Source organism: Mesorhizobium sp. M0491 (genome assembly GCF_040321265.1).
Lineage (GTDB): Bacteria > Pseudomonadota > Alphaproteobacteria > Rhizobiales > Rhizobiaceae > Mesorhizobium.
The window spans coordinates 1-221,888 of sequence record NZ_JAMYRE010000008.1 but is presented as its reverse complement, the minus strand read 5'-3'; the positions used below and the strand labels follow the sequence as shown (position 1 = coordinate 221,888).

The 221,888-nt window shown below is 61.3% G+C and carries 234 protein-coding genes, 2 tRNA genes and 6 pseudogenes (1 of these 242 running past the window's edge); 110 read left to right on the top strand and 132 right to left on the bottom strand.

Annotated elements, in window-relative coordinates; genetic code table 11:
* The 4 genes in view from moaC to NKI69_RS12965 are tightly spaced (at most 10 nt apart) and all read right to left on the bottom strand, a layout consistent with a single transcriptional unit that may run on beyond the window.
* Positions 1-241: the 5' portion of a cyclic pyranopterin monophosphate synthase MoaC gene (gene moaC / locus NKI69_RS12980; protein ID WP_023812913.1), read on the bottom strand. 242 nt of this gene lie to the left of the window's left edge; only the first 241 of its 483 coding nucleotides appear in the window; its start codon is at positions 239-241; the stop codon falls past the left edge of the window.
* Between the two features lie 2 nt (positions 242-243).
* Positions 244-1,056: an indole-3-glycerol phosphate synthase TrpC gene (trpC, locus tag NKI69_RS12975; RefSeq protein WP_128303633.1), complete on the bottom strand. Its 813-nt coding sequence runs from the start codon at positions 1,054-1,056 to the stop codon at positions 244-246.
* Positions 1,057-1,066: 10 nt separating this feature from the next.
* The gene (trpD, locus tag NKI69_RS12970) at positions 1,067-2,077 is read right to left on the bottom strand and encodes an anthranilate phosphoribosyltransferase (protein ID WP_023812911.1); all 1,011 of its coding nucleotides are present in this window, start codon (positions 2,075-2,077) and stop codon (positions 1,067-1,069) included.
* On the bottom strand, positions 2,074-3,966 hold the full coding sequence (locus tag NKI69_RS12965; protein ID WP_352721543.1) for a SurA N-terminal domain-containing protein: 1,893 nt from the start codon (positions 3,964-3,966) through the stop codon (positions 2,074-2,076). The genes trpD and NKI69_RS12965 overlap by 4 nt, the downstream gene beginning before the upstream one ends.
* Positions 3,967-4,111: 145 nt before the next feature.
* Here NKI69_RS12965 and tpiA point away from each other — a divergent pair, with 145 nt between their 5' ends.
* The 5 genes from tpiA (at position 4,112) to NKI69_RS12940 (ending at position 9,177) form a co-directional block, all read left to right on the top strand.
* Positions 4,112-4,879 (top strand): triose-phosphate isomerase, encoded by a 768-nt coding sequence (gene tpiA / locus NKI69_RS12960; RefSeq protein WP_023812909.1) that lies wholly within the window; start codon positions 4,112-4,114, stop codon positions 4,877-4,879.
* Positions 4,880-5,049: 170 nt separating this feature from the next.
* Positions 5,050-5,508, top strand: a complete 459-nt coding sequence (secG, locus tag NKI69_RS12955) for a preprotein translocase subunit SecG (protein ID WP_352721540.1) — start codon at positions 5,050-5,052, stop codon at positions 5,506-5,508.
* 211 nt (positions 5,509-5,719) lie between these two features.
* The gene (locus NKI69_RS12950; RefSeq protein WP_023813920.1) at positions 5,720-6,847 is read left to right on the top strand and encodes a L,D-transpeptidase; all 1,128 of its coding nucleotides are present in this window, start codon (positions 5,720-5,722) and stop codon (positions 6,845-6,847) included.
* 137 nt (positions 6,848-6,984) lie between these two features.
* Positions 6,985-8,622: a CTP synthase gene (pyrG, locus tag NKI69_RS12945; protein WP_352442407.1), complete on the top strand. Its 1,638-nt coding sequence runs from the start codon at positions 6,985-6,987 to the stop codon at positions 8,620-8,622.
* An 18-nt stretch (positions 8,623-8,640) separates the two neighbouring features.
* On the top strand, positions 8,641-9,177 hold the full coding sequence (locus tag NKI69_RS12940) for a DUF1697 domain-containing protein (RefSeq protein ID WP_023813922.1): 537 nt from the start codon (positions 8,641-8,643) through the stop codon (positions 9,175-9,177).
* 38 nt (positions 9,178-9,215) lie between these two features.
* On the opposite strand, the gene NKI69_RS12935 is transcribed toward NKI69_RS12940, so the two are convergent.
* The 3 genes from NKI69_RS12935 to NKI69_RS12925 all read right to left on the bottom strand — a co-directional run bounded on the left by NKI69_RS12935 (position 9,216) and on the right by NKI69_RS12925 (position 11,798).
* Positions 9,216-10,673 (bottom strand): NCS1 family nucleobase:cation symporter-1, encoded by a 1,458-nt coding sequence (locus tag NKI69_RS12935; protein WP_027161571.1) that lies wholly within the window; start codon positions 10,671-10,673, stop codon positions 9,216-9,218.
* A 223-nt stretch (positions 10,674-10,896) separates the two neighbouring features.
* A complete protein-coding gene (locus NKI69_RS12930) occupies positions 10,897-11,214 on the bottom strand; it encodes a LysR substrate-binding domain-containing protein (RefSeq protein ID WP_352721537.1) in 318 nt (105 codons plus the stop codon).
* Between the two features lie 17 nt (positions 11,215-11,231).
* Positions 11,232-11,798 (bottom strand): LysR family transcriptional regulator, encoded by a 567-nt coding sequence (locus tag NKI69_RS12925; RefSeq protein WP_352721535.1) that lies wholly within the window; start codon positions 11,796-11,798, stop codon positions 11,232-11,234.
* 246 nt (positions 11,799-12,044) lie between these two features.
* Between NKI69_RS12925 and NKI69_RS12920 the strand changes: the two genes are divergently transcribed.
* From NKI69_RS12920 to NKI69_RS12885, 8 genes are all read left to right on the top strand, one after another.
* A complete protein-coding gene (locus NKI69_RS12920; protein WP_352721533.1) occupies positions 12,045-13,559 on the top strand; it encodes a leucyl aminopeptidase in 1,515 nt (504 codons plus the stop codon).
* A gap of 54 nt (positions 13,560-13,613) precedes the next feature.
* Positions 13,614-14,519: a proline iminopeptidase-family hydrolase gene (locus tag NKI69_RS12915; protein ID WP_352721531.1), complete on the top strand. Its 906-nt coding sequence runs from the start codon at positions 13,614-13,616 to the stop codon at positions 14,517-14,519.
* A gap of 18 nt (positions 14,520-14,537) precedes the next feature.
* Positions 14,538-16,199 carry an ABC transporter substrate-binding protein gene (locus NKI69_RS12910; protein ID WP_352721530.1) on the top strand — a complete coding sequence of 554 codons (1,662 nt, stop codon included), beginning with the start codon at positions 14,538-14,540 and terminating at the stop codon, positions 16,197-16,199.
* Positions 16,200-16,221: 22 nt separating this feature from the next.
* Positions 16,222-17,238, top strand: a complete 1,017-nt coding sequence (locus tag NKI69_RS12905; RefSeq protein ID WP_352721528.1) for an ABC transporter permease — start codon at positions 16,222-16,224, stop codon at positions 17,236-17,238.
* Positions 17,238-18,209, top strand: a complete 972-nt coding sequence (locus NKI69_RS12900) for an ABC transporter permease (protein ID WP_352721526.1) — start codon at positions 17,238-17,240, stop codon at positions 18,207-18,209. Before NKI69_RS12905 ends, NKI69_RS12900 begins: the two co-directional genes overlap by 1 nt.
* Entirely contained in the window at positions 18,206-19,165 is a 960-nt protein-coding gene (locus tag NKI69_RS12895; RefSeq protein ID WP_013531724.1) for an ABC transporter ATP-binding protein, read from the top strand. The genes NKI69_RS12900 and NKI69_RS12895 overlap by 4 nt, the downstream gene beginning before the upstream one ends.
* 8 nt (positions 19,166-19,173) lie before the next feature.
* The gene (locus tag NKI69_RS12890) at positions 19,174-20,160 is read left to right on the top strand and encodes an ABC transporter ATP-binding protein (protein WP_127397497.1); all 987 of its coding nucleotides are present in this window, start codon (positions 19,174-19,176) and stop codon (positions 20,158-20,160) included.
* Positions 20,161-20,298: 138 nt separating this feature from the next.
* Positions 20,299-20,601 (top strand): DUF982 domain-containing protein, encoded by a 303-nt coding sequence (locus tag NKI69_RS12885; protein WP_023813931.1) that lies wholly within the window; start codon positions 20,299-20,301, stop codon positions 20,599-20,601.
* Positions 20,602-20,708: 107 nt separating this feature from the next.
* Here NKI69_RS12885 and NKI69_RS12880 read toward each other — a convergent pair whose 3' ends face one another.
* From NKI69_RS12880 to NKI69_RS12870, 3 genes are read right to left on the bottom strand one after another with little or no spacing between them, the layout of a single operon-like run.
* Entirely contained in the window at positions 20,709-21,524 is an 816-nt protein-coding gene (locus NKI69_RS12880; protein WP_502900177.1) for a DUF1194 domain-containing protein, read from the bottom strand.
* Positions 21,525-21,554: 30 nt separating this feature from the next.
* Complete coding sequence (locus NKI69_RS12875) at positions 21,555-22,385, bottom strand: hypothetical protein (RefSeq protein WP_245273307.1); 831 nt, start codon at positions 22,383-22,385, stop codon at positions 21,555-21,557.
* The gene (locus NKI69_RS12870) at positions 22,369-23,367 is read right to left on the bottom strand and encodes a DMT family transporter (protein ID WP_352721523.1); all 999 of its coding nucleotides are present in this window, start codon (positions 23,365-23,367) and stop codon (positions 22,369-22,371) included. The genes NKI69_RS12875 and NKI69_RS12870 overlap by 17 nt, the downstream gene beginning before the upstream one ends.
* A 151-nt stretch (positions 23,368-23,518) precedes the next feature.
* Between NKI69_RS12870 and NKI69_RS12865 the strand changes: the two genes are divergently transcribed.
* Complete coding sequence (locus NKI69_RS12865; protein WP_352721521.1) at positions 23,519-25,501, top strand: BTAD domain-containing putative transcriptional regulator; 1,983 nt, start codon at positions 23,519-23,521, stop codon at positions 25,499-25,501.
* A gap of 242 nt (positions 25,502-25,743) precedes the next feature.
* Positions 25,744-26,742 (top strand): tRNA dihydrouridine(20/20a) synthase DusA, encoded by a 999-nt coding sequence (gene dusA / locus NKI69_RS12860; protein WP_023813937.1) that lies wholly within the window; start codon positions 25,744-25,746, stop codon positions 26,740-26,742.
* A 10-nt stretch (positions 26,743-26,752) separates the two neighbouring features.
* Here the strand turns inward: dusA and NKI69_RS12855 are convergent, their stop codons facing one another.
* Positions 26,753-27,457 (bottom strand): TIGR02281 family clan AA aspartic protease, encoded by a 705-nt coding sequence (locus tag NKI69_RS12855; protein ID WP_023813938.1) that lies wholly within the window; start codon positions 27,455-27,457, stop codon positions 26,753-26,755.
* Positions 27,458-27,464: 7 nt separating this feature from the next.
* A complete protein-coding gene (locus NKI69_RS12850; RefSeq protein ID WP_352442418.1) occupies positions 27,465-27,698 on the bottom strand; it encodes a DUF1289 domain-containing protein in 234 nt (77 codons plus the stop codon).
* 197 nt (positions 27,699-27,895) lie between these two features.
* Here NKI69_RS12850 and NKI69_RS12845 point away from each other — a divergent pair, with 197 nt between their 5' ends.
* Complete coding sequence (locus NKI69_RS12845; RefSeq protein ID WP_023813940.1) at positions 27,896-28,894, top strand: nicotinate-nucleotide--dimethylbenzimidazole phosphoribosyltransferase; 999 nt, start codon at positions 27,896-27,898, stop codon at positions 28,892-28,894.
* Positions 28,895-28,906: 12 nt separating this feature from the next.
* Here NKI69_RS12845 and NKI69_RS12840 read toward each other — a convergent pair whose 3' ends face one another.
* Genes NKI69_RS12840 through NKI69_RS12830 form a run of 3 tightly spaced genes read right to left on the bottom strand, consistent with a single transcriptional unit; the run spans position 28,907 to position 31,007 of the window.
* Complete coding sequence (locus NKI69_RS12840; RefSeq protein WP_352721573.1) at positions 28,907-29,215, bottom strand: GNAT family N-acetyltransferase; 309 nt, start codon at positions 29,213-29,215, stop codon at positions 28,907-28,909.
* A gap of 35 nt (positions 29,216-29,250) precedes the next feature.
* Positions 29,251-29,436, bottom strand: a complete 186-nt coding sequence (locus NKI69_RS12835) for a GNAT family N-acetyltransferase (protein WP_352721517.1) — start codon at positions 29,434-29,436, stop codon at positions 29,251-29,253.
* A gap of 50 nt (positions 29,437-29,486) precedes the next feature.
* Positions 29,487-31,007, bottom strand: a complete 1,521-nt coding sequence (locus tag NKI69_RS12830; protein WP_352721515.1) for a sensor histidine kinase — start codon at positions 31,005-31,007, stop codon at positions 29,487-29,489.
* 75 nt (positions 31,008-31,082) lie between these two features.
* On the opposite strand from NKI69_RS12830, the gene NKI69_RS12825 reads away from it, so the two are divergent.
* The 4 genes from NKI69_RS12825 (at position 31,083) to NKI69_RS12810 (ending at position 33,579) form a co-directional block, all read left to right on the top strand.
* Positions 31,083-31,703, top strand: a complete 621-nt coding sequence (locus NKI69_RS12825) for a thermonuclease family protein (RefSeq protein ID WP_023813943.1) — start codon at positions 31,083-31,085, stop codon at positions 31,701-31,703.
* Positions 31,704-31,746: 43 nt separating this feature from the next.
* On the top strand, positions 31,747-32,358 hold the full coding sequence (locus NKI69_RS12820; RefSeq protein ID WP_352721513.1) for a glutathione S-transferase: 612 nt from the start codon (positions 31,747-31,749) through the stop codon (positions 32,356-32,358).
* Positions 32,298-32,978, top strand: a complete 681-nt coding sequence (locus NKI69_RS12815; protein WP_352721571.1) for a uracil-DNA glycosylase family protein — start codon at positions 32,298-32,300, stop codon at positions 32,976-32,978. Before NKI69_RS12820 ends, NKI69_RS12815 begins: the two co-directional genes overlap by 61 nt.
* Positions 32,979-33,087: 109 nt before the next feature.
* Positions 33,088-33,579 carry an Lrp/AsnC family transcriptional regulator gene (locus tag NKI69_RS12810; protein ID WP_006205209.1) on the top strand — a complete coding sequence of 164 codons (492 nt, stop codon included), beginning with the start codon at positions 33,088-33,090 and terminating at the stop codon, positions 33,577-33,579.
* A gap of 20 nt (positions 33,580-33,599) precedes the next feature.
* Here NKI69_RS12810 and NKI69_RS12805 read toward each other — a convergent pair whose 3' ends face one another.
* The 12 genes from NKI69_RS12805 to moaA all read right to left on the bottom strand — a co-directional run bounded on the left by NKI69_RS12805 (position 33,600) and on the right by moaA (position 42,930).
* A complete protein-coding gene (locus tag NKI69_RS12805) occupies positions 33,600-34,169 on the bottom strand; it encodes a DUF3299 domain-containing protein (RefSeq protein WP_352721511.1) in 570 nt (189 codons plus the stop codon).
* A 170-nt stretch (positions 34,170-34,339) separates the two neighbouring features.
* Positions 34,340-35,044 carry a DNA alkylation repair protein gene (locus NKI69_RS12800; protein ID WP_352721509.1) on the bottom strand — a complete coding sequence of 235 codons (705 nt, stop codon included), beginning with the start codon at positions 35,042-35,044 and terminating at the stop codon, positions 34,340-34,342.
* Positions 35,045-35,053: 9 nt separating this feature from the next.
* Complete coding sequence (locus tag NKI69_RS12795) at positions 35,054-35,923, bottom strand: NAD(P)-dependent oxidoreductase (protein WP_352552222.1); 870 nt, start codon at positions 35,921-35,923, stop codon at positions 35,054-35,056.
* Positions 35,924-36,029: 106 nt separating this feature from the next.
* Positions 36,030-36,851, bottom strand: a complete 822-nt coding sequence (locus tag NKI69_RS12790) for an ABC transporter permease (RefSeq protein WP_352721507.1) — start codon at positions 36,849-36,851, stop codon at positions 36,030-36,032.
* Positions 36,848-37,567: an ABC transporter permease gene (locus NKI69_RS12785; RefSeq protein WP_352552218.1), complete on the bottom strand. Its 720-nt coding sequence runs from the start codon at positions 37,565-37,567 to the stop codon at positions 36,848-36,850. The genes NKI69_RS12790 and NKI69_RS12785 overlap by 4 nt, the downstream gene beginning before the upstream one ends.
* An 80-nt stretch (positions 37,568-37,647) precedes the next feature.
* Positions 37,648-38,433, bottom strand: a complete 786-nt coding sequence (locus NKI69_RS12780; protein WP_023813951.1) for an ABC transporter substrate-binding protein — start codon at positions 38,431-38,433, stop codon at positions 37,648-37,650.
* Positions 38,434-38,590: 157 nt separating this feature from the next.
* Positions 38,591-39,100, bottom strand: coding sequence for a molybdopterin-guanine dinucleotide biosynthesis protein B (gene mobB, locus NKI69_RS12775; RefSeq protein ID WP_023813952.1), 510 nt, complete (start codon positions 39,098-39,100; stop codon positions 38,591-38,593).
* Entirely contained in the window at positions 39,097-39,723 is a 627-nt protein-coding gene (mobA, locus tag NKI69_RS12770) for a molybdenum cofactor guanylyltransferase MobA (protein ID WP_023813953.1), read from the bottom strand. The genes mobB and mobA overlap by 4 nt, the downstream gene beginning before the upstream one ends.
* A 55-nt stretch (positions 39,724-39,778) precedes the next feature.
* Entirely contained in the window at positions 39,779-40,699 is a 921-nt protein-coding gene (locus tag NKI69_RS12765) for a DMT family transporter (RefSeq protein WP_023813954.1), read from the bottom strand.
* A gap of 225 nt (positions 40,700-40,924) precedes the next feature.
* A complete protein-coding gene (locus NKI69_RS12760; RefSeq protein ID WP_023813955.1) occupies positions 40,925-41,284 on the bottom strand; it encodes a hypothetical protein in 360 nt (119 codons plus the stop codon).
* A 120-nt stretch (positions 41,285-41,404) separates the two neighbouring features.
* On the bottom strand, positions 41,405-41,878 hold the full coding sequence (locus NKI69_RS12755) for a hypothetical protein (protein WP_023813956.1): 474 nt from the start codon (positions 41,876-41,878) through the stop codon (positions 41,405-41,407).
* A gap of 56 nt (positions 41,879-41,934) precedes the next feature.
* Complete coding sequence (gene moaA / locus NKI69_RS12750; protein ID WP_031213805.1) at positions 41,935-42,930, bottom strand: GTP 3',8-cyclase MoaA; 996 nt, start codon at positions 42,928-42,930, stop codon at positions 41,935-41,937.
* A gap of 196 nt (positions 42,931-43,126) precedes the next feature.
* On the opposite strand from moaA, the gene NKI69_RS12745 reads away from it, so the two are divergent.
* Both NKI69_RS12745 and NKI69_RS12740 read left to right on the top strand, forming a co-directional pair.
* On the top strand, positions 43,127-43,480 hold the full coding sequence (locus NKI69_RS12745) for a gamma-butyrobetaine hydroxylase family protein (protein ID WP_023813958.1): 354 nt from the start codon (positions 43,127-43,129) through the stop codon (positions 43,478-43,480).
* A gap of 73 nt (positions 43,481-43,553) precedes the next feature.
* Positions 43,554-44,165, top strand: a complete 612-nt coding sequence (locus NKI69_RS12740) for a pyridoxamine 5'-phosphate oxidase family protein (RefSeq protein WP_352721504.1) — start codon at positions 43,554-43,556, stop codon at positions 44,163-44,165.
* 17 nt (positions 44,166-44,182) lie between these two features.
* Here the strand turns inward: NKI69_RS12740 and NKI69_RS12735 are convergent, their stop codons facing one another.
* Positions 44,183-44,635 (bottom strand): MarR family winged helix-turn-helix transcriptional regulator, encoded by a 453-nt coding sequence (locus NKI69_RS12735; RefSeq protein WP_023813960.1) that lies wholly within the window; start codon positions 44,633-44,635, stop codon positions 44,183-44,185.
* Positions 44,636-44,682: 47 nt separating this feature from the next.
* On the opposite strand from NKI69_RS12735, the gene NKI69_RS12730 reads away from it, so the two are divergent.
* On the top strand, positions 44,683-45,591 hold the full coding sequence (locus tag NKI69_RS12730; RefSeq protein ID WP_023813961.1) for an alpha/beta hydrolase: 909 nt from the start codon (positions 44,683-44,685) through the stop codon (positions 45,589-45,591).
* 13 nt (positions 45,592-45,604) lie between these two features.
* Here the strand turns inward: NKI69_RS12730 and NKI69_RS12725 are convergent, their stop codons facing one another.
* Together NKI69_RS12725 and NKI69_RS12720 are read right to left on the bottom strand one after the other, a co-directional pair.
* A complete protein-coding gene (locus tag NKI69_RS12725) occupies positions 45,605-46,000 on the bottom strand; it encodes a rhodanese-like domain-containing protein (protein ID WP_023813962.1) in 396 nt (131 codons plus the stop codon).
* A 108-nt stretch (positions 46,001-46,108) separates the two neighbouring features.
* Positions 46,109-46,723: a TetR/AcrR family transcriptional regulator gene (locus tag NKI69_RS12720; RefSeq protein ID WP_023813963.1), complete on the bottom strand. Its 615-nt coding sequence runs from the start codon at positions 46,721-46,723 to the stop codon at positions 46,109-46,111.
* Positions 46,724-46,821: 98 nt separating this feature from the next.
* On the opposite strand from NKI69_RS12720, the gene NKI69_RS12715 reads away from it, so the two are divergent.
* The 3 genes and pseudogenes from NKI69_RS12715 to NKI69_RS12705 all read left to right on the top strand — a co-directional run bounded on the left by NKI69_RS12715 (position 46,822) and on the right by NKI69_RS12705 (position 50,953).
* Entirely contained in the window at positions 46,822-47,568 is a 747-nt protein-coding gene (locus NKI69_RS12715) for a 3-oxoacyl-ACP reductase family protein (RefSeq protein WP_023813964.1), read from the top strand.
* A gap of 209 nt (positions 47,569-47,777) precedes the next feature.
* A complete protein-coding gene (locus tag NKI69_RS12710) occupies positions 47,778-49,676 on the top strand; it encodes a L,D-transpeptidase family protein (protein ID WP_023813965.1) in 1,899 nt (632 codons plus the stop codon).
* 367 nt (positions 49,677-50,043) lie between these two features.
* Positions 50,044-50,953, top strand: a pseudogene (locus tag NKI69_RS12705) (arginase family protein).
* Between the two features lie 153 nt (positions 50,954-51,106).
* On the opposite strand, the gene NKI69_RS12700 reads toward NKI69_RS12705, so the two are convergent.
* On the bottom strand, positions 51,107-51,592 hold the full coding sequence (locus NKI69_RS12700; RefSeq protein WP_032909546.1) for a hypothetical protein: 486 nt from the start codon (positions 51,590-51,592) through the stop codon (positions 51,107-51,109).
* Between the two features lie 219 nt (positions 51,593-51,811).
* Positions 51,812-52,069, bottom strand: coding sequence for a PepSY domain-containing protein (locus NKI69_RS12695; RefSeq protein ID WP_023813967.1), 258 nt, complete (start codon positions 52,067-52,069; stop codon positions 51,812-51,814).
* A gap of 673 nt (positions 52,070-52,742) precedes the next feature.
* On the opposite strand from NKI69_RS12695, the gene NKI69_RS12685 reads away from it, so the two are divergent.
* Positions 52,743-53,096, top strand: a complete 354-nt coding sequence (locus NKI69_RS12685) for a hypothetical protein (protein WP_031213807.1) — start codon at positions 52,743-52,745, stop codon at positions 53,094-53,096.
* A gap of 49 nt (positions 53,097-53,145) precedes the next feature.
* Here the strand turns inward: NKI69_RS12685 and NKI69_RS12680 are convergent.
* Positions 53,146-53,220: transfer RNA gene (locus NKI69_RS12680), tRNA-Val, on the bottom strand.
* A 361-nt stretch (positions 53,221-53,581) separates the two neighbouring features.
* A complete protein-coding gene (locus NKI69_RS12675) occupies positions 53,582-54,262 on the bottom strand; it encodes a phosphoglycolate phosphatase (RefSeq protein ID WP_023813969.1) in 681 nt (226 codons plus the stop codon).
* Between the two features lie 321 nt (positions 54,263-54,583).
* Between NKI69_RS12675 and rpiA the strand changes: the two genes are divergently transcribed.
* From rpiA to gor, 3 genes are all read left to right on the top strand, one after another.
* Positions 54,584-55,315, top strand: coding sequence for a ribose-5-phosphate isomerase RpiA (rpiA, locus tag NKI69_RS12670; RefSeq protein ID WP_023813970.1), 732 nt, complete (start codon positions 54,584-54,586; stop codon positions 55,313-55,315).
* The gene (locus NKI69_RS12665; RefSeq protein WP_352442439.1) at positions 55,302-55,904 is read left to right on the top strand and encodes a DUF2059 domain-containing protein; all 603 of its coding nucleotides are present in this window, start codon (positions 55,302-55,304) and stop codon (positions 55,902-55,904) included. The genes rpiA and NKI69_RS12665 overlap by 14 nt, the downstream gene beginning before the upstream one ends.
* 116 nt (positions 55,905-56,020) lie before the next feature.
* On the top strand, positions 56,021-57,412 hold the full coding sequence (gor, locus tag NKI69_RS12660) for a glutathione-disulfide reductase (RefSeq protein ID WP_352721498.1): 1,392 nt from the start codon (positions 56,021-56,023) through the stop codon (positions 57,410-57,412).
* 66 nt (positions 57,413-57,478) lie between these two features.
* Here the strand turns inward: gor and mgtE are convergent, their stop codons facing one another.
* Positions 57,479-58,843, bottom strand: coding sequence for a magnesium transporter (mgtE, locus tag NKI69_RS12655; RefSeq protein WP_352721496.1), 1,365 nt, complete (start codon positions 58,841-58,843; stop codon positions 57,479-57,481).
* A gap of 273 nt (positions 58,844-59,116) precedes the next feature.
* The gene (locus tag NKI69_RS12650) at positions 59,117-61,015 is read right to left on the bottom strand and encodes an ABC transporter ATP-binding protein/permease (protein ID WP_352677249.1); all 1,899 of its coding nucleotides are present in this window, start codon (positions 61,013-61,015) and stop codon (positions 59,117-59,119) included.
* A 600-nt stretch (positions 61,016-61,615) separates the two neighbouring features.
* On the opposite strand from NKI69_RS12650, the gene NKI69_RS12645 reads away from it, so the two are divergent.
* Together NKI69_RS12645 and NKI69_RS12640 are read left to right on the top strand one after the other, a co-directional pair.
* Positions 61,616-62,053: a hypothetical protein gene (locus NKI69_RS12645; RefSeq protein WP_352721494.1), complete on the top strand. Its 438-nt coding sequence runs from the start codon at positions 61,616-61,618 to the stop codon at positions 62,051-62,053.
* Positions 62,005-62,112, top strand: a pseudogene (locus tag NKI69_RS12640) (hypothetical protein); the annotation flags it as partial. The gene NKI69_RS12645 and the pseudogene NKI69_RS12640, both read left to right, overlap by 49 nt.
* On the opposite strand, the gene NKI69_RS12635 reads toward NKI69_RS12640, so the two are convergent.
* Positions 62,091-62,771, bottom strand: a complete 681-nt coding sequence (locus NKI69_RS12635; protein ID WP_352721493.1) for a DsbA family oxidoreductase — start codon at positions 62,769-62,771, stop codon at positions 62,091-62,093. The pseudogene NKI69_RS12640 and the gene NKI69_RS12635 sit on opposite strands and share 22 nt — an antisense overlap.
* A 17-nt stretch (positions 62,772-62,788) precedes the next feature.
* The gene (locus NKI69_RS12630) at positions 62,789-64,609 is read right to left on the bottom strand and encodes an extracellular solute-binding protein (protein WP_352721491.1); all 1,821 of its coding nucleotides are present in this window, start codon (positions 64,607-64,609) and stop codon (positions 62,789-62,791) included.
* A gap of 232 nt (positions 64,610-64,841) precedes the next feature.
* Here NKI69_RS12630 and NKI69_RS12625 point away from each other — a divergent pair, with 232 nt between their 5' ends.
* Complete coding sequence (locus NKI69_RS12625; RefSeq protein ID WP_013531658.1) at positions 64,842-65,471, top strand: invasion associated locus B family protein; 630 nt, start codon at positions 64,842-64,844, stop codon at positions 65,469-65,471.
* Positions 65,472-65,543: 72 nt separating this feature from the next.
* Here the strand turns inward: NKI69_RS12625 and hspQ are convergent, their stop codons facing one another.
* Positions 65,544-65,867, bottom strand: a complete 324-nt coding sequence (gene hspQ / locus NKI69_RS12620) for a heat shock protein HspQ (protein ID WP_023811879.1) — start codon at positions 65,865-65,867, stop codon at positions 65,544-65,546.
* Between the two features lie 125 nt (positions 65,868-65,992).
* Between hspQ and NKI69_RS12615 the strand changes: the two are divergent.
* Positions 65,993-66,955 (top strand): annotated as a pseudogene (locus NKI69_RS12615) (AEC family transporter).
* On the opposite strand, the gene NKI69_RS12610 reads toward NKI69_RS12615, so the two are convergent.
* Entirely contained in the window at positions 66,932-68,143 is a 1,212-nt protein-coding gene (locus NKI69_RS12610; RefSeq protein WP_352721489.1) for a UbiH/UbiF family hydroxylase, read from the bottom strand. The pseudogene NKI69_RS12615 and the gene NKI69_RS12610 overlap by 24 nt on opposite strands.
* A 71-nt stretch (positions 68,144-68,214) precedes the next feature.
* Between NKI69_RS12610 and NKI69_RS12605 the strand changes: the two genes are divergently transcribed.
* From NKI69_RS12605 to NKI69_RS12570, 8 genes are all read left to right on the top strand, one after another.
* Entirely contained in the window at positions 68,215-69,153 is a 939-nt protein-coding gene (locus NKI69_RS12605; RefSeq protein ID WP_352721487.1) for a DUF2182 domain-containing protein, read from the top strand.
* Between the two features lie 14 nt (positions 69,154-69,167).
* A complete protein-coding gene (locus tag NKI69_RS12600; RefSeq protein WP_352721485.1) occupies positions 69,168-69,782 on the top strand; it encodes a DUF1326 domain-containing protein in 615 nt (204 codons plus the stop codon).
* The gene (pcsA, locus tag NKI69_RS12595; RefSeq protein WP_023811884.1) at positions 69,779-70,597 is read left to right on the top strand and encodes a phosphatidylcholine synthase; all 819 of its coding nucleotides are present in this window, start codon (positions 69,779-69,781) and stop codon (positions 70,595-70,597) included. Before NKI69_RS12600 ends, pcsA begins: the two co-directional genes overlap by 4 nt.
* 44 nt (positions 70,598-70,641) lie before the next feature.
* A complete protein-coding gene (locus tag NKI69_RS12590; protein ID WP_352721483.1) occupies positions 70,642-71,619 on the top strand; it encodes a quinone oxidoreductase family protein in 978 nt (325 codons plus the stop codon).
* Positions 71,620-71,752: 133 nt separating this feature from the next.
* Entirely contained in the window at positions 71,753-73,330 is a 1,578-nt protein-coding gene (locus NKI69_RS12585) for an ABC transporter ATP-binding protein (RefSeq protein ID WP_023811886.1), read from the top strand.
* A complete protein-coding gene (locus NKI69_RS12580) occupies positions 73,327-74,457 on the top strand; it encodes an ABC transporter permease (RefSeq protein WP_352721481.1) in 1,131 nt (376 codons plus the stop codon). Before NKI69_RS12585 ends, NKI69_RS12580 begins: the two co-directional genes overlap by 4 nt.
* Complete coding sequence (locus tag NKI69_RS12575) at positions 74,457-75,377, top strand: ABC transporter permease (RefSeq protein WP_031213469.1); 921 nt, start codon at positions 74,457-74,459, stop codon at positions 75,375-75,377. The genes NKI69_RS12580 and NKI69_RS12575 overlap by 1 nt, the downstream gene beginning before the upstream one ends.
* A 50-nt stretch (positions 75,378-75,427) precedes the next feature.
* Positions 75,428-76,495: a BMP family ABC transporter substrate-binding protein gene (locus NKI69_RS12570; protein WP_023811889.1), complete on the top strand. Its 1,068-nt coding sequence runs from the start codon at positions 75,428-75,430 to the stop codon at positions 76,493-76,495.
* A gap of 45 nt (positions 76,496-76,540) precedes the next feature.
* Here NKI69_RS12570 and NKI69_RS12565 read toward each other — a convergent pair whose 3' ends face one another.
* The 7 genes from NKI69_RS12565 to NKI69_RS12535 all read right to left on the bottom strand — a co-directional run bounded on the left by NKI69_RS12565 (position 76,541) and on the right by NKI69_RS12535 (position 83,190).
* Positions 76,541-77,647 (bottom strand): acyltransferase family protein, encoded by a 1,107-nt coding sequence (locus tag NKI69_RS12565; protein ID WP_352721479.1) that lies wholly within the window; start codon positions 77,645-77,647, stop codon positions 76,541-76,543.
* Positions 77,648-77,746: 99 nt separating this feature from the next.
* Positions 77,747-79,060, bottom strand: a complete 1,314-nt coding sequence (gene rimO, locus NKI69_RS12560; protein ID WP_128305838.1) for a 30S ribosomal protein S12 methylthiotransferase RimO — start codon at positions 79,058-79,060, stop codon at positions 77,747-77,749.
* A gap of 136 nt (positions 79,061-79,196) precedes the next feature.
* Positions 79,197-79,859, bottom strand: a complete 663-nt coding sequence (locus NKI69_RS12555; protein WP_023811892.1) for a TerC family protein — start codon at positions 79,857-79,859, stop codon at positions 79,197-79,199.
* A gap of 181 nt (positions 79,860-80,040) precedes the next feature.
* Complete coding sequence (locus tag NKI69_RS12550) at positions 80,041-80,448, bottom strand: DUF930 domain-containing protein (protein ID WP_032909322.1); 408 nt, start codon at positions 80,446-80,448, stop codon at positions 80,041-80,043.
* 56 nt (positions 80,449-80,504) lie between these two features.
* Positions 80,505-81,203, bottom strand: a complete 699-nt coding sequence (locus NKI69_RS12545) for a DUF2161 domain-containing phosphodiesterase (RefSeq protein WP_023811894.1) — start codon at positions 81,201-81,203, stop codon at positions 80,505-80,507.
* 102 nt (positions 81,204-81,305) lie between these two features.
* A complete protein-coding gene (locus NKI69_RS12540) occupies positions 81,306-82,100 on the bottom strand; it encodes a sterol desaturase family protein (protein WP_023811895.1) in 795 nt (264 codons plus the stop codon).
* A gap of 196 nt (positions 82,101-82,296) precedes the next feature.
* Positions 82,297-83,190: a LysR family transcriptional regulator gene (locus NKI69_RS12535; RefSeq protein ID WP_023811896.1), complete on the bottom strand. Its 894-nt coding sequence runs from the start codon at positions 83,188-83,190 to the stop codon at positions 82,297-82,299.
* A gap of 153 nt (positions 83,191-83,343) precedes the next feature.
* On the opposite strand from NKI69_RS12535, the pseudogene NKI69_RS12530 reads away from it, so the two are divergent.
* Positions 83,344-83,996: pseudogene (locus NKI69_RS12530) on the top strand (hydrolase).
* A gap of 718 nt (positions 83,997-84,714) precedes the next feature.
* Here the strand turns inward: NKI69_RS12530 and ku are convergent.
* Positions 84,715-85,539, bottom strand: a complete 825-nt coding sequence (gene ku, locus NKI69_RS12525; protein ID WP_023811897.1) for a non-homologous end joining protein Ku — start codon at positions 85,537-85,539, stop codon at positions 84,715-84,717.
* 665 nt (positions 85,540-86,204) lie between these two features.
* On the opposite strand from ku, the gene NKI69_RS12520 reads away from it, so the two are divergent.
* Positions 86,205-86,636 (top strand): hypothetical protein, encoded by a 432-nt coding sequence (locus tag NKI69_RS12520; RefSeq protein WP_352721475.1) that lies wholly within the window; start codon positions 86,205-86,207, stop codon positions 86,634-86,636.
* A gap of 272 nt (positions 86,637-86,908) precedes the next feature.
* On the opposite strand, the gene NKI69_RS12515 is transcribed toward NKI69_RS12520, so the two are convergent.
* Positions 86,909-87,406 carry a metallophosphoesterase family protein gene (locus NKI69_RS12515; RefSeq protein WP_352721473.1) on the bottom strand — a complete coding sequence of 166 codons (498 nt, stop codon included), beginning with the start codon at positions 87,404-87,406 and terminating at the stop codon, positions 86,909-86,911.
* A gap of 39 nt (positions 87,407-87,445) precedes the next feature.
* Complete coding sequence (locus NKI69_RS12510; RefSeq protein ID WP_352442909.1) at positions 87,446-87,622, bottom strand: hypothetical protein; 177 nt, start codon at positions 87,620-87,622, stop codon at positions 87,446-87,448.
* Positions 87,623-88,186: 564 nt separating this feature from the next.
* On the opposite strand from NKI69_RS12510, the gene NKI69_RS12505 reads away from it, so the two are divergent.
* Both NKI69_RS12505 and NKI69_RS12500 read left to right on the top strand, forming a co-directional pair.
* Positions 88,187-88,495, top strand: a complete 309-nt coding sequence (locus NKI69_RS12505) for a hypothetical protein (RefSeq protein WP_023811900.1) — start codon at positions 88,187-88,189, stop codon at positions 88,493-88,495.
* A 41-nt stretch (positions 88,496-88,536) separates the two neighbouring features.
* Entirely contained in the window at positions 88,537-89,382 is an 846-nt protein-coding gene (locus NKI69_RS12500) for an SIR2 family NAD-dependent protein deacylase (RefSeq protein WP_352721471.1), read from the top strand.
* A 249-nt stretch (positions 89,383-89,631) separates the two neighbouring features.
* On the opposite strand, the gene NKI69_RS12495 is transcribed toward NKI69_RS12500, so the two are convergent.
* The gene (locus tag NKI69_RS12495; RefSeq protein ID WP_128305833.1) at positions 89,632-90,141 is read right to left on the bottom strand and encodes a ferritin-like domain-containing protein; all 510 of its coding nucleotides are present in this window, start codon (positions 90,139-90,141) and stop codon (positions 89,632-89,634) included.
* 172 nt (positions 90,142-90,313) lie between these two features.
* On the opposite strand from NKI69_RS12495, the gene NKI69_RS12490 reads away from it, so the two are divergent.
* The 7 genes from NKI69_RS12490 to NKI69_RS12460 all read left to right on the top strand — a co-directional run bounded on the left by NKI69_RS12490 (position 90,314) and on the right by NKI69_RS12460 (position 95,079).
* The gene (locus tag NKI69_RS12490; RefSeq protein ID WP_352442907.1) at positions 90,314-90,592 is read left to right on the top strand and encodes a hypothetical protein; all 279 of its coding nucleotides are present in this window, start codon (positions 90,314-90,316) and stop codon (positions 90,590-90,592) included.
* A 251-nt stretch (positions 90,593-90,843) separates the two neighbouring features.
* Positions 90,844-91,089 (top strand): hypothetical protein, encoded by a 246-nt coding sequence (locus NKI69_RS12485; protein ID WP_128305831.1) that lies wholly within the window; start codon positions 90,844-90,846, stop codon positions 91,087-91,089.
* A gap of 294 nt (positions 91,090-91,383) precedes the next feature.
* Positions 91,384-92,781 (top strand): cytochrome B6, encoded by a 1,398-nt coding sequence (locus NKI69_RS12480; RefSeq protein ID WP_352721469.1) that lies wholly within the window; start codon positions 91,384-91,386, stop codon positions 92,779-92,781.
* Between the two features lie 54 nt (positions 92,782-92,835).
* On the top strand, positions 92,836-93,438 hold the full coding sequence (locus tag NKI69_RS12475) for a DUF4142 domain-containing protein (RefSeq protein ID WP_127296091.1): 603 nt from the start codon (positions 92,836-92,838) through the stop codon (positions 93,436-93,438).
* 185 nt (positions 93,439-93,623) lie between these two features.
* A complete protein-coding gene (locus NKI69_RS12470) occupies positions 93,624-93,917 on the top strand; it encodes a hypothetical protein (protein ID WP_352721467.1) in 294 nt (97 codons plus the stop codon).
* A 745-nt stretch (positions 93,918-94,662) separates the two neighbouring features.
* Positions 94,663-94,863, top strand: a complete 201-nt coding sequence (locus tag NKI69_RS12465) for a hypothetical protein (RefSeq protein ID WP_352721465.1) — start codon at positions 94,663-94,665, stop codon at positions 94,861-94,863.
* 9 nt (positions 94,864-94,872) lie between these two features.
* Complete coding sequence (locus NKI69_RS12460; RefSeq protein ID WP_352721463.1) at positions 94,873-95,079, top strand: hypothetical protein; 207 nt, start codon at positions 94,873-94,875, stop codon at positions 95,077-95,079.
* Positions 95,080-95,207: 128 nt separating this feature from the next.
* Here the strand turns inward: NKI69_RS12460 and NKI69_RS12455 are convergent, their stop codons facing one another.
* Together NKI69_RS12455 and NKI69_RS12450 are read right to left on the bottom strand one after the other, a co-directional pair.
* A complete protein-coding gene (locus NKI69_RS12455) occupies positions 95,208-96,596 on the bottom strand; it encodes a phospholipase D-like domain-containing protein (protein ID WP_352721461.1) in 1,389 nt (462 codons plus the stop codon).
* A complete protein-coding gene (locus NKI69_RS12450) occupies positions 96,541-96,867 on the bottom strand; it encodes a low affinity iron permease family protein (RefSeq protein WP_352721459.1) in 327 nt (108 codons plus the stop codon). Before NKI69_RS12450 ends, NKI69_RS12455 begins: the two co-directional genes overlap by 56 nt.
* A 513-nt stretch (positions 96,868-97,380) precedes the next feature.
* Between NKI69_RS12450 and NKI69_RS12445 the strand changes: the two genes are divergently transcribed.
* From NKI69_RS12445 to NKI69_RS12435, 3 genes are all read left to right on the top strand, one after another.
* Entirely contained in the window at positions 97,381-97,629 is a 249-nt protein-coding gene (locus tag NKI69_RS12445) for a hypothetical protein (protein ID WP_352630703.1), read from the top strand.
* 111 nt (positions 97,630-97,740) lie between these two features.
* Positions 97,741-98,025: a DUF6894 family protein gene (locus NKI69_RS12440; protein WP_352613335.1), complete on the top strand. Its 285-nt coding sequence runs from the start codon at positions 97,741-97,743 to the stop codon at positions 98,023-98,025.
* A complete protein-coding gene (locus tag NKI69_RS12435) occupies positions 98,022-99,074 on the top strand; it encodes an NAD(P)/FAD-dependent oxidoreductase (protein WP_352630701.1) in 1,053 nt (350 codons plus the stop codon). The genes NKI69_RS12440 and NKI69_RS12435 overlap by 4 nt, the downstream gene beginning before the upstream one ends.
* Positions 99,075-99,767: 693 nt before the next feature.
* Here the strand turns inward: NKI69_RS12435 and NKI69_RS12430 are convergent.
* The 4 genes from NKI69_RS12430 to NKI69_RS12415 all read right to left on the bottom strand — a co-directional run bounded on the left by NKI69_RS12430 (position 99,768) and on the right by NKI69_RS12415 (position 102,411).
* Positions 99,768-100,010: a hypothetical protein gene (locus NKI69_RS12430; protein WP_352721456.1), complete on the bottom strand. Its 243-nt coding sequence runs from the start codon at positions 100,008-100,010 to the stop codon at positions 99,768-99,770.
* Between the two features lie 195 nt (positions 100,011-100,205).
* Entirely contained in the window at positions 100,206-100,442 is a 237-nt protein-coding gene (locus NKI69_RS12425) for a DUF6894 family protein (RefSeq protein WP_127296098.1), read from the bottom strand.
* Between the two features lie 19 nt (positions 100,443-100,461).
* Positions 100,462-101,196: a Crp/Fnr family transcriptional regulator gene (locus NKI69_RS12420; RefSeq protein ID WP_352677659.1), complete on the bottom strand. Its 735-nt coding sequence runs from the start codon at positions 101,194-101,196 to the stop codon at positions 100,462-100,464.
* A gap of 339 nt (positions 101,197-101,535) precedes the next feature.
* Positions 101,536-102,411, bottom strand: coding sequence for an MBL fold metallo-hydrolase (locus NKI69_RS12415; protein ID WP_128305823.1), 876 nt, complete (start codon positions 102,409-102,411; stop codon positions 101,536-101,538).
* A gap of 205 nt (positions 102,412-102,616) precedes the next feature.
* On the opposite strand from NKI69_RS12415, the gene NKI69_RS12410 reads away from it, so the two are divergent.
* Positions 102,617-103,783, top strand: a complete 1,167-nt coding sequence (locus NKI69_RS12410; RefSeq protein ID WP_352552157.1) for a glycoside hydrolase family 26 protein — start codon at positions 102,617-102,619, stop codon at positions 103,781-103,783.
* A gap of 87 nt (positions 103,784-103,870) precedes the next feature.
* Here NKI69_RS12410 and glf read toward each other — a convergent pair whose 3' ends face one another.
* Together glf and NKI69_RS12400 are read right to left on the bottom strand one after the other, a co-directional pair.
* Positions 103,871-105,013, bottom strand: a complete 1,143-nt coding sequence (gene glf / locus NKI69_RS12405; protein ID WP_352552155.1) for a UDP-galactopyranose mutase — start codon at positions 105,011-105,013, stop codon at positions 103,871-103,873.
* 2 nt (positions 105,014-105,015) lie between these two features.
* Complete coding sequence (locus tag NKI69_RS12400; RefSeq protein WP_352721454.1) at positions 105,016-106,188, bottom strand: glycosyltransferase family protein; 1,173 nt, start codon at positions 106,186-106,188, stop codon at positions 105,016-105,018.
* Between the two features lie 360 nt (positions 106,189-106,548).
* Here NKI69_RS12400 and NKI69_RS12395 point away from each other — a divergent pair, with 360 nt between their 5' ends.
* From NKI69_RS12395 to NKI69_RS12375, 5 genes and pseudogenes are all read left to right on the top strand, one after another.
* Positions 106,549-107,466, top strand: a complete 918-nt coding sequence (locus tag NKI69_RS12395) for a glycoside hydrolase family protein (protein ID WP_352721452.1) — start codon at positions 106,549-106,551, stop codon at positions 107,464-107,466.
* 173 nt (positions 107,467-107,639) lie between these two features.
* Positions 107,640-108,486 (top strand): annotated as a pseudogene (locus NKI69_RS12390) (manganese catalase family protein).
* 317 nt (positions 108,487-108,803) lie between these two features.
* Positions 108,804-109,409 carry a hypothetical protein gene (locus NKI69_RS12385; RefSeq protein ID WP_352442895.1) on the top strand — a complete coding sequence of 202 codons (606 nt, stop codon included), beginning with the start codon at positions 108,804-108,806 and terminating at the stop codon, positions 109,407-109,409.
* Complete coding sequence (locus NKI69_RS12380) at positions 109,406-109,798, top strand: phage holin family protein (protein WP_023811923.1); 393 nt, start codon at positions 109,406-109,408, stop codon at positions 109,796-109,798. Before NKI69_RS12385 ends, NKI69_RS12380 begins: the two co-directional genes overlap by 4 nt.
* A complete protein-coding gene (locus tag NKI69_RS12375) occupies positions 109,795-110,634 on the top strand; it encodes a DUF3618 domain-containing protein (protein WP_023811924.1) in 840 nt (279 codons plus the stop codon). Before NKI69_RS12380 ends, NKI69_RS12375 begins: the two co-directional genes overlap by 4 nt.
* 80 nt (positions 110,635-110,714) lie before the next feature.
* On the opposite strand, the gene NKI69_RS12370 is transcribed toward NKI69_RS12375, so the two are convergent.
* The 11 genes from NKI69_RS12370 to NKI69_RS12320 form a co-directional block, all read right to left on the bottom strand.
* Positions 110,715-111,131: a c-type cytochrome gene (locus NKI69_RS12370; protein ID WP_352721449.1), complete on the bottom strand. Its 417-nt coding sequence runs from the start codon at positions 111,129-111,131 to the stop codon at positions 110,715-110,717.
* Complete coding sequence (locus tag NKI69_RS12365; RefSeq protein ID WP_352721447.1) at positions 111,112-111,990, bottom strand: cytochrome c oxidase assembly protein; 879 nt, start codon at positions 111,988-111,990, stop codon at positions 111,112-111,114. Before NKI69_RS12365 ends, NKI69_RS12370 begins: the two co-directional genes overlap by 20 nt.
* Positions 111,987-112,313, bottom strand: coding sequence for a hypothetical protein (locus NKI69_RS12360; RefSeq protein ID WP_352721445.1), 327 nt, complete (start codon positions 112,311-112,313; stop codon positions 111,987-111,989). The genes NKI69_RS12365 and NKI69_RS12360 overlap by 4 nt, the downstream gene beginning before the upstream one ends.
* A gap of 16 nt (positions 112,314-112,329) precedes the next feature.
* Positions 112,330-112,935, bottom strand: a complete 606-nt coding sequence (locus NKI69_RS12355) for a cytochrome c oxidase subunit 3 (RefSeq protein ID WP_128305816.1) — start codon at positions 112,933-112,935, stop codon at positions 112,330-112,332.
* A complete protein-coding gene (gene ctaD, locus NKI69_RS12350) occupies positions 112,932-114,905 on the bottom strand; it encodes a cytochrome c oxidase subunit I (protein WP_352721443.1) in 1,974 nt (657 codons plus the stop codon). Before ctaD ends, NKI69_RS12355 begins: the two co-directional genes overlap by 4 nt.
* Positions 114,902-115,897 carry a cytochrome c oxidase subunit II gene (gene coxB, locus NKI69_RS12345; RefSeq protein ID WP_352721569.1) on the bottom strand — a complete coding sequence of 332 codons (996 nt, stop codon included), beginning with the start codon at positions 115,895-115,897 and terminating at the stop codon, positions 114,902-114,904. Before coxB ends, ctaD begins: the two co-directional genes overlap by 4 nt.
* 14 nt (positions 115,898-115,911) lie before the next feature.
* Positions 115,912-116,445: a c-type cytochrome gene (locus tag NKI69_RS12340; protein WP_128304512.1), complete on the bottom strand. Its 534-nt coding sequence runs from the start codon at positions 116,443-116,445 to the stop codon at positions 115,912-115,914.
* Positions 116,442-117,311 (bottom strand): substrate-binding domain-containing protein, encoded by an 870-nt coding sequence (locus tag NKI69_RS12335; RefSeq protein WP_128304511.1) that lies wholly within the window; start codon positions 117,309-117,311, stop codon positions 116,442-116,444. The genes NKI69_RS12340 and NKI69_RS12335 overlap by 4 nt, the downstream gene beginning before the upstream one ends.
* Positions 117,292-119,172 carry a methanol/ethanol family PQQ-dependent dehydrogenase gene (locus NKI69_RS12330; RefSeq protein ID WP_128304510.1) on the bottom strand — a complete coding sequence of 627 codons (1,881 nt, stop codon included), beginning with the start codon at positions 119,170-119,172 and terminating at the stop codon, positions 117,292-117,294. The genes NKI69_RS12335 and NKI69_RS12330 overlap by 20 nt, the downstream gene beginning before the upstream one ends.
* A complete protein-coding gene (locus NKI69_RS33570) occupies positions 119,169-120,284 on the bottom strand; it encodes a heme-binding protein (protein WP_502900176.1) in 1,116 nt (371 codons plus the stop codon). The genes NKI69_RS12330 and NKI69_RS33570 overlap by 4 nt, the downstream gene beginning before the upstream one ends.
* Positions 120,285-120,770: 486 nt before the next feature.
* A complete protein-coding gene (locus tag NKI69_RS12320; protein ID WP_352721440.1) occupies positions 120,771-121,031 on the bottom strand; it encodes a hypothetical protein in 261 nt (86 codons plus the stop codon).
* Between the two features lie 81 nt (positions 121,032-121,112).
* On the opposite strand from NKI69_RS12320, the gene nanR reads away from it, so the two are divergent.
* The 9 genes from nanR (at position 121,113) to NKI69_RS12275 (ending at position 130,744) form a co-directional block, all read left to right on the top strand.
* Entirely contained in the window at positions 121,113-121,820 is a 708-nt protein-coding gene (nanR, locus tag NKI69_RS12315) for a transcriptional regulator NanR (RefSeq protein WP_023811936.1), read from the top strand.
* Entirely contained in the window at positions 121,820-122,125 is a 306-nt protein-coding gene (locus NKI69_RS12310) for a putative quinol monooxygenase (protein ID WP_023811937.1), read from the top strand. The genes nanR and NKI69_RS12310 overlap by 1 nt, the downstream gene beginning before the upstream one ends.
* A 46-nt stretch (positions 122,126-122,171) precedes the next feature.
* A complete protein-coding gene (locus tag NKI69_RS12305; RefSeq protein WP_081734881.1) occupies positions 122,172-122,948 on the top strand; it encodes an HpcH/HpaI aldolase family protein in 777 nt (258 codons plus the stop codon).
* 13 nt (positions 122,949-122,961) lie between these two features.
* Complete coding sequence (locus NKI69_RS12300; protein WP_023811939.1) at positions 122,962-124,014, top strand: NAD(P)-dependent oxidoreductase; 1,053 nt, start codon at positions 122,962-122,964, stop codon at positions 124,012-124,014.
* A 118-nt stretch (positions 124,015-124,132) separates the two neighbouring features.
* On the top strand, positions 124,133-125,788 hold the full coding sequence (locus NKI69_RS12295) for an extracellular solute-binding protein (protein ID WP_023811940.1): 1,656 nt from the start codon (positions 124,133-124,135) through the stop codon (positions 125,786-125,788).
* Positions 125,789-125,875: 87 nt separating this feature from the next.
* Entirely contained in the window at positions 125,876-126,817 is a 942-nt protein-coding gene (locus NKI69_RS12290; RefSeq protein WP_023811941.1) for a carbohydrate ABC transporter permease, read from the top strand.
* Positions 126,817-127,665 (top strand): carbohydrate ABC transporter permease, encoded by an 849-nt coding sequence (locus NKI69_RS12285; RefSeq protein ID WP_031213481.1) that lies wholly within the window; start codon positions 126,817-126,819, stop codon positions 127,663-127,665. Before NKI69_RS12290 ends, NKI69_RS12285 begins: the two co-directional genes overlap by 1 nt.
* Positions 127,666-127,676: 11 nt before the next feature.
* Complete coding sequence (locus NKI69_RS12280) at positions 127,677-128,771, top strand: ABC transporter ATP-binding protein (RefSeq protein ID WP_352721437.1); 1,095 nt, start codon at positions 127,677-127,679, stop codon at positions 128,769-128,771.
* A complete protein-coding gene (locus tag NKI69_RS12275; RefSeq protein ID WP_352721435.1) occupies positions 128,768-130,744 on the top strand; it encodes a D-apionate lactonase family protein in 1,977 nt (658 codons plus the stop codon). The genes NKI69_RS12280 and NKI69_RS12275 overlap by 4 nt, the downstream gene beginning before the upstream one ends.
* Positions 130,745-131,197: 453 nt before the next feature.
* Here NKI69_RS12275 and NKI69_RS12270 read toward each other — a convergent pair whose 3' ends face one another.
* The 4 genes from NKI69_RS12270 to NKI69_RS12255 form a co-directional block, all read right to left on the bottom strand.
* Positions 131,198-131,398: an HGGxSTG domain-containing protein gene (locus tag NKI69_RS12270; RefSeq protein ID WP_352461333.1), complete on the bottom strand. Its 201-nt coding sequence runs from the start codon at positions 131,396-131,398 to the stop codon at positions 131,198-131,200.
* Between the two features lie 1,278 nt (positions 131,399-132,676).
* Complete coding sequence (locus NKI69_RS12265; protein WP_352611758.1) at positions 132,677-134,044, bottom strand: integrase; 1,368 nt, start codon at positions 134,042-134,044, stop codon at positions 132,677-132,679.
* Positions 134,004-134,093, bottom strand: a tRNA-Ser gene (locus NKI69_RS12260). Before NKI69_RS12260 ends, NKI69_RS12265 begins: the two co-directional genes overlap by 41 nt.
* Positions 134,094-134,561: 468 nt before the next feature.
* Positions 134,562-134,897: a hypothetical protein gene (locus NKI69_RS12255; protein ID WP_128304492.1), complete on the bottom strand. Its 336-nt coding sequence runs from the start codon at positions 134,895-134,897 to the stop codon at positions 134,562-134,564.
* A 376-nt stretch (positions 134,898-135,273) separates the two neighbouring features.
* On the opposite strand from NKI69_RS12255, the gene NKI69_RS12250 reads away from it, so the two are divergent.
* The 7 genes from NKI69_RS12250 to NKI69_RS12220 all read left to right on the top strand — a co-directional run bounded on the left by NKI69_RS12250 (position 135,274) and on the right by NKI69_RS12220 (position 142,893).
* Complete coding sequence (locus tag NKI69_RS12250) at positions 135,274-136,506, top strand: septal ring lytic transglycosylase RlpA family protein (protein WP_023811949.1); 1,233 nt, start codon at positions 135,274-135,276, stop codon at positions 136,504-136,506.
* 103 nt (positions 136,507-136,609) lie between these two features.
* On the top strand, positions 136,610-137,773 hold the full coding sequence (locus NKI69_RS12245) for a D-alanyl-D-alanine carboxypeptidase family protein (protein WP_023811950.1): 1,164 nt from the start codon (positions 136,610-136,612) through the stop codon (positions 137,771-137,773).
* A gap of 137 nt (positions 137,774-137,910) precedes the next feature.
* Positions 137,911-138,585: a dTMP kinase gene (gene tmk / locus NKI69_RS12240; protein WP_023811951.1), complete on the top strand. Its 675-nt coding sequence runs from the start codon at positions 137,911-137,913 to the stop codon at positions 138,583-138,585.
* Complete coding sequence (locus NKI69_RS12235) at positions 138,582-139,637, top strand: DNA polymerase III subunit delta' (RefSeq protein ID WP_352441502.1); 1,056 nt, start codon at positions 138,582-138,584, stop codon at positions 139,635-139,637. The genes tmk and NKI69_RS12235 overlap by 4 nt, the downstream gene beginning before the upstream one ends.
* An 89-nt stretch (positions 139,638-139,726) precedes the next feature.
* Positions 139,727-141,277, top strand: coding sequence for a methionine--tRNA ligase (metG, locus tag NKI69_RS12230; RefSeq protein WP_352721568.1), 1,551 nt, complete (start codon positions 139,727-139,729; stop codon positions 141,275-141,277).
* On the top strand, positions 141,277-142,071 hold the full coding sequence (locus NKI69_RS12225) for a TatD family hydrolase (RefSeq protein WP_352630687.1): 795 nt from the start codon (positions 141,277-141,279) through the stop codon (positions 142,069-142,071). The genes metG and NKI69_RS12225 overlap by 1 nt, the downstream gene beginning before the upstream one ends.
* Before the next feature lie 3 nt (positions 142,072-142,074).
* Positions 142,075-142,893 (top strand): MBL fold metallo-hydrolase, encoded by an 819-nt coding sequence (locus tag NKI69_RS12220; RefSeq protein WP_023811955.1) that lies wholly within the window; start codon positions 142,075-142,077, stop codon positions 142,891-142,893.
* A gap of 13 nt (positions 142,894-142,906) precedes the next feature.
* Here NKI69_RS12220 and NKI69_RS12215 read toward each other — a convergent pair whose 3' ends face one another.
* Positions 142,907-143,677, bottom strand: a complete 771-nt coding sequence (locus tag NKI69_RS12215) for a GNAT family N-acetyltransferase (protein ID WP_352441503.1) — start codon at positions 143,675-143,677, stop codon at positions 142,907-142,909.
* A 265-nt stretch (positions 143,678-143,942) separates the two neighbouring features.
* Entirely contained in the window at positions 143,943-144,425 is a 483-nt protein-coding gene (locus NKI69_RS12210) for a RidA family protein (protein WP_023811957.1), read from the bottom strand.
* 189 nt (positions 144,426-144,614) lie between these two features.
* On the opposite strand from NKI69_RS12210, the gene NKI69_RS12205 reads away from it, so the two are divergent.
* The 3 genes from NKI69_RS12205 (at position 144,615) to NKI69_RS12195 (ending at position 146,770) form a co-directional block, all read left to right on the top strand.
* Positions 144,615-145,301 carry a TetR/AcrR family transcriptional regulator C-terminal domain-containing protein gene (locus tag NKI69_RS12205; protein ID WP_023811958.1) on the top strand — a complete coding sequence of 229 codons (687 nt, stop codon included), beginning with the start codon at positions 144,615-144,617 and terminating at the stop codon, positions 145,299-145,301.
* Positions 145,302-145,608: 307 nt separating this feature from the next.
* On the top strand, positions 145,609-146,580 hold the full coding sequence (locus NKI69_RS12200; protein WP_023811959.1) for an SDR family oxidoreductase: 972 nt from the start codon (positions 145,609-145,611) through the stop codon (positions 146,578-146,580).
* Between the two features lie 40 nt (positions 146,581-146,620).
* Entirely contained in the window at positions 146,621-146,770 is a 150-nt protein-coding gene (locus tag NKI69_RS12195; protein ID WP_023811960.1) for a hypothetical protein, read from the top strand.
* Positions 146,771-146,830: 60 nt separating this feature from the next.
* Here NKI69_RS12195 and NKI69_RS12190 read toward each other — a convergent pair whose 3' ends face one another.
* Complete coding sequence (locus NKI69_RS12190; RefSeq protein WP_023811961.1) at positions 146,831-147,337, bottom strand: YciE/YciF ferroxidase family protein; 507 nt, start codon at positions 147,335-147,337, stop codon at positions 146,831-146,833.
* Between the two features lie 230 nt (positions 147,338-147,567).
* Here NKI69_RS12190 and NKI69_RS12185 point away from each other — a divergent pair, with 230 nt between their 5' ends.
* On the top strand, positions 147,568-149,277 hold the full coding sequence (locus NKI69_RS12185) for an HAD family hydrolase (RefSeq protein WP_023811962.1): 1,710 nt from the start codon (positions 147,568-147,570) through the stop codon (positions 149,275-149,277).
* A gap of 52 nt (positions 149,278-149,329) precedes the next feature.
* Here the strand turns inward: NKI69_RS12185 and NKI69_RS12180 are convergent, their stop codons facing one another.
* The 4 genes from NKI69_RS12180 to NKI69_RS12165 form a co-directional block, all read right to left on the bottom strand.
* The gene (locus NKI69_RS12180) at positions 149,330-149,590 is read right to left on the bottom strand and encodes a hypothetical protein (protein ID WP_352721431.1); all 261 of its coding nucleotides are present in this window, start codon (positions 149,588-149,590) and stop codon (positions 149,330-149,332) included.
* 210 nt (positions 149,591-149,800) lie between these two features.
* The gene (locus tag NKI69_RS12175) at positions 149,801-152,080 is read right to left on the bottom strand and encodes a xanthine dehydrogenase family protein molybdopterin-binding subunit (protein ID WP_023811963.1); all 2,280 of its coding nucleotides are present in this window, start codon (positions 152,078-152,080) and stop codon (positions 149,801-149,803) included.
* A 3-nt stretch (positions 152,081-152,083) separates the two neighbouring features.
* Positions 152,084-153,106 carry an FAD binding domain-containing protein gene (locus NKI69_RS12170; RefSeq protein WP_352721429.1) on the bottom strand — a complete coding sequence of 341 codons (1,023 nt, stop codon included), beginning with the start codon at positions 153,104-153,106 and terminating at the stop codon, positions 152,084-152,086.
* A 1-nt stretch (position 153,107) separates the two neighbouring features.
* Positions 153,108-153,725 (bottom strand): (2Fe-2S)-binding protein, encoded by a 618-nt coding sequence (locus NKI69_RS12165; RefSeq protein WP_352552104.1) that lies wholly within the window; start codon positions 153,723-153,725, stop codon positions 153,108-153,110.
* A gap of 164 nt (positions 153,726-153,889) precedes the next feature.
* Here NKI69_RS12165 and NKI69_RS12160 point away from each other — a divergent pair, with 164 nt between their 5' ends.
* The 3 genes from NKI69_RS12160 to NKI69_RS12150 all read left to right on the top strand — a co-directional run bounded on the left by NKI69_RS12160 (position 153,890) and on the right by NKI69_RS12150 (position 155,031).
* Positions 153,890-154,066, top strand: a complete 177-nt coding sequence (locus NKI69_RS12160; protein ID WP_352630673.1) for a hypothetical protein — start codon at positions 153,890-153,892, stop codon at positions 154,064-154,066.
* A gap of 163 nt (positions 154,067-154,229) precedes the next feature.
* Positions 154,230-154,547 carry a hypothetical protein gene (locus NKI69_RS12155; protein WP_013531559.1) on the top strand — a complete coding sequence of 106 codons (318 nt, stop codon included), beginning with the start codon at positions 154,230-154,232 and terminating at the stop codon, positions 154,545-154,547.
* A gap of 40 nt (positions 154,548-154,587) precedes the next feature.
* Entirely contained in the window at positions 154,588-155,031 is a 444-nt protein-coding gene (locus NKI69_RS12150; protein ID WP_023811968.1) for a PPC domain-containing DNA-binding protein, read from the top strand.
* Between the two features lie 22 nt (positions 155,032-155,053).
* Here the strand turns inward: NKI69_RS12150 and NKI69_RS12145 are convergent, their stop codons facing one another.
* Positions 155,054-156,328, bottom strand: a complete 1,275-nt coding sequence (locus NKI69_RS12145) for a DUF763 domain-containing protein (protein ID WP_352721427.1) — start codon at positions 156,326-156,328, stop codon at positions 155,054-155,056.
* 101 nt (positions 156,329-156,429) lie between these two features.
* On the bottom strand, positions 156,430-157,038 hold the full coding sequence (locus NKI69_RS12140; protein ID WP_127294539.1) for a cysteine hydrolase family protein: 609 nt from the start codon (positions 157,036-157,038) through the stop codon (positions 156,430-156,432).
* A 219-nt stretch (positions 157,039-157,257) separates the two neighbouring features.
* Here NKI69_RS12140 and NKI69_RS12135 point away from each other — a divergent pair, with 219 nt between their 5' ends.
* A complete protein-coding gene (locus NKI69_RS12135; protein WP_348629845.1) occupies positions 157,258-157,632 on the top strand; it encodes a GFA family protein in 375 nt (124 codons plus the stop codon).
* 24 nt (positions 157,633-157,656) lie between these two features.
* Positions 157,657-158,087, top strand: a pseudogene (locus NKI69_RS12130) (HD domain-containing protein).
* A 30-nt stretch (positions 158,088-158,117) separates the two neighbouring features.
* Here the strand turns inward: NKI69_RS12130 and NKI69_RS12125 are convergent.
* The 4 genes from NKI69_RS12125 to NKI69_RS12110 all read right to left on the bottom strand — a co-directional run bounded on the left by NKI69_RS12125 (position 158,118) and on the right by NKI69_RS12110 (position 160,015).
* The gene (locus NKI69_RS12125; protein ID WP_023811973.1) at positions 158,118-158,528 is read right to left on the bottom strand and encodes a DUF427 domain-containing protein; all 411 of its coding nucleotides are present in this window, start codon (positions 158,526-158,528) and stop codon (positions 158,118-158,120) included.
* A 124-nt stretch (positions 158,529-158,652) separates the two neighbouring features.
* The gene (locus NKI69_RS12120; protein ID WP_128304478.1) at positions 158,653-159,549 is read right to left on the bottom strand and encodes an alpha/beta fold hydrolase; all 897 of its coding nucleotides are present in this window, start codon (positions 159,547-159,549) and stop codon (positions 158,653-158,655) included.
* Complete coding sequence (locus NKI69_RS12115) at positions 159,546-159,731, bottom strand: hypothetical protein (protein ID WP_128304477.1); 186 nt, start codon at positions 159,729-159,731, stop codon at positions 159,546-159,548. The genes NKI69_RS12120 and NKI69_RS12115 overlap by 4 nt, the downstream gene beginning before the upstream one ends.
* An 89-nt stretch (positions 159,732-159,820) precedes the next feature.
* Complete coding sequence (locus NKI69_RS12110; protein ID WP_352441512.1) at positions 159,821-160,015, bottom strand: DUF2934 domain-containing protein; 195 nt, start codon at positions 160,013-160,015, stop codon at positions 159,821-159,823.
* 198 nt (positions 160,016-160,213) lie between these two features.
* Here NKI69_RS12110 and NKI69_RS12105 point away from each other — a divergent pair, with 198 nt between their 5' ends.
* Positions 160,214-160,594 (top strand): hypothetical protein, encoded by a 381-nt coding sequence (locus NKI69_RS12105; RefSeq protein WP_245486215.1) that lies wholly within the window; start codon positions 160,214-160,216, stop codon positions 160,592-160,594.
* Positions 160,595-160,604: 10 nt separating this feature from the next.
* On the opposite strand, the gene NKI69_RS12100 is transcribed toward NKI69_RS12105, so the two are convergent.
* Positions 160,605-160,841, bottom strand: a complete 237-nt coding sequence (locus tag NKI69_RS12100; protein ID WP_023811979.1) for a DUF6894 family protein — start codon at positions 160,839-160,841, stop codon at positions 160,605-160,607.
* A 95-nt stretch (positions 160,842-160,936) separates the two neighbouring features.
* Positions 160,937-161,389: a hypothetical protein gene (locus NKI69_RS12095; RefSeq protein WP_128304475.1), complete on the bottom strand. Its 453-nt coding sequence runs from the start codon at positions 161,387-161,389 to the stop codon at positions 160,937-160,939.
* A gap of 196 nt (positions 161,390-161,585) precedes the next feature.
* On the opposite strand from NKI69_RS12095, the gene NKI69_RS12090 reads away from it, so the two are divergent.
* Complete coding sequence (locus NKI69_RS12090) at positions 161,586-162,323, top strand: DUF1236 domain-containing protein (RefSeq protein ID WP_352721423.1); 738 nt, start codon at positions 161,586-161,588, stop codon at positions 162,321-162,323.
* Positions 162,324-162,450: 127 nt separating this feature from the next.
* Here NKI69_RS12090 and NKI69_RS12085 read toward each other — a convergent pair whose 3' ends face one another.
* The 4 genes from NKI69_RS12085 to NKI69_RS12070 form a co-directional block, all read right to left on the bottom strand.
* Positions 162,451-162,615 (bottom strand): DUF3309 family protein, encoded by a 165-nt coding sequence (locus NKI69_RS12085; RefSeq protein WP_023811982.1) that lies wholly within the window; start codon positions 162,613-162,615, stop codon positions 162,451-162,453.
* A gap of 144 nt (positions 162,616-162,759) precedes the next feature.
* On the bottom strand, positions 162,760-163,377 hold the full coding sequence (locus tag NKI69_RS12080; protein ID WP_128304473.1) for a flavodoxin family protein: 618 nt from the start codon (positions 163,375-163,377) through the stop codon (positions 162,760-162,762).
* A 552-nt stretch (positions 163,378-163,929) separates the two neighbouring features.
* Positions 163,930-164,541, bottom strand: a complete 612-nt coding sequence (locus NKI69_RS12075) for an alpha-ketoglutarate-dependent dioxygenase AlkB (protein WP_128304472.1) — start codon at positions 164,539-164,541, stop codon at positions 163,930-163,932.
* A gap of 389 nt (positions 164,542-164,930) precedes the next feature.
* Entirely contained in the window at positions 164,931-165,680 is a 750-nt protein-coding gene (locus NKI69_RS12070) for a Crp/Fnr family transcriptional regulator (protein WP_128304471.1), read from the bottom strand.
* Between the two features lie 570 nt (positions 165,681-166,250).
* Here NKI69_RS12070 and NKI69_RS12065 point away from each other — a divergent pair.
* The 4 genes from NKI69_RS12065 to NKI69_RS12050 all read left to right on the top strand — a co-directional run bounded on the left by NKI69_RS12065 (position 166,251) and on the right by NKI69_RS12050 (position 167,671).
* A complete protein-coding gene (locus NKI69_RS12065) occupies positions 166,251-166,550 on the top strand; it encodes a PRC-barrel domain-containing protein (RefSeq protein WP_128304469.1) in 300 nt (99 codons plus the stop codon).
* Positions 166,551-166,631: 81 nt separating this feature from the next.
* Positions 166,632-167,066: a GFA family protein gene (locus NKI69_RS12060; RefSeq protein ID WP_352721421.1), complete on the top strand. Its 435-nt coding sequence runs from the start codon at positions 166,632-166,634 to the stop codon at positions 167,064-167,066.
* A gap of 80 nt (positions 167,067-167,146) precedes the next feature.
* Positions 167,147-167,347, top strand: a complete 201-nt coding sequence (locus NKI69_RS12055; RefSeq protein ID WP_023811991.1) for a KTSC domain-containing protein — start codon at positions 167,147-167,149, stop codon at positions 167,345-167,347.
* Positions 167,348-167,506: 159 nt separating this feature from the next.
* Entirely contained in the window at positions 167,507-167,671 is a 165-nt protein-coding gene (locus NKI69_RS12050) for a hypothetical protein (protein ID WP_023811992.1), read from the top strand.
* Positions 167,672-167,732: 61 nt separating this feature from the next.
* Here NKI69_RS12050 and NKI69_RS12045 read toward each other — a convergent pair whose 3' ends face one another.
* From NKI69_RS12045 to NKI69_RS12030, 4 genes are all read right to left on the bottom strand, one after another.
* On the bottom strand, positions 167,733-167,987 hold the full coding sequence (locus NKI69_RS12045) for a DUF6894 family protein (protein ID WP_023811993.1): 255 nt from the start codon (positions 167,985-167,987) through the stop codon (positions 167,733-167,735).
* A gap of 49 nt (positions 167,988-168,036) precedes the next feature.
* On the bottom strand, positions 168,037-168,276 hold the full coding sequence (locus NKI69_RS12040; RefSeq protein WP_352721419.1) for a hypothetical protein: 240 nt from the start codon (positions 168,274-168,276) through the stop codon (positions 168,037-168,039).
* A 205-nt stretch (positions 168,277-168,481) separates the two neighbouring features.
* Complete coding sequence (locus NKI69_RS12035; RefSeq protein ID WP_352721417.1) at positions 168,482-169,660, bottom strand: acetate/propionate family kinase; 1,179 nt, start codon at positions 169,658-169,660, stop codon at positions 168,482-168,484.
* Positions 169,657-172,068: a phosphoketolase family protein gene (locus NKI69_RS12030; protein WP_352721415.1), complete on the bottom strand. Its 2,412-nt coding sequence runs from the start codon at positions 172,066-172,068 to the stop codon at positions 169,657-169,659. Before NKI69_RS12030 ends, NKI69_RS12035 begins: the two co-directional genes overlap by 4 nt.
* Before the next feature lie 262 nt (positions 172,069-172,330).
* Here NKI69_RS12030 and NKI69_RS12025 point away from each other — a divergent pair, with 262 nt between their 5' ends.
* The 4 genes from NKI69_RS12025 to NKI69_RS12010 all read left to right on the top strand — a co-directional run bounded on the left by NKI69_RS12025 (position 172,331) and on the right by NKI69_RS12010 (position 175,389).
* Positions 172,331-174,322, top strand: a complete 1,992-nt coding sequence (locus tag NKI69_RS12025; protein ID WP_352721413.1) for a protein-L-isoaspartate(D-aspartate) O-methyltransferase — start codon at positions 172,331-172,333, stop codon at positions 174,320-174,322.
* Between the two features lie 101 nt (positions 174,323-174,423).
* Positions 174,424-174,630, top strand: a complete 207-nt coding sequence (locus tag NKI69_RS12020; RefSeq protein ID WP_013531530.1) for a hypothetical protein — start codon at positions 174,424-174,426, stop codon at positions 174,628-174,630.
* A gap of 45 nt (positions 174,631-174,675) precedes the next feature.
* On the top strand, positions 174,676-175,146 hold the full coding sequence (locus tag NKI69_RS12015; RefSeq protein ID WP_128304464.1) for a YbhB/YbcL family Raf kinase inhibitor-like protein: 471 nt from the start codon (positions 174,676-174,678) through the stop codon (positions 175,144-175,146).
* Between the two features lie 84 nt (positions 175,147-175,230).
* Positions 175,231-175,389, top strand: coding sequence for a hypothetical protein (locus tag NKI69_RS12010; RefSeq protein WP_352721411.1), 159 nt, complete (start codon positions 175,231-175,233; stop codon positions 175,387-175,389).
* 110 nt (positions 175,390-175,499) lie between these two features.
* Here the strand turns inward: NKI69_RS12010 and NKI69_RS12005 are convergent, their stop codons facing one another.
* Both NKI69_RS12005 and NKI69_RS12000 read right to left on the bottom strand, forming a co-directional pair.
* Positions 175,500-175,928: a hypothetical protein gene (locus tag NKI69_RS12005; RefSeq protein ID WP_023812000.1), complete on the bottom strand. Its 429-nt coding sequence runs from the start codon at positions 175,926-175,928 to the stop codon at positions 175,500-175,502.
* Positions 175,929-175,984: 56 nt separating this feature from the next.
* A complete protein-coding gene (locus NKI69_RS12000) occupies positions 175,985-176,203 on the bottom strand; it encodes a hypothetical protein (RefSeq protein ID WP_352721575.1) in 219 nt (72 codons plus the stop codon).
* A 32-nt stretch (positions 176,204-176,235) separates the two neighbouring features.
* Here NKI69_RS12000 and NKI69_RS11995 point away from each other — a divergent pair, with 32 nt between their 5' ends.
* Positions 176,236-178,017 (top strand): multicopper oxidase domain-containing protein, encoded by a 1,782-nt coding sequence (locus tag NKI69_RS11995; RefSeq protein ID WP_502900174.1) that lies wholly within the window; start codon positions 176,236-176,238, stop codon positions 178,015-178,017.
* Between the two features lie 55 nt (positions 178,018-178,072).
* Here the strand turns inward: NKI69_RS11995 and NKI69_RS11990 are convergent, their stop codons facing one another.
* Positions 178,073-178,231, bottom strand: coding sequence for a hypothetical protein (locus tag NKI69_RS11990; protein ID WP_023812002.1), 159 nt, complete (start codon positions 178,229-178,231; stop codon positions 178,073-178,075).
* 150 nt (positions 178,232-178,381) lie between these two features.
* Positions 178,382-178,609 carry a hypothetical protein gene (locus tag NKI69_RS11985; RefSeq protein WP_023812003.1) on the bottom strand — a complete coding sequence of 76 codons (228 nt, stop codon included), beginning with the start codon at positions 178,607-178,609 and terminating at the stop codon, positions 178,382-178,384.
* Positions 178,610-178,860: 251 nt separating this feature from the next.
* Here NKI69_RS11985 and NKI69_RS11980 point away from each other — a divergent pair, with 251 nt between their 5' ends.
* Together NKI69_RS11980 and NKI69_RS11975 are read left to right on the top strand one after the other, a co-directional pair.
* Positions 178,861-179,256, top strand: a complete 396-nt coding sequence (locus tag NKI69_RS11980; protein WP_023812004.1) for a hypothetical protein — start codon at positions 178,861-178,863, stop codon at positions 179,254-179,256.
* 453 nt (positions 179,257-179,709) lie between these two features.
* On the top strand, positions 179,710-179,895 hold the full coding sequence (locus NKI69_RS11975; protein ID WP_023812005.1) for a hypothetical protein: 186 nt from the start codon (positions 179,710-179,712) through the stop codon (positions 179,893-179,895).
* 38 nt (positions 179,896-179,933) lie between these two features.
* On the opposite strand, the gene NKI69_RS11970 is transcribed toward NKI69_RS11975, so the two are convergent.
* Complete coding sequence (locus NKI69_RS11970; protein WP_023812006.1) at positions 179,934-180,683, bottom strand: metallophosphoesterase family protein; 750 nt, start codon at positions 180,681-180,683, stop codon at positions 179,934-179,936.
* Entirely contained in the window at positions 180,676-181,485 is an 810-nt protein-coding gene (locus NKI69_RS11965; RefSeq protein WP_023812007.1) for a nucleotidyltransferase family protein, read from the bottom strand. The genes NKI69_RS11970 and NKI69_RS11965 overlap by 8 nt, the downstream gene beginning before the upstream one ends.
* A 366-nt stretch (positions 181,486-181,851) precedes the next feature.
* On the opposite strand from NKI69_RS11965, the gene NKI69_RS11960 reads away from it, so the two are divergent.
* Positions 181,852-182,763 carry an agmatinase gene (locus NKI69_RS11960; RefSeq protein WP_352721409.1) on the top strand — a complete coding sequence of 304 codons (912 nt, stop codon included), beginning with the start codon at positions 181,852-181,854 and terminating at the stop codon, positions 182,761-182,763.
* 2 nt (positions 182,764-182,765) lie between these two features.
* Here NKI69_RS11960 and NKI69_RS11955 read toward each other — a convergent pair whose 3' ends face one another.
* The 9 genes from NKI69_RS11955 to NKI69_RS11915 all read right to left on the bottom strand — a co-directional run bounded on the left by NKI69_RS11955 (position 182,766) and on the right by NKI69_RS11915 (position 190,669).
* On the bottom strand, positions 182,766-183,299 hold the full coding sequence (locus tag NKI69_RS11955; protein WP_352721407.1) for an imm11 family protein: 534 nt from the start codon (positions 183,297-183,299) through the stop codon (positions 182,766-182,768).
* A gap of 186 nt (positions 183,300-183,485) precedes the next feature.
* Complete coding sequence (locus NKI69_RS11950) at positions 183,486-184,148, bottom strand: glutathione S-transferase family protein (protein WP_352721405.1); 663 nt, start codon at positions 184,146-184,148, stop codon at positions 183,486-183,488.
* Between the two features lie 40 nt (positions 184,149-184,188).
* On the bottom strand, positions 184,189-185,061 hold the full coding sequence (locus tag NKI69_RS11945; RefSeq protein ID WP_352721403.1) for an aldose 1-epimerase family protein: 873 nt from the start codon (positions 185,059-185,061) through the stop codon (positions 184,189-184,191).
* 175 nt (positions 185,062-185,236) lie between these two features.
* Entirely contained in the window at positions 185,237-185,953 is a 717-nt protein-coding gene (locus NKI69_RS11940) for a Bax inhibitor-1/YccA family protein (RefSeq protein WP_023812012.1), read from the bottom strand.
* 23 nt (positions 185,954-185,976) lie between these two features.
* On the bottom strand, positions 185,977-186,768 hold the full coding sequence (locus NKI69_RS11935) for an anti-sigma factor family protein (RefSeq protein WP_128304461.1): 792 nt from the start codon (positions 186,766-186,768) through the stop codon (positions 185,977-185,979).
* The gene (locus NKI69_RS11930; protein ID WP_245273246.1) at positions 186,765-187,280 is read right to left on the bottom strand and encodes a sigma-70 family RNA polymerase sigma factor; all 516 of its coding nucleotides are present in this window, start codon (positions 187,278-187,280) and stop codon (positions 186,765-186,767) included. Before NKI69_RS11930 ends, NKI69_RS11935 begins: the two co-directional genes overlap by 4 nt.
* Positions 187,281-187,531: 251 nt before the next feature.
* On the bottom strand, positions 187,532-188,065 hold the full coding sequence (locus tag NKI69_RS11925) for a response regulator transcription factor (RefSeq protein WP_352721401.1): 534 nt from the start codon (positions 188,063-188,065) through the stop codon (positions 187,532-187,534).
* Entirely contained in the window at positions 188,055-189,335 is a 1,281-nt protein-coding gene (locus tag NKI69_RS11920) for an ATP-binding protein (protein ID WP_031213491.1), read from the bottom strand. Before NKI69_RS11920 ends, NKI69_RS11925 begins: the two co-directional genes overlap by 11 nt.
* Positions 189,336-189,373: 38 nt before the next feature.
* Positions 189,374-190,669, bottom strand: coding sequence for an MFS transporter (locus tag NKI69_RS11915; RefSeq protein WP_164780145.1), 1,296 nt, complete (start codon positions 190,667-190,669; stop codon positions 189,374-189,376).
* 184 nt (positions 190,670-190,853) lie between these two features.
* On the opposite strand from NKI69_RS11915, the gene cyoA reads away from it, so the two are divergent.
* The 7 genes from cyoA (at position 190,854) to mazG (ending at position 198,247) form a co-directional block, all read left to right on the top strand.
* Entirely contained in the window at positions 190,854-192,023 is a 1,170-nt protein-coding gene (cyoA, locus tag NKI69_RS11910; protein ID WP_352721399.1) for a ubiquinol oxidase subunit II, read from the top strand.
* Positions 192,024-192,038: 15 nt separating this feature from the next.
* Positions 192,039-194,051 carry a cytochrome o ubiquinol oxidase subunit I gene (cyoB, locus tag NKI69_RS11905; RefSeq protein WP_352721397.1) on the top strand — a complete coding sequence of 671 codons (2,013 nt, stop codon included), beginning with the start codon at positions 192,039-192,041 and terminating at the stop codon, positions 194,049-194,051.
* 5 nt (positions 194,052-194,056) lie between these two features.
* Positions 194,057-194,683 carry a cytochrome o ubiquinol oxidase subunit III gene (gene cyoC / locus NKI69_RS11900; protein WP_127270912.1) on the top strand — a complete coding sequence of 209 codons (627 nt, stop codon included), beginning with the start codon at positions 194,057-194,059 and terminating at the stop codon, positions 194,681-194,683.
* Positions 194,680-195,060 carry a cytochrome o ubiquinol oxidase subunit IV gene (gene cyoD / locus NKI69_RS11895; RefSeq protein WP_352611739.1) on the top strand — a complete coding sequence of 127 codons (381 nt, stop codon included), beginning with the start codon at positions 194,680-194,682 and terminating at the stop codon, positions 195,058-195,060. The genes cyoC and cyoD overlap by 4 nt, the downstream gene beginning before the upstream one ends.
* A 96-nt stretch (positions 195,061-195,156) precedes the next feature.
* The gene (locus NKI69_RS11890; protein WP_352611760.1) at positions 195,157-195,864 is read left to right on the top strand and encodes an SURF1 family protein; all 708 of its coding nucleotides are present in this window, start codon (positions 195,157-195,159) and stop codon (positions 195,862-195,864) included.
* A 258-nt stretch (positions 195,865-196,122) separates the two neighbouring features.
* On the top strand, positions 196,123-197,307 hold the full coding sequence (locus NKI69_RS11885) for an amino acid aminotransferase (protein WP_352611738.1): 1,185 nt from the start codon (positions 196,123-196,125) through the stop codon (positions 197,305-197,307).
* Positions 197,308-197,422: 115 nt separating this feature from the next.
* A complete protein-coding gene (mazG, locus tag NKI69_RS11880; protein WP_023812023.1) occupies positions 197,423-198,247 on the top strand; it encodes a nucleoside triphosphate pyrophosphohydrolase in 825 nt (274 codons plus the stop codon).
* 6 nt (positions 198,248-198,253) lie between these two features.
* On the opposite strand, the gene hflX is transcribed toward mazG, so the two are convergent.
* From hflX to dusB, 8 genes are all read right to left on the bottom strand, one after another.
* Positions 198,254-199,645 (bottom strand): GTPase HflX, encoded by a 1,392-nt coding sequence (gene hflX, locus NKI69_RS11875; RefSeq protein WP_352552042.1) that lies wholly within the window; start codon positions 199,643-199,645, stop codon positions 198,254-198,256.
* On the bottom strand, positions 199,646-199,891 hold the full coding sequence (gene hfq / locus NKI69_RS11870; protein WP_006202172.1) for an RNA chaperone Hfq: 246 nt from the start codon (positions 199,889-199,891) through the stop codon (positions 199,646-199,648).
* A 145-nt stretch (positions 199,892-200,036) separates the two neighbouring features.
* On the bottom strand, positions 200,037-200,900 hold the full coding sequence (locus NKI69_RS11865) for a D-amino-acid transaminase (protein WP_128304455.1): 864 nt from the start codon (positions 200,898-200,900) through the stop codon (positions 200,037-200,039).
* Positions 200,901-200,999: 99 nt separating this feature from the next.
* Positions 201,000-202,361, bottom strand: a complete 1,362-nt coding sequence (gene ntrX, locus NKI69_RS11860) for a nitrogen assimilation response regulator NtrX (protein ID WP_023812026.1) — start codon at positions 202,359-202,361, stop codon at positions 201,000-201,002.
* Entirely contained in the window at positions 202,351-204,636 is a 2,286-nt protein-coding gene (locus tag NKI69_RS11855) for a sensor histidine kinase NtrY-like (RefSeq protein WP_352721393.1), read from the bottom strand. The genes ntrX and NKI69_RS11855 overlap by 11 nt, the downstream gene beginning before the upstream one ends.
* Positions 204,637-204,765: 129 nt before the next feature.
* A complete protein-coding gene (gene ntrC, locus NKI69_RS11850) occupies positions 204,766-206,226 on the bottom strand; it encodes a nitrogen regulation protein NR(I) (RefSeq protein WP_023812028.1) in 1,461 nt (486 codons plus the stop codon).
* Positions 206,223-207,365 carry a two-component system sensor histidine kinase NtrB gene (locus NKI69_RS11845; RefSeq protein WP_352552035.1) on the bottom strand — a complete coding sequence of 381 codons (1,143 nt, stop codon included), beginning with the start codon at positions 207,363-207,365 and terminating at the stop codon, positions 206,223-206,225. The genes ntrC and NKI69_RS11845 overlap by 4 nt, the downstream gene beginning before the upstream one ends.
* On the bottom strand, positions 207,362-208,390 hold the full coding sequence (gene dusB / locus NKI69_RS11840; protein WP_352721565.1) for a tRNA dihydrouridine synthase DusB: 1,029 nt from the start codon (positions 208,388-208,390) through the stop codon (positions 207,362-207,364). Before dusB ends, NKI69_RS11845 begins: the two co-directional genes overlap by 4 nt.
* Before the next feature lie 261 nt (positions 208,391-208,651).
* Between dusB and NKI69_RS11835 the strand changes: the two genes are divergently transcribed.
* Positions 208,652-209,881, top strand: coding sequence for a bifunctional 2-C-methyl-D-erythritol 4-phosphate cytidylyltransferase/2-C-methyl-D-erythritol 2,4-cyclodiphosphate synthase (locus tag NKI69_RS11835; RefSeq protein ID WP_352441531.1), 1,230 nt, complete (start codon positions 208,652-208,654; stop codon positions 209,879-209,881).
* Positions 209,878-210,360 carry a CinA family protein gene (locus tag NKI69_RS11830; protein WP_352441532.1) on the top strand — a complete coding sequence of 161 codons (483 nt, stop codon included), beginning with the start codon at positions 209,878-209,880 and terminating at the stop codon, positions 210,358-210,360. Before NKI69_RS11835 ends, NKI69_RS11830 begins: the two co-directional genes overlap by 4 nt.
* Positions 210,361-210,405: 45 nt before the next feature.
* Here NKI69_RS11830 and plsY read toward each other — a convergent pair whose 3' ends face one another.
* The 12 genes from plsY to eno form a co-directional block, all read right to left on the bottom strand.
* Positions 210,406-211,080 (bottom strand): glycerol-3-phosphate 1-O-acyltransferase PlsY, encoded by a 675-nt coding sequence (gene plsY, locus NKI69_RS11825; protein WP_352721390.1) that lies wholly within the window; start codon positions 211,078-211,080, stop codon positions 210,406-210,408.
* Positions 211,081-211,090: 10 nt separating this feature from the next.
* A complete protein-coding gene (locus NKI69_RS11820; RefSeq protein ID WP_352721388.1) occupies positions 211,091-211,546 on the bottom strand; it encodes a type II toxin-antitoxin system RatA family toxin in 456 nt (151 codons plus the stop codon).
* 12 nt (positions 211,547-211,558) lie between these two features.
* Positions 211,559-212,524 (bottom strand): lipoyl synthase, encoded by a 966-nt coding sequence (lipA, locus tag NKI69_RS11815; protein WP_023812035.1) that lies wholly within the window; start codon positions 212,522-212,524, stop codon positions 211,559-211,561.
* Positions 212,525-212,661: 137 nt separating this feature from the next.
* On the bottom strand, positions 212,662-212,919 hold the full coding sequence (locus tag NKI69_RS11810) for a GlsB/YeaQ/YmgE family stress response membrane protein (protein ID WP_023812036.1): 258 nt from the start codon (positions 212,917-212,919) through the stop codon (positions 212,662-212,664).
* An 89-nt stretch (positions 212,920-213,008) separates the two neighbouring features.
* Positions 213,009-214,454, bottom strand: coding sequence for a dihydrolipoyl dehydrogenase (gene lpdA, locus NKI69_RS11805; RefSeq protein ID WP_352721386.1), 1,446 nt, complete (start codon positions 214,452-214,454; stop codon positions 213,009-213,011).
* A gap of 12 nt (positions 214,455-214,466) precedes the next feature.
* Entirely contained in the window at positions 214,467-215,102 is a 636-nt protein-coding gene (locus NKI69_RS11800; RefSeq protein WP_352721384.1) for an SGNH/GDSL hydrolase family protein, read from the bottom strand.
* The gene (locus NKI69_RS11795) at positions 215,099-215,515 is read right to left on the bottom strand and encodes a hypothetical protein (RefSeq protein ID WP_352721382.1); all 417 of its coding nucleotides are present in this window, start codon (positions 215,513-215,515) and stop codon (positions 215,099-215,101) included. Before NKI69_RS11795 ends, NKI69_RS11800 begins: the two co-directional genes overlap by 4 nt.
* Positions 215,516-215,528: 13 nt before the next feature.
* On the bottom strand, positions 215,529-216,896 hold the full coding sequence (locus NKI69_RS11790; protein WP_352677855.1) for a pyruvate dehydrogenase complex dihydrolipoamide acetyltransferase: 1,368 nt from the start codon (positions 216,894-216,896) through the stop codon (positions 215,529-215,531).
* Positions 216,897-216,914: 18 nt separating this feature from the next.
* Positions 216,915-218,318 (bottom strand): pyruvate dehydrogenase complex E1 component subunit beta, encoded by a 1,404-nt coding sequence (locus tag NKI69_RS11785; protein ID WP_023812041.1) that lies wholly within the window; start codon positions 218,316-218,318, stop codon positions 216,915-216,917.
* Between the two features lie 15 nt (positions 218,319-218,333).
* On the bottom strand, positions 218,334-219,371 hold the full coding sequence (pdhA, locus tag NKI69_RS11780; protein ID WP_023812042.1) for a pyruvate dehydrogenase (acetyl-transferring) E1 component subunit alpha: 1,038 nt from the start codon (positions 219,369-219,371) through the stop codon (positions 218,334-218,336).
* A 194-nt stretch (positions 219,372-219,565) separates the two neighbouring features.
* Positions 219,566-219,889: an FtsB family cell division protein gene (locus NKI69_RS11775; protein WP_023812043.1), complete on the bottom strand. Its 324-nt coding sequence runs from the start codon at positions 219,887-219,889 to the stop codon at positions 219,566-219,568.
* A gap of 270 nt (positions 219,890-220,159) precedes the next feature.
* Positions 220,160-221,434 carry a phosphopyruvate hydratase gene (eno, locus tag NKI69_RS11770; protein WP_023812044.1) on the bottom strand — a complete coding sequence of 425 codons (1,275 nt, stop codon included), beginning with the start codon at positions 221,432-221,434 and terminating at the stop codon, positions 220,160-220,162.
* Positions 221,435-221,888: the final 454 nt, after the last annotated feature.

Here is a 221,888-nt window from a genome sequence, read left to right as displayed (position 1 = left end):
GCAGCGGGTGGCAGAGCGGGATTAGTTCATGCGTCTTCTTCGCCGCCATGATACCGGCGATGCGCGCGGTGCCGAGCACATCGCCCTTCTTGGCGTTGCCGGCGAGGATCATCTTCAGCGTCTCGGGCTGCATCGCGACAAAGCCTTCGGCGATCGCCGTGCGCGTTGTTTCTTCCTTGTCGCCGACATCGACCATGTTGGCCTCGCCCTGCGCGCCGAGATGGGTAAGGCCTGATACCATCGTCAGATAGCCTCGGCCAAAGCCTTGCCTGTCAGAAGCAGGCGCGTCGCCGCGGTGACGTCCTGTTGCCGCATCAGGCTCTCGCCGACAAGAAAAGTGCCGATGTCGCTCTTTTGCAGCCTGAGGCAGTCGTCATGCGAGAAAATACCGCTCTCGCTGACCAGCAAGCGGTCGGCCGGCACCATTGTCGCCAGCCGCATGGAAGTGTCGAGGCTGGTCTCGAATGTACGCAGATTGCGGTTGTTGATGCCGATCAGTCGCGACGACAATTTTAGCGCGCGCTGCGTCTCGGTCTCGTCATGCACTTCGACCAGTGCATCCATGCCGAGTTCGAACGCCGTCGCCTCGAGTTCGCTCGCCAGGGCGTCGTCGACGCTGGCCATGATGATCAGGATGGCATCCGCGCCCCAGGCGCGGGCTTCGTAGACCTGATACGGATCGAACAGGAAATCCTTGCGCAGCGCCGGCAGCGCGACGGCGGCTCGCGCCCGGGTGAGAAATTCAGGCGCACCTTGGAAGGACGGTGCATCGGTCAGCACCGAAAGACAGGCAGCACCACCCTTGGCATAGGCCTGCGCCAGAGCCGGTGGATCGAAATCGGCACGGATCAGACCCTTGGAGGGGCTCGCTTTCTTGATCTCGGCGATCAGCGCGAAGGCGCCGGATTTGCGCTTCGCTTCCAGTGCGGCAAGAAAACCGCGCGGTGCGTCGGCATCTTTTGCCCGGACCTTGATTTCGGCCAACGGCACGCGTGCCTTTGCCGCCGCGATCTCGTCGCGCTTGTAGGCCTCGATCTTGCGAAGAATGTCAGACACGCTCTATCCGTTATCCGTTCGAAATCTCGACCAGCCTGTCGAGCACTTGCAGGGCACGGCCGCTATCGATGGCTTGCGCCGCCGCCGCGATGCCGTCGCCAAGCGTCGTCGCCTTGCCGGCCACAACCAGTCCGGCACCGGCGTTCATCAGCACGGTGTCGCGATAGGCGCCGGCGCCGCCGCCCAGCATATCGCGCAAGGCCTTGGCGTTGTAGTCCGCATCGCCGCCGCGCAACTCATCCTTGCTATGGCGCGCCAGCCCAACCGCTTCAGGGGTCAGCGTGAAGCTGCGGATTTCGCCGCCGATCAGTTCGGCGACCTGCGTCTCGCCGGTGGTGGTGATCTCGTCATAGCCGTCGCCATGGGCGACCCAGACATGCTCGGCACCCAGCGCCTTCAGTGTCTCGGCAACCGGCAGGATCCATTCCGGCAGGAACACACCGACCAGCTGCCGCTTGACGCCGGCCGGATTGGAGAGCGGCCCGAGCAGGTTGAATATGGTGCGGGTGCCGAGTTCGACGCGGGTCGGGCCGACATGCTTCATCGCAGGATGATGCGCGGGCGCGAACATGAAGCCAACGCCTGCCTCGTGGATGCAACGGCTAATGAAATCGGGCGAGATGTCGATCTTGACCCCGAGCGCCACCAGCACATCGGCTGCCCCTGTCAGCGACGACAGGCCGCGATTGCCGTGTTTGGCAACCGGCACGCCGCTGCCGGCAACGACGAAGGCCGATGCCGTCGAAATGTTGACGCTGTGAGAATTGTCGCCGCCGGTACCGACGATGTCGACGGCATCGGTGGGCGCGTCGACGTGCAGCATCTTGGCCCGCATGGTTGCGACGGCGCCTGAAATCTCGCTCACCGTCTCGCCGCGCACGCGCAGCGCCATCAGGAAGCCGCCGATCTGGCCGGGGGTCGCATCACCCGACATGATGATGTCGAAAGCCTCGCGCGCTTCCTCGAAGGAAAGCGCGCTACCGGTCGCGATCTTGGCGATATGGGTTTTCAGCGCGCTCATCTTGTCGAGGCTTGGGCGACGGCGGCCTGGTCGATGCGAACGTCGTACTGCGTCTGCAACTGCGCCACCAATTGGTCGAGCAGGTCGTCCGACATGCCGGAGGTGAAGGATTTCTGTGCGTCATCCGGCACCGAGCTGGCATCGGCTCCGGCGGGCTCGAACACTTCGGCGACCTTGTACAGGATCTGCCCGTCGCCGGTGGGCGAGGGGATCAGGCCGGTACCGCCTTCGCCGACACCGAACATCGCTGCCGCACCCTCCTTACCGAAATCGACGTCGTCAGCCTCACGCTTGACACCGCGCTTGGTCTGCTTTTCGAGCTTCAGTTCGCTGGCGATGACATCGAGCGTTGCGCCGGCCTTGAGCCGCTTTTCCAGCTCGTCAGCCTTGGCGGCCAGCCGGTTGCTTATTTCCGCCGCCGTCCAGTCGGCGACGACTTTCTGACGAACCTCATCCAGCGTGCGGTCGCGAGCCGGCGTGATGGACGCCACCTCATAGAAGACGAAGCCGTTGTCGGCTGTGGTCAAGGCATCGTTTTCCGTGTTGGGTTCGGCGTCGAAGACCGCCTTGATCAGCTCCGGCGATTGCGGCAGGTCCTTGACGATGCTTGCATCTGGCCGCAGCCCACTGCGATCGATGGCGTCGATGGTGACGACCTTCAGCTTCAGCTTGGCCGCGGCCTCTGCCAGCGAACTGCCGGCGGCGCGGGTGTCATCGTAATTGTCACGCACGTCCAGAAGGATGCGGCTTGCCTCGCCCAGCGCCAGATCCTTGCGGATCTGATCGGACACCTCGGCCAGTGGCTTCACCACCTCGGGCTTGATCTCGGTGACGCGCAGCAGCACCGGACCGAAGGCGCCTTGCACGACCTGGCTGACTTCATTGGCATTGAGCGAAAAGGCCGCGCCGGCGACCGCCTTGTCGGCAATCTTGTCCTTGGCAAGCGTGCCGAGCAGCGTGTCGGCCGGGGTCTTGCCTTCCGCCGTGACCAGCTTGTCGAAGGTGGCGCCGGCCTTGAGCGAATCGAGTGCGGCCTTGGCCGCATCCGGCGTCTTGAATACAAGCTGCTCGACGGTGCGCAGTTCCGGCGTGGTGTAACGCGCCTTGTTCTTGTTGTAGTCGTCGCTGACCTGGCTGTCGGTGACGGCGGTCGTGTCCATGATGTCGACGGGTTCGAGGCGGACATAGGAGAATTTGCGGTATTCGGGTGCCGCATATGTCTTCGTGTTGGCTTCGAAATAGGCCAAGAGCACGCTATCGGACGGTGCCGCGATCGGCTCGACCAGTGCCTTGGGCAGCGTCAAATAGTCGATGGTGCGGTCTTCGCCGCGATAGAGTGCAACAGCCTTGAAGAAAGTGTCCGGAGCCTTGAGGCCATCCGAGACAGCCTCGACGATCTGCTGGCGCACCGCCACCTGGGCACGGTTCTTCAGATAGTCCTCGGGCCGCATGCCAATCTGCTGCAGCATGTATTCGAATGTTCTGCGGTCGAACTGGCCGCCCGGGCCCTTGAATGCCGGGTCTTCGCGCGTCAACTCGGCCAGCCGGTCCTTGGAAAGTCCGAGGCCCAGCTTGCGGGCCTGTTCGTCGAGAACGGCGCCTGAGACGAGCTGCGCCAGCACCTGGTTGTCGACACCGAGTGCCTTTGCCTGTTCGTGGCTGAGACGCTGGCCGAACTGCTGCGACATGACAGCGAGCTGGCGATCATAGGCGAGACGGTATTCGTTGATCGACACTTTGGTGCCGCCGGCGGTAATGACCGAATCATGGCCGGCCAAACCACCCATCAGCCGTCCGGAAACGCCCCAGACCAAAAAGCTGAGCACCAGCAGCACCAACAGCCCCTTCGCGACCCAGGTGCCTGCCGCGCTTCTCAATATACCAAGCATTTTTACTTCCGATTTATGCGCATTTTCGCATGCGCCGAGTCTGAAACAAGCGCAATAGCGCCCTTCCGGCCCACTGTCGATTGCTTTGTGGCCTGATTTTGGTAGTGAGGGCCAGAGCCCCGATATCATCCGGAGAAGCAAACCCATGACGCCAGGAATTCGCCCGCTCGTCGCCGGCAACTGGAAAATGAACGGCACCAGTGCCTCGCTCAACGAGCTCCGGATGATCGGCAACGGCTTCATGAGCGGACTTGACGCGGAGACCGAAGCGTTGGTTTGCGTTCCCGCGACCCTGCTTGCCCACGCCGCGGAGATCCTGTCACGCACGCCGGTGCATGCCGGCGGTGAGGATTGCCATACCAAGGAGAGCGGCGCCTACACCGGCTGCATCTCGGCGGAAATGCTCAGGGATGCCGGTGCGAGCCATGTCATCGTCGGCCATTCCGAATGCCGCGAGCAACGCGGCGAGGATGACGCCACTGTCCAGGCAAAGGCATCCGCCGCATGGCGTGCCGGGCTTGTTGCCATCATTTGCGTCGGCGAAACGCATGAACAGCGTGAAGCGGGCGCGACGCTGGATGTGCTGTCGCGGCAGGTCGATGGTTCGGTCCCGCCAAGCGCCACCCCGTCCAACACCATCATTGCCTATGAGCCGGTATGGGCGATCGGCACCGGCCTGACGCCGACAGCCGGCGATGTGGCGGCAGCACATGCACATATCCGCGAAAAGCTGTCGGAAAAGCTCGGCGGCGTCGCGGCGAAGATGCGCATTCTCTACGGCGGCTCGGTCAAGCCCTCCAACGCGGTCGAATTGCTCGGCGTCAGGAATGTCGACGGCGCGCTGGTCGGCGGCGCCAGCCTGAAAGCGGCGGATTTTCTCGGCATCGCCGAGGCCTATCGCAATATTGCCTGAAGACATTCGCTGCGCCGGACAGGGCTTCCGGTACACGAAATCGTTGCAAAGGACGGGTTGCTTCCCATATTCCGGCCACGGGCTTGGAAATGCCGTCAAAGCATTGTATTGAGCCGCCTCCAATTCACCGGTCGTGTCCGCGGCCGGGCAAGGCCTTGCCAGGATAAACTATGGAAACCGTACTGATCGTCATCCATCTCATGGTCGTGCTCGCCCTTGTCGGCGTGGTGCTGCTGCAGCGTTCCGAAGGCGGTGGCCTCGGCATCGGTGGCGGATCCGGCTTCATGACCGCGCGTGGTGCTGCCAATGCGCTGACGCGTGCGACGGCGATCCTGGCGGCCGCTTTCTTCGCCACGTCACTGACACTGTCGATCGTCGCCCGCTACGGCGAGAAGCCGATCGATATCCTCGACCGCGTGCCGGCGACGTCGGACGGCGCAGGCAAAGGCGTGCTCAACCAATTGCCCGGCACGACCACCCCGGCGCCCGCCGGCAGCACCACGCCGACGGCGCCTTCCGGCAACGACGCCGCGGCTCCGGCGACTGCGCCTGCCGCCGGCTCGACGCCGCCGGCGACCAACGGCACGGCTCCCGCCGCGCCGGCGGCCCCGCAGGTGCCGAACCAATAGTCTTCGGGCCCCTGAAACCGCGATCTGTGGTCGTTTGAACACAGTCGCGGCAAATGCGGCGAGATCACGAAGATTCGACGAGGTGAGGCATGGCCTCGCGCTTGAGGCGCCCGCGCTTATTCGACTATAGATTGCGTGCGGCATTTCCGGCGCCCTTGGGGGGCGCTGGGCGACGCCGTGGCAACAAGCATAGAACGATCGGATCTTCGCCATGCAGCTTCGCAGCTTCATTTTCCTGGGACTTTGCGCCGCACTCGGCGTGAGTTCCCCCGCTTTCGCAGGCGTTCCGGCCAATATGGCCGCACAGCCTTCGGTTGAAACAACCTCCGCCATCAACGTCGCCGTCAAAAGTGACGCGTCGCAATTGAAGCTTCTCAAGAAGAAGAAAAACCCGACGCCCGACGACCTCGCCCAGATCAAGAAGATCGAGGCCAAGATCGTTGCCGACAAGGAGGCCGCCAAAGCCAAGGCGCTCGAAGCCAGGAAACTGGCGATGCGCGAGGCGGCCAAGGCCAAGGCCGACGCTGAACGGCAGGCGTTCCTTGCCAAGAAGGGCAAGAGCGCGCCGGCAACCGAGGTGGCCGATGCCAAGCCGGCCAAGAAGCAGGTTGCCAAGATCATCGAGCCTATCGAACCGATCGCGCCGATCCAATCGGCAGAGCCGCTTCCGGCAGAGGCGATGAACGTCGCCTTGACCGGCAACAATGGCGAGCTGCGCAGCGAGGTCATCGGCCAGAAGCAGCCGAGCAACGGTGGTCTGTTCGCCGGTCTCTTCGGCGGGACCTCGTCCGGGTCTTCGATAAGCTATCTCCCTGAGACACGGGCTCTCGACCAGGTGCTCGCCAAGAGGGAAGCCAAGAAGCAGTTCAAGGTGAAGCCGGAATTCGTGCCGCAGGACGTGGAATTCAGCGGTTACGATGCGGGCACCATCGTCATCGACACCAGTGCGCGGCGCCTCTACCTCGTCGAATCGTCCTCCACCGCCCGCCGCTACGCCATTGCGGTCGGCCGCGAGGGTCTGCAGTACAAGGGTACGGTTGCGGTCGGCGACAAGCAGGAATGGCCGCGCTGGATCCCGACGCTGGACATGCAGAAGCGTGAGCCGAAGCATTATGGCCAGTACAAGGACGGCATGCCCGGCGGTGGCCAGAACCCGCTCGGCGCCCGCGCCATCTACCTCTATGACGGCAAGAAGGACACGCATCTGCGTATCCACGGCACAATCGCGCCGCAGTCGATCGGAACCAGCGCCTCGAATGGCTGCTTCCGCATGATCAACGAGCACGTCATGGACCTCTACAGCCGCGTCAGGGTTGGCACCAAGGTCGTCATCATCTGACGTTTTCGTCATCCTGCCGAAAGGGCCGGCTCAGCCGGCCCTTTTGTTTTGCCCTGTTCACGATCCGAGCGCCTTCTTGGGAAAAAACCTTCGCGGTGGTTTTTTCTCTGGCGGAATCAATCCGGCCGCGTTAAGCGATGACTCCCATGGCGCGATATGTATTCATCACAGGCGGCGTGGTTTCCTCACTTGGAAAAGGCATAGCCGCAGCGGCCCTTGGGGCTCTCCTGCAGGCGCGAGGCTATCGCGCACGCATCAAAAAACTCGACCCCTACCTCAATGTCGATCCGGGCACGATGTCGCCGTACCAGCATGGCGAGGTTTTCGTCACTGATGATGGCGCGGAAACCGATCTCGATCTTGGCCATTACGAGCGCTTCACCGGCCGCTCCGCCAATCAGCAGGACAACATCACCACCGGCCGCATCTACAAGAACATCATCGAGCGTGAGCGGCGCGGCGATTATCTCGGCGCAACCGTGCAGGTCATTCCGCACGTCACCGACGAGATCAAGAATTTCGTCCTCAACGGCAATGACGACTATGATTTCGTGCTTTGCGAGATCGGCGGCACGGTCGGCGACATCGAGGCGATGCCGTTCCTGGAAGCGATACGCCAGCTCGGCAACGACCTGCCGCGCAACAACGCCGTTTACGTGCATCTGACGCTGATGCCCTACATCCCGACAGCGGGCGAGCTGAAGACCAAGCCGACTCAGCATTCGGTCAAGGAGCTGCGCGGCATCGGCATCGCGCCCGACATCCTGCTGGTCCGCGCCGACCGCGCCATCCCCAAGGAAGAACGCAGAAAATTGTCGCTGTTCTGCAACGTCCGCGAGAGCGCTGTGATCCAGGCGCTCGACGTGCCGCACATCTACGACGTGCCGATGGCCTATCACAAGGAAGGGCTCGATTCGGAAGTGCTGGCCGCCTTCGGCATCGATCCGGCCCCGAAGCCGCGCATGGAGCCGTGGCAGGCGGTGTCCAACCGCATCCACAATCCGGAAGGCGAGGTCACCATCGCCGTGGTCGGCAAATATACCGGCCTCAAGGATGCCTACAAATCGCTGATCGAGGCGCTGTCGCATGGCGGCCTGGCCAACCACGTCAAGGTCAAGCTCGACTGGATCGAATCGGAGATCTTCGAAAAGGAGGATCCGACGCCATGGCTGGAAAAGGTGCATGGCATCCTGGTTCCCGGCGGCTTTGGCGAGCGCGGTGCCGAAGGCAAGATACTGGCGGCGAAGTTCGCGCGCGAGCGCAAGGTGCCGTATTTCGGCATCTGCTTCGGCATGCAGATGGCCTGCATCGAGGCGGCGCGGTCGCTGGCCGGCGTCGAACATGCGTCTTCGACCGAGTTTGGTCCGACCGAGGAACCGGTCGTCGGCCTGATGACCGAATGGCTGAAAGGCAACATGCTGGAGAAGCGCCGGGAAACCGGCGATCTCGGCGGCACGATGCGGCTCGGCGCCTATCAGGCCGAACTCGCCAAGGGCTCCAAGATCGCCGAGATTTACGGCGACACACAGATTTTCGAGCGCCATCGCCACCGCTACGAGGTCAATGTCGACTACAAGGAGCGGCTCGAAGATTGCGGCCTGGTGTTTGCCGGCATGTCGCCCGACGGCGTGCTGCCGGAGACGGTCGAGTATCCGGACCACCCCTGGTTCATCGGCGTGCAATATCATCCGGAACTGAAAAGCCGGCCGCTCGACCCGCATCCGCTGTTCGCCAGTTTCATCGAGGCGGCGGTGGAGCAGAGCCGGTTGGTGTAGCGATCAGGTCGGGCGGCAATGCAGACCTATGTCGCGCTGCTTTACAGCATCATCCTGGGCGAGGGCCGCCGGGTCGTCATGGCCGACCTCAAGGCCATGGCGGAAGATTTCGGGTTGAAGAATTCGCGCACGCTGGTGGCGACCGGCAATCTGGTCTTCGAGGCGCCGGCAACTGATATCGCCGACCTCGAACGGCGGCTGGAAACAGTCTTCGAAAAGACCTTCGGCCGCCATGTCGATATCATCGTGCGTGGTGCCGAGGACTGGCTGAAGCTTGCCGCCGGCAATCCGTTCCCGGCCGATTCGGCTAAAACAGGCGATCAGGTGGCCGTACGGGTGATGCGCAAGCCTGCGCCCGTGGAGGCCGTGAAGGGGCTCCAAGCCTATGCCGGCGAGGATGAAAAAGTGACTTCGGTCGGCGGCGACATCTGGGTCGTATTTTCACGCGAGAGGACAAGCTCGCGGCTGCTCGCGGCCATGAATCACAAGCGCTTGGGCACGGGCACGTCGCGCAACTGGAACACAGTGCGCAGATTGGCCGAGATGCTCGGGTAGGTTTTGGGGCGGCTCTCGCCGCCCCAAAATTCACCTTGTCAGGCTTTCGCGGTCCTGGCGCCGGCGCCCAAAGCGGCGGTGCGCAGCACGTAGTAGATGATGCCGGCGATCGCCACGCCGAAGAACCAGCCATAGACGCCCCACCAGGACGGCAGCCAGTTGGTGAAGTTGGGCAGGATCGACGAGAAGATGGCGCCGATGCCGGCGGCGATAAAGGCATTGACGTGCCAGCCGCCCTGGAAACGGAACTCGCCGTCTTCGCGGTAAAGCGCTTCGACGTCGACCTCACCCTTCCGGATCAGGTAGTAGTCGACCATCATCACCCCGAAGATCGGCCCCATCGTCGCGCCGATGATGTTGACGAAGGAAGCGGCACTGCCTTCCCATGGCGCGAAGGGATAGAGCAGCAGGGCAATGACGGCCGCGATATAGCCGCCCTTCTTGAAGTCGATCTGCCTGGGGAAGACGTTGGAGAAGTCGAAGGCCGGCGAGACGAAATTAGCGACCACGTTGATGCCCAGGGTCGCAACCGCAAAGGTCAGGGCTGCGAGCGCCGCCAGGAACCAACTGTCGAATTTCGCCGAGATCTGGTCGGGATGCAGCAGCACTTCGCCATAGACGTCAAAGGCGGCAATGGTGGTGACGCCGGCGACCAGCGAGAACAGGATGAGGTTGATCGGCAGACCCCAGATGTTGCCCTTGCGCAGCGATGCCTTGTCCGGCGCGTAACGGGCGAAATCGCAGAAGTTGAGATAGAGCGCCGAGAAATAGGTGACCCAGATTGCTGCCACCGCAAACAGCGAAGTCCACGAGCCGGGCGTGCCGGGCACGCCCGCGTCCTTCGTCTTGTCCAGCAACACGTCCATCGGGATGTCGCTGGTGAAGGCAAATCTCCCGGATTTGACGCAGAGATAGATCGCCAGGATCAGCATCATCACCCACACTGCGGGGCCGGCCCAGTCCTGGAAGCGGCGCACCGTTTCCATGCCGTTCTGGATGATCAGCAGTTGCAGCCCCCAGATGACCACGAAGCAGATCACCTCCAGGCCGGTATGGCCGAGGAAATGCGTGCTGGCGTTGAAATCGGCGAACCACTGGGTGCGGATCAGCAGCGCCACGATCGCGCCCGAGGCGGCGGCCGTCTGCGCGCCGTACCAGAAGCAGGCGACGATGGCGCGCACCAGTGCCGGTATGTTGGCGCCCCAGATGCCGAAAGAGGCGCGGGCAAGCACGGGGTAGGGCACGCCCGTCTTCACGCCGGCATAGCCGACCATGTTCATCAGCGCGTAGATGATCAGCGATCCGATGCCTATGGCGATGATGAAATTGACAAAGCCGCCGCAGAACAGGAACAGACTGGCGGCGAGATAGTAGCCCCAGAGGCTGTGAACGTCCGATGTCCAGACGTTGAAGATCGAGAATGGTCCCCAGTTTCGAACTTTGGCTGGAGCCAGATCCTCGTTATAGAGATCAGGTGAAGCACCCTGTATTGTCATTGCAATGGTCCCCTTTTGCAGCACGCGCCCTCACGCGTTGGCCGCGTGCAGGTTAAGCCTGCCGCAGGGGAACCGACAAGCAACCTATTTGCCGGCTTTGGCCTTAAAGATATTCAATGAGAACTGCGATTATCGATGCACGGCGATGGTGGGTCATCGCTGAGCCCGGCACGGATGATTCGAAGTTCGACGCCGGGATTCCAATCTGAAGCGGTAGGGCCATCTAAGCGATGGCCATAAGCTGCTTGTGATCCGCGACTTCGGCGAGCAGCCAATCCTGAAACAGGCCGGTGCCTGGTTTGTTGCCGATGCTGCGACGCTGATGCAGGTAAATGCCGGCCGGATAGGTGTGGCGGGCACGGAACGGGGCGACCAGTTTGCCTTGCTGCAGAAAATCTTGCGCCATCATCGTGTCCGCGAGCGCTATTCCCGCGCCATTGATCGCTTCGCGCATGATCAAGGTGCAATCATCCAGTGTTGTGCTGGATTTTGGCGTCGTTTCCAGAACGCCTTCCTGCTCCAGCCAACGCTTCCATCTCATGGTTTCGCATTCATGGATCAGATGATGATTGACCCATCGGCCGGCGATCGCAGCGGCACAGGCCCCTCCAGAAGCGAAGGCGCACAGACCGGCGTCAAAAGCAGCGGGATCAGCAGCGTCAAAGCCGGGCCGGCCTTGTAGACGAACTCGTCGACAATGGCCAAATCGAAGTTGGCGCGCTTGCCTGAAGTGGAGATCTCCAGATCCACCGACGAATGCAACCGGCGAAAGTTCGGCAACCGGTCCGCCAGCCAAAGGTTCAGAACAGTGGGCACGCACAAGACCCGGACACGTTGGATCTTGCCGTGGCGCGACCCCTCGGAGAGGCTGACGTCATCGGTGGCGCGCCAGATGGCTTCGAACGCCTCCGAGAGGCTGCGTGCATAGTAGGAGCCCCTGATAGTTGGCGTTATCTGGCGAAAACCGCGTTCGAACAGGTCCTGGCCAAGATTTCGTTCAAGCGCGCGGATGTGGCGGCTGACAGCCGAGGGTGTCAGATGCAGTTCTTCCGCCGCGTCCTTGACGCTGCCGAGGCGAGCGGCGGCCTCGAAAGCGCGCATGCCATTGAGTGAGGGAAGGGCCATTGGCCGATCATGAATTGTCAGTTGAGTTTTTGTCAATCGACATGGGCAGAATTCGCGTTTGATCGCCTGCCCCGTTAGGGGATACCCAGAAGGCAAGAGCAATTAAGTCGTCTCAAGAAAGCGACTGTTTGGGGACCGGCATTATACCACGAACGGCGGAGACCGGCTTGACCAGTCTCCACCGGGGCGAGCGAAGCGTTGCTCGCTACCGGCTGGTATTGCCGCAATTGGAGAGAGCGCCAGCCTATGCCTCAATCGCCAGCGCCGGTTTTCGAGACCGCGGATGAGATTTCCGCCGAAGCCTCTGTCGTCGTGATTTTGCAAACTGCCCACACGGGCTTTGGCCCGCGGGCAGTCGCCCTGGATGCCGAGATGAGCGGGATCCTCTCTCGCGCCTGCTCCGACCCGGCCGCCTTGGCCGAATCCGGCACCTGCATCGATCTTATTGCTCCTCAGGCCGTATCGATTAAGCGCGTGGTCGTCCTGGCCTTGGGCAAAGCTGAAACCGTAACCGCCCTGTCGTTGGCACGCGCTGGCGGTCTGCTTGCCGCGCATCTGGAGGCCAAGGGAGAATGCGCGGCCACGCTGGTCCTGGACCCCATCGCCGGCGTTGACCTGCCCGGAGCCGAAATCCTGGCGCGTGTCGCGCTCGGCATGCGGCTGCGCCGCTATCGTTTCGACATGCGCAACCGGCGGCAAGGGGCGGGAGCGGATCGAACCTTGCGGGTGAAACTGGTCGGGGCCCGCGGCCCAAATCTGACCGCGGCGCTGGCGCGGATCAATGCCATCGCCGACGGTGTCGAATATGCGCGGACCTTGGTCAACCTGCCGCCGAACCATCTCCATCCCGACAATTTCCATGATCATCTGGAGCCGCTGCGTGAAGCCGGAATCGACATCGAAATGCTCGATGCCGCGCAACTGAAGGAGCTCGGCATGAACGCGCTTCTTGCTGTTGGATCGGGCTCGGCGCGCCCGCCTAGGGTCGCTGTCCTGCGTTACCGGGGCAAGGGTGCGCCCGCTCAACCACTCGCTTTCGTCGGCAAGGGCGTCTGCTTCGATTCGGGAGGCCTCTGCATCAAGGGCGGAGCGCAAATGTTCGACATGAAAGCCGACATGGGCGGAGCGGCCGCTGTGGTCGGCCTGCTGATCGCGCTCGCCCGGCAAGGCAGCCCGGTACATGTTGTCGGTGTTCTCGGCATCGCCGAGAACATGCCATCCGGCACCGCGCTCAAACCGCGCGACATCATCACCACGGCCTCGGGACAGACCGTGGAAGTGTTCGACACGGACGCGGAAGGACGCCTGCTTCTGGCCGACTGCCTCCACTATGCAGCCACGCGCTTCAACCCTTCGGTGATCGTCGATCTGGCAACGCTGACCTATTCGGTGACGCGTGGCCTGGGCTCGATATTCGCCGGCCTGTTCAGCACCGACGATGCCATCGCGTCACAGATGATCGCGGCCGGAGAAACGGTCGGCGAACGGTTCTGGCGGCTGCCGCTCGACCGGGCCTATGATGAGGGCCTGCAATCGCCGTTCGCGGACCTCAGGCATCATGCCAAGGACATGGAGGACGGCGACGCTCCCTATGCCGCGGCCTTTCTGCGCCATTTCACGGAAGATCGCCCCTGGGTGCATCTCGACATCGCCAGCAAGGAACTGACCGACACCGATCGGCCTCTCGGCAGGCAAGGTGCCACGGCATTTGGCGTGCAGATGCTGGAAGAGTGGGTGCAGGTCACCCGCAACATGAGTTAGGCCCCCGTCGTCACGGACAAATACAAGATGCCTTCAACCGCACTGGGAACTGGTATGTCATCTGAGATCATCGGCATGGAAGGACGGGGCGCTTTCGGTGCCTACGAGACCTGGTATCGGGTCAGTGGCGAACTCGGTGGCGAAAAGGCGCCGGTGGTGATCCTGCATGGCGGCCCGGGCGTCGCCCACAATTATGTCGATGCCTACAAGCTTCTTGCGCGAAGGGATCGCGCCGTCATTCATTATGACCAGTTGGGCTGCGGCAATTCCACCTTGCTGCCTGAGAAAGGCGCCGATTTCTGGACACCTGGGCTGTTCATCGACGAGCTTGAAAACCTGATCGACCACCTCGGCATTCGGGCGGGCTTCCACGTGCTCGGCCAGAGCTGGGGCGGCATGCTGGGCGCCGAATATGCCGTGACGCGGCCGAAGGGTCTGAAATCGCTGACCATTGCCAACTCACCGGCGTCCATGAAACTGTGGGTCGAAGAGGCCAACCGGTTGCGTGCGGATCTGCCCGCCGATGTGCAGGAGACTCTGACCCGGCACGAGCAGGCCGGCACGACGGACGATGCGGCGTACCAGGCGGCGACGATGGTGTTCTACGAGCGGCATGTCTGCCGGGTCGTGCCTTTCCCGCCCGAAGTCACGGAAAGTTTCGCCCAGGTCGTGCGCAATCCGACCGTCTATAATCTGATGAATGGGCCGAACGAGTTCCATGTCATCGGAACGCTGAAGAACTGGAGCATCGTTGAGCGCCTGCCGGCCATCGATGTTCCCACATTGATCATCTCCGGACGTCACGACGAGGCCACGCCCGCGACCGTGCAGCCCTACAAGGACGGCATCAAGGGGTCTCGCTGGGAGATATTCGAGCATTCCAGCCACATGCCGCATGTCGAAGAGCAAGATGCGTGCATGCGGGTGGTGGGAGACTTCCTGGACCACAACGATAACTGAAAAAAGGGGAATCAAGACATGAAGAAACTGCTTCTGGCGGCAACAGCCGCGGCATTGCTGGCCGGTACATGGCTGGCCCCGGCACAGGCCGAATATCTCAAGGAGCACCGGGGCGGCACCATCCGCCTGCTGGCCCGCTCCGCGGCCGGAACGCTCGATCCGCACATCAATTACACGGACCAGGGCTGGCAGATGTACCAGCCGATCTATGACGGCCTGGTGGCCTTCCGCAAGGCCGAGGGCATGGACGGCTTCACCATCGTTCCCGATCTGGCCGAGGCCCTGCCGCAGGTCAGCAATGACGGTAAGACCTTCACCTTCAAGCTGCGCAAGGGCATCAAGTTCTCCAGCGGCCAGGATCTTGGCGTGAAGGACGTCGTCGCTTCCTTCCAGCGCATCTTCAAGGTTTCCGGACCCACCTCCGGCACGTTCTATGCCGGCATCGTCGGCGCCGACAAATGCCTGGCCGACACCAAGAGCTGCACGCTGGAGGGCGGCGTTGTCGGCGACGAGGCGGCCGGCACCATCACCATCAACATCACCAAGCCGGATGCAGAGCTGCTCTACAAGCTTGCCTTGCCCCATGCCGTGGTTCTGCCGGCGGATACGCCCGCGGAAGACATGGGTTCCAAGCCTATTCCCAGCACCGGCGCGTACACAATCTCCGCCTTCGATCCCAACAAGGGCATGACGGTTTCCCGCAACCCCAATTTCAAGCAGTGGAGCGAGGACGCGCAGCCGGACGGCTATCCGGATGTCGTCCAGTATGATTTCGGCCTGTCCGAGGAAGCAGCCGTCACGGCGATCCAGAACGGCGAAGCGGACTGGATGTTCGACGCGCTGCCGAGCGACCGCCTCGGCGAACTCGGCAGCAAATCCATGGACCAGTTGCACATCTCGCCGCTTTCGGCGTGGTGGTACGCGCCGCTGAACAACCGTCTCGCGCCCTTCGACAATGAAAAAGCGCGCCAGGCCGTTGCCTATGCGATCGACCGCAACACGCTGGTCAAGCTGTTCGGTGGCAAGGTGTTGGCCTCGCCGGTCTGCCAGGTCCTGCCTCCGGACTTCCCCGGCCATGAAGACTATTGCCCCTTCACCAAGAATCCGGGCGCCAAATGGTCGGCTCCCGACCTCGACAAGGCAAAGCAGCTCGTCGAGGACTCCGGCACCAAGGGCCAGAAGGTGACCATTATCGTCGAGGATACCGCCATTTCACGCTCCATCGGCGTCTATCTGCAGAGCGTGCTGACCAGCATCGGCTATGTCGCCGACGTCAAGCCGATCTCGTCGAACATCCAGTTCACCTACATCCAGAACACCAACAACAAGGTGCAGATGTCCGTCACCCAGTGGTACAAGGACTATCCTGCGGCCTCGGACTTCCTGAACATCCTGTTCAGCTGCGCCTCCTTCCGTGAAGGTTCGGACGCCTCGATCAACATCGCCGGCTTCTGCGACAAGGAAATCGACGCCAAGATGCAAAAAGCATTGGACCTCGGCGTCACCGACCAGAAAGCCGCCGACAAAATGTGGGCTGAAATCGACAGGCAAGTCACCGACAAGGCACCCGCCGTTGGCCTCTTCACGCCGAAGCGGCTTGACTTTGTCAGCAAACGTCTCGGCAATTTCAAGTTCAACCGGCAGTTCAACTGGATGATCACCCAATCCTGGGTACAGTAACGAACCGCGGAGGGGCACGCCGGTGTCGAACGTAGCTGTCGCCGCGCCGCGCAAGACGCGAGGGCCCTGGGCCCTCGCGTTTGCGAAGCTGGCAAGGGACAGGGCTGCCATGGCGTCGCTGGCCGTGTTCCTCCTCATCGTCCTTGCCTGCCTCAGTGCGCCTCTTTATGCGAAATGGGCAGGCGTGGATCCCTTCGCCTCGACGCTCGACGCCGTCATCCAGATCGACGGTGCCGACGTTCCGGTGATGGAACAATCGACGGAAGGGCTGGGGCTTGGCTACACACCGCTCGGCCCGACCTGGCGGCTGGGCAATTATTTCCTCGGCGCCGACAGCCAGGGCCGCGATGTCATGGCCAGGATGCTCTATGGCGGGCTGAGCTCGTTGTTGATCTCCGGAGCAGCCACCATCTTCACCCTGATCCTGGGCACGGCGGCGGGATTGATCGCCGGCTATTTCGGCGGCGTCACCGACACGGTGCTGTCGCGCTTCCTCGACATACTGTGGGCGTTCCCGATCTATCTGCTGGCGATTTCGCTCTCCATCGTCACCATCGCGCATGGCATCACGATCGGTCCGATCCAGATCGAGTCCGGCAGTCTGTGGCTGCCTGTCATCATCATCGGCATCGTCTACGTGCCCTATGTGGCCCGCCCAATCCGCGGGCAGGTTCTGGCACTGCGCAAAAGCGAGTTCGTGCTGGCCGCGATCAATCTGGGCGTGCCGGGATGGCGCATCCTGTGGCGCGACATCCTGCCCAACGTCACCACCACGCTCATCGTCTTCGTGCCGCTGATGATGGCGCTGAACATGCTTACGGAATCGGCGCTTTCCTTCCTTTCGATCGGCGTGCAGCCGCCGGCCGCGAGCTGGGGCACCATCATCCAGGACGGACAGGCGCTGCTTTACACCAGGCCATTGGTGGCGCTGGTGCCGGGGCTGGCGATCGCGGTTTCCGTCATGGCGCTCAATGTCTTCGGCGACGGCCTGCGCGACGCGCTCGATCCGCGCTCCAAGGTTCGGCTGGGGCGCGACTGATGATCTACGCCATCCTGCGCCGTTTCGGCCAGATGCTGTTCGTGATGTTCGGCATCTCGGTCATCGTCTTCCTGATTTTCTTCGCAACGCCGGGCGCCGACCCGGCGGCGCGCATCGCCGGCCGCAATGCATCGCCCGAAGTGCTGGAGGCGGTACGCCACAGCTTCGGCTTCGACCGGCCGCTCTACGTGCAATATGTGACGATGATGGAGAAGATCTTCGTCACCGGCGACCTGACCTCCTTCGTCAATCGTGGCTGGAAGGTGGTGCCGGCGGTCATGGATTCGATCCCGGTCACACTCTCGCTGGTGTTCGGAGCGGCGATCCTGTGGGTGGTCGTCTCCATCATCATCGGCATCGCCGCCGCCGCCACGCGCGGCAGCTGGCTGGACAAGCTGCTGATGGCGCTGGGGCTGCTCGGTATTTCGATGCCGGTGTACTGGCTGGGCGAAGTGATGAACCTGATCACCCAGAGCCGCTACCACGACAGCTGGGCGTTCTCCTGGGTGCCACCGCTCGGCTACAAGAATTTCTCCGACGATCCGAAGGGCTGGTTTCTGACCCTGGTCATTCCCTGGATCACACTGTCCATTCTCTATATCGGCATTTACGGGCGCGTGCTGCGCGCGGCAATCATCGAATCGCTGCAGGAAGACTATATCCGCACGGCCCGGGCCAAGGGGCTGTCGGAAACCCGCATCCTGCTGCGCCATGCCTTGCGCACGTCGCTCATCGCCTTCGTCACTCTGTTCGGCCTGGATTTCGGCGCGCTGGTGGGAGGCTCGGCCTTGCTGACAGAGGTGGTGTTCGGGCTGCACGGCATCGGCAAGCTCACTTATGACGCTCTGCAGAATCTCGATCTGCCGATGATCATGGCGACGGTGATGTATGCGTCCATGTTCGTGGTTATCGCCAATGCGGTCGTAGATTTCATCTACATCCTTCTCGATCCGCGCCTGAGGACATCATGATACTGTCGGTGCGCGACCTCAGAGTTTCCTTCCGCACAAATGATGGCCTGGTGCGGGCCATCGATGGCGTTTCCTTCGACCTCGAGGAGAGCGAGATCCTCGGTGTCGTCGGTGAGTCCGGTTCCGGCAAGACCGTGTCGCTGCTGGCCGTCATGGGTCTCATCACCGATCCCAACGCCACCATCGAAGGGTCGATCCGCTACAAGGGCCGCGAACTCGTGGGACTGCCCGCACGCGAACTCAGGCGGCTACGCGGCAACGAGATCGCGATGATCTTCCAGGATCCGATGACCGCATTGACGCCTGTCTACACGATCGGCTGGCAGATCGCCGAACAGATCCGCGCGCATCGCAACATCAGCAAGTCCAAGGCGATGGAGCGCGTCGAGGAACTGCTGGCCGAGGTGAATTTTCCGAATCCGCACGAGGCGATGTCGCGCTACCCGCACCAACTGTCCGGAGGCATGCGTCAACGGGCGGTGATCGCAATGGCTTTGTCCTGCAATCCGGCGCTGCTGGTGGCTGACGAACCGACCACGGCGCTCGACGTCACCGTACAGGCCGGTATTCTCGATCTGGTGCGCAAGCTGCGCGCGACGCACAAGTCGGCGGTCGTCTTCATCACGCATGACATGGGCGTGGTCTCCGAACTCGCCGACCGGGTCATGGTCATGTATGCCGGCCGCGTGGTGGAGCGCGGCAGTCGCGCGGAGCTGTTTTCCGATCCGCGACACCCCTATACGCGCGCGCTGCTGGGTTCGATCCCGCCGCTGACCGGCGAAAAACCACGGCGCCTGCCGGCCATTCCCGGTTCGCCGCCATCATTGCTGCGACTGCCGCAGGGCTGTGCGTTCGGTCCGCGGTGTCCAGTTCACTACGAACCCTGCGAGGCCGGCAAGCCCGATCTCGGGAGCGGCACCCATGCCGCGGCATGCTTCAGGGTGGCACAGGCATGAGCGGACCGATGATCGACAAGAACCGCCCAATCCTCGAGACGCGTTCGCTGGGCAAGCGCTTTTCCATCGGCAGCCGCTTTTCTGCCGAGGGTAAGCGAACCGTCCATGCGGTCGACAATGTTTCCCTGACCGTGTGGCGCGGCGAGACGGTTGGGCTGGTCGGCGAATCCGGATGCGGCAAGTCCACGCTGGCGCGCTGTCTGGTGAGGCTCTACGACATATCGGACGGCGAGCTTCTGTTCGAAGGCAACGACATCACCTCGAAGTCGCTGTCTGAACTCAGGCCGCTGCGGCGGCGCCTGCAAATGGTTTTCCAGGATCCGTCGGCATCGCTCAATCCGCGCCGGCGCGTCGGCGACCTGGTGGCCGAGCCGCTGCGCATCCATGGCAGGCTCTCGTCGAGCGAGATCACCAAACGCGTGGCGGAACTGTTCGACCTTGTCGGCTTGCTGCCGGATCACGTCATGCGGTTTCCGCACGAATTTTCCGGCGGACAACGCCAGCGCGTCGGCATCGCGCGGGCTATTGCGTTGAATCCGGACCTTGTGGTCCTGGACGAACCCGTCTCTGCGCTCGACGTGTCGGTGCAGGCGCAAATCGTCAACCTGCTCGCCGATCTGCAGGAGAAGCTCAACCTCACTTACATCTTCATCGCCCACGACCTGTCTGTGGTACGTCAGGTTTCAACCCGCATCGCGGTCATGTATCTCGGCTCGATCGTCGAAGAAGGGCCGGCGGAAGAAGTGTTTGCAGCACCAGCCCATCCCTATAGCCAGGCGCTGATCTCGGCGGTTCCCGTCGTGGAGACGACGCCCGGTGGGACGCGCAAGCGCATCATCCTCACCGGCGACGTACCGAGCCCGCTGAATCCTCCAACCGGCTGCCGTTTCCATCCCCGATGCCCGATCGCGGCGGAGCGCTGCCGTTCGGAGCGGCCGCAGTTGCGGGAATACCGGCCCGGTCGCAAAGTCGCCTGCCACTTCCCCACGATGTAGGCGACACTCACCACCGCACGGGTGATCGCCTTCGCCTGACAGATTTCTAAAAAATTCTATTTTTGCCTGGAACCAACCGGCTATTGGCGCGTTTGGTGGGGTTCGATCGAGCGCATTGCGGTCGACCGGGAGGAAACGATGGATCAATTGCATTTCTTTTCGCCCGTGCGGATTTCGCGCGGGCAGGGACACCCTTTGGAAGAAATCGATAGTGTTGCCGAAGCCATGATGTTCTTGCGGAAATGGCCGACGGGACGGCGCGGTCCGGTTTATCAGTGCGCGCTGAATTGTTGCTCGGCCGCCTTGTCGGGCCAGATGTCGGCCGAGGAAGCAAGGAAAGCGTTCACCGGCTTTGCCCGCATCACGCGTCTTCTCGATGACGACATGGCGTTGCCGGTGCCCGGCGAAAGCAAGGCAAGCATACACGCGTTGCGGCGATAGGCTGTTGTCCTGACGGTCCCCACAAGGTCCCGCGCTGCAGCGGGCCGGGCTCTCGTTGTGCAATGCGCTCGGATGGCGCGTCGAAAGTTCGTCCTGTATGGCACACTTCACAGCGGACGGTCGTCGATCATGCTTACTTCAGTCACGAGCTTGCGGCGAAGCGCCATCGTGTAGTCGTCTGGCCCCTTCGGCGTCATGACGAAGGCCTGGGAACCGCCAATGACCGATTCTGCAAAATAGGATGCCAGAGGTTCGTCGGGACTCTCATCCTCCGTCGGGATGGCGATGGCATTGATCGTATATCCCTTGGCTATGGCGTTCGACCTGCTCGGTTGGACGGGAAGCCCGTCGTTGTTCTCGCCGTTGGAGGAGATATCGATGACTTTCTTGGCTGCCTTTCCCGGAAACTGGTCGAGCAGGAGACTGCCGATGTCGATAGCCGAGGAAACGGATGTTCCGCCTCGCCCTCTGCGGATGAAGCCGGTATCGCCTTTCCTGCTGATCACCGCAGCCGCCGCTTTGGCATCTTCCAGTCCGCAGATGCTTGTCCACGGCAGCACGATGCGCGCGTGTCCGGGGCTCGACCATTCAAAGTAGGCAATGCCGATGCAGCCAACGTAATTCCGGCTGATGGCGGCGATGATCTCTGGCGAGGTGAGTGCCGCGGCATGTCCCTCGCGTTGCATATCGGCGATCTTTGGATCGATTGACGACGAGAAATCGACCGCGAACACGATAGCGACGTCAACGTTCGCGGCATGGGCAGAGATCGCCCAAAACATCGAAGCTGCGACTATTCCTGTCACTCTCGAGATTGAACTGACCGGCGTCAGAATGCCCCAACCTTTCGTCCGTACCCGTTCACGAAAGGATAGGGGGCCGGCGTCCTGATGATATACACTGCCAAACATGTCATTCTCCATCTCGACATCCGGTCGTTTCAAAAAGCGAGCTCAACATGTGGAAATTTGGCGGGGCGCCTTGGCACCCACCCCGAACAGCAGCAGATCGGCCTTGGTCCACAAAAGATAACAGCCGAGCAAGGTCAGTGGCATGGCGAGTGCCGCGAAGGACCCGCCCGACCAGACCTCCGGCAGAGCTCGGCCGAGGGCGACGGTCGTCGCCAGCATTGCCGGCAACCGGCTGGCGAGCACCGCACTGCGGAACGGATCGGGCCAAGCGGCCGGCCACATCGGAATTGGCGTGCCGGGCCTGTGGAAGGTGCTGCCGAATTTGCCCAGGGCATGGAGCAGGCCAGAGGTCGCCGCAAGCAATGGATCGCCGAGCAGCAACAGGGCAATACCGAGTCCGATCGCACCCAGACCCGACAGGAAGTCGCCCAGACGGTTGAGGGTGGGATCGGGAGCATCCGGCCTTGCCCAGGCCCGGTGATAGGCCTCGCCGCCCCAGAAGAAGACCAGGGTGGTCAAGGTCAGCGCAACAGTGCCATGGCTGCCGGCGAAATATTCGATCACCGCCATGGTGACGCTGCTTCCCTCATGCAAGCCGACCGGCGCGGTAGCAATCTGGATCGCGAGACCGACAATGAGGCCGAGCGCGTTACCGCTGTTGTAATAGCCGCCCGGTCCCTTCATGCGGGCGCGAAGCGCCGAAACCAAATGTGCGATAGGAAGAAGGATCGTCCGCGCGTCCATCACTGCGCCCCCACGACAAGTCCTGCCGCCATCGGCAAGGCCACCGCCGCCTGGCTGATCGACGCCACTGGCCCCGTGTCGGGCGGCAGCCGGGGCCGGAATAGGTTTCGCATCACCGGCGAGGGTCATCACATTCCTCCACTGGACCTGAATTGTTGGGGTGACGATCGCCTGCCCAATTTGCGGCGGCAGCTGCAAAGGCAGGGGCCCCGTCGGAGGGTTGAACCGAAGCGGTTCGCAAGGACGTGCGTGCCTGCGGCGCTCGGTTCGACAGTGCCACGGACAGGATCGCACCCAGAATGATGGCGGCACCCAATGCGCTCGCGGACGAGCTCCGCTCGCCGAGAAAGATCGCCGCGCCCAGCGCCCCGAAAACGCTTTCTGCGCTGACGATCACGGCGGCGTGGCTGGCCGGCGTAAAGCGGAGGGCAACCGTCTGTATGCCGAAGGCAATCGCAGTGGAGAACACGCCGAGGATCGCCAGTTCCGGGCCGGCTGCGAATGCGGCGGCCAACGACAGATTGCCTTGCATTGCGCCGAGCGGCAGGGCGAAGGCTGCGGCGCCGAAGAACTGTGTCGCGGCTGCGGTGAACGGCCGCGCATGCACCTGCATGTGCCGGCCCAGCTCGACTGCCCAGAGCGCATAGCAGGCAGCCGAGAGGACAGCGGTGAGATCGCCACTGCTGAACCCGGCAATCCCATCCGACAACAGCAGTGCGCCAACAACGGTCAGCCCGGCGGCGACCGTGAGACTCGCTGTCGGACGCTCGCCTGCGAGAAACCAGGCGGCTAGCGGTGTCATTACCGTTGCCGTGCTGACCAGGAAGCTGGCATTGGTGACGGAGGCACTGATATAGCAAAGCTGCTGGAGCGTGATGGAGATGGCAAACAGCGCGCCCACCTTGGCCAAGCTGGAAAAATAGTCCGGCCCGAGCGAAAGCCGCCTCTCCATCAAGACAAAGGGCAGCACAAGCAGCCCGCCGATCAGGCAGCGCAGACCCACCGCACTCAGCGCGTCGAGATGCACAAGCACCATCTTTTGCGAGACATTGCCGAAGCCCCACAAAGCGGCTGCGAATAGCAGCAGCAAATTGGCTCTTGTCCTGGACACGCGTCCCCCTCGAACCAAGCCTTTCGTTGACTTGGTCACTTTAATTTAGCAAAGCCTAAACAGCCTGCCGTTACGGCAGCGCTTGAGCGCGAAGGCCGACTGTTGCGAAGCGTTAGTTTTGAGTTAGGATTTCGTCAGGCTGGGATAGCAAATGCAAAGTGAGGACAAGGGCGCTGCAAATAGAATCTCACTCTTCGGCGGTTTCCGGATTGAAAATGAAACGGCCGGTCCGCTTCGGCTGACCGGGAAACGAGGGCCGGCAATCATCGCCTATCTGGCCCGGTGTCCGGGCATGGCGGCGACGCGGGAGAGGCTGGCTGACCTCCTATGGGGCGACAGTGACGGCGAACATTCGCGCAACAGCCTTCGGCAAGCCCTCAGTGTCCTGCGCCAGGATCTGGCGCGAGAAGGGGTGGATCTCATCCATTCCAGCGGTGAGCTGATCGCCCTGAGGCCAGAGGCCTTTCAAATCGACGTGGAGAAGGTCGAAACGGGTCTCTCGGCCCGTTCCGCTCAGGACCTCGCGAAGGCCTTGGCGAACTACACCGGGCCCTTCCTCGACGGGCTTTATCTGGGAAGCAATGCGTTCGATGACTGGATCACATCGGAACGCGACAGGCTGCTTAGCCGTGCGCTTGAGTCCTTCGAAAAGCTGGCCCGTCTCGTCGACCCCGATGCAGGGCTGATCCTAGCCGATCGTATTTTGGCCATGGAACCGACACGGGAAGAATCCTATCGGCTCAAGATGGAATTGCTCCTTGCATGTGGCCAACGCGACAGGGCAATCAGGACATACGAAGCTTGCAGAAGCATGCTGAAGAAGGAGTTCGGCGTCGAAGCAGGCCCTGAAACGCGGGCGCTTTGGCAATCTCTGTTGCTTGCCGCCGACGACGCCTCAAATGTGCAGTCGACAAGTGGTGTTCCGGCCAGCCAGCGCCTTGGGCGCCCGTCCATCAGCGTTGCCGACTTCGTCAATCTGACCGGAAAGCAAGGCGACGACTTTTTCGCCAAGGGACTTGTCCAGGACATCACGACGGCCCTCTCCGAAGTGGCCGACTATGTCGTGCTCGCCGCGCTTCCGCCCGAGAAGAGCGGCCCGGGCGAAGAAGCCAAGACGCCAGGGATACTCCGGGCGCGATATATGCTCAGCGGCAGCGTCCAGAGATCCGGCAATGGGTTGAGGGTGAATATCCAGCTCGTCGACGCCGCCGGCGGCCACCACGTCTGGGCCCAGAAATTCGACGGCCACTCCGAAAACGCGCTCGAATTCCAGGACAGGATCGCACAGTCTGTTGTTCTTGCCGTGATCCTCGAACTTCAACTGACCAACTGGAAGGTTCGAGACAAAAGCCCGCCGGGTACCCCTGAAGTGCGCAGGCTGGTCAACGAAGCCCTCATGAAATATTTTGAGATGACTCGGGACTCGCTTTTGGTGGGGGTAGAGCTTGCCGAGAAGGCTTTCTCGATAGGTCCCGACAACGCCCGTGCAAAGCGGACGCTCTCGATCGTAATATCCATGGGCGTGGCGTTTGGCGCGCTGCCTCGGGAGCGTGGGGTGATCGAGCGTGCGGTCGAACTCGCGGAAGCCGCGGTGCGGGCGGTACCGGACGATGAAATTGCCCGATGTATCTTGTCGTTCGCTCTCGAAAGTTGCGGTCGTATCGACGAGGCGATCGCCGAATGCCGCCACGCGATCAGCCTCAACCCAAGCTACCCGACTGGCCACGGCGATATTTCGATGCTCTTTGCGTTGCGCGGGCAGGTCGACGAAGCGGTGCGCGAGGCCAACGAAGCAATCCGGCTCGGAACGCACGATGTGATCGACTTCTGGCGCCACCACGGCCTGGTTGTGGCGCTCTTCGCTGGCGGAGACAACCAGCGGGCGCTCGAAGCCGCCCGCAAAGTGGTCAGGACAAAGCCGGGCTTCGTTCGCGGTGCCCTTTATTGGGCCGCGACCGCGTCGGCCACCGGGAACAACGAAGAAGCGTCCCGAGCCATCCACCATTGCCTGTCACAACTTCCGCATCTCAATCTGAGCAATGTCTGCCCTGGCTTTGTGCCGCGCTATGTGAAGGATCATCACCATTCCCGGTTCCTTGAGATGCTGTCGAGGGCTGGCCTTCCCAGTTCCTAGCCACATCTTTGGCGCAGACACCATCATACGAAACTGGAGGGTTCCATCCTCCGCCCAGGCATCGAAAGCAGATGACGCGTTGGCAATTCCGGCCAGGTCGACCTATAAGCTACCCCTGCGATTGAGCTAGTCGCGCCGCACGCCGTCGCGCCAGCCAGTCATCCGCCGAATTTGCGGCTTGGCCTATCATGGCACGTGATAGAGTTCATACGATACGATTTAACCTATTGAAGTTACTAAATATGCAAGAGTATCAAAGGTTTAGGATAGCCATAGCCCCGATGATGGACTGGACGGACCGGCATTGCCGGTTCTTCCACCGCCAGTTGACGAGCCATGCACTGCTTTACACCGAGATGGTGGTGGCCGACGCGGTCATTCACGGCGCGCGCGAGCGGCTGCTCGGCTTCGATGCGACGGAACATCCGGTCGCGCTGCAGCTCGGCGGCTCTGATCGTGAAAAGCTCGCCGAGGCTGCCCGCATCGGCGAGGCTTTTGGCTATGACGAGATCAACCTCAATGTCGGCTGTCCGTCGGACCGCGTTCAGTCGGGCACGTTCGGCGCCTGCCTGATGAAGGTGCCGGACCTCGTCGCCGGCTGCGTCGCAGCGATGAAGGCGGCGGTGACAATTCCCGTCACCGTCAAATGCCGCATCGGCGTCGACGAGCAGGACCCGGAACCAGCCCTCGATGCGCTGGCGGATGGGGTTTTCGATGCCGGCGCCGACGCGTTGTGGGTGCATGCACGCAAGGCGTGGCTGGAAGGGCTGAGTCCCAAGGAAAACCGAGACATCCCGCCGCTCGATTACAGCAGAGTCTATCGACTGAAGGCAAAAAAGAACAACAAATTCATAGGCATAAATGGTGGAATTCAGTCGATTGAAGAGGCCCAGGCGCATCTCGGTCACGTCGACGGCGCCATGCTTGGCCGCGCCGCCTACCACACGCCCGGCATTCTGGCCGGCGTCGATGCCGCTTTCTACGGCGTCCAGTCCGAGCCGTTCGATTTTGCCGCGCTGATCGATACCATGGCGGACTATGCGGCACGCCATATCGAGCAGGGTGGCCGGCTTGGCCATGTCACCCGCCATATGGTCGGACTGTTCCATGGCCTGCCCGGTGCGCGCCGCTACCGGCAGATCCTGTCCACCGACGCGACAAAACCCGGCGCCGGCCCGGACGTGCTGAAGACGGCTTTCGCGGCCGTCGAGTTCGGTGGAGCAGCAGCCGAAGCGGCTTGAGTTTTGGGGATCAATCCCTGAGGATCATGCGGTCGCCGCGCACGTCAAAACCCGACAATGAACCGATGAAGTTCATGCCGAGCAGGCTCTGGCTGAGCATGCCGGGTGCGGCGATCATCACCGACATATCCCTGCGCATGATGCCGCCGATCGCAATCTGATCGGTTTTCACGGCCGCGGCGCGTGCCATGCCGTTAGCGGTCGAAACCGGTATGGTGTAGTTGAGCGCGGCCGGATTGAATCCGGCGGCCTGCGCATCCTGTGACGTCAGCACGGTGCTGGTTGCACCCGTATCCACCACGGCCCGGACCGGGTTGCCGTTGACCAGGATGCGCGCTTCGAAATGGCCGTTGTCGGCCTTGTCGAGCGTCACCGTGGCGTGACCGTCTTCGACGCCGAGCGCAAGCGGGCTGCCGGGAACAAGGCCCGCGGTCACCCGGCTGGCGACATCCTGCAACTCATAGCGATATTGGTAGCCAGCGATCAGCGCGAGTGCGATCGCCGCCCAGGCGCCGAGGTTGCGGGCCATGGCGCCCAGGGGCCGGCCCGAGCGAAGCAGGCCGGCGCCGACAAGGGCGCCAAAGGCGCCGAGCCAGATCAGTCGGCTGAAATCGTTGTTCTCGACGCCGAGCGTGCTGCCGGCGGAATCGTTGAGCATGAGCAGGACTGCTCCCACCCCGATCGCGGCCATCAAGATCCAGAACAACCGGCTCATCCGCACCTCACGATAGCGCGTCGCGTTCGCGCGTCATGCGGGTGCGGCGCGTTTCCCGGCGCGGCCGGCGCTCGACCGTTTCCAGCCGGGCCGGCAATTGCGCCATGACGCTGCGGCGCGTTTCCGTCGTCATCCCGATCCAGGCGCCGATTTCCTCGCGCGTGCGGCCGCAACCGAAACAGAAGCCGGTTTTCATGTCGATCGAACAGACCAGGATGCACGGGGATTCGATGACCGTCATGACTTTCTCTTGGGCTTCCATCCGGAATCCCTTGTTCCACCTCCACATGGTGCAACGGCAAAGCCAATGCAAGCCCTCGCGATTGCGCCCTTCGGGGCCGGCTTTGCGTCAAATGCAGGCCCATCATCCCGGAGGTTGTGCCAACCTCGCAAGGCGGCTATGCCGCTCACCAACTCCAGGGAATGATCGACAACAAGATGACCAGCGCACTGCCTTTCGACGATTTTCGCAACCTGTTGGCCAATCTGCCGACGGCCGACACGGCAGCCGAGACCCGCGTGCGCATGCTGTTTGCCAAGGCCGACAAACCAGGCAATTCGCTTGGCCGTATCGAGGACATCGCCGCGTGGCTGGCAGCCTGGAGCGGGCGGGCCCCGCCCGCGGTGACAAGACCGCTGATGGCGGTCTTTGCCGGCAATCACGGCGTCACGCGCCACGGCATTTCGCCACGGCCGGTGGCGGCGACCGCCAATGCGGTCGAGCTTTGCGCCGCCGGAGGTGCCGCGATCAACCAGATCTGCATCGCCAACGATCTCGGACTGAAGGTCTTCGATCTCGCCCTGCACGTCCCGACCGCCGACATCACCGAGGATGCTGCGCTCGACGAGCGTGGCTGTGCCGCCACCATGGCCTTCGGCATGGAAGCGATCGCCGGCGGCACCGACCTTTTGTGTCTCGGCGATCTCGGCGTCGGCAACTCCACCGTCGCCGCCACCCTGTTTGCGGCGCTGTTCGGGGGCAGGGGCGCCGACTGGGTCGGCGCGGGGTCGGGGGCCGATGCGGCCATGCAGGCACGCAAGGCCGACGTGGTCGATGCTGCGCTGGCTTTTCATGACGGCCATCTCGGCGACCCGCTCGAGGCGCTGCGCCGGGTCGGCGGCCGTGAATTCGCAGCAATCGCCGGCGCCATCCTTGCCGCGCGCATGCAGAAAATCCCGCTGCTGCTCGACGGATTGGCCGCCACGGCAGCCGCAGCGGTACTGCATGGCGTCAATCCCACCGCGCTCGATCATTGCCTGCTGGCCAGCCTGTCGCCAGAGCCTGCGCATGCACGCGCCGCCCAACGGCTCGGCCTGCGCCCGTTGCTCGATTTGGGCATCAGCCATGGCGAAGGGGCAGGGGCCGCCCTTGCCGCGGGGCTGGTCAAGGCCGCCGCGCTGACCAGTTCGGGCATGGCTGCGGCAGTACGCGGCTAGAGTCTTGAGGTATTAGCGCCGGAGATTGGGAATGCGATAGACGACAGCGTTGTATTTTGGGTTGGAGCGGCCGCCGACTATTACGCCTCCAAGGCGTTCCGCTATTCTTCTGCTGGCCACGTTCCTTTCGGCAACCGGATATTCGAAGCAGTCCGGTTCAAGTGCCTCGGAGGCCCACTCCGCGACAGCAGCAATTGCCTCTTGGCCAATGCCGTTTCCTTGAGCGTCTTCCCTGATCCAGATCCCGAGTTCGGGACACACGGTCTTCGCTGCATGAAGGCCGACAAGTCCCAGACAGCGATCGTCCGCCAATGCACGCACAACAAAGTGCAAATCCGATCCGTCCTGGATTGGCGTCAGCCAGGATCGCCATACTTTGGCAAGGCCGCCAGTGATCGAGGTGGTTCCCACTGCATGAAACGGGTGATGGCGGGAGTGATGGCGAAAAAGAGGTCTTCAGCGTCGTCGGCTGTAAACAGCCTCAAGCGAAGGCGGTCCGAGTGGATCTCTATGCCAACGACGTGCCAATCACCTTCTGCCATCGTGGGGCGCCGTCCTTCTTGCTGGCCATCGACACAGTTCGCCGCGACGCTTACCGTCGTCGAGCCGCCACCGCCGCGGTCGGCAGTGCTGGCAGTTCCTCCATCACCCGGCTCAGTGGGAAGATGGCGATCGCCTCGGTGCCTTCGCGCAGCTTGGAATGAAGCTCGAACTCGCCGCCATGCATGGCGAGCAGCCCTTGCACGATCGGCAGGCCAAGCCCGGTGCCTTGCTCGGCGCTCTTGATCGCGATCGAGCCCTGGCCGAAGGCGGAAAGCACGATCGGGATCTCGTCTTCCGGTATGCCCGGACCGTCGTCCTTGATCGAAATGTATTGTCCGCCGCCCGCCGTCCAACCAACGCGGACACGGATTTCACCGCCGGTGGCGGTGAACTTGATGGCATTCGACAGAAGGTTGAGCGTGATCTGTCGCACCGCACGCTCATCAGCGAAAAGGCGCGGCAGTTCGTGCTCGAAATCCTGGACGACCCGGATATCCTTGTTGCGCGCCCTCAACTCCATCATGTGACAGCAGTCCTCGACGATACCAAGCAGCATTACCGGTTCTTCGTTGAGCTGGTAGCGGCCGGCCTCGATGCGCGACAGGTCGAGGATCTCGTTGATCAGATCGAGCAGATGCTGGCCGGATTCGTGCACGTCATGCGCGTAGTCGCGATAGGTGGGATTGCTCATCGGCCCCAGCACCTCGTTCGACATCACCTCGGAAAAACCGAGAATGGCGTTGAGCGGCGTGCGCAATTCGTGGCTCATCGAAGCGAGGAACCGCGATTTCGCCAGATTGGCGTCCTCGGCCCGCCGCCGCGCCTCGTCCGACATCGATTTCGCCGTCTCCAGTTCGGCGATCAGCGCATCCTTTTCGGAGCGGAACGACAACATCATCAGGGACGAGTGGTTGAGATGCCGGGCCACATAGGCGAAGAACGGCAGCGACATGACCAGCAGCGCGGCCATGATCGCCTCGACCGGCATCCATAGCTTGGCGCCGGCATAAGCGTAGAGCGCCACGGGAACGGCAAAGGTGGCCAACAGTGCCCCGCGCAGAGACGAGGTCATCACCGCGGTCGCCGCCATGGCGAACAACAGCACCACGGCCTTGACGATGTGGAACGGATCGACCTCGCAGACGCTGCAGCCAAGCCACACAAACCATGCCCAGCCGAGACCGCACAGGAAATGGCCGATCAGGAATTCTCGTCGTGCTTGCGAAGGGTTGAGCTCGGAAGCTTCCGTGCGCTCGATGCGCCGCGCCATGAAGGCAACGATGGTGTAGCAGGTCAGGGTGAACAGCGCCCAGAGCCCGATCTCGTTGCCGATTCCGGCCAGCCGGCCGGCCGCCGCGATCGCCAGAACAAGAAGCGGGATGGCGATGGCGCCGCTGGTCATCGCGCGGGCATGCAGCTTCAACAGTTCGCGATCGAAATCGGGATTGCCGGCCTGCTGCGAAAGACGGTCACGCGTCTTGCGCACCGCGCGCGCCACATCGCTGTTGCGATGAGGTTTCCTGCGGTCCACAATGAACTTGTCCGCTGTGTTCGAGCGTTGCAAGGGCATCAAAACTTCAATTTATGCGAGCAGCGGTTTCCAAGTGTTAAGCTACGTTCGAATGATTAACCAACCGTTTGCCATATGAGCCGCTCGTGGTCGCCAAGACCGCGCCGGCGATACGTTGCGCGCCCCAGAAGCCTGTGGCGCCGGCTGGTGGATTACGGGCTTGCCGTCATCATCCTCGGACTGCTGATCCTGCTGGCGGCCCGCCTCGACCGGGTGGAGACACGCAAAACGCAAGGCGTGGCAATCATCAACGACGGCGATTCGATCACGCTTGGCACCGAGCGTATCCGCATGCGCGGCATCGATGCTCCGGAATATACGCAGACCTGCCGCAAGAACGGCGCGGACTATTCCTGCGGCACGCTTGCGCGTCAGTCGCTCGTTCGCCTGATCGCCGGCAAGCCCGTCTCTTGTACCGGCTGGCAGCGTGATCGTTATGGCCGGCTGCTCGGCGACTGCACCGCCGGCGGCAAGAATCTCAACCGCGCGCAGGTCGAGGCGGGCTGGGCGGTTGCCTATGGTGACTTCGAGAGCGAGGAAGCCATCGCCCGCGCGGGAAAGGCCGGCATCTGGGCGGGAACGTTCGATCAGCCGCAAGACTGGCGAGACAGCCATCACGGCGAAGTCGTCGAGAAGAAGCACGGCACGCTGGCGTCGATCGGCGATGCCGTGCGCGAGATTTTTCGCTTCTGGTGATGCACATCCTGGAACTGGAACCGAGAACGAACAGGAGGATGGAATGAAACTCTTCGACGGTGGCCGGGCGCCCAACCCGAGGCGGGTCCGCGTTTTCCTGGCCGAGAAAGGCATCGAAGTTCCACAGGTGCCCATCGACATGGGGGCGCTGGAACACAGGCAACAGGTGGTCGGCTCGCGCAATCCCTTGCTGCGCCTGCCGGTGCTGGAACTCGACGACGGCACCATCATCACGGAATCCGTCGCCATCTGCCGTTATTTCGAGGAACTGCATCTCGAACCGGCCCTGTTCGGGCGTGGCGCACTCGGCAAGGCGCAGGTCGAGATGTGGCAGCGACGGATGGAATTCAATTTGCTCAGCTGCGTCACGCAGGCTTTCCGGCACACCCATCCGGCGATGAAGGAATGGGAAATCCCACAGGTCCCCGAATGGGGTGAGGCCAATAAGCCGAAGGCCGTGGCGTTCCTCAGGCTTCTGGACGGCGAACTGGGCAGCCGGGAGTTCATCGCCGGTGACAGCTATTCGATCGCCGACATCACCGGCCTGATCGCCGTCGACTTCATGAAGCCGGCACGCATCAAGGTGCCGGATGACTGCGCGAATGTGTTGCGCTGGCATCAGGCCGTCTCCAGCCGGCCGAGCGCATCAGCCTGAGAATGACTGTTGAACTCGAAAACCTCGTCGCCAGGGTCCGCGCCTGCCGTATCTGCGTGGAAAATCCGGCCGGCAAGCCGTTGCCGCATGAGCCACGACCAGTGCTGCGCCCTTCGTCCAGCGCTCGTATCCTGATCGCCAGCCAGGCGCCCGGCACCAAGGTGCATCTGTCGGGCATGCCGTTCACCGACGCCTCCGGCGACCGCCTGCGCAGTTGGCTTGGCGTGACGAGCGACGAATTCTACGACATCGAAAAATTCGCCATCGTCCCGATGGGCTTCTGCTTTCCCGGCCAGGATGCCAAGGGGGGAGATCTGCCGCCGAGGCGCGAATGCGCGGCGGCCTGGCGCGCGCCTTTGATGGCCTCGATGCCACAGATCGATCTGGTGCTGACGATCGGCATCTATGCGCAGTCCTGGCACATGGGTGCGGCGCGCCGGCCCTCCCTGACCGAAACGGTCATGGACTGGCGCTCCATCTGGGAGAATTCCGTCGGTCCGAAAGTGCTGCCGCTGCCGCATCCCTCGTGGCGCAACACCGGCTGGCTGAAGAAGAATTCATGGTTTGAAATGGATTTGCTGCCTTTTCTGCGTTCGGAAATCCGATATCGCCTCGGCTGACCTTACAGCAAGAAATCACTCGCTTTTCCGTCAATTGGCAGAATTTCTTTCTTGTGAAAGGTCGGAATAAGGGGGAGTATAGCCAATCTATTCCCCTGGGGAGCAAAATATGGACCGCCTCGATAGAAAAATTCTCCGTCTTTTGCAGGAGGACGCGACACTCGCGGTCGCCGACGTCGCCAAGAAAGTCGGGCTGTCGACAACACCTTGCTGGCGGCGCATCCAGAAGCTCGAGGAGGAAGGCGTCATCAAGCGGCGCGTTGCCATTCTCGACCATGAAAAGGTCAATGTGCGCGTCACCGTCTTCGTGTCGATCCGCACCAATTCGCACAGCCATGAATGGCTGCGGCGTTTCTCGGAAGTCATCCAGGAGTTTCCCGAGGTGGTCGAGTTCTACCGCATGAGCGGTGACGTCGACTATCTCCTGCGCGTCGTGGTTCCAGACATCGCCGCCTATGACGCCTTCTACAAGCGGCTGATCGCCAAGATCGAAATCCGTGACGTGTCGTCGTCCTTCGCCATGGAGCAGATCAAGTACACGACCGAAATCCCGCTCGACTACATGGTGCTGGACAAGGAATCGGGTGCCAACGCTGCCTGAGCTGCAGCAGGTTGTCCTGCTTAGTTCTTCTTTTTGTTGAGGAAACTCCAGGGCGAGTTGACCGGCAGGGTGACGGTGTCCGGTACGCTGCCGACGGCGACCACGTCTGCCTTGCGGACGCTGTAGCCAGACTGGATGACGCTGACGCCGTCGAGGATGAACAGCTGGCTCTTCTCCATGTCCGGCTTCAGCGCGCCGGTGACCGCGACCGGCTGATAGGCCTCGGACATTTTGTAGGGACGTGCCGGCGTGACCAGCACGATCTGGTTGGGGGGCGGCGTTGGCATGTGGCTGCACGCACCCGTCCACGGCACCAGCAAGAACTGATAGACAAGATCGCCGTCGCGATCGACCGGCAATGCGTAGCCGGCCAACTGAATGCTTTTGTCCTGCAGGTTGACGGACAGCGTCTCGCCATGGTCGGGCAATTTTGCCGCGATCATCGGCAGCCCGACGTTTTCGGCGGCGGATTGCGTAGCCGGACGCAGATCCTTCCAGAATATGTGCGCGGTCTCGGCCGAGGCATCGGTGGCCGCGGACACAAACAATGCCGCTGCGAAGGCCAGGATTGATTTGGGAGGATTGCTCATGGCCGCGTCCCTTTGAAGCTCAAGTAAAGACGCCGCTGTCAACGACGTCAACGCTCCCACCGCATCACATGTCGGCAGCCGCATCACATGTCGGCAGCCGCATCACATGCCGGCAGCCACTTCACATGTCGGCGAGATCCAGACATGCCGGAAAGCGGATTTCCGCGCCGTCAGCCTTTCCTGGCGACGATCCGCGCGAGCGTCTTGGCATTGGACAGCTCCCTTACGGCGTCCTTGCCGATCCAGCGCGCCGTCTTGTCTGCCGACTGCGCCAATCGTTCGGCGACAGCCAGGGCAGCGCCGTGCATGTCCATTGATCGTTTGCCGATCGACCGAAGCGCCCAGTTCACGGCTTTCTTCACGAAATTGCGGCTGTCGTTGGCATGCGTTTCGATGATCGGCAGGAAGGCGAGGAAGGTCGCCCCCGGCTCCTTCTTCCGGTGGACGACAGACCAGGCCATCATCGCGAAGGCCGTGCGCCGAACGAACTCCCGCTCATCGGCCGCGAACTCGGGGATCAGTTCTTTCCAGGCGTCCGTGTCGACAAAGAGGTCGGAGACGCCGTCGACGATGTCCCAGGAGTCGAAGCTGGCCGCCCATCGTCTTGCATCTCCAGCAGAAAACCGTTTCGGGTCAGCCGTGACGGAGGCGATGAACTGCGCCTCCATGATGCCGGTGTCCCATAGCTCGAAGGCGCGCTCGTGGTTGCGTTTGATCTTCCTGGCGATCTGCCGCTGCATGCCGTGCGAGATACCAAGCGCACGGTCGATCTTGATGCCGTAGCGCAACATGCCGAGGCGGTTCTCCTCCGACCCGATAGCGCGAAGATGGGCGACGATTTCCGCGGCTGTGGATTGAGGTGAGAGCTCTGCCACGGCGGAAACCTACTTCTCCAGGCGCGCCAGCAGCGAGGACGTGTCCCAGCGCTTGCCGCCCATCGCCTGCACATCCTTGTAGAACTGGTCGACAAGTGCTGTCACCGGCAGTCTGGCGCCATTGCGATCGGCCTCGGCCAGACAGATGCCGAGATCCTTGCGCATCCAGTCGACGGCGAAGCCGAAATCATATTTGCCGGCATTCATTGTCTTGTGGCGGTTCTCCATCTGCCAGGAGCCGGCGGCACCCTTGGAAATCACCTCGATCACCTTCTCGATGTCGAGTCCGGCCTTCTTGCCGAAATGGATGCCTTCGGCCAGGCCTTGGACGAGGCCGGCTATGGTGATCTGGTTGATCATCTTGGTGAGCTGGCCGGCACCGGCCGACCCCATCAAGCCGACCATGCGGGCAAAAGCGTCGATAACAGGCTTCGCTCTGTCGAAAGCGTCCTGCTCGCCGCCGACCATGACGGTCAGCACGCCGTTCTCGGCGCCGGCCTGGCCGCCCGAGACAGGCGCATCGAGAAACGAAAACCCGCCGGCTTCCGCCGCCGCCGCCAGCTCGCGAGCGACCTCGGCCGAGGCCGTGGTGTTGTCGATGAAGACCGAACCCTTCTTCATCGATTTGAAGGCGCCTTCCGGACCGGTCGTCACCGAACGCAGATCGTCGTCATTGCCGACACAGGAGAAGACAAAATCCTTGCCCTCGGCGGCCTGTGCTGGCGTCGCCGCAAGGCTACCGCCATGCTGGCCAACCCATTGCTCGGCCTTGGCCTTGGTGCGGTTGTAGACGGTGACATCATGGCCACCCTTGTTCTTCAAGTGCCCGGCCATCGGATAGCCCATCACGCCAAGACCGAGAAATGCAACAGATGCCATGAGCTTGCCCTTCAGAAACGGAATTTGCTGCGAAAGCTCTAGGCTCTGCGCTCAATTCGTCAAGACGCGTAGGGCAGGATCGGCTGGTGCAGCTGAATTGAAATAGTCAGCGTTTCAGGTGAACGGTGATCCGGCGCTCGATCCATTCGACGCCATGGCGCAATATCTCGACCATCACCAGATAGACGAGCGCGACCCAGATATAGGCCTGGATGTCGAACGAGTTGGCGAAGGCGAGCTTTGCATTGCCCATCAGATCATAGACCGTGATGATGGCGACGATGGCGGACGCCTTGACCATCAGGATCAGTTCGTTGCCATAGGGCCGCAAGGCGACGATCAAGGCTTGCGGCAGGATGATCTTGCGCAAGGTCTGCAACTTGTGCAGACCAAGCGATGCCGCCCCTTCCCATTGCCCTCTTGGCACGCTCTCGATGGCGCCGCGCAGAATCTCGGCCTGATAGGCGGCGGTGTTGAGCGCAAAGGCAAAGACGCCGCAATTGAACGCGTCCTTGAAAAAGTCCCAGAGGCCGATCGACTGGAGCTCGACCCTGAACGAGCCCAATCCGTAATAGACGAGATAAGTCTGGACCAGCAGCGGCGTGCCGCGGAAGAAATAGACGTAGCAATAGGCGAGGCCGGACAGGATCCGGTTCTTGGACATGCGCCCGTAAGCGACGGGCACCGACAGGATCGCGCCGAGCACCATCGATATGGAAACCAGCGAGAGCGTTACCCCAAGCCCTCGCAAATAGGCTGGCGCATATTTGGCGAAGAACTCAGGGTTCCAGGCAAGGAAGAGATAGCTGACGATGCCAATGCCGAACAAAATCCACAGGCAGACCAGCGCATAACCGGCAATACGCCTGCGCGGCCAGCCGCGCGCCCGGGGCGGGGGCCGTTCGACGATGGTGGCCGTGGCGCTCATCGTTGCGCCTCCCGCCGGCCAAGCGAGCGCAGAATCGCGCTGGTGGCGAAGGACGACAGGACGGCCAGGGCAAGAAAGACCAGGGAGGCGACGCCGAAGAACAGGAAAGCGTGCTTGGTGACGCGGGCGGCAATGCTGGCATTGCGCAGCGTCTCGGCCAGGCCGACGACCGATACCAGGGACGTGTCCTTGAGCAGGCTGAGCCAGCAGTTTTCCAGTCCGGGGAACGCGATGCGCAGCAGTTGCGGCACGATCACCTTGCGCATGGTCAGCCAGTTCGAAAGACCGATGGCATAGCCACCCTCATACTGGCCTTTCGGAATGGCCCGGAAGGCCGACAGGAAAACCTCGCTGGCATAGGACGAGAAGATCAGCGCAAGCACGATCATACCGGCGACAAAGCTGTTGACGTCGATGGTGGTGTCCGGCCGGAAGTACCTGACGAGATGCTGCAGCAGGATCGGCATGCCGAAGAAGAACAGGAAAAGCGTCACCAGCTCCGGCAGGCCGCGAAAGACGGTGGTGTAAATGTTGGCGGCAAGGCGCAACGAGGGTTCTTCGGACTGCTTGGCGAGTGCAATGAAAAAGCCGATCGCCAGGCCGATGGGCAGCGTGGCAAGCGCAAGCGCAATGGTGATCAGTGCGCCATAGGCAATATCGTCAAGCCAGCCTTCGGGTCCCCAACTGAGAAGTGTCCATATGCTCTGGGCTGGCATCGACCGGTCTTATCTCCACGGCATTCCCAAGACGAATAGAAAGACGGCGGGGAAATTCCCCGCCGTCTTGACCGTATTTATCAGGACTCGGCGCCGTAGACGTCGAACTTGAAGTACTTGTCGTTGATTTCCTTGTATTTTCCATTGGCGCGGATGGCGTCGATGGCCGAATTGAGCTTGTTGACCAGGTCGGTCTCGCCCTTGCGCACGGCAATGCCGGCGCCCGGCCCGAAGATCTCGACCGGCTGCGGCGAAGGCTGGCCGAGAATCTTGCAGCAGGCGCCATCAGGCGAATCCAGAAACTGCTGCAGCACGACGATATCATCCTGGATGGCGTCGAGACGACCATTGGCAAGATCGGCCTGCTCCTCGGGGCTGCTCGGATAACCCTTGACGGTGCTGTCGGTGTAGGTCTTCGAGGCATAGTTGAAATGCGTGGTGGTGGTGGCGACGCCGATGGTTTTGCCGGCGAGATCTTCCTTGGTCACGCCTTTCAACGTCGAGTCTTTCGGCACGGCGAGCGCCGACGGCGTGTTGTAGTATTTGTTCGAGAAGTCGACCTTTTCCTTGCGCTCGGGCGTGATCGACATCGAGGCGACGATGGCGTCAAACTTGCCGGCCTGGAGGGCTGGAATGATGCCGTCCCAATCCTGGGCGACGAAGGTGCACTTGACCTTCATCTCATCGCAAAGCGCCTTGGCGATGTCGATGTCGAAGCCGACGAGCTGGCCATCGGCGGTGAGGTTGTTGAATGGCGGGTAGGCGCCTTCGGTGCCGATCTTCAGGGTCTTTTCCTGGGCCTGAGCTACGCCGAGCGTCAGCAGCGCGGCCGAAGCGGCGAGCGCGATACGCAGTGCAATACGCATGATAGTCCTCTCTTTATGGTCCCGGCCGTCGTTCCGAACGGCTCTGTGGGGCGGTGCTTTTGACCGCCCGCTGGCGCGATACTCCCATTCTTTCCAAGAAAAAAGCAACTGCAAAACCACAAAAATGGGCAAGGCTATTCTGCCGTTGCGTCAGCGCTCAAGCAACGAGCCCAGTGGTGCGCTCGATGAAGTCGGCTATCGATTTTGCATCGTCGAGATCGAATACCGGCAGCAGCTCGCCTTCAATCGCAAAATCGGCGGCGACAGCGACGATGTTGGGATCCTCCGCCGAAAGCGGCGTACGGTCCTTCGCATCCAGCCGGCGGGTTTCGATCTTGTCATGGGCTTCGCGCTTGTAGCCCTCGACCAGCACAAGGTCGCAAGGGGCAAGCCGCGACAGGACAGTCTCCAATGTCGGCTCGTCCTCGCCGCGCAGCTCGTGCATCAGTGCCCAGCGAACGCCGGAGACGATCGCGACTTCGGTGGCGCCAGCCTGCCGGTGGCGAAAACTGTCGGCGCCCGGTTTGTCGATGTCGAAATCATGATGGGCGTGTTTCACCGTCGAGACTTTCCAGCCGCGCCGGACAAGTTCGGTGACCAGCCTTTCGGTCAAAGTCGTCTTGCCGGAATTCTTCCAGCCGGTGATGCCGAAGACGCGTCTGTTCATGGCTTGATGCTCTGCAACAGACGCTCGGCAGACACAAGATCGTCCGGATCGTTGATGTTGAAGAAAGGGTCGACCCCCGCCGATTGCAGAACAGGGAATTCCACCTCGACAAAACCGTGCCGGTCGATGAAAGCCGAAACCCGCCTGATATCCTCGTCGACCAGAAAGTGCCGCAAGGCATCGCGGCAGCCGAGCGGCCAGAGCGCGAAGGTCGGGTGCCGCTTGCCGGCCGAGCAGGCAACGGCAATCGAACCGGGACTTTGATCGGCGGCCGCTGCCAGACGCTCGACAAGGTTCAACGGCAGGAAAGGCGTGTCGCCGGCAGCACTGACGATCGCTTTGCAAGACGTATTGGCCGCGGCCCATTCGAGGCCGGTCAGGATTCCGGCGAGCGGCCCGGCAAAGCCGGGCACGCTGTCGGCAAGCACCGGCAGTCCAAAGCGCAGGAATCGTGCAGGATCGCCATTGGCGCTGAGCGCCAGCGATTCTATTTGCGGGGTGAAGCGCGACACGACCTGGTCAAGCAGGCAGCCATCGCCAAGCGGCAACAGGCTCTTGTCGCCGCCGCCCATCCGTCTCGACTGGCCACCGGCCAGGATGATCCCCGCAATGTCTCGCTTCATGCCACGAAGCCTGTACGCCAGCCGTCGGAAATCACAAGAACCTTCATTGATCTGGCTAGATTCCGTCCGGAACCATGCTCGGCCCCGTGCTTTCGGCGACGATCTTGCGCCGGCCGGCGACCCGCTCGCGGTAGAGCGCATAGAGGCCCGAGCCGATGATGATGGTGGCGCCGACGATCATCGGCGGATCGGGGATATCGGCGAAGATGAACAGGCCAAGCAGGATCGACCAGATCAGGGCCGTATAGCGGAACGGCGCGATGAAGGAGATGTCGCCCGCCCGCATCGCCATGATGATGAACTGGTAGCCGATCAGCACCAGCACCGCCGCCAGGGCCAGCAGGGCTGTGCTGTCCCCCGTCATCGGCGTCCAGCCGCCCATTGCCGGCAACAGCGCCGCACCGACGATGGTCATGGCAAGCGCGGTTGCCGTCGACACCAGCAATGTCGGAATGGCCTTGGGAATTTGCTTGGTGGCGAGATCGCGCACCGCACAACAGGCAACGCTGGCCAGCGCCGCCAGCGAGTAGATGCTGAACCCTTCGAAGCCAGGCCGCACGATGATCAGCACGCCGGCAAATCCGATGGCGATGGCCAGCCAGCGCCGCCAGCCGACAGCCTCGCCAAAGACGAGCGCGGCCCCCATCGTCACCGCCAGTGGCAGCGCCTGCAGCACCGCCGAAACATTGGCGATCGGCAAATGGGCGAGGGCGACGAGAAAACTCACCGTGGCACCGGCCTCGCTGATCACGCGCAGGGCCACCAGAGGCTGCAGCATCGAGCCCGGGCGGGCGAGCGCGCCGCGCTGCCAGGCGAGCAAGCCAACGAAAAGCGAAGCGAAAGCCCCACGGATCAACATGACCTGCGCCATGTTCATCGATTGTGACGAGTATTTGGTGATGGCGTCGTTGAGGCAGAAGCCGGCCATCGCCACCATCATGAACAACGCGCCGCGAATATTTGGTGACAGGGGCAAGACGGCTACCGGTTCTGCTAATGCATGTCGCCCAAAAGTGACCTCGATTTTTGGGAAACGGCATGCATAAGAAACAAAGACCTAAAGCGCGTCACCTGAATCCGTTCAAACGCGACGCGCTTCAGGCAGCAAGCCTGTAACAGCCGGGCATGAAACAGCAATAGCAAAGGGCTGGGCCACAGCCTTGTTTGTGGCCCAGAAGATCACCTGCAATGGCGGCAGAACTTACTTCTTCGGCGTCAGCACCTCGGTGCCATTGCCTTCCTTGCCGGCGATGGTCCACAGACCATGCAGCGAGCCGTCGTCCGTCATCTTGTAGACGACGAGGCCGATATCCTTGCCCATGACATAGCCGGCGGAGAAGGCGTCATCGTTGCGCATGCAGATGCCGTCGGAAGATGAGCCACCGGTTTCCCAATGGATCGCGCAGGTCGTCCCGCTGGTCAGCGTGATGGTGGCTTCGCCGCCATAGGCCGAACCGTCGAAGTTGGTGCCGGCGACCGTATAGGTGCCGCCGATCGACTGCGCCGCGGCGGGCGCGGCCGCGAGACCGAGCAAGGCGAGAGAAAGAATGAGTTTGCGCATGATGTATTCCCCCTGTGAGCGAAGAGCCGCTTCCAGAGAAAGGCTAGGCTGGAACAGACTGGCCGTAAATCCGGCTGCGGTTCGCGAACAAGACTTTTTCTGGGGTGTGGTCCGAAACGTTCATGGTCCCTTGAGACTGCCGGCAATGGCGCCGACCAGCGGGTCGTATTTCGACTTCAGGGCCGGAGGGTAGTCGACCCAGACCGTGCGGATGACGCCATCTCCACCAAACAGGCGCCGCTCGTAAAAGATCTTTCCTTCCTTCAAGCCCGACAGCACTGCCCAGTCCTTTCCGGCCCTGCTGTAGGTCACCTTGTAGCCCGGCTCGTTGCTCGCCTTCTGCGCCGCGACAAAGCCTTTCGGCGTATCGTCGTCGATGTTGAGGATGCCCGAGCAGATCAGGCTGGCACCATCGGCACTCAGCCATTGCTGCCCGTCGCCATTGTCGGGCTCGGGCTGGTGCTCGGTGAAGATTTCCTCGGGAAAGGTGCAGACGGTGCCGAAGCGCTCGTTCACATAGGTGAACGGCGCGGCAATTGCCGTGCTCGCCGCGATCGCAGCGAAAAACGTCCCGAATGAAAAGAACCGCCGCATGTCTTGCCCCGAAGTCGATGACCGCACGGCAATTCTTGCACAGATCGGCGGGAAGATCAGCCGCCGGTGACGCTCATATGGCGCGATACCGATGGGCGGCTGGTGCGGCGGTCGATGATGAAGTCATGGCCTTTCGGCTTGCGGCCGATCGCTTCGTCTATCGCTTCGGCGACCAGCTCGTTGCCTTCGGAGGCGCGCAAGGGCGCGCGCAGGTCAGCGGCATCTTCCTGGCCCAGGCACATATAGAGGGTGCCGGTGCAGGTCAGCCGGACGCGGTTGCAGCTTTCGCAGAAATTATGCGTCATCGGCGTGATGAAGCCGAGCCGTCCGCCGGTCTCGGCGACCTGGACGTAGCGGGCCGGGCCGCCGGTCTTGAAGGGAATGTCGGTCAGCGTGAACTGGCGTTCCAGCGACGCGCGCAGCAGCGACAGCGGCAAATACTGGTCGGTGCGGTCGGCATCGATCTCGCCCATCGGCATGGTTTCGATGACCGTCAGGTCCATGCCGCGGCCATGCGCCCAGCGCATCATCTCGGGCAGCTCGGCGTCGTTGAAATCCTTCAGCGCCACCGCGTTGAGCTTGACCTTCAGCCCCGCCGCCTGCGCGGCATCGATGCCTTGCATGACCTTGTCGAGATGGCCCCAGCGGGTGATCTTGTGGAACTTGTCGGCATCGAGCGTATCGAGCGACACGTTGATGCGCTTCACGCCGCAATCGGCGAGTTCGGCGGCAAAGCGCGACAGCTGCGAGCCGTTGGTGGTCAGCGTCAGTTCTTCCAGCGCGCCGCTGGCGAGATGCCGCGACAGCTGGCGCACCAGATGCATGATGTTCTTGCGCACCAGCGGCTCGCCGCCAGTCAGGCGCAATCGCCTGACGCCCTTTTCGATGAAAACCGTGCACAGCCGATCGAGCTCTTCCAGCGACAGCAGGTCCTTCTTCGGCAGGAAGGCCATGTCCTCGGCCATGCAATAGGTGCAGCGGAAATCGCAGCGGTCGGTGACCGACACGCGGAGATAGCTGATCGTGCGGCCGAAAGGATCAATCATGTCCATGCAAGCGCTTCCCGTGGCCGTGAACGGCTTCGTTATATACCGCTATGTGATACGATCCGGCCATTCATTCAAGATACCGCCTCTCGATCTTTGGTAACACCCCTCAGCCGACATCGCATGTCGGTCGGTCTCATCAGGTCTTTTCCCGTTTGGCGAAGCGGCGTAGGGAAAGGCGGATGAGACGGGATCGAACAGCATGACCGCACCGAAAGAGCTCAGGGTCTCCAAGGACCGCAAACTTTTGTCCGTCACCTTTCCCGACCATCGGCCGTTCGAACTGCCGGCGGAACTGCTGCGCGTCGCCTCGCCATCGGCCGAAGTGCAGGGCCATTCGCCGGATCAGCGGGTGACGGTCCCCGGCAAGCGCAATGTCGCAATCCTCAAGATCGAGCCAGTCGGCAACTACGCCGTGCGCATCACCTTCGACGATTTCCACGACACCGGCATCTTCACCTGGAATTACCTGCATACGCTCGGCCACGAGAAGGATGCGCGCTGGGAAGCCTATCTCGCGGAGCTTGCGGAAAAGGGCCTGAGCCGGGACCGCTAAAATTGATTCCCCTCGCTGTCGTCAAAACGTCATCGATATGGCGTAGCGCCGGCAAAAGTTTGGAGGCGAAAACATGTCCGTCATCACCACGGTCGAGCAGCTCGAGGCGCTCTATGGCGTTCCAGGCGAGGCCTCGCTGGTCAAGGAACTCGACCAAATCATTCCCGAATATGCCGCCTTCATCGAAGCCTCGCCGTTCGTCGCGCTGGCGACCAGTGGCCCGGAGGGGCTGGACTGTTCGCCGCGCGGCGATCTCGCCGGCTTTGTGCGCATCCATGATCCGAAAACCCTGATGATGCCGGATCGTCGCGGCAACAACCGCGCCGATTCGCTGAAAAACATCATCCGCGACCCACGCGTCGGCCTGCTGTTCCTGGTACCGGGCTCCGGCACGACGCTGCGTGTCAACGGCCGCGCTCATATCACCACGGATACGGCGCTGTGCGCATCATTCACGGTGGACGGCAAGGCGGCGCGATCGGTAACCGTCGTCGACATCGATTCGGTCTATTTCCAATGCGCCCGGGCCATCGTCCGTTCCGAGCTCTGGAACGCGGCAAGGCACGTCGACCCGAAGTCGCTGCCGACGCCCGGACAAATCCTGGAAATCACCAGCCGCAGCAACATCGACGGCGAAACCTACGACAAGGAATGGCCGGAGCGGGCGAAGAAGACGATGTGGTAGGTCTGGCTGAAAGGTCGTCACGCCTCTTTTAGCACATCATAGATCTTGCGCATCTGCTCGCCGATCATGTCGCATTGTTCCGGCGTCGACTGGCTCATCGCCTTCTCGATCAGCGCCATATGCACTTTCAGCGCCTGCATCAGCAGCGCCTCGCCGGCCTCGGTGAGCGCGAGCCGCAGGATGCGCTTGTCCTTCTCATCACCTTCGCGGCGCAGCAGGCCGCGCGCCTCCAGCTGCGGCAAAAGCATGGTGATGTTGGAGCGGCCGACGAGCAGCTTGCGGGCAAGATCGTGCTGCGACATGCCGGGGTGGCGATAGAGGTTCATCAGCACGTCGAGCTGCGCCGGTTTCAAATCGAGCGGTGCAAGCTTCACCGCGAGCGTGCGCTCCAGCACATGGCATGCGCGCGCCACCGCGACCCAGTTGCGGAAACGGGGGTTGTCCCAAGGCAGCTCTTGTTTATTGTTCATCTTTGAACTATTATGTTCATGCTTGAACGTATGGATGGATTTTCACTATGGCATCATTCGGGCTGAAGGTCATCCGGGGCGTGTTCGGTGCGGCAGAGCGTGTCGCGCCGCGGCTTAGCGGACGCGCGGCGTTCGAATTGTTCTGCCGCACCCCGAATGTCAAGGTGCTCAGCGATGGCGAGCGCCGCGCTGTCGAGCGTGCGGCCGGGTTCATGACCGAGGCGCGACATCACCGACTGAAGACCGCGACCGGCTGCGTCATGGTGCACGAGTTCCGGCCCGAGCCGGGCAGGGCGGCCGCCGGCACGGTGCTCGTCGTCCATGGCTGGCGCTCGCGCACCGAATATATGCGCGCCTTGATCGAAGGCTATCGCGCCGCCGGCTACCGGGTCGTTTCGCTTGACCTGCCCGGCCACGGCCAGTCGCAGGGCCGGCGCCTGAACATGGTCAATGCCGTGGATGCGGTGCGAATTGCCGGCGAATGGTTCGGCCCCTTCGTGGCGGCGGTCGGCCATTCCTTCGGCGGCGCCGTCGCCGCCAATGCCATCGCCGGTTCGGTCAAGAACATTCCGCCGCTGGCGGCCGGACGCCTGGTGCTGATCGCGGCGCCAAGTTCCCTGCCGGCGATCTTTGCCGACTTCAGTCATATGTTGAATGTCGGCCCGCGCTCGCAAGCCGCCATGGCGGACCGGGTCGAGCATCTTTCCGGCCGGCCGCTGCACGAATTCACCGGCGACCGTCAGCTCGCCCAGGCGCCGGTGCCGACCCTGGTCATCCATGCGCAGGACGATCGCGAAGTGTCGGCCGATCATGCAAGGCGCTATGCCGGCGCCGGCGGCCATGTGCGGCTCTACTGGGCCGACGGGCTCGGCCACCGCCGTATTCTCGCCGACAAGGGCGTGGTCGAACGCGCGGTCGGCTTCGTGACGCATCGCGAGCCATTGCTGCTGCACTGAGCGGCGGTCGAGATTATTTCTTCTTCTCGCCGGGTTCGACCGGCAGTCCGGCGGCCTTCCAGGCGGTGTAGCCGCCAAGGATGTGCTTGACCGGCGAAAGCCCCATGTCCTGCGCCGTCTTTGTGGCCAGCGCCGAGCGCCAGCCGCCGGCGCAGAAGAACACGAAGCTCTTTCCCGAGGCGAAGAACGGCTTGTGGTAAGGGCTTTCGGGGTCGATCCAGAACTCCAGCATGCCGCGCGTGACATGCTTGGCGCCGGGAATCTTGCCGTCGCGTTCCACTTCGCGTGGATCGCGCAGATCGACGAAGATCGTGTCTTCATCGTCGAGCAGCCCGGCCGCTTCCTCCGGCGAAACCACCTCGATCACGGCGTTCGCCTCGTCCAGCAGCTCGCGATAACCCTTTTTCACACTCTCATCCCTCCCGGCCTTGCCGGCCCTAGCATTGCTGGCCTCCCGGCCTTGCCGGCCCTAGCATTGCTGGCAAGTCAGAATTTCGAGCACACCAGCCGGCGTTTGTCACGCCGCGTTGCCGCCGGCCAGCGTCCTCCAGGCCGCCATGGCCCCGGCAACCGTCGCCAGCAGGGCATCGTGCGAGGCGCCGTCGCGTGCCTGGATCGACATGCCGTGCTGGACCGTGGCGAAGAAAGTCGCGGCGGCGCTCGCATCGAAATTCGCCGGCAATTCGCCTTCGGCAACGCCGCGCTCGAGACGCTTCTGCAGGGCGGTGTGGTTTTCGGCACGGCGACGGCGCAGATCGGCGCAGATGGCGCCTCGGCTCGAATCCTGATGCAGCGCGCCGAGCGTGATCAGGCAGCCCTGCGGACGATCGCTCTGCGCATAGGCCTTCGCCGTCAGGCACAGGAATTGTTCGATCGCCTGCCGCGCGGTCGGAGCTTCCTCCAGCGCCAGCCAGATGTCGGCACCCTCGGTGTGCGAGTAAAAATCCGTCGCCTCGAGGAACAGCGCCTCCTTGCTGCCGAAGGCGGCATAGAGGCTGGGCGAGTTGATGCCCATGGCGGCGGTCAGATCGCTCATCGATGCGCCTTCGTAGCCACGCGCCCAGAACACCTGCATAGCGCGGCGCAGGGCTGCGGTTCGATCGAAGGTGCGGGGGCGGCCTCGTTCCGACATGATGATCTTTTCTGTGTTGATCGATACATAATTAAGTTGACGCCGGTGGGCAAGGCTGACAGATATTTATGTATCGATCGTTACAAAAGGAGAAATCGATGTCTTCCAGCAAATTGAACGGCAAGGCCGCGCTCGTCACCGGCGGCAGTCGCGGCATCGGTGCGGCGATTGCGCGACGGCTCGCGGCCAACGGCGCCAGTGTCGCTCTGACTTATGTGCATGGCGAGGAGCAGGCTCGCTCGGTTGTGGCCGAAATCGAGGCCAAGGGCGGCCGCGCCATCGCGATCAGGGCCGACAACCGCGATGCGGTGGCCATAGACAAGGCCGTCGACGACGCAGTGACCGCTTTTGGCCGGCTTGACATCCTGGTCAACAGCGCCGGCATCTGGCGGGCCGCCCCCATCGACACGCTGTCGCTCGCAGATTTCGACGAGACCATGGAGGTCAATCTCCGGGGCCCGTTCATCGCTTCCAAGGCCGCGGCCGTGCATATGGGTGAGGGCGGCAGGATCATCTCGATTGGCAGCAACCTTGCCGAGAGGGCGACCGACGGCAGCCTCACGGCCTATTCAGCCAGCAAGGCGGCGCTGGTCGGCCTGACCAAGGCGCTGGCGCGCGACCTCGGCCCGCGCGGCATCACCGCCAACGTCGTCCACCCCGGTTCGACCGACACCGACATGAACCCGGCCGACGGCCCGCATGCCGAGCATCAGCGCCGGAAGATGGCAACACAGCGTTTCGGCAAGGCCGATGACATTGCCGGCATGGTCGCCTGGCTTGCAGGCCCTGAAGGCCGCTTCGTCACCGGCGCTGCCCTGACCATCGATGGCGGCGCCAACGCCTGATCCCGAGAGATTTCCGGCTGGGGCGGAACAACCCTCCGCTCCAGCCGTCACGATCTTGTGAAACCGTTCTGCAACAGGCTTTCCAAAATTTATGAAAGCTTAACGAAATCGGTATGAATCAGTATAGTCGCGCCTTACATCCGCCATGCGGTGAGCGGGACGATCTAGCGTGCGGAACGGGAACCGGTTGCGGCCGGAGCGGGTGATTCATGAAATTCCTCGGAAACAAAGCAACCGTGATGCCGCTGATGGCGATCACGGCAACGCTGGCTTTCGGTGTACCCCAGGCAGGCGCGCAGGGGCTGTTCGACATGCTGTTCGGCGGCGGCGTCAAGCATGCGCCGAAAGGCGAGTTTCCGCCTCCGCCACCGAAGCACAAGCCAAAGCCGAAGGCTCCGGCCAGCGGTGGCGGTGGCGGTGGCGGTGCGAGAATCAGCAGCCCATCCTACTACACCTACAAGGCCGACCGGCTGGTTCGCGTCGACTTCTCGGCGCTGGCCCCGACGCCAGAGCCGGCGACGCCACAGGATGCGGCTTTCGTGCCGTCGGCAACGGGCGCCGCGTTTCGTGATGCGGTTGCCAGCTTGGGTGACTACGAACTCTTAGCCGAGCCCGACATCGCCAAGGCGCTGATCGCGTATTACTCGGCCAATCCGGATTTCATCTGGATAAGCGGAACCAGCCTCAACAGCCGCGCGCAGGATGCGGTGCGGGTGCTTGGCGAGGCTTCAAGCTATGGTCTCACGCCCGCCGACTATACGGTCGAAGTGCCCGCTGCCGGCGCATCGTCGTCCGATGCCAATACGCAACTGAAAGAGCTCGTCCGTTTCGAGATGGCGCTTTCCGCGCGTGTGCTGCGCTATGCCCACGACGCCCAGAACGGCCGCGTCGATCCCAACCGCATGACCGGCTACTATGATTTCCCGGCCAAGCCGCTCGACTTGCAAGGCGTGCTGAGGACGCTGGCGCATACCCAGCAAGTGCGCACCTATCTCGAGTCGCGGCATCCGCAGAATGCGGAATACCAGGCGCTGCGTGTCGAACTCGAATCGCTGCAGGCCAGTGCGGAAAACGAAATCGTCGTCGACCCCAAGCTGTTGCTGAAGCCGGACGAAACCAGTCCCGAACTGCCGAAGCTCTTGACCTTGATCGCGCGCAATATCGATGACGATATGGGCGGCGCCTATGGCGAAATCCTGTCCAGGCTGGCCACCAGCGAGGTTTATGTTCCGGAACTGGTTCCGGTCATCAAGGCGGTGCAGCAGAAGGCAGGCATGAAGGGCGACGGCGTCATCGGCCCGCGCACCGTCGCGACGTTGGCCGGAACATCCAAGGCCGACAAGCTGCTGAAGGTGGAAGTGGCGCTGGAGGAACTGCGCTGGCTGCCCTCCGATCTTGGCAGTCCGCGCGTCTTCATCAACCAGCCAGCCTTCACCGCAAGCTACATCGACAATGGCGAGGAAAAGCTCAAGACGCGTGTCGTCGTTGGCCGGACCACCAACCAGACCTCTTTCTTCTACGACCAGATCAAGCAGGTCGATTTCCATCCCTATTGGGGCGTGCCGCAGTCGATCATCGTCAACGAGATGCTGCCGAGATTGCGCAACGATCCGGGCTATCTCGACCGGGCCGGCTACGAGGTGACGGATTCGCGCGGCAAGCGCATTCCTTCGTCGGCGGTCAATTGGGGCGCCTATGGCTCCAACATCCCCTACAGCGTTCGCCAGCAGCCGAGCGAGGCCAACGCGCTGGGCGAGTTGAAGATCCTGTTCCCCAACAAGCACGCGATCTACATGCACGACACCCCGCAGAAATCATTCTTCCAGCGGGATATGCGCGCGCTCAGCCATGGCTGCGTGCGGCTGCAGGACCCGCGCGGCATGGCGGCGGCGGTGCTTGGCACCTCCGTGGACTATATCGCCGAGAAGCTGAAGCACGGCCACTCGACCGAGAACGTGACACGCACGATCCCGGTCTATGTCGCCTATTTCACCGCCTGGCCCGATCTGTCCGGCAAGGTCGAATATTTCGGCGACGTCTACGACCGCGATTCGCGCCTGAAGCAGGCTCTGGACGCTACGGAGGCGGTTCGCTCGCCTTTGAGTTGATCCAGGACTTCGGTAGACCGTTAACTCATAAATACGGAATGACCGAAAGCGGAAAGGCGGCTGAGAGGGAACGAGGAGCGGCGGCTACCGTTATCGAACAAGCTCAAAACGCAACTGTGATCCTGTTTCGGTAGGGACGAACGATGTTGAGCGATCGAAGCGATTCTGCGACGGTGTTTTGCCATCGTCGGCATTCTGCCGATGGCTGACGAAGGTCGACCAAGCTACGGAAGTGGGCACGTTTCGCTTCAGCGTTCAGATGGAAGACGCGCAACCGTTGGCACGACACCATAGCGACGATGCCAACGACTTCGGGCCTTCATTCGCGATCACACGGCCACAAAAGGGGCCCTGACCTACTCGCGAAATGGTCACTAACGGAGGCGCCTATGTCGAGCCATTATGCGATTCTCGAAGCCCCTCCACGCTGGGCCTGGCGACCGACGGTGTGGAGCGCTTGCCTGACCGGCTCCTGGACCTTGCCTTGCGGAGCGCATCCAGGCGCGCCGCGCCGGGCGGCTGGCTGTGCCTGCGAAGGACCCGACGCCCGATCCCGAGACCGGCACCCTGACGCCAGGGCAATTGCGCAGTGGTCGCCCCAGCTCGCCGACGCCGTGGAAGCGGTGCTTGACGCAGGCGGGTTTCCAGTGGTGCTGGGCGGCGATTGCACGATCGTGCTGGGCTCGGCGCTCGCGTTTCGACGACGCGGCCGCTACGGCTTGCTCTTCATTGACGGCAACGCCGATTTCTTCCAGCCAGAGGCGGAACCCAATGGTGAGGGCGCCTCGATGGACCTCGCCTTCGTCACCGGCTACGGTCCATCGCTCCTGACCGACATCGAAGGTCGCGGTCCTCTGGTCCGCCCTGAAGACGCTGTCGCCTTCGCGTATCGCGATCACAAGGATCAGGAGGAGTACGGAAGCCAGCCGCTCCCCGAAGAGCTCAAGGTGCTTGACCTTCCCGCTGTGCGCGCCACGGGCATCGAGGCCGCCGCACGCGAAGCGATCGATCACCTGACGAGAGCTGAATTGGACGGCTTCTTCATCCATCTCGACGCCGACTGTCTCGACGACGTCATCATGCCAGCTGTCGATTTTCGCGTGCTAGGCGGGTTGTCGTGGGACGAGCTGACGGCTGCGCTCCGGCTTGCCTTGGCGAGCGGCAAGGCAGTCGGCCTCGAGATCACCATCTACAATCCGCGCCTTGATGAGGACGGCAGCGCCGGACGCGGCCTCGCCGACGTACTGGCCGCTGCGCTCGGAACAGCAGCGCCATGACGACGAGCTATGGCTGCTCTCAGGCAGCAAGGCGCACTGAGCGACCGATTTGAGATCGTTTTCCGACTGGCGGCTTTCATAATGCGGCGGAATCTGTTTCTTTCAGGCTCGGCATGAGCCGATATGCCGGGCTCGCGATTGTGAGCCTGCAAGCTAGTAGCGCTGGAACAATGGCCGCCGGAAGCCGGCGTCGCGCCCGGCGATCAGCCAATAGAGCAACCCGGCGACAAGTCCGGCAGCGGCAATGATGCCGATGTCGACCCAACGCTCCGGGTCCATATCCTCCGGTGCACTCGGCCAGATCAGGGCGAAACCGCCGACCGCGGCGCCGGCGCCGAAAACCATGTGCAGCAGGACATTGCGCAACGAGAAGAACTCGGCGATCAGCGCGAAGATCAGCGTCTGCAGCGCGGTCACCACGATGGTCAGGAAATAGACGAACATGCCGAGCGGCGGCACCAGCAGCACCGCGATCGGCGAAACGCCCATGACGTCGAAATAGCTGGGCGCGTTGGGCAAGGAGCTGAGCACGCCATAGATCACCGCGATGGCGATCAGGCCGACCAGCACCGACACGAAGTAGCCGGCCAACATCATCAATATGCGCTTCATCACGTGCTTTGCCGTCGCCATCCCCATCCCCCAATGCGGCGCCCAGAGCAATTCCAGGAAAAGTGTGAAACGGTTTCCGTCCGGAATTGCGCCAAAACAAAGAGTTAGAGCGGTTCACCGTTTCCATGAAGCGGTGAACTGCTCTGGCGCACAGTCAGCCATCAAAGCGACGCTGACGCAAGGGGAGGCGCCCGCGCCGGGAATGGCCGCTGACACGGCCGGGAACGAAATGTCTGCCGGCGAACCCTATTTCGGCTCCGCCGTCACAGGATCGTAGGTGATTTCGACCTTCGCCTTGTCCGCCGTGTAATAGGTGACGGTGTAGGCGCCGCTGTCCCAGTCGACCTCGTCCACATAGCGAAAGCCGTCGCGCTGCTCGACCTTGGCGATGATCTCGGACAGCTTCTTGGCATTGGGCGGCGGCAGCGGCTTGTCGTCCGCGGCCAAGGCCGGCGCGCCGGCGAGAAGAACGGCGACGCTGGTCGCCGGCAGAAATCTGGACATGGCTTTCCCTCAAGTTTTCGTCGGAGAGAAACTCGCTGGCGTGCCGGTTTGTTCCGCAGCCGGAATGCGTGCCGATTCAGTCCACAGGTTTGCAGCTGCCCGAATAATGGGCCGCCGCCCGCTTGACTTACGCAGCGCGTCGTTGAGCGGGGTGGAGACCTGAACGGGTTCGACGAGGGTCGACGGCGGTCACGATGCTGTGGTGGTGATCGCAATAGACGCGATCCGCCGAAGTTGGCCCAGCACAGAAACGATAACCGCCGGGCACTGACCGGTCTTCGCTCACCGGGAAGCGGCACTGATAGACGCCTAGCTGAATGAGGGGGACGTCTTTCGAAATCGGTCTGATATTTTCAGGCATGGTTTTTCAGGTTCCTGGTTCATAGCCATTGCCGGCCGATGGCCGCAAAGCGACCGTGTCAAGGCGAGCTTCTCTCGTTTTGGAGGGCTGTGGATCACCATATGGTGTTGGTCGCAGCGTCAATGAAGCCCGAAACCCTGCATTTCGGAAGTCAATCATTGCGACTTAAGGCCACACCAGCTGCTGGGCGGGCGGGCTACGGAAGCGAATACATCTGTCAGCAGAAGTGTGGTCGCGTCCCCGAGCATCTCTGCGAACCGCTTCGCCGGTGCTATGGTGTGCCTGCATGATCAGGCAGCAGGGATATGAGCCATGCCCGAAGTCACCCGCCGTACACTTCTTGCGTTCACCGCCGTGGCCTCAGTCATTGAACCGACATTTGCTGAAGGGGAAGGGGCCTCACCCGGATTGCGGGCGCTGATCGGAGCCCATGAAGCCACCTATGTCGGGCTTCACAGGGTTGTTCATCAAGCGGGCAGTAGCAGCCACGAACGCAAGAGGGCAGACCGGATTGAACAGGAAGCACTGCTGGCCATCTGCTCCTATCCTGCGATCAGCCGAGGCGATCGCCGGGCCAAGGCCGATTACCTGTTGACCGCCGAGGCTCGGGGTGAACTCGACCTGGAAGAGCACATGCAGGCCATCCTGCACTCGATGAAGCGCTGATCGCGGCTGGTGCATCTCCACCAGACATCGCCAACTGCCGTAAGGATTTTGGTGGGCGATGCAGGGATTGAACCTGCGACCCCACCCGTGTGAAGGGTGTGCTCTCCCGCTGAGCTAATCGCCCGCTCGTTGCCCAAAGGCCAAGCGAGCCGCGATATAAGGGAGGCGGGTGCGGGAAGTCAAGGCGGTGTTCGGCGTTCCGACAGGATCGGATTGTCGGCCTATCCGGCCTTGTCTCGACGAGACGTGGCCGCTTCCAAAGGCAATCGAATATAGGTTCTTGCGAAGAGGACCCCCACCCTAGCCCTCCCCACAAGGGGAGGGAAGCTGCCGCGCTCTCGCCTTTTGCGTCGAGAACGTTGGAAATCTGCTGATATCAGCGCCGACGGAATCTCCTCCCCCTTTGTGGGGAGGGGTTAGGAGTGGGGGTATTCGTAGGGCGCAAGCCTTTGCCCATATGCGATTGCCTGCGCCACTCCCCGTCACTACCCGGCGGCGGCAATCAGCTTCTGCGCCAGACCGAGCGTCAGGGCGTCGAAATGCGAGATCACCGCCGAGGGCTCGAATTCGCTGACATGCCGGTCGGTGTAGCCGAAATCGACCGCCACCACCGGGATGCCGGCGGCTTTCGCCGTGTCGATGTCGGTTTGCGAATCGCCGACCATCAGCGCGCAGTGCGGGTCGCCACCGGCCAGCTTGATGGTCTCGATCAGATGGCGCGGGTCGGGCTTGCGGAAGGCGAACGTGTCCTGTCCGGCGATGGCCGCGAAATGCCTGGACAGGCCGAGCGCCTCGATCAGCGCCAGCGAGTTGGCTTCGTATTTGTTGGTGCAGATGGCCAGGAGATAGCCGGCCTTTTCGAAGCGCGCGATCGCCTCGACGACACCGGGGTAGGGGCGCGATTTGCCGGGGATGTTGATTGTGTAGTGGTCGAGGAACAGTTTCAGCAGCCGGTCGTGCTCCGCGACATCGAGCGATCGCTGATGGGCGGCGTGCGCCCGCTCGATCATCACCCGGCCGCCGTGACCGACAAAACGCCTGAAGCCGGCTTCGTCGACCGCCGCGATCTCGCTGGCGGCCAGGCTGTGGTTCAGGCTGTCGAGCAGGTCCGGCGCTGTGTCGATCAGCGTACCGTCGAGGTCGAACACGATGATCGGTCGGGTCATGGTCTGTCCTGGGCAGGTGTGCAATGGGCAGGCGATAGCGGCTGCGGCGCGTCAAGGCAAGCGCGGGGCCAGTTCGTTCAGGCGGGGCCTGCCCATCAGGCCGGGCATTCGCGGCGGGCCGTCCTATATGAAAAAACCCGCCTCGACGGCGAGTTGTTGGCACAAATCAGCACCATGGACAAAAATGTAGCATAGCTGCCCTCACCGGTCAAGGAAATAATTCCTACACAGGCATCACCTGGAGAAGCGCCGTCCAGGGCTTTGACCGGACCGGCAAAAATGCTACGAGCCCGGCAGCGAATTTCCGGGGCAATTACCGACATGGATGCAAGGCAATTGAAGGTCGAAGCCGCGCGCGCCGCACTTGCCCATGTGGGCGACGGCATGCGGCTCGGCATCGGCACCGGCACCACGGCCGAAGAGTTCGTGCGGCTGCTTGCCGAAAAGGTCGCCACCGGCATGACCATCATCGGCGTGCCGACTTCGGAGCGCACCGCGTTGCTCTGCCGCGAGCTTGGCGTGCCGCTGTCGACGCTGGAGGAAACGCCAGAGCTCGATCTCACCGTCGACGGCGCCGACGAAGTCGACCCGGAACTGACCTTGATCAAGGGCGGCGGCGGCGCGCTGCTGCGCGAGAAGATCGTCGCCGCGGCGTCCCAGAGCATGATCGTCATCGCCGACCGCTCCAAGATGGTCGAGACGCTCGGTCGTTTTCCGCTGCCGATCGAGGTCAATCCGTTCGGCCTGCGCGCCACTGAAATCGCGGTTGCCACAGCGGCTGAAAAGCTCGGTCTTTCCGGGCCGGTCACATTGAGGATGACGGGGGGGCAGGCTTTTGTTACAGACGGCGGCCATTTTATCCTCGATGCATCTTTTGGCCGCATTCCGGATACAAGAGCGCTTTCGAATGCTCTCCACGCCATTCCGGGCGTGGTCGAGCATGGTCTTTTCATCGGGCTGGCTTCAGCGGCCATCATCGCCGGCGGCGACGGTATCCAAACCGTCCATGCCGCCCGAAAACCAGGGAGTTCTACCGATCATGACGTTGCATAACCGGGTTCGCAGCCTTTCCGTCCTTCTGGCGGCCTCGGCCGTTTTCGCCTTCTCTTCGCCGGCGTTTTCGCAGGATGTCACGGATTCGCACCTGAAGGCCGCCCGCGCGGCGGTCGCTGCGATCCACGCGACCGACCCGTTCGACAACATCCTGCCGCAGGCAGCCGCGGCGCTCGAATCGCAGCTGATCCAGAAGAACCCGGACATGCAGGAACTGATCGGCAAGACGATCAGCGAGAAGGCGCTGGCGCTGGCCTCGCGCCGCGCCGACCTCGAGAAGGAAGCAGCACTCGCCTACGCGAAAGTGTTCTCCGAAAAGGAACTGGCCGACATCGCCGCCTTCTACAATTCCGATTCGGGCAAGAAGCTGCTCGATAGCGGCCCGACGGTGACCCGCGAACTGGTCAAGGCAGCCGACATCTGGCAGAACGGCCTCGGCCGCGATCTCGCCCAGCAGGTTGGCGAAACGCTGGCCGCCGCCGCCAAGGCAAAGGCGCAGGCAGCACCTGCCGCGCCCGCCGACGGAGCCGCCGCTCCGGCCGATGGCGCAGCGCCCGCCGATGGCGCGGCCCCCGCGGACAACAACTGATCCCGCATTTCAAATGGCCTTGCGGCCTCCCGCGAAAGCCCGGCCTGTCCGGGCTTTTCTTTTGACGGTTTGCGGCCTACCTGTCTGACACATTTCTGAAGCTTGGGAGCCGCGTCATGGCCGGTTACGACTACGATCTTTTCGTCATCGGCGGCGGTTCGGGCGGGGTCAGGGCGGCGCGTGTCGCCGCGGCTCTCGGCAAGCGTGTCGGCATCGCCGAGGAATACCGCTATGGGGGCACCTGCGTCATCCGCGGCTGCGTGCCGAAAAAGCTCTATGTCTATGCCTCGCAATTTCCCGAGCACTTTGCCGACGCCGCCGGCTATGGCTGGACGGTGCCGGAAGCCAGTTTCGACTGGCAGACGCTGGTCGCCAACAAGGATCGCGAGATCAGCCGGCTGGAGGCGATCTACGTCAGGAACGTCGAGGGCGCCGGCGGCGAGACCTTCCACTCGCGCGCCATGATCGTCGATCCGCATGTCGTGCATCTCCTGGGTGAGGATCGCACCGTCACAGCAGACCAGATCCTGATTGCCACGGGCGGCCGCCCGGCGCCGCATCCGGCGCTGCCCGGCCATGAACATTGCATCTTTTCCAACGAGGCTTTCGACCTCAAGGAATTGCCCAAGGCGATCATGATCGAGGGCGGCGGTTACATCGCTGTCGAGTTCGCCAACATTTTTCACGGTCTCGGCGTCGACACCACGCTGGTCTATCGCGGCAAGGAGATCCTCAGCCGGTTCGACATGGACCTGCGGCGCATGCTGCACGAAACGATGGAAAAGAAGGGGATAAGAATCCTCTGCCATTCCGTGTCCGAATGGATCCGCAAGCGGCCGGACGGCCGGCTCGACGCGCTCGTCAGCGGCGGCGAGGTGCTGACCGTCGACCAGGTGATGCTGGCCATCGGCCGCATTCCCAATACCGAGAATATGGGCCTGGAAGGCATCGGACTGGAGATGACCAAGACCGGCGCGATCGCCGTCGACCAATATTCCCGTACCAACATCGACAGCATCTGGGCGATCGGCGACGTCACCAACCGCGTGCAGCTGACGCCGGTGGCGATCCACGAGGCGATGTGTTTTATCGAAACCGCCTTCAAGGGAAATCCAACCGCGCCCGATCACGAGACGATCGCGACCGCCGTCTTTTCACAGCCGGAGATCGGCACTGTCGGCGTGTCGGAGGACGACGCCGTCAAACGCTTCCCCGACATCGAGATCTACCGCGCGACATTCCGGCCGATGCGGCACACCCTGTCCGGGCGGGATGAGAAGATGCTGATAAAGCTGGTGGTCGACGGCGCGTCGAAGAAAGTGCTTGGCGCCCACATATTGGGGCCGGACGCCGGCGAGATGGCGCAGCTTCTCGGCATCCCGCTGAAGGCAGGCCTGACCAAGGACGATTTCGACCGCACGATGGCCGTGCATCCGACAGCGGCGGAAGAACTGGTCACCATGTACAAGCCGACCTATCGCGTGAAGGACGGCGCGCGGGTGGATTGACGGCAAAGCCGGACTGCGGGACTCCGCCGCAGCAAGGTATTTGCCACGGCGGAGATAAGGAAGCGGCTACAGCAGCGTGCCGCGCAGGATCACCAGCGCCACCGAGAAGTAGATCACCAGCCCGGTGACATCGACCAGCGTGGCGACGAACGGCGCCGATGCGCTGGCAGGATCGAAGCCGATGCGTTTCAAGGCGAACGGCAGCATCGAGCCCGACAGCGAACCGAAGGTGACGATGCCGACCAGGGCCGCGCCGACCGTCGTGGCGATCAGCGGCCAGTGCGGGCCATAATCGTAGAAGCCCATATATTGCCACAGCGCAATGCGGCAGACGCCGACTACGCCGAGCATGGCGCCCAGCACGAGACCGGTGGGCAGCTCGCGCAGCGCCACCCGCCACCAGTCGCCAAGACCGATCTCGCGCAGCGCCAGCGCGCGGATGACCAGCGAGGTCGCCTGCGAGCCGGAATTGCCGCCCGAGCTCATGATCAGCGGGATGAACAGCGTCAGCACGATCGCCTTCTCCAGCTCGCCCTCATAGCTCTGCATCGCGTTGGCCGTCAGCATCTCCGAGATGAACAGCGCGCACAGCCAGCCGCCACGTTTCTTGATCATGGCGAGGAAGCTCATCTTCATGTACGGCTCGTCCAGCGCCTCCATGCCGCCGAAACGGTGCACATCCTCGGTCGTCTCCGCGATCATCGTGTCGATGATGTCGTCGATGGTGACGATGCCGAGGATCTTGCCGTGGTCGACGACCGGAACGGCGAGCAGATCGTATTTGGAGATCGTCTGCGCCAGGGTTTCGCGATCGGTCAGCGGTCCGACCGTCACCGGAAGATGATCCGGCGCCACCGTCATGATCGAATCGCCGGGCTCACCGGTGATCAGCCGGCGCAGGCCCGTCGAGCGCACAAGCAGGTGCGTTTGCGGATCGACGATATAGATCGCATACACGGTCTCGCGCGTCCGCTCCACCTTGCGGATGTAGTCTAGCGTTTGCCCGACGGTCCAGTCCGAGGGCACGCTGACGAACTCCGTCGTCATGATCGATGCGGCGCTGCCTTCGGGATAGCCGAGGATGGAGAGCAGCGTTGCGCGCAGCGGCGGTGCAAGCCCGCCAAGCAGCTCGGAACGGGCCGGCTCTTCCAGCTCGCGCAGGATGTCGGCGGCACGGTCGACCGACATCGCGGTGAGCAGCTTGCCCGCCTTGGCGCGCGGCAGCGCCTCCATGAGTTCGGACGCGCCGTCGAGTTCCGGCTGATCGAAGATCTCGACCAGACGTTCGAACGTCACTTCACAGAGCAGTTCCGTCGCGGTCTCTCGAGGCTCCCTGTTCAGGGCCTCGACAATGTCGGCGACGTGATCGTTGGCTAGGATACGGGCAATCGCGACGGCCTCGTCGCTGGCTACGGCGGTAAATTCGTTCATGGCTCACTCCTTGCCGTCCGGCAGGACATGAACCATGTGAGGTCACGTCAGGGCGGACGGCTGTTGCGTTCGACTGTGACTGTCGCCAGGCATGGCGCGGTGACCTTTCCGCTTGCGGGTTCGCGTTTTTACTATCTGCAAGCGGGCGCAACATAGGAGCGCGCCTTGCCGTGTCAATCGCGGTGAGGAGGGAAAACGCCGACGAGCGGCCGAGATCGCGAGACTGTGATCGCCGGCCGCCGTGCGACTACGCAGACCGGGGTGGAATAACCGTTATTTCTGCTTCAGCCGGCGCGAGAAGCGCAGCCACTTGTCCTCGACCGGCCTTGGGGCCGGCCTTGGCTGCACGAGAATGGTGGTGAGCTCGACGGGCAAGGTCGGAACCAGCGGCTTCTTGGTGGCGACGCCGTCGGCGATCGCGACGATGCTGTGATAGAATTCGCTGCCCGTCATCGATCTTGGCGCAACCGCCTCGTGCATGACGCTGATCACCGTGACATCGGGGCAGTTGTCCTTGATGGCCTGGTGGAAGGCGACCTTGCCGTCGGGGTCGAGCGCGCCGGTCGCCTCGTCGAGGAACAGCAGCCCCGGCTGCTGCAGCACGATGCGGGCCACCACCAGCTTCTGTTTCTGGCCGCCCGACAGCACCTGGTCCCAGCTTTTGCCTTCGCGGCTTTCGTCGGCCATATGCTCGATAAAGTCGCCGAGCCCCGCCTTGTGCAGCGCCGACGCGACCTGCGCGTCGCCATGGTCGCGCTCGGAGCCCGGAAGGCAGACCAGTTGCTTCAGCGTCACCTGCTGCAGCTTGACCTCCTGGGCGGCATAGAAACTCTTGACGCCCTCGGGGAAGACGATGGTGCCGCGGCCATAGGGCCACAGGCCGTTGATCGCCTTGATCAGCGAAGTCTTGCCGCAGCCGGACTCGCCTTTCAGGAAAGTCCATTCGCCGCGCCGGAAGCGCAGATTGGCGGCGCTGAGGAAGGGCGTCGCATCCTCGCCTTGATGCGCCAGTTCGAGCTTCTGGATGGTCAGGCCAAAAACCGGGTTCTGGCTGGTGTAGTGGAAATCGGAGCGGCCGGTCTGGCTGTAGAATTCCTGCGGATGCTGGACATTCTCGATCGCCTGCGCCAATTCGATGACGCGCTGGCTGTTGGCGCGCAACGTTGCGATGTTCGGCATGACGTGGATGAACCAGGAGCATTGACTGATCAGCGAATTGACCAGTTCGGAGCCGGTTATGTAGCCCTTGAGATCGAAACCGTTGTGGATGAACGGCACCAGGCCAGGTCCATAGGCGACAATGCGGGCGCCAATGAAATTGTAGATCAGCTCGAACGAATTGTAGCCTGTGTTGACGATATTCAGCCGCGCCCAAGTGCGGTCGATGTCGACATAAAGTCGATTGTGCATCGTCTTCTGCACATCCTCGCCTTGCGAGGCCGCGACATGGAAGCTGCGACGCAGAAAAGTGGTCAACTCGCCGCGATAGCTGCCTTCGGATTGCTGCATCCTGACGTTGAGCCGTTCCAGCAGACGACCCAGTTTGACCGCGATCCAAGTGTTCAGCGGCACGTAGGTGGCGACCGCCAGGAAAGCCAAAACCGCGCTGCCGTAGCTGCCGAGAAATTCCAGCCCTTTCACTTCCGCCGAGTTTTCAAGCAATTTCTGGCCGACGAAATAAAGCGATGTGGCAACACCCAGGACGCCCATGGCGAGGCCGATGGCTCCGCCGGTCATGTCCTTGATGGATTCCTGGACGCGCTGATCGATGTTGTCGGGAGCGGCATTGCCGGACGAACCATGCTGGGCGTGGAAATGCGTATGATTGGTGTCGAGCAGCGCTTCGTTGAAGCGGCTGTCCAGCCAGCCGCGCCATTTGCGGTGCAATGTCGCTGACACGAGGCTGCGGATGCCGGTGAAGCCGGCGTCCTTGAGCACGACCAGCAGCACCAGGACGCCGGCATTGACCAGCAGCGAGCGAAGCGGCGTGGTGTTGGCGGCGTCATGGAAGAAGGCGATCGAGTTGACCAGTTCGCCGGAGGCTTCGGCGAACCAAACACCGGCCTTGCTGGACAGCGCCGTGAGCAGTGCGATCACCAGCGTCAGCGTCCAGGCTTCCTTCCAGCGGTCGGAAACCCAGTAGGCCCGCATCAGGCCCCAGAAGCTGCGCATCGACGACACCGGCGTCAGAAGCGATCGCCCTGCGGCATCGCGAGGTGTTTTTTCCGGTACTGACTCTTGCGATGGTCTACCGACCCGAATCACGATCCCGCCCAAACCTTTTTTCTTTTGTTACGGATGGTAACACCAATTGATCATTTTCCATTAATTTAAAACCGGGCCGACCGGATTGCGCCGGCAGCCGTGGCCGTGAGGCAACAGATTACATGCTGAAATATAGCGACAACGATAGGCAAAAATCCGAATATTGCTTTTGATTTCAAATGCCTGATACATAGGGGGCGTGACGTTAGCGCGGCTTCCCTTAGGGAAGGTTTTCACACGGTTTTGTGAACTCAAAATCGTCCGGACCGAGCGCTTTTCTCAAAGCAGGTTGACCCGAACACCCGAAAATTTGCCGTTCGCGACCTCGCCGGGCGTGCCGTTGTCGTCCTTGCCGGAGGCAGGAGGTGACCGGAGAATCGGCCGAGCGGCGCTTCCTTGTCGGATCGGCTGAGGGACTGTGTTTGACAATTCATCCGCTTGGGATTGAACCTTGCCTGGCATCGTCGACACTCATGCATGTTCGGTTCTCCAACAAGGAAGCTCCCAATGCTTGCACGCGCGGCCGCAATCCTGTCCCTCTTCGCCTGGCTGCCCCTCGTACCTTTGGCGCATGCCGGCCAGCAGAGCATCCCGGCCAGCGCCGAAGGCCAGATCGAGTTCAACACGCCGTCCGGCAACATCGGCTGCATCTACACGCCCAAAGGCGGCACCGGCACCTATGAACCAAGGGATGGTGGCCCGGAGCTGAGCTGCTCGCGCGTCGAGCCAAGCTACGTCACGATTATCCTGGGTCCGAAGGGGCCAGCCACGCTGATCAAGAACCCAGGCGAGCAGGGCTGCTGCAGCGATGTCGACAAGCTTGGCTACGGCAACAGCTGGAGCGCCGGGCCGTTCTCGTGCCAGTCGTCAAGCAAGGGACTGACCTGCACGGCCACGAACGGCCATGGATTTTTCATCAGCAAGGCCAAGGCGACGGTGAAGTAACGCTTGCTGCTGTCGCGGAGAGGAGAGGGCGGTCGGCTCAGCCGGCCTTTTCCAGTTCGCCGCGCGCCTTGGCGGCCGCCACCTGGCGAATGGCATCGGCCAGCGTGTCGGCATCCTGCGCGCCCATGACCGCGTATTTGTCCTCGAGCAGGAAGCACGGTACACCAGAAATGCCCATGCGCGACGCGGTGGCGACCTCGGTGCGCACCGCCTCGACATCGGCCTCGGTCGGCAAAAGCGTGGCGACCACGGACGCATCCATGCCGGCCTCGCGCGCCGCCTCGACCAGCACGGCATGATCGCCAATGTTGGCGCCTTCCTCGAAATTCAACTGGAACAGCCGGCGCACAAGCCTGTTCTGAATGGCTTCGCCGGCGGCACCTGCCCAGCGGATCAGCCGGTGCGCATCCAGCGTGTTCGGCGCCACCTTGATGGCGTCGAAGGCGAACGAGATGCCTTCGACTTCGCCCAGCGGCTCGATGCGGGCGTGAATCTCGCGGATGCGCTCGTCGCTGCCGAATTTTGCCAGCATGTATTCGCGGCGGTCCTTGCCTTCGGGCGGAATGGTCGGATCGAGCTGGAACGGCCGCCAGCGGACATGCACGTCGACATCGCTGACGGCGGCGATTGCCCTGTCGAGCCGCTTCTGGCCGATGAAGCACCAGGGGCAGACGACATCGGATACCACATCGACGGTGATGGCGTTCAATTCGCTCATCTCGACCTCCTGATCCCTCAGTTGGGCTTGCGCCACCATGTTGGCAGTTGATACCCGAATATGGGCGTCTTTTGCGGATGTTCCAGGTAGTTCCAGTAGGCGATCCATTGCTGCGTGTTGTACTGCATCGGCACCATGTAGTTGCCGGAGATCAGCAGCCGGTCGAGAACGCGAACTGCGGCAACATAATCCTCCTTGGAGCGGGCGCGCAGCATCGCCTCGATCGCCGCGTCCACAGCCGGATCGGCGACGCCGGCGAGATTGAACGAGCCTTCCGTCCTGGCCGCGGCCGAACTCCAGCGCCCGCTCTGCTCGATGCCGGGCGACAACGAATTGTTGAAGCCGCTCGATCCGATCAGGACCTCGAAGTCGAAGCGCTGCTTGCGCGACTGGATCTGATCGCCGTCGAGGCTGCGAATGGTGAGATCGATGCCGATCTTCTCCAGCGTGCGCTGGTAGATGCCGGCAAGGCGCTCCTCGTCCTGCGACGCGGTCAGGATTTCGAAGCTGAAGGGTTTGCCTTCGGGATCGAGCATCGTTCCATTCTGCACGTGGTAGCCGACACTTTTCAAAAGATCGAAGGCTGCCTTCAGCACGCGGCGGTCCTGGCCCGATCCGTCGGTCACCGGCGGCCGCCATGTACCGTCCATGACATCGGCCGGCACGCGGCCGGGGTAGGGCGCCAGAAGCGCTTTCTCCTTGTCGTCCGCTGGATGGCCGAGCGCGGAAAGCTCGGAGTTTTGCCAATAGCTCATTGTCCGCGCGTACTTGCCGCCGAACAGGTTCTTGTTGGCCCATTCGAAGTCATAAAGCATACCGAGCGCGCGCCGCACGACCGGGTTGGCGAATTTCGGCAACCGCGTGTTGAACAGGAAACCAGTCACCACGGGCGGAATGCCGGTGTCGAAGGTCTGCGCGACCACATCGCCCTTGTGGAAGGCCGGAAAATCGAGATCGCGCTCGCGCTTCACCGGATCGCTATCGTCGTCGATGGCGCAAAGGCCTTTCTTGAACGCTTCGAGCTTGGCGTTAGCGTTGAGGAAATACTCGATAGTGATCTGGTCGTAATTGTCGAAACCGCGCTTGGCCGGGACGTCCTTGCCCCAGTAATCCGGGTTGCGCTTGAACACGATGCGCTGGCCGGGCTGCACCTGCGCGATCGTATAGGGGCCACTGCCGATCACCGGCTTGAGCGTCGTCCTGTGGAAAGTCTCCTTGTCGAAGGCATGCTTCGGGATGATTGGGGTCAGCGCGATGATCAGCGGGAATTCGCGATCGGCCTTGTCGTTGAAGGTGAAGCGCACGCTGTGATCGCCGGTCTTTTCGAGCTTGGCGACCCTGGCCATGCGGTCGCTGTAGGGCGGTCGCCCTTTCTCGGTGTAGACATCGTAGCTGAACAGCACATCTTCCGGCGTCACTGGCTGGCCGTCCGACCATTTGGCCTTCGGGTTGAGATGGAATTCGATGCTCTTGCGCTCCGGGTCCATGTCGGCGCTGTCGGCCAACAAACCGTAAAGCGTGAAAGCCTCGTCGGCATTGCGCTGCATCAACGGCTCGAAGACCAGATTGCCGAAGATCGTGTCCATCATGCCGCGCGCCGTCGTGCGCAGGCTCTTGAGGATGAAAGGGTTGAGGTTGTCGAAGCTGCCGACGACGCAATACGTGATCGAGCCACCCTTCGGCGCATCGGGATTGACGTAATCGAAATGCGTATAGCCGGGCGGCAGCGCCGGCTCGCCCTGCATGGCGATAGCGTGCTTCGGCTCCGATGCGGCCGGCTGATGCGAAAGGGCGAGAAACGATATCCCGGTGATCAGCCAAACAACAACGCGGCCCATGACCGTCTCCTTATTGGGTCGGCTTGATGATTCGGTGTGCACCCTAGCATGGGGCGGCTGCGCGCCGGCCAACCGCGCGTTCAACAATTGCTGACGCCGGGCTGGATTCGGCCTCGCTTGCAGTGTAACACGCCCTCCGAAGTCATTCTGTTGCCTCATTTCGGCAACAGGTAGCTGGACCACACGGCACGAAGAAGCCGGTCCCGGGATCATTTGAGAGGAAGTGCACGACATGACGAGCCTGAACAGCAACGCGTACCGCCTGTCGGTCATGGCCGCTGGCGTGGTCGGCTTTCTCGGCGCAGGACTTCCCGCCGCTTCCGCACAGCAGCAACAGCAGATTCCGCAAGGCTGGTTCAAGGCCTGCACCAAGCAGGAAGACGTCGACATCTGCAATGTCCAGAACATCACCACCGCCGGCAACGGCCAACTGGTCACCGGCGTCAGCCTGATCGAGCTGAAGGGCAAGGTGAACCGCAAGGTGTTCCAGGTGACGGTGCCGACCGGCCGTCTGGTGCCTCCCGGAATCGGCCTGCAGATCGACACCGGCAAGGCGCAGAAGCTCGATTATGTGATCTGCTTCCCGGATCGTTGCGTGGCCGAAGTGCCGCTGACCGATCAACTCGTCGCGGCATTCAAGAAAGGCCAGGCGATCACGCTGACTTCCGTCAATTTCCAGAACCAGCCCAATCCGATCAAGATCGCCCTGCAGGGCTTCAGCGGCGCCTATGACGGCCCGGCGCTGCAGCAGTCGGACATCGAGGACCGGCAGAAGAAGCTTCAGGACTTCGTCGCCAAGAACAACCAGGATTTCGCCAAGAAGCTCAAGGAAGAGCAGGACAAGGCGAAGACCGCCAACTGATCGGCCGATATCGTCCGGCCAACAAAGAAGCGGGGTCATGCCCCGCTTTTTTTGTGCCCGTCTCTCCGCGGGTTAGTGCCTTGACTGCCGTTTCGGCTGGTAGCCGCCGTCCGGCCTCTTGTCGAACATCTCCTTGATCTGCGGATGCCGGACCGGCTCACCCGACTGATCCTCAAGCAGATTCTGCTCGGAGACGTAGGCGATGTATTCGGTCTCCGAATTCTCGGCGAGCAGATGATAGAAAGGCTGATCCTTGCGCGGCCGAACGTCGGCGGGGATGGCTTCGTACCATTCGTCGGTGTTGGCGAATTGCGGATCGACGTCGAAAATGATGCCCCTGAATGGAAACAGCCGGTGGCGAACCACCTGTCCGATTGCGAATTTGGCTGTTTTCATCGTACTCACCACTGAATTCCTTGGGCTTATTTGGCGCAGACCGCGCATCAATTCAATCCCGAGGCGCTTGACGCCCTATCAAGCAACGGGCTAGCCCGGCGCCAGGGTTTCGGACCAGCATAAAAATGTCTGACGTCATCGGTCTTGTTCTTCCGTTCTTCGGCTTGATTTTTGTCGGGTTTCTGGTGGCGCGCATCACCAGGCAGCCGCTGGAGGCGCTCGGCTGGATGAACACGTTCATCGTCTATGTCGCGCTGCCGGCCCTTTTCTTCCAACTGCTTGCCAGGACGCCGTTCGAAGACCTGACGGAATGGCGCTTCATCTTCGGTTCGGTCGTCTCCACCTTCATGATATTTTCCTTGATGTTCATGGGGTCGGTGCTGACCTCGCGCGGCGAGATAGCGCAATCGACCATCAAGGCGCTCGCGGCCGCCTATGGCAATATCGGCTATATGGGACCGGGGCTGGCATTGCTGGCCTTCGGCGAGGAGGCGGCTGTGCCGGTCGCCCTGATCTTCTGTTTCGAGAACATCATGCATTTCGCCCTCGCACCCATGATGATGGCGCTGTCGGGCAACGAGAAGACCACTCCTCTCCGGCTTGCGCTGGGTGTCGTGCGCAAGATCGTGCTGCACCCGTTCATCATCGCAACCGCCCTGGGTGTCGGCGCCGCCTATATCGGCTTTCGACCGCCCGTGCCGGTGGAGCGACTTCTGGAATATCTTTCCCGGGCGGCCGCACCTTGCGCGCTGTTTGCCATGGGCGTCACCCTGGCGCTCAGGCCGCTCAATCGCGTCCCGCATGAGATGGTTCCGATTGCGGCGCTGAAACTGATCCTGCACCCGTTGCTCTGATATGTCGTGCTGAGCTGGATCGGCAATTTTTCTGAGACATGGGTCTTCTCGGCGGTGCTTCTGGCGGCATTGCCGACCGCCACCAACGTCTTCGTCATCGCCCAGCAGTATGGCGTCTGGGTACAGCGCGCGTCGGCCAGTGTGCTGATCACAACCTGCCTGTCGGTCGTGACCGTCACCGGGCTGCTCTACCTGATCCGGCACAATATCCTAGCGCCGGACCTGTTTCCCTAACCCGCCAGCAAGCGCGGCAAAACCGCTGCCGGGACGAAGTCCCTCGCGCATGAAAAAAGCCCGAAGCGGCGCGAAGCCTCCGAGCACACCGAGCCCGGCAACGCGGGCCATCTGCGCCGGCAGCATGTCGGAAAGCAGCGACATGTTGAGCAGGTTGACCACGCTGCTGCGCGCCAGAATATCGGGGCGGCGCTTGAAATCGTAGGCTGCAAGCGCCTTGGCTGCACCTGGATCGGCTCTATTTTCACGAGCGATTCCAATTAGATCGTCGACGTCCCTGATGCCGAGATTGAGGCCTTGCGCACCAATCGGGGGAAACACATGGGCGGCTTCGCCGACCAGCGCCACCCGATCTCGGGCGAAACGCAGTGGCGTCACCGCCGAAAGCGGATAGATCTGCCTGCCCGGCTCGACCGTTACCCGGCCCAGCATCGACTGCATCTGCTGTTCGACCCGCTGAGAAAGCGTCGCATCGTCCAGTGCGGCGAGGTCGGTCGCGGTCTCGGGCTTGACCACCCAGACCAGGCTGGAGCGATTGCCGGGCAGGGGGACCTGCGTGAACGGACCGGTCTCCGTGTGGAATTCGGTCGAGGTGAAGGCATGGTCGCCGCCATGGCCGAAATTGAGGACGAGAGCTGCCTGCGGGTAGGACCGGGCCGAGGTCGAGATGCCGGCCGCCTGGCGCGCCAGTGACAACCGCCCATCGGCGGCGACCGCCAGCGCTGCGTCGACCGTGCTGCCGTCGGTCAGGACGGCACGGGCGTGCTCGGCATCGAGACGCCAGTTCGCCACCATCGGCATCAGCCGGTCGATGCCGGCATGCGCGGCAACGGCGCTGGCGAGTGCCGGGTTGAGGACGCTGTTGGGAAGGTTCAGCCCGAATTGGTCCTCGTCGATTTCGCTGGCACGGAAGGTGACGACCGGGCTGCGGATCAGCCGGCTGGTGGCGTCGACGATGCGCATCACTTTCAGGGCCGCCGCCTTGGACTTGACGGCTTCGAGCACACCAAGCCGGTCGAGCACTTTCAAGGCAGGGTTCATCAGAGCCGTCGTGCGGCCGTCGGGGGCAGTGGGCTCCGGCCCGACCAGCGTCACCGGGAAACCTTCTGCGGCAAAACCGAGCGCCGCGATCAGTCCTGCCGGCCCCGTGCCGGCAACCAGTATCCGCGCAGTTTGCTGATGCTCCAAGATCGGCTTCCGGCTTGCAAGGCGAGGCGGGTCCACCCGACCTGCCGTTCGATGAGCATATAGGTCAGATCATGCCGCTTGATCAACGCGGCGATTCGGCCCATTCGGATGTCATGACCGGCCAGCAGGACGACTTTAGGCATCTCGACCGCGCCGGCCGCGCCATGGCCGGCATCGCGCGCAATCCTCGCGTCACGGTAAACGTCGTTGTCGGCGCTTGCATCCTGCTTGCCTGGCTGTCTCTTGCGGCGATGGCAATCCGCGGGGCTGAAACAGGGATTGCGGGCGTCGGCGCCCCTGGCGACACGATCCTGCGCAGCCTGCCGCAACTGCCGCTGCCCGATTTCCTGGAACGGTTCTTTGTGCTGTGCCTCTCACCGGTGCCTTTGGACGCAAGTCTCGGCTTGCAGGCCGGCGCGCTCGTTTTCATGTGGCTCCTGATGGCGATTGCGACGATGTTGCCTTCGGCTGCGCCGATGATCCGCACCTATTGCGAAATCACTGACACGGCTCGCATCAAGGGCGAACCGGTCGTTCACCCGCTGGTGCTGGTCGCCGGTTACCTCAGCGTCTGGCTCGCCGCTTCAATGATGTTCGCGGCGCTGACCTTGGCCGCCCATGCATTCGCCTCGTCAGCCGGGATGCTCGATCCGGTCGTCGGCCTTGCCGCTGCGCTCGCTCTCCTGATTGCCGGCCTCTACCAGTTCAGCGGCCTGAAGGAAGCTTGCCTGAAGAAATGCAAGAACCCGTTCTCGATCCTTTTCGCGAACTGGAGCGCCAGGCCGGCCAGCGTCTTTCGGCTCGGTGTCGCTCAAGGTCTGTGGTGTCTCGGCTGCTGCTGGGCCTTGATGCTGGTGATGTTCGCCGTTGGCGTCATGAACATTTTCTGGATGGCGTTGATCGGGCTGTTCACCCTGATCGAAAAACAAACCGCCAGCAGGGTTCCAACCCGGCTGGCCGGTGCGATACTGCTTGTCTGGGCAGCCGCGCTGCTAGTAGTCTCGCTGTGAGTGGGGGAAAATCGATGGCAGACCAGAGCTGGGCGATGAAGGGAGAGCTCGTACTCTCCTGCAATTGCACGGTTTTTTGCCCCTGCGTGCTGTCGCTTGGCAATCATCCGCCGACCGAAGGCTACTGCCAGACCTGGGCGGGATTTCGCATCGATGCCGGCCATTTCGGTGAAGTAGATCTGTCCGGCCTCAATCTCGGGCTGGTCATGGAAATTCCCGGCTACATGAGCCGCGGCAACTGGACCGCGGGCCTGTTCATCGACAGCCGCGCCTCTGTCTACGCGGTCAAGGCGCTGACCAAGATCTTCACCGGCAAGGCAGGCGGAACCACATCGCTGCTCTCCATCCTCGTCGGCAAATTCCTCGGCGTCGAGCAGGTGCCGATCACCTATGAGACGCGTGACAAGACGCGTATATTCCAGATACCGAAGATTATCGACGGAGCGGTGACACCCATCCCCGGCAAGGACCGCGACAAGGACACGGTGATCAGCAATTCGGAATACTGGATCGCGCCTGAGATCATCGTGGCCCGGTCCGACAAGAGCAAGATGCGGGCTTTCGGCCGCAACTGGAATTTCGCCGGCCGTTCGGCCGAAATCTGCAAGCTGGATTGGCGGGGCCCGTGAGCAAGAACACAACGGCCCGAAAAGCCGCCAAAAAGATCACGGACCGGATTCCGCGCCCGAAGAAGAAGGTCACCTGGCCACAGGCGAGAGCGTTCTCCGTCCACCTCTTGACCGCCTCGGGGTCGTTCCTGGCCTTCCTGTCGCTGGTAGCGGCAAGCGAAGAGCGCTGGACGGCGATGTTCTGGTGGCTCGGGCTGGCATTGTTCGTCGACGGCATCGATGGGCCGATCGCGCGGAAGCTCGAGGTCAAGGAAATCCTGCCGACTTGGTCGGGCGAACTGCTCGACAACATCATCGACTACGTGACCTACGTGCTGATCCCGGCCTTCGCGCTCTATCAGCGCGGCTTCATGGGCGAGGGCCTGTCATTCCTGTCTGCGGCGATCATCGTCGTCTCCAGCGCCATCTACTATGCCGACACCGGCATGAAGACGAAGGAGAATTTCTTCAAGGGGTTCCCCGTGGTCTGGAACATGGTGGTGTTCACCCTGTTCGTCATCGAGCCCGGACAATGGGTTTCGTTTGCGGTGGTGGTGGTGGCCGGCGTCCTGACTTTCGTACCGATCAACTTCATCCACCCGGTGCGGGTGGTGCGGCTGCGGCGCATCAACCTTGGGATGACTCTCTTGTGGTGCGCTTTCGGCGCGCTTGCCCTGGCCCAGGCGGCACTCGCTGCCTTCTACGATCAGATCGGCGTGCTGGGCGAGCAGGTCAGCACCTTCACCAAGATCGGCATCACCATCACCGGGCTTTACCTTGCCTGCATCGGTGGCATCATGCAGTTCTTTCCCAATCTCGGTGCCAAAAAGGCCTGATCAGCCACTCCCACAGAGAGCCTAGCCCCACAGGAAGCCTAGCAATGTCCAAAGCGATCCGCATTCACGCCAACGGCGGCCCGGAAGTCCTGACCTACGAGGACGCCGACCTCGGTCAGCCGGGATCCGGGCAGATCCTGGTCCGGCACACCGCGATCGGCCTCAATTTCATCGATGTCTATCATCGCTCTGGCCTCTATCCGCCGCCCGGCGGCTTCCCGCTCGTGCCAGGCAGCGAAGCCGCCGGCGTGGTGCTGGAGGTCGGCCAGGGCGTCGACTGGCTGAATCCGGGCGATCGCATCGCCTATGCGGTGACGACGGGGGCTTATGCGCAAGAGCGCGTCATCGATGCCAGCCGGGTCGTCAAGGTTCCGGATGGCATCAGCGACGAACAGGCCGCCGCGATGATGCTGAAGGGCATGACGGCGGAATATCTGCTGCGCCGGACGTTCAAGGTGAAGGCAGGCGACACGATCCTGTTCCACGCCGCGGCCGGCGGCGTCGGGCTGATCCTCGGCCAATGGGCAAAACACCTCGGCGCGACCGTCATCGGCACCGCCAGCTCGTCCGACAAGATCGAGCTCGCGAGGGCGCATGGTTTCGACCATGTCATCAACTACAAGGAACAGGATTTCGTCGCCGGGGTTGCTGCCATCACCGGCGGCAGGAAGTGCGATGTCGTCTACGATTCGGTTGGCAACGACACGTTTCCGGCTTCGCTCGACTGCCTGAGGCCGCTCGGCATGTTCGTCAGCTTCGGCCAGTCCTCCGGACCTATACCGCCGTTCAGCATGTCATTGCTGGCTCAGAAGGGCTCGTTGTCCGCTACAAGGCCGACGCTGTTCGTCTACAACGCAAAGCGCGAAGACCTCGAGGCCTCCGCCGCTGCCCTGTTCGAAGTCGTGCTCAGTGGCGCCGTCAAGATCAAGATCAACCAGCGCTATGCGCTCAAAGACGCCGGCAAGGCGCATTCCGATCTCGAGGGCCGCAGGACCACAGGGACGACCATTCTCATCCCTTAGTTCGTTCTGCCTTGCTATCCCTTGAATTTCCGCTGAAATTCTTGAAGCTCTTTCAAGACGCGTGCCGCTTTCCGATGAGAGCCGGCCGCGCCTACCATGCCTGCGGGAACACAGAACATGTCTGGCTAACCAGATGGGAGGCACTGTGAGTGCAAATCAGGACGGCACGAACCTGCTCGAGGTGCGTAGCCTCACCAAGATATTCGGCACGCTGACGGCGTGCGATCACATCGATCTCGACATCGCCAGAGGTGAAATCCACGCTTTGCTCGGCGAAAACGGCGCCGGTAAGTCGACACTGGTCAAGATGCTGTTCGGCTCGCTGGAGCCCAATTCCGGAGAGATCTTCTGGAACGGCCAGGCGGTCAGGATTTCCAACCCCGGCGCCGCGAAAAAACTCGGCATCGGCATGGTGTTCCAGCATTTTTCGCTGTTCGAGGCGCTGACCGCGGCCGAAAACATCGCGCTATCGCTGGACGACGGCTCGCCGATCAGCAGCATCGCGGCCAAGGCGAGGGCGCTTTCCTTCAGCTATGGCCTGCCGCTCGATCCTGAATCGCTTGTCGGCGACCTGTCGGTGGGTGAGCGCCAGCGCATCGAGATCATCCGCTGCCTGCTGCAGACGCCGCAGCTCATCATCCTCGACGAGCCGACCTCGGTGCTGACGCCGCAGGAAGCCGACAAGCTGTTCGAGACGCTGGAGCGTTTGCGCTCGGAAGGCAAATCCATCCTCTACATCTCGCACCGGCTCGAAGAGGTCAAACGCATCTGCGACCGCGCCACGGTGCTGCGTCACGGCAAGGTGGTCGGCCACTGCAATCCGCGTGAGGAAACAGCCTCTTCGCTGGCTCGCATGATGGTCGGCAACGAGGTGCAGGCCGTGGTGCGCGCGCCGGTCGAGGGCATCGACAAGGCGCCACCGCTGCTCGAAATCCGCAATCTCAATCGCAAACCGGCAACACCGTTCTCGATACCGCTCAAGGGCATCAACCTGAACGTCCGCGCTGGCGAGGTGATCGGCATCGCCGGCGTCGCCGGCAACGGCCAGGGCGAGTTCTTCGAATCCGTTTCAGGCGAAGTGCTGCAGCAGAATGCCGCCTCGGTGCGCATTCGTGGCAAGGATGCGGGAGGCCTTAGCATCACCGGACGCCGACTGCTGGGCGCCGCCTTCGTGCCGGAGGAGCGCCTCGGCCACGGTGCGGCACCGCGCATGAAGCTTTCTGAAAACCTGCTGCTGTCGCGCCATGCCACCGACGGCAAGGCGTTCGTCGGTTCCGGCGGGATGGTGAAGAGCGGTGCCATCCAAGCCGCCTCCCAGCGCATCATCGAGGCGATGGATGTGCGCAAGAGTGCGCCGGATCCGGAGGCTGCGGCCCTTTCGGGTGGCAATCTGCAGAAATTCATCGTCGGCCGTGAACTCGACCGCCGGCCGAGCGTCATGGTGGTGAACCAGCCGACCTGGGGCGTCGACGCGGGCGCTGCCGCCCACATCCGCCAGGCCTTGATCGAGCTGTCGCGCAGCGGATCGGCGGTGCTGGTGATCAGCCAGGATCTCGACGAGCTGTTCGAGATATCGGATGCGATCGCGGTCATGCACAATGGCGAGCTGTCGAAGCCGATGCCGATCGCCGAGGCAACCTTCGAAAAGGTAGGTTTGCTGATGGGCGGCGCCGAACCAGGCCACGCCGAACACTCGCTGGAGACGGCATGATGCGCCTCGAACTCGTCAAACGCCCGCAGCGTTCCATGCTTTTTTCGGCCCTGTCGCCGTTCATCGCCTTTGCGCTGACCATCATTGCCGGCGCCGTCATGTTCGCGCTGCTCGGTGTCAATCCCCTGACCGCGTTCAATATCTATTTCATCGAGCCGATCAGCCAGGTCTGGCAGCTGCATGAACTGGCGATCAAGGCAGCGCCGCTCATCCTGATCGCTGTCGGCCTGTCGGTCTGCTACAAGGCCAACATCTGGAACATCGGCGCCGAAGGCCAGTTCATCCTCGGCGGCATTGCCGGTTCGATGATTCCGGTGCTGTTTCCGCAGTTCGAAGGTCCGCTGGTGCTGCCGCTGATGCTTTTGCTCGGCATGGTCGGCGGCGCGGCCTATGCGGCGATCCCGGCTCTGCTCAAGACTCGCTTCGGCACCAACGAGATACTGACCAGCCTGATGCTGGTCTATGTCGCGCAGCTCTTCCTCGACTGGCTGGTGCGCGGACCCTGGCGCGATCCGCAGGGCCATGGTTTCCCGCAGACCATCCAGTTCAACGATTCGGCCGTGTTGCCGGAGCTGATGCCGGATGCCGGGCGGGCAAACTGGGGTTTTGTCTTCGCATTGGTCGCCGCGGTGCTGGTCTGGATCCTGATGAGCCGCATGCTGAAAGGTTTTGAGGTGCGCGTGCTGGGCTCAAGCCCGCGGGCAGGGCGCTTCGCCGGCTTCGGCCTCAACCGCATGGTCTTTTTTGCTTTCCTGCTGTCAGGCGCGCTGGCGGGACTCGCCGGCATCTCCGAGGTCTCGGGCGCCATCGGGCAACTGCAGCCTGTCATTTCGCCCGGCTATGGCTTCACCGCCATCATCGTGGCGTTCCTTGGCCGTCTCAACCCGCTTGGCATCGTTGCCGCCGGACTGGTTCTGGCACTGACCTATCTCGGCGGCGAAGCGGTGCAAAGCGCGCTCGGCATTTCCGACAAGGTGGCGCGGGTGTTCCAGGGCATGCTGCTGTTCTTCGTGCTCGGCTGCGACACGCTCATCCACTACCGCATCCGCGTGATCGGCCTGGCGCTGACCAAACCGGAAGGCGTGGCCAAACTCGAAGCCGCACCGAAGCTGAAGGAAGCCCGTTGATGGACATCACCGTAAACATCCTTCTGACCATCGCCACCGCGGCAACGCCGCTGTTGATCGCGGCAATCGGCGAGCTGGTGGTCGAGCGCTCCGGCGTGCTCAATCTCGGCGTCGAAGGCATGATGATCATGGGCGCCGTCGGCGGATTCGGCGCGACCTATCTCACCGGTTCGCCCTGGATCGGCCTTTTGGCGGCAATCGCCATGGGCGCGGTATTCTCGCTGCTGTTTGCCGTCATGACGCTGTCGCTGGCCACCAACCAGGTGGCGACCGGCCTGTCGCTGACGCTGCTCGGCCTTGGCCTGTCCGGCATGATGGGCACCAGCTTCGTCGGCCAGCCCGGCGAAAGGCTGCCCAACCTCTACATTCCCGGCCTGACGGAAATCCCTGTGGTCGGCAGGCTGCTGTTCGGGCAGGATCCGATCTTCTACATCTCGATCGCGCTGACCGCGGCCGTCATGTGGTTCCTGTTCAAGACCCGGACCGGACTGACGCTGCGTTCGATCGGCGACAGCCACACCTCGGCGCATGCGCTTGGCATCAAGGTGATCCGTTATCGCTACCTCGCGGTCATCTTCGGCGGTGCCTGTGCCGGCCTTGCCGGCGGCCATCTCTCGCTGGTCTACACGCCGCAATGGGTGGAGAACATGAGTGCCGGCCGCGGCTGGATCGCGCTGGCGCTGGTGGTGTTCGCCTCCTGGCGGCCATGGCGGGTGCTGGCCGGCGCCTACATCTTCGGCGCGGTGTGGATCGGCCAGCTTCATGCACAGGCTTTTGGCATTCCGGTGCCCTCGCAGTTCCTTTCTTCGCTGCCCTATCTGGCAACCGTCGTGGTTCTCGTTCTAATCTCGCGCAACAAGCGTCTGACGATGATGAACACGCCGGCTTCCTTGGGGCAGCCATTCGTTCCGGATCGTTGACAATAAAAACAAACGGGAAGCTCCAAGGCTTAACTCAGAGAGGTAACACGATGAAAAAACTGCTTATTGCCCTGATGACCACGACCGCCGCCATGTCGCTGGCAGCGACGGCCGAGGCCGCGGACAAGCTGAAGGCCTGCTGGGTCTACACCGGCCCGATCGGCGACTTCGGCTACTCCTACCAGCACGACCAGGGCCGTCTCGAGGTGGAGAAGGCGCTCGGTGACAAGGTCGAGACCGCCTATCTCGAAAACGTCTCGGAAGGCCCCGATGCCGACCGTGCTTTCGAGCGCCTGGCACGCGAAGGCTGCAAGATCATCTTCGGCACCTCCTTCGGCTTCATGGACCCGGAAGTGAAGGTCGCCAAGAAATTCCCGAAAGTGATGTTCGAGCACGCCACCGGTTACAAGACCGCTGACAATCTCGGCATCTACAATGCGCGCTTCTACGAAGGCCGCTACATTCTTGGCCAGATCGCCGCCAAGGAATCGAAGGCAGGGGTCGCCGGCTATATCGTTTCCTTCCCGATCCCCGAAGTGGTGATGGGCATCAACTCCTTCATGCTCGGCGCGCAGTCGATCAACCCGAATTTCAAGGCCAAGATCGTCTGGGTGAACTCCTGGTTCGATCCGGGCAAGGAAGCCGACGCTGCCAAGGCGCTGTTCGACCAGGGCGCCGACATCATCGTCCAGCACACCGATTCCACCGCTGCCCTGCAGGTGGCCGAGGAGCGCAAGCTGAAAGGCTTCGGCCAGTCCTCCGACATGATCAAGTTCGCGCCGAACGCGCAGTTGACCTCGCTCACCGACGAATGGGGTCCCTATTACATCAGCCGCGTCCAGGCCGCGCTCGACGGCACCTGGAAGCCGGACAATGTCTGGCTCGGCATCAAGGACGGCGCCGTCAAGATGTCGGCCTACACCAACATGCCCGACGACGTGAAGGCGATGGCCGAAGCCACCGAAAAGAAGATCGCCGGCGGCTGGAATCCCTTCACCGGACCGGTTGCCAAGCAGGACGGCACGCCGTGGCTGAAGGATGGTGAAGTCGCCGACGACGGCACGCTGCTCGGCATGAATTTTTATGTGAAAGGCGTCGACGACAAGCTGCCGAAATAAGCAGCGCGAGACATGAGACGGAGGGGCGCCGCGAGGCGCCCTTCTTCATTCGGCGGGCTGTGTGCCGGCAGAGGGGCGACGAAACCGCGTTCGTCCGGCATCGACCGCGCGGCCGAGCCAAAACCTGAGCAACCGCTGTACCGGTTGTTCGCAGGTGCGACAGATCGCCCACGAAATGAAAAGCATGAGCACGACGCAACCAAGAGCGGCAATCCATTTGCCGACAAGGGGCGTTGCCGCATTGATGGCGAGATAGCCGATGTCCTGGTGCAGCAAATAGAGCGGATAGGTCAGCCCGCCCAGCGCCAGAGTGAGCCCCGATGCCCTGACACGGTCGCGCAGCAGCACCGCGCCGATCAAGGCCGCGTGCATGACGACGTTGGCGACGACGAGATTGGCCGAGGCAACGGCAATGCCGTAGTGGCCAAGCATCCAGTGCTGCGTCACCGATAGCGTTCCGCAGGAGATCAGGAACGCGGCGGCAAGCAGCAGCAGGGCCGGCACAGAACGGCCATGCGAATGGATTTGGTGGACCAGCACGCCGGCGGCGAAGAACGGGCCGAACTCGGTGAGGAACAGCAGCCTGGCTCCGCCGCTGCCGATGAAGAACTCGTTCAAGGCCGAGATCGCCAGCCAGATGAAGATCAGCTCCAGCTTGCGTTTCTGGAAGAGCCCGGTGAACAGGGCCAGCGTGATCCATCCGTAGAACACCAGTTCAAGCACGATCGACCAGTAGACGCCGTCCATGAAGGGCTGGCCGAAGGCCGGCGCGAACATCGACAGATTGGCGGCATACTGAACGAAAGAGGCCGAAAGCAGCGGCGACCCAACAAGGAAGACAATCGCGAAGGTGATCGTCATGCAGAACAGAAAACCCGGATAGAGGCGAACGAACCGCGCGATCGCAAACTGATCCCAGCTCCGGTTTTCCGCCGACCAGGCAATAACGAAACCGCTGATCAGGAAGAACAGGTTGACGCCGAGATAGCCGTAGAGGGCGAATGGTGCGGCAAGCGGATAGCCTTGCGCAAGGTAGCCTTCGGCGGCAGCGCCGCGAAAGAAATAGTGGAAGAACACGACGGCAAGTGCTGCCGCCAGCCTGAGCAGGTCCAGCGTCGCGATGTAATTTTGTTCCGCAGGTCTGGTGTTCATCCGCATTTCCCGCATCTACGGTCCGCAAACCATAGAGCGGATCGCGGCTGCGCGGGTTAAGACGGCTGAATTATCGCCAGATGTAGTAAATACGGACCGTCAGACCGCCGAACCATAGAGGTCATAGGCATCGGCACGGTCGATCTTGACGGTGACGATGTCGCCTTGGCGCAGCGGGCGGCGCGACTGGATGTGCACCGAGCCGTCGATCTCGGGCGCGTCGTATTTGGTGCGGCCCTTTGCCGACGTGCCGTGCGCCTCGTCGATCAGCACCGGCAGGCGCTTGCCGACCTTCCTGGCCAGCTGTGTCGCCGAAATCTTCTGCTGGCGCTGCATGAAGCGGTGCCAGCGCGCCTCCTTGATCTCTTGGGGAACCTGTTCGAGACCGAGATCGTTGGAGCGGGCGCCCCGGACCGGCTCGTATTTGAAGCAGCCGGCGCGATCGATCTTGGCCTCGTCGAGCCAGTCGAGCAGCATCTCGAAATCGTCGTCCGTCTCGCCGGGGAAGCCGACGATGAAGGTCGAGCGGATGGCCAGATCCGGGCAGACCTCACGCCAGCCGCGAATGCGATCGAGCGTCTTTTCGCCGTGTGCCGGCCGGCGCATGTTCTTCAACACCTGCGGCGAAGCGTGCTGGAAGGGGATATCCAGGTAAGGGAGGATCTTGCCCTCTGCCATCAGCGGGATGACGTCGGCGACATGCGGGTAGGGGTAGACATAGTGCATGCGCACCCAGATGCCGAGCTTGCCCAGTTCCTCGGACAGATCGAGGAATTTTGCGCGCACCTCACGGTCGCCGAACATCGACGTCTGGTACTTGATGTCGATGCCGTAGGCGCTGGTGTCCTGCGAGATGACCAGAAGTTCCTTGACCCCGGCCTTGGCCAGTTTCTCGGCCTCGCGCAGCACATCGGCCGCCGGCCGCGAGACGAGGTCGCCACGCAGTGCCGGAATGATGCAGAAGGTACAGCGGTTGTTGCAGCCTTCGGAAATTTTCAGATAGGCGTAGTGGCGCGGCGTCAGCTTGACACCCTGCGGCGGCAAAAGATCGACATAAGGGTCGTGCGAAGGCGGCGCAGCCTCATGCACGGCAGCCATCACGCTCTCATAGGCCTGCGGCCCGGTGATCGCCAGCACATTGGGGTGCTTTTCGCGAATGACGTCCGGCTCGGCACCCAGGCAACCGGTGACGATCACCCGGCCGTTTTCCGAAAGCGCGGAGCCGATGGCGTTGAGCGACTCGTCGCGAGCGGAATCGAGAAAGCCGCAAGTGTTGACGACGACAAGGTCGGCGCCGTCATGCTTGCGGGCGATTTCGTAACCTTCGGCGCGCAGGCGCGTGATGATGCGCTCCGAATCCACAAGGGCCTTCGGGCATCCAAGACTGACAAAACTCACGCGTGGAGCGGACATAGAGCGTTTCCGGGCTTTTCAGGATTGCCGGCGCAGTACCACACTTATTGCGGCATTGGTATGGGCAGACCCGCGATGCGGCAAAACGCACGGCGGTCTTGCTTCCACTGAGTGAAGATGCCGATGTCCGCCAGCCTCAGCCGACCGCACCGTTTACATGCGGCCAGACCTCCACCGCGCCACGATAGACCATGTCCACAGCCACATAGAAAATGATCAGCAGGCCGACATAGGCAATCCAGCGGTGGCGATGCAGCAGCTTGGCAATGAAAGTCGCGGCCAGCCCCATCAGGGCGATCGACAACACAAGGCCGATGACCAGCACCGGAAAATGATCGCGCGCCGCTCCAGCCACCGCCAGCACGTTGTCGAGCGACATCGACACGTCGGCGACGACAATCTGCAAGGCAGCCTGGCCAAGGGTCTTGCGCTTCGTCTTGCCGGCGACCGCCTGGTCGCTGTTGAGGTCCGAATTCGACAGTGCCTCGGTCGCTTCCAACTCGTCGGCATGCGACGTGCGCAGCTCGCGATACATCTTCCAGCAGACCCACAGCAGCAGGATGCCGCCGGCCAGCAGCAGGCCGACGATCGCCAGCAGCTTGACGGTAATTGCGGCAAACCCGATGCGCAGCACCGTTGCCGCCACCACGCCGAGAAGAATCGCCTTCTTGCGTTGTTCGGCAGGCAGGCCGGCCGCGGCGAGGCCGATGACGATCGCATTGTCTCCGGCCAGCACGAGGTCGATGGCGATGACCTGCAGCAGGGCGGTCAGACTGGCAGCGCTGAAAAAAATGTCCATCGACAGGAAGCCCTTGCTGATTTTGCCGAGTGTTCGTCGATTATCCAGAGGCCCTAACTTGGTGGTCCCTTGGCGTCAAGGGTGACGCGTGGCGACATCACCGAAGCATCGTTGCGTCAAGCCGGATCCAAGGCTCGCGGCACTCGCCAACAGCCAGGCAAAACCAGTGGCCGATCGCAAATCAATCGTAGAGATTATACTTTGCCCAGTCGGCTTCCGGAATCTCGTCCCCGATCCGGTAGCGGAGCTGCAAGACTTCCATATGGTCGGGCGCCGTCTGGCACTTGAATTTCAGCCTGTACCACTGCCCCTTGCTGCGAAACGCAGCACCCGGGCTCTTGATGGCATCGGCACCCATCTCGGGCGTCGCAAAGGCGTAGGCGACGACGCGATCGGCTTTGAACTTGCGATCGTCATGGGTAATGCGGTCGAGCACTTCGGCGTCGCAACGCTGTTCAAGACGGGTTTGGGGATCGAGTTTCATCAGACCGGCGCGCAATGCATTGTCCATTGCGCTGGCTGGAAAACTCAGTGTCACTGACGCCAAGGCGGTCATGCAGAGCTTCTTCATGGGCGGGACAAGCAACATATTTTGTCGGAGAAATCAACCGAGCGGACCGCCGCGAGCGCCGCCGGCATCTTCAATCATATGGCCGGTGCGTTCAAAATTGCGTGTCGGGAGTCGTCGTGCGATGCCTGCGGCCAACGGACCAAAGAGGCACGGCCTGCATCGGTGAGATCGTAAAGGCCGCGGTCGACGCGCGCGAACCAGCCATAAACATTGTGCTGTAGGATTTTCGGCGCCATCGGCGTCACCGCCTTCAGATCTCGCGGCCGCCTGGGTCCGTCCACCATGGCCGCAGCGCAGGCGAGGGCGCTTTGACGATAGGCCGTCATGATCGGATTGCGCGATCCTCCTCCGGCAACGGGATCGCCGCGACGGCGCTGGTGCTCGTCAACCAGACGAGAGCGCCGGCGGGCATTCTTGCGCGGCGCCAGCGCGATCGGGCTGAGAAGCACCTCGACCCGGTCCGTCGCGGTCACACCGAGCAGGCCGAAGCCAAGACGGCGGCAGAGATTGCGAAATCTGGCGTCGCTTTCGCGGCCCTTGCCGCGGGCCGACATGCGCGCGGCCAGCCACACCTCGTCGCAGGCCGCCGCGCGATCGACACCTTGCAGCACCAGTTCGAGATTGAACTGCAGCTTCAACTCGCAGATGACGACAACCGGCGGCTCCCCCTCGCGCAATGCAACAACATCGCAGCCGCCGATCTCGCCTTTGACGACGAAGTCGAGGCTTTCGAGGAACCGCTTCACCGGCGCATAGAGAGACGTCTCGTTCATGCCTCAGGGTTTAGCCGATTCGACGCGAAAAGCCTTCCCGTGGTTCGGCGTTCTACGGCCCGAAAGCGGATCGGGGTGGATACCGCACCGTCGGGCCAGCTGTCAGGCTTCGGTGTTCGGCACTGCTCGGTTCAGCTTCCTGCGGCGCAGGAGCGGATAGCCGATCTGACCGAAATAGGTGGAAGGGATCGGATCGTCGACGCCGTACTTGTCCGGCACCTTGTCGCCGGTGGGATTGTAGGTGCCGAACAGCATGTCGAGGAAAGGCAACTGCCCGGCGAAGTTCTTGTCATAGGCTTCGCGCTGGTTGGCATGGTGCCAGCGATGGAACTGCGGGCTGGCGATCAGCCACTTCAAAGGGCCGAACGGAATCCGCACGTTTGAATGCACAAGCAGCGTGTGTCCAAGGTAGATGGTCGAAAAGACGGCGATCGAGGCTTCCGAGAAGCCGAGGAAAAAGATCGGTGTCAGCGATATCGCCTTTGTGACGATGGCGTCGACGGGGTGATTGTGGAAGGCCCCAAGCCAGTCGAGTTCCTCAATGCCGTGGTGAACGGCATGGAACTTCCAAAGCGCGGGGATTTTGTGGAAGGCCCGATGTGTCCAGTAGACGCCGATATCGGTGATCACGATGATTTCGGCAACCTGCAGCCAGACGGGCTGGCCGCTGACGGCCTGCGTTATCGCCGGCGAGACCAGGAGCGCAGCGGCACCGAGCGCGCCTGCCGCCATCATGACGATGGCCAGCTTTATGATGAAGCCGTTGAACAGCAGATAGATCAGATCGACAGCGAAGCCCTTGCGGAAGATCTTCTGCGGCCGCTCGGCAAACAGATGTTCGAACGGAATGAAGATCAGCGCGCAGATCAACAGTGCCTTGATGCCGAAGATATCCATCGATTCGCCTCTGCTGCCGGCGCGCAGCCTGCTCACTCAAGAAGAAGCACATCTCCCTTTCCAAAGGCTAAAGGCTCTTCCTTTTGCGTAGGGCGCCGACGCGCGGAACGTGCGAGCAATGTCGCCGAACGCGACGGCTCGGCGTAATAGGACCGTCGAACGCGGTTCTTTGACACGGCTTCGAACCGTTCGTGTCCTAGCCGTCAAGACCCCAAAGATCCGGGTTGCGTTTGAAATACTCAATCAGCATCTCGGTGAGCACGCGCACTTTCCGCGTAGGATGCTGCCCCGGCGGGCGTACGACATACGCAGCTCCCGGAGGTACCGGATAGCGTGTCATGATCGGGACCAGCGCGCCGGAGGCTACATATTCATGTGTAATGCAATCGGGGAGCCAGGCGATGCCGAGACCTGCCGCCGCCGTCGCGGCAAGCGCCGTGGCGCTGTCGGCCTTGAACCTGCCCTGCGGCTGGACCGTAACAATCTTGTCGCCATCCATGAACTGCCAGGCTTCCGTTCCCTGCATGAGGGCCTGATGGGTGACGAGTTCGTCCGGAGTCTCGGGTGACGCGTGCGCTTTGATGTAATCCGGGCTCGCGACAAGCTTTCCATGGATAGGCCCGACGCGCTTCGCGATCAGGTTGGAGTCCTGAAGGTAGGCGCCCCGGATCGCGCAATCGAAACCCTCTGCGATGAGATCGACGAAGCGATCGCTATAAGAAGTATGGATGTGAAGCTTCGGGTGCAGACGCGCCATTTCCGCGAGCACGGGAGCAAAATGGGTCGCGCCGAAAGTAAGCGGCATGGCAACCCTCAGGCGGCCGCGCAACTCACCGGTGGGGAGGATCGCTTCCCTGGCCGTATCAATCTCGGCGCTGGCTCGGGCCGCATGGTCTCTGAACGTGATGCCCGCTTCTGTAAGCGAGGCGCCGCGGGTCGTTCGTGCAAGCAGCTGGACGCCAAGTTCTGCTTCAACCCGAAAGAGCCGCCGACTGACAATTGACTTGGAGACGCCGAGCCGGCGCGCGGCGGCCGATACGCCCCCGGCATCGGCCACTACGACGAATGTCTGTAGATCCTCGATATCCAATTCTGCGTTCCTCGTTTCGCGACACAGCTTGCCTGATTATGGCACTATCGCATCACCAAAAGGAACAGCAAATTGCGTTCAGGCAACGTCGCCCGCTGGCGCATGTCTCCCGGAAAACCCACGCCGTCCAGGCGGCAGAGAGAGGAAGTTCTTATGACCTTTCGTAACGGCCTTGATTCACTTCTTCGCCCCGAGGATTCGGTCCTCGTTCTGATCGACCACCAGCCCTACCAGCTCTCGAACCTGAACAGCCACGATCCGCATGCAGTGGTCAACAACTCGACGGCCTTGGCAAAGGTCGCAAAGGCCTTCGGCGTTCCCACCATCCTGACCAGCGTCGTTGCCGATCGGGCGGCCTGATCTTCCCCCACATCACCGACGTATTTCCCGGCCAGGAGGTCATCGACCGGACGTTCATCAACACCTGGGAAGACAGGAAGGTCGTGAACGCGGTCAAGGCGACCGGCCGCAGGCAGCTCATCATCGCCGGCCTGTGGACCGAGATCTGCGTCGCCATGCCGGTTATCCAGGCGTTGGGCGAAGGCTGGGACGCCACGGTCATCGCCGACGCCTCGGGCGGCACGTCGGTCGAAGCGCACGAGGTCGCCATCCAACGCATGATCGCGGCCGGCGCAAACATGATGACCTGGCTGGCGCTGGCATCGGAGTGGCAACGCGACTGGGCGCGTACCGAGCACGTCGGCGAGCTGACGGAAGTGCTCAAGCAGCACGCCGCTGGCAGCGGCATCGCGTACCTCTGGGAGCAGCAACTTCTCAACACGCCTGTGCCGAGCACCGCCGGCTGAACTGGGCGGGGTGACGAAAGCGTTGAGCGATCCAGCGCCAACATGCTGAGCCGGGTCACCCCCGCCCACAAGACGAGCCGCCTGAATGCAGGGCGGCCGGCCGTCATCAACGATCACTTCCTCCATCCATTGGCCGCGACTACAGTCGGCGCAGCCTGGCTAGCTATCGCCTCATTGAAAGGACCATGGAGATGTTCGGCGGAGCGCTTCCGAGAGGAAATGGACGTCATCTATCCGAACTTCAAAGTCAGCCTGACGCAACAGGGCGCTCGTGATCGATGACCTCGCAGTTCGGATATATCGACTTGGAACAGAGGACCTTGCAACCAATCGACAACCCGCTGGGCACGAGGTTGTCATCATGTCTTAGGTACAAACCGCTACCCATGTCTCCGGGCTGGACAATTCGACGTCTGGCGGAGGAAGTGGGATTCGATTCTTGCTTCCGATCCAAGCAAATCAAGAAATCTAAGAATCGATTGTTACACAGCATGTTACGCGCCAGTCAGACGGTGCGGACACGAGCGCGGCCCTTCCCGAAAATGCTAGTGGTGAATCTGTCTAGCGAGGCAACGGAGCAGTGCACGGTGCCGTTTGCGAAGGCCCTGAGGGAATGATCGTGGAGAAAGGCCGCCTTCAGGATCAGCTAGACGCGCTCAAGGCTCCGCTTCTCGGCAAGCGATATGGATGAGCAACGAACGAGTGCCGGTTCCAGCACCTAAGCTGATTTGCGGCTATTGGCCTTTGGCCGATCTTGGCCGATCCCTTCCTTGGCGAGGCTCTTTCGAAGAACTGAGGCCAAGTCGACCACGTTCTCCTTGGGTTTCGGTACCGGTTTCGGGGGTTTTTTGCCCTTGCGCTTGGCGTCAATCATGGCAATCAACGCGTCCTCGTAGGTGTCCTCGAATTTCGAAGGATCGAACTTTGTCACCTTCTTGTCGATGAGAAGCCCCGCGATTTCGAGCAAATCCGAATCATATTTTGCGCTCTTCACATCGTCGAAGACGGTGTCTTCCGATGTCATCTCATTGTGGGTCCGTAGCTCGGTCAGCAACATCCCTTTTCCAAGGGGCTGTATCAACACTTCGCGCCCGCGCTGATAGAGTACGACGCAGGAGCGTGCCGCAACGCGTTTCTTGGCCATCGCATCGCGCAGGACGGCAAAGGCCTCCAGGGAGGCGCCGTCTGCCGGGATCAAGTAGTATGGTTTCTCGAGATAACGTGTGTCGATCTCGGCAACCGGAACGAAGGAATCGACGTCAAGTGTATGCTGTGACGTCAGCTTCAGTTTCTTTAACTCGTCCGGCTCGACGTGGATGAAATCATCCTTGTCCGCCTCATACCCTTTGATCTGATCCTCGGCTTTGACAACGTCGCCAGTCTCTTCATCGACATAGGCGCTTTTAACGGGTAAACCGTCCTTGCGGTTCAAAATCTTGAAGTCGATCTTGGTTGCCTCGCTTGTGGCACCCACTATCTTTACCCCGCATGACACGGAACCGACCCTCAGAAAGCCCTTCCAGACCGCGCGTGGCGCCACCATGCCGTTTCTCCTAGACGTCGATCCGGCACAACGTCAGGCACACGGTTCTGTTCCTCAACGTTGGCAGTACCCTCGCCAATGTTAGTTATTCTTCACGGTAGTCCAGCAGCTTTGCATGGCGCAGTTTTTCTTCGAATATGCCCAGCAGCAGGTTGATAGGCCGGCTCGATGTAGGTCCAGTTTTGGGCTTATGCGAATGTCCGCAAAGCGCCCTCATTCCTGTCGTTTGGGTTGTGTGTTTGCCGGCCTGGAAGCGGACATCGATTTTGTCAGAAATGGCGGACGCGCCGAACCGCGAAGCAGGTCTTTCTTTTGGTTGGCTCAAGCTACGTGGAAGGGGCGCCTTGTCGGCCTTGTGCCTGTCTCGAGATCCAATTCACTGTATTACAGTGGCCTCCATGCCGATGAAATGAAACGCCAACCCCAAAGTTCCATAAGGCGTTACTAATTTAAATTGTTGTTGTGGGCGGGTGGCGAGCTGTTCGTTCTGAACGGCTTCGGTCTGATTTGGGATGAGATATCGTTTCGCGCGCCGGCGGAGCAATGCGCTGTTTTTGTCATTTCGCAATCCATGTCGGGCAAGTGGACGCCTTACCGGCTCTTGTCAGTGCGTAGGCGCGCGATAGTTTTTGTGGGGAAGGGACTTCGATCAAAAGGAGCCGACGATGGAACACCAAACTCTAAGTCAATTGCAGACAATTGCAGAAGTAGAACCCCTCTCGACATACCCGATCATGACCCGGCAACAGCGTATTGAGCGCTGGGCAGAGTTGCTGGCACAACATCCCGAGCGACGCCTGAGAGCCCTTACCGGCACTGAGTATCTGAAGCGGGAAGCCCGCGACGCAGCACGCGGTGAGGGCTCGCCAATTACAGTGGCCTTCGAGGACCCGCTACTGCGTGCGTTAGGCATGAAGGACGACACCTATGGGGAAGCAAAGCGCTTCTTCGAACTGTCTGACGGTGAGTTGCATGACATCGTCTGCAGTTGCCATGTCGGAACCACCTTCAGAGGGCAGTGGGCTGCCGCTAGAGTCCGCCGGTCGATCGGAGGCAACAGGTTTCTTAAGTGGCTTAGAGAGAGAATCTGGCACTGAGATCGCCAAGGACGGCGATTGAAGCTCGTTTCAAGCGAGGTGGATGAACGATTGGGCGCCAGTGGCGCGCCGCCGTGGTGACGACGGGGGTCGGCGCCTGTCCCAGAGGTTGTGACGGCTGTGCAGACGGGTGGGGCGCTCCTCGGTCCCAGTTTACTCGCGGTGCGTTCCAGCATGGCTGCAATACCCCAGGGGCAGGATTCTGGATTCCTGTTTGCGGCTAGCATCACCACGGGAAGACATCGATCGTTCGGCCATCTGCTGTGCTAACCTCAATCTCGGCGGCGCCTAGCCTGTATGGCAGCAAAGGTGACTGGGCGAAAATCCCAGGCGTCGACGCCGACGTCGTGCTGGCGCGTCATTGGCTTCAGCCGGCCATGAGAATGGCCGTGCAGGTTTATCGATTTCTTGCCGATCTTGTTCCAGGTGCGGAACGGGTAGTGGCAAAGAACCAAGAAACTGCCCTCGACAGATAGCTCCTTGTAGTGTTGCACGCTAGCCCAAGCCGAAGCGCGGAGCGTTACCACGCCGTCGTTGTTGCCGATGATCAGGTGCTTGGTGCCGTGGAGGCAGGACAGCAATGAAGACACTGTCTCGGCCGATCCCCTGGCAAAGTCGCCGAGGTGCCAAACCTCGTCGCTTGGAGCAACAGTCTCGTTCCAAAGTTCAGTCAGTGCCTGGTCATGCGCCGCCAATGAACTGAAGGGGCGGGGGTCGAGCCGCAGAATGCGGGGATCGTTGAAATGCGTGTCGGAGGTGAAGAAGATCATGCGCCGCCGCTGGCTGAGACGAGCGCTCGACGAACGCTTCTAAGTTCGCTTGCCGGAGTGCCTTTTGGGTCCATCATCGATCCTGATTTGGGCTTCCCTGAACATCTTGAGTGCCTCTTCCTTGGTGAGGCCGCACTTGCGCGCAAAGTAGAGCGCTTCGATCGCCTTTTCACGATCCGCCGTGGCTTCTGTGTGCTGTTTGGGCTTTTTACCCATCGTTCTCTATCACCTTTGATGCCACCGAACCATCACCGTGCCGGGTTGTTCCCTCCATCGGATCTGCTGACCTGCCGAGCGCGGCAGCCTGATGTCGCCGATAAAACGAGATCCCGAGACCTTAGCAGGCATCAGCTTGGTCGTTTCTATATGGCTCTATATGGCCCATCTGGGAGGCACAGTCGGAGCTCTAAAGTTGCCGAACGCCTTGCAGACGGTTGCTTTTGGCTAGAGCGGGACGCGGCTGGCATCTTCTGCCGAAGGCGGCTCGCGCTCGCGGAGGAACCATGTAACGCGCTTGTTGAATCGTAGTCTGAAGACCAAACCTCGATCACCTCGTGCACCCGACGGTAGTGCCATGGCGATCCGGAACCTCGAGGCATGTGGAGAGTTGTCCAGCAGCCCAGCGGAGATCCAAGCCATGGCGCCACCAGATGCCAATCCCGGCGCCGCCGCGCAGCCAAAACGCTCTGGCAAGCGACAACCCCATCACCGGCACGGCACAAGGCCTCCGGAGCAGGATTATCTATCGACGGGCTTCCAACGATATGAAGGACATGGCCCATGAACGTCGCCAACCTGCAATTGGAAGGTTTGCTCATGGCGGTCGCGGCCGTCAATAACGCCTTGGTCCGCAGAGGCCTTCTCTCGGTCGATGATATCGACACGGCGTTGAAAAACGCCGAAGCCTCGTTCACGGTTGATGAGCGCCTCTTCGAGGATATGTCGCCTGCTAACCGCGACGCAGTGTGTTTCCCTTTGCGTCTTTTGCGGCTGGCTAACACCAAGCAGTTCGAAGCGAGTGTGCCACCGTTTTCCGAGCTGGCCAGGCAGGTGGGGATCACCAAGCAGCCTAACAACGACCAGATGTGAGGGAGGAAGGTCGACCTGCGCGGGTGGCCTCGAAAGACTTGATGAACGATGACCCTGTAGATTCGCTCGCCAACGCAATTCGCCATCGCAGCGCAATTCTGTTTGTTGGGGCAGGGGTGTCGATCAGTGTTGGACTACCCTCCTGGGAGAAGCTGATAGAGCGAATGGCAAAGGAGCTCGGCGTCGACGACGAATTTTCCACGCGACGCGATCGTTTTCAAACCCTGGCCGAGTACTATCGGATCAAGCATGGCAGCATCGGGCCACTTCGCAGTTGGATGGACAGAAACTGGTCCGTCCCCAAGGACCGGATCGAGAAATCCGAGTTGCATCGTCTCATCGTGAGGCTCGACTTCCCTGTCATCTACACAACTAACTATGATCGGAATCTGGAACTGGCTTATGAGATATACGGCCGGGACTACGTGAAAGTGGCCAATGCACGCGATGTAGCGCAGGCCCGCCAAGGCATCACCCACATCGTCAAGTTCCATGGTGATTTCGACGAGGATTCGTCCCTCGTCCTCACCGAAACGGACTACCTCGATCGCCTCTCCTTCAATTCTCCGCTGGACGTGCGTTTTCGCTCGGATGCACTCGGCAGCACGATCCTCTTCATTGGCTATAGCCTTTCCGACCCAAATATTCGGTTGCTGTTGCACCGTCTCTGGCAGACGTGGCATCGGTCCGGCTATGAGAAAGATCGCCCGCCCTCGTTCATCCTCATGACCAGCCGAAACCCTGTGGAGGAGGCCGTTCTTGGGCGTTGGGGCATTTCGGTCGTCGTCGGCGAAATCGACGAGCCGCAAGCTGCTTTGGTGGACTTCCTCAGCCGGCTGGCGGAGATGGTTGGGGATGGGGAACTGTCGCCAAAAAGTGGGCGATAGCAACATCCGTATGATGGGCAGTTCGGCGGGCTCTCAAGGAGCGGCACATGGCAGAGAATTCCGTCCGGAATTTCAAGTTCAATTGGCGTCAAGGATACTATCGCGGCACGGAGAGCTAATCGGAAAACTTACTCACGCGCTGCCTACTTTGAAGTGCCTTTCACAGCGGTAACGGCTCAACCTCGATGCGCCTTGCGCCGAGCTTCAGCGCAAGGCGCGAGCTTGTTTAGCAATGACGCTACCGGCTGATCAACGCTTGGCGTTCTCACTCTCCGAGTCGGCCCGCGCCAGGAACTGCTCGGTTGTCGCTGGAATATGGCTTTTCAACCAGTCCGCCATTGCGACTTCCTCACGCAGGTTCTCTTCGCAGACCTGGGCGACCTCTGCTTCACCCAGAGATTTGGCAGCGGCGATAAGGATTGTGTAGGAGGCGATTTCCATGTGCTCGAACGTGTAGCTTGCAAGCGATCCTTTCATCACTTCGTCACCGGCGAAGACCCCGCTGAGCGACTGCGCCATCGCCGTCAGCTTGCCGCCGGCATCCTTCAGTGTGGAAGATCCTTGTCCGATGCGGTCGAGACAGGTTTCCAGCCGAGCAGCCTGCTGCCTGGTCTCCTGGACGTGCTGGCGAATCCGTTCGCTGAGCTCAGGATAGTTCTCAATTCGGTTCAACTGCCCATTCAACATGGTCTCGGCCTGCTCTTCCATGGCGTGAGCATCCCTGAGCCATTGGACAAGCCATTCGCGCGATTCTGACATTTCATATCTCCTTCATGGGTCGGCCAGAACTTTCAAAGGGAGATATTGTTCCTCATCGGTTGAACTGCGGCCTCGGCCTGTATCGCGAGCCTTTTGCTGGTCGGCGCTGGATTCAGGCTCCTGGACCTCGGGCGATGGGCATTGCCGCGGCGCTGGAAACGCATTCTGCAGAATGACCGAAGCTGCTGCCGTCACCGCGTTCGGCGATGGGTATCTCTACGAGTTTCGTGTTGGCTCGTATTCTGCTGCCACGCTGCCATGTGTCAGGCTAAGCTCTGTCTTGCCCGAGCTGGCCGGCATTTACCGTTTGTCTTGCGAAAACAGCCCGTTGGCTCAGCGAGGCCCCGGGTTCACCAGCGGAGTTCTTGTTTTCACGAACGAATTGCAATGGAACGTCACGGCGTTTCGCAGGTTGGTAATGGAATTTCGCAACCAAGGAAACGAGCCATGACTTCTTCAGACAATTCTTCAGTTGGCATATCACCCCGTCCCGAAAAATCGGGTGGCAGGAGCCCGCCAAAGCAGGCGACACCTTCACCGGCCGCAGAGAAAACCTCTGGAGCAGGTCCTGCGATGGCCGAGCATTCGAAAGACGCCAAGGCGCCCAAAGGCGGTCGTCAGCCTGGGGCTTATGTCAAGGATTAGACGGCCGTGCGTTTAGCTTCGGCTGGCCGCTACAGTCGAAGCGAGGAGGAGGTTCTTATGCAGATGATGGAAATTGTCGTCAGCCGAGACCAGGCACCGGTCGTGGAATTCCGCGGGGAGGGCGGCGAGTTTATTACAGTCACCCTGCAGGCCGGGCATAGTCTTCCCGACGACGAACTCATCGCAAAGGCCAAGGCCATGATGGTTCAGGTCGCTCAGTTCGGGATGGACCAGGTCAAAAGCGCAGTCACGTCTGATGGGTCGCCAACCGATGAGGTTATTCAATCCGAACTGTCGGGATAGAATAGCTTCGCAGGGTTACAGGGCACCAGTCGATCGGCGGGCGTGCAGTCACCAGCCAGAAAATGGCGAGAACGGATCGCGGGCAATAGTTCGAGCAGCACAATCGTGGTCCGCGTTCAGGCAAGCAGATCGACGCACTTCCAAAACAGCGACACCGGTGATCATCGAGAAGCCGAGCGTGGGACGATCATGCGTTGCGTTGTCCAGTCGGCGGCTGATCGGCTTTTTCCCAAGCTCGGGAACAAAGCTGGCGCGCACTGGTTGGGGTCAAATTCAACGCTGTGGGGAGGAGATATGTCGCGTATCTTCAATCTTGGTTTGCCAGTCCTGCTTGGGGCTGCGACATTCGCGCTCAATGTTGCTTCGGACCCGCTGCCGCCGGATTTGACATATCGTCCATTGCCAAGCTTGCCTTTTTCCGCGGTCAAGGAGACTGACGAAGCGCAAAAACCGGCAGTGACACAACGGCAACGCGGCCTGCTTGAGAGACGTTACGATCTGGCTGACCGGCCGATGCGGGGCGTCATGATGTCGGGCGGGCGCAAAGCTGTGCAAGAAGGCTCGCAAGTGAAACTGCCGGCAGGCGAAACCTGGAGCAGCCTGGCAACGAAAACTCCTCAGGAAATTCGTGATCGTGGTCTGTTGCCGCAAGGTTTCCTGCCGTTGCCGCACATCAAGCAGGCCACTGGAGGTCAGGTCTTTCCTGAAAGTCAGATTAGAGAGATCGGCGCTGATGAAGGTCGGGATCTGCGTCGCTTCGATGTCGATTTCGACCTGCCGGATTATCTTACGCCAGAATTTCCACCTCCAATATTTCTCACCACGCACCCGGAGCTTGGCGATGTGTCGCGAGGTGATCTGCTGACGATACGCAACTTCTATGAATACATGAACGGCATCATCACGCCCGTGCAGATAGAAGGGCTTCGTCTGCTGCTGACGCCATTTCCGCAGGAGGAATTCAATCAGACCGAGGACAGGAAGGTAGCGATGCAAAGCACGGGTGTGGCGTGCCTCGATTGCCATTCCAATTTCCACACCAACGCGGCGTTTCACCTCACCCCGGACGTGCGGCCGCAAGCCGAGCGCTTCCGGCTCGACACAACCAGTCTGCGCGGCTTGTTCAACCAGCAGATCCACGGGTCCAAACGCTCGCTGCGTTCCGTGGAGGACTTTACGGAGTTCGAACAGCGCACCGCCTATTTCAACGGCGATCACGTGAGCGCCACCCGCAAGGGCGTGAATCTGCCGGATCGGCCCAACCAGGTTGCGATGATGGCGCAGATGCAGAACATCGTCGATTTTCCGCCGGCACCGAAGCTCGATCCGTTCGGACGACTTGACCCGGCTGCCGCCAATGCGCTGGAGATCAAGGGCGAGCAGGTGTTCATGGGAAAGGGCCGCTGCGGCGAATGTCATGTTCCAAGTCTGTCCTTCATGGACAACAACATGCACGATCTGAAGCTTGAGCGATTCTACAAAGTTGGCCAGACGTTCAACGATCAGGTTGCCATACCGGATGGACCGATCAAGACCTTCACGTTGCGCGGGATCAAGGATTCTCCGCCCTATCTTCATGACGGCCGCCTAATGACGCTGGGCGATACCGTAGAGTTCTTCAACCTGGTGCTCGGAACGAAGCTCGACCAATCGGAAAAGGATGCATTGGTGGCCTATCTGCTCACGCTCTAGAACACCGGGGAAACCGCGGCCGAAGGGTTAATTCGGTACTGAATGGAGGACATCATGCGTGCTGCCGTAATGACAGTAGCCCTGGCATTGTCGCCCTGCTGTGCGCTGGCGCAAATCGGGAATCCAGCCGGCCTTGCTCCCGATACGAGTATGGAGAAGCCTGGAGTTCCAGCACCGCATCAGACGAATTATCAGGATCGGCTTTTCGCCCAGCTGATTACGGTAGGCGGCAGGTCCGAGATAGAGCTAGGTCGGCTCGCGGCTGGAAAGACAAGTCACGATGACGTTCGGGAATTTGCAAATCGGATGGTCGATGATCACGACAAGGCCAATGAGCAGCTGAAATCCGTGGCAGATAAAAGCAAAATTCCACTTCCCGAAGGGCTCGACCCAGATCACAAGAAAATCCGTTCCGATCTCGAAAAACTCGACGGCACCGCGTTTGAGTTGGCTTACCTGGGAGCGCAGATCGTCGATCACCAAAAGACGGCGCAACTCCTGGCTTGGGAGATAGGCTCGGGCGAGGATGCAGCGCTTCAGCGCTTCGCCTCCGAAAAGCTGCCGACGGTGCTGGAACATCTTGACCTGGCCCGCGCATTGCACGCGAAGCTGGCGGGGCAGGCCCTGTTTGCGCCGGATGCGCAAAAGACCAAATGAAGCGCCCGGTCCATGTGAACCCCTGAAAATTCAGGCTGTCTTCCATGAATGTCAGCGCACGAGATCTGTGTTCGTAAGATGATCAGCCAAGCCTATCCTGAGCGTAGCCCTTGCTGATTGGGAAAGTGACGGCATGGCGGAACTTCGGATCGCCGCCGCGCTTAACCCGGCGGAGGAGTTATCAGATGAACGCGACCAAAGAATTTTTTGAAAACTGGCTGCAGGAGAATGTCGGCACTCTGGCTGGCGAAGAGGAAGTCAGCTTCGCCGTGCTGGCCCAGCAATTCGAGCAGGATGCCGAAGCGGCCGGTTATGGTCGCGAGGTGCGTGAGGACGAGCTTGGAAACATTGCAGATGCGATAGAGCAAGCGCTAAAGAATGCCGGAACTGGGGTGCATGGTGGCGTCGACGGAGAAGCCAGCGATGTGGCAGCCGTCATGGATGCGCTGGAGGTCGAAGATGCCAAAAGCGGGCCATAGGTTTTATCAGGTTAGCTCTATTCGTTTGTCGAAGTTGCCGGGGTAGCCCTATGGAGCAGTTTCGCAAGGACATGGCCGCCTTGGCAGAGCCGGCTTTCTGGGTATCGATAGGTTTGCTTCTGGTCCCGTATGCGCTTGGAACCGTGCTCCTCGTCTGGAACTGCGGCTGCCTGTAAGGTTGACTGCAGACGCACCCGGTAGTGGTTCAACGGCTCAAGCGCCCAATTCCCTGCAATGCCGAGCTGATGCGTTTCCGTGGGATCCCTTGCTGCAGGAAAGTCTGAACTATCGCGTCGCGAGGAAAGTTCATCGTCGACACCTGCGGCGTCACACCGTTTGGACAACCTAAAGACCGACAACGTGTTCCAAGCGTCAAATCAGCTATGAACCTGCCTCGAGCCGTCCCGCTGCTCATTCGCGCACCTGCAAGGTGGGCCGTTATCAATCGCTGGACGCGAGTTGGCAAACGACGCCAAGCCCGGATCGCATGCCTTGGGATCCGCCGCTGCATCCGAAAATAGCCCAGCAGCTTGCGAGCTGCCTGGGAACACTTTCGCCATCTCGAAGTTCGGCCCGCATAGGAGAACCGAGATGGCCATCCCACAAGCGGACAACGACAACCACCTGCGCAGGAAGCCGGCTCATGCAGGCAAGAGCTCCGCCAAGAGGACGATAGACCAGGTTAGAGCACGACCCAGGTACAAAATGGCACCGCGGGCGACAAGAATTAAGGCGAGGCGCTGAGATGCCGCGGACCAATGATGACGGTCGCAACGAGAAGACCACATCGGCTGCAGCACTCATTGTCGACAAGGAACGTGCTGAGCGCGCCGCCAAGACGGCGCGATTGAAGGAAGCGCGCCTTGCACAAGCCGTCACGCGCGGTCCCATCGAACGCAAGCCACGTGTCACCAAAAAGGTTCGCAGGATTTCTGTTGCTGGCTAGGAGGTGTCCGTGACTCGCAATCACGACAAGGAAAGATACGACCGCGCCAAGCGTATCAGCCAAGAGATGCTGGACGCTGAACGAGCGGAACGGGCCGAGAAGACGGCGCGGCTGAGACAAGCAAGGCTTGCACAGCATCTGGTGGAGACGTCGCCGGCGCAACCGCAAATTCATCGAAATCCATCCAGGCTCTCAAAAAGAGAAGCCGTAAGGTGATTGAAGTATTTTAGGCTCTCCACATCCGTGCAGAACCACGGCACGGCGTTTAATTTCGACCGAGAGCGTCTATCAATACCAATGGCGAGCAATTGCTGGGACTTTGCATCTCCGCACCCTCGCTATTATTAAAGCTGGGAGCGAAACCTGCTCGCAAAGTAGTCGGTGACCTTTTCGCTTAGCGGACGAGCTTGCCATTCTTCCACACTGACCTGCCTTGATCGTTTCAGGTCCTCGTTGAAAACGTCTATTTGCGTCCGCGCGAATTCCATACCGTAGACATTCAGAGTGGCCTCATCGTTGAGGCGCAAGGAACGCTCATCCAAATTAGCCGAACCAAAGCTCACCCAGACATCGTCGACGATCAAAAGCTTCGGATGGTACATTGTGGGTTGAAACTCAAAGATGCGCACACCGGCCTTGAGCAATTCGCCCCAGAAGTAACGTGAACCCTTTCGCACTATAGGCACATCCGTCAGCCAATTGGGAACGATGATATCGACCGAGACGCCTCGCCTCCTTGCATCAAGAATCTGCTGCAGGGCTATGTCGTCCGGCACGAAGTAGGCCATGCCGATGCGCAGATGATCCTTGGCCGCGGCTATTGCCGCCAACATCATCAACTCCATGTTCTCCGAGCCGTTTGGCTGCGAAGAAAGTATTAGCTGGGCATCGAGCCCACCAGCGGGCGCAACTGCAGGGTAGAACTTCGCGCCCTGCAATGTCTCGCCGGTCGTCTCAAGCCAGTTTTCGGCGAACGCCGCTTGGAATGCGGCCACGGCGGGTCCTTCGATCCGGTAATGCGTGTCGCGCCATTCATTTGAGTTGCGTGCGTTCCCGCGCCAATTATCGGCAATGCCGACCCCGCCAGTGAAAGCGACCCGGCCATCGACGACCAGCAGCTTGCGATGAGTTCGGTTGTTTACACGGTCCAACGTATACCAGCGTAGCGGCCGATAGCGTTCGAACCTCACACCGGCCGTGGTCATGATGTGGATCAAGTCCTCGTCGAAGGGAAGGCTGCCAACCCCGTCGACGTTCACGCGGACTTCGACGCCTTCGCTGGCCTTGGCCGCCAATGCGATCGCGAACTCGTAGCCGATGGCTCCTGACCAATAAATATATGTCTCGATGTCGACGCTGGATCGAGCCGCCCCGATTGCTTGCAGCATTGACGGAAATATTTCGTCCCCGTTGATGAGAGTTTGGACCGCATTGGAACCGAACATCTGCCCTTGCGAATAGCTGCTCATCGTCTTGGAAAATTGGGGATCCGTAGCGTCGAACCGATGGGGAACGATTGATCGTAGAACGCGCGACTCTGGAGTGAGATTTATGATCAACACCGTGAGCAGGCTGGCGATGGCGGCAATGGCCAGATAGATGAGCACCTTTCGCCAAAGCTCAATACCGGAGGTCTTCTTGCGGGCGCCTGACGCAACGGAACCGAAAGGCTGCACGTCAATCGCCCCGCTGCCGGCGATGGCGATGTTTTTCGATCTCCTCGGGCTCTTCATCGTCGATCCGCGTGATGTTTGAAGCCGCGTGATCTGACCGCAGAATCTCGTCAAGCTTGGCGTGGATCGCTTGAGTGTCGCGGTGCTCCGCGCGCTGGATGAACAGCGTCATCGCCCAAGTAAACAATGTAGCGGCTCCATGCCAATCCAAGCTCTGTCGCTCGAAAATCATCCAAAGGATTGCATAGGCCAGCAACACCAGGAACGCTGCGGGACGGGAAGTCAATGTGCCGATTGAGGTAAGGGCGCTCGTGACCGGATGATTTGCCATTCCAAAGAACTCGCGGCAGTGCCCCTGGTTCCGCGGGGCATTATATCCCCCCGCCATGAATCAACAAAAGGTACAGTTGAGCAGCGCACGCTTTCCAGGTGTCCTGCGTCGGCCCTCCCACATGCCATCCGGCATCGAGAACGGTCTCGATTTGGATAGTCTCGCCAAGCGTTCGGTTCAGCAAACGCTCATATCGGCGACGAGGCGATTTGGATTCAGCCGCTTCGGCACCTGCGGTTGCGCTTGGTAAATTCTGCTGCACGTTGTGCCCCATCAATCGCGCCGCGAAGAGTTATAGTCGCTGGAGTATCGGGCTTCGCCGTCTACACCCTTGCGCGAAGGTTAAGCGATGAATGGGCCGTGGGGCGATCTTCACGCATGAACAACGGCCGAGTGCATCATAGTTTAATGACAGCTGGTGGGCTGTGCCGCATAAAGCCGTGGTCAGCGGCTGTGTAACGGGTTTCGCTGCTTGGAGCGACTATCGCACTCTCGCCCGTTTGGAGGAGCCTGATGCTTAACCGACCCATCCGCATGAACACAGAAGCTCTCTACCCCAGTGACCTGAATATCCTTCGCGCGGCATTTGACGCGCTGTGCCAGGAATTTGCCATTTTGCCTGACACGGCGGCGGCCTATGCCGTCGCAAGAGAGTTGATCAGGCTGTTCCAAACAGGAATGACGGAAGCGGCCAAGCTGATGATTGCCGTGCGCGCACGTTGGCGGGACGATTGGGAGATGGGACGCAGCAACGCTGCCTGACGTTGGATGGTCATGCGAACACCATCCGCTGCATCCTTTTCGACACCGCCGCGTTGACCGTCAAACCTGCCAGAAATGGCCGATCCGCTGGCACACCGACTGGAGCAACCGATGCCGAAATTTCGCTTCGAGTTTATCGAAGGCATGTCGCAGCCTGCAATCTTCGCCGATATGGCTGATCGAGATGAGGCTGTCAGGGAGGCGAAGCGCGTTGCCAAAGAGGCCATGCTCGACGGAATTGTCGACGGCGTGGACCCGACCAGTTGGGTGACGAAGGTTTACGATGAGGCAGGCTATCTCGTCGCCACTCTCGGATTCCAGGATCTGGTCGCCGCGCCCAAGGATACGGAAGAGTTCAAGGAAACAGAGGAGCCTGGCGTCTTACGGTCGGGTTGAAGTCTGGTGTCTACGCTGTTGCCATCGAGCCAGATGTCCCGAAGACCGCCCTTGGAACATCGCACGAACCAAATCGTTCGCCGGTGATGCGCCCAACCATGCACGATAGCCACGTCAGTCGACCGGCCGCCGAGACCCAAGATGTCCTGATCGTCGGAGGCGGGCCGGCAGGACTGACCGCCGCTCAATATCTTGCCCGTTTTCGCCATCGCGTGCTGGTGATCGATGCCGGCGATCCTCGTGCCGCCTTGATCCCAACGAGCCATAACTGTCCTGGCTTTCCCGAAGGGATAAGTGGAGCCGATATCCTGGATCGCCTTCGACGTCACGCCACCTTGTATGGAGCCACTCTGGTTGGAGGGCAGGTCTATTCCCTCGCCCCTGCCTATGGAGGGTTCGTCACTGAGACCTCGATTGGCGCAATCCGGACACGCAAGGTGTTTTTGGCGACAGGGATCACCGACACGACACCCGTCATTCCGCGTCTACGCGAGGCAATTGCCGCAGGTGTCATTCGACTCTGCCCAGTATGCGATGGGTATGAGGCGATCGACCAGAAGATTGCGGTCGTCGGGCACGACGTGAGAGCCTTGAAAGAGGCCATTTTTCTCAGTCGGTTTACACCGCTCATAACGATGCTTGGAAGCGACGCATCCGACTTTTCGCTCAGCACTCGTAGTGCGGCGAGGGCAAGAGGCATAGTCATCGGTGACGCTCTCGACACGCTCTGTCCGGCAGCAGACGGCTGCGAGGCGATTTTGAAAGATGGGACTTCATACCGCTTCGATGCCATTTATCTGGCACTCGGATGCAAGGTTCGTTCTCAACTCGCCGAGGCCGTTGGCGCAAGATGTTGTGAAGACGGCTATGTCACAGTCGACGAGCATCAGCAGACTTCCATCCACGGCATGTACGCCATCGGTGACGTTGTCAAAGCGTTGAACCAGATAGCCGTCGCTTTTGGACAGGCTGCCATTGCCGCGTCGCATGCCCATAGAGAGCTGGAGAGCGCCGAGCGGACTGGATTTGCAGATCAGCCTTCTCAATGAACATGAGACCACGCGGCTGATCGGGATGTCGGCCGCTTGACGGCGCGTCGGAACGTCTCGACCCCGGCCGACAAGAAGTTGCCGCGCCCTGCAATCGCAGCAGATGATCCCGCCAACAGTTACAGCCGCGGAACATTCACTGCGGCACGAGGTTTGGCTGCAGGCCTACAATCCTCCCTCATTGTCTGGGCCTTGAGGCTGCCGAAGCAGCTTCGGCCCGTCTCGGCTTTGTCCGGGGCGGGCTTTCCATCTAGGAAGAGGCTTTCCGGATGTAGTTGAGGCAGATCACGCCGTAGACCGATAAAAGGCCGTTGCTGGTTCGAGCGGACGCCATTTTGTTTGCCTCCCGAGAACACGTGGAACATTCTTTCTCGTCCAGCGTTAGCGCGCGCCGGACGACCTGTTCTGCGATCTCTTGCTGGCCGGCATCAGAGGTTGCAACCACAGCTTCAGCCCGCCTCGGCCCCTCTCGAGACGGGCGGCGCGCGGAGTTGAGATGCGATGCATAGAGACGCCTTCACGCCATCAGAACTTGCCCTACTCAGTCGCGTCTTCGCACGCAGCAAAATCAAAAACGAAACCGCAACCGAGAGGGAACGCCGGGCATCACGTATTCTGGCCTACTACCAGGCGGGGATCACGGACGAGGATGAGTTAGAACAGCTTTCTCGCCAACCGCTGGGAAGGTGACGATTAGTCTTCCTTCTTCAGAGCTTCCGCCTCGTCTTTGAGCTTCGGCCAATCGGCGCCGTGCTTGCGAAGCAGCGTTCGGGCCTGCTTGGGGTCAATGTCCGTGAGCTCGACCAGATGTTCGAACTCAAGTTCCTGGCCTTTCGCTACCCGGCTTGCCTCGTTCGCTTTTCGTTGCACTTCGACACCCACTGCTGAGACAACATGAACGAGCGCCGAGAGTGCGCGTTCCAGAACTTTATACAAAAAATACGCGACACCGGTTGGGCCGTATGGGACGGGCTATGCCCTTCTGGCTGTGCCTTGCCGATTTCTTCCATGTGGGCCCGCCCCGACTTGTCGTCGGTCGCAAATCGCGGCGGCATCTTCGTCCGACTGTCCGACCACGCGGCGTGTGCCGGCGCTCGGCAGCTTTTCGACGCAGCAAGTCCGGTGCGCACGTCACCTCATCAACTTGATCTGAAGCGAGATGCTCAGCCTCAGAATCCTGTCGCCGTTTTCGTTCCGCACTTCAACAAACACTTGCTGCCCGTCCACCTCAGTGAGTGCATCTCTCGTAAGGTCGATAAGGCCCTCGAAGCCCACGCGGCGCACCTCCTCCAAACCGGCACATTCGATGCCGATTTGGTCCTCGAAGACCAGATCGTGATCGCCACTATCAAAGAAAAATCGTGCCATGCGAGAGCATCCGTCACCACTAAACTGCAGGGTTTCTTTGGTGCAGGTAGGTCGTGTCGAAATCACCTGCATGAGTGAGGCCAAGCCAATCCAGAACATGCACTCTTGATCCTGTGGTGGCGATGAGGCCTCTACGTCGAAGTTCCTGAAGCATTCGGTTGACGTGGACTGTGGACAAGCCCAATGCATCGCCAAGGGCTGCCTGGGTAATGGGAAGATCCGCGACGTGATCCTGGATGCGTCCAACCGAGCGCAAGCGAAAAATCAATTCGCACAATATGTGAGCCATGCGCGTGTATGCCTCGCGTCTTCCCACATTAGTGACCCATTCCCTGTAAATCGCTGCATCGATCAGGGTCGACCGCCAAAAAGCCGTCGCGATTCGAGGATGCTGTTCGCAAACGGCGCGAAGAGCGTCATGTCGTATGAAGCCCAGTCTAGCTGCTGTGAGGGTCGTAAAATTGCAATCCATGACCGACAGATGCAGTCCGTGCAGATCCGGAATATCCCCAGCCACAAAGAAGGATGTAATCTGCCGTTTGCCGTCGCCGGTAAGTTTGGTGGAACCGAGCAGGCCATCCAAAACGACAAACGAACTGACAGGACGGTCCCCCTCACGCACCAGGTCGTAGTTGGGCAAAAAATCCTTCTCCTGGATCGGGATGCTCTTCAAAACGTCGATGTCGGTCTGTCGAACATCCGAGATGCTCAGGAGTTTGCGGATAAGTACATCCGAGGATGAGGTGGGAGACAAATTGGCTACCTAGCTTATGTTATTTATCGAACTTGCAATCGCGCTGAAAGTTCCGTGACATTACAGAGCGGCGGCGGAGAACGGGCCCGGTTCGGCGGGTGATTGGACCGCCGCACAATCGAGCCCGCAGTTATGCCGCCCATAGGGGAGCCTGCGGAGCCACGCATTAACCTATGACATGGGCTGTGTTCGAAATTGTCGCTGAGATAACCATTGGCGCCAATTCGGCAAGGCTTTGACGTCCGCAACGGAACATATGCCCCAACTGGCGCTACGAGGTTGTTCCGCCGAGACAATCTGCAAGCACCTTGGAGCGGCAATACAGCTCCTGGCGCTCCGCTAAGCTCCGCTATTTGAAACAGTGGCTGGCTCACGCACGAACTTCATCCGCGGCGGCACGGCGAATGCCGTGAACCGCTCAGCCAGTCTGTCGAGGGCTTGGCGCATGCCAACTCCCGCAGCTGGCGCTCCGTGTCCGCTGATCACCATCTGCGGCTTCAGCGCAGCCAGTTGTTTCACGGATTTTTCCGCCGCATCCCAATCCGGTGTGAAGTAGCGCGGTGGACCATGCATCTCCAAGTCCTGAACGGCGACTTCATAGACCGACTCCTGACCCGTGGTGATGAAGGCGTCCCCAGCGATCAGCGAGCGGTCTTCTTCGCGCCAGAGAGAGACATGCCCCGGCGCATGCCCGGGCGTGTGCAGCCAGCGCCATCCGGGCATGCCGGGGACCGATCCGTCGGCCGGCAAGAGTTGCAGGCGATCTCCGAGATCGATTGGGCCACGAGGAAAGAGTGGCGAAAGCAGCGCTATCAGGCCGCCCCCCACCCAAGGATCAGGCGGTGGATAGGACCCAGTTCCGTCCAAATAAGGACGCTCGAGCGGGTGCGCAAAAACGGGCGCATCCCATGTGCCGGCCAGATCCACAACCGCTCCCACATGGTCGAAATGGCCATGGGTCAAGATGATCGCGGCGGGCCGCGCGCCGGCTCCAAAGCGCTTTTCAGCGACCGCCAGGATGCTGCTTCGCGACGTCGGCAAACCCGTATCGATCAGGACCCAGTTTCGATCTCCGCTGCCGGGAGCGCCGAAGAACACGACATTCACGATTGTCAGCCGCAAATAGGCCAAATCCGGCGCGATGCTCCAGACGCCGTCGCCACGATCCTCGCGCCTGGCATGGTCGATGTCGGAAAGTCGAATCTGAACGGTCATGCTGTTCCCTGCCTCCGTTGTAACCGCTGGACAATCGATGACGGCTCGGTCCCGAACTTGCCTCGGCGCACCTTGTTCCCTGGCTCCTGTCTGCTCCACCGGCTCGGTGGGCTCGATCGGGGAACAAAGGCTCGACCATCCGGGTTTGGCCCTGAGTAATACACTGGACGATGGTGCAGCATGGCAAATGAGAAGGGGTTGCCGCATGAGCGAAGCAGCACAAAGCGATAGCGATGGCTTGACTTCGATTGCGGGCACGTCGGCGTTCGCCAGTTTTTTCATGGCTGGCTTTGAGTGCTCGTCGCACCGGCGCAAGGACGGCGTTCGCCTCGATCTTATCCGCGCGACGTCGCATTATTTGCATGCCCTGGGCGACTACCGCGGTTGCGCCGAACTCGGTCTTCGTACCATCCGCGACGGTTTGCGCTGGCACCTCATCGAAACCGCTCCTGGGACCTATGACTGGTCAAGCTGGACGCCGATGGTCGAAGCAGCGCAATCGGCAGGTGTCCAGGTCATCTGGGACATTTTCCACTACGGATCTCCAGACCACGTTGATCAGGGGTCGATGCATTTCATCGATGCCTATGCCTCGTTCGCCGCGGAAGCTGTGAGGGTTCATCGTTCAATCGCCGGTACAGCACCTCTGTTGTGCCCAATCAACGAAATTTCGTTTTTCGCCTGGGCTGTTGAGGTCGGGTATTTCCCGCGCGTCGGTCCGAAGAAGCGGGGATGGTTCAAGCGGCACCTCGTGAAAGCTGCAATAGCTGGCGTTCGCGCGATGCGGGAGGTCGATCCCGCTTGCAGATTTGTCTGGGCCGAGCCGCTTATCCACATTGCTCCTCGCGACCGAACGCGGACCGAACGGCGCCGGGCCGAAAATGCCCATCTCGGACAGTTCGAAGCTTACGACATGCTGCTGGGCCGGGCAGAACCTGAGTTGGGGGGCAGCGAAGATGTTGTCGATGTCGTTGGCCTGAATTTCTACCCACACAATCAGTGGTACCTAAACGGGCCGACGATTCCGATGGGGCATCACGAGTACCGTGCCCTTTCGGAGATGCTGATTGAGGTCGCGCATCGATACGGCAAGCCGATGTTCATCGCCGAGACCGGCTCCGAAGGATCGGGCGGGGCGGCTTGGCTCCATTATGTCTGCGACGAGGTGCGTGCCGCAATCGGTCTCGAAGCGCCAATCGAAGGTATTTGCCTATACCCGATAACCGCCTATCCGGGCTGGGACAATTCGCGGCATGCGGAAGTGGGATTGTTTTCGGTCATCCAGGCGGACGGCAGCCGACACGTCCGCACGCCCATCGCGGATGAATTGGCCCGCCAGCAAACTTTGTTCGCGGCGAACCCGACGCGTTAGATACATGAGCGGCACGAGGACTGTTGCGAGCGCCTGTTGACGCCGCTTTGCCACGTCCGATGCTCCCAAGTACGTCTAGGTGGGGAGCTACAGCGCCCCTTCGGCCAACGACGCCTTCCCCGCGCTCGCCCATTCCGGGACGCTCTTTTGGATGCGGGCGAAGGTTGCCAGGGCCTGCCCGACCACCTGATCCATGTTGTAGTAGCGGTAGGTTGCCAGGCGGCCGACAAACCACACGTCGGGACAGGTTGCGCCGAGCGCTTCGTAACGCTTGTAGAGCTCTTCGTTTTCGGCCCGCGGCACCGGATAGTACGGGTCCCCGATATCGGTGGGATATTCGTAGGTCAGGCTGGTCCGCGCGTTCTGCTGGCCGGTCAGATGTTTGTACTCGGTGATGCGGGTGTAATTTTCCGTCTGGGGGTAGTTGACGACGGCAACCGGCTGAAACTGCTCTTGGTCGAGGGTGACGTGCTCGAAACGGAGCGAGCGATAAGGAAGACGCCCGAGCTGCCAGCCGAAGTATTCGTCGATCGGGCCGGTATAGATCAGGTGGTTGAATGGTATCTCGTCACGAATTTCGCGGAAGTCGGTCTGCAACATGACCTTGATGTTCGGATGGTCGAGCATGCGTTCGAACATTCTCGTGTACCCGCCGGCCGGCATCTTCTGGAAGCTGTCGCTAAAATAGCGGTCATCGCGGTTGGTTCTGGTCGGCACTCGTGCCGTCACTGATTTGCTCAGTTGGCTAGGATCGACGCCCCATTGCTTCCTGGTGTAGCCACGGAAGAATTTCTCATAGAGTTCGCGTCCCACCGTGCTGACGACGACGTCCTCGGCCGTTCGTACGTCCTCTACGGTTTCGCGCCGCGACGCGAAGAACTCCTCCAACTGTGTGGAATTCAGGTCGAGGCCGTAAAGGCGATTTACCGTGTCGAGATTGATCGGGATGGGAAGCAGTTTCTCATCCACGGCCGCCAGCACCCTATGCTCGTATGTGCGCCATTCCGTGAACTGCGAGAGGTAGTCCACGATCGACTGGCTGTTGGTGTGAAAAATATGTGGCCCATAACGATGGATGAGGATGCCGGCTTCATTATAGCAATCATAGGCGTTGCCGCCGACATGGCTGCGGCGGTCGACCAGGAGAACACTTTCGTGGCGCTGGGAGGCTATCCTTTCAGCAAGCACGCTGCCGGCAAATCCCGCGCCGACGATCAGCCAATCGAACATGGCTATGCACTCCTGCGGAGAGGGATGACCTTCTTACCTCGATAGGCACGCTCGATGTGAGCGGTCATGCCACTCCATGTCTTTTGCCAAGACATGTCCGCAAGATAGGCGTCGACTTGCGGCAGGAACGTCTCACGAGGTCGCAATAGAATGGAGCGCAGCTTGATTTCCAGATCGTCACTGTCGGCGATTTCCACCAGTCCAGCAGCGCCGTAGCTGCGCACAACGTCAACGATTGCCGTCGAGATCACCGGCAGACCGGCCGCTAGGAACTCTGGCGTCTTGGTCGGACTGATGAAGCGGGTCGCTTCGTTGAGTGCAAACGGCATCCAACCGGCATCCCAATGGCGCATATAGTGGGGCAGGTCGCAGTAGGCCTTTGCGCCCAACCAATGCAGGTTTTCGGCTCTGGGCAGGGTTGCGGGGTCGATCTTGACGACCGGGCCAAGCATCACGAAATGCACGTCCGACATAGTCTCCGCCGCCTGCGCTACGAGCTCGACGTCCAGCCGCTCGTCGATAACTCCGAAATATCCGACCCTCGGATGAGGAATGCCGGCCTGGTCGGTTGGCTCTTTTCCTGGGCGTCTCGCAGTGTGAAAGTGCTTCACATCGATGCTGCTAGGAAAAGGGAAGATCGCGTGATGCAGGTGACGCTTGGTCTCGAACAGGCTTAGGCCTCCGGTGAAAACGAGATCGGCGCGGCGCAGCAGGGCCTTTTCCATCTGCCCCAGCTCGGGCGGCGCATTCTTGAATGCGGAGAGTTCGTCCATGCAGTCATAGATGCATATGTCTGGGTCGAGGTGCTCGGTGAAGCGCAGAGCCATCGGTGTGTAGTACCAAGCGATCAACCGGCTGTGCGGCATTGAAGCTATGATCTGCTGGACAAATCTCCGCTGGACGGCATCTGCTTTCGCGGCCGACATGCCGAGCGGAAGCACTGGCGTCACAATTAGAATGCTTGGCGCTACCTCGCTCGTCCGCATCAGCGGCTGTGGCAGGTCTTCGAAAACAGGCTCTTCGAAGTAGACCACTCTCTGCTGCATGGAGGCGAGACTGAGGATATGTTGCGGGCGTTGATGAACGAAATTCCACCGCAAATGGGAGAAGCAAACCAGTAGATTTTCCCTGCCAGCGCGGTTACTGGCGACTGCCCCACCCAAGGCTGCTTCCATTGAAGATTTCCTTCCTTTAGTCTGTCGTTTATGTTCCGACTAACATTTGTTAGTCGCGGACGGGAGAGAACTAAACTTCGTTCCCGTCTCCTAACTTTCAACGAGGTGAGTTGTTCCAAGGTGAAATGGAGCGCCTTCAGTCGCCGCTCGATAGACGAAAACGAGATCCGCTCGCTGAGTCGAGAACGGCTATCGTGTGTCGGCGGGCTTTGAGGCGCGGGGCGACTGGGGAATGCTGGTGGAGAACGGCATTGCCGTATTTGCGTTGAACTTGTCGGCTATAAAATGTGCAGAACATCACGTTGATTCGCCTGCACGACTGGCGATTCGGTTTTGGCAGGGCAAGATTCCGGGGCTGATATGAAGATCGACTTTGCGACCAATGTTTTTCCGCTGTTTCATCCGCAAAGCGTCGATGATCTCAAAGACCCGTGCCCTGTCTTCGATGGCAGTCTGTGGCACGTCTTCGGCTCAAGTGGCACGGTGACCACCGAGACGTGGAGGATCCTTCATGCCACGGCGCCCGATCTCTATGGACCGTGGACCGAGCATCCGCCGATCGAACTTCCTATCAACGGGAGTGGTGTTGCGGCTCCCGGCGTCATCCACGAAAGCGGCGTCTTTCATATGTTCATCCAGACCGAGTTCATGAAGTCTGGCGGCCGGTGCGAGCACGCGGTTTCCAATGACGGATTCCAGTGGGTGGTTCTCAGCCCGGCGATCCTTGCCATCCCGGACACCGAGGAGGACGGCATTTACGATCCGCATCCCGCAGTTATTGGCGGCAAGCGCTACCTCGTCTATTCCGCGATGCCAAAATTCACCAGGGTGCCGCAACCCGACATCTACCTCGCACGGAGCCAATCCGACTCGTGGTTCGGTCCCTGGAAGCGGATCGGCAAGATCCTCGACCATAATGATGTCCCTCACCATAATACGAGAGAGGATCCCGACTATGAATGGGGCATAGAAGGCGCACAGCTGGTCGAGTTGCCGGACGGTCGGGTGCTTCTCAATGCCACTTGTTTTCTGCCGAATGGACTTCGGGGGAATCGGCAACGCGTGTTTTTCGCCATCGCTGATGACGTTGCCGGACCTTACATATCGATCGGCCCGGTGCTGGAGCCAGGCCAGCCGGGAGAGAACGGCCACTCCACGGTGATGATCGAAGGCAGCCAACTATCGTTGTTTTACCAGAGTCGGGTCGCCACGACCGATCATCGGTGGCGCTATGGCTTGGCCAGATGTGACGTCGCTCTGCTTTCCAGGGTCGCATGATTCGGCCGATGCCATTCGGCACCGACTATCGACCGACTGGACTGCTCGCATTTGCGCAATGAGCTTCCGTAGCTCGAGACGTCCTGTCGGAAAGCCTGCCGGAATTAAGTGCGCCTCGTACGGAACAATGCGTACGAGCTGAGGTTCGGCTGACTTCAAACTAGGAGTCAGACATGTATTACACCGACAAGAAACTGCAGTACCCGGTTCGTGTGGAGACGCCGAACCCAGTCTTTGCCCGCGCGTTGCAGCAGGCCATAGGCGGAGTAGAAGGCGAGATCCGCGTCGCCTTACAGTATTTCTTCCAGGCATGGGGATGCCGCGGGCCGGCCAAATACCGCGACCTGTTGTTGAACACAGCGACCGAGGAGCTCGGCCATATCGAAATGCTGGCGACCGCGGTCGCCCTCAATCTCGAGGGTGCACCACTTTCGCTGCAGGAGGACGTCTCGTCGGATGCGGTCGGCGGCTCGATCCTCAACGGGATGAACTTCCCGCCATATTTTGTCGACCGGCCTGGCCGCACTGCCTGAAAACGCCAACGGTGTTCCCTTCAATGCTTCGCATGTCTATGCCAGCGGCAATCTTGCCGCCGATATGGTCGCAAACGTCACCGCGGAAGGAAGCGGCCGCGTACTGGCGACCCGCCTGTACAACATGACCAACGACCCTGGCATGAAGGACATGCTGTCCTTCCTCATTGCGCGCGACACCATGCATCAACAGCAGTGGCTCGCGGCGATCGAAGACATGGGCGGATTGAACGCGTCTCTGCCGGTCCCCAACTCCTTTCCGCAGGAGAAGGAGCATCAGGACGTGTCCTATGCCTTCATCAATTGCTTCGTCGAAGGTGTCGAACCAGCGCGGGGACGTTGGAGCGAAGGACCGTCGATAGACGGAAGGGGCGAGTTCTCCCTTGTTGCCGCTGCGCCAATGGGCGAGGAGCCCATGCTTTCGCCGCCAAGGCCAAGTTCAGGCGCCCAGAGCGAGCAGATGATCGACAGGCAGGCAGCCGAATAGGCTGTCATAGCAATACCGAAGGCAGCCGGCACCGGCTGTCTCCCCCTTGGCGCTTCTCGCTGACTCGGCCGCACGCGGTTATATCGGCCAATTGACGCTGTGTACGAGAGACAGCGCAGCTCATTGGTGATTGGTGTGTGCCTGACGAGCTCTCCATTTTCAGCTTAGCTATAAATGCTTCACCTAATGGAACATCGGAGGTTCCACGAAGTTGGGAGCCACGGAGGACGTGCACATGAACAGTGTTATCTATCTTATCGGCCTTATCGTTGTCGTGCTCGCGGTCCTCTCCTTCCTCGGTCTTCACTAGGTGGCCCATGCAGCGTGAGAACGATCAGGGCGGACAGCCCACCGATTTTGACAAGGCGAAAAGCGACGTTTCCGACAGGCTTCGCCTGGAACAAGAACGTGCCAGCGAGTTGCTCCACGACGCGCGTGACACGGTGACCCGTAAGGCTGGCGACTATGCATCTGAGGCCAGGGATGTCATTTCCGACAAGGCGGAGGAAGCTCAGCGCGACATCGGATCGAGTCTGGCGGCGCTGGGCGGCGCACTGCGCGCAGCCAGTGACCACCTGGCCAACAACGATGAAAGGAACGCATCGAAGTTCGCATTGGATGCCGCCGGTGGCTTGGAGCGGCTTTCATCGTCATTGAAACAGAAGCCGTTCGGCCAGGTCCTGGAGGACGTGCAGTCCTTTGGCCGGCAAAATCCCGGTGTCTTGCTTGCCGGATCGGTATTGGCCGGATTGGCTCTCGGGCGGTTCATCAAGGCTTCTCCGCCGGCGGGTCCTGAAGCAGCTCAGGGAGCGTCGGGAGACATCACGTCCAGCCAGGCCGCCGATTGGTCCGCCGACAGTTCCCAGAATTTCGACCTTCTCGGCGAGGATCCGGCCACTCAGAATGCGGAGCAAGACAGATGAGCACACAGGACAATACCAGCCTTGCCGGGCTGGTGACGGACCTGGCCCAGAACGTCACCACGCTGGTGCAAACCGAAGCCAGGCTGTTTCGGGCAGAGCTCTCTGAAAAGCTTACCAAAGCCGGAGCAGGTGCCGCGGAAGTACTGGGCGGCGCGATCTGCCTGCTCGCCGCGCTAGTGGTGTTGCTGCAGGCACTCGTTATCGCACTGACGCGGGCAGGGCTTGGCGCGGGGTGGTCTTCCCTGCTGGTCGGTGTGGTCGTGGCGGTCCTCGGCGTCATCCTGCTGCGGACCGGGATGGCCAGCATGGCGCCTTCGGAACTTACCCCCGACCGGACCCAGGAACAGCTCAAGCGCGATGCGAGCGTGATCAAGGAACAGGTGAGATGAAAGAGAAATCCGCAGCCGAACTTGAACGCGAGGCAGAGGCAGCCCGCGCCCGGGTGATGGAGACCGCCGAATCCATTCGAGGCAAGATGACGCCGGGACAATTGCTGGATGAGTTCACCGGGCTGTTTTCGGGAGGGGAGAGCTCGGCCATGCTCAGCAATCTCAGAACACAGGTCCGAGACAATCCTTTGCCGGTCACCATGGTGGGCGCGGGTCTGGCTTGGCTAATGTTCGGCAGCGGTACCTCAAACATGGCCCACGGTTCGGCTGGCTACCCATTGCCTCCAGCGCCGGGACGACATGATGAAGGGGAGCGCGGCGGCTTCGGCGGCACGCTCTCCGATGCCGCGGATTCGCTCTCATCGAGCGCTACCAGCGTCGGCGATACCATATCGAGCACCGCAAGGGCCGCTGCGGCGGGTCTGACGGGAAGCGCTGCCAATGCAAGCTCGATGACTGGTGACATGGCGGCGAAAGCCAGCCGCTCCGCGCAAGATCTGTTGGAAGACCAACCCTTGGCCGTAGCGGTCGTCGGTCTCGCTATCGGCGCCGCTATAGGTGCAATGCTGCCGCATACCACAACGGAGGATGAGCAACTAGGCGCCTTTGGTGACAAGCTTCGCGATACTGCCGGAACCATGCTGGACAGGGGTCTCGATGAGGCCAAGCAGGCCGCCGCCGACGCCTATGAAACCATCAAGCAGGAAGCTGGCCGGCAACATATGGAAGCAGACACGATGGCCGATCAGCTCGGCGAGATCGTGAAGTCCACAGCAGACGAGACCGAGCGTGCCGTGCGGGAACGGATTTCCGATCCGTCTCAGCGCCAAACTTAGCTTGATAATCCTGGATCAACGATAAGTCGGTCTCTTCGAGAAAGGGGTCGGCCTGTCCGTCGAACGGTGAACCGCTCGAGTCATTTCAGAGCGTAGAGGTAGGCCGCGATATCGCGCGCCTGCTGCTCCGTGATCCGTGTCGATGGCATGGCCGTGTGCGGATCGATTTCCCTGGCCGATCGTATCCAGCGGATCAGGTTCTCTGGATTGTTGGCCAGCCCGCCGCCGATAAAGACGCGGCCAGCAAGACTAGCATCCAGGCGAGGACCGACCTGCCCTTGCGCGCCCGGCACGCCCGTAATCGTATGGCAGCCGGAACAGCCATTCGCAGTCGTGATCGGCAAGGCCCTCGCAGTGTCACCGCCCGTGGCCGCCTCCGCCTCGTGGCGGACGCGCGCGGCCCGATCGGACCACCAGGTCATTCCGGCCACGGCCGCGACGAGCAGCACTAGCGCGGCGATGACGGCGGCAAGCAGTTTAGACAAGCTCGTACGCATGCGCCGCCTCCCTCCTTCCGCTCGCCTTGATCCACAACGCGGCCAGCAGCAGCGCTGCGCCGCCATATATCAATCCAGCCGGAACCCACATCACCAGCCCGGCAAGTTGCTGGTCCTCCAGGGGGCTCAAATTCCACAGTGCCGCTCCCACGGCGTTCTCCGGGTACCAGAGGCGCGGCGAGAGCAACAGGAGGACGCCGAGCAGCCCGGTATGCAGCGAGGTGACAAAGAGGTGCATCACTGCGCTCCCGTAGGCATGCTGGCGGCCGGGACGCGGCAAGAGGACCCACCAGAACAGCAGCCCTGTTCCGAAGAAGCTCGCGTGCTGTGCATAGTGCAGCACGCCGCGTTCGAGCGCGGCTTCGAATAACACCGGAATGTGCCAGATCCATATGGCTATGCCGTGGATAATGGTCGCCATGATCGGCCGCGTTGCGAAAGCCCAGACCGCCTTCAGCCAATTGGCGTGCCCGGCAATTCCCAGAATGCGCCGGAATCGGGTGGGTAGGCCCCACATCAAGGCCGCAGCCGGGCAGGCAGAGACCAACAGCGGCGCCGCCACGGCCATCAGCAGTTCATGCTCGATCATATGCGCCGCAAAGACCTGCTCGCCGAGCATATGAATCGGGCTGACCAATGCGGCTGTCAACACGCCCCATCCGGCCGTGAACAGCAGAGCCTGGCGCAGCCGCAACGTCCTGCCGCGGCTGCTGCGCCGCCAAAGCCGGCTCGCGCCAACGACATATATCAAGGCAAGCACGGCGAGTGGCAGGGTGATGGGCAGCGCGAACGTCCACCCGGCCCCGGGCGCGCCGGCGCCGTAGCAGATGGAAGTAGGGAACAGCGCGTCCAGGTTCATCGCAGGCACTCATCCAGGATCAGCGCCGCGCTGCCTTGCATGAGGATCACAAGCGCAAACAGCAACGCCGACAACATCCCGAGATTGGCGACGAAGCGCTCTGTGCCGCGCGTACGCTCCGGTTTGAATCCGGCACCGCCTCGCCGCTTCGCCCGCCACGACAGCGCCCCGCCGAGCAGCGACAACAAGACGAGCAGCAGCGCCACGGGAAGCACGACCGGCACCTGGCGGTTGCATTGCCAAGGCACCAGCGCATAATTCAGCTGTGTCGAGACCGCCCAGGCCAGCGGACCTGACAGAAGACCACCCCAAGACGTTCCCAACCGCAACGCTCGCATCTCAGCCTAGCCTCGGCGCCCAATAGATGAGCACGTAGATCGGAATCCAGGTCAGGACCACGAAATCCCAGTAGAAGACATTGTCGCCGACATCGCCGAAGCGCCGGCCGCTATAGCCGTGGCGCGTGAACATCAGCACTGTCAGCACGATGGTGTCGCCGACATCTGTTATGAGGTGCGTGGTGTGCAGGCCAAGCAGCACCCAAAGCATCGATCCATAGGCGTTAGTGTCCCAATAGATGTTGAGGGCGGGGAATTCGAACCAGCGCACGACGAGCGGAGCGATGCCGAGCAGCGACATGACCACCAGGCCGATCCGCACCGGAATCATGGAGCATTGCTTGGCGTGGCGGTGGAGGACGTGGTTGGGCACAAGGCTGACGACAAACAAAATCATCACGATCGTTCCGGGCCAATGGTTCGGCTGCGGTGCGCTAAGCCGCCATGCTGGCCATGACAGCGCAAGGTAGAGATACGCGCCCGCCGCCAGCGCGAAACCGGTGCCTTCGAGCGCCATGAAGCCCAACGTGCCCCACCAGGTCGGGCTATGCGGACCATGCCCGAAGGTCGGCAGTCCTGAAAGATCGGCGGCAACTCGATGCTTCATTCCTGGTCCTCCGGATCGCCCTTCGGCCAGAACCAACCGATCAACGTGATGGCGATCGGCGCGGCGCCCCAGACGATGGCCCAAGGCGTAAAAATCGAATAGAGAAACGTACCACCGACGGCGAGCGCCGCGAAAAGAGGCCAGATCGACGGTGTGGCCGATTTCTCACGAATGTCGGGATGAGCTTCCGCCACGGTGGAGATGAGGAGCTCGCGCGCATCGACGCGGAGCCCGGTCGCTACAGGGAGCGTCTCGCGCTCGGCCCAGAGCGGCTCGATATGGGTGACGATGGGAATGCGTGCGAAATTATAGCTCGGCGGCGGCGAGGATGTTGCCCACTCCAAGGTTCCTGCGTCCCACGGATTGTTGCCGGCCGAGGTGCCTTTCAACGCGCCATGCACAAGATTGAAAGTGAACAGGACAAAGCTCAGGAAGAAGAGCAGCGCCCCTGCCGAGATGAAAAGGTTGATGTTGCCCCAGCCAAGCTCGGCCGGATAGGTGTAGACCCGTCGTGGCATGCCCCATAGGCCGACGAGATGCATCGGGAAAAAGGCCGCATTGAACCCGATGAAGGCCAGCCAGAAATGGCACCGCCCAAGGCGTTCGCTCATCATGCGGCCGGTGATCTTCGGGAACCAGAAATAAGCCGCGCCAAGCAGCGGGAACACCGAGCCGCCGATCAGCACGTAATGGAAGTGCGCGACGACGAAATAGGTGTCGTGCACCTGAAGATCCAGTGGCACCGAGGCGAGCATGACGCCGGTCAGCCCGCCGATGACGAAGATGAAGAAGAAGCCGAAGACGAACAGCAATGGCGTCCGGATCACCGGCCGGCCGTCCCAAAGTGTTGCAAGCCAGCAGAAGATCTGCACGCCGTTTGGAATGGCGATCAGCATGCTGGATGCGGTGAAGAAACTGGCGCCGAGCTTAGGCAATCCCGTGGCGAACATGTGGTGAACCCAGAGCCCGAACGACAGGAAGCCGACTGCGATCAGCGACAGGACCAGCCCGAGATGACCGAATGTCGGTCGCCTGGCGAAAACAGGAATGATCGCGGACACCATGCCCGTCGCCGGCAGGAAGATGATGTAAACCTCCGGATGGCCGAAGAACCAGAAGAGGTGTTGGAACAGCAGAGCATCCCCACCTTCCGCCGGGTTGAAGATGTGCGTGCCGACCAGCCGGTCAAGGATCAGGAAAGTCGAGGTGATCATCACCGCCGGCATCGCGAAGACGACGACGAAAGAAGTGACCAGCATCGCCCAGACATAGAGCGGGATCTTGTCCAGCGACATGCCGGGGGCCCGCTGCTTGAACACCGTGACGATGGTTGCCACCGCGACGGCCAGTGACGACACTTCGGTATAGGTGATCATCTGCGCCCAGACATCGGCGCGCTTGCCCGGTGCGAATTCGGGGCCGGACAGCGGCACGTAAGCGAACCAGCCGACATCCGGCGCCATGTTGAGGGCAAAGGACACCCAGGCGAAAGCGCCGCCCGAGACGTAGATCCAATAGCTGAACGCGTTCAGGCGCGGAAACGCGATGTTGCGGGTGCCGACCATCAGCGGCACCAGGTAGATCCCGGTCGCCTGCACGATGGGCACGGCGAACAGAAACATCATCGTAACGCCATGCATGGTGAACAGCTGGTTGTAGAGGTCCGGCCCGATCAGGCCGCGTTGCGGTCCCGAGAGCTGGATACGCATGGCCACAGCGTTGAGGCCGCCAAGACACAGGAAAACAAATGCGGTGATCAAATAGCGTCGTGCGATCACCTTGTGATCGACGCTAGACAGCGCTCCAAAGATACCGGACGGCGTCCGCCAAGTGCGTTCGAGCCAGCGATGCAGACTGGCATCATCCATTCCCGTATCCCGGGGTCCGTCGCCTTCGGGAGCGAGGTCGCCCTTGGAGGCGGTATCCAGTTCCGGGATGTGGCGGTCGCCTGTGATATCGGCGCTGCTCATTTCAGTCCCTCGAGATAAGCCACAATTGCGTTGAGCTCGTCGCCATTGAGATCTGCCACTGGCATGTGGGAACCCGGCTTGATGCCTTGCGGGTCGGCTATCCAGGCGGCGAGATTGCCGCGGCTCATCGTCAGCGTTCCGGCCGCCAATGTTTTCCGGCTTGCTATGTGGGTGAGATCGGGAGCCACCGTTCCGCCGGCCGGCGTCCCCCCGATCCTATGGCACATCACGCAGGGGCGCTTGAGGAACAGGTCCGCGCCGGCCTTGGCCTCGCCACTCGCCGGCGCGCCGGCCGGCTGCAACTGGTCGTTCAGCCAGGCATCGAATTTCGGACGCGGCTCAGCGATGATGAAGGTGCCCATATTGGCATGCTGCGCGCCGCAGAATTCAGCGCATTGACCACGGTAGACGCCCGGCTTGTCCGCCTTGATGTCCAGCACGTTCATGTGACCCGGTATAAGGTCGAGCTTACCGGCCAAGCTTGGAATCCAGAACGAATGGATCACATCCGTCGAGGTCAAAAGAAGCCTCACCGGCTCGCCGGCGGGGATGTGGACCTCATTCGCCGTCGTCAGGATGCGGCTCGGCGTAGCATTCTCGTAACGCACCTCCCACCACCACTGATGCCCGGTTACCCTGATTGTCAGCGCGGCGTCCGAGCCAATGGCGGCAAGCGTCCTGTTGGCGAAAAAGCTCAGCAGCGTAAGTCCGATCAGGATTATGGCGGTCAGCCCAACAGCGGTGACAACCACGCGCATCTTGGGGCGTTCGGCCCCTTCGTCGAGTAAGAGCGGCTCATCGCCGGGACGCGATCGCATGACCAGCGGTGCTGCGAGCGCGATCATCACCAGCACCCACACAACCGCGCAAAGCGCGGTGAAGAACCAGATCAGCCAGGCCAACTCGCCGGCCGCGGGGCCTTTCGGGTCCAGCGCCGACTGCCAGCCTGCGCATCCCTGCAGAAGCAGGACACACAAGGGGGCAAGCGCCATGAAGGCGAGCCGTTTCACGGCGACTTTCCCAGCGTCGCGGCATCCGGCAGGCGGTTTTCAGACGGGTGCACCATCATATCGTCGTTGCGCTGCGGCGCGGCGGAGGAGGGCGCGTTGCCGCTCAGTGCGCGTACGAAGGCCGCAAGTTCCCAGATTTGGTCGTCGGGTATCTTCTGGCGGAAGCTCGGCATCCCGTTTGGTCGCCCGTCGCGGATCGTGGCATGGATGCTTTCGATCGAGCTGCCGTAGAGCCACTTTTCGTCCATCAGCGCCGGGCCCATGCCGCCACCGCCATTGGCGTGACAGCCCGAGCAGTTGAACCAGCCGAACAGGCGCTTGCCCTCGCTAAGGTGAAAGGCGTTCGCCTCGAAGCTCGCCGCCTTGTTGTCACTGGCGGAAGGCCGCTGGCCGCCGGGCTCAAGCGCGGTCACCGGTGTCGGCTGTTCGCCTGAGCCGAGCGCCGATTGTGGCCGGGTATCGCGCTCCTCACGCTGGCAGGCGACCAGGGCCAGCGTCAAGGGCAGCAACATCGCCAGAGCCTGCCTCATCGCGCCGGACTCCCGGCCATGTCCAGACGCGGTACGCCGTATTGCGCCAGAACCGCGTCGATCTCCGCCTTGTGTCTGGCAAGCGCGCTATTCACATCGCCACGCAGCGCATCGTCCTCGCGCCGAACACCCATTGAGATGTCGTACATCAGCGGCAGTTGCGGTCCGTCGATGCGAGGCGTGACCGGCGTGATCCGGAGCGACACCTTTTGCCTCTGGGCGAAATAGCCGGCGAGCGGACCCCAGACCACGGCAAGATCAATCTCACCGTTCGCGACAGCTTCGACGATGCGCGCCGGAGGGTTGGGAGCGGAGTAGTCGCCATAGACGGGATAGCCGATCAGATGTCCGACGATGCCGCGGCGGCCAAGCGCTTGGACAGGCGGCGAGTTGGCGCCATCGTCGCCGATGAGCTGAACACCGATGCGCAATTCTCGCAACCGCGGGTCGTTGAATGAGGCCACGTCCGGGCCGTCCTGGCGGGTCACGAAGACATAGGACGAACGGTAGTAAGGCGTGGTGGTGCGCAGCATTTCGAGATTGGCAGGCGTGCCGGGCACGAGATCGCAAAGGCCTGCCTTCAGCGTGTTGCGGATGAAGCCACGGCGCTGCGCCCACCAAGTATACGTCAGCTTGGCGCCGAGATCAGTGGCGATAATTTCCGCGATCCTGTTCTCGAAGCCTTGACCGGCCGCGTTGGAAAACGGCATGTTGTTCGGGTCGGCGCACACTCTCAACTCACGTGCATTGGCAATAGCCGGCAAGAGCAATAAGGCGAGCCCGGCCATGCCGATCGCCACCCGTTGGAACGCCTTGCGCGTCGGACGGACGGTCAAGTCCAATCGATCAAGGAAGCCGGAACACATAAAGCGTGCCTCCCGCCGTGGTAGCGTTCTTCAGATCCTTCATCGCGTTGACGAAGCCAAGTGCCGCGGTGGCATCGCGTGGGTCGAGGTCGCCCGAAACGATGGCGCCGGCCCAGCCACCGACGCCCGACAGAATTGCGACATATTGGTGCCCATCGGGGCCGCGATAGGTGATCGGCTGGCCGATGATGCCGGACGATGTCTTGAACTGCCAAAGCAGATCGCCAGTCCTGGCGCTGACGGCCTTGAACCAGCCTTCCATGGTGCCGTAAAAGACGACATCGCCGGCAGTGACGACGGTGCCACTCCACACCGGGAAGTTTTCTTTCAGGACCCAGGCCGGCTTGGCCGCGGTAACATCCCAAGCGGTAAAGGCACCCCGATTGCCCCCCGGCCCGGGGATCATGCGTACGTTCATGCCGACATAGGGTGTGCCTGCGATGTAGTTTACCTCGACGCCTTCTTCGTCCATGCAGAGATTGTTGTGGGGGATGTAGAGCAGGCCGGTCTTCGGCGAAAAGGCCGATGGTTGCCAGTCCTTGAGGCCGGACGCTGTCGGGCAAATATCTCGGACCACCTTGCCGGTGCCGGTTCTCTTGTCGGGGTTTGCAATCAGCCGGCCGGTCTTCAAATCGACACCCTTGCTGGAATTGACCGGGCCATAGGCTGTGGCAGACAGCACTTCGCCAGTGGTTCGATCGAGGATATAGAGGTAGCCATTGCGTTCCGGTCGGACCAGGACCTTGCGCGGCTTGCCTTGCCAGGTCATGTCCAGAAGGATCTGCTCGTTGATGCCGTCATAGTCATGGAGGTCATGCGGGCTCCACTGGTAGAACCACTTCGCCGCTCCGGTATCGGGATCACGCGCGAAAATACCGGACGTCCATTTGTTGTCGCCGGGCCGCAAATCCGGATTCCACGGTCCTGGATTGCCTGTGCCGTGGAAGATCAAGTTCAAGTCCGGATCGTAGGAGATCCAGCCCCACATATTGCCGCCGCCGATCTTCCAGGCTTCCGGCGGCCATGTCGTCACGCCAAGGTCTGTGCCCTTGTCCATGTCATAGTGGGGCTTGAAGTCCGGGCCGATCAGCACATCCTTGTCGGGTCCAGTGCCATAAGCCGTCCAGACAACATGCCCGTTTCCGGCATCCAGCGCCTTCACCCAGCCGCGGACGCCCATTTCGCCGCCGGAATTGCCGACCAGAACTTTTCCCTTCACCACCAGCGGCGCCATGGTGATTGTCTCGCCGATGTTGATGTTGCCGATATGAGCGTTCCAGATCGGCTTGCCCGTATCGGCATCGAGCGCGATCGTGTGGCCGTCCAGCGTGTTGAAGAAGATGCGCCCGTGGGCGAAGGCCGCGCCGCGGTTGACGACATCGCAGCAGGCCACCCCTTGTGCCGCCGGCTCGGGGTTGGGCTCGTACTTCCACTTCATCGGCGCGCCGGGCCTGGAAAGGTCGAGCGCGTAGACGATGTTGGGAAAGGGCGTGACGATGTACATGATGTTGCCGACAACCAGCGGCGCTGCTTCCTGGCCCTTGTTCACCCCGGTCGAGAAGGTAAAGGCGACCTGCAGGTTCTTGACATTGCCTTCGTTGATCTCGGTCAGGTCGCTGAAGCGGGTCGACGCGTAGTTCTTGGCTGGCATCGTCCATTGCCCGTCGTCGGGTGGCGCTGCGGCGGCGGGCGGCGCAATAGCCGCTGCCGATGGGGGCTCCGAGGCACCACTCAGGAATGGGCCGCATGCCAGCAGCATCACCGAGAATATGCAGGTGCGAAAAGAATTCCAGATCGCCAATGCGCGGGCGCCTCGTCCTGCGTCAACGCGCGCCGGTGCCGGGTGCAGCATGCCTTTCATTTGTGGATCGAGCCTCCCACGCCGGCGCCTAGCTCCGCCGCGATGTCAGCCTCGGTGCCGGCACAAAGCGGATGGCCCCAGCCCGATGCGCTTTTGCCCCCGGGATCGAGATCGTAGACGATGGCGTCCTTGCGATTGGGATTGACCCCGGCTGGAACCTTGTCGAGGCCGAGCGCCGCGCGAACACGCCAGGCGACATTGTGATCGGCGCATGAGGAATCTCCGGAGACTCCGATGCCTCCGACGATGCTCTTGCCGTCATAGAGGGCAAGCCCGCCGCCAAACACAACGACGCCTCCAATCGGCTTGCCGACGAGGGGATCGCTGGCGCTTCCGAACGTTTTGGGATCGCCCGCATAGGCCGCGGCCTGGTTGACCGGATTGGTCTCCTGCAAGCCGAAAAGCGGCCCGCCCGGCTGCGCCCCCGCGTAGAGATTGGCCGTCGATAGGGCCATCTGCGCCAGGCTGAGTCCATTGGCCGTGTTGGCCTTCTCTGCCGCGACGAGGCGACTGCCTGGCCATTGCGAATCGGCGGTGGGACCGCTGAAAGCGATCGCGCATACGGCGCCGTCGCGGGCGACGATAGCGGCCCATTCGTTGGTCTCAAAGCCACCGTTGGCAGGTCCGCCGCTTGCTTTCACATTGGCCTTGAGGACAGCGAGCAGCTTATCGTGGTCGGCCGGGCAGGGCGCCTGTGCCATGGCTTGGCCCTGTGGGAACAGGCCACCCGTCAACAACACCAGACCAAAGGCTGATAGCAAAAGCTGACAGCGATACATTGTCCTGCCCATTCGTTCGAGCATCAAAGAATCCCGGAGCACTCTGGCAGACTGGAAATGCGAGAATGAAGCCTTGATCCAATGCCGTCGGTATTTAACTTGGGCGATGCAGCTATGTTCCTGCTTCTGCAAAAAATTGCGCAGCCCCCTCGTACGCCGATGCAAGTTGCCGTCTGTCCGTGTCGCCGGCGGAATATCCGCGGCGAGATTGTGCTGCCTGCTGTGATACATATTGTGATACAAACAACACCCCGCAGGAAGGAAAAACGTGACAAAAACAGTGGGTTGATGGGCGAACTGATCCCAGCCAACGGTACCACCGGCTTTCCTCATAAAGCATTGGATTTAGTGGAAATGATCGCCCTCCGTTGCAGGAAGCGGTCGGGATCATGCTGCCCAGAGAGGTCAGGGATCACGGAAGGCGTGTGGTTCTCCGTATACCAGCCGTGACGGAGGAGAACGAACGGCAGACCCGAGGTCCGCAACGCAGCTTGACCTTTTGCAACGCTGCGCTGAAGCGCTTGAGGGGTTTTGAGCTATGGCGTTCCGGATGGGTGTCGCATCGGCCCGAACTGCGAGGTCGATCCTGGCTACGTAAATTAAACTCGTTGACGATGTCCGCTTCTGGCTGTTGGGACGCTTGGTCTTATCGTCCAACTGGGGATCGTATGGAGAACGGCAGCTATCTCAAATGCCTGCCGAGACCTGACAGTCGGTTACAGCCCGTTGCCGCCGGACTGCTTGCGCCCGCTTTTGGTCAGGCGAAATGCGTCAAAAGATGTTCGACGACGCGCTGTGTAGCATCGATGTCTGCCATGCTCAGCCCTCGGCGATGATCGCTAGTGCCTTTGCAAAGCTAGCATCAAGGGAGGTCAGCGCCTCAATCGCTCCGTCATATACGCTGTCGAGTGTCGCTCCCCAGCCGTCTGCTGCGCCACGAGTATCGATGCCAAAGCGGGCGAGCGCCTCCTCGATGCCGGCGTCGATGCGCCCAGCCAATTTTACGCCAGATTCGTTCGTCTCAGTTGGGCGAACGCCGATAGATACTCGTTTGACAGGAAGAACAATGACCGTTCTCACTTGGTCACGAGCGTCTGTTGGTAGAAGGTCGTTGACAGAGGCGCTCTGGGGCCATAGCGTATTGGTATAACAGGTATGCCAATGATCGGAGTTCTGATCAAGCCGCGGAAGCTTTCGGACGAGGTTGCAGCGCACCTTGAGCGGATGATCCGCGAGGGAGAGCTGGCCGAAGCCGACCGGCTCCCATCCGAACGGGAACTTATGCGGCAGTTTGGGGTCGGGCGCCCTTCAATCCGCGAAGCCCTGCTGCATCTGAGCAAGATGGGCCTTGTCGAGGTGAAATCCGGCGAGCGCGCCCGCGTCACTCGGCCAACGCCCCAATTCGTGATCGACGCCCTCTCGGGGCCGGCGCGTCACATGATTTCGGCCCCCGGCGGGGTTCATGACTTCCAGAGCGCGCGTTTGTTTTTCGAAGTCGGTCTTGCCCGCAACGCCGCCATCAATGCCACCCCAGAAGATATTGAAAGTCTCAAAGAGGCGCTTGAAATCAACCGACAGTCGATCGGGGACCTGACGCGCTTCGAGCGCACCGACGTGGACTTCCACTACGTGCTGGCGGTGATCACCCGCAATCGAATCTTCACAGCTATCCACGCGGCGTTGGCCGAATGGCTGCTCGAACAGCGGCGCACGACTTTGGCCAAAGGTGAAGACCGCAAGGCCTATGAGGCTCATCGCGAAATCTTTGATGCCGTCGCCGCGCGCGATCCAGACGCCTCCGAAGCGGCTATGCGCAGGCATCTGGAATATGTGTCCAGGCGCTATCTGGAAATTGCAGGTGCCAAGTGATGAGGGGCTTCGTGGTCTGGGTCGATTTCCGCCTCAAGCCGGGTGCCCGGGGCAGATTCCGCGAACTTGTGGACGCCAATGCAACCGCGTCGATGCGCAGCGAGGCCGGCTGCCGCCGCTTTGACGTGACGGAGGCGCGCGGCGAACCGGACCGGGTCCTGCTCTATGAGATTTACGATAGCGAGGCCGCATTCGAGGAGCACTGCCGCACCGCTCACTTCGACGAATTCAATACGCAGAGCGCGCCGCTCGTCGTGACCAAGTTGGTGATGACCTGCGACCTCGTTCTTGAGGCCACGCATTGACGAGAACTAGGCGGATTGGCCCTTTTGGGCGAACGGGAGGAAGTGCATGTCAGAGCCAAGTCTCAGGGCGTTAACTTCTCACAGGCGGGTCAAACTTGGTACGCTCGTCGCCGAGTTCGCGACGCCGGGTATAGGTCACATCCTGAAGTCCGCTGGCTGTGACTTCGTCTTTTTCGATATGGAGCATTCGGGCTTCAGCCTGGAAACGGTGAAGAGTGCGATCCGCTATTTCGAAGCGGCCGACCTGCCGGTTATGGTGCGTGTGCCATCGCAGGACTACCATTTCCTTGCCCGCGCCATGGACATGGGGGCCGAAGGCCTGATCGCCCCGATGGTGAGTACCGTCGAGCAGGCGCAGCACATCATCAATTCCATGAAATATCACCCTGCCGGCGTCCGCGGCGTGGCGCTGCAGATCGCTCATGACCGCTACCGTCCGGGCTCGGTCGCTGATAAATTCTCAGCCGCCAACAAGCGCTCGACATTCATCTGCCTGATCGAGACCGCCGACGGCGTCAAGAACATCGACGGCATCGCGGGACTGGACGGGGTCGATTGTCTGTGGGTCGGACATTTCGATCTGTCCGTCTCGCTCGGCATTCCGGGCGACTTCGCCCACCCCACTTTCACCGCTGCAATGGCCAAAATCGTTGCAGCCGCCAAGAAGCACAACAAATCGCTTGGACGCCTGGTGCCCAACGTCGCGCAGGGACACGACTTCTACGCACAAGGCTTCGATTTCATTTGTTATTCGGGCGACGTTTGGGTCTTGCACGACGCGATGGCTGACGCGGTTTCCAAAATCCGGGCCGGGTGCCAATAGAGCGGAGGAGACGATGGACAGCGTGAAATTCAGGGTGGCGCTTTCCGGTGATTTCCGTAAGCCGGACGGCTCGCCGACCTATCCAGATTTCGATCTGGAGCCGCTGCGCAATGCGGCGGGCGTCGAGATGATGTTCCTGGAATCGAACAGTCCGCTTCGCGCCGACCAACTTGAGGATTTCGATGCGCTGATCCTTCTCGCCCATCGCTTCGATTCCACGAGTGTCCCCAGGAGCGGCCGCCTGGCCGTCGTTGCCCGCTTCGGGGTCGGCTACGACACTGTCGACGTTGAGGCCTGCACCGCCGCCGGCATTGCCTTGGTCATCACGCCCGATGGCGTGCGACGGCCCGTCGCCGTATCCGTCATCACCTTCATGCTGGCACTGACCGGCAAACTGCTGACAAAGGACGCGCTCACCCGCAAGGGACCTCATGGCTTCCAGGAGCGCTCGGAACATATGGGCGTCGGGCTCGTCGGGCGTACGCTTGGGTCGCTGGGCATCGGCAACATCGGCGCCGAGGTCTTCCGCTTGGCGAGGCCCTTTGACATGCAATTCATTGCCCATGACCCGTTCGCTGACAAGAGGATTGCTGCCGACCTGGGCGTCGAACTGGTCGGGCTGGAGGACCTGTTTCGCCGCGCCGACGTGCTGTCGGTGAGTTGCCCGCTGTCGCCGCAGACCCACCACATCGTCAATGCTGAGCGGATTGCCCTGATGAAGCCGACAGCTTACCTGATCAACACCGCGCGCGGCCCGATCGTCGACCAGAAAGCGCTGACACAAGCGCTGCAGGCGCGCCGCATCGCGGGGGCCGGTCTCGACGTGCTCGAGCCGGAGCCTCCCGATGCAGACGATGCGATCCTCAAACTCGACAATGTCATCCTGGCGCCGCACGCGCTTTGCTGGACCGACCAGTGCTTTGCCGGCAACGGTGCCGCCGACGTCAAGGCGGTGATCGAGGTGCAACACGGTCGCGATCCGCACGGCGTGGTCAATCGCGAGGTGCTTTCGAGCGAGCTGTGGAAGACCAGACTGTCGGGGCTCGCGGCCCGCTTCGGAACCTAGGAGGACGCTGATTTTTGGTGCGCCGCCGCGGCCCCCTTGCGGCGACTTTACGGGAGGAATGCTCGACCGCCGCGCCCGCGGACGAGTGAGGCAAATGGAAACGGGAGGACCAAGCACTATGAACGATCGTGACAAACGTGACTTTCAGGCAGGTCTCGAAGCAGAGGTCGACGCCTTCATGCGCGGCGAAACCACCCGCCGAACTTTCATAACCCGCTTCGGTCAGATGACCGGCATGTTGGCTGCGTCTGGCCCGATGCTGGGGATGATGACCGATTGGGCGGTGGCGCAGCAGACGCTGGAACTGGCGGACGCCACCTCGCCGCTCGGCCAAGCGCAGGCCGCAGCCCTGAAAGCATCGAAGGAAGGCCCGGCGGACGGTTCCGCCTTTCGCGCGGTGGAGGCCGCCAAGGCGCATTCGGGCGTCACCCTCAACATGACCTACGAGGCTGGCCTGCAGGCACTCGATCCGCGCAATTTCAGTGGGCCGATGTGGGAGCAGCTTACCGGGATGAAGTCGAATGTCGTCGAACTGTCGAACCCTGACCAGTACTCCAAGGCAGTCGCCGAGCACATCGCCGGCTCGGGTGCCTATGACGTTCTCGACATCTCACCGGCCTGGACACCGTCGCTTGCCGATGGCGGCGTCATTGCCCCTCTAGACGACTACATCGCCAAATACATGAACCCGGCAGACCTCGAGGACTATCATCCCCTGTACAAGGCGCTGCCGACCTACAAGGGCAAGATCTGGGGGTTCTTCGACGACGGCGACATGTTCGCTCTCTACTACCGCAAGGACATCTTCGAGGATCCGAAAATGGTGGAGGCTTACCAGGCGAAGTTCAACGCCAAGCTTGGACCGCCGAAGACCTGGGAAGAATATGCCCAGATCGCCCAGTTCATTACCGACCAGATGGCGCCAAAGGTTTATGGCGCGGGACATTTCCGCAAGGCGGGCAGCCCTGGCAATCAGTTCGACTTTCTGCAGCAGTACCGCGCCAACGGCGGAAAACTGTTCGGAGACGACATGAAGGCCGGCTTGGTGTCGGATGCCGGCGTCAAGACGCTGACAAACATGCTCGCCGCAAACAAGGCCTCGATCCCCGGTAACAACGAGCTCGACGCCGTTTCCTTGTGGGCGGCTTTCCTGACCGGCAAAGTCGCGATGATCTATTCCTGGCCTCCTAGCGGCCGTATGGCGGCGAACTATTCGCAGTCCGCCACGGCAATCAACTTCATTCCGCAGTCGCAGATCGCTGGCAAGGTCGGCTATGCCGTCGTTCCGGGAAATCCGGAACATGCGACCGGCTACAACAAGGCACTGTCGGCGGATTCACCCAACCCAGAGGCGGCGTATCTGTTCATGCAATGGGTATGCTCGCCACCCGTCTCGCTGGCACGTTGCATGCTGCCCTATGCGCTACGCGACCCATACCGCATCTCGCACTTCAAGTCCGAGCTCTACGGCGCGCTCTTCCCCAGTGCCAAGGAGTACCTTGCCAACCTCAACAACTCGGCAAATGTCGGTCTGCTCGATCCGATCATGCCGGGCGCGCAGGACTACTTCTTGAGCATCGACCGCATGTGCACCGCGGTGTGGGCTGGGGCGGATGCGAAGGCGTCGCTTGAAACGGCGGCCGCCGAGTGGAACGAGACGACCGACCGACTGGGTGTGGATTCGCAGAAAGGCTTCTACACCGAGTTCTTGAAACTGCCTGGCGCCACTGCCGACAACACGGTGGAAAAACTTGGCATGGCCGTCACCCTCTGAGGGGAGGCATGCTGTCTGGAGCAATTGGTGTTGCGGGCGCTTGGCTCGCAACACCTCCCCGCTAAGCGGTGATTTTTGGATACGCCTATGCAGCCCACCGCCACGATCCGTCGCTTGAAGGCCGCCGGCGCACCGCCCCGGCTGTCTGCCTTTGCCCAATGGGCAGACCGTCACTTCAAGTGGCTGCTGGTGGCGCCTGCGGTGCTGCTGATTTTGGCGCTCTCGATTTATCCCCTTCTGTTCTCGCTGGTGGTATCTTTCATCAACTACGACTTCCAGGTGCCGGGCCACGCCTTTGTCGGATTGAAGAACTTTGAGCGGGTCGTGTTCGATCCAGTAGCACGTTGGTCGCTGTTGCTGACAGCATGGCTGTCGGGCATCAGCGTCGCTATCGAATTCGTGCTCGGTCTCCTGGTGGCGCTGACAATGGTGCGCAGCTTTCCGGGCCGCGGTGTGATCATGTCGATCCTGATCGTGCCGCTGTTCATCAGCCCGGTCATCGTCGGCCAGGCCTGGACGCTGCTTTTACAGCGGCCTTTCGGACCGACCAACTATATCCTGACGCAACTATTGGGGCAGGAGGTTACGATAGGATGGATGACGGAGCGCCCGTGGCTCTATATCTCGCTGATCATCGCCGATGTCTGGCAGTGGACGCCGTTCATGTTCGTCATCCTGCTCGCTGGGCTGACCGCAATCCCACCCAATCTCTATGAGGCGGCAGAACTTGACGGCGTCAACGCCTGGCAGGCTTTTTGGGCGATCACGCTCCCGCATCTCGGGCCGATGATGCTGCTGGCCCTGACCTTCCGTCTGCTCGACGCAATCCGTATGTTCGATACCATTTTCATCATGACAGGCGGTGGCCCGGGAACACAAACTTACACGGCCTCCTATTATCTCTATACCGTCGGCTTCACGCAGTTTCATCTATCGCAAGCAACAGCAGGAAGTTGGCTGTTCCTGATCTTTACGGCGCTCATCGTGACGTTGCTGGTGCGTCGGCTCTTGAAGGTAGAACCGGTCTAATGGCCGCCGTCGCGCCCGCCCGCCGCAGGAAACGCCGGTCGTTGCCGATCGGCCGAATTCTGCTGCTGGGGTTCTTCCTGGTGTTTGTGCTGTGGCCGCTCTACTGGATGTTCAACACCTCCATCAAGCCCAGCGACGACTACCTCACCGTACCGCCTGTCTGGTTCCCTGCCGCACCGACGCTTGTCCACTACGAAGCTGCGCTGTTCACCTATCGCGGTCTCGACGGGCTTATCAACAGCCTGATTATTTCGCTTTCGGCGACGGTGCTTTCGGCACTGATCGGCACGCTGATGGCTTATAGTCTGGCGCGCTACAACACGGGCGGCCGGCATCTGTCCTTCTGGGTCCTGTCGCAGCGCTTCCTGCCACCGATAGGCATCGTCCTGCCGGTATTCCTTATCTATCGTGGCGTCGGGCTGTACGACACCCATATCGGGCTGATCCTAGCTTACACGGTCTTCACGCTACCGGTGTCGGTTTGGATGATGTTTGCCTATTTCCGCGGCATGCCGAAGTCGATGGAGGAGGCGGCCCTCGTCGATGGCTGCACGAGATGGGAGGCGTTCTGGCGCGTTGCCGTGCCGCTCGCAGCACCAGGCATCGTCGCGGCGGCTGTCTTCGCCTTCATTGCCTGCTGGACGGAGTTCTTCTTCGCTCTGATTTTGACCAGCCGAACTGCCTTTACGCTGCCAACGGTCTTCCGAGCCTTCATCGGCTTCCAGGGCGCACAATATGGTGAAGCCGCAGCCCTTGCCATTGTCTCCCTTGTGCCATCGATCGCCCTTGGAGTGCTTGCTCAACGACATCTCGTGCGCGGGCTGACGCTCGGCGCCGTTCGCGGATAGGAAGGGAAGGCATGGCCGAAGTCAGAATCACCGGCTTGCACAAGCGCTACGGCGCCTTCCATGCGGTGCGCGGCATTGACCTCCACATCCCCGACGGCGAGTTCACTGTCCTGGTTGGACCCTCCGGATGCGGCAAGAGCACTCTGCTGAGGACCATCGCAGGACTGGAGGAGAGCTCACAAGGCACGATCGAGATTGGCGGCGAAGTGGTCAATGATTTCCGGCCGCGCGATCGCGACGTGGCAATGGTGTTTCAAGATTATGCGCTCTATCCGCATATGAGCGTGGCCAAGAACATTGGCTTCGGCCTCAAGGCTCGCAAGATGCCGAAGCCAGAGATCGAGGTGCGCGTGGCCGAGGCGGCACGCATGCTTGGCATCACTACCTTGCTGGGGCGTTTTCCGCGTCAGCTGTCCGGTGGCCAGCGTCAGCGCGTCGCCATCGGCCGCGCCATAGTCCGCAACCCCCTCATCTTTTTGTTCGACGAGCCACTGTCCAATCTCGACGCACAGCTTCGCGACGAAATGCGCGGCGAAATCAAACGCCTTCACCAGGACATTGCCACAACGATGATCTACGTCACCCATGACCAGATCGAAGCGATGACGTTGGCTGACCGCATCGTGCTGATGCGCGACGGGTTGATAGAGCAGCAGGGCGCGCCACTCGAGTTGTTCGAGCACCCGGCCTCAACCTTCGTCGCTGGGTTTCTGGGTTCGCCGCGGATGAGCTTCCTGCCAGGCAACCTTGCCTTGGACGGAAGCGCCGCCGCCATCCGGCTCGCGGACGCGCTGCTGCCCTTAGCGCCGGGCAGGGGGCTGAAGGGCGTCGCAGACGGACAGCAGGTGCTGCTCGGGTTGAGGCCAGAACATCTCACTCGGGCGCACACTGCCACACCGGAGCAGGGCACGTTTCGCTATGAGGCAACGATCGACCTGCTGCAGCCGACCGGCTCGCGCAGCTACGCGACATTCCGACTGGCTGGCGCGCCGGTGATGGCTGAGCTGCAGGCGCACGACGTCAGCCGTCCGGGCGAGAAGCTTGCGATCGACATCAACATGAACCGGGCCTCGATCTTCGACGCCACGACGGAGCGGGCAATTTGACCTCGACAGCTTCCCTGGCAGTCCGCTTATGTGGCACCGAACAGCACGAGGCACCGCTGCGCACACTGCGCGCCGGATCCTTGTCGGTCGCGTTCGACAATGGGGCGTTGCGCTACATCCGCATCGGGACGATCGAGATCTTGCGCGGAATCTCGTTTCTTGTACGGGACGAAAACTGGGGAACATGTACCCCCGTTCTCGATGATCTGCGGATCGACGAGAGGCCGGATGCGTTCGCCATTGAATACCGTGCAACATGTGCCGCAACATCCGGCCGCCTGGTTTACCGGGCACGCGTCTCGGGCAGTGGCGATGGTGCGCTGTCGTTTGTGACAGAAGCAGAGCCTGAGACCGACCTTTTGACCAACCGGACCGGCTTCGTCGTGCTGCATCCCATAGCAGATTTGGCCGGCAAGCCGGTGCGGGTCCTGCATCAAGATGGTCTCGAAAGGCTTTCGCATTTTCCGGACTTTATTGATCCGGAATGTCCGTTCACCGACGTGCGCGCGTTGTCACATGAGATCGCGCCTGGGATCTGGGCCACCTGCACCATGGATGGTGATGCCTTTGAGATGGAGGATCAACGCAATTGGTCTGACGCATCCTATAAAACCTATGTTCGTCCCTTGCGTCGCCCGTGGCCCTACAGACTGCCCAAGGGCCAGAAATTCACCCAGGCCGTCCGGCTGCATATGTCGGGGACGCTTCTTGCGCCGATGTCTGAAAATCCTGACCCGCCGATCAAAGTGACGATTGGCGGACCGGCCGGCCGAGTGCCTCGCATTGGCGTCGGCGTCGCCGCCGACGAGGCCAGGCACGCCCTTGGAAACTCCGATCTAATTCGGCAATTGGCTCCGCAGTGGATAGCCTGCCAGGTCGATCTCCGTCTCGGGCACGGCCACGATGAACTTGAACGGTACGCAGCGCTGACCCGGTTGATTGGTGCAAGCGTCGTGCTGGAGATCATAACCAGGGGAACGCTGGATCCCTTCGGCGAGTTGAAGCCGGTCGCGGATGCTGTCCGTCGCCTCGGCCTCAATCTAGAAGCTATCTGCGTCTTTCCGGCGCAGGACATGAAATCGGTACAGCCGGGAGCAGCATGGCCGGCCATGCCGAGCTTCCAGGAAAGCTACTCGGCAGCGCGCCGGGCTTTCCCGGGTGTACCGGTCGGCGGCGGCATGGCCGCGTACTTCACCGAGCTCAATCGCAAGCGCCCGCCAAGCGAGGCGCTCGACTACGCGACCTTTACCACCTGTCCAAGCGTGCACGCTGCCGACGATGTGTCAGTGATGGAGACGCTTGAGGCCATTCCCCACCTGATCCGCTCTGCCCGTTCCTTCATGGGCGGGTTGCCGCTGCGTGTGGGTCCCAGTCAGCTCGGCTGCCGCGAGAACCCTTACGGTGCCTCCACGGCGCAGAACGAAGCGAATGGTCGCGTCTGCCTATCGCGCATCGATCCTCGTCAGCGCGGGCTGTTCAATGCGGCCTGGATCGTCGGCTATTTCGCCGCATGCGCTCGCGAGGGCATCGAGGCCGTCGTCTTCGGTGACTTCACCGGTCCATTTGGCCAAATCCATAGGAAGGCTGACTTCGTGCAGCCATGGTTTGACCAGCAGGATTCCCGAACGGTCTATCCCGCTTTCCATGTCTTGGCTGGTCTCTCAAAGCTCGGCGGAGCCACCTTGCTGTCCGTAGGAACTTTCGGCGCTGACGGCGTTGTGACGATCGCAGCTGAAAACGATCGGGGCGTGACCCTGTGGGTCGCTAACCTCACCGCCAAGACGCAATCTGTGCGGCTTTCGGATGCGCCGAGCAGCGCCCGTATTGCTCTTCTCGGCGCCGAGCAGTTCGAGCAGGCGGCAACCGATCCCAACTTCATGGAAATTTCCGCAAGACCGCTGGATGACCAATTCATCTCGCTTGACGCCTACGCCGTCGCGCGAGTCGACCTCGATCGGCCGTCTTCGGCCTAGCCCGATCTTCGCTTAGTTGGCCAAAACCCCAACAAAGATGAGGGTGATAGTTCTATGAGGCCCTAAGGCCGCGCTTGGGATCAATCTCGCTTTGACCCCCAACCCCATCGTTGGTCAATTCAAAGGCATAGCGCGCGAAAGCAGCAGATGATTGAGACCTGGTCTGCCGTGCAAAACGTCCGTGAGCCTGGTTTGCCCTGGCTGCGCCGGGCAAGCCTCACGCGCCTCAATGCCCCCTGGCCACTACGTGCGCTTCAGCATGTGCCTGGAAACCCGTTCACCGAAACGATTTTCAGGTCAACAAAAGTCAACATAATCGTAACACCCCATGGAGTGGCACCGTTTGCATCTTGATTCATTCAAGCGGATTGTTGACCCATTCAAACCCGTCCGAATATGTCCGTTGAGGAGTCAAGTCATTCGTTGAGCGCCGACGATTGCCAAGCCAATTTGCTAGGAATCAGCCGCAGCTCTCCACCTCTCCCAACGATACCGCTGCGCTTCGGCTATCCTATCCTTTCCTCCTTGGGATGTGGGGCCTGTACTCAGCCCACCATGAAACCGACATCTGAGCTTTCCAGGCACAGCTGCGTTTCTGCATTCCGTCCCCCTCCTAGTTTTAGCTTCGCATGTCTCGGTGTAGTCTTGGGCCAACTGGTTCTGTCCTCCATGTTCGATCCTTCGCTCCAACGCGGAACAGGGTAGCTTCGCCGCTCGCGGCAAACATTTTTCAAAATGGTTTAGGTAAGATTTTTTGTTTCGTTGGATTTCCGTCTTGTATGGTCTCTATCTCTGTCTCTGTGTCGATAGGGTATCGATAGGGTATCGATGGGGTATGGATAAGGTATCGATAGGGTAGGGCAGCGACAGGGTCTCGATAGGATGGCTCACTGAGAGCGTTTCAAAGACCCAGCATTTCGGACGATTGCGGTATTATGAATACCCGATTTGAATGGGAGTACCTCTGATTCATCTTTTAGCTTTACTGGGCAAAGCCGCTCAAGCTCGGATAGCGCCGCTCCACGAACTCGCTTGCTTACAATCTTGTCGATTTGCATTATCACGCCAAGCCGATGTTTTTCACGGCGGGTTATCTTTGAACCAGTCGATAATGAAATATTCTTCAGTCTTTGGATCGTAGATGACAAAACGATCTTCGATAAGGACAGTTCGAGCCAATGACAGCTGTTTTTCATTTAGGCGGCTCTCTGCAATGGCATGAGCATCGGGGAGCTGACAGCAGCCCCCACTGGTCTGGTACGGAGACGTAAGCAGGTAAACGTAAAAATGGTGGCTCTCCAGAGCTGGCAAAAGCACGGGCCGCTTCGATCCCGTCCAGCGTCGTAGAAATCTTAGCCGAGGCTCGGCATCGGTGAGAAACAGCGCCTGCAGGCGGTGGAACGCCTCGTGGTAGGCCGCATTGGGCCGGCCGCTGTCCAGCGCGGTACGATTGCGTCTCTAGGCGTGTAGTAGCCGCCGGCGGTGTCCGTCCGGTCGCTCCAAACTCAGGCGCGTCTGCTCGGTGTCACCGTCGACGGCACCCCAGCCGCATAGGCCGATTTCGCTGCCTTGGGGCGTAGACCCTCGAAGGCTTTTCGCGCGAAGTCGCCCGTCTCTTTCGACTGTTGCCGAAGCAAGTCGAGCTCAGAGGGCGTCAGCATCACGGAAGTCGAGGATGTACTCAGCTTCGGAGCGGATGAGGGCCGAAGGCTGGAGATTGAGTTCTTCCCTAACGACATCGCCATACATCCTTCGGCCTCTCGGATTTGTTCTCGGCTCACGGCCATTAATCGGAGAGCACCGCATATACAAGCGTGACTGTACCCCTGAGAGCGCATACGTGCCGTTGTTCGAGCATCTGGAGCGCGCCGTCGAGCTCAAGCGCGCCACGATGATAACGCGGCGGTCCTCACCGCAATGATGCGCGGGAGGTCAAAGATGCGCCGGCGGTTTGAACGCGATCTTCTTCAGCCAGAACTGCTTTTGCTCGAGCGTCGGGCCAGAACCGTATTTTGGCCGATGCCATTTGTGGCCCATCAGCATGGCCACGACCTTTTCGGGCGCCTCCACGGCCGTCAGCCGATCCTCGTATGTGTGCCGCAGGCTGTAGAGAGAGTGGTCATCAGTCGGCAGGAGATTCGCATTGTCAAGAAACTTGTTGACCAAGGCAGAGAGCGAGTCGGCCTTGTCGAGATAGCGCGGAAACCCTTTGGGGTGGAGCTTCATTACGGCGAGCGCGCAACCCACGAGCGGAATGTCGCGCAGGGAGTGGTCTGTCTTCAACACGCGTCCATCGGGCCTCACCTGCACATGTGGCACCGCGTGATCTAGCAAGATGCGGTGCGGCAGAAGGTTCGCCGCCTCCGACAAACGCATGCCGGTGTCCGCTATCAGCAGCACAAGGTGACGGGCCTCCTCGTTGAGTTCCGCCAGCGCGCGGTCGGCAAGGATCTTGTCTTGGACGAAAGCCGCTTCGAAAGCCGCTCGTTGGACCGCGACCTGTCCCGATAGCCGCAATTTCTTGAACACCGGCGGCAAATTCAGCTGATGTGCCATGTCGACAGTGGTCAGCATCTTCGACACGTGGCCAATGTCCTTGTTTGCGGTGCCGATGTCGAGACTTTCCACGCGTATGCGTTTCTGCCACCACTCGCGAAATTGTATGGCGTGGCTCCGGGTGAGGGCGGCTATGTTCATGTCGCCCACAACCTCGATAAGGTTGCCAACGGCGCGCTTTTTCGGATTGCGCCACTTTCGGAGCTGGTTCGGGGACATGGCATTGAGGCTTTGGGCCTCGATCTTCTCGAATTCTGCAACCAGCCCCGTGAGGCGGATCGCCGGCCGCTCCTCACCACCCAGGGCGGCCGCCACCTCCCGCTCGTCCTCAATGACGTTCCTGTCGAGGAGCAGTCTAATGCGGTCGACAATATCATCGCGCGCGCCTTCAGCGAGCTCGGCATTCGTCTGATAGACCAGCCTCAGGGCTTTCGCCCGCTGCTGGGCCGCCTCGAAACGCAAGCGAGCTTCGCCAGATTGACCGTCGCGAAGCCCTCCCCAATACGCATCGAGCTCGACGTGGAGGCGCTGCACTACTTCCTTGGCACGAATGCCACGGGGATCGTTTACGATCGGAATGTCGGTGCTGATGCGGACCAGGACGCGGCGATCGAGCTCGGCGAATTCCTTCGGAACACGGCGAACGAGGTACCAGGTGCCGTCGCGCTTATGCGCCTTTGGCGGATCTTGCAGGGGCGCCAGTTGGCGGAGGAAGTGGGATTCGAACCCACGGTGAGCTTGCACCCACGCCGGTTTTCAAGACCGGTGCCTTAAACCGCTCGGCCATTCCTCCATCGTGATTTTTCAACCACTTGGGTAGCGCGGGGGCCAACCCGTTTGGCCTGTTGGCACCGGATTGGCACCGAAGGCGCTCCCGGCTGGTTCACGCCTCATTCCTGTAAAGCGGCATTGAGGGCTGCGTCAACCACCGCTGCGTCGCTTCCTGCTGTCCTGGGCAGACTCTGAGCTTGTCGGGATCGAGCACCGGGACCATCGCGGTCCAATGGTGCATGAAGAAGAAGCCCGCCGCGGGCGTTGCCCGAGATTGTGAGGCGCTGCAGTGCTTCCATGCAGCGCCCCAGGCAAGGGCGCAGTCCAGCTATCGCCAGAACCATCCTTGCAACCGGGCGGGGCGGGTTAATCCCTATAGGTCAACCTCTTGGGAGAGCTGCGGCATTTCCCCAAAAAATTCAGTTCGCCAAGGGAACAGCTGCTCGTGAGGAAGGCCGAAGCTGCAAATCGGCTCCGGCCTGCGTGTTCCTCAGTCTTTGCAGCTTTCGTCCGCCTTTGCCGCCGCGGCCTTATCACCATGCTGCTGCGCCTCAATGTCCTGCTGCGAGGTTGCAAGATTCTTGTCGCCGCCGCCTTCGGCGCCCGCCAACGGCATCGTGGCGCCATCCTTGGCGGCTGGCTTGCCCGTGCTGTCCGACGCTTTTGGGGTCTCTAAAGGCGCATGAGTTCCATCTTTCGAAATACCGGCGGTCTGTTCGGAATCCGTCCCTGCGTTGGAAGCCGACTTGTCCGGGCATGCGGCGATCGCAGACCCGGCAGAAAGTGACATTGCGATCGCGATTGTCAATGAAGCCATTTTCATCATGCTCGTCCTTCTGTTCGAGTGCCCTGCGGAAGAAACTAGCGGCGCATTTCTTTGTTCCGACGGTCGGTCCGCTGCCCGTCAAAGCTTGGTCAACGGCAGGCATGGGCGGCAGGAGCGAAGCCAGGCTCTTTGTGGCAGAGGGCATCACATCTCTCGCGTGGAAGCACGAAAACCGTTACTTTTCAGAAGGCTTTCACGGTGGAGACGCCACAATCTTGCCCGGTTGCAGCCACAATCGGTTAATACCGTGATAAGCAATTCCTGCGCACAAAGGATCGGGGTTCAAAGGCGTCGTTGTATTGGTCGGGTGAGTGTTTCGGCTTCTTCGACGGTTGGACACGACGTCTAGGTCAAGACTGAAGGGGACATCAGGAAAATGCAGGCTGTGACGCAACCGCGTCTTCGTCGCGCTGCTGCAGTCGCGTTGTTCGCCATGTCGGCCGCCTTGCTGGCGGCTTGTGCGTCGCAGCCCGAGCCGAAAGCGATGGTCTACAAGAAGACCCGCTCCAAAGAATATTTCGCCGAATCCGAATATGGCGTGAAGGCAAGCCCGCGTGTGATCTCCCAGAATGGGCGCATCCAACGTGGCGGCGGCAGGGATCAGCTCGGCAAACCCTATCAGGTCCGCGGCAAGTGGTATTACCCCCGGGAAGACAAGCGCTACGCCAAGGTCGGCCTGGCCTCCTGGTATGGCGACGCCTTCCATGGCCGGCTTACCGCCAATGGCGAAGTCTACGACATGACCCATCTAACGGCGGCGCACCCGACCATGCCGCTGCCGAGCTATGCCCGCGTCACCAATCTCAAGACCGGCAGTTCGGTCATCGTTCGCGTCAACGATCGCGGCCCATATCACGAAGGCCGCATCATCGATGTCTCGGAGCGCGCTGCCCAGATGCTTGACTATGCCAACACCGGCACCGCTCAGGTGAAGGTCGAATATGTCGGCCGCGCGCCGCTCGACGGCGATGACGACCAGTATCTGATGGCTTCCTACCATCCCGGCAACAGGGCGCCAGACCCGTCGGATGGACTGCCGACCGGCGTCATGGTCGCCATGAACGGGCCGTCGCCAAGCCTGCCTGCGGGCGCCGCCGCCGTGCCGTTTCCGGGCCAGTTGACCGATTCCGGCGCTGTCCAGCCGGTCATGTCGACGCAGTCCTCGGCCTATGGCGATCTGGCGCTTCCGGATTTCGGCCCGATCGTGCCGGAGCGCCCGCAGATCAATCTGCCGCCGCAATCACCGTTTGCCGTGGCCTCGCTGTCCTATGCCGACGAGCGGGTCGAACGCGCCTCAAATGCCTTCGCCGCAATGGGTAGCGACGGCATGTCGCCGGCCGACGTGCTCCAATCGTGGAAGCGGCAGCCGCCACCGGCCGGTCCGTCCACCGACTACGTTGCTGCCGGTTCGTTCGAGGATGCCGGAGAAGCCAAGCGTATTGCCGCTCAGCTTGCCGCCTTCGGCAAGATCGAGATCCAGCGTTCGGAACTCGACGGCGAGGATTGGTATTCGGTCAATCTCTATCCCGATGGCCATCACAACCTGGATGATTTGCTGCAGGCTGCCTGGTCGCATGGCGCTCCCGATGCGCTGGCTGTGCGCAACTGAGCACAAGCCAGGCTGGATTTCCGCTACGCGGTTGATCCGCCGTGCAAAAAGCCCGATACTTTTTGCGGGCTTGCCGGCGGTGCCGGCCAACGGGTCGAACATCATGCAATTGCGCTTGCTCCCGCTCGCCGGGCTTCTGGTTTTTGGCCTGCTGCTGTTTTTCCAGGCTCCGGCCGGTGCGCAGCTGTTCGAGACCAAGGCCGCACAGGCCTTCATGATCGACGCCGAGACCGGGACGGTGCTGTTTTCCAAGAATGCCGACAAGCCGATACCGCCGGCCTCGATGGCCAAGCTGATGACCATGGAAGTGGTTTTCAACGCCATCAAGTCCGGTCGCCTGAAGCTCGACGATACGTTCGTTGTCAGCGAAAACGCCTGGCGCAAGGGTGGCGCGCCTTCGGGAACATCGACAATGTTCGCCAAGCTCAAGTCGTCGATCCGGCTCGAAGACCTGATTCAGGGCGTGACCGTGCAGGCGGCCAATGACGGCTGCATCGTCATCGCCGAAGGCATGTCGGGATCCGAGGACAATTTTGCCGCGCAGATGACCGAACGGGCCCGCCAGATCGGCCTCAAGACGTCGACTTTCGTCAATTCGACCGGCCTGCCGGCGGATGGCCAACAGACGACCATGCGCGAGCTGGCGCAGCTCGCCCTGCACCTGTGGCGCGATTATCCGGATCTCTATCGCTATTACAGCCAGAAGGATTTCACCTGGAACAAGATCTCACAGAGGAACCGCAATCCGCTGCTGGCGATGGACATCGGCGCCGACGGCCTGGCGGTCGGTGCGAGCGAGGCAGCCGGTTTCGGCATCGTCGGTTCGCTCAGCCACAATGGTACCCGCGTGATCGCGGCGATGAGCGGGCTGGCCTCGGACAAGGAGCGCGCCGAGGAAGCGCGAAAGCTGCTCGACTGGGGTGTCCGCTCGTTCGAGAAGACTGAAATTTTCGCCAAGGACGAGGTGGTTGGAGAAGCCCAGGTTTTCGGCGGAGCGAAATCCGGGGTGACGCTGAAGGCCAAGGGTCCGATCGACATTTTCCTGCCGATCACCAACCGCGACAAGCTGACGGCCAGGATCGTCTACAACGGCCCGGTTGCTGCACCGGTGGAGGAGGGGCAGCCGGTGGGTGCGCTGCGCGTCTGGATCGGCGATACGCTCAGCCAGGAGACACCGCTTTTCGCCGCCGAATCGATCGGCGTCGGCACGCTGCCGCAGCGCGCACTCGATGCCGTCAAGGAACTGGCGGTCGGCTGGCTGCGATAACGCATATCACTCAAAACCAGCCATGGTTTTGGGGGCGACTGCACAAGGGCAAAAATTGACGGCATGGACGTTTGGCCGAACGCGGACTATCTAGAGCGCTACAATCCCATTCAGCCATGGACAAGAAGGCCTCTCGGTTGGCACGCGGTTTTTTCATCACCTTCGAAGGCGGCGAGGGGGCAGGCAAGTCGACGCAGATCGAGCGGCTGGCCAGGAAGATGCGCGCCAAGAAATACGATGTGCTGCTTACCCGCGAACCCGGCGGCTCGCCGGGCGCCGAAGCCGTCAGGCATGTGCTGCTTTCGGGCGCGGCCGAACCGTTCGGACCGAAGATGGAAGCGCTGCTTTTCGCCGCCGCGCGATCCGATCATGTCGAGCAGCTCATCCGGCCGGCGGTCGAGCGTGGTTCCATCGTGCTTTGCGACCGCTTCCTCGATTCCTCGCGCGTCTACCAGGGCGTCACCGGCGGCATCGATTCGGCGTTCATGGATGCGCTGGAGCAGGTCGCCATCAACGGCATGATGCCGGACATGACGCTGATCTTCGACATCGATCCGGCGGAAGGCCTGAGGCGCGCAACGCTGCGGCGCGGCACCGAGGCAGTCGCCGACCGCTTCGAAAAGGAGACGCTGGCGATCCATCAGGCCCGCCGCGAGGCGTTTCTGGCGATCGCCAAGGCCGAGCCGGAGCGCTGCATCGTCGTCGACGCAGCCGCCGAGCCCGACGCGGTCGAGAACGTCGTCACCGCGGCGGTGTTCGCGGCACTGGCGGCGAGAACGCCGGCACGCGACAGGCAGGCAACGCCGGCATGATCTTCGAACGCATCGCACCCGAGCAGCACGACACGCTCGACGGCGTGCCGGAGCCCTCCGAAACGCCCGTTCTGGTCGGGCATAGCCAAGCTGCAGGCGTGCTCACCGCCGCTTATCGTGCGGGCAAGCTGCCGCATGCGCTGATCTTCTCCGGGCCAGTCGGCATCGGCAAGGCGACGCTCGCCTTCCACCTTGCGCATCATCTGCTGAAGCACCCGGATTTTGCGCAGGCGCCGGAAAGCCTTGCCACTGCCGATCCGGCTTCGTCGCTGTTTCGCCAGATCGCCACCGGGGCGCATCCTTCCGTGCTGCATCTGACCCGGCCGCTGAACGACAAGACCAAGAGTTTCAAGACAGTCGTCACCGTCGATGAGATACGCAAGGTCAGCCGCTTCCTGTCGCTGACCTCGCACGACGGCAGCTATCGGGTCGTCATCGTCGACCCCGCCGATGACATGAACACCAATGCGGCCAATGCGTTGCTGAAAAATCTTGAAGAGCCGCCGGCACGGACTCTGTTCATCCTGATTGTCCACGCGCCGGGCAGCCTGCTGCCGACGATCCGGTCGCGCTGTCAGGTGGTGCGATTGAACCCGCTCGACGCCGACGACCTGATGACGGTGCTGGAAACGACCGAGCCCGCGCCGCCTGACGATCCGGCGGCTCGCGCGGCACTGGTCGGGCGGGCAGGGGGCAGCGCCCGGAACGCGATCCTGTTGACGCAGTATGGCGGGCTGGAGATCGCCTCCACGCTCGACGCTCTGGTCACCGGCAGAAAGAGCGATGTCGGCGGCGCGTTTCGCCTCGCCGAAGCCGTGGCTGGCCGCGATCAGGCGATCCAGTTCGATATCTTCAACCGCCGGGCGCTGGACCTGTTGTCGGACGCGGCAAGTCAGGCAGCACTGGCGGGCGATCTCGCACGGGCCAAAACGCTGTCGGACACTTGGCATGAGGCGCTGGACGCTATATCTGAGACCGATACTTACAATCTCGACAAGAAGCAGCACGCCCTGATCATGATCGACCGCCTGAATTCTGCAATGCGAATGTGACTGGGTTTCCTGGATCGGGATGGCAAATGCTGCCTCGATACGATATCCACCGCCACGCCTTCCATTCAGACATTCATGACGGTTCCTTCATGTCACGCGACAAATTCTACATCACCACCCCGATCTTTTATCCGAACGGCAAGCCGCATATCGGCCACGCCTATACGGTCATTGCAACCGACGCCCTGGCACGCTTCCAGCGCCTGGACGGCAAGGACGTCTTCTTCCTGACCGGCACCGACGAACATGGCCTGAAGATGCAGCAAACGGCCGAGAAGGAAGGCATAACGCCGCTGGCGCTGGCTGACCGCAATTCGGCGATTTTCCGCGCGATGACCGAGGCGATGGGCGGCTCGAACGACGACTACATCCGCACGACGGAACCGCGCCACTACGAATCCTGTCAGGCGATCTGGAAGGCGATGGCCGCCAATGGCGACATCTATCTCGACCGCTATAGCGGTTGGTATTCGGTGCGCCAGGAAGCCTATTTCGACGAGAGCGAGACGACGCTCGGCGAGGATGGCGTGCGCCGCGAGCCGCTCGGCTCGCCCGTCGAATGGAACGAGGAAGAAAGCTATTTCTTCCGGCTTTCCGCCTATCAGGACAAATTGCTGGCGCTTTATGAGAGCCAGCCAGACTTTATCGGTCCCACCGAGCGCCGCAACGAGGTGCTCAGCTTCGTCAAGTCCGGGCTGAAGGATCTGTCGATCTCGCGCACCACCTTCAAATGGGGCGTGCCGGTGCCCGGCGACGACAAACATGTGATGTATGTCTGGGTCGACGCGTTGACCAACTACATCACCGCCGCCGGCTATCCCGACACAAAGGCCGAGCAATGGCGCTATTGGCCGGCCACGCACATCATCGGCAAGGACATTGTCCGCTTCCATGCGGTCTATTGGCCGGCATTTCTGATGTCGGCGGGCATTGAGTTGCCGAGCCGCGTTTTCGCGCATGGCTTCCTGTTCAACCGCGGCGAGAAGATGTCGAAATCGGTTGGCAACGTCGTGGATCCATTCGCGATGGTCGAGCACTACGGCCTCGACCAGGTGCGCTACTTCTTCCTGCGCGAGGTGCCCTTCGGCAACGACGGCAGCTACAGCCATGACGCGATCGTCAACCGCACCAATGCCGATCTTGCCAACGGCCTCGGCAACCTTGCGCAACGCTCGCTGTCGATGATCGCCAAGAACTGCGGCGGCGTGGTGCCGCAGCGCGGCGACCTGACGGATGCAGACAGAGCAATCCTGGATCAGGCCGTCGCCGCTCTCGACATCGCGCGCAAGGCTATGGCCGAGCAGGGCATCCATCTGGCGCTGGCGGCGATCTTCGGCGTGGTGGCGGAAGCCGATCGCTACTTTGCCGGCGAGGCACCATGGGCATTGAAAAAGACCAACCCTGCGCGCATGGAAACGGTGCTGTGGACGACCGCCGAAGTCGTGCGCCGCGTGGCGGTGCTGTGTCAGCCCTTCACTCCGGGATCAGCCGCGAAACTGCTCGATCTGCTGGCGGTTCCGGCGGACAGCCGCGACTTCGTGCATGTCCACGCGGACCATGCGCTGGTGCCGGGCACCGCGTTACCCGTGCCGGAAGGGGTTTTTCCACGTTATGTCGAACAGCCGGACGCGAACGTCTGATGCTCGTCGACAGTCACTGCCATCTCGACTTTCCCGACTTCGCCGAGGAGCGGGCGGCCATCGTCGCCCGCGCGTTAGCCGCCGGAATCGACCGTATGGTGACGATCTCGACACGCGTGAGGCGGTTTCCGCAAGTACTTGAGATCGCTGAAACTTTCGACGAAGTCTATTGCTCTGTCGGCACTCATCCGCACAATGCGGCCGAAGAGCTGGATATCACGGTCGAGGAGCTTGTGCGGCTATCCGCGCACCCGAAAGTGGTGGCCATCGGCGAGGCCGGGCTGGACTACTTCTACGACAAAGCGCCCCGCGATGCGCAGGCGCAAGGCTTTCGCACCCACATATCAGCCGCGCGCGAGACCGGCCTACCGCTGGTCATCCATTCGCGCGACGCCGACGACGACATGGCAGCGATCCTCAAGGCCGAAACGGGGAAGGGCGCCTTCCCCTTCATCCTGCATTGCTTTTCTTCCGGACATCGGCTCGCCGAAATTGGCGTCGCTCTCGGCGGCTACATGTCGTTCTCGGGTATCCTCACCTTCAAGAATTCAGCTGAGTTGCGCGCCATTGCCGCCGATGTGCCGCATGACCGGCTGCTGGTCGAAACCGACGCGCCCTATCTGGCGCCCGTGCCGTTTCGCGGCAAACGCAACGAGCCCGCCTATGTCGCGCACACGGCCAAGGTGCTGGCCGAAACCATCGGCGTCAGCGAAGCTGAAATCGCTGATTTGACGACGGATAATTTCTTCCGGCTGTTCGGCAAGATGCCGCGGCCTGTAGAGCAAAGTGCCTGAACGATGACCGACCGGCTGCGCCTCACCATTCTCGGCTGCGGCTCGTCCCCAGGTACGCCGCGCATCACCGGCGACTGGGGCAATTGCGACCCCGACAACCCCAAGAACCGGCGCACGCGTGCCGCCGCACTCGTCGAGCGGATCGCGGCGAACGGCAGCCGCACGACTGTCGTCATCGACACGGGGCCGGATTTTCGGCAGCAGATGCTGCTGGCCGGCGTTAAACGTGTCGATGCGGTCGTCTATACCCACCCGCATGCCGACCACATCCATGGCATCGACGATCTGCGCGGTTTCGTTCTCGATCAGCGCCAACTGATCGACGTCCATGCCGACAGGGCGACGATGCTTCGGTTGCGGGAAGCGTTCGGATACTGTTTCGAGACGCCGCAAGGCAGTTCCTATCCGCCGATCGTCAGGCCGCATCTCATCGACCACACCAGGCCGGTGGTCATCGAAGGAGAGGGGGGTACCCTCACCCTTGAGCCGCTGCCGCAGATCCACGGCGACATCGTATCGCTCGGTTTCCGCATTGGCGGTCTCGCCTATTGTCCCGACATCAGCGACTTTCCGGAACCCACCGCCGAACGGCTGCGCGACCTCGACGTGCTGATCATCGACGCGCTGCAGTACCGGACGCATCCCAGTCACCTGTCCCTTGGCGAAGCGCTTGAATGGATCGAGCGGCTGGCGCCGATACATGCGGTGTTGACACATATGCACGTGCCGCTCGACTACGCCACGGTGATGGCCGAGACACCCGCCAACGTCGAGCCGGCCTATGATGGGATGGCGATTGAAATCCCTTACGAATCAGCGTGATGCGAATAGACTTTCATACAGGCTTTCGGTTCATTGGTGCGAATATCAGCAGCGTTCCGATCCGTTCGTAGCCCATCCGGGGATAAAGCAGAGCCCCGGCGTGGGTTGCAGCCAGCACCGAGCACCTCGACCCACGCGCCCGATCGTCGTGCAACATTTTCGACATCAAAGCCTGGCCAATGCCGCGACGCCGGTGCGAAGGCTCGACATACATGCTCGAACACCACGTGGCTTCCACGGCATCCAAGCTGCGCACGCGCCCAACGATATCGGCGCCATCGACTGCCACATACTGGCGCAACGGCGCGCTGTCGCCGAGCAAATGATCCGGGATCGGCTGTCTGCGGATGATCTTTCCCAACTGCGCCGCCGCCCGTTCGGCTGTCTGCACGCGTTCGACCGAAGCAACCGCAACCGCTGGCGGGCTCGGAATCCGGCGCAACCGGTGGACGAAAAAACCTTCGGTCCGAAGCAGCCGGTAGCCGAGAGCTTTGTAGGCGGTTCGTGTCGGCCCGTCCGGATCCTCGTTCGCGATCACAACGGAAATGGCAAAGCCCGGCCGTGCATGCTGCCGCACGACGGCATCGGCTTCTTGAGCGGCGACGTCATGGACGACCCATTCTTCGCCGCGGTAGTCACGAAGATTCTTGCGCTCGGCATCGCGCATCAGCCACAAGCGTCCAACGCGGCTGGCCTCGTAAGGAAAGGTGCGGCTTCTGTCGGCGCTGAAGCCATGCACGAACACTTCGATCGCCGCTTCGATCTCGCTGTTTGCCATCTTCATTTCGACAGCCTAGCGTTGGCCATCCGCTCAAGGCAATACGGCACAATCGGCTCAAGCCTATGAGAATCAGCGGCAATTTCCAGTTCTTGACCGATGCGTTAGTTCCATAATCTATCTTATGCGACTTTTGGATGCGGCGGCAATAGCAATAGAGTGTATGCGTCGTGACGGCTTTGCTTCGTGGGAGCCAAAATGAATTGGTGGTTCCAACGCGCGGCTGTCGGCGGCGTGCTCGACCCCATGTCAGTTGGGGCGATCAGGCTCCCTATTCCAGAATAACGGTGGCTTCCACCTCGAAAAGCATGGGGTCGATTGCAAGCTTGGGAACGGGAACCAGTGTCTGCGCCGGCAACGCCTCGCCGAACATGTCCTTGACGTTCCTGGTTAACACATCGAGCTTGGACATGTCGTGGTCGACCACGAAGACCGTGAGCTTCGCCACCTGATCCGGCTTGGCGCCGATGCCCCCGAGCGCCGCATGCAAATTTGCGTAGGCCTGCTTAACCTGGACGGCGAAATCGGGTGACAAGGCTCCTGTGCTGTCTTGGCCGCCCTGCCCGGAAATGTAGGCAATCCGAGCTCCGCGCGGTGCGATCACGGCGGTGCTGTAGCCATTCGGCGACGGGTCGTAGAGCGTCTGTGGATTGATGATGGTCAGCTTGAACTCGTTCGCCGGCGACGCAGTGGGAACTGCAATGGTCATGATGATTAGCCCTCCGATAAGCAGATGCTTGATTGCGCGTGACATGATTTCTCCTGGCTCTGCTGACTGCGAATAACGCACTCGCCGCCGGCATGAACTTTAAACCAGATCGCTCATACGATGAATCGTGCGATGTACGAGTCATCGTATGGTACATCGTACTAGTCAAGCGATCAGCGTCGACATTCCTGACGGTGCCTGCCAAAATCGACGTTCGGCCAGCAAGGAAGACAGATGGCAGCCAAACCCCGCAGTGCCAGCAAACGATCGCAACGGACAAAGCTTCAACCCATCCAGGAGGCGAGCAGCGAGCCGCCGCTGTCTCGAGAGCGTATCGTGGCGATCGCCGTGGAACTGCTGGACGCCCAGGGCATAGACGGATTGACAATGCGTCGGCTGGCCGATCGCCTCGGCTCGGGTGTGATGAGCCTGTATTGGCACGTTGACAACAAGGAGGATGTCTTTGATCTAGCACTCGATTCGGTGCTCGAACATCGCGGATCGCCTGAAACAGGTGAGTCTCCGGACTGGCGTGGAGACGTCGTTCATATGCTCGAAGACTGGCGCGCCAGAATGTTGCGCCATCCTTGGTCGGCATCGCTGTTGCCGCGCCGGGCGCTCGGCCCGAACATTCTCAGCCGCCTGGAAATGTTGAGCAAGACCTTGTCCAGAGCCGGTGTTGCCGACGCGAATCTGAACGCCGCGATATGGTCGCTCTGGAATTATGTGATGGGCGCCACCCTCACCCGGGCAAGCTTCGACCTCTCGGAAGAAGACAGGGCAGCCGCACAGCAGCGTCTTACACACCTCAGCGAACACTACCCGACAATCGAACGCTCTCGTCTGCTGTTGGACAACGATTGGGATGGCGCCTTCCGAAAAGGCCTCGACTTCCTGCTCGATGGGCTGTCGCCAAGATAGAATTCCGGCGGCTACGCCCGGAGTAGACCGGATGGCGCTGCTTTGCCAGTTTGACGCAATAGCTTCCCAATCCACATCATCACGTTTGGCTCGCCGCCAAGGCGGCGCAGGCAGCGGGCAAGCCCCGGTGCTCGATCCCATCGCGGCGGTGGCTGGCGCGGCTGCATTGCAGCTGAATTGGTGCAGCTGGCGATGTCGTCGTTACGCGTTGCCAAACGCTGGCCGGAATCCTCTCGGCAAGTCGATCTTTTGCGCAAACCTTTTTGCCTGACATGCGTTGTTTCCTCTCCAAGCCAAGGAGACGATCATGCAGATGAAGTCGGAAATAGCCGGTGAAGCGGCCAAGCAGCGCCATATCCAACGTGGCGTCGATGCCAAGGACAAATCGAAAGGCGGTGGGAAGCAGCAAGGCGCCATGCAGGCTGGCGCCCGTGAATATCCCGAGCCCCCCTTCCCCGAGCAACATCAGCCCAAACCGGGGCACGAATGGGCGCTAGAGCCGGAGCCGCTGTACGATGCGCCGTACTATCTCGGATCGAAAAAACTCGACCAAAAGGTAGCACTCATCACGGGCGGCGATTCCGGCATCGGCCGCTCGGTGGCGGTGTTGTTCGCCCGCGAGGGCGCCGACGTCGCGATCGTCTATCTGGCCGAGGACAAGGATGCTGAAGAGACCAAATCAGCGGTGGAAAAGGAGGGACGACGCTGCATCCTGGTCAAGGCCGATGTCAGCGAACGCAGCCACTGCCACAAGGCGGTCATGGAGACCGTTGAAAAATTCGGTCGCATCGACGTGCTGGTCAACAACGCTGCGTTCCAGATCCATTCCAGCGATTTCGGCGAGCTGACCGAAGAACATTTCGACACGACGCTGAAGACCAATCTTTACGGCTATTTTCATATGGCGCAGGAAGCGGTGCCGCACATGAAGCCAGGTTCGGCGATCATCAACACCGGTTCGGTAACCGGTATCGACGGTTCAAAACAACTGGTCGACTATTCGATGACCAAGGGCGGCATCCATGCCTTCACGCGGGCCCTGTCGGGCAATCTCATCGGCAAGGGCATAAGGGTGAATGCGGTCGCACCGGGTCCGGTGTGGACGCCGCTCAATCCGTCGGACAAGGAAGCCGACGACGTCTCGAAATTCGGCGCGGACACGCCAATGAAACGACCCGCGCAACCGGAAGAACTCGCGCCGGCCTATGTGTTCCTCGCTTCGCCGCATTGCTCGAGCTACATCACCGGCGAAATCTTGCCGGTCGTCGGAGGGTACTGAGGATGGCCGGAATGAAATCCATGAGCAAGGAGTAGGATGGATGGGCCGTCTGCTTTTCATGGTGGCGCTCACTTGTGTAGCGTACCGCATCTACACGGAAATCGCAGGATCTGCTCGGCATGCGCCGCAGGATGACGATGAGGCGCTGCGCAAGCAATCAACGGCCTTGGGCGTCGACCCGTCTCGCTGACGGAGTGGAAACCTGCCAGCAATCCGGCCGGCCGAGTTACCAGCCGGCCGGATTGCAGCCCTATTCGGCTGCCTGCAGGTTGATCTTGCTTTCCGCCATTTCGGTGAGCTTGCGATCTGTCGCCTGTTCTTCCCTCAGGTTCTTGGCCAGCACATTGGCGCAGTCGGTGCGGCCGAGTTGCTTGGCCCAGGCGATGAGCGTCCCGTAGCGGGTCATCTCATAGTGTTCGACGGCCTGCGCCGAAGCAATCAGCGCCGCGTCGAGAACCTCCTTGTCATCGACGTCACCGCTCACATCGTCGGCCTCCTCGAGAATACCGTCGATTGCCGGACAGTTGACCTCCTTGGCCTTGACGCCATGCAACTCAAACACCTGTTCGACGCGCTCGATATGGCCTCTCGTCTGGTCGAGGTGTTTTTCAAATCCGGCTTTCAATTGCGGGTCGGTTGCCTTGTCGATCATCTTCGGCAGCGCCTTCTCGATCTGCTTTTCGGCGTAATAGATGTCGCGCAGCGTGTGCACGAAGAGATCGTCGAGTGTCTTGATGTCCTTCGAAAAGAAGCCCATGGCCTTACCTTTCATTGCGCTTGGTGTGGATTTCGGCGACGGGGTTTGCACGCCGCCAGCAAAGACCGGGACGGTTCCCGGCTTGTCTGGTCAACGTACCGGCACCGAAGGAGTTCCTGATTTCCGAGGGCGAACCGCCCCTCCTCCACCTACGATTCGGTCGGTGGGGAGCCTTTGTCTCGATCACACGTTCTAGCCACAGGGCAACCGGAACGAGAAGGGTCGGCGGAATGTATTTCATTGCATTGGCGGCAGACTATGACGGCACGCTGGCTCATGATGGGATCGTCGCCAAGAAGACGCTCGCCGCGCTTGAGCGGTTCAAGAAAAGCGGCCGCAAGCTGGTTCTCGTCACCGGGCGTGAACTGCCCGATCTCAAGCGCGTCTTTCCCGAGCTTAGCCTCTTCGACAAGGTCGTCGCTGAGAATGGCGCGATGATCTACACGCCGGCCAGCGAGGAAGAGCGGGTGATCGCCCCATCGCCCGAGCCCAAATTCGTCGCCAGATTGAAGCGGCAGGGCGTCAAGCCGCTTTCGGTCGGGCGATCGATCGTCGCGACCTGGGAACCCCATCAGGCGACCGTGCTCGATATCATCAAGAAGATGGGTCTCGAACTGGAAATCATCTTCAACAAGGGCGCGGTGATGATCCTGCCGAGCGGCATCAACAAAGCCACCGGGCTCGCTGCGGCCCTTCAGGACCTTCGACTTTCGCCGCACAACGTCGTCGGCGTCGGCGACGCCGAGAACGACCACGCGTTCCTGCAAGCCTGTGGCTGCAGCGCCGCCGTCGACAATGCAATTCCGGCGGTCAAGGATACAGCCAACCTGGTCATGCGTGGCGCCCGCGGCAAGGGCGTGGAGCAATTGATCGCAAAGCTGATAAAGCGTGATCACGCGATAGTGCCGAAGCGCCATGACGGCATCGTTCTTGGGTCGTCTGGCGGCGATGATGTCTACCTGTCGCCGAGCGACACGATCCTCATTGCCGGGAGTTCCGGCATTGGTAAATCCACCTTGGCCACCGCGCTGACGGAACGCTTCGTCGAAAGTGGTTTTCAGTTCTGCGTCTTTGATCCCGAAGGCGACTATGACGGCCTCGAAGGCGCCGTTCGCCTGGGAGACGGCTCAAGCGCGCCGACAAAGGCGCAGGTGCTGGATCTGATCGCCAAGGCCGACAGCAACATTGTCGTCAACGGATTGGCCCTGCGCGTCGACGAGAGGCCGGATTTCTTTGCCGACCTGCTGCCTGGCCTGAGCAGTTTCCGCCGGCGCACCGCGAGACCGCACTGGCTCGTCATCGATGAAGCGCACCATCTTCTGCCCAAGCGGCGCGACGATACGCGGGCGGTCCTTTCATTGGAATTGCCGGGCACAATCTTGATCACCGTTCACCCCGAGGCGATCTCGACAGACGCCTTGCGCCTTGTGACAGCCATCATTGCGCTTGGCCCCAAGGCGAAGGACGTGGTGAAGGTCTTCTGCAAGGAGACTGGCATTGAGCCGCCAAAGGACATCCCCAGCCCCAAGGGCGCGCGCGTGCTGTTCTGGCGGCCGCAGGCGGGCAAGAAAGTCAAGACGGTCAAGGTGGTGGAACCACGTCAGTCACTCAAGCGGCACAGCCGGAAATATGCCGAAGGCCAGCTCGACGAAGCCGGCAGCTTCTATTTCCATGGCCCTGACAATGCGATGAACCTCAGGGCTCACAATCTGATGATCTTCGCTCAGATCGCCGAGGGCATAGACGACAAGACTTGGGAGTTTCACTTGCGCACCGGCGACTATTCCAAATGGTTTCGACATCAGATCAGGGACAAGGACCTGGCGCGCGAAACCGCCGAGGCGGAAGAGGACAAGACCCTGTCGGCGCAGGAGAGCCGCAAGCGGGTGCTTGACGCTGTGCGCCGACGTTACACGGCTCCGGCCACAGCCCCGGAGTGACACTCGAGAGCCAAGGCAACTAAGCTATCGCTGCACGCGAAAACTTTTTCAGTCAGGCAACGCCGCCACCGCGACAATCGATGTCGGCTTGCGCAAGCGCTGCAATCCCGATCACCTCGGAGGGCGGCGGGTTGTTATAGCTGCAGTGCTTCGCGCAATGCTCGGCAAAGAACTCGTCCCGTACGTCGAGACGAAAATTGGGTGAACTTAGAACGCCGCCATCGGGAAATGGCCCCTTGATGAAGAAGGTCAGCCGGATGAGATAGTCGAGCGCGCTGCCGAGTTCTTCCAGATCTGATTTGATGTTCGCCAAAATTGCGCGCCACTGTGCCGCCGCATCGCCAGGGAAGCCCCTCCTCTCTTTCCGGCAGATCGTAATTTTCGGCGGTTGCCGTATTGCCGCAGAGGTAGACAAATCCCTTTGCTCCGGTGACGACCGTGCCTTTTCCCCACGGCATCAACCTGCCGTTTTTGAATTTCCTATGGGTTACGAGTTCCATGCTCCGTCCAGAGCTCTTGATCGTCAGCCTATCAAATCATCTATTCTGATCGGCAGATCGCGAATGCGCTTGCCGGTGGCATGATAGACGGCACTCGCCACGGCAGCAGCCGTTCCGACATTGCCGAGTTCGCCCAAGCCCTTGACGCCGGCAGGATTGACCTGGTGGTCGATTTCGGGGACCAGGATAACGTCGACCTGTTTGATGTCGGCGTTGACCGGCACGAGATAGTCCTGCAGGTCGCGATTCACGTAGCGCGCGTGTCGCTGATCAATTTCCGTGGCCTCGTGCAACGCTTGGCCAATGCCCCAGATCATGCCACCTATCAGCTGGCTGCGCGCGGTGCGCGTGTTCATGATGCGCCCGGCAGCGAAGGCTCCGACCATGCGCGGCACCCGGATTTCGCGTGTATAGCTGTTGATGCGCACTTCGACGAACTCGGCGCCAAACGCATATTTGACCGAATCTTCGTCGTTCTCTCCACCATGAAACTCCGATTGTCCGGCATAGAGTTTCCTCAGGGCTTCAGGCGAAGAACCCTTCGGCGCAAACTCGGCATATTCTTCGATGGCGCCGACTTGCATGGCCTTGAAGACATCGGCCAGCTTGGCGGACTTGCCGGTCTCGGTGACGACCTCTTCGTCCTTCAAATCCAGCTTCGCATTGGCCGAACCTGCCAGCGGAGCCCCCTTGCCCGCAGCGGCGGCAAACAGTTTTTCGCGTATCGCGTCGCAGGCTTTCATGACCGCGGAGCAGACGCTGGCGGTCGAGATCGATCCGCCCGACACGGGAGCCGGCGGCAAGGCACTGTCGCCCATCTCCACGCTGATCTTGTCCATGCCGACCCCCAGCCTTTCGGCCGCCATTTGGCCGGCGATGGTGCGAACGCCGGTGCCAATTTCATGGGAGCCGCACTGGACCCGAACCTCGCCATCCGCGGTGAGACGAACCCGGGCCGCGCAAGGTGCGGCGGCAGTCGGATAGATTGCCGTCGCACAGCCCATTCCGACCAGCCAATCGCCGTCGCGCATCGAGCCGACCCTGGGATCGCGCTTCGACCAGCCAAAGGCCTCGGACGCCTGGTCGTAGCACTTGATGAGTGAGCGGCTGGAAAATGGCTTGCCTCCGATCGGCTCCTTCTCCGGTTCATTGATGCGACGAAACTCGACAGGATCCATACCGAGGGCCACGGCCATTTCGTCCATGGCGTTTTCCAGCGCGTAGACATAAGGCGTCTCCGGCGGCGATCGCATGTAGCCAGGCGTGTTGCGGTCGGCATGAACCAGCGAAACATGCGTCAGAACGGAGCCGTAATCGTACATGCGCGCGGTGGCGGACGTGCCGCCGACGACATAAGGGTCCGGGCGTGACGTCACCTCCCAGGCCTCATGTCCGAACGCCGTGATGCGGCCGTCCTTGCCGGCGCCCATGCGGATCCGATGCCGCGTTTCGGCGCGATAGGTCTGCGTACCGAAGGCTTGCATGCGATTGACGACGCAGCGAACCGGCCGGCCGATGCGCCGCGCCGCGACGGCAACGATAGCAGTGCGTGCCGTCATCGGCCCCTTGGAGCCGAAGGCGCCGCCGATATAGGGACTGACGATCCGCACATTGGCCGGATCGAGCTTCAGTTGGCGTGCCAGTTCCACCTTCCAGCCCGTAACGTTTTGACTGGGTTCGTGTATCGTCAACTGGTCGCCCTGCCATATGGCGGTGGTCGAAAACAGCTCGATCGGATTATGATGCTGGGTCGGCGTCGAATATTTTTCGTCGATCTTCACCGTCGCATCCGCCCAAGCGGCGTCGAAGTCACCGGCCTTCGCATCCTCCTTGAACATCGGGCTTTTGCCGGCAGCCGGTTCCATCTTCACGCCCTTGGAATCAAAGCTGGCGCTGGGCCGTTCGTCCTCATAGTCGGCGCGGACCAACATCGCTGCCTCCTCCGCCGCCTCGAAGGTTTCAGCGACCACCAGAGCGATGATCTGACCATCGTGAAAAACCGTCTTGTCGTGCAAGGGCCCAATCGAACTTGCACCGGTGTTGCCGAATTTCGGCATGTCGGTCTTGTCCAGATCGCCATAGGTGACGATGTCCAGCACACCGGGTACGGCATTGGCGTCTTTCGTGTGAAGTTCGGAAACCTTGCCCCGGGCAATGCTGCTGGTGGCAAGGGCACCGTAGGCGACGTTGGCCGTAACGATGTCGGCGGGATAGCCGGCTTGTCCGGTAACTTTTAGCCGGGCGTCAATGCGAACAACGGGATCGCCCTGGTTTTCCCTTGGAGCGGGTGCAGCTTGGTTCATGGCTCAGCCCTTCATATCCCGGGTTTCGAGCAGCGCCCGCACCAGCGTGCGCTTGCCGAGCGGTATCTTGAATGCGTTATGCTCGCGCGGTCTGGCATCGGCGAAAGCAGCCTCGGCGGCCTCCTGCGCCGTGGCTTCGTCAAGCACTTTGCCCTGTAGCGCGTCCTCTGCTTCGCGCGCACGCCACGGCACCGTCGCCACTCCGCCAAGCGCAATGCGCGCACTCCTTACCGTCTCGCCATCCATGTCGAGCGCGACAGCCGCGGACGCCAGCGCAAACGCGTAGGATTCGCGATCGCGTATCTTCAGATAGCGCGACCGGCTGCTCCACTGTGCCAGCGGCACTTCGATGGCGGTAATGAGCTCGTCGGCGGCCAGATCCGTCTCGATGTCGGGCGTTTCGCCCGGCCGTTTATGCAGCTTGGCAAAAGTGAGCGTGCGCCTTCCCCGCGGACCTTCGACATCGACGGTGGCGTCCAGCGCAACCAGCGCCTGCGCGAAATCGCCGTGATACGTGGCAATACAGGCATCGCTCGTACCCAGCACGGCATGCTGGCGATTGGACCCTTCCATCGCAGCGCAGCCGGAGCCCGGTTCGCGCTTGTTGCACGGCCAAGATATCTCTCGAAAATACTCGCAGCGCGTACGTTGCAGCACATTGCCGCCCAGGCTCGCCATGTTGCGAAGCTGACCGCTGGCAGCGAATTTCAAGCTGTCGGCGAGGACCGGGCAACGGCGCCTGACATCATTGTTGTCGGCTGCTTCACCCATACGGACCAGCGCACCAAACCGGATCTTATCATCGTCTATCCTGATCTGCCGCAAGGCCGGCTCGGCAAGAGTGTTGAGGTCGAGTAGTCGCTCCGGCCGCGCGACACCGAGCTTCATGTAGTCGGCCAGATTGGTGCCGCCGGCGATGAACTGCGTGTCGGCGCCGGTTGGCGGAACATGCACGGCATGGGGACGGGACGCCATGGCGATTGCCGTGGAGACGCTGGTTGGTCTTTCATATACGAACGGGCGCATCCTAAGCCCTCCTGGTCTCGTCGCGTGCCTGAACGATCGCCGCAACGATGTTGGGATAGGCCGCGCAGCGACATAGATTGCCGCTCATATATTCGCGAATATCATCTTCCGACCCAGCATGGCCTTCGTTGATGCAACCGATGGCGGACATGATCTGACCCGGTGTGCAATAGCCGCATTGAAAGGCGTCGTGGTCGACGAAGGCCTGCTGGACCGGATGCAGTTCCCCGTCCGCCGAAGCCAGGCCTTCCACCGTTGTGATCTCCCGGCCCTGGTTCATGACGGCAAAGCTCAAGCAGGACAGTACCCGCTTTCCGTCGATCAGCACCGTGCAGGCACCACACTGACCGTGATCGCAACCTTTCTTGGTGCCGGTCAGGCCGACATGGTCGCGCAGCGCGTCAAGCAGGCTGGTTCGATTGTCGAGCGCGAGGTTGTAGGTCTGCTTGTTGATACGCATCGAAACCGCCGACAAATCGCGCGGTTCGGCCGGTTTTGCGGACGCGGGCTGGGCAGCTCTCGTTGGCGAATTCACAAGCGGCATCGCCGCCGCCGCCGAAACAGAGGCCGTCATGAACATGCGTCTGCTCAAGCCGCTGGAAATTTTGGCATCGGACATGGCTGGCTCCGGGCTGGCTGGGTCTTAAGCGGCCCAAACCACTCGCGGAGGGCAAAGTTCCCTCCTCACGAGCCTGTGATCCTTTTTCTGCTGGCCGGATCGATGCAATCGGAACCTCCCCGGTCAAGCGATGGTTGTGTGCCAAGAGCCGGAAGGAGGCGATCATGAGCGATGGTCGGCATGGCAACGACGGTGACGATGACAATGGACCTGTATTCTCTGCGGAGCAGGCGAGACAAGGCGAGATCATCCTGCGAACGCGCACCCGTCGGGTCATCTTCATAGCCGGCTTGGTCGGTGTCGTGATCCTGGCCCTCGTCGTGAGATTGGCAATCGGCTGAACCAATTCCCCTCGCCTTGCTGCTGCGCTCTCCCCGAAAAGCGTTAGCTTGCGCCGCGCGACGGTGTTTGGCCATGCCGCGCGATGCGGCATTGGCTACGCGAACTTCTGTTGGAACCAGCGCGTCAAATCGACGTTCAGCCCTTATTCAATAGGAGCAGGCCATGCCACGAGGCGACAAATCGAAATACACTGACAAGCAGGAGCGTAAAGCCGACCACATTGCCGAGGGCTACGAGAAGCGCGGGGTTTCGGACAAGGAAGCAGAGCGGCGTGCATGGGCTACCGTCAACAAGGACGATGGCGGTGGCAAGAAGGAAGGCGGTTCGGGCCGCGGCAAACACACGGGCCATCCCGCGGCGCACAAAGGCGGCAAAAGCGGCGGCAAGGCATCGGCATCACGGTCTGCCGCAAGCCGATCCGAATCGGCAAAGAAAGCTGCAGCGACCCGCAAGCGCAATGCGGAACACCGCGCCCATTGATCTTGGCGACGGCCTTGGGCCGAACGATGGAAGCACAGGGATGAAATCTCAGCTCGTCAATGAGATCGGCGGACAACGGACATTCGTCGTGGTGCTCGACCCAGGCGAAGAAGCGTTCGCGGCACTGACCGCCTTCGCGGTCGACCAGGAGATCGGCAGTGCGTCCTTGACCGCCATAGGGGCTTTCGAAAAAGCCACCGTGGGCTGGTTTGATCCGACCGCGAAGACCTACCGCAAAATCCCCATCGGCGAACAGTGCGAGGTTCTGAGCGCGATCGGCGATGTTGCACTGGGTGATGATGACAAGCCCAGCCTGCACGTCCATGCGGTGCTTGGATTGAGCGACGGCACCACCCGGGGTGGACATCTGCTTGACGGCATCGTTCGACCAACGCTCGAAATCACCCTGGTGGAAGCGCCCGGTCATCTGCGCCGCAGCAAGCGTCCGGACCTCGGTGTCGCGCTGATCGATCTGGCCGACTGATCTACAGCCCTCTGTCTCGTTCTCACGCTTTCTTGCTCCGCTCAGCAGGTGCTGTGTCCGGCGCAGCTTCCCACCCGAACACGCTGCGCCCGCCAAGCAGATGCGATTGGTCGAATTCTCCCGCGACAATTTCCTTCAGGCTGGGGCCGGTCACGTATCGCTCGACTTGCCGCGACTGATCGTCGAGCCGCCTCAAGGCGCCGATTTCTTCATCGCGACCGAGCTTTGCCTTCTGCACGGCCGACTTCAGAACCCCGATCGTCTCGTCATAGACCTTCAGCGGTACCGGAAATGGATGCCTGTCCTTGCCGCCATGCGCCAGCGAGAAGCGGCCGGGATCGGAAAAACGGCAAGGAGCGCCATGCACCACCTCGGCAACGAGGGCCAGCGCGCGCACTGTGCGTGCGCCGACGCCGGGGACCAGAAGGAGCTCGGCGAAATCGGTGGGACCGCGGTCCGCGGCGGCTGCGATATTGCCGTGTAGGCGATGCATGACGACATCGCTTTCGCGAACGTCATGGTGGGCCGGCATGACCAAATGCGGCAGCAGCGGTTGTTCCGGTTCCTGCCGGCGCGTCGGCTCCGCGCCACGCTCCAATGCCGCCAGCTCGCCCAGGATGCGATCCGGTCCGAGATCCTGCAAAAGGTCAAGTTGCCCTTGGCGGGACGCCTCGGCACGCCGGTCGGTCAGGTTGACGATCTCGCCTTGATTGGCCCCTTCGATGGCGGCATGCGGCTGGTCGACAAAACTCTTCAGGCCTTCGGAAAGCCAATGGTAGCGGCGCGCCACCTTGCTGTCGCCGTTCATACCTTGCTGCACCACAACCCAGTGACCGTCATCGGCGACGATAAAGCCATGCAGATAGAGATCGAAACCGTCCTGGACGGCGGCGCTGTCGACCTTGGCGACCAGCCGGCTGGCGGTTGCCAGGCCCGCTCCGTCGAAGCCGACGCGTTGGCCGATGGCTTCCAGCTCATGCGGGGTTTTGCGCGAATGCGCGCCGCGACCACCGCAGACATGAATGCCGAGCTCGCCGGAAAGCGGCGTGAGGCCACGCTTCAAAGCGCCCACGACGCTGGTCGTGATTCCTGACGAGTGCCAATCCATGCCCATGACAGCACCAAAGGACTGGAACCAGAATGGATGCGCCAGCCGCCGCAGCAGCTCGTCTCGACCATAGTGATGAATGATCGCCTCGCACATCACAGCGCCAAGACGCGTCATGCGGTCGCCGAGCCATTTTGGCACGCGCCCGCCATGGAGTGGAAGATCAGCACTTCCCGATCGTTGCGTCACGTCCTGCTACCTGTTCTGGTGTCCGTCATTCTCTTAACAGATAGGCAGCCCAACCGCGCAAGGAAGCATGGACACTCCCACCCGGGCCGGGTTAGCGGACGTCAAGTCCAGTTCGAGAGAACCGTTTCCATCTCAACCGTCTCGACCTGCTGCGCGAAACGTTGGTGGTAAACGGTCAGCAGTGCGTCATGGGTTGCGTCGGAAGAACTGCACAGCGCGTCCGTGACGAGAACCACGCGATAGCCGAAATCGATGGCCCCGAGCACCGTGGCCAGAACGCAAACATCCGTTTCGCCGCCGGTGATGACCAGCGTATCGATGCCGCGCTCCACCAGGAGCGCTCTGAGACGCCCTTCGAACCAGGGCGAGTAGATGTGCTTGTCGACGATCGCCGCTGGCGGACAGTAGCCGGCTAAAGACGGCAACAGTTCGGTCATTTCGGGCCCGATCGTCTCGATCGTCAGGGAAGCCCAGCGCTCATAATAGCGCTTCCATGTGCCGACGCCCTGCCCCGGCTTCCCGGCGGGCAGGAAGCGTGTAAAGACCGTCTGTGGCGCGCGTCTTTCGACCAGCCTCTCGATCTGCGGGAGAACCCGGGTGATCCAGGGTGTTGCCCATTCGGACGGCTCTGCAAACAGCCGCTGCATATCCACGCAGATATGCATGCATCGATCGCCGAGAGGACCGTATGCCAGCCCCGGCATCGACATCAGCGCTTCTCCGACCGACGATGCATTTTCCCTGTTTCCTCCCGTTGTCGGCAAAGACACGCAACGCCGCGCGCAAGCACTGGTTCCTGAGATAGCCACAGGAACCGACGTAAATGGCTGGCGTTTCCGCTGAGATGAATGGAGGTGCTCGCATGAGACCGCGCGAGAGGCGTTGGAGCGGCAAGTCAGCCGGGGCGCCAAAATGGAACTGAGCGGAGGATGTCTCTGCGGCACGATCCGCTTCCGCGTTGGAAGCGAACCGTGCATTACTGCCATTGTGATATGTGCCGGCGAGCGACCGGCAGTGCGTTCGCGGTTCTGGCCTGGGTGCCTTCCCAAAGCGTGAACTGGACCAATGCGACGCCGACCTATCGCAGGTCTTCGCCGATTGCCTGCAGGGGGTTCTGCTCCGCCTGCGGATCGCCCCTCAGCCTTGCCTATGACGCATCGCCCGGAGAGATCGCGCTGCATATCGGAACGTTCGACGATCCGGCTCGGCTGGAACCGCGCTACAATTATGGATCGAGGCAGCGACTTGGCTGGGTTTGCTGCGGAATAGACCTGCCGCACCACGATACTGAGGAGCGATGGTGAAACCATGTCTGAAGGACAAGCCAGATGAGCATGTTTTACCGGGCGGCCAAGATTGCCGAAGAGGTCCACGCAGCACAGCGCGACAAGACCGGGCGACCGTATATCGAGCACTGCCGCCGTATCGTTGACGCGGTCGAACCAAGGACCAGAAGGTCGTCGCCTATCTCCATGACGTCCTCGAAAAGGGCGAAGGCTGGGACCGGACCAAGTTGGAAAAGGCCGGTTTTGGCCCGACGATCGCTTCGGCCGTCGACGCCATGTCGCGCAGGTCCGGTGAGGATTACTTCGCGTTTGTGCGACGAGCGGCATCGAATCCATTGGCGCTGCCGGTGAAGCGCGCGGATCTGGCGGACAATATCTGGCAGGCACGACAGGTCGGGGCATCGACTGTCAAATATGAGGAGGCACTATGCATCCTTGATGACGAGTTTCCGCGCCGTCAGCACCAGCCTTGAATTCAGATCGCCCCGCTGCGAACGGGCAATCTACTCCGGGACGTGGGGCGTGTGCCGTCTGTCCTCCGCGGGCTCGGCATCGATGCGCGCCTTTTCCGGATCGAATGCACCATGACGTGCAATGGGCCGCGCCGCGGTTTCAGGCGTCTCGTATGCCCACATGACATCGTCAGCCGAGCTGCCCACCGCATGGACGCGCCAGTAGCTTGCGGTGCCTTTCAAAGGGGAGCGGCTGGTGGTGTTCGTCTTTTCGAAAAGGTCGAAATAGATGTCTTCGAAAGGGATGTAGAACACGGGCTCATGTCCTTCTTCCTGAAGCACTTTCGCCCGTTCCGTGGCAGCGACTATGGCGTCGGAAAATCGTACCGTCACCGTGCCGGCAAACGGTTCTATGGCCAGTTGGCCAGCATGGTGTGTTGAGATTGCGCCTGAAGCTTGCATTCAAATTCTCCCTGGCTGCCGATTGATTGCGAGACCGCATTTCGGTTCGTCATGCATGGAGACGAAATGCACGGCGATGCGTCAGGTTCCGGCCTGTACTATGAGGTCGAATGACGACCCCACTTCAGCGCTTGCCATGGCTATCGAGAAACGCAGCCAACAATCGCGAAACCTGATCAGAAGCCTCACGCGTCGGGAAGTGTCCGATGCCATCCAGCACCACCCGCCTGTAGAACGCGGTGAAATGCTTTTCGAGCCCCTCTGAGGACTGGGCAAACACAACGCGGTCGTCGCCACCATGAAGCGTCAGGATTGGCACCGTGATGATCTTGACCGCTGCTTGCCGGCGGGCGAGTTCGGCATAGCGTGGATCGGGCTCGGCCTCTTCCCATCTGACCCGATAGGAATGCAACGTCACATCCGCCCAGTCAGGATTTTCGAACGAACTCGCGACACCATCGAAAATAGCGTCGTCGAACCAGCCTAATGGGCCCCAGCTATCCCACTGGTATCTGGCGAATTTTTTGCCATTGTTTCGTACGAACTCAGCGCCCCGGGCCGTCGCCATGAACCATTGATACCAAAATGCTTTCGCTTGTCCGGGCGCCGGCGTTGCTGGTTTGCCTGGTTGCCAGCCGAGCGACAGCGCAGCACAGCACTTGATGCGGTCCGGGAAAACCGACGCGAGCAGATAGGATATCCGGGCGCCCCAATCGTGTCCGACAACCGCAAAGCGGCTGAGGCCAAGCGCATCGGCAAAATCCAGCACATCCTGCGCCATCGCGGCAATCTCGCCCGAGCGCATGGTTTCTTCTGACAGGAACGATGTCGGCCCAAAGCCTCGCAGCCAAGGCGAAAACGTCCGAAAGCCAGCTTCATGAAGGGCTGGCGAAATGCGAGCGTATGTCGTCGCGTCGTCGGGCCAGCCATGCAGCAGGATAACCGGGGCGCCGTCTCGCGGTCCACCATCGAGATAGGCGACGCGCAGCAGAGGTGTGTCGCAATGTGAGACCGAGTTCATTTGCCCTGAGGCACAGTGGCTGGCTGATCACCACCAGTCGTGGACTCTAGTCTGGCGGCCTGGTCAATCTGTGGGTTCTTGTTGATGGTGCCGGTGTTGGCTTTCATCGGCTCGATATTGTTGTCGCAGGCGCCGAGCGCAAGGACGGCGGCCAGGACCAGGAGTAAAAAGAACCTCTTCATCGAAACCTCCTCTGGTTGCTGTCCGGCAAACGAGGTTCCACCAATTTGGTTGCCTGATCGTACTCTCCAAGACGCCATGGATTTGACGATCAACGCTTCGAGCTATTGGAATCGGCTGCAACTGTCGGATCAGGCAAAACCGGGCCACGTTCAGTCTCCGAACCCTCAGCCTCGATCTCCTGCACGGCCTGGTCCCAGTGCTCCTGCTCGCGGCCAGCCGGCCGGCCCTCCTGCTCCCAGATTTCATGGGCTCGCCGTTTGATCTTTTCTTCCTTGCTGTCCATGGCTAGATCCTCCAATTCGTCAGTCTCAATTCCGGGCCATATTTTTTGTTCCTCCCCATATTTTTTGTTCCTCCTCTGTCGGGAACAGCGCTGCCGGAGTTGCGATTTCGGGGAAGGCGCTTGTGGATTGCGTGGGATGAGCCGCTTGGTAATTTTCGTACCGATATTTTTTCGTGACACACCGATGCCCGCAGCTTTATGAATCTGGCTATCGGCCAGCGCCGAGCACGTCCCTCTCCGATCCTCTTGCCCGGCGCTCAACGCCTGATCGCCCGTCGCATCGACATGACGGGCCTGTTGCTTCGAGAGAAGGTGACGCCCATGCGGGAATTGCCGAAAGACATCGACGCCGATGTGGTCATCGAAATCAGCAAGCTGCTGGACGACAGCCCGCTTTTCGTCCCGGTGCGGGTTCATGAACTTGCGGCCAAGGTGAGGCAGAGGGTGAAGACCGGCCTGCCGGATTTTTCGATCGAAGAACTGATCGTGGAGATGGCCTCCGTACGTCAACTGGCCATGGCCTTTGATCTGCCTGGATCGGAGAACGTCGTGCAAATCCCGGTGCGGTATCGCCGCTAGCACTGCGGCATCACACGCTCCATCCGGAGGTCAGAACAAGCGATGCCTCAAACATCTGCGCACCGATCTCATCGCGTACTTTGACGGTTACCTTGACGAAATCGCAGTCGGGCATTTCGTCTTGGGCAACATCCTGCAAAATACGAATTGCTTCCGCTCTGGCTTGTTCCCGGGATTCGAACAGCTGCCCGTCATCGTCGGGTACCGCGCCGTCACCGTTTTGAAGATCGAAATAGTACCGCTTCATTTTCGAGCCACGCTGGAAACATCGGGCGGGTCAGTGATTTCGCTTCATTGGGGTTCCTGCCCGCTCGGCGGCCGTGCTGGTGAAGACGTGGTCGTTCAACGCACCGCAGCGCGAAGCGCCGATAGGAAAAGCACAAGCAACGCCAAGGCATTGAGGCCAGCGGCGATGGCATGTGAATACTCCCATTGGCGCCGCAGCAGCTCCCAGTTTTCAGGCAGGACAGTCCAGTTCCGGGTCGCCTGATTGATTGGGTAGGTCAGCGTCCAGAAGGCAAATTGCGTGGCGCCGATGCTGAGAAAGGCGACGACAACCAAGCCGAAAGATGCACTCGCTCGGTAGAGCAGGATCGCCAGGGCGGCCGTAGAGAGCAATGCTCCCAGCACCACGATTCCGAACAGGCTCCATCCATCATAGGCGCGCTGCGCAGCCAGATAGTTTGGCCCGTCGAGCTTCATCTTGTTGAACATCGCGAAGAGATGCGCGGCGGCCGGAACGAAAGCCAGTGCCACGAAAATGAAGCTGACCACCCTCAGACTATAAATTGCCATATCCGGCCTCCTCTCAGGAGAGAGCTAGGGCAATCGGCAAGGTTGAAAAGGTCATTATAACGACGGCTTCCGCCCGCGATCATGTGGTCTCGAGTGAGGTCGTTTTTTTAGACCTCACTCAACTATCTCGGAACATTTTTTTTGGGTTCTGGTTCTACGCACTGAAGGGACGAACCTTACCCAGGGAGATTTCCCCATGAAACATGTTCTCATTACCAGCATGCTGGCGATCGGGCTCGGCTGTGGAACGGCAATGGCTCAGACACAACAGCCCGAAAGCCAATCTGGCGCAGACGCCAATTGCGCTTCCGGGCAGGCTGACTGCCAGGGCGGTTCCAAGATGGGCGAGCAGGCCCAGGGCAAAGCCAAGCTGAAGACCGACGAGCAGGCTCAGGGCAAGGCCGGCACCTCCACCGACCAACAGGCTCAGGACAAGACCAAGCTGAAGACCGACGAGCAGGCGCAGGGCAAGGCCGGCACCACCGACCAGCAGGCTCAGGACAAGACCAAGCTGAAGCAGGCGCAGGACAAGACCAAGCTGAAGACCGACGAGCAGGCGCAGGGCAAGGCCGGCACCACCACCGACCAGCAGGCTCAGGACAAGACCAAGATGCAGACCGACGAGCAGGCTCAGGGCAAGGCCTCGAGACAGGATACGACGTCGACCGGTTCCATCAACAACGTGACGGTGGAGCAGAAAACCGAGGTCACTCAGATCATCCGGGAGACGAAGGTCGAGCCTGTTTCCAATGTCGATTTTGACATCACCGTCGGCGTCGAAGTCCCACGGCAGAAGGTCAGGCTGCATCGTTTGCCGGCTCGTATCGTCAAGATCGTTCCCGCTTACGAAAGTTACGAGTATTTCGTGCTTGCGGACGGCCGGATCGTCATCGTTGATCCGGATACGTTCAAGATCGTCCTGATTTTGACCTAACATCTCCAACGAGTGGTCCGCCCTCTAGAGGGCGGACCGTCATTGCTGGACTGCTATGGATTCAAAGCAACCCAGAAGGACCGCAAGCGGCAGGTGATACATTCTGCCACCCGCATCGCGGACTCGGCTAGAGACGCCCGAGCACGACCAGGATAATGACTACAAGCAGCAGCAGACCGAGGCCGCCGCCGCCATAGTAACCGGTGCCGTAGAAAGGCCCGCCGCCAAGACCACTAAAACCGCCAAGCAATGCAATGACCAGAATAATGATAAGAATCGTGCCGAGACCCATGACTTGCTCTCCTGTTTGCGGCTTCGCGCCGTATAGACGGAGCGGCGGTCGCCGGCTGATGAGAATATGAACTCGCTACAAGCCTTCCTGTTCCCGACTGAGACCTCATCGACGCTGCCAAGGTAGTGTTTAGGTGAACAAAGGTCACCCCGAGACGCCCGAGTAGTCCCGCTCTTTCAGCAATCCAGCGAGATGGGCGGCGTTTGAAGCTGCCATTTCGATCGCACCCGAGACTTTTTCCGGAGTTGCCGGCAGGTCGACGTAGTTAACCTCCTGCATGGCCTCGCCAACCCAATAGACCCCGCCATTGGCCGGGATGGTGAAGCCAACATCGTTCAGTGCCTGAAAGCATTCCGCGTGGCAGTGATGCGCACCGTCCTCATTGCCGACGATGGCTACCAAGGCCACCTTTCCTGCTGCCGGCATGCGCCCTCTGTCATCGGTCTCATCGAGAAACGCATCCATCCGCTCCAGGACGCGCTTGGCCACACTCGAGGGCTGGCCAAGCCAGATCGGGAGCCCGAGCACGAAAATGTCGGCCGCCAGTATTTTCTTCCTGAGTTTCGGCCAATCGTCGCCCTCGCCCATGTCGGAGAGCACGCCGGGCTTGATATCGTGGCTGAGCGCACGCACGATCTCGCCCTTCACCTCGTATTGCATCAGCGCCGCCAGGACATCGGCGAGCAACCGATCGGTGGAGGATTTTTCCCTGTCGTTCGAAGCTTTGAGCGAGCAATTGAGTGCGAAGGCCGTAAGCGGCATCTGGATCTCCCTGCATTGTCCTAATTGCAAATCGCCGCCGCGACGACTTCGCGACAGCCCATTCGCCCGTTGCGGGACCGCCCGGCATTTTAACGTCAGGATTAAATGCTTGTTCCGCCAAGCGGACCAACAGGCCGGTGGCGAGAGTGGCCCCCTCCTCCCGCCGGGTGACGGTCCAGCCGGCTGAGCGAGCAGGCTGGGTTCTTTGAGCACTGGCCACTGCTGGAGAACGGGCGGCGGTGAGCAGCGACGCCGGCGGAAACCGGTCGGGCAACCTATTCGTTCGCTCATCGTTTTCTCCTGAGTTCCCGAGAATGGATAGACGATGCTCGTCCGGACCCTCGAAGCAGGCAATATGCGGCTGGCGGTATCCATGGCCGGCGATCCGGGCCGACCGGCCTTGATCCTTCTGCACGGCTGGCCCCATTCCCGGAAAATCTATGAGGGTGTGATCGATGAACTCGGCGCACGATGCTTTACGCTGGCTTTCGATCTTCCGGATCGGTGAATCGCGTGGCACGCCGCCGTCGGCGGAAAAGAAGGTTCTTATGCTCATGCGGAGTTGGCGCGCAATGTCCGCAAGGTGATCGAGTATCGATGCAGGTCAACTGGCGGAATGCTATGCTCCCATTCCGTGCGTGATGGTCCGGTCATGAGATACGCCGACCTTGGTTCGACGACGATGGTGCGGCGATCCCACTTGGTGCCATTCTTCCGCCGGAGCCGGAAGCTGCAAGGCGCCAGCAACGAAACACCCGCAACGTCTTCGAAATGAGGCTTGTCTCGATGCCAGCCAATGCCGGCGCCAGGCCGATACTCATTGATCAACACCTGCGCGAAAGCCTCGGCGGGCCTGCCTGCCAGCACCGCGATCTTGTCGCGCAGGGCCAGTAGGAAGTCAGGGATCGGCGGCGCTTCGACGACCTGACGCCTGTCATAGTCGTAGCGCAGGCCAAAACCGACCACGCGCCGGTTTGCCAGATGGCCATGGAAATCGAACGCCTCGAAAGGCAGGCCTTCGAGGCGCCGGGCGAGTTCCGCTTCTTCTTGCGCCGCGATCAACTCGGGCTGGTAGAGGAAACCGTCCGGCAGGTCGTCGGCAGCACCAAAGAGATCGTGCTGAAGCCTGGATGAGCCGGGTGTTTTCGATGTGGGTGTCGACATCCCAGCTAGATGGTGAAGGCCAGCCCGCCTGGCAATATCGGAACCTGGCCAGCAAATCTGCACCCTACCCGCGGACATCACCGCGCCGACCGGACAAAGCCTGTCAATTCGGAGTTATCGGGTGCTGTATTCAACCTAGGATTCCGCAGGCAGGCCTTGAATGCGATCGAGGGAGGTTGCGTGTATGTACGTACGGTTCTTACCAAACCGTGAGCCCTCGTTGCCAGTTGCTTGTCAGCAACTAAATTGGCAACGCGGCATCCCCAAAACATGCCGCAGTGGCCGGCGCGGGTTTGGGCAACGGTGTCTCACCGGCATCATCGCGTCGGCCACTCGAAATGTCCTCCTGGCGGTTCAGTGGCGGAGAAGCCTCTGTCGCCCTCCAGCGCTCAAACGAGAGGCCGCTGCTGCCTCGCAGGATGCTTCGAGCCAAGATCTCCGATCAGCCGGCGGTACTGGGTTTCGGGTGGACCGTAAGAATCTCGCGCCAACTTCACGAGACCGTCTCGATCGCGGATCGTGATCTCTCCGCGGCGCGCTCGGATATAACCATAACTCTCGATCATCTGAAGGCCAACGGTAACCCCCGGACGCCTGACACCAAGCATGATGGACAGAAATTCATGGGTTATCATAAGTCTGTCGCCGACAGTGCGGTCGCTGCACATCAAAAGCCATCTCGCCAGCCGGACTTCCAGGCTCTGCCGTGCGTTGATCGATGCCGTGTAGCTTGTCTGAACGTGGAAATATTGGACATAGCGCAACAGGAACGACCGCAACGTAGGGCTGTTCTCCAGGGCTTCGACGAATGGGGCGGCCTCTACCCGGAGGGCCTCGCATGTCGACTGGACGTAGCAATCAAAGTTGGCCTGGTCGTCCCCCATGATCAGGGCCGAACCGGTCATTCCTTCGAACCCGATGATTCCGACTTCCGCTTCGGTCGCCGCCGAAGTCCTGGCCACCACCGATGCCAGTCCGCTTTCCAGAAAATAGACGGCTTCGATCTTCTGCCCCGCAGTCTCCAGTGGCGCGCGCAACTCCAGAAAAACGCTCGCGAGATGTGGCCTCAGCCGCGCGAAATCGTCCGCACTCATGCGGCGAAGCAATTCGCTCTTGGCTTGCAGGATCTGGTAATCCACGAGACTCTTTTCCCTTGGGCAAGAGCACTGGGATCTCTTAGCCGGTTGCGCCCGTCGAACGAGCGGACGGTAATGAACCATAGACTTCGTCTCGCGCAGCACTAGACGGGCCGGCGTGTTGGTATGAAACCAACAGTTACTGCTGAAGACTCGAAGGCCTTGTTGGCTGACCATCTTTCGCCAGCAAACGAGCCTCCCGCAGGATAGAGGCGCGATCGAACCCGAGGAGCGATATGATTTCACCTATCTGCTGTTCAATGGCGCCTGTATCCCGCGCCAGCGCGGTTATCGCGTCCAGTGGCAGACCGGGGTGCTCGGGCTCCTCGCCATGCAAGGCCATGCCTCGTGATGGGCAAGAGCGATGGTCACTCCCAAGCGTCAGCGCCCAACTGTGCTGCTGACGATTTTCCTTTGTACGCTTCCGTACGGAGCTTTGCGAGTCAATTCGGGCCGAGGCTGATTTTGAGGGTTCTTGCATCCTTGTGTCGTCCGTCCGTCGCCCCCGAAATTGTTCGGAACGATTGCTCGGCTGAGAGGTTCAGATATTCCACCCAACAGGAGTCTCGAACGATGGATCACACCAATCACGTACGCCTCACAAGCACCGAACTGACGCCCGACCTTCTCGAAGACGCCACGATTTACGACGCGGACGACAACAAGGTCGGCAGCGTTTCGCATGTCCACGGCTCTGGAGCCGCCAGTCAGGTCGTCATCGATGTCGGCGGCTTCCTCGGCATAGGCGCCAAGCCAGTGGCCGTTCCCGCGAGCCAGTTGGAATTCATGCGCGATGAAGACGGCGACGTTCACGCGGTGACGAACTGGACCAAGGATCAGCTCAAGAGCATGCCCGAGCATCACGATGCATGATTTCAAGGACTTCACCTTGAATGGGAGCGGCCGTTCGGCCGCTCTCTGAACGTTCCTTGGGCGCGACAGGATGGACAGACGATGCGGCGCGAGACCGGAGGCTGCTTCTGCGGACGGATCGCGGCAGCCATGGATGGAGAGCCTTTCTGGATATGCTACGATCACGACGACGATTGCCGCCGGGCCATCGGAAGTCCGCTGACGATCTGGGTCGGTTACCGGCCGAAGCAATTTCAGCTTCTTAGGGGAACACCGAAGGTCTTTTCCAAAACGCCAGGCGTCACCCGCACGTTCTGCCCAGACTGTGGAAGCTCGATAGGCTATCGCGACGAAGGTCTGCCGGACGAGTTCTATGTGACGATCGGCTTCCTCGACAAACCTGAAGGTTTTCGGCCGCAAGCCCATGCCTATTGGGACCTGAGGCTACCGTGCATCGAGTTTGATGACAGCCTGCCACGCATCGACCGATATTCGAGGAAGCGCGACCCGACGTTCGGCAACCCGCGCGACCGGTAGTCGCGGTGCGAGCCGCGAGGGCATCGGCGGAACCTGACTACCGCTAGCGGGTTATTCGGGCAGACCCGTCGGGTGCCACTATGCCATCGACCGTGATCCAAAACACACAATACGATCCCGCCACCAAGATCCTCTCGGTCTGGTTTGTGCCGAGCGGCAGACGTTACGATTATGAGGGTGTTGCGCCGGCAACTTATGCCGCTTTCACCAAAGCCTCCTCAAAAGGCCGCTTCTTCAATGAATTCATCCGAGATCGCCATCGATACCGCCGCGTGGCGTGACAAGTTCAGCCATGAGCAGGCGATGCACGGAACCTGACCGGGACCGTCTCGTTGACGTCTCGTCGAAGCAAACCAGGCAACGACAGTTCATCTGGATATGCTCGGGCGTTCGCACCGGCAAAGATCGATCGGAACAGGCTTCAAGGGAGTTCAAGAGCCATGACGGCCAAGAAGCAGAAGACCGAAAGCAAGGACAAGAAGGCGCTGCGCTTGGCAGAGACCACCGACGTCTCACCCAAGCAGGCCAAGGAGCTCATGCGAAAGCATGGCAAGGACAGCCCCAAGGTCGAGAAAGAAGCCAGAAACTTCAAGGCGGAAGGATAGGATCCGCATTGAAGCCCGACCCGTTGACCCTGCAAGCGATCGGCCGCCAGGCAATTCGGTATTAAGGGGGTGCCCCGGCCTTTTCGGCCGCGAGCGCAAAGGGGAAGCGCAGCACCAGGTTGCGGTTCTCGTCAAAAATCTCGAAGGCCAATCCGGTACGCAGCGGCTTGCCATGCAGCAGCTCTTCGGCCAGGATTTCCTTCGCCGACGCCATCGCGTTTTCCTCGGCGCTCGCGAGATCAGGAAATTCCTGGCCCTCCGGATCCTCCTGCAAGCTTCCGCTCTCATCTCGAAGGTCGAAAAAGTATCTGGACATGCCGACTGAACTCCTGCTCATCGCGATGGTGGCCTCGGAAGCGCCAGCCTCAGATTTCAGTGCCTGATATACCCGGATTGTCGAAGAGCACGGCGAGGCCATGCTCTATGGCGCAGGCCGCAATCAGATCATCGAAGGCCTTTCCCGAAAGCGGGCAACTTGGCATCACCTCTCGGATTGCGGTTCCGGCCTTGGCTGTAGAGATCACATCGTGGCGCTTCCTGCGTGTCTCGACATATTGCTCGACCAGGATTTTCAGGCGCCTCACCGCAACGTCGTCCGTAAACATGGATTCCTCAGCCAAAGCCTAAAGTAAGGCTGTCGGCCTGATCATCGTGCCGACGGTCTCGGGGTTAGCCCGGATTGCTCGCACAATATTTCCATGGGCAGTTGGTTCCCCCGACCGCTCGCTTGGTAATTTTCGTACAGGGAATACCCTTGCCCCGCGCTTTCATCTGGCCGAACCGACAGCCGATTTCCGAAATGGCGAGCCTTCAGGCTTGCATCACCTTGCGGCTGTGACGCGCAACGACACTTTCCTCATCGGTCGCAATCACGCGCACCTCCACCTTGCTCTCCGACCGACTGATGATTTCGGCGTGGGTGTCGTTGGCGTGTTCTTCAAGCACCACGCCAAGCCAGGTCAATTTTTCGCATATGGCGTTGCGGATAGACGCGGACCGTTCGCCGATGCCGGCGGTGAACACGAGGCATTCAAGACCACCCATCGTGTTTGCAAGCGCCGCGGCCTCTCTCGCGGCGCGAAAGGCGAAAAGCGCCATCGCCTCATGAGCGCGGGGATCATTGCTCGCTTCCAACGTCCTCATGTCGCCCGAAACACCGGATACGCCGAGCAGTCCCGATTTCTCGTAAAGGATTGTCTGCAGTTCCTCAGCCGCGATGCCTCTTTCCAGCAGGAAGTACAACAGCACGCCGGGATCGATGGCGCCGCACCGCGTGCCCATGACGAGGCCATCCAGCGCCGAAAATCCCATCGTCGTATCGATGCTCTTGCCCTGCTGCAAAGCGCAAAGGCTGGCACCATTGCCGAGATGGGCGACGATGGTGCGTTTCGCCGCAAGAGTTGGCGATATCCCGCTGAGCCGCCCGGCGATGTATTCATAGGAGAGACCGTGAAACCCGTAGCGGCGCAAGCCTTGCCCTTCATACTGGCGCGGAAGGGCGAAGCGCCGCACGAGCGGATCGATCGTCTGGTGGAAAGCGGTGTCGAAACAGCCAACCTGTGGCAAGTCCGGTTGCAAGGCAGCTATCGCGCGGACCGGCGCGAGACTGCGAGGCTGATGCAGCGGAGCAAGCGGCGTCAACCTGTCGATGGCGTCGATGATGTCTGGGGTAAGACGGACAGGTTCGATGAATTCGCTTCCGCCATGCACGACGCGATGGCCGGCGCAGAGCAGGTTTCTTTCGCCAATTTCGCTCTGCACCCAATTCAGCATCTCGCCTATGGCCGCATCACGCGACTTGTCGGCGGCGAGCTGCCGCTCGCACTGCACCGTTCCGTTGGCCGCTTTTGCGCGGAGTGTGGGTGTGTCGCCCAAGTCCAACGTGCCGCGTGAAACGAGCTGCAGATCCTGCGACGAGGCAATATCGTAAAGCGCGAACTTTATGCTGGACGAACCGGCATTCAGCGCCAGGATCGACCGGCGGGTCATCGGCGCGCCTTTGCCGCGCTTTTGCCGGGCCAGCTCCATTCCTGGATTTCGGGCATGTCTTCGCCGTGCTCGCGGACATAGGCCCTGTGCTTCACCAGCCGGTCGTGGAGTTCGCCCGCAAGCCCTTCGGCCCTTTCGGCCAGTCCCGGCACGCGTTCGATGGCGGCGAGCGCGAGGTGGTAGCGATCGAGTTCATTGAGCACCACCATGTCGAACGGCGTCGTCGTGGTGCCCTCCTCGCGGAAGCCATGCACATGCATGTTGTCATGGTTGGCGCGACGGTAGGTCAGGCGATGAATGAGATAGGGATAGCCGTGATAGGCGAAGATGACAGGCCGTGTCTTCGTGAACAACGCGTCGAAGTCTCCATCGGCAAGGCCGTGCGGGTGCACCGTGTTCGACTGCAGCGTCATCAGGTCGACAACATTGACGACGCGGATTTTCAGGTCGGGGATTGCGGAGCGCAGAATGTCGGTCGCAGCAAGTGTCTCTAGCGTCGGCACATCGCAGGCGCAGGCCATGACCACATCGGGCTCCTCGCCCTGAGCAACCGTACCGGCCCATTCCCAGATGCCCGCCCCCGCCTTGCAATGCGCTTCGGCTTCTTCAATGGACAGCCATTGCGGTGCCGGCTGCTTGCCGGCGGCAATGACATTGATGCGGTTATAGGTTCTCAGGCAATGATCGGTGATCCACAGCAGGGTGTTGGCGTCCGGCGGAAAATAGAGCCTTACCGTATCGGCCTTCTTGTTGGCGACCAGATCGGCAAAGCCCGGATCCTGATGGCTGAAACCATTGTGGTCCTGCCGCCAGACATGGGAGGTCAAAAGGTAATTGAGCGAGGCGATCGGCTTGCGCCAGGCAAGCTCGCCGGAGGTCTTCAGCCATTTGGCATGCTGGTTGACCATCGAATCGACAATGTGGATGAAGGCTTCATAGCAGGAGAACAGGCCGTGCCGGCCGGTGAGCAGATAGCCTTCGAGCCAACCTTGGCAGAGATGCTCGCTGAGCACCTCCATGACACGTCCGTCACGGGAAAGATGGACGTCATAGGGTTCGATGCACTGCATCCAGATACGATCGGTAACTTCGAACACCTCATCGAGGCGGTTGGATGACGTCTCGTCCGGCCCCATCAGGCGAAAATTCCGCGCCTCGGCATTGAGGCGGAACACCTCGCGAAGATAGCTTCCGCAAATCCGCGTCGCTTCAGCGATGACGCCACCTGGACGCGGCACTTCCAGCGCCAGGCTTTTCCAGTCTGGAAGCACAAGATCGCGCTTCAGCAGTCCGCCATTTGCGTACGGGCTTGCGCCCATGCGCTTTGTCCCTGTTGGGGCAAGTGCCGCGAGTTCCGGCAACAGATGCCCGCTTTCATCGAACAGCTCTCCCGGTTCGTAGCTTCGCATCCAATTTTCGAGGATCTTGCGGTGGTCCTCATTTCCGCGTGCGTTCGACACCGGCACTTGATGCGAGCGCCAGAAACCTTCGACCTTCTCGCCATCGACCTCCTTCGGCCCGGTCCAGCCCTTGGGACTGCGCAGCACGATCATTGGCCATTGCGGGCGTTGACCATGCCATCCCGGAGCCCGTGCCTGCTCCTGAATTGAACGGATGCGATCGAGCACCGTGTCGAGCGTCGCGGCCATCGACTGGTGCATGGCAAGCGGCTCGTGGCCCTCGACGAAGAACGGTTCGTAGCCATAGCCGGCGAAAAGGTCTCGCAATTCCTGGTCGTCCATGCGGCCGAGGATCGTTGGGCTGGCGATCTTGTAGCCGTTGAGATGCAGAATCGGCAGGACTGCGCCGTCCGACATCGGGTTCAGGAATTTGTTGGAATGCCATGCCGCCGCGAGCGGACCGGTCTCGGCTTCGCCGTCACCAACGACGCAGGCAACCACCAGGTCCGGATTGTCGAAGGCCGCACCGAAGGCATGGACCAAGGCATATCCCAGTTCACCGCCCTCATGGATTGAGCCGGGCGTCTCGGGCGCGGCATGGCTTGGCACGCCGCCGGGGAAGGAAAACTGCCGGAACAGTTTCCTGAGGCCGTCTTCGCCCTGCCCGATATCGGGATAGATCTCGCTATAGGTGCCCTCGAGCCAGGTGTTGGCAACCATTGCGGGACCGCCATGGCCCGGGCCGCAGATAAACAGAACATTAAGGTCGCTTTCGCGGATAACGCGGTTCAGATGCAGGTAGAGAAAATTCAGCCCCGGCGTCGTGCCCCAATGGCCAAGCAGCCGCGGCTTGACATGTTCGGCCTTCAACGGTTCGCGCAACAGCGGATTGTCGAGCAGGTAGATCTGGCCGACCGAGATATAATTCGCGGCGCGCCAGTAACGGTCCAAGAGGTCGATCCGTTCGTGGCCGATAGCCTGCGGCGTCGCGGCTGCCTTGTCGTTCATCGACATCTCCAGCTTCGGTTCGCTGGTGATAACTGGGGCATCTTTGCGCTTGAGCAACCCCCGACTGCCGCCGTCCGGGGCGGCGTCGCGACCCGCGCAGCCAAGAGACCGGACGCTATCCCGGCGGGCACACGGCTCTGTCCGCAGATAGTCGGGAACCTTGAAGTCTTCTGGCGGTTAGAAACTGGAATCGCGAAGGCAGGCTCAAGGCAGGTACCGCGAAGGATCGCCTCGAAGCGTTGCACCAAAGGGGAGCTAAAAGATGCTCGATCTTCCTCGTGCCCGTGATCGAATGGTCAAAATCCATGTCGGCCGGCGCGGCATCCATGACCGTGAGATTCTGCAGGCTATGCGCGAAGTTCCACGCGAGGCCTTCGTCGAACCCGGCTTCGAGGAATTTGCTTATGAAGACACGCCGCTGCCGATCGCCGACAGCCAGACCATATCGCAACCCTACATTGTCGCGTTCATGATCGAGATGGCGGATGTCAAACCGGGTGACCATGTGCTCGAAATTGGCACCGGCTCGGGGTACGCCGCCGCGGTGATGAGCCGGATCGTCGAACAGGTCTACACGATAGAGCGTCATCCCGGTTTGGCCGGAACCGCGAAGCGGCGGTTTGAAAAACTCGGCTACCAAAACATCGAGGTTCGGACAGGCGATGGCACCAAGGGCTGGCCGCAGGCGGCGCCGTTCGATGCCATCGTGGTGACAGCCAGCGGTCCCGGCGCACCGCTCGCCCTTCAGGAGCAACTCGATGTCGGCGGCAGGCTCGTCATTCCGGTCGGCGACGACCCGGATTTGCAACGTCTGCTCAAAGTCACCCGGACAGGCGCCGCAACCTATAGCGAGGAGGATTTCGGCGGTGTGCGCTTCGTCCCTCTGATCGGCGAGCAGGGTTGGTCGGAAGACGGCACGGTCACCAAAGTCGGCCGTCCGCTTCGACATCCGCATCCGATCAGCCTCCCTGATATGATCGCGGCCGCGGCCGAACCCCTGCCCGATTTCGACGATCCGGCCTTCGGCGCATTGTTCGATCGGTTCGCCGACCGGCGCATTCTTCTGCTTGGCGAGGCAAGCCATGGCACGGCCGAATTCTACAGGGCGCGCGCGGCAATCACCCGCAGGCTCATCGAACGCCACGGCTTCACCATCGTCGCGGTCGAAGCGGACTGGCCCGACGCGGCGGCGATCGACCGCTACGTTCGCCATCGTCGGCCGCGAACCGGCACTGGTGCGCCATTCCAGCGATTTCCGACGTGGATGTGGCGCAACACCGATGTCGCGGCCTTCACCGACTGGATGCGCCGTCACAACGAGAAGCTAGAGCCTTCGGAGCAAGCAGGGTTCTACGGCCTCGACATCTACAATATGAGCGGTTCCATCGGCGCGGTCCTCGACTATCTCGACCGGGTCGATCCCCAGGCAGCCAAGATCGCGCGCGAACGCTATGGCTGCCTGACGCCCTGGCAACACGAACCGTCCACCTACGGCCGCGCGGTGCTCACCGCCGGCTATCAAAAATGCGAAAAAGCGGTGCTGGAACAATGCCGGGACTTGCTCGCCAAACAGCTCGAATATGCAAAAAGGGACGGCACCGACTTTCTCGATGCCAGTCAGAATGCCCGGCTGATCGCGTCCGCCGAACACTATTACCGGACCATTTACTATGGCGGTGCGGAGTCCTGGAACCTGCGCGACACGCACATGTTCGAAACGTTGGAACATTTGCTGCATGCCGGCGGCCCCAACGCCAAGGCCGTGGTGTGGGCGCACAATTCCCATATCGGCGATGCCCGCTTTACCGAGATGGGCGTCGTCAGGGACGAACTGAACATCGGCCAACTCTGCCGGCAGCGTTTCGGGGATGAGGCAGCGCTGATCGGTATGGGCACGCATTCCGGCACTGTAGCGGCCGCCAGCAACTGGGATGGCAAAATGGAGGTGAAGCAAATTCGCGCGTCGCACGCCGACAGCTACGAACGGCTTTGCCACGATTCCCTTGTGTCGCGGTTCCTGCTCGACCTCGGGCGCGACACAACGCTGCGTGAGCGGTTGCTGGAACGCAGGCTGGAGCGATTTATCGGCGTGATCTACCGGCCGGAAACCGAGCTGGGCAGCCACTATGCGGACGCTTCCCTGCCCCGGCAGTTCGACGCGTTCGTATGGTTCGACAAAACCGCGGCAGTGACGCCGCTTGGCCCGGAGCATGCAAGAACCGGCGTTCCCGACACCTATCCATTCGGGCTTTAGGCGGCGCGCGGCGAACCAATGAAGAAGCCGAGGCGTGGAACCGGAACGAATTATCCGGTCTGCGATTTCAAAACTGCAATCCCCGTCGAAGGAGTTTTCTCATGACCGGAACCAAACATCCGAAATGGAAAAAACCGAGCGATGCCGACTTGGCGAACAATCCTGGTATCGGGACTTCCAAGGGAACGATCAAGGAAGGCGAAGAGTTCGAGCTTGAAGGCGAGAACACGGTCGAAGGTGACGTCGAAAACGACACGACCGCCGCTGGCGGAATCGATCCAAGACAAAAGATGCGGACCAACAAATAGCTGCCCTGCGCGTCACTGGGATCAACTTCGCCCGAGGAGTGAACCATGCCACTTGCCCTTAGCAGTGCCGCCTTTGCCGAAGGCGGACAAATTCCCGAAAGATACACACGAGACGGCAAAAACGTATCGCCGCCGCTGAAATGGTCTGGAGTGCCAGATGAAGCAAAGAGCCTTGTTCTCGTCGTTCAGGATCCTGACGCGCCGAGCGGAACGTTTGGTCATTGGGCGGTGTTCAACATCTCCCCGGACACAAGGGAACTTCCCGAGGCCGAAAGCGGCAAGCCGGGTCCGGGCGCCCTCAGGCAAGCAACGAATGATTTTGGCAACGCCTATTACGACGGCCCTGAGCCGCCGGTCGGACATGGCGTTCACCATTACCATTTCCGGCTGGCCGCGCTCGACATCCCGAGCCTTGCCATTCCAGCCAGCGTGGGCATCGAGCGCATCTGGCGGGAGGCGCAGAAACATTCGCTTGAGCAGGCTGAACTCATCGGAACCTACGAGCGCAATTCGTAAGTTAATGACCAGGGGCGACCGAGGTGGCCTGCTGCGCGGAACGGTTCTCCTCCTCGCCGGTTGTCTGGGAAAGGAGATGGCGCCATGTTTGGAGATATCATGTGGTTGGTCGTCGTTGCCGGCGGCCCATTGCTGCTGATCGTGCTGATGGCCTATGCCGTTATCGCACGCCGTCGGCGTGGACCCGCCGAACGAAGGGAGAGCGACCGAGCGACCGAGCGGCTATACCAGGACAAGCGTTGATCCGCATCGGCGAGACCTCCGATTGGCAAGACATCCAATCGGCAAGACATCCAATCGGCAAGACAGGGGATCGTATGCCGCACCGAAGCGACGACGATCCCCAACTACGGTCAGCGCATTATCCTTTGCCGCAACCACGCAAAGAACCTGCCGCTGATGGCTGAGCGGACCCGCGTCGCAGCCCAGCGCGCTTTCATGGTTGAGCCGACGTGGCAATCGCAGACGATGTCGTGCAACTGCCAGTCGTTCAACTCGAAAAAGCGCTTTGCCTCACCATATGTGTCGTCTTTCAAACCCGATGCGCGCAGCACTGGATCTTCGAAGGCAACCGAAATTGCCGTACCCTCGCCCCGCATCATCGCACGTGCTTCAGGGTGCAAATGTTCAGTGCCTGCAAAGGCCCCAAGGCATCGCTCGGGATTACGCTCCAGCAGTTCAGCCCAGCGCTCTACGCGCTGATTTCGTGTCATTGCGGAATAGGCAGCCGACGATTCAATCTTGGCGACGGCATGCAGTTGGTCGAGTGTTTGATGTTTCATGGCCAGCTCCTGTTGAGGCAGCGAAGCGCCCACGCCTTCAAGGGAATTACCGCGCGTTAATGCTTCGACAAGAGCGCCAGGCTGGAGAATTCGACACAACCGGATTGGGCCGGCGGGATCATAAACACGCCGGCTGCGTTCATCGACGGGGCTGCTTGTGACAAGCCACTGATCCGCGACGGGATGCATCCATGTTCATCCAGCCAATCGACTATTTCCTTGCCGTCTGGTTCGCTCTTGCCGCCGCCTCGACGCTTTATGTCGGCTTCGATCAATACCGCAACAATCCCGAACCGGTGGTGATGAAATGGGGTTTCATCCTGGTGACTATATGGGTCCATTGGGGCTGCTGCTTTATGTGCTTGCAGACAAGGAGCCACGGCCGGGCGAGCATGAAGACTTTACCAGGCCGCTGTGGAAACAGGGGGTCGGTTCGACCATCCACTGCGTTGCCGGCGATGCGACCGGCATCATTCTCGCCGCAGTCATCACGGCAACGCTTGGCTTGCCGATGTGGCTCGACCTCATCGTCGAATATCTGGCGGGCTTTGCCTTCGGCCTGTTCATCTTCCAATCGCTGTTCATGAAATCGATGATGGGCGGCACCTACCGGGAGAACGTGCGCAAGAGCTTCCTGCCCGAGTTCATCTCGATGAATTTCATGATGGCCGGCATGGCACCCGTCATGAGCTTTCTGATGATGGGGCGCGACATGCGCGCCATGGAGCCGAACGAGCTTTTGTTCTGGGGCGTGATGTCGATCGGCGTCATCGCTGGCTTCACGCTCGCCTATCCGGCCAATGTCTGGCTGGTCGCGCGCGGGCTGAAGCACGGATTGATGACGCAGCGCCCGCAGGCGAACGAAACGAGCAGTGGAGAGCCGACCGCCCACCAACAGCATGCTATGCATCACCCCAACGCCGGCGACGGCCGACGAAGCCGCAACACCTCCCATAAGTCCAAACGCAGCGGCCACCAGATGGAGACGGACGCTACCACGCCGCAGATTGCGGCCCTCGGTATTGTGTCGGTGTTGGCGCTGGCGATCGGCATGGCCGCGCCGGCCAACTGGCTGAACCTGACGCTTTCGGCGCGTGACGTCGGCGGCGCGATCATGCCGCAAGGCATGATCATGGGTCGCGACACGCCGGCGGAGGCCATGCGTGACATGGCTGCAACCGATCCGCGTCGCGTTACCTCGTCCTATGCTCTTGCCGCCAAGGGCGACCAGGAACTGCCATTCCGCCTGGAGAACGGCGTCAAGGTGTTCGAGCTCAGACCATCGGTGGTCCGCTGGCAGATCCTGCCCAACGTCGCGGTCGACGCCTATGCCTACAATGGCCAGATTCCCGGTCCGCGCATCCACATTCGCCAGGGCGATAAGGTTCGCATCGACGTCACCAACGACCTGCCCGAAGAAACCACGGTGCATTGGCACGGCATGATTCTGCCGAACCAGATGGATGGGCCTGCCGAGATCACCCAGCCGCCGATCGAACCTGGACAATCCTATTCCTATGCATTCACCGCGACCCAGCACGGGACCTATTTCTATCATCCGCATGCCAAGCCGGACCGCACCCAGGCGCTGGGGCTTTATGGGGCGCTGATCATCGATCCCGCCAATCCTGCCGACGAGGTTCCGGCTGACCACGACTATGTCATCGAACTTCAGGAATGGCTGGTGCGTGATGGGCTGACCTACCCCTCAATGCCAATGGAAGGCGGCATGCCGAACTTCTTCACCATCAACGGTAAGGCCTATCCCGCAACCGACACCATTCCTATGAAGGTGGGCGAGACGCTGAAGGTGCGTTTCATCGGCACCAACAACGGCTTCGTCCATCCAATGCATATCCATGGCGGACCCTTCGAGGTCGTCGCCCGTGACGGTGAGACGCTTTCTCCCTCGGCACGCTTCCTGGCCGATACCATCAATGTCGGACCGGGACAGCGCTATGACGTCGTGTGGAAGGCGCTGCGTCCCGGCAAGTGGCTCATTCACTGCCACATCCCGCATCACACGACGAACAACAATGTCGAGGAGAAGGGCGGCGGCGGGTTGATGGTCGTCATCGACGTCGGCTAGATCTGCCAACCCCTGTGGATTTACCGATGTTATTCGGAGGCCGCGTTGTTGCGCGCTACTTCTTGATAATGGTTCCGTTGCGCAAGTCGAATGCTTCGGTACCGCGAGCCTGACGGTAGAAATCGTCCTGCAATTCGCCCCACTCGCCGAGAAAGGCGCCGCAATTGCTGCAATGAATTGGCGTCGATTCCTCCGCGTTGTCGGGAATGTCCATTTGGATAGTCCCACAAGCCTTGCAATCGAGTTTGTCGTCCAACCGTCGTCCCATTTCCCAATGATTGCGCATTTTCGGCCATGAGCCAATTGTCGATTTCGTACCAAATCGCTTCAACCGCCGGTGAGTCCTCCAGCCATGGCTCATCGGTCAATCGCGAGAGTCAAAAAGGACGGCCAGCCCCAGTTCCCGTGCCAGCTCGACGATCGTCTCCATCAACTCATCGTCTGTGTCCTGCAAATAAGGCGCGTCCCTGCGAGCGGCCTCTATCGCCGCTTTGACCGAAACAATGTCGCCGTATCGCGCACTTCGAAGCTCCTCTGCCAGAAACGCCTTGGCGGTACCGACAGGTCTTATTGCCCATCTGGCGATGCTCATGCGGCTCCCTCCCATGGTCACCTCTGCTTGATTTTGATCCTGTCCAAGGTGCAGATCAATCGATGGTACGATTCCGTACGAAACCGCCCAACCGGTTGGGAGACAGCCGTGTGACGGACGCCCTGGCCAAGGTTTTCGGCGTCTCTCTGGGGTGAGTTGGGACGAAATCGCCCGGCGGGACCAGCCCCGCGGGAACCATCGCTCAGCATGGGGGTTTCTTCAAAATCTCCTCGAGGATGCAAGGAGCGACCATGCGCATGTTGACGATAGCTCTCGCACTTTCCGGGGCGGTCATCATTCAGCCCGTCTACGCCCAAACTGTTGGCCCGCAGCCTCCCCAGGTGACGCCACCGCAGGGCGAAGTGCAACCGGAGCTGGCGCTGCCAGATCCAGGCTCTGCTGATTTGAATTTCACCGGCGTTGCCATTATCGCCGTCGAGGATTTGCCTGACGAAATCAAGGCGCAGGCGGATGCCGTGATCAATCAAACCAGCGCCGAAGATTTGCTTCGCCTGCAAAACTCAGTCGATGCTTCGCCTCAGGCGACATCGGCTTTGAGGGCGAATGGGCTCAATTCCTCGCAGGTTGTCGCTGCAAACATAGATGGCGATGGCACGCTGACCCTGATCATCCAGACGACGACTTGAGGCGCCGAAGCAACCATTCAACTTTGCCGATCTGCAGGCGATGGGCTTTCTGTCTCGAGGTTGCGCACTTGCCCCGCGATAAAGAAGCTCCCCTTCGTCTATGCGTGGACGGGAGGCTCTTCATTCTCGTCGGGATTGGGCAGCGGGGTCTCGTCCGGGAGCCTTTCCGGTTCGGGTTCCTCGATCGGCTGGGGCTTCCGTGTTGGAGGCGGCACGGGCACATCGCGATTTGGGTCTGGCTGTCTTGGCTGTGGCATCTAACTATCTCCGTTCAGTCGGAACAACTCGTGCGCCGTGGCATGGTTCCTGGCAGAATCCAGCCATCGAGATCGTTACGCCCTCAGGGCACGCGCATGTTGGTCCGCCCAGGTGCCGGCCCAAAAGTTTGCAGATCGTTCGGAACCGGTCGGATTTTCGAGCCGTTGTCATCGACAGGGATCAAGGAGAAGCGCGATGAAGGACAAGCAAGGAAATATCGACCATACATTGCCGCAGGTCGCCATCGACGATCAGCAGGTGCGACAACTGGCGGCCACGACCGATTTGCCGTCCAGGCAGGCTCGCGAACTGGTGCGCCGTCACGGCAACGATCCCCGGAAGCTGGAAGAGTTGGCGAAGTCGATCAACGCCACCAATTGAGTTCAGGCCAATGGGCACCACGGCGCATGCCGCTGGCGTCAGATTTCGAGCAAGGCGTAGGGGCGGCCGCTTGGCTTGGTCACATGCATGGCGACGTTGTAGACCTTGGCTCCGCCAGGCGTTTGACCTTCGTAAGAACCGCGATGTGCATGACCGTGCACGACAGCACTAACCTGGAATCGATCGATCGTCTCCGCCAGGCGTGAAGAGCCCAAAAATGGAAATATCTCCGGCGGTTCTCCCGCGACTGTGTCGGCAATCGGCGCATAGTGGAGGATCACCAGCGTGCGCTTCGCCCGCACCTGGCGCATCGCGTTTTCAAGTCGCATTGCCTCGTTCACGCTTTCGGCGACCATCGTCTTGATGGCCGGTTCACCGAATGAGCCGAGCATGCGTGACCCGAAGCCGCCTATGAATCCCTTCACGCCGACAAAACCCACCTCTTCGATTTCGACTGCCTGCCCGTCGAGGAGATGAACATGCGCCTGGCGCAGGATGTTCGTGACGTCTTCCACCGCACCAGACTCGTAGTCATGATTGCCGAGCACCGCCACGACCGGGATCGAGCAGTTGCGCAGATCCTCGGCCAGCATCTCCGCTTCACGAGGCTTGCCGAGATTGGTCAGATCTCCCGTGAGAACGAGAATGTCCGCTTCGCTCGAAATTTCGCCGAAGAGGTTTCGATACGAGGTTTGCGCATCTTCCCGCACATGGAGATCCCCGACCGCGGCAACTTTGAGCGCGCGTGCGCCGTCCTTGGGCCCGCTGCTCTTGACGGGATCAGCCATCACGGAATTCTCCCACACCACCGACGCCGGCGAAGCCCCATTCCTTGACGTCGATTTCGTAATCGGTTTGCGAAAGCAGCCGCCCACGGCAGATCTTCATCCTTGGAGACGGCAACTGCCGTTGCTTGGCGAGGCGGTCGAGCAATTCATCGAGCAGCCACGCCGGGATATGATCGCGCTCGCTCGGATAGATCCATCTGAAATTGATAAGCTGCATCAACAGAACCTCCCAATGAACCTCCAGATAAGAAAGCAGCCGGTGCCAATCGATCTGATCGCCCGCCTTGAGAATCGTATGAGCGATATCGGCGCCATCGTGTCGCCCTCTGTCCTGGATAAAGCATTTGGACCAGATGAGTTCGGTCGGGCCGATGATCCGAACCCTGCTGCCCAACAGCTCTGTTTGGCGGGCGTGTTCCAGCCACAGGTCGCCAACAGGCACCGTGCCGTTGGCCGAGCCGAATATGACGTCGAAGAAATGCGTGCCCTTGAACACCTTGCCGAGCCACCGGTCATCCTCGATTTCGACGGCATATCCAAGCTGCTTGAAATGGGCGAGGATCCGCGCGTAATCGCCTGCCTTGCAGAAAATATCGAGGTCCTTGGTCTGGCGGGTGACACCCGTATAAGCGCTTACCGCGTAAGTCCCGGCGACCAGAAAGGGTATGTCGGTGGCGGTAAGCTCGCGGATTGCTTCCGTGTAAAATACCTCCGCCTCGGCATTTTTGAGCGTCGGCGCCGCTTTTGCATCGATCTTGGGAAGCGAGACCAGAACGTTTTCAGGCAATGGACCATTGGTCATGAAACGATGACTCCGAATCCGGCAACCGGTAGTCGCCCGCTGTGGTAACAACGTGAACCTCGCCTGGTTCCGCTACCAGGCGACCAGCCAAGGTTCATTCTCGTCACGCACTGGAAATTTCGGGATCGCGCCTGCCGATCCAAACCGCCAACGTCCTCGTCGGCAGCGCAATGTCGCCTCGAGATCGGCCCATGCCACCGCCAATGTCCCATTGGCCCAAATTTGAAACACCAGGTGGGTGATCGATCTCGATTGTTTTAGAGTTTATTGGGCTTACCCAATCGGCCCACAAAGCTGAAGCCGAGGCGCTTGACTTAGACGCAACCGATTGGCGTGCGCTAAGCCATCATCAGGATCCATCAAGCCATGACACCCTCGCCTCCCTTTCTCGGCTTTCCCGATCGCCTGACAGATGGTCACATGCCCCGCGCAGTGATCTTCGGAGCCGGTCACGGCAGCACTTATCCCGGCAAGGACAGCCGCGGCCATGCCTTGGCGGCGGATGCCATCCGAACTGCGAGCCAGGACGATGCCGCGCTCGTCGAGCACTGGGATTTCGATCTCGGTGGCCCGCTGTTCGACGGCAAGCCGGCCTCTTGCATCGACGTCGGCGATATCTTGACCACCATGCATGACAATGCCGGCAACAGGGTCAGGATCGAGGCAAAGACGCGCGAAATCCTGGTATTGCCGGCCGTGCCGATCCTGATCGGCGGCGACTGTTCCATGACCATTCCCTTCCTCTCCGGCTTTGCGGAGCACGGGCCGGTCTGGGTCCTGCAGATTGACGCCCATATCGACTGGCGCGACGAGGTGCATGGCGAACGCTACGGCTATTCGAGCCCGATGCGCAGGGCGAGCGAGATGCCGCATGTCGGAGGCATGGTGCAAGTCGGCCTGCGCAGCGTCGGCAGCGCACGCATCACCGAGATCGAAGCGGCACGGCGCTATGGCAGCCGCTTCGTGACCGCCCGCGAGGTTCACGCTCAGGGCGTCGAAGCCGCGCTCCGGCATATTCCGGAAGGCGCGCGGGTTGTCGTCACCCTCGACTGCGACAGCCTTGATCCAAGCATCATGCCGGGCGTGGCGGCGCGTACACCCGGCGGCCTCACCTACATGGAGGTGATCGACCTGATCGCCGGCCTCGGCAGACGGGCCCGGATCGCAGGGTTCGACCTTGTCGAGTTCTATCCTCCGGCTGACATTGACGACCTGTCAGCGCTGACCGCCGCGCGCCTTCTCGTCAATGTGGTCGGCACCGTCGTCCGGCAGGTTTGACGTCAAAATCCTGCTCTCCGCCGCAGACCTGCCCAAAAGCGCGTGAGCGAGCTTGCGGTTGAAATGCCCTTTTCCACACCTGGGTATTCGATCCTGCCTTGTCCGACCGGCTCGTCGCTCCAGACCAAGTTGAAAGCAATGCCCTTGAGCCCAAGCTCCCCGATCCGGCGTACGATCGTCTCCTGCAGATAGATATCGGATATTCGCACCCCGTCCGCACGCTCGGGCAGCTTGAATATCTCGGTACCGCCGATTGCGTCCGCTCGAAGGACGAGGCTTTCGATCACCATTATGCCGCCATCGTCAAAGCGAACGATCTTTGAACGTTCCTCGTCCAGCGCATCGATCACGGTGGTGACATTGCAGAGCGATATTGGCTCGTCAGCACGAAGCGGCAGGAATTCACCGTACGGTTCGAGGGTTGGCCGAAGCAACTTCAACGCCCTCGCCCGCAGGATGAGCACATGCTCGCCAAGCCATGGAAAATCTGAATATTGCCGGAACGTACCGTCGTCGTGTTCGCGCAGGATCTCCATCCCGGGCGGATGCCATTGTGTCTGCTTCCGGCCGCAGAGCGTCGAAACAACTGGTAGTCGTCCGCCTGTCGAGGAAGGACCCATTCCTGTCCTTCGACCACACTCAGGACATAGATATTCATCCGATCCCCCGCACATCATTGCCTTGGTAGACTCGGCCTGCTGCGCGGCTCTTCGCGCGCGTTCTCACCGCTGGTCCGCGACAGCCGTTTGCGGCACCGGCGGCAATTCGGGTGCATCCATCCCCTTGAAAGGGTCACGCCAGGCGTCGATGTCTTCAAGCCGACGGTACCAGCGGCTGACAGAGGAATAATCGTCGAGCGGCAATCTGGCGGCATCGTTGAACGGCAGAAAGGTCGCCATTCGAAAATCGGCATAGGAAACCGAATTCCCGACCAGCCACTGCCGCTCGGCAAGCACGGCGTCGAGTATTGCCGCGGCCGTATGGAATTGGTTTAGGCCCTCCTCCACCCGCTTCTGATCGATCGGGCCGATGCCGTACCGCTGTTTGGTCCCACGTTCGAAATGCACCGTGTCGCAAGCGAGTGCGAAGTGCTCCTTGCCCCAGCTGAGCCAACGGATCATCTCGGGTTCGTCATCGCCGGTGCGCCAGAAATCCGAATGCGCGTCGCGCGAGAGCCTGCAGGCTATGGCGTCTGCCTCCCAGAGGCTCTTTCCCTCATCATCCACAAGGATGGGCAGTGAGAGATTGGGATTTAACGGCCGATATTTCTCCGCCTGCCCCGGAGCGAAGGGCGAGGCGAATTCAAATTCGACTTTCGCGTCGAGATGGAGTGCCGCCGCGACCGCCAATCGAGGATTGGGATTGCGGCTGAAATACAGCTTCATAGGGCACTCCCGGCGTGACTGGATCTGCCGATCAGGAACGTCATAGCAGCCGTATCTGATAGCTCATCACGCGCTTTGCCCCCGGCGCGACCAGCATCAGGCCTGGTTTGTCGACAAAATCACCATCGAAATCCACCGGGCTTGCAAGGCCGTGCCAAGGTTCGATGCAAAGGAATGGCGCGCCGCCCGGCTTTGACCAGACGCCCAACTCCCGAACCCCTTGCCAGGACATCTCCAGAGCCGGGCCACGCTCGGCGGCATAACGCACGCTGGTGCTGGCGATCTGGTCCATGATCACCGCGTCCTCGTCGAACAACCGCTCAGAGAGCGGGAGTATGTTGCCTTCGACAGGCGTCGGCTGTGGCGTTTTCAGCAGCAGTCCGTCCTTAAGGCGGCGGATCGGCGCCGGCTCATCATCGGCAAAGATAAGCCGGTAATCCGCCTTGGCCAAATCCGGCTGCAAGGGCCAATTGAATGCCGGGTGCGCCCCGATCGATGCCGGCAGGAGCTCATCACCGGTGTTGGTGATGTCGAAAGTCACATCAAGCTGCTGGCGGACCAGCGTATAGGTCACTTCAAGCCGAAAGGCGAACGGATAGCGCGCCCAGGTGTCGGCGTCGTCAGTGAGCACCAGCGTGCAGGATCTCGCCCCCTTCTGCGTCCAGGCAAACGGCTTGTCGCGCCCAAACCCGTGCTGCGTCATTGGATAGGTCCGGCCGCGATGGCGCAGATGATCGCCCGCCAGCCGCCCCACGATCGGGAACAGCACCGGCGAGTGCCGCCGCCATTCTGGCCCCGCCTGCCACAGGAATTCAAATCCGTGCGCGTCTTGCAGCGAAATCAGTTCGGCACCCTGCGCGACGATGGTCGCCGAGATGCCGTCGCCATGAAGCGTTTGGCTGTCCTGTGCCACATTTCCTCGCGGGTCGTTGTTGAAGGCCGGCGCGGTCGGCAGACTAGCAAAAGCTCTTGGGGACTCAAGGTGTAGCCTGGTTCTGCAGGAACGAATTGTGGCCGGAGGATCTCCCACCGGCCACCTCTCCGCATCAAGAGCAATAACCCTCGCTCTTGCCCACAGCGAATAGTCGTTATTCGCGTTCGCCGGTAAAATTCAGCAGCAGCTGGAAGATGTTGATGAAGTTCAGATAGAGCGAGAAGGCGCCGAAGACGGCAAGTTTCTGGCGCGATTCCGCGTCGAAATTCTCGGCATACTGTTCTTTGATCGTCTGCGTATCCCAGGCGGTCAGGCCGATGAACACGGCGATGCCGATCACCGAGATGGCGAACTGCAGCGCGGTCGAGCCGAGGAAGATGTTGACGATGCTGGCGATCACAACGCCGATCAGGCCCATGATCAGGAACGACGAGAACTGGGTCAGGTCGCGCTTTGTCGTGTAGCCGTAGAGACTGGTGGCGCCGAACATGGTGGCGGCGATGAAGAAGGTGCGCGCGATGCTGGTTCCGGTGAAGACCAGGAACACGGAGGCGAGCGACAGGCCCATGACCGCGCAGAAGGCCCAGAACATCGCCTGGGCACTCGCCGCCGACATGGTCTGCATTTTGAACGAGAACAACATGACGAAGGCGAGCGGCGCCAGCATCACCACCCATTTCAGCGGGCTGGAGAAGATCGGCACGTAGAGCGCCGGCGTCGATGAGATCATGAAGGCGACGAGGCCGGTGACCACAAGGCCGACGCCCATGTAGTTGTAGACGCGCAGCATATGCTGGCGCAGGCCCTCGTCGAAGATGGCTCCGGTTTGCGCGCCGGCGCCGACGCGATATCCCAGATTGGGGGTGTTCATTTGCGTTCTCCTTTGTGGATCGATCAGTAAAGCGTCTTGGCAAGCGTCTCGGCGGCGCGGTCGAGGTCGTGAACCTCGCTTCGTCCGACCACCGCATAGGCGACATCGCCGATCTGGAAATAGGCCGACGAAATGTCGCCCGAGGGCGCTATCGTCGGCTTGACGACGTCGAAGGTTCCGGGCCGGATCGCAAACAGCGACACCAGCCCCATGTCTTTCGTCTCGACCGCCATCTCGACGCTCGGCCCAAAGCGCGACGGATAGATCTGCACGTCGCGCACCCTCCAATCCGTCGGCAGCGACGGCATGACGATGGCAGTGGCGGCGCGGATTTCGCCGGCGTTGTAATTGGGCGCTTCCGGCTGCGATGGCATGCTCTCGCGCACCAGCGTCGTCCTGTGGGCCTGCACCGCCTCGTCGACATAGGCGGGCGGCTGCGGCGAGGCGACGACCTTGGTCACCGACATCGGCCCGATGATGCCGTTTGCCAGCCAGCCGGCGGCGACGAAGCCGGCGACCGCCGCCGCGCGCTGCAACACGCCGAAGAGCCGGCCGCGGGCAAGCCCCCTCTCCAGCCGCCGCGCGGCATCGGCGGTCGCGGACCGCGCCATGCCTTTGGAGCCGGCCAAACCTGCGGAACCGGCAAGCGCCACGCGCAGTTCATCGCGGGTCCTGAGATCCGACATCACGCGCGCCGCCGCCTCCGGGCGAGCGGACAAGAATGCTTCGACCTCGATGCGGCGGGTGACGTCGACCTGATCGTCGACATAGGCGTCGAGGTCGATATCGGTCACGGGATCGACAGTTGCGGTCATGACGGGCCTCCAACGATCCTGAGATGGTTTTTTGCCTTCGCCGGCTCCTCCATCTCGCGCAGTGCGGCGCGCGCCCTGCCGATGCGTGACATCAGCGTGCCGAGCGGCACGCCGCTGGCATCGGCGGCCTGTTGATAAGAGAGGCCTTCGATGGCGACGAGGTGCAGCGCTGAACGCTGTTCTTCCGGCAGGCTGAAAAAAGCCTCGCGCACCTGCGCCAGGCGCACCGAATGTTCCTGTGGTGCCGGCGTGCTGCCGTCGGCCAGGTATCCAGCCTGTTCGACGCGCGACGCTTCGGACTTGCGGGACCGCATCTTGTCGATGAAGGTGTTGTGGACGATCGACAGCAGCCACGCGCGCAGGTTTCCGCCGGAGCGGAACGTGCTGCGCCGCTCATAGGCGCGCACCAGCGCGTCATGGACAAGATCCTCGGCGTCGGTGCTGTCGCGCGTCAGCGAGCGCGCATAGCGACGCAGCGAACCGAGCTGTCCTAGGATGTCAAAGCGTGGCATCGACGGTTTCATGTCCTGTTTACGGAGCATGTGGGGATTTTAATCCCTGCCCTGCCCATTTTTTCCCTTTGAGGACATCGTTCGCCTCTACCCTCGCCTCGCAGCATCGAGCGGCTATCCCTGGAACCGCATGATGAAGCCGAGAAATACAAGCTCCCGGAATCGTTGTGCGGGTGATTTCCATCGGTGCATCGACGGCAGGCATGGCGGCAGTGGGCCCAATGTGGCGACTGGAATGCAGTAGATCGTGCCTACTTCACACGCCTCTTCTCCAGCTTCCTCGCCAGCGTCCGGCGGTGCATGCCCAACCGTCGTGCTGTCTCGGAAATGTTGAAGTCGGCCTCCACCAGCATTTCGTGGATGCGCTCCCATTCGAGGTTCTTTATCGAGGTTGGTCGCTCGGCGAGCGGCACCGAAGCATTGCCCTCGACCTGGCCGAAAGCGGCTTCAATTTCGTCGGTGTTGGCGGGCTTGGCAAGATACTGGCAGGCGCCGAGCTTGATCGCCTCGACAGCGGTGGCGATGCTTGCAAAGCCGGTCAACACGACGATCCGCATTTCAGGATCGTGCTCGTGCAGCGCCCTGACGCATTCCAGGCCCGAGCCGCTGGCAAGCTTGAGATCGACGACGGCATATTGGAAGGCAACGGTGCCGATCAGCGCATGCACGCCGTCGACGCTCCGGCAGCTATGCGTTTCGTAGTCACGCCGTTCGAAAGACCGGCGCAGTGCGTTGGCAAAGGCGATGTCGTCCTCAACGATCAACAGCGTGCGTTTAGTCGGCATTGTGCCCTCGCGGAGACAGAGCAGCCAGCGGCAGATGCAACGTAACCGAAGCTCCCCCCTCGGTTCTATTTCTTACGGTGACGCTACCCCCCAGCTTGCGGATGACATTGACGACCAGAAACAGGCCGAGCCCGCTACCTGGCCGGTTTTTGGTCGACGTATAGGGCTTGCCGAATTCAGCAAGCATGGCTTCTTCAAATCCCGGTCCCGCGTCGACAACTTCGACGATAAGATCGTCAGCGTGGCGGCTGACGATCAACCCGACCCATAGAGGCGACGCTTCAAGTGCGTTGTCCAGTACATTGAACATCACCTGTTTGAGCGCAGGATCGGAGACGATCTCCTGGTTGGCGCCGAAACGCCTGGTGTATTCGAAACCTTGCGGCAGCCGTGTCGATTTCCATTCGGCCACCAGCTCCGCCAGGAAGGTGTCGACGGAGGTGCGAACCGTGCCTTCGCCGCGCAATTCGCCCGACGACATCAGGATTCCCGAAACGATCTTCTTGCAACGGTCCAACTGGCCCTGCATCTCCCGGATTTCCTGCGCCAGATCCGGATCGGCCTCGAGAGCCGGCATGCGCTGCCAGTCGTTGAGGATGACCGAAAGCGTGGCCAGCGGCGTGCCGAGCTCATGCGCGGCGCCAGAGGCGAGCAGGCCCATCCTGACGATGTGAGCCTCCTCCGCCGACTGCTGGCGCAAATCCGCAAGATGGGCGTCGCGGGTGCGAATGTTGTTCTGGACCCTGGTGATGAACAGCACCAGAAGCGTTGCCGCCAGGACGAAACAGATGAACATGCCTTGGATGTGCAAGCTGAACAGCCCGGCACCGTGTGCGGCGGGCAGGCTGATCTCACGGTAGAAAGTGGTCAGCGCGATGAAGCACGTGCTTGCAATGAGAACAAGGGCCCAGACCGACCATGTCTCCAGCAGCACCGCGCCCAGGATGACCTGGAGCAGGTAAAGCGAAATGAAGGGATTGGACGCGCCGCCGCTCAGGTAAAGCTGGACCGTCAACGCGGTGACGTCGAGCAGCAGCCCAAGAAACAGCTCGGTGTTGGTGATCGCGTCCTGGCTGCTGTGCCGGCGCAGGCTGGCGACATTGAGAGCGATCAGCAGCAGGATCACCACCGCCATCGGCACCAGCGGCAGGCCGATGCCAAGCGCGTAGCGGACGAACAGGATCGTCACGATCTGACCACCGACCGCGATCCAGCGCAGTTGGATCAGAAGCAGGAAATTCTGTTTGTTGGTCTTGTCGTGCAGAGTCATTGGGCCGGGAGGTCCCCAGCCCTGGCCAAGCAGGTCACTCAAGCGGGCGTCCGATCCAGGCGCTGGTTGAGCCTCAGCGCCAGCAACGTGCACAGCGCTCCCGACAACAGATAGGCGCCTGACGAGATCAGCCCGAAATGGGCGGACAGGAACAGGGCGACTATGGGGGCGAAGCCGGCGCCGAACAGCCAGGCGAGGTCCGAGGTCAGCGCAGCACCTGTATAGCGGTAGGTCTTTGAAAAGTTCGAGGCGAGTGCTCCTGAAGACTGGCCGAACGACAGGCCGAGCAGGACGAAGCCCAATACCATGAAGACGGACTCTCCGACGAAGCCGCCATCGAGCAGCTGTGGCGCGAAACCGCTGAAAACGGCGATGGCCACCGCCGAGCCTCCGAGCAAGGGCCAGCGCCCAACCCGGTCGGCGACGAAGCCCGAGATCGCGATTGCCGCCAGGCCGAAGAAGGCTCCGATCGTCTCGATGACCAGGAACCGGGCCGGTCCCTCGCGCGTGAACAGGAAAATCCAGGACAGAGGAAACACCGTCACCATGTGGAACAGGGCGAAGCTCGCCAGCGGCGCGAAGGCGCCGAGCACGACAGTGCGCCCTTCGGCGCGCAACGTCTCGCGGACGGAAGTCGGCTCCAGTTCCTGGCCTTCGAACAGTTTGGTGTATTCCGGCGTCACCACGATGCGCAGCCGTGCGAACAGGGCGACGACATTGATAGCGAAGGCGACGAAGAACGGGTAGCGCCAACCCCAGCTGAAGAAGTCTTCGGCCGACAGGTTGCCGACGAAATATGCAAACAGGGCGCTGGCAACGATGAGCCCGAGTGGTGCGCCCAGCTGCGGGATCATCGCATACCAGCCGCGGCGCTTTTCGGGCGCATTCAACGCCAGCAGCGAGGCAAGTCCATCCCATGTCCCGCCCAGCGCCAGTCCCTGACCGATCCGGAACATGGCCAGCAGCCAGGCCGAAGCCGGGCCGATCTGGTCGTAGCCGGGCACGAAGGCGATCGACACGGTCGAGGTCCCCAGCAGGAACAGCGCGATGGTGAGTTTGGCGCTGCGTCCGTAGGCGCGGTCGAGCGCGGTGAAGATCGCCGTCCCGATCGGCCGCGCGATGAAGGCAAGCGCGAAGATGGCGAAGGAGTAGAGCGTGCCGGTCAACGGGTCGGCATAAGGAAATACGAGCTTCGGAAAAACGATGACGGAAGCGATCGCGTAGACGAAGAAGTCGAAGAATTCCGACGTCCTGCCGATGATGACGCCAACGGCGATTTCGCCGGGCTTCACCTCATGATGCCGCGCGTTGATCCGTCTTGCGTCGGCTTCCATCTTCGAAGTTGGGCTCACAGCATTCTCCGTCGCCCCGCCGCGGTGTCATACGATCGCTTGCCATGTGCGCGGGCCAGATGCTTTGATGACGCCTGCCGCGTCATTGCGGCATTGGACAAATTGTCCAATGCCTTCATTGCCGCGGTGCGGCTAGCACTGGGGGGAACAACCGACAGGTCATACATTGAGCCGTCTCCGTACCCTTTTCCTGCTGCCCCTGCTGGCATCGCTCGGCTCCTGCAGCATGGTCGTCATGAACCCTGCCGGCGACGTCGCCGCGCAGCAGCGCGACCTGCTGATGGTGTCCACGGCACTGATGCTGATCGTCATCATACCGGTGATGGCTCTCACCATATTCTTTGCCTGGCGATACCGCCAGTCCAACCGCGAGGCGCGCTACGAGCCGGATTGGGACCACTCGACCCATCTCGAGCTCGTCATTTGGGCTGTGCCGCTTCTGATCATCATCTGCCTGGGCGCGGTGACGTGGATGGGGACGCATCTGCTCGACCCCTATCGGCCGATCGGACGTGTATCGGCCGGCAAGCCGCTGCCGCCGGACGTGCGCCCGCTTGAGGTCGAAGTCGTCGCGCTCGACTGGAAATGGCTGTTCATCTATCCGGAGTACGGCGTCGCCATGGTCAACGAACTGGCTGCGCCGGTCGACCGGCCGATCAGCTTTCGCATCACCTCCGCATCGGTGATGAACTCCTTCTACATTCCAGCACTGGCCGGCCAGATCTATGCGATGCCGGGTATGGAAACCAGGCTGCACGCCGTCATAAACAAGTCCGGCGACTATGAAGGGTTCTCCGCCAACTACAGCGGCGCCGGCTTCTCGGGAATGCGCTTCGCGTTCCACGGCCTAGACGATGCCGGTTTCCAGGCATGGATCGCGAAGGCAAAGGACGGCGGCGGCAAGCTCGACCGAAACGGCTATCTGGAGCTCGAACAGCCCAGCGAGAACCAACCCGTGCGCCACTATGCGGCGGTGGATGCCGATCTCTACAAGGCGATCCTCAACATGTGCGTCGAGCCCGGCAAGATGTGCATGAGCGAGATGTCGCAGATCGATGCCAAGGGCGGTCTGGGAATGGCCGGCATCCGCAACACCCTGCCGCTGCTGTATGACAAGTTCGCCCGGCGCGGCACGATATTCGGCCCTGCCCCATCCTATGTCGCCAGCATATGCACGACCGAAGAAGCACTGGCGGCTTCGAAGGCCGATCAATCCGTCACGCCGATGACCTCGACGCCGATAGTCGGCGCTGGTCTGCAACGGCCACCGCCCCTGTCGATCCGACTGCCGTCACCTTCCGCAACCGGCACGCTTCGGTCGCCCTTCAACTCCTGAGGCGCCACGCAAGACATGTTCGACAATCCTGCTCTTCTCAAGGCGATCTTCGGCCGGCTCACGCTCGAGTCGCTGCCGCTGCACGAACCCATCGTGGTCGCGACCTTCGTAGTCGTCGCGCTGGGCGGCATCGCCCTCGTCGGCGCGCTGACCTATTTCAAGCTCTGGGGCTATCTGTGGCGCGAATGGTTCACCAGCGTCGACCACAAGCGCATCGGTGTGATGTACATGGTGCTCGGCATCGTCATGCTGCTGCGCGGCTTCAGCGACGCCATCATGATGCGGCTCCAGCAGGCGATGGCCTTCGGCGGTTCGGAAGGCTACCTCAATTCGCATCACTACGACCAGATCTTCACCGCGCACGGCGTGATCATGATCTTCTTCGTGGCGATGCCGCTGGTGACGGGCCTGATGAATTTCGTCGTCCCGCTGCAGATCGGCGCGCGCGACGTGTCGTTTCCGTTCCTCAACAATTTCAGCTTCTGGATGACGGTCGGCGGCGCGGTCATCGTCATGATGTCGCTGTTCGTCGGCGAATTTGCCCGCACCGGCTGGCTTGCCTATCCGCCGCTGTCGGGTATCGGCTACAGTCCCGATGTCGGTGTCGATTATTATATCTGGGCCCTGCAAGTGGCGGGCGTCGGCACGCTGCTGTCGGGCGTGAACCTGGTCTGCACCATCGTCAAGATGCGCGCGCCAGGCATGACCATGATGAGAATGCCGATCTTCACCTGGACCGCGCTCTGCACCAATGTGCTCATCGTCGCCGCCTTCCCGGTGCTGACGGCGGTGCTGGCCCTGCTGGCTCTCGACCGTTATGTCGGCACCAACTTCTTCACGAACGACTTCGGCGGCAATCCGATGATGTACGTGAACCTGATCTGGATCTGGGGCCACCCCGAGGTCTACATCCTGATCCTGCCGGCCTTCGGCATATTTTCCGAAGTGACCTCGGCCTTCTGCGGCAAGCGGCTCTTCGGCTACACATCGATGGTCTATGCAACCATCGTCATCACCATCCTGTCCTACCTGGTCTGGCTGCATCACTTCTTCACCATGGGATCGGGAGCGAGCGTCAACTCGTTCTTCGGCATCACAACGATGATCATTTCGATCCCGACAGGCGCCAAGATATTCAACTGGTTGTTCACCATGTACCGCGGCCGCATCCGCTTCGAACTGCCGATGATGTGGACGGTCGCCTTCATGCTGACCTTCGTGGTCGGCGGCATGACCGGCGTGCTGCTCGCGGTTCCGCCAGCCGACTTCGTGCTCCACAACAGCCTGTTCCTGGTCGCGCATTTCCACAACGTCATCATCGGCGGCGTGCTGTTCGGCCTGTTTGCCGGCATCAGCTACTGGTTCCCCAAGGCATTCGGATTCCGGCTTGATCCGTTCTGGGGAAAGATGTCGTTCTGGTTCTGGGTGGTCGGCTTCTGGTTCGCCTTCATGCCGCTCTACATCCTCGGCTTGATGGGCGTAACGCGCCGGCTGCGCACCTTTGAGGATCCCTCGCTGCAGATCTGGTTCATCATCGCCGCCTTCGGCGCCTTCCTGATCCTGCTTGGCATCCTGTCCTTCCTCATCCAGATCTTCGTCAGCGTGCGCCGGCGCGAGCAGCTTCGCGACGATACCGGCGATCCGTGGGACGGGCGTACGCTCGAATGGGCGACGTCCTCGCCGCCGCCGGCCTACAATTTCGCCTTCACCCCGGTCGTCCATGATCTCGACACCTGGGCGGACATGAAGAAGCGCGGCTACCAGCGCCCTCTGACGGGCTTCCGTGACATCCACATGCCGCGCAACACCGGAGCCGGCGTCATCCTGGCCGGGTTGAGCGTGGTGCTTGCCATGGCGCTCATCTGGTACATTTGGTGGCTGGCGATCGTCAGCTTCGTCGCCCTGATCGGCTACGCCATCGCGCATACTTTCAACTACGACCGGGACTTCCACATTCCGTCCAGTGACGTCACCCGCGTCGAGGACGAGCGGACACGCCTGCTCGCAGCCACCAGCCAGGCGGGATAAGCACCATGGCACACGCCGACACGGTGATCGACGACACGGTCTTCCACCTGGAAGACGACCACGGCCATGCCGAGAGCGGCAGCAGCACCATGCTCGGCTTCTGGATCTATCTGATGAGCGACTGCCTCATCTTCGCGATGCTGTTCGCGGTCTACGGCGTGCTCGGTGGCAATTACGCGGCCGGACCCGCGCCGAAGGACCTGTTCGATCTTCCGCTGGTCGCGCTCAACACCACCATGCTGCTCCTGTCCTCCATCACTTACGGCTTCGCGATGCTGGAGATGGCGAAGGGAAGGGTGAAGCCCATGCAGGTGTGGCTGGTGATCACTGGCCTGTTCGGCCTCGCCTTTCTCAGCATCGAACTCTACGAATTCGCCCATTTCATCCACGAGGGGGCGACGCCGCAGCGCAGCGGCTTCCTGTCGTCGTTCTTCACGCTGGTCGGAACGCACGGCCTGCACGTCACCTTCGGCCTGGTCTGGCTGGTGGTGCTGATGGTGCAGGTCTCCAGGCACGGGCTGATCGCCGCGAACCAGCGGCGCCTGATGTGCCTGAGCATGTTCTGGCACTTCCTCGACGTCATCTGGATCGGCGTCTTCACCTTCGTTTATCTGATGGGAATGTTGCGATGAGCGCCGGGCACCAAACAGACACCAGCGACCAGAGCCACGCGCATCACGGCGTCGATCACGGCTCGCTGCGCGGCTATCTGACAGGCTTCGGCCTGTCCGTCGTGCTGACCGCCATTCCCTTCTGGCTGGTCATGACCAACGCGCTCGGCAATCAGATGGCGTCGGCGATTGCCATCATGGCCTTCGCCGTCGTGCAAATCATCGTCCACATGGTGTTCTTTCTGCATATGAACACCAGGTCGGAGAGCGGCTGGACCATGATGGCCCTGATCTTCACCCTCATCCTGGTGGTGATCGCGCTGACGGGCTCACTCTGGGTCATGTACCATCTGAACGTCAACATGATGCCCGGCCATGACATGAGTCAGATACCCTGAGAGAGGGACCTGGCTTTGGACGAACAGGCACGGACGATACCGCATTCGAATACAGGCGACGGCCAAAGCATTACGCGTTCACCATGGACGCTGTTGGTGCTTTGCCTTTGCGGGGCCATCGGCATCACCGGCTTTTCGGCGCTTGGTGTCTGGCAGCTGGAGCGCCGCGTCTGGAAACTCGACCTGATCGAGCGTGTCGACCAGCGTCTCAAGGCAGTACCTGTGGCCGCCCCGGCGCCTTCGGCCTGGCCAGCGATCAACGCCAGGGATGGCGAGTATCGCCAGCTTGCCGTCACGGGCCGGTTTCTCGGTGATCGCGAGACCCTGGTCCAGGCGGTCACCGATCTCGGCGGGGGCTTCTGGGTAATGTCGCCGTTCCGAGCGGATGATGGCTTCACGATTCTGGTGAACAGGGGCTTCGTGCCGACGGACAAGCGCGATCCGGCAACCCGCCTCGCAGGCAAGCCCTCGGGCGATCACACCGGAATTCACGGCCTGTTGCGCATCAGCGAACCGAAAGGCGGCTTCCTGCGTAACAACGATCCGGCCGCCAACCGCTGGTATTCGCGCGATGTGCAGGCGATCGCCACGACGCAAGGCCTCGGGCAGGTCGCTCCTTATTTCATCGATGCCGATGCCACGCCCAATCCGGGAGGGTGGCCGGTCGGCGGCTTGACGGTGGTTTCGTTCCACAACAACCATCTGGCCTATGCCCTGACATGGTTCGGGCTGGCCTTGATGGTGCTGAGCGCGGTCGCCTATCTGTTGCGGCAGGCTGTGAAAGACAGGCACGGTGGGGGCTGACCACTGGCCGTGGCAAAGCCGAAATTTGCGCACAGAAGCGCTCATGCCGACGCGGACGATGGCGTGGTGGCGCTGTTAATGCCGGCTGGTCATTTTCCCACGCGCATCAATGGGTTCCGCATCAAACCCCGTCCACATCACAGGAGCGTGCAGAGCAGGCTTCCCGGCACCCCCGTCTAGGGCTGGATCACCCAGCTAAAACCGCTGGCGAAACGTGACCGATTTGCGTATCACTCCGCCGCCATTGGAGCCGTATCGATGTTTGAAGCCCTGCAGCCCGCCCCCGCCGACAAGATCCTGGCCCTGATCGGCCTTTATCGCGCCGATCCGCGCCCCGACAAGGTCGACCTCGGCGTCGGCGTCTACAAGGATCGCGACGGCAAGACGCCGGTCATGCGCGCCGTGCGCGAAGCCGAAAAGCGGCTCTTGGAGGGTCAGGACACCAAGACCTATCTCGGCCTTGCCGGCGATACCGGCTTCAACACAGTGATGGCCAAGCTCGCCTTCGGTCCAGGCGCCGACATGACGCGCATCCGCGCCGCACAGGCGCCCGGCGGTTCCGGCGCGCTGCGGCTGGTGGCGGAACTGCTGAAGCGGACGCGCTCGGATGCAACCATCTGGCTATCGGATCCGACCTGGCCGAACCACATGCCGGTGATGCGCGCCGCCGGCCTGCAGATCCGTGAATATCCCTATTTCGATGCGGCCTCGGGCGCCGTTCGTTTCGACGACATGCTGGCCGCGTTGCGGACGGCAAAGAGCGGCGACGTCGTGTTGCTGCATGGCTGCTGCCACAACCCGACCGGCGCCAATCTGGATGCGGCACAGTGGGCAGCCGTTACCGATCTGGTCGTCGAGCGCGAGCTGCTGCCGTTTGTCGACATCGCCTATCAGGGCTTTGGCGATGGCCTTGAGGCCGATGCCCTCGGCTTGCGCCTGCTGGCGGCGAAAGTTCCGGAGATGGTGGTGGCGTCGAGCTGCTCGAAGAATTTCGCCGTCTACCGCGACCGCGTCGGCGCGGCGATGATCCTGGCCAGGGACGGCGCACAGGCGGATGTGGCGATGAGCCAGATGCTGTCGGCGGCGCGCGCCATGTATTCGATGCCGCCGGACCATGGTGCGGCGGCCGTGCGCATCGTGCTCGAAGACGCCACCTTGCGCGCCGACTGGGAAGCCGAGCTCGAAGAGATGCGGCTGCGCATGCTCAGGCTTCGGGTGCAATTCGCCGAAGCGTTGCGCCGGCAGTCCAATTCCGACCGCTTCGACTTCGTCGCCAGCCATCGCGGCATGTTCTCCCGCCTTGGCCTCACGGAAGCGCAGGTCGAGCGGCTGCGTGCCGAGCACGGCGTCTACATGGTCGGCGACAGCCGCATCAATGTCGCCGGCCTGCCCGAGGACGGCATGGACGAACTCGCCAAGGCGATCGTTTCGGTTCTTGATTGACGCGGCTCATCTGTGGACAAGGCTTCCGCGCCGGCTGACAGCGTTGGCCGCGCGGCCGGTCGCGGGATAGCATCCGACAGAAAACCGTTTCACACTTTTCCTGGAATAGCTCTAGATGACGCCATCGAAAGACATTTCGCGCCTGATCGAGATCATGGCGGCGCTGCGGGCGCCGAAGACTGGCTGCCCCTGGGACATCGAACAGGATTTCTCGACCATTGCGCCCTATACGATCGAGGAAGCCTATGAGGTGGCGGACGCCATCGCGCGCGGCGACCTCGACGATCTGCGCGACGAGCTCGGCGATCTTCTGCTGCAGGTCGTCTACCACGCGCAAATGGCCGAGGAAGCCGGTGAATTCGCCTTCTCTGACGTGGTGCAAGCCATCACGACGAAGATGATCCGCCGCCATCCGCATGTCTTTGGTGACGAGAAAGCCCGCAGCGCCGGCATGGCCAAGGGCATGTGGGAAAAGATCAAGGCCGAAGAGAAGGCGGAGAAGCGAAGCGCTCGCCTCGCCCGCGGTCTCGATCCCGAAGACAACGGCAAGGGGTTTTTGGACAGCGTGCCGGTCGCCCTGCCCGCGCTGACCCGGGCACTGAAACTTCAGGAGAAAGCCGCCCGCGTCGGCTTCGACTGGAGCGAGGCAGCGCCCATCCTCGACAAGATCGAGGAAGAGATCGGCGAGTTGCGCGAGGCACTGGCCAAAGGCGACACCGCCTCGATCAAAGACGAGTTCGGCGACATGCTGTTTGCCGTCGTCAATCTCGGCCGTCATCTCAAGCTCGATTCCGAAGCAGCGCTGAGCGGCACCAACGAAAAATTCCGCTCGCGTTTCCATTATGTCGAACAGGCACTGGGAAAAGCCGGAAACACGCTGGACAAGGCTGATCTGGCCGAGATGGAAGCGCTCTGGCAGGAAGCAAAGACCGCGAAGTAAGTTACATTAGCCGTTGTTTTTACGACGCAATCTGCTTTCGATCTCTTCGCGGGCGCTTTGCGTGGCCTTGAGCGAGATGGTGGCGCTGCCGTCATCATTGTCGCTTCGCGAAACGACATCGCCATTGCGGTAAAGCCAGTCGACAAGGCCGAACTGTGCCGGCTCGATCGTCACCGTCAGGTCTTCGAGCTCGCCCGCCATCCGCGTTTCGATGATTGCCTTCAGCGCATCGATGCCCTCGCCGGTGACAGCCGACACCGCAATCGGCGGCGCCTTGCTGGCATTGGCGCCGTCTGCAAGCAGCCGGGTCCGGTTGCCTTCGTCGAGCCGGTCGATCTTGTTCCACACTTCGATCACCCGCTTGGCGTCGCCGGCGTCAACACCGAGGTCGGCCAGGATACGCTCGACATCTTCGGCCTGGGCGGCCGTGTCCGGATCCGAAATGTCGCGCAGATGAAGCACGAGATCGGCCTCGACTACCTCTTCCAGGGTGGCGCGGAAAGCCGCGATCAGATGCGTCGGCAGGTCCGAGATGAAACCGACAGTGTCGGAGAGGATGATCGGCGTGCCATGTGGCAGGCGCACGCGGCGCAGCGTCGGATCGAGCGTAGCGAACAGCATGTCCTGCGCCAGCACGTCTGCTCCGGTCAGCCGGTTGAACAGCGTCGACTTGCCGGCGTTGGTATAGCCGACGATCGCCACCACCGGGAACGGCACCTTCCTGCGCTTGGCGCGGTGCAGGTCGCGCGTGCGCCGCACCGTTTCCAGCTCCTGCTTCAGCTTGATGATCTTTTCCTGCAACTGCCGCCGGTCGGATTCGATCTGCGTTTCGCCGGGGCCCCCGAGAAAGCCGGCGCCACCGCGCTGGCGCTCCAGATGGGTCCAACTGCGCACGAGGCGGCCCTTCTGGTAGTTGAGATGGGCGAGCTCGACCTGCAGCGTGCCTTCCTTGGTGCGCGCGCGCTCGCCGAAGATCTCGAGGATCAGCCCGGTGCGGTCCAGCACCTTGGCGTTCAGCTCTTTCTCGAGATTGCGCTGCTGCACCGGGGTCAGCGGATGGTCGACGACGACCACTTCCGCATGTCCCTCTTTGACGATTTCCGCGAACTCCGCAACCTTGCCGCTGCCGAGCAACGTCGCCGGGCGCGGATCGTTGACGGTCACCACCGCGGTGTGGATCAGATCCAGGTTGATGGCGCGAGCAAGGCCGACGGCCTCGTCGTGGCGAGCATCAGCCGAACGCATCAACCGAGGACGGTTGGTCTCGTCGTCGTTGCGCTGGTGGCGGGTAAGGACGGGCACAATGACAACAGCCCGGGTCGGGCCCTTGGCTTCCGTCCCGGGATGATGTGTTGGTTTTCCGCGAACGGTGGCGTCCGCGTCTTTTTCACGTGCCAATCAGGCGCCCTGGCTTTCCTCGCCATCGAACATCTGAACCGGCTGGCTCGGCATGATCGTGGAAATGGCGTGCTTGTAGACGAGCTGGGAGTGTCCGTCGCGGCGCAGCAGGACACAGAAATTGTCGAACGAAGTGACCACGCCGGTCAGCTTCACGCCGTTGATGAGGAAGATGGTGAGCGGGTTCTTGCTCTTGCGAACTGAATTCAGGAACAGGTCCTGAAGGTTTTGCGATCGTTCCGCCATTGTTCTTGTCTTTCGCCGATCCCCTTCGGTTTGCAAGCCAATGCGCCAAATTAACGGGCGCATGTCAAGCTCGCAAACACCGTCTTGTCGTCAGTACCGACAAGCAGAACGAGATATATTGATGTTCATTCCACCTGTGCGGTTATCAGGCTGGACTTTTTTCCGCAATGTCAAAAAAGGCCTGCCGCAAGGAAAGTGTTATTGAGCCGGGGTGCCCATTGGCGACCGTATCGCCGTCGATGGCCACCACCGGCATGGCGATTGTCGTTGCGGAGCTGATGAACGCCTCGCGTGCCGCCTTGGCCTCGGCGACGGAAAAGCCGCGCTCCTCGATCTTCAGGCCAAGCTTGGCCGCCACTTCGAACATGGTCGTGCGGGTGATGCCGCGCAAGATGCCGTGCTCGGCCGGCCTGGTGACCAGGACGCCGTCCCGGGTGACGATCCAGGCATTGGACGAGCCGCCTTCTTTTACGTTGCCTTCATCGTCGACGAACCAAGCTTCCTGCGCACCGGCTTCCTTGGCCTTCTGCTTGGCCAATACATTGGGCAGCAGCCCGACGGTCTTGATGTCGACGCGGTCCCAGCGGTTCTCCGGCACGGTGATGACCGCGATGCCGGTCTCGGCTCGCTTCGCTCCAGCCGCTGGGTCGGCCTTCCTGGCGGTGACTACCAGGGCCGGCTTCGTGTCGGCGGAAGGGAAGGCGAAGTCGCGGCTGGCCACGCCGCGCGTCACCTGCACGTAGACCAGGCCATTGGCGACCTGGTTGCGATTGACCACCTCGCGCAGAATGAGTGGCAGCACGCGGGAGGTGACCGGCCAGGCGATCGACAATTCGGTCAGCGAGCGGTTCAGCCGGGACAGATGGCGCGGCATGTCGACGATGAAACCACGCGCCACCTCGCAGACCTCATAGACACCGTCGGCGAACTGATAGCCACGGTCCTCGATATGGACGGCGGCATCGGCGTGCGTGACATAGCGCCCGTTGACATAGGCAATGCGCGGCATGGGCAACCTCTAGATATTCTCGGGGCTTTCTTATGCGATTCCACCGCCGCCGTAACCGGCAAATGCTCGGCCCGGGCGCGGCGGCTGGATATGTCGCGCTCAGACGCCCAGCGACTTCAGCTTGCGATGCAGCGCGGAGCGCTCCATGCCGATGAACTCGGCGGTCTTCGAGATGTTGCCGCCGAACCGGTTGATCTGGGCGATCAGGTAATCCTTCTCGAACTGCTCACGCGCTTCGCGCAGCGGCAGCGCCATGATGTGCTGGTCGGACTGATTCGGCGTGCGCGGCATGACATCGCCGATCTCGGCCGGCAAAAGGTCGGCGGTGATCGGCGCATCGACGTCGTCGCCGCGCGCAAGGATCATCAGGCGCTCGACATTGTTGCGCAGCTGGCGAACGTTGCCCGGCCAGTTGTGCGCCTGCAGCACGGCCAGCGCGTCGTCGCCGATGCGGCGCGGCTTGATGCCGGCCTGGCGGGCGATCTGCTTCATGAAATTGTCGACGAGGTAGGGAATATCCTCGCGCCGCTCGGCCAATCCCGGCACGATGACCGGAACAACCGCCAGGCGATGGTAAAGATCCTCGCGAAAACGCCCGTCGGCAATCATCGCTTCGAGGTTCTGCGAGGTCGAGGAGATGATGCGGACATCGACCTTGACCCGCTTGGTTCCCCCTACCCGCTCGAACTGCTGCTCGACCAGCACGCGCAGGATCTTGTTCTGCGTCTCGCGCGGCATGTCGGCCACCTCGTCGATGTAGAGGATACCGCGATGGGCCTCCTCCAGCGCGCCGACCTTGCGCTCGACACCATTCGATTCGGTGCCGAACAGCTCGATCTCCATGCGCTCGGGCGTGATGTTGGCGGCGCTCAGCGTCACGAAAGGTGCGCTCTTGCGCGCCGACAGCGTGTGGATGGCGCGCGCGGCCAGTTCCTTGCCCGAGCCAGACGGTCCAATGATCATCACGCGGCTGTTGGTCGGCGCGACGCGTTCGATGGTCTGGCGCAACTGGCTCATCGCCGACGACATGCCGATCAGATCGAAGGTTTCGCCGCTGCGCAGCTTGAGGTCGGAAACCTCGCGCCGCAATTTCGAGGTCTCCAGCGCACGCTCGGCAATAAGGATCAGCCTGTCGGCCTTGAACGGCTTTTCGATGAAGTCATAGGCGCCGCGACGGATGGCGGAGACCGCCGTTTCGATGTTGCCGTGGCCGGAAATCATCACCACCGGCAAGGTCGGATGCATGGTCTTGATCTCGTCGAGCAGCGCCAGCCCGTCCAGGCGCGAGCCCTGCAGCCAGATATCGAGGAAAATCAGCCGCGGCGCGCGATCAGCTATAGCAGCGAGCGCGCTGTCGGCATCGAATGCCGTGCGGGTTTCGTGACCTTCGTCGCTCAGTATGCCCGCGACGAGTTCACGGATGTCTTCCTCGTCATCGACGATGAGAATATCAGACGCCATTACCGACCTTTTCAGTTTCTCTTTCGTTTTCCGCCCTGCTTTCGCCGCGCGGAGCCGTTGCGGCCGCAGGCGGCAGGATGATGCTGATCATCGCGCCCCGCCCATCGTGGAAGTCCGCTGGAGCATCGTGTAGTTCCAGCCTGCCGCCATGGTCCTCCACGATCTTCTTGACGATAGCGAGGCCAAGTCCGGTGCCCTTCTCGCGTGTGGTCATGTAGGGCTCGAGCAGCCGTTGGCGATTCTCGCGCGGCAGGCCTTTGCCATTGTCGATGACGTCGATTCGAATCGCACCATTCTGGCGCCCGGCTTGAATCCGGATTATGCCGTGCGAACCGTCCTTCTGTTCCAATCCGTCGATTGCCTCGGCGGCGTTCTTGATCACATTGCCGAAAGCCTGCGCCATCAGGCGGCTGTCGAACGTGCCCTTGAGCGGCTCGGTGCCGAAGATCCGCTCGAAAGTGATGTCGGCGCGGCTGACCTCGACCAGGAACGAGGCCTCACGCAGCGATTCGCGCAGATCTATCGACTTCATCTCGGGCTTCGGCATGCGCGCGAACGCCGAGAATTCGTCGACCATACGGCCGATATCCTCAACCTGACGGATGATGGTGTCGGTGCATTGGTCGAAAACCTCGCGGTCCTCGGTAATCACCTTGCCGTAACGGCGCTTGATACGTTCGGCCGAGAGCTGGATCGGCGTCAGCGGGTTCTTGATCTCGTGGGCGATACGCCGCGCCACGTCCGCCCAGGCCGACGAGCGCTGCGCCTGAACCAGGTCGGTGATGTCGTCGACCGTCACCACATAGGATTTTTCCTCCGAGCCGTCGTCGCCGGCCTCGATCGTGATCTGCACGTTGAAGGTCCGCTCGGCACCGGCGCGGTAGAAGGTCACCTGCTCACGATAGACGGGTTTGCCGGACTTACGGCCGATCTCGAAGACGCGGCCGACATGCGGCAGCACGGCGGAAAGATTCTGCCCAAGGGCTGCGCTGGCCGAAATCGCCAGCATCGCTTCGGCCGAGCGGTTGACGATGGTGACGATGCCGTAGGGATCGACGCCGATCACGCCGGCGGTAACGCCGGCAAGCACGGCTTCCGAGAAGCGGCGCCGTTCGTCGATCAGGTCCTTGGCGGACAGGATCTCATTGCGCTGCGATTTCAGTTCGAAAAGCATCTTGTTGAACGTATCGCCGAGCGACGCGACATCGCCGTCCGAAGGCCTGACGGGAACCGCGACGTCGAGATTGCCGGTCGCGACCTCGTCGGCGGCGCCGATGAGCTGGCGAATGGGCCGCACCAGACGGTCGGCGACCGCAATGCCGGTCCAGATCGCGGACAGGATAATGATGAGCGTCAACGACAGATAGGGCAGCGCGAAGGCCACCTGAGAGGTACGGCGGTTATCTTCCAGCCCCCGATATTCGTCGGTGTTGGACCTGACGATCTGCCTTGCCTTGATCACTTCGGGGTCGACGAGCCGAATGGTGTAGAGGTAGAGTCCTTCGATCTCCCGCAGCTTGACGATGGCACCCATGATGTTGCGCGTTTTCGGTTCGATCAGCACCGGCTTGCCGTCGGTAGCGCTGGCCACCGCGCCTTCCGGCGGCTCGGGCATGGCGAAATCCGTATCGGTCTTGGCGCTCATGACGAAAGAGCCGTCCGGCTTGATCAGCGCCGCATGGGCCAGCGAACGGCCCACGGCTTCCTTGTTCATCAGGTCGAGAAAGCCGGTACGATCAAGGCCGTAGAGCGTGCGCGACGCATCGAGATCATAGGCCATGGACAGCGTCGTGCCCTGGAGGTTGCGGGCATTTTCCTGGACATAGGCGTCGGCGATCGACAGCGATGAATTGACGATCGTCTTGGTGCGGATCTCGAACCAGCGGTCGAGGCCGATGTCGAGCGTGATCGACGCGATGATGGCCACCATGATGGCTGGAATGGCGGCAACCAGGGCGAACATGGCGACAATGCGCACATGCAGCCGCGAAGCGGCCTTGCCATGCCGGCGCGCCATCAGGATGCGGTGCACCTCACGCCCGACCAGCGCGATAAGAAACAGGACGAAAGCCGTGTTGAGGGCAATCAACGCCAGCGTAGTCGACTCGTTCGGTGTGATCGGCGTGGCGCCAACGAGGATGGCGAACGAGATCGCCGCCGTCATCAGCGCGCCGACGACCGCGATCACGCCTGGCAGCGCAAGCAGCCGGCGCCCGTCACGAGCGCCGGGTTCGCTGAAAAGCGGTTGGTTTGTTGTCGGTGCCTGCGGAGCCATGTCGCCGTCTAGAGCCATGATTGCGTCGGATGTATGCAACGCATTGTGGCGATTATGCAACAAGTGTGACCGAGACGGAAATCTTTCGCGAGCCGATCCCCTGAAAAGAGCGCGGGCTCAGATCAAGGCTCAGCCCTGCCGCGATGATTTGTAGACGTTGACGCCGAGCTCGCGAATCTTCTTGCGCAGCGTGTTGCGGTTCAAGCCCAGCAGTTCCGCAGCCTTGATCTGGTTGCCGCGCGTTGCCGTCATCGAGGCCAGGACAAGCGGAAACTCGACCTCGGACAGGATGCGCTGATAGAGCCCGGCAGGAGGCAAGTCGCCGGCAAACGACGCGAAATAGCGCTGCAGGAAATGCTCGACCGCCTGGCCAATCGACAAATCGTCGGGAATGAGGTTACCGCCTCCCGGCACTACGGGGCGCTCGCCGGTCTTCAGCTCGGCCTCGATGATCTCGGCGGAAATCTCGTCCTGCGAATAGAGCGCGGCGAGCCTCCGAACGAGGTTTTCCAGTTCGCGAACATTGCCTGGCCACGGATAGCGCTTCATCAACTCGATGCCGCCGGAAGAAATGCGCTTGGTCTGTAGGCCTTCCATTTCGCCGAGCTTGAAGAAGTGGCGGACGAGGTCCGGCACGTCCTCGGAGCGCTCGCGCAGCGCTGGCAGCCGGAGCGGCACGACATTGAGGCGATAGAAAAGATCCTCGCGGAAAAGCCCCTGGTTAATCAGCGTGCGCAGATCCTTGTTGGTGGCGGCGACGATGCGCACGTCGGTCTTGATCGGCGTGCGTCCGCCAACCGTCGTGTATTCGCCCTGTTGGAGCACGCGCAGCAGCCGCGTCTGCGCCTCCATCGGCATGTCGCCGATCTCGTCGAGGAAAAGCGTGCCGCCTTCAGCCTGTTCGAAGCGCCCGGTCGAGCGGTTCTGTGCGCCGGTGAAGGCACCCTTCTCGTGACCGAACAGTTCCGATTCGATCAGGTCGCGCGGGATCGCCGCCATATTGATGGCGACGAAGGGGCCGCCGCGGCGGCGGCCATATTCATGCAGCGCGCGCGCCACCAGCTCCTTGCCGGTGCCGGATTCGCCCGAGATCATCACCGTCAGGTCGGTCTGCATCATGCGCGCCAGCATGCGGTAGATGTCCTGCATGGCGGCCGAGCGGCCGACCAGCGGCATTGCATCGGGCTGCTCTTCCGGCCGCGCGTCGATCTTCGGCCGACGCGGCTCGGAAAGCGCCCGGTTGACGATGTTGAGCAGTTCGGTCAGGTCGAACGGCTTAGGCAGATATTCGTAAGCGCCGGTTTCGGAGGCGCGGATCGCCGTCATGAACGTGTTCTGAGCGCTCATGACGATGACCGGCAGCTCCGGCCTCGCCTTCTTGATGCGCGGCAGCATGTCGAAGGCGTTCTCGTCCGGCATGACCACATCGGTGATGACAAGGTCGCCCTCGCCCGCCGCCACCCAGCGCCAAAGCGTCGAAGCGTTGGATGTGACGCGCACCTCATGACCGGCGCGCGAAAGCGCCTGGTTGAGGACGGTACGGATCGCCGCGTCGTCGTCGGCGACGAGAATATTGCCGCGAACGGTCATTTGCGGTCTCCTTCACCGTCATCATCGGCGCCGTTTGGCGCTTCTTTCCAGGCCGGCATCAGGATGCGGAATGTGGTGCCGCGCGGCGTCGATTCGCATTCGATGATGCCGCCATGCTCGCCGACGATCTTGGCGACCAGCGCAAGACCCAACCCGGAGCCGTTCGGCTTGGTGGTGATGAACGGGTCGAACAGGATCGGCAAGATGTCTTCGGAGACGCCGGAGCCATTGTCGCGCACGCAGAATTCCAGCGGCAGCGACACGCGGTCCTGCGTGCCCGGAACGGAAACACGGATGCCTGGCCGGAAGGCGGTCGACAGCACGATCTCGCCCTGCGGGTCGCTGCCGATCGCCTCGGCGGCGTTCTTGACCAGGTTGAGGAACACCTGGATCAACTGGTCGCGGTTGGCAAACACCGGAGGCAACGAAGGATCATAATCCTCCAATATCTTGATTCTCTTGGCAAAACCGTTCTTGGCAATCGCCTTCACATGGTCGAGAACGACATGGATGTTGACGGGGTAGCGGTCGATCGGCCGCTCGTCGGAAAACACCTCCATGCGATCGACCAGCGACACGATGCGGTCGGTCTCGTCGGTGATCAGCCGCGTCAGCGCGCGGTCTTCGTCGGAAGCCGACAGTTCGAGCAGCTGGGCAGCGCCGCGGATGCCTGAGAGCGGGTTCTTGATCTCATGGGCAAGCATTGCCGCCAGACCGGTCACCGAACGTGCGGCACCCCGATGCGTCATCTGCCGGTCGATCTTATCGGCCATCGACCGTTCCTGGAACATAACCACCACCGAGCCCGGAAATTCCGGTACCGGCGCGACATAGAGATCGACGACCTTCTCGATGCCGAGCCGCGGCGACGACACGTCGACGCGGTACTCGTTGACCGGGGCCCGACGCTCGCGCACCTGGTCGACCAGTGTCAGCAGAGGGCTGCCGAAGGGAATGAGTTTTGACAGCGTGTTGCGAGCGAGCATGGTCGCGCTCGAACGAAAGAAGTCTTCCGCGTCGGCGTTGGCGAAGGTGATGAACCCCTCCTCGCTGATCATGATCACCGGGCGGCGGATGGTGTTGAGCACGATTTGGGCGGCATCCGCCATTTCGGCGCCCGGGCCGGCGGCGGCGTTCATGCGGCGCTCCGCAGGTTCAAGGGTTGCGGATCGCGCGAAAACACATCGCGCAGCAAGGCAATGACGCGCGCGGGCTCGAATGCGGTCAGTATGGCCTTTCGGCTGTCGTCGGCGACGCCGCCGGCATGCCGATCAAGATACCAGCCAAGATGCTTGCGCGCCTGGCGCAGGCCGCTCTCGGCGCCGTAGAGCGCCAGCATGTCCTCGTAGTGGGCCACGATGTAGTCGGCGAGCGCCGTCGAGTCCCGTGGCATGTTTGGCGTCGCCTCGCCGGTCGCCGCGGCCGCAATGCCGCCTGCGATCCAGGGCGCGCCATAATGGGCACGACCGATCATCACGGCGTCGGCACCCGATTGATCGAGAATGTCGGCCGCTTCCGCCGGCGAAGAGACGTCACCATTGGCGACGACCGGGATGGACACGGCTTCCTTGACGCGGGCGATGGCGCGCCAGTCGGCCTTGCCCTGGTAGAACTGGCAGCGCGTGCGGCCGTGCACGGTCACCATGCTGACACCGGCCTGCTCGGCGCGGCGCGCCAGCATCGGCGCGTTGAGCGCGCCTTCGTCCCAGCCAAGCCGCATCTTGACCGTCACCGGCACCTCGACCGCGCCGACCACCGCGTCGATCAGCGACAGTGCATGCTCGAGATCCAGCATCAATGCCGAGCCGGCATAGCCGCCGGTGACCTTCTTGGCCGGGCAGCCCATGTTGATGTCAATGATGTCAGCGCCCTCGCCGGCGGCTATACGCGCGCCTTCGGCCATGTGCACCGCCTCGCGGCCTGCTAGCTGAACCATATGGACGGGCAGGCCGGAGTGGCGTATGCGCAGGTTGAAACCGGCCCTGCCCTTGGCGAGCTCTCCGCTGGCAACCATTTCGGACACGACCAGGCCCGCTCCATGCGCGTGGGCACGCTGCCGGAACGGCTCGTCCGTAATCCCCGACATCGGTGCGAGGAACACGCGATTGCGGATTCTCACACCACCGACATCGAGCGGCCCTGCCAATTTGGTCAAGTCAGGCAATTTGGTCAAGTTAACCATGCACAAAAACCAAGCATCTTCATTCGTTGCACATTCTCTAGCCAGAACTGGCGCAATGTGCAACGCGGAATGACGCCACATCAAGGCGCAATTGGGAAAATGCTGGCCTTCGGCTTTGGCCGCGACGAAAGCGCCGCACGTCCCTCGGGACGCGCAAGGACGCTTTGGAATTTCATACTTAGCGCACGATCTTTCCGAAAACCGATTACACTTTTCGGGATCGTGCGCTAGGACCAAACGGGCATGACTGACGCAAGTCAAAATCACGTTTCGGATGCGGATGGCAAGGTCGCGGTGGTGATCGTTGCGGCCGGCCGTGGCGCGCGCGCCGGACAGGCCAACGGACCGAAGCAATATCAACACATTGGCGGCTTTGCCGTCATTGCACACACGCTGGACATTTTTCTGGCCCACCCGCGGACCAGCGAGATCGTCGTCGCCATTCATGCCGATGACCACGAGCTGTTCCGGCAGGCGGCGGGCGCCAATGTAGAGCGCGTCACCGCCATCATGGGCGGGGCGACGAGGCAGGAATCCGTCCGGCTCGGCCTGCTTGCCCTTAGAGGCCACGCGCCGGCGCAGGTTCTGATCCACGACGCCGTCCGCCCGTTTGTCGATGCGGACCTGATAGATCGCACCATCGCCGCCATCGGCGAGCGCGAGGGCGCGTTGCCCGCTTTGCCCGTCGCCGACACGCTGAAGCGCGAATCGGCCTCCGGCGTGGTTGGCGAAACCGTATCGCGCAGCGGGCTTCACGCGGCGCAAACGCCACAAGGCTTTCCGTTCTGGCCCATTCTTGCCGCGCACGAGAAAGCCCATCATCTGGGAAAGATGGATTTTACCGACGATGCCGCGATCGCCGAATGGGCGCATATTCCGGTCAAGATCGTTCCGGGCTCGCCGGACAATGTCAAACTCACCTGGGCACGGGATATTGCGATGGCGGACCAGCGGCTTTCCGGCGAACGCGTGCGCTTTCCCGACATCCGTACCGGCAATGGCTACGACGTCCACGCTTTCGAACCGGGAGACCATGTCACGCTGTGTGGCGTCGCCATAGCGCACGACAAGAAGCTGTCCGGCCATTCCGACGCCGATGTCGGTCTGCACGCCTTGACCGATGCGCTGCTGGCGACTTGCGGCGCAGGCGACATCGGCACGCATTTTCCGCCATCCGACCCGCAGTGGAAAGGCGCTGCGTCGCGCATATTCGTCGAGCATGCGGCAAGGCTGGTGCGCGCGCGCGGCGGCCGCATCGCCAATGCCGACATCACGCTGATCTGCGAAGCGCCGCGCGTCGGCCCGCATCGCGAGGCCATGACCGCAGCCCTTTCGCAGATGCTGGCAATTTCCGCGGACCGCATCTCGATCAAGGCGACAACCAACGAAAAGCTCGGCTTTGTCGGGCGCGAGGAAGGCATTGCGGCGATCGCCACCGCCAGCGTGGTGTTTCCCGGCGAGGTGCCGGAATGACCCACAACGAGCTGGCAAATGCCCTGCTGCAAGCCTGTCAGAGACGTGGCATCATGCTGGCAACGGCGGAAAGCTGCACCGGCGGCATGATCATCGCCGCGTTGACCGACATCGCCGGCTCGTCCACCGTGGTCGATCGCGGCTTCATCACCTATTCCAACGAAGCCAAGATGGACATGCTCGGTGTTTCCGCCGTCACGCTTGAGGCGCATGGCGCGGTTTCGCGCGAGACTGCGATCGAGATGGCAACAGGCGCGCTTGCCCGTTCGCGCGCCGGGCTGACCCTGGCGGTCACCGGGATCGCTGGGCCTGGCGGCGGTTCGGCGGGAAAACCGGTCGGCTTGGTCTGGTTCGGGGTTGCGCTGGACGGCCGACCGATTGTCGCCGAGCACCAGCTCTTTGCAGACAAAGGCCGCGATTTCATTCGTCGCGAAACGGTCCGGCAAGCGCTGGAACTGGGCCTGCAAGCACTTGGATAGGGTTATAAAACGTTGGGCGGGCGGGCCCGAAAGCTGGATTTGCGGTTACGTTTTCGATTCCGGGCTGCTTTGCCCCAAGCGTGGCTCCGTCCCAGCCAGCAGCCTCCGAATGTTGGCACGATGGCGCGCAACCACGTAGATGCTGCCCGCAATCACCAACAACCGATAGGCCAACGGTTGCTCCAGGCCACAGATGAGGGCGATCGCGGTCAACGCCGCTACCATCGAACTCAGGGAAACTATCCGAGAGGTAGCCAGCACAGCACCAAAAGCCGCCGCAGCTCCCACACCTACCGGCCAAGACAGAGCCAGCAACACGCCAAGCCCCGTCGCAGCGGATTTGCCACCTGTAAAATTCAGCCAGATCGAACGGCCATGTCCCAACAACACGGCAATTCCGGCCAGGCAAACAGCCCAAGGCACCCAGGTTTGCAGGTCAAGCGGGGTCGATGGCGTAACCAACGGCAACGTGATGAACCAGGGATAGAACCAGCGGGCAAAGACGATCGCCGCCGCGCCTTTCAGCACATCCAGCAGCAACACCACCAACGCAGGCCATTTTCCCAAGACCCGCAAGACGTTCGTTGCCCCGGTGGATTTGGAGCCATGCTCCCGGATATCGATGCCCTTGAGCAGCTTCCCCGCCAGATAACCCGTGGGCATGGAACCGAAGAGATAGGCGATCGCCAGTCCAACGGTGCTCGCTATCCAGAAAAGCATGCGCAGGGCCTCAAGACGGTTTTGCACCGTAGATGACGTCTGCTCGCTTTTCGAAGGCTTCGGCGAACATGCGGAAGGCGCGATCGAACATGGTTCCCATGACCGCGCCCAGAATACGGCTCTTGAACTCGTAGTCGATGAAGAAGCGGACGGCGCAACCGGCGCCGTCGGGTTCGAAACGCCAGACATTGCTCAAATATTTGAACGGCCCGTCGATATATTTCACGTCGATGGTGTTCTCGGCGGGCTTCAGCAGCACCTGCGTCGTGAAGGTTTCGCGGATGGCCTTGTAGCCGATGCTCATGTCGGCAAGCAGAACAGTGCGCCCGTCACGCTCCTTGCGCGAGCGAACCGTCAGCGCTTCGCAAAGCGGCAGGAATTGCGGATAGGATTCAACATCGGCGACCAAAGCGAACATCTGCTCGGGTGTATGGGATACGCATCGGGTGGCTTCGAATTTTGGCATGGAACCAGCGAGTTAAGCTGATTTCTTGAGAATCGCTTCCCGTGCCGCGCGCAGCTTGGCAAAATCGTCGCCGGCGTGATGCGATGAACGCGTCAGCGGGCTAGATGCCACCAGCAGGAAACCCTTGGTCCGGCCGATCGTCTCAAAGGATTTGAACTCCTCCGGCGTGACGAAGCGGATCACCGGGTGGTGCTTCTTCGACGGCTGCAGGTACTGGCCGATGGTCATGAAATCGACATTGGCGGACCGCAGATCGTCCATCAGCTGCAGGATTTCATTCCGTTCCTCGCCCAGCCCCACCATGATGCCGGACTTGGTGAAGATTGACGGATCAAGCTCCTTGACCCGCTGCAATAGCCGGATCGAATGGAAATAGCGGGCGCCCGGACGAACCGTCAGATAGTTCGACGGTACGGTTTCGAGATTGTGGTTGAAGACGTCGGGCTTGGCGGCCACGACGATCTCCAGCGCGCCGTCCTTGCGCAGGAAGTCGGGCGTCAGGATTTCGATCGTCGTCGAAGGCGTCGCGGCCCGGATGGCACGAATGACTTCAGCGAAATGCTGCGCACCGCCATCGGAGAGATCGTCACGGTCCACCGAGGTGATGACCACATGGGTAAGGCCCATCTGCTTGACCGCATGCGCGACGCGGGCCGGTTCATCCGGGTCAAGCGCTGTTGGAATGCCCGTGGCGACGTTGCAGAAGGCGCAGGCGCGGGTGCAGATCTCGCCCATGATCATGAAGGTCGCGTGCTTCTTTTCCCAGCATTCGCCGATGTTAGGGCAGCCGGCCTCTTCGCAGACCGTCACCAGCTTGTGCGATTTGACGATTTCGCGCGTTTCGGCATAGCCCTTCGACACCGGCGCCTTGACGCGGATCCAGTCGGGCTTGCGCAGCACGTCCTGATCAGGCTTGTGCGCCTTTTCCGGATGCCGCAAGCGCGGGGCGTTGGCGATCGTATCGAGGACAGTGACCATCGGGAAACCTGGTTCATTCGCGACGCCAGTCAGGCGTTCGCTGTCATAACGTCATCTAAGACTTTTCAACGCAAAGAAAAAGGCCGCCACGGCGCATGCCGCAACAGCCTTTTTCGCATAGCAACTCTTCAGTGATGCTAACGGCGCACCAGACGCCCGGCCCAGATCAGCAGGCAGGCACCGATAAAGCCGGTGATCAGATAGGCAATCCAGCCGACGCCGAACGGGCCAAAATTGAGAGCCTGCAGAATGGCGTTCAGCACGACCGCGCCGACGATGCCCATGACGATGTTCATGAAGATGCCGGTGTTGCTCTTCATGAACATTTCGGCGAACCAGCCTGCCAGGCCGCCGATGATGATGGCTGCTATCCAGCCGACGCCATTCAGGTGCATATGCCTTCTCCTTGTGGGATACGTGAAAACGCATTCGCAAACGAAGTACCTTGCCGCCGGGTTCCATCTGTAGCAGCGCTTTCAATCTATCAGGCGTTGAGCGCGCGGCCATAGGCGTCGAGCACGCTTTCCTTCATCATCTCCGACAGCGTCGGGTGCGGGAAGATGGTGTGCATCAGCTCTTCCTCGGTCGTCTCCAGGTTCATCGCCACGACAAAACCCTGGATCAGTTCGGTCACTTCGGCACCGACCATGTGGGCGCCGAGCAATTGACCGGTCTTCTTGTCGAAGATGGTCTTGATGAAACCCTGATCCTCACCGAGCGCAATCGCCTTGCCATTGGCGGCGAACTGGAAGCGCCCGACCCGGATGTCCTTGCCCTCGGCCTTGGCCTTGGCTTCCGTCAGCCCAACCGAGGCGACCTGCGGATTGCAGTAGGTGCAGCCCGGAATCTTCAGCTTGTCGGTGGCATGCACGCCAGGAAAATCTGCGATCTTCTCGATGCACACGACCCCCTCATGTTCGGCCTTGTGAGCGAGCATCGGCGGGCCGGCGACATCGCCGATGGCGTAGATGCCCGGCACGTTGGTCTTGCCGTAACCATCGATGACGACGCAGCCACGCTCCGTTTTCACGCCAAGCGCCTCGAGCCCGAGGCCCTCGATGTTGCCCTGGACGCCGACGGCCGAGATCATCCGATCGGCGGTGATCTTCTCGACCTTGCCGTCCTTCATCTCGACATGCGCGGTGACCGAGTTGGCACCCTTCTCGACCTTGGTCACCTTGGCTTCGAGGATGATCTTCATGCCTTGCTTCTCGAACTGCTTCTGCGCGAATTTCGAGACTTCGGCATCCTCGACCGGCATCACCGCAGGCAGCAGCTCGACCACCGTCACTTCGGCGCCCATGGTGCGGTAGAAGGAGGCGAATTCGATGCCGATGGCGCCCGACCCCATGACCAGCAGCGACTTCGGCATCTCCTTCGGCACCATGGCTTCAAAATAAGTCCAGATCAGCTTGCCGTCCGGCTCGATACCGGGCAGTGCGCGCGGCCGGGCGCCGGTCGCCAGGATGATGTGCTTGGCGGTATAGGTGCCTTCGCCTTTGACGCCTTTCGGCACTGGCGGCTGCGGCTCCATCGGCTTCTTGGCCGTCTTCGACACGACGATCTCGCCCGGCTTCGAGAGCTTGGCCTCGCCCCAGATGACGTCGACCTTGTTCTTCTTCATCAGGAAGGCAACGCCGCCATTGAGCCGCAGCGAGACCTTTCGCGAGCGATCGACCACGGCTGACGTGTCGACGCTGACCTTGCCGTCGAGCTTCAGCCCGTAATCCTTCAGGTGATCCGAATAGTGCATGATCTCGGCCGAGCGCAGCAGCGCCTTGGTCGGGATGCAGCCCCAGTTGAGGCAGATGCCGCCGAGATGCTCGCGCTCGACGATCGCCGTCTTGAAGCCGAGTTGCGCGGAACGCACCGCGGTGACATAGCCGCCAGGGCCGGAGCCGATGATGATGACGTCGTAGTTCTCAGCCACGGTTTTTCTCCTTCACAATTCCAGCATGACGCGCACGACGGGTGCCAGCGCCTTGCCGATGTTTCGCGTGTTCTCGGCGTCGAGGTGGACGCCATCAAGCGGTGTGGTTTGCGCCACGCTGCCGGCGTCAAAGAAGCCGCAGCCGGCCTCGTCGGCAAGGGCGGCGTAGAGCGGCGCCAGCCGGGTGGAGGCGTCGTCGCCGCCGGCAAACATCTCCTTGAATTCGGCATTGTCTGTACGGCTGACGACAGGCGGCGAAACGATCAGGATCTGTGGCGCCGGCCAGTCGAACGGATAGTCGTGACCGCGCACGATGTTGACCAGCCGCTGGATGCCCTGCTTGGCCGCGACGGGATTGCCGTGGATCCACGGCTTCATGTCGTTGGCGCCGAGCATGATGACAATCAGGTCGATCGGCGCATGGGTCGTCAGGACGGTTGGTAGCAGTTTTGCACCGTTGCGGTCCGCACCGGCCAGATGATCGTCGAAGGCCGTGGTGCGGCCGTTGAGGCCATCGGCAATCACTTGCACGTCGGCGCCTAACGCTGCCTGCAGCACGCTCGGCCAGCGGTCTTCCAGCGCATGGCGGCCACCTTCGGCATTGTAGCCCCAGGTCAGCGAGTCGCCGTAACAAAGAACCGTCTTCATGCGCCCACCTGTGCGTTAATCGAGCTGCGCCTCAACCGCCAGCGCACGAACAGCCAGTGAACCAGCACAGTGGCCAGGTTCGGCAAAACCAGGCCGGCGACGATCGGCAGGTCACCTTCCCACTGGCGCTTATCGACCGGCTGAGAGAACGTCCAACCGATCAGGCCGAGCCCGATCAGCACGAACAGGACAATTGCGCAGAGGCCCAGCCAGTTGATGATCGACGGTGCGTTCGAAAAAAGCTGCGCGATGAAAAACACGATCGTCGCGACAATGGTGACAAGCACCGACGTCATGAACACCAGAATGTATTCTTCCTGCGCATGGGTTGCGACCGCCAGCTGTTGAGCAACCAAGCCGCCTGCCAATCCTGACAGGAAAAACGCCATAAGGGAGGTGAAGAAGATCCGCACCGCCCTCTCCGTCCTAAACCAGCATGCCCATCGGGTTCTCGATCAGGCGCTTGAAGGCGACCAGCAGTTCGGCACCCAGCGCGCCGTCGACGGCGCGATGGTCGGTCGACAGCGTCACCGACATCACGGTGGCGATTTTGATCTCGCCGTTCTTGACCACCGCCCGCTCCTCGCCGGCACCGACGGCAAGGATCGTCGCATGCGGCGGGTTGATGACGGCGGCAAAGTCCTTGATGCCGAACATGCCGAGGTTGGACACCGCCGTGGTGCCGCCCTGATACTCTTCCGGCTTCAGCTTGCGGCTGCGCGCCCGGCTGGCCAGATCCTTCATCTCGTTGGAGATGGTGGACAGCGTCTTTTCGTCGGCATGCCGAATGATCGGTGTGATCAGGCCGCCCGGGATCGACACGGCGACGCCGACATCGGCATGCTTGTGCTTGACCATGGCGCTTTCGGTCCATGAGGCATTGGCATCCGGCACCGCCTTCAGCGCCATCGCCATCGCCTTGATGACCATGTCGTTGACCGACAGCTTGTAGGCGGGCGCATCGCCTTTGTCGGTCTTCTTTACCGGGGCTGCGGCGTTAATCTGCGTGCGCAATGCGAGGAGTGCATCGAGCTCGCAGTCGAGCGTCAGGTAGAAATGCGGGATGGTGGTCTTGGCCTCGACCAGGCGGCGCGCAATGGTCTTGCGCATATTGTCATGCGGGACGAGATCGTAGGAGCCAGCCTCGAACAGCTTCAGCACCTGATCGTCGGACATCGCCTTCACAGCAGGAGCAGTTGCCGGAGCCCCGGCGGGTGCTGCCTTGGCGGCAGGCTTGGCGCCGCCACCGGCAATCGCGGCGTCGATATCTGCCTTGACGACGCGGCCATGCGGGCCGGTGCCGGTCACGGCAGACACATCGACGCCGGCTTCCCTGGCGATGCGACGTGCGAGCGGCGAGGCGAAGGTGCGCTCGCCGGCCGCATGACCATTGGCAACTGGAGCCGCCTCTGCCTTGGGTGCGGTCGCGACCGGTTCCGCCTTTGATGCTTCCGCCTTTGGTGCGTCAGCCTTGGGCTCCTCCGCTTTCGGCGCCTCGGCTTTCGCTGGTGCGGCACCGCCACCGCTTTTCGCGACGGCGCCTGCATCCTCGCCCTCTCCGGCGAGCACGGCGATCAGCGCATTGACCTTGACGCCCTCGGTGCCGGCGGGAACGACGAGCTTTGCAACCGTGCCCTCATCGACAGCTTCGACTTCCATCGTCGCCTTGTCGGTCTCGATCTCGGCAATGACATCGCCCGGCGAAACCTTGTCGCCTTCCTTGACGAGCCACTTGGACAGATTGCCCTCTTCCATCGTGGGCGACAGGGCCGGCATGGTGATGTTGATTGGCATTTTGTCCTCCCGCCCGGTTCAGCGATACGTGACGGCTTTGACCGCCTCGATGACTTCGCCGACATTCGGCAACGCCAGCTTCTCGAGGTTGGCCGCATAAGGCATCGGCACATCCTTGCCGGCGATGGTGATGACCGGCGCGTCCAGAAAGTCGAAGGCGCGCTGCGACACCTGGTTGGCGATATGGTCGCCGACCGAGTTCTGCGGATAACCTTCCTCCACCACCACCAGGCGGTTGGTCTTCTTGACCGAGGCGATGATGGTGTCGAGATCGAGCGGCCGGATCGTGCGCAAGTCGATGATCTCGGCATCGATGCCAAGGCCACGCAGTTCCGCTTCAGCCTTGACCGCATAGGTCATGCCGATGCCGAAGGAGACGATGGTGACATCCTTGCCTGATTTATGGATGCGCGCCTTGCCGATCGGCAACACGAAATCGTCCAGCTTCGGCACGTCGAAGGACTGACCGTAAAGGATTTCATTCTCGAGGAAGATGATTGGGTTCGGATCGCGGATCGCTGCCTTCAGCAAGCCCTTGGCGTCAGCGGCGGTGTAGGGCATCACCACTTTCAGGCCCGGAATGTGGCTGTACCAGGCGGCATAGCACTGCGAGTGCTGGGCAGCGACGCGTGCGGCGGCACCGTTCGGTCCACGGAACACGATCGGCGCGCCCATCTGGCCGCCGGACATATAGAGCGTCTTGGCGGCCGAGTTGATGATCTGGTCGATCGCCTGCATGGCGAAGTTGAAGGTCATGAACTCGACGATCGGCTTCAGGCCGGCCATCGCCGCACCCACGCCAACGCCGGCAAAGCCATGCTCGGTGATCGGCGTATCGACGACGCGCCGCGGCCCGAATTCCTGCAGCAGGCCCTGCGTGATCTTGTAGGCGCCCTGGTATTCGGCAACCTCCTCGCCCATGACGAAGACATCGCCGTCGCGGCGCATTTCCTCGGCCATCGCATCGCGCAGCGCTTCGCGCACCGTGGTGGAGACCATCTCCGTGCCGGCCGGAATGTCCGGATCGGCGGCGATCTCCGTCTTCGGGGCGGCAGCCACCGGTGCGGCGGCCGGCTTTGTGGCCTCCGCCTTGTCCTCTGCTGCGGCCGGAGCCTCTGCCTTTGCAGGTGCTTCCGCCTTGGCGGGCGCCGCAGACTTGCCGATATCCCCGGCACTTTCGCCGTCCTGCAGCAGCACGGCGATCGGTGTGTTGACCTTGACGCCTTCGGTACCGGCGGCGATCAGGATCTTGCCCAGCGTGCCTTCGTCAACAGCTTCGACTTCCATCGTCGCCTTGTCGGTCTCGATCTCGGCGATAACGTCGCCGGCGACGACCTTGTCGCCCTCGTTCTTCAACCACTTGGAAAGATTGCCCTCTTCCATGGTCGGCGAGAGAGCGGGCATGAGAATTTCGATCGGCATGTCCTTGCCCTCCCGTTACAATACGATATCGGTCCAGAGCTCGGACGGATCCGGCTCCGCGTCGTTCTGGGCAAATTCGGCGGCGTCGGCGACGATGTCGCGGACCTCCTTGTCGATGGTCTTGAGCTCGTCCTCGGTCGCCCACTTCTTTTCCATCAGCCGTGCCTTGACCTGCTCGATCGGGTCATGGTCCGAGCGCATCTTCTGCACTTCTTCCTTGGAGCGGTATTTTGCCGGATCGGACATCGAGTGACCGCGGTAGCGGTAGGTCTGCATTTCGAGAATGATCGGCCCGTTGCCGGCGCGGCACCATTCGGTCGCCTGGTCGGCGGCAGCCTTGACAGCGCGCACGTCCATGCCGTCGACCTGGATGCCCGGGATCTTGAACGAGGCACCACGATGCGAAAAGTTGGTTTCCGCCGAAGAGCGCGACACCGAGGTGCCCATCGCATAGCGGTTGTTCTCGATGATGTAGATCACCGGCAGCTTCCACAGCGAGGCCATGTTGAAGCTTTCATAGACCTGGCCCTGGTTGGCCGCGCCGTCGCCGAAATAGGTCAGCGAGACATTGTTGTTGTCGCGGTAGCGGTTGGCAAAGGCGAGACCAGTACCAAGAGACACCTGCGCACCGACGATGCCGTGGCCGCCGTAAAAGTGCTTTTCCTTGGAGAACATGTGCATGGAGCCGCCCTTGCCCCGGGACAAGCCGCCCCGACGCCCGGTCAGCTCGGCCATGACGCCGCGCGGCGACAGCTCCATCGCCAGCATGTGGCCGTGGTCGCGATAGGCGGTGATCATCTGATCGCCGTCGATCAGCGCCATCTTCATGCCGGTGACGACCGCTTCCTGGCCGATATAGAGGTGACAGAAGCCGCCGATGAAACCCATGCCGTAAAGCTGGCCGGCCTTTTCCTCGAAACGACGGATGAGCAGCATGTGCCGGTAGGCGGCAAGCTCTTCATCCTTGGTGAACTCGGCGGGCTTGGGGGCGGAAAGCCCCGATTTGCCGTCGGATTTGGATTTGGCAGGCGCTTTTCTGGCTGCGGTGGCCATGCATCACTCCCTGTTGGCGTCTCTTCGTGGACATTAGAGCAGGATGAAATCTGCTCTGGGGAGATCAGCTCCTCCCCACCGATTTTAGGGAGGCTAACACGCGTCAAAGCGTTGCGCCATGCCGAATTTGCATAGCTGGCATGCGCCTAAGCAATTAAAATCGTTGAAAATATTGGCGATTAACTGGAAATCAGTTATTTCACCGAGGTCGGCAACATAATGGTGATTTCATCGGCTTGGGACAGATTCAGCGCCTTGCGTGCCTGCTCATCGAGCATGTCCTTCTCGAGCGTGCCTTCATGCATCAGCCGAACGCGGCGCTCGAGTTCCATGCGGCGCGCCTTGATCGCATCGAGCTGGCCTTGCAGCGCAACCGTCTGGGCTTCCAGCTGATATTTCGAATAGATGCCGAATTCGCCGTGATAGGCATGAAAGCCGAAATAGGCCAGGAACACCACGCAAAGCGAGGGAATGATCAGCCGGCCGGTGTTTCTCTGCTTGTGCTGACGCGTCCACATCGCCCGGTTCCTCTAGAGCGTGATGCCGAAATGTGTGAAGCGGTTTTCGGACGACAACATGCTCTATCTCTTTGATTTAGAGTCGGATTCAGACTTCAGGTCGAACAGACCTGAAATCATCCGGCTCTAGCCCGCGAACTCAGGCGGCTCACGATCTTTTTCGCCCGATTGTGCTTAACGGACAGTTACAGGTGACCGGTTTGGCGAACCGAAATGAAAAAAGGCGGGAATGCTCCCGCCCTTTCATCCGATATCCGAGTGTTTTCCGGATCAGCCCTTGATCACCGACTTGCCGGCATAGCTTGCCTGCTTGCCGAGTTCTTCCTCGATGCGGATCAGCTGGTTGTACTTGGCCATGCGGTCGGAGCGCGACAGCGAGCCGGTCTTGATCTGTCCGCAATTGGTGGCAACCGCGAGATCGGCGATGGTCGAATCCTCGGTTTCGCCCGAGCGGTGCGACATGACGGCGGTGTAGCCGGCCTTGTGCGCGGTCTCGACGGCGTCGAGCGTTTCCGTCAACGAGCCGATCTGGTTGACCTTGACCAGGATCGAATTGGCAACGCCCATGCGGATGCCGTCGCGTAGCCGCGCCGTGTTGGTGACGAACAAATCGTCGCCGACCAGCTGCGTCTTCTTGCCGATCAGGTCGGTCAGGTACTTCCAGCCTTCCCAATCGTCCTCGGCCAAGCCGTCCTCGATCGAGATGATCGGATAGTCGGCGGCAAGCTTGGCCAGGTATTTGGCCTGGGCCTTGGGATCGCGCGTCTTCTTCTCGCCCTCATAGACGTAGTTACCGTCCTTGAAGAACTCGGTCGCGGCGCAATCGAGGCCGAGCGCGATCTCGTCGCCCGGCTTGAAGCCGGCCTGCTCGATCGATTCCATGATGAAATCGAGCGCCACCGGGGCGCTTTTCAGGTTCGGGGCAAAGCCGCCCTCGTCGCCGACATTGGTGTTGTGGCCGGCATCCTTCAGCTTCTTGCGCAGCGTATGGAAGATTTCCGAACCCCAGCGTACACCTTCGCGCAGCGTCGGCGCGCCGATCGGCAGGATCATGAATTCCTGGAAGTCGATCGGGTTGTCGGCATGCGCGCCACCATTGATGATGTTCATCATCGGTACCGGCAGGAGATGCGCCTTGGTGCCACCGACATAACGGTACAGCGGCAGGCCGGCAGCATCGGCGGCCGCCTTGGCCACCGCCAGCGACACGCCGAGAATGGCGTTGGCGCCAAGCCGGCTCTTGTTGGGCGTGCCGTCAAGCTCGATCATGGTCTGGTCGATATGGATCTGGTTTTCGGCTTCCATGCCGCCAATCGCCTCGAACAGTTCGCCGTTCACCGCTTCGACGGCCCTGAGCACACCCTTGCCGAGATAGCGGGCACCGCCGTCGCGCAGTTCGACGGCCTCGTGGGCGCCGGTCGAAGCACCCGATGGCACCGCCGCGCGGCCCATTGAGCCATCTTCGAGAATGACATCGACCTCGACGGTCGGATTTCCACGGCTGTCCAGGATTTCACGCCCGACAATGTCGATGATGGCGGTCATTTGCGATGTCCTCGATTGATCTGAAGAATGCCGCACGTCTTAGCCAAAGTGCTGCAAAAGGCAATCGGCCGGCTGGCAATTATTGCCGCGGCATCAGCCTCCGAACGATTCACGAAGCGCAAATCGCTGTCATCATAAGTCATGTACGGCAGGCCGGCTTGTGGCTATGGTGCGGGGGCGCGGGGCGAAACAGGAGGAGTTTCGCCATGTCCCAGTTGAGTGGTATCGTGAGTCTGTTCCTGATCGCGGCGGCATTCCTGACGTCGTGCGACAATCAGCAGTCGCCGCCGAAGGCGATGGCCCCCTTATACGTCAGCGAATAAGCCAGAATCCAAAGCGGCCCCCCCACGAGGGGGGGGCGCGGTTTGGTTGGGGGTTATTGCAAATAAGCGGGTCCCTTTTTTAAATTTTTTGTTTGTAGCGGGGCGCCGCCCCCACCCCCCCGGAGAGTTTA

Excerpts from the sequence above, each read along its gene's own strand:
- NKI69_RS12685 (WP_031213807.1), top strand. The coding sequence starts at position 52,743 with ATGCCCGAAGTCACCCGCCGTACACTTCTTGCGTTCACCGCCGTGGCC.
- NKI69_RS11800 (WP_352721384.1), bottom strand. The coding sequence starts at position 215,102 with ATGAAGACGGTTCTTTGTTACGGCGACTCGCTGACCTGGGGCTACAAT.
- NKI69_RS12035 (WP_352721417.1), bottom strand. The coding sequence starts at position 169,660 with ATGACCCGCCGGTCGATCCTGGCGCTGAATGCCGGTTCGTCCAGCATA.
- metG (WP_352721568.1), top strand. The coding sequence starts at position 139,727 with ATGTCACGCGACAAATTCTACATCACCACCCCGATCTTTTATCCGAAC.
- NKI69_RS12380 (WP_023811923.1), top strand. The coding sequence starts at position 109,406 with ATGAGCACACAGGACAATACCAGCCTTGCCGGGCTGGTGACGGACCTG.
- NKI69_RS12585 (WP_023811886.1), top strand. The coding sequence starts at position 71,753 with ATGGGAGGCACTGTGAGTGCAAATCAGGACGGCACGAACCTGCTCGAG.
- NKI69_RS12030 (WP_352721415.1), bottom strand. The coding sequence starts at position 172,068 with ATGAACGACAAGGCAGCCGCGACGCCGCAGGCTATCGGCCACGAACGG.
- NKI69_RS12490 (WP_352442907.1), top strand. The coding sequence starts at position 90,314 with ATGACCGAAGCTGCTGCCGTCACCGCGTTCGGCGATGGGTATCTCTAC.
- NKI69_RS12205 (WP_023811958.1), top strand. The coding sequence starts at position 144,615 with ATGGCAGCCAAACCCCGCAGTGCCAGCAAACGATCGCAACGGACAAAG.
- NKI69_RS11845 (WP_352552035.1), bottom strand. The coding sequence starts at position 207,365 with ATGAACGCCGCCGCCGGCCCGGGCGCCGAAATGGCGGATGCCGCCCAA.
- NKI69_RS12835 (WP_352721517.1), bottom strand. The coding sequence starts at position 29,436 with ATGGCAGAAGGTGATTGGCACGTCGTTGGCATAGAGATCCACTCGGAC.
- NKI69_RS11775 (WP_023812043.1), bottom strand. The coding sequence starts at position 219,889 with ATGTGGACGCGTCAGCACAAGCAGAGAAACACCGGCCGGCTGATCATT.
- NKI69_RS12340 (WP_128304512.1), bottom strand. The coding sequence starts at position 116,445 with ATGAGGCAGGCTCTGGCGATGTTGCTGCCCTTGACGCTGGCCCTGGTC.
- NKI69_RS11790 (WP_352677855.1), bottom strand. The coding sequence starts at position 216,896 with ATGCCAATCAACATCACCATGCCGGCCCTGTCGCCCACGATGGAAGAG.
- NKI69_RS12740 (WP_352721504.1), top strand. The coding sequence starts at position 43,554 with ATGTCCGTCATCACCACGGTCGAGCAGCTCGAGGCGCTCTATGGCGTT.
- NKI69_RS11925 (WP_352721401.1), bottom strand. The coding sequence starts at position 188,065 with ATGCCGACTAAACGCACGCTGTTGATCGTTGAGGACGACATCGCCTTT.
- NKI69_RS11865 (WP_128304455.1), bottom strand. The coding sequence starts at position 200,900 with ATGCCGCGCATTGCCTATGTCAACGGGCGCTATGTCACGCACGCCGAT.
- NKI69_RS12480 (WP_352721469.1), top strand. The coding sequence starts at position 91,384 with ATGTCGCGTATCTTCAATCTTGGTTTGCCAGTCCTGCTTGGGGCTGCG.
- NKI69_RS12675 (WP_023813969.1), bottom strand. The coding sequence starts at position 54,262 with ATGACCCGACCGATCATCGTGTTCGACCTCGACGGTACGCTGATCGAC.
- NKI69_RS12065 (WP_128304469.1), top strand. The coding sequence starts at position 166,251 with ATGGATCACACCAATCACGTACGCCTCACAAGCACCGAACTGACGCCC.
- NKI69_RS12720 (WP_023813963.1), bottom strand. The coding sequence starts at position 46,723 with ATGTCGGAACGAGGCCGCCCCCGCACCTTCGATCGAACCGCAGCCCTG.
- NKI69_RS12710 (WP_023813965.1), top strand. The coding sequence starts at position 47,778 with ATGAAATTCCTCGGAAACAAAGCAACCGTGATGCCGCTGATGGCGATC.
- NKI69_RS11855 (WP_352721393.1), bottom strand. The coding sequence starts at position 204,636 with ATGGCTCCGCAGGCACCGACAACAAACCAACCGCTTTTCAGCGAACCC.
- NKI69_RS12140 (WP_127294539.1), bottom strand. The coding sequence starts at position 157,038 with ATGTCGATGCCGGGGCTGGCATACGGTCCTCTCGGCGATCGATGCATG.
- NKI69_RS12150 (WP_023811968.1), top strand. The coding sequence starts at position 154,588 with ATGAAATCTCAGCTCGTCAATGAGATCGGCGGACAACGGACATTCGTC.
- NKI69_RS11950 (WP_352721405.1), bottom strand. The coding sequence starts at position 184,148 with ATGAAGCTGTATTTCAGCCGCAATCCCAATCCTCGATTGGCGGTCGCG.
- NKI69_RS11995 (WP_502900174.1), top strand. The coding sequence starts at position 176,236 with ATGGGGTTTCATCCTGGTGACTATATGGGTCCATTGGGGCTGCTGCTT.
- NKI69_RS12305 (WP_081734881.1), top strand. The coding sequence starts at position 122,172 with ATGTCAGAGCCAAGTCTCAGGGCGTTAACTTCTCACAGGCGGGTCAAA.
- NKI69_RS12185 (WP_023811962.1), top strand. The coding sequence starts at position 147,568 with ATGTATTTCATTGCATTGGCGGCAGACTATGACGGCACGCTGGCTCAT.
- glf (WP_352552155.1), bottom strand. The coding sequence starts at position 105,013 with ATGTTCGATTGGCTGATCGTCGGCGCGGGATTTGCCGGCAGCGTGCTT.
- NKI69_RS12875 (WP_245273307.1), bottom strand. The coding sequence starts at position 22,385 with ATGACCCTCGCCGGTGATGCGAAACCTATTCCGGCCCCGGCTGCCGCC.
- mobB (WP_023813952.1), bottom strand. The coding sequence starts at position 39,100 with ATGAACAGACGCGTCTTCGGCATCACCGGCTGGAAGAATTCCGGCAAG.
- NKI69_RS12550 (WP_032909322.1), bottom strand. The coding sequence starts at position 80,448 with ATGTTGCTTGTCCCGCCCATGAAGAAGCTCTGCATGACCGCCTTGGCG.
- NKI69_RS11940 (WP_023812012.1), bottom strand. The coding sequence starts at position 185,953 with ATGAACACCCCCAATCTGGGATATCGCGTCGGCGCCGGCGCGCAAACC.
- cyoC (WP_127270912.1), top strand. The coding sequence starts at position 194,057 with ATGGCACACGCCGACACGGTGATCGACGACACGGTCTTCCACCTGGAA.
- ntrX (WP_023812026.1), bottom strand. The coding sequence starts at position 202,361 with ATGGCGTCTGATATTCTCATCGTCGATGACGAGGAAGACATCCGTGAA.
- NKI69_RS12880 (WP_502900177.1), bottom strand. The coding sequence starts at position 21,524 with ATGGAGAATGACATGTTTGGCAGTGTATATCATCAGGACGCCGGCCCC.
- NKI69_RS12155 (WP_013531559.1), top strand. The coding sequence starts at position 154,230 with ATGCCACGAGGCGACAAATCGAAATACACTGACAAGCAGGAGCGTAAA.
- NKI69_RS12925 (WP_352721535.1), bottom strand. The coding sequence starts at position 11,798 with ATGGCCCTTCCCTCACTCAATGGCATGCGCGCTTTCGAGGCCGCCGCT.
- NKI69_RS12470 (WP_352721467.1), top strand. The coding sequence starts at position 93,624 with ATGAACGCGACCAAAGAATTTTTTGAAAACTGGCTGCAGGAGAATGTC.
- NKI69_RS12135 (WP_348629845.1), top strand. The coding sequence starts at position 157,258 with ATGTCTCTGCGGCACGATCCGCTTCCGCGTTGGAAGCGAACCGTGCAT.
- plsY (WP_352721390.1), bottom strand. The coding sequence starts at position 211,080 with ATGCTTTTCTGGATAGCGAGCACCGTTGGACTGGCGATCGCCTATCTC.
- cyoD (WP_352611739.1), top strand. The coding sequence starts at position 194,680 with ATGAGCGCCGGGCACCAAACAGACACCAGCGACCAGAGCCACGCGCAT.
- eno (WP_023812044.1), bottom strand. The coding sequence starts at position 221,434 with ATGACCGCCATCATCGACATTGTCGGGCGTGAAATCCTGGACAGCCGT.
- NKI69_RS12355 (WP_128305816.1), bottom strand. The coding sequence starts at position 112,935 with ATGAAGCATCGAGTTGCCGCCGATCTTTCAGGACTGCCGACCTTCGGG.
- NKI69_RS12910 (WP_352721530.1), top strand. The coding sequence starts at position 14,538 with ATGAAGAAACTGCTTCTGGCGGCAACAGCCGCGGCATTGCTGGCCGGT.
- NKI69_RS12255 (WP_128304492.1), bottom strand. The coding sequence starts at position 134,897 with ATGATGAAAATGGCTTCATTGACAATCGCGATCGCAATGTCACTTTCT.
- NKI69_RS12410 (WP_352552157.1), top strand. The coding sequence starts at position 102,617 with ATGAGCGAAGCAGCACAAAGCGATAGCGATGGCTTGACTTCGATTGCG.
- NKI69_RS12625 (WP_013531658.1), top strand. The coding sequence starts at position 64,842 with ATGACGAGCCTGAACAGCAACGCGTACCGCCTGTCGGTCATGGCCGCT.
- NKI69_RS12290 (WP_023811941.1), top strand. The coding sequence starts at position 125,876 with ATGCAGCCCACCGCCACGATCCGTCGCTTGAAGGCCGCCGGCGCACCG.
- NKI69_RS12010 (WP_352721411.1), top strand. The coding sequence starts at position 175,231 with ATGTTTGGAGATATCATGTGGTTGGTCGTCGTTGCCGGCGGCCCATTG.
- NKI69_RS12805 (WP_352721511.1), bottom strand. The coding sequence starts at position 34,169 with ATGAGCAATCCTCCCAAATCAATCCTGGCCTTCGCAGCGGCATTGTTT.
- NKI69_RS12580 (WP_352721481.1), top strand. The coding sequence starts at position 73,327 with ATGATGCGCCTCGAACTCGTCAAACGCCCGCAGCGTTCCATGCTTTTT.
- NKI69_RS12600 (WP_352721485.1), top strand. The coding sequence starts at position 69,168 with ATGGCAGACCAGAGCTGGGCGATGAAGGGAGAGCTCGTACTCTCCTGC.
- dusA (WP_023813937.1), top strand. The coding sequence starts at position 25,744 with ATGCAAGAGTATCAAAGGTTTAGGATAGCCATAGCCCCGATGATGGAC.
- NKI69_RS11820 (WP_352721388.1), bottom strand. The coding sequence starts at position 211,546 with ATGCCAAAATTCGAAGCCACCCGATGCGTATCCCATACACCCGAGCAG.
- NKI69_RS12475 (WP_127296091.1), top strand. The coding sequence starts at position 92,836 with ATGCGTGCTGCCGTAATGACAGTAGCCCTGGCATTGTCGCCCTGCTGT.
- NKI69_RS12575 (WP_031213469.1), top strand. The coding sequence starts at position 74,457 with ATGGACATCACCGTAAACATCCTTCTGACCATCGCCACCGCGGCAACG.
- NKI69_RS11960 (WP_352721409.1), top strand. The coding sequence starts at position 181,852 with ATGACACCCTCGCCTCCCTTTCTCGGCTTTCCCGATCGCCTGACAGAT.
- NKI69_RS12125 (WP_023811973.1), bottom strand. The coding sequence starts at position 158,528 with ATGCAAGCTTCAGGCGCAATCTCAACACACCATGCTGGCCAACTGGCC.
- NKI69_RS12555 (WP_023811892.1), bottom strand. The coding sequence starts at position 79,859 with ATGGACATTTTTTTCAGCGCTGCCAGTCTGACCGCCCTGCTGCAGGTC.
- trpD (WP_023812911.1), bottom strand. The coding sequence starts at position 2,077 with ATGAGCGCGCTGAAAACCCATATCGCCAAGATCGCGACCGGTAGCGCG.
- NKI69_RS12040 (WP_352721419.1), bottom strand. The coding sequence starts at position 168,276 with ATGTTTACGGACGACGTTGCGGTGAGGCGCCTGAAAATCCTGGTCGAG.
- NKI69_RS12170 (WP_352721429.1), bottom strand. The coding sequence starts at position 153,106 with ATGCGCCCGTTCGTATATGAAAGACCAACCAGCGTCTCCACGGCAATC.
- NKI69_RS12015 (WP_128304464.1), top strand. The coding sequence starts at position 174,676 with ATGCCACTTGCCCTTAGCAGTGCCGCCTTTGCCGAAGGCGGACAAATT.
- NKI69_RS11970 (WP_023812006.1), bottom strand. The coding sequence starts at position 180,683 with ATGGCTGATCCCGTCAAGAGCAGCGGGCCCAAGGACGGCGCACGCGCG.
- NKI69_RS12940 (WP_023813922.1), top strand. The coding sequence starts at position 8,641 with ATGCAGACCTATGTCGCGCTGCTTTACAGCATCATCCTGGGCGAGGGC.
- NKI69_RS12400 (WP_352721454.1), bottom strand. The coding sequence starts at position 106,188 with ATGGAAGCAGCCTTGGGTGGGGCAGTCGCCAGTAACCGCGCTGGCAGG.
- NKI69_RS12440 (WP_352613335.1), top strand. The coding sequence starts at position 97,741 with ATGCCGAAATTTCGCTTCGAGTTTATCGAAGGCATGTCGCAGCCTGCA.
- NKI69_RS11830 (WP_352441532.1), top strand. The coding sequence starts at position 209,878 with ATGACCCACAACGAGCTGGCAAATGCCCTGCTGCAAGCCTGTCAGAGA.
- NKI69_RS11930 (WP_245273246.1), bottom strand. The coding sequence starts at position 187,280 with ATGCCACGCTTTGACATCCTAGGACAGCTCGGTTCGCTGCGTCGCTAT.
- pyrG (WP_352442407.1), top strand. The coding sequence starts at position 6,985 with ATGACTCCCATGGCGCGATATGTATTCATCACAGGCGGCGTGGTTTCC.
- NKI69_RS12495 (WP_128305833.1), bottom strand. The coding sequence starts at position 90,141 with ATGTCAGAATCGCGCGAATGGCTTGTCCAATGGCTCAGGGATGCTCAC.
- pdhA (WP_023812042.1), bottom strand. The coding sequence starts at position 219,371 with ATGGCCACCGCAGCCAGAAAAGCGCCTGCCAAATCCAAATCCGACGGC.
- NKI69_RS12160 (WP_352630673.1), top strand. The coding sequence starts at position 153,890 with ATGAGCGATGGTCGGCATGGCAACGACGGTGACGATGACAATGGACCT.
- NKI69_RS12245 (WP_023811950.1), top strand. The coding sequence starts at position 136,610 with ATGCAATTGCGCTTGCTCCCGCTCGCCGGGCTTCTGGTTTTTGGCCTG.
- NKI69_RS12050 (WP_023811992.1), top strand. The coding sequence starts at position 167,507 with ATGACGGCCAAGAAGCAGAAGACCGAAAGCAAGGACAAGAAGGCGCTG.
- NKI69_RS12220 (WP_023811955.1), top strand. The coding sequence starts at position 142,075 with ATGACCGACCGGCTGCGCCTCACCATTCTCGGCTGCGGCTCGTCCCCA.
- secG (WP_352721540.1), top strand. The coding sequence starts at position 5,050 with ATGGAAACCGTACTGATCGTCATCCATCTCATGGTCGTGCTCGCCCTT.
- NKI69_RS12565 (WP_352721479.1), bottom strand. The coding sequence starts at position 77,647 with ATGAACACCAGACCTGCGGAACAAAATTACATCGCGACGCTGGACCTG.
- NKI69_RS12330 (WP_128304510.1), bottom strand. The coding sequence starts at position 119,172 with ATGAAAGGCATGCTGCACCCGGCACCGGCGCGCGTTGACGCAGGACGA.
- NKI69_RS12190 (WP_023811961.1), bottom strand. The coding sequence starts at position 147,337 with ATGGGCTTCTTTTCGAAGGACATCAAGACACTCGACGATCTCTTCGTG.
- NKI69_RS11810 (WP_023812036.1), bottom strand. The coding sequence starts at position 212,919 with ATGCACCTGAATGGCGTCGGCTGGATAGCAGCCATCATCATCGGCGGC.
- NKI69_RS12075 (WP_128304472.1), bottom strand. The coding sequence starts at position 164,541 with ATGTCGACACCCACATCGAAAACACCCGGCTCATCCAGGCTTCAGCAC.
- NKI69_RS12215 (WP_352441503.1), bottom strand. The coding sequence starts at position 143,677 with ATGAAGATGGCAAACAGCGAGATCGAAGCGGCGATCGAAGTGTTCGTG.
- NKI69_RS12445 (WP_352630703.1), top strand. The coding sequence starts at position 97,381 with ATGCTTAACCGACCCATCCGCATGAACACAGAAGCTCTCTACCCCAGT.
- gor (WP_352721498.1), top strand. The coding sequence starts at position 56,021 with ATGGCCGGTTACGACTACGATCTTTTCGTCATCGGCGGCGGTTCGGGC.
- NKI69_RS12095 (WP_128304475.1), bottom strand. The coding sequence starts at position 161,389 with ATGGCAATTTATAGTCTGAGGGTGGTCAGCTTCATTTTCGTGGCACTG.
- NKI69_RS12110 (WP_352441512.1), bottom strand. The coding sequence starts at position 160,015 with ATGGACAGCAAGGAAGAAAAGATCAAACGGCGAGCCCATGAAATCTGG.
- NKI69_RS12025 (WP_352721413.1), top strand. The coding sequence starts at position 172,331 with ATGCTCGATCTTCCTCGTGCCCGTGATCGAATGGTCAAAATCCATGTC.
- NKI69_RS12650 (WP_352677249.1), bottom strand. The coding sequence starts at position 61,015 with ATGCGCAGCTTCTGGGGCCTGATGCGGGCCTACTGGGTTTCCGACCGC.
- NKI69_RS11915 (WP_164780145.1), bottom strand. The coding sequence starts at position 190,669 with ATGGAAGCCGACGCAAGACGGATCAACGCGCGGCATCATGAGGTGAAG.
- NKI69_RS11920 (WP_031213491.1), bottom strand. The coding sequence starts at position 189,335 with ATGACTCTGCACGACAAGACCAACAAACAGAATTTCCTGCTTCTGATC.
- NKI69_RS12285 (WP_031213481.1), top strand. The coding sequence starts at position 126,817 with ATGGCCGCCGTCGCGCCCGCCCGCCGCAGGAAACGCCGGTCGTTGCCG.
- NKI69_RS12545 (WP_023811894.1), bottom strand. The coding sequence starts at position 81,203 with ATGAACGAGACGTCTCTCTATGCGCCGGTGAAGCGGTTCCTCGAAAGC.
- NKI69_RS12250 (WP_023811949.1), top strand. The coding sequence starts at position 135,274 with ATGCAGGCTGTGACGCAACCGCGTCTTCGTCGCGCTGCTGCAGTCGCG.
- NKI69_RS12785 (WP_352552218.1), bottom strand. The coding sequence starts at position 37,567 with ATGCCAGCCCAGAGCATATGGACACTTCTCAGTTGGGGACCCGAAGGC.
- NKI69_RS12760 (WP_023813955.1), bottom strand. The coding sequence starts at position 41,284 with ATGCGCAAACTCATTCTTTCTCTCGCCTTGCTCGGTCTCGCGGCCGCG.
- NKI69_RS12830 (WP_352721515.1), bottom strand. The coding sequence starts at position 31,007 with ATGCCCTTGCAACGCTCGAACACAGCGGACAAGTTCATTGTGGACCGC.
- NKI69_RS12825 (WP_023813943.1), top strand. The coding sequence starts at position 31,083 with ATGAGCCGCTCGTGGTCGCCAAGACCGCGCCGGCGATACGTTGCGCGC.
- NKI69_RS12085 (WP_023811982.1), bottom strand. The coding sequence starts at position 162,615 with ATGGGTCTCGGCACGATTCTTATCATTATTCTGGTCATTGCATTGCTT.
- NKI69_RS11885 (WP_352611738.1), top strand. The coding sequence starts at position 196,123 with ATGTTTGAAGCCCTGCAGCCCGCCCCCGCCGACAAGATCCTGGCCCTG.
- NKI69_RS12100 (WP_023811979.1), bottom strand. The coding sequence starts at position 160,841 with ATGAAGCGGTACTATTTCGATCTTCAAAACGGTGACGGCGCGGTACCC.
- mobA (WP_023813953.1), bottom strand. The coding sequence starts at position 39,723 with ATGAAGCGAGACATTGCGGGGATCATCCTGGCCGGTGGCCAGTCGAGA.
- NKI69_RS11935 (WP_128304461.1), bottom strand. The coding sequence starts at position 186,768 with ATGACCGCAACTGTCGATCCCGTGACCGATATCGACCTCGACGCCTAT.
- NKI69_RS12060 (WP_352721421.1), top strand. The coding sequence starts at position 166,632 with ATGCGGCGCGAGACCGGAGGCTGCTTCTGCGGACGGATCGCGGCAGCC.
- NKI69_RS12965 (WP_352721543.1), bottom strand. The coding sequence starts at position 3,966 with ATGCTTGGTATATTGAGAAGCGCGGCAGGCACCTGGGTCGCGAAGGGG.
- NKI69_RS12515 (WP_352721473.1), bottom strand. The coding sequence starts at position 87,406 with ATGATCTTCTTCACCTCCGACACGCATTTCAACGATCCCCGCATTCTG.
- NKI69_RS12755 (WP_023813956.1), bottom strand. The coding sequence starts at position 41,878 with ATGCGGCGGTTCTTTTCATTCGGGACGTTTTTCGCTGCGATCGCGGCG.
- NKI69_RS12165 (WP_352552104.1), bottom strand. The coding sequence starts at position 153,725 with ATGTCCGATGCCAAAATTTCCAGCGGCTTGAGCAGACGCATGTTCATG.
- coxB (WP_352721569.1), bottom strand. The coding sequence starts at position 115,897 with ATGGCGCTTGCCCCCTTGTGTGTCCTGCTTCTGCAGGGATGCGCAGGC.
- mgtE (WP_352721496.1), bottom strand. The coding sequence starts at position 58,843 with ATGAACGAATTTACCGCCGTAGCCAGCGACGAGGCCGTCGCGATTGCC.
- NKI69_RS12850 (WP_352442418.1), bottom strand. The coding sequence starts at position 27,698 with ATGACGGTCATCGAATCCCCGTGCATCCTGGTCTGTTCGATCGACATG.
- NKI69_RS12370 (WP_352721449.1), bottom strand. The coding sequence starts at position 111,131 with ATGCGTACGAGCTTGTCTAAACTGCTTGCCGCCGTCATCGCCGCGCTA.
- NKI69_RS12540 (WP_023811895.1), bottom strand. The coding sequence starts at position 82,100 with ATGGATATCTTCGGCATCAAGGCACTGTTGATCTGCGCGCTGATCTTC.
- NKI69_RS12865 (WP_352721521.1), top strand. The coding sequence starts at position 23,519 with ATGCAAAGTGAGGACAAGGGCGCTGCAAATAGAATCTCACTCTTCGGC.
- mazG (WP_023812023.1), top strand. The coding sequence starts at position 197,423 with ATGACGCCATCGAAAGACATTTCGCGCCTGATCGAGATCATGGCGGCG.
- NKI69_RS12695 (WP_023813967.1), bottom strand. The coding sequence starts at position 52,069 with ATGTCCAGATTTCTGCCGGCGACCAGCGTCGCCGTTCTTCTCGCCGGC.
- NKI69_RS12665 (WP_352442439.1), top strand. The coding sequence starts at position 55,302 with ATGACGTTGCATAACCGGGTTCGCAGCCTTTCCGTCCTTCTGGCGGCC.
- NKI69_RS12310 (WP_023811937.1), top strand. The coding sequence starts at position 121,820 with ATGAGGGGCTTCGTGGTCTGGGTCGATTTCCGCCTCAAGCCGGGTGCC.
- NKI69_RS12935 (WP_027161571.1), bottom strand. The coding sequence starts at position 10,673 with ATGACAATACAGGGTGCTTCACCTGATCTCTATAACGAGGATCTGGCT.
- NKI69_RS12505 (WP_023811900.1), top strand. The coding sequence starts at position 88,187 with ATGAACGTCGCCAACCTGCAATTGGAAGGTTTGCTCATGGCGGTCGCG.
- NKI69_RS33570 (WP_502900176.1), bottom strand. The coding sequence starts at position 120,284 with ATGAGGAAAGCCGGTGGTACCGTTGGCTGGGATCAGTTCGCCCATCAA.
- NKI69_RS12465 (WP_352721465.1), top strand. The coding sequence starts at position 94,663 with ATGCCGCGGACCAATGATGACGGTCGCAACGAGAAGACCACATCGGCT.
- cyoB (WP_352721397.1), top strand. The coding sequence starts at position 192,039 with ATGTTCGACAATCCTGCTCTTCTCAAGGCGATCTTCGGCCGGCTCACG.
- NKI69_RS12700 (WP_032909546.1), bottom strand. The coding sequence starts at position 51,592 with ATGGGGATGGCGACGGCAAAGCACGTGATGAAGCGCATATTGATGATG.
- NKI69_RS12295 (WP_023811940.1), top strand. The coding sequence starts at position 124,133 with ATGAACGATCGTGACAAACGTGACTTTCAGGCAGGTCTCGAAGCAGAG.
- NKI69_RS12890 (WP_127397497.1), top strand. The coding sequence starts at position 19,174 with ATGATCGACAAGAACCGCCCAATCCTCGAGACGCGTTCGCTGGGCAAG.
- NKI69_RS12195 (WP_023811960.1), top strand. The coding sequence starts at position 146,621 with ATGGGCCGTCTGCTTTTCATGGTGGCGCTCACTTGTGTAGCGTACCGC.
- NKI69_RS12845 (WP_023813940.1), top strand. The coding sequence starts at position 27,896 with ATGACCAGCGCACTGCCTTTCGACGATTTTCGCAACCTGTTGGCCAAT.
- NKI69_RS12920 (WP_352721533.1), top strand. The coding sequence starts at position 12,045 with ATGCCTCAATCGCCAGCGCCGGTTTTCGAGACCGCGGATGAGATTTCC.
- NKI69_RS11980 (WP_023812004.1), top strand. The coding sequence starts at position 178,861 with ATGCGCATGTTGACGATAGCTCTCGCACTTTCCGGGGCGGTCATCATT.
- lipA (WP_023812035.1), bottom strand. The coding sequence starts at position 212,524 with ATGGTCACTGTCCTCGATACGATCGCCAACGCCCCGCGCTTGCGGCAT.
- hspQ (WP_023811879.1), bottom strand. The coding sequence starts at position 65,867 with ATGAAAACAGCCAAATTCGCAATCGGACAGGTGGTTCGCCACCGGCTG.
- NKI69_RS12485 (WP_128305831.1), top strand. The coding sequence starts at position 90,844 with ATGCAGATGATGGAAATTGTCGTCAGCCGAGACCAGGCACCGGTCGTG.
- NKI69_RS12645 (WP_352721494.1), top strand. The coding sequence starts at position 61,616 with ATGCTTGCACGCGCGGCCGCAATCCTGTCCCTCTTCGCCTGGCTGCCC.
- NKI69_RS12635 (WP_352721493.1), bottom strand. The coding sequence starts at position 62,771 with ATGAGCGAATTGAACGCCATCACCGTCGATGTGGTATCCGATGTCGTC.
- NKI69_RS12570 (WP_023811889.1), top strand. The coding sequence starts at position 75,428 with ATGAAAAAACTGCTTATTGCCCTGATGACCACGACCGCCGCCATGTCG.
- NKI69_RS12365 (WP_352721447.1), bottom strand. The coding sequence starts at position 111,990 with ATGAACCTGGACGCGCTGTTCCCTACTTCCATCTGCTACGGCGCCGGC.
- NKI69_RS11785 (WP_023812041.1), bottom strand. The coding sequence starts at position 218,318 with ATGCCGATCGAAATTCTCATGCCCGCTCTCTCGCCGACCATGGAAGAG.
- NKI69_RS12225 (WP_352630687.1), top strand. The coding sequence starts at position 141,277 with ATGCTCGTCGACAGTCACTGCCATCTCGACTTTCCCGACTTCGCCGAG.
- NKI69_RS12450 (WP_352721459.1), bottom strand. The coding sequence starts at position 96,867 with ATGGCAAATCATCCGGTCACGAGCGCCCTTACCTCAATCGGCACATTG.
- NKI69_RS12385 (WP_352442895.1), top strand. The coding sequence starts at position 108,804 with ATGCAGCGTGAGAACGATCAGGGCGGACAGCCCACCGATTTTGACAAG.
- NKI69_RS12455 (WP_352721461.1), bottom strand. The coding sequence starts at position 96,596 with ATGAAGAGCCCGAGGAGATCGAAAAACATCGCCATCGCCGGCAGCGGG.
- NKI69_RS12900 (WP_352721526.1), top strand. The coding sequence starts at position 17,238 with ATGATCTACGCCATCCTGCGCCGTTTCGGCCAGATGCTGTTCGTGATG.
- NKI69_RS12175 (WP_023811963.1), bottom strand. The coding sequence starts at position 152,080 with ATGAACCAAGCTGCACCCGCTCCAAGGGAAAACCAGGGCGATCCCGTT.
- NKI69_RS12335 (WP_128304511.1), bottom strand. The coding sequence starts at position 117,311 with ATGTGTTCCGGCTTCCTTGATCGATTGGACTTGACCGTCCGTCCGACG.
- NKI69_RS12105 (WP_245486215.1), top strand. The coding sequence starts at position 160,214 with ATGAATCTGGCTATCGGCCAGCGCCGAGCACGTCCCTCTCCGATCCTC.
- NKI69_RS12425 (WP_127296098.1), bottom strand. The coding sequence starts at position 100,442 with ATGGCACGATTTTTCTTTGATAGTGGCGATCACGATCTGGTCTTCGAG.
- NKI69_RS11975 (WP_023812005.1), top strand. The coding sequence starts at position 179,710 with ATGAAGGACAAGCAAGGAAATATCGACCATACATTGCCGCAGGTCGCC.
- NKI69_RS12630 (WP_352721491.1), bottom strand. The coding sequence starts at position 64,609 with ATGGGCCGCGTTGTTGTTTGGCTGATCACCGGGATATCGTTTCTCGCC.
- NKI69_RS12005 (WP_023812000.1), bottom strand. The coding sequence starts at position 175,928 with ATGAAACATCAAACACTCGACCAACTGCATGCCGTCGCCAAGATTGAA.
- hfq (WP_006202172.1), bottom strand. The coding sequence starts at position 199,891 with ATGGCGGAACGATCGCAAAACCTTCAGGACCTGTTCCTGAATTCAGTT.
- NKI69_RS12745 (WP_023813958.1), top strand. The coding sequence starts at position 43,127 with ATGACCGCACCGAAAGAGCTCAGGGTCTCCAAGGACCGCAAACTTTTG.
- NKI69_RS12605 (WP_352721487.1), top strand. The coding sequence starts at position 68,215 with ATGCCGCTTGATCAACGCGGCGATTCGGCCCATTCGGATGTCATGACC.
- NKI69_RS12500 (WP_352721471.1), top strand. The coding sequence starts at position 88,537 with ATGAACGATGACCCTGTAGATTCGCTCGCCAACGCAATTCGCCATCGC.
- rimO (WP_128305838.1), bottom strand. The coding sequence starts at position 79,060 with ATGTCCGCTCCACGCGTGAGTTTTGTCAGTCTTGGATGCCCGAAGGCC.
- NKI69_RS12235 (WP_352441502.1), top strand. The coding sequence starts at position 138,582 with ATGATCTTCGAACGCATCGCACCCGAGCAGCACGACACGCTCGACGGC.
- NKI69_RS12090 (WP_352721423.1), top strand. The coding sequence starts at position 161,586 with ATGAAACATGTTCTCATTACCAGCATGCTGGCGATCGGGCTCGGCTGT.
- rpiA (WP_023813970.1), top strand. The coding sequence starts at position 54,584 with ATGGATGCAAGGCAATTGAAGGTCGAAGCCGCGCGCGCCGCACTTGCC.
- NKI69_RS12590 (WP_352721483.1), top strand. The coding sequence starts at position 70,642 with ATGTCCAAAGCGATCCGCATTCACGCCAACGGCGGCCCGGAAGTCCTG.
- NKI69_RS12735 (WP_023813960.1), bottom strand. The coding sequence starts at position 44,635 with ATGAACAATAAACAAGAGCTGCCTTGGGACAACCCCCGTTTCCGCAAC.
- NKI69_RS12730 (WP_023813961.1), top strand. The coding sequence starts at position 44,683 with ATGGCATCATTCGGGCTGAAGGTCATCCGGGGCGTGTTCGGTGCGGCA.
- NKI69_RS12300 (WP_023811939.1), top strand. The coding sequence starts at position 122,962 with ATGGACAGCGTGAAATTCAGGGTGGCGCTTTCCGGTGATTTCCGTAAG.
- NKI69_RS12375 (WP_023811924.1), top strand. The coding sequence starts at position 109,795 with ATGAAAGAGAAATCCGCAGCCGAACTTGAACGCGAGGCAGAGGCAGCC.
- NKI69_RS12115 (WP_128304477.1), bottom strand. The coding sequence starts at position 159,731 with ATGAAGAGGTTCTTTTTACTCCTGGTCCTGGCCGCCGTCCTTGCGCTC.
- NKI69_RS12950 (WP_023813920.1), top strand. The coding sequence starts at position 5,720 with ATGCAGCTTCGCAGCTTCATTTTCCTGGGACTTTGCGCCGCACTCGGC.
- ku (WP_023811897.1), bottom strand. The coding sequence starts at position 85,539 with ATGGTGGCGCCACGCGCGGTCTGGAAGGGCTTTCTGAGGGTCGGTTCC.
- NKI69_RS12855 (WP_023813938.1), bottom strand. The coding sequence starts at position 27,457 with ATGAGCCGGTTGTTCTGGATCTTGATGGCCGCGATCGGGGTGGGAGCA.
- NKI69_RS12795 (WP_352552222.1), bottom strand. The coding sequence starts at position 35,923 with ATGGCATCTGTTGCATTTCTCGGTCTTGGCGTGATGGGCTATCCGATG.
- NKI69_RS12895 (WP_013531724.1), top strand. The coding sequence starts at position 18,206 with ATGATACTGTCGGTGCGCGACCTCAGAGTTTCCTTCCGCACAAATGAT.
- NKI69_RS12280 (WP_352721437.1), top strand. The coding sequence starts at position 127,677 with ATGGCCGAAGTCAGAATCACCGGCTTGCACAAGCGCTACGGCGCCTTC.
- ntrC (WP_023812028.1), bottom strand. The coding sequence starts at position 206,226 with ATGACCGTTCGCGGCAATATTCTCGTCGCCGACGACGACGCGGCGATC.
- NKI69_RS12885 (WP_023813931.1), top strand. The coding sequence starts at position 20,299 with ATGGATCAATTGCATTTCTTTTCGCCCGTGCGGATTTCGCGCGGGCAG.
- NKI69_RS12930 (WP_352721537.1), bottom strand. The coding sequence starts at position 11,214 with ATGAGATGGAAGCGTTGGCTGGAGCAGGAAGGCGTTCTGGAAACGACG.
- NKI69_RS11835 (WP_352441531.1), top strand. The coding sequence starts at position 208,652 with ATGACTGACGCAAGTCAAAATCACGTTTCGGATGCGGATGGCAAGGTC.
- NKI69_RS12045 (WP_023811993.1), bottom strand. The coding sequence starts at position 167,987 with ATGTCCAGATACTTTTTCGACCTTCGAGATGAGAGCGGAAGCTTGCAG.
- NKI69_RS11955 (WP_352721407.1), bottom strand. The coding sequence starts at position 183,299 with ATGGAGATCCTGCGCGAACACGACGACGGTACGTTCCGGCAATATTCA.
- NKI69_RS12120 (WP_128304478.1), bottom strand. The coding sequence starts at position 159,549 with ATGAACTCGGTCTCACATTGCGACACACCTCTGCTGCGCGTCGCCTAT.
- NKI69_RS12055 (WP_023811991.1), top strand. The coding sequence starts at position 167,147 with ATGCCATCGACCGTGATCCAAAACACACAATACGATCCCGCCACCAAG.
- tpiA (WP_023812909.1), top strand. The coding sequence starts at position 4,112 with ATGACGCCAGGAATTCGCCCGCTCGTCGCCGGCAACTGGAAAATGAAC.
- nanR (WP_023811936.1), top strand. The coding sequence starts at position 121,113 with ATGATCGGAGTTCTGATCAAGCCGCGGAAGCTTTCGGACGAGGTTGCA.
- NKI69_RS12715 (WP_023813964.1), top strand. The coding sequence starts at position 46,822 with ATGTCTTCCAGCAAATTGAACGGCAAGGCCGCGCTCGTCACCGGCGGC.
- NKI69_RS12395 (WP_352721452.1), top strand. The coding sequence starts at position 106,549 with ATGAAGATCGACTTTGCGACCAATGTTTTTCCGCTGTTTCATCCGCAA.
- NKI69_RS12200 (WP_023811959.1), top strand. The coding sequence starts at position 145,609 with ATGCAGATGAAGTCGGAAATAGCCGGTGAAGCGGCCAAGCAGCGCCAT.
- NKI69_RS12520 (WP_352721475.1), top strand. The coding sequence starts at position 86,205 with ATGGAACACCAAACTCTAAGTCAATTGCAGACAATTGCAGAAGTAGAA.
- NKI69_RS12080 (WP_128304473.1), bottom strand. The coding sequence starts at position 163,377 with ATGCCGCTTACGGCCTTCGCACTCAATTGCTCGCTCAAAGCTTCGAAC.
- NKI69_RS11985 (WP_023812003.1), bottom strand. The coding sequence starts at position 178,609 with ATGAGCATCGCCAGATGGGCAATAAGACCTGTCGGTACCGCCAAGGCG.
- NKI69_RS12415 (WP_128305823.1), bottom strand. The coding sequence starts at position 102,411 with ATGACCGTTCAGATTCGACTTTCCGACATCGACCATGCCAGGCGCGAG.
- NKI69_RS12780 (WP_023813951.1), bottom strand. The coding sequence starts at position 38,433 with ATGCGTATTGCACTGCGTATCGCGCTCGCCGCTTCGGCCGCGCTGCTG.
- moaA (WP_031213805.1), bottom strand. The coding sequence starts at position 42,930 with ATGGACATGATTGATCCTTTCGGCCGCACGATCAGCTATCTCCGCGTG.
- NKI69_RS12790 (WP_352721507.1), bottom strand. The coding sequence starts at position 36,851 with ATGAGCGCCACGGCCACCATCGTCGAACGGCCCCCGCCCCGGGCGCGC.
- ctaD (WP_352721443.1), bottom strand. The coding sequence starts at position 114,905 with ATGAGCAGCGCCGATATCACAGGCGACCGCCACATCCCGGAACTGGAT.
- NKI69_RS12020 (WP_013531530.1), top strand. The coding sequence starts at position 174,424 with ATGACCGGAACCAAACATCCGAAATGGAAAAAACCGAGCGATGCCGAC.
- NKI69_RS12820 (WP_352721513.1), top strand. The coding sequence starts at position 31,747 with ATGAAACTCTTCGACGGTGGCCGGGCGCCCAACCCGAGGCGGGTCCGC.
- NKI69_RS12510 (WP_352442909.1), bottom strand. The coding sequence starts at position 87,622 with ATGGGTAAAAAGCCCAAACAGCACACAGAAGCCACGGCGGATCGTGAA.
- NKI69_RS11990 (WP_023812002.1), bottom strand. The coding sequence starts at position 178,231 with ATGGACATTCCCGACAACGCGGAGGAATCGACGCCAATTCATTGCAGC.
- NKI69_RS11965 (WP_023812007.1), bottom strand. The coding sequence starts at position 181,485 with ATGACCAATGGTCCATTGCCTGAAAACGTTCTGGTCTCGCTTCCCAAG.
- NKI69_RS12210 (WP_023811957.1), bottom strand. The coding sequence starts at position 144,425 with ATGTCACGCGCAATCAAGCATCTGCTTATCGGAGGGCTAATCATCATG.
- NKI69_RS12915 (WP_352721531.1), top strand. The coding sequence starts at position 13,614 with ATGTCATCTGAGATCATCGGCATGGAAGGACGGGGCGCTTTCGGTGCC.
- NKI69_RS12810 (WP_006205209.1), top strand. The coding sequence starts at position 33,088 with ATGGACCGCCTCGATAGAAAAATTCTCCGTCTTTTGCAGGAGGACGCG.